Genomic DNA, 227,247 nt, shown 5'->3' on the forward strand with positions numbered 1-227,247 from the left:
CCGCTATCCCGACCCCGGCGGGGTCGCCAGCTACGTGCGCCGCGCTCTCGGAGCGACCGCCGCCCGCATGACCGGGTACTGGTTCCTGTTCGGAGTCTGCGCGGGCGCGCCGGTGGTCAGCGTGCTCGGCGCCGAGTACGTCGTCGCCGCACTCGGTGTCGACCGCGTCGTCGTCCCGCTGCTGGCCGCAGCCATCTTCGTTCCGCCGTTCGTCCTCAACGCCCTCGGGGTGCGGGTGGCCGGATCGGTCCAGTTCGTCCTCACCGCGCTCCTCCTGGCCGTCGTGGTGTTCGTCGTGGGGCTCGGCGCGCCGTCGGTCGATCCGGCGCGGCTGACCCCGTTCCTGCCCCACGGCTGGGCGGGCGTCGCGACGGCGGTGAGCATGTTCGTGTGGGCCTTCGCCGGGTGGGAGGTGGGCACCCACATCTCCGGCGAGTTCGCCCGGCCCCGCCGCGACATCCCGATAGCCACCGCGATCGCCCTGGCTGTGACCGGCGCCTGCTACCTGATCCTGCAGGTCGTCACGGTCGGCGCGCTCGGCGCCCGGGCCGGGGAGGGTCAGGTCCCCCTGCTCGACCTCGCCCGTCTGGGGTCGCCGCGCCTCGGCCCGATCGCGGTGGGAATCATCGCCGCCATCGTGGCTCTCGGGGTCCTGAACGCCTACCTGGCCGCCTTCGCCAAACTGGGTGCCTCGCTGGCCGACAACGGCGACCTGCCGCGCTGGTTCTCACCCGGAGTGGAGCATGGCGGCATCCCGCGTCGGGCCCTGGCGCTCACGGGCGCCGTGACCGCGCTGTACTTCGCTCTGATGGTCGCCACGGGGCTGGAGCTGACGCCGTTCATCCTCGTCCACACGAGCAGCATGGTGGCGATCTACGCCGTCGGCATGGTCGCCGCCGTGCGGCTGCTCCCGCACGCGTCGCCCGGCTGGTGGATGGCGGTCGTCGCGGCGGTGCTGTGCGCCGGGATGCTGGCGCTCGCGTGGGCCTCGCTCCTGCCCGCCCTCGGCCTCGCGGCGGCGGCGGTCGTCGTCACCGCCATGCGCCGCGTCGGCGGCCGCCTCACACGCTGACGGCCACCGCGACGGCGTTCAGAGGCTCAGCGCCGACTCGAGGATCGTCGCCTGCTCCATCGCGTGCACCTTCGGCGAGCCGGTGGCCGTCGATGCGGCCGCCGCGCGGGAGATGCGCCGGATCGTGCGCCCGCGGAGGTGCTTGACGACCTCCAGGGCGATGAACGGCCAGGCGCCCTGGTTCTCGGGCTCGTCCTGCACCCACACCAGCTCCGCGTCGGGATACGTGTCGAGGACGGCGTTCAGCTCGTCCACCGGCGCCGGGTAGTACTGCTCCAGCCGCACGAGCGCGACGCCGGGGTTCGGGTTCTTCTCGAGCTCCGCCTTGAGGTCCCAGTGGATCTTGCCCGAGTGCAGCAGCACGCGGCGCACGGCGCCCTTGTCGACGCCGCGGTCGTCGTCGAGCACCGGCTCGAACCGACCGGTGGTGAAGGCGTCCACCGGGCTGGTGGCCCCGCGCAGGCGCAGCATCGCCTTGGGCGTGAACACGATCAGGGGGCGTCGCGGACGCGCGTAGGCCTGGCGGCGCAGCAGGTGGAAGTACGAGGCCGGCGTCGAGGGCCGCGCCACGGTCATGTTGTCCTGCGCGCACAGCTGGAGGTAGCGCTCGATGCGGGCCGACGAGTGGTCGGGTCCCTGGCCCTCGTAGCCGTGGGGGAGGAGGAGCACGACGCTCGACTGCTGGCTCCACTTCTGGTCGGCCGCCGAGATGTACTCGTCGATGACCGACTGCGCGCCGTTGGCGAAGTCGCCGAACTGGGCCTCCCACAGCGTGAGGGTGTCGGCGCGCTCGACCGAATACCCGTACTCGAACGCCATCGCCGCGTACTCGCTCAGCAGCGAGTCGTAGACGTAGATGCGGCCCTGGTTGTCGCCCAGGTTCGCCAGCGGCAGCCACTCCTGGCCGTTCACGCGGTCGTGCATCACCGCGTGGCGCTGGACGAAGGTGCCGCGTCGCGCGTCCTGGCCGGCGAGGCGGACGTTGGTGCCCTCCATCAGGACCGAGCCGAACGCGAGGAGCTCGCCGAACGCCCAGTCGATCCCGCCGTTGCGGCTCATGTCGTTGCGCTTGTCGAGCAGCTGCTGGAGCTTCGAGTGGACCGTGAAGCCCTCGGGCCGGTTGACGAACGCGTCGCCGATCTGGGCCACGACCTCGGCGGAGACCCCGGTCGTCTCGGGCTCGCCGACGGCCACGTCGACGGTGGTCGACGGCGTGACGATGCCGGTGGAGCCGGTCTCGGCCGCGTGGGTCTCGGCGAAGGCGATCTCGAGGCGGTTCTGGAAGTCCTGCTTGGCCTTCTCGTACTCCTCCTCGGTGATGTCGCCACGGCCGACGAGCGACTCCGTGTACAGGCGCCGCACCGAGCGCTTCGCCTCGATGAGGTTCGTCATGAGGGGCTGGGTCATCGATGGGTCGTCGCCCTCGTTGTGCCCGCGGCGGCGGTAGCAGACGAGGTCGACGATGACGTCGCGGTGGAACTCCTCGCGGTAGCGGAACGCGAGCTCGGCGACGCGGACGACGGCCTCGGGGTCGTCGCCGTTGACGTGGAAGATCGGCGCCTGGATGGTCTTGCCCACATCGGTGGAGTACACCGACGAGCGGCCGTCCTGGGGGAGCGTGGTGAACCCGACCTGGTTGTTGACGACCACGTGGACGGTGCCGCCCGTGCGGTAGCCGCGCAGCTGCGACATCTGCAGCGTCTCGACCACCACGCCCTGACCCGCGAAGGCCGCGTCGCCGTGGACGAGGATCGGCAGCCACGAGAACGAGCCGATGGGCATCCGGTCCTGCTTCGCGCGGACGATGCCCTCCAGCACGCCGTCGACCGTCTCGAGGTGCGACGGGTTCGCGGCGAGGTACACGGGGAGCTCCGCCCCGGCGTCGGAGACGAAGGTGCCCTCGGTGCCGAGGTGGTACTTCACGTCGCCCGACCCGCTCTTCGAGCCGATCGCGACGGATCCCTCGAACTCGCGGAACACCTGACCGTAGGTCTTGCCGGCGATGTTGGTCAGCACGTTCAGGCGGCCGCGGTGGGCCATGCCGATGGCGGCGCCGTCGAGGCCGGCGCCCGCCGCGCCCTGCAGGATCTCGTCCAGCAGGGGGATGAGCGACTCGCCGCCCTCGAGACTGAAGCGCTTCTGCCCCACGTACTTGGTCTGCAGGAACGTCTCGAACGCCTCCGCCTGGTTCAGCTTGTCGAGGATGCGCAGCTGCTCGTCGTGGCCGGGCTTCTGGTACTTGACCTCGACGTTGTCCTGGAACCACTTGCGCTGGCCCGGGTCCTGGATGTGCATGTACTCGATGCCGATGGTGCGGCAGTACGAGTCGCGCAGCACGCCGAGGATCTCGCGCAGCTTCATGGTGCGACGGCCGCCGAACCCGCCCGTGACGAACTCGCGGTCGAGGTCCCAGAAGGTGAGGCCGTGCGACTCGATCTCGAGGTCGGGGTGCGTGCGCTGGACGTACTCGAGGGGATCGATGTCGGCCATCAGGTGGCCGCGGACGCGGAACGAGTTGATGAGCTCCTGCACGCGCGCGGTCTTGTCTACCCGCTCGGCGATGTCGACGTTGATGTCGCCGGCCCAGTGGATGGGCGCGTACGGGATGCGCAGCGCCGCGAAGATCGACTCGTAGAAGCCCCGCCCGCCGGTGAGGAGCTCGTGGACGATCTTGAGGAACTCTCCCGAGCCGGCTCCCTGGATGACGCGGTGGTCGTAGGTGCTGGTGAGGGTGATCGTCTTGCCGATGCCGAGCTCGACGAGCGTCTTCTCGCTCGAACCCTGGAACTCGGCGGGGTACTCGAGGGCGCCGGCGCCGACGATGCAGCCCTGCCCGCGCATGAGGCGGGGAACCGAGTGGACGGTGCCGATGCCGCCGGGGTTGGTGAGCGAGACGGTCGTGCCCTGGAAGTCCGCCGCGGTGAGCTTGCCGGCGCGGGCGCGCTGGACGAGGTCCTCGTAGGAGTCGAGGTACTCGTTGAACGTCAGCGACTCCGCCTGCTTGATGCTCGGCACCATGAGGGCGCGCGTGCCGTCGGGCTTGGGGAGGTCGATCGCGATGCCCAGATTGATGTGGGCGGGCGCGACCACCGACGGCTTGCCGTCGACCTCGGCGTAGTAGACGTTCTGGCTGGGGAACGCCTTCAGCGCCTGGATGAGCGCCCAGCCGATGAGGTGGGTGAAGCTCACCTTGCCGCCGCGGGTGCGCGACATGTGGTTGTTGATGACGATCCGGTTGTCGATGAGGAGCTTGGCGGGCACGGTCCGCACGCTCGTGGCCGTCGGCACCGTGAGGGACTCGTCCATGTTGGCGGCGAGGGCCTTGGGCATGCCGCGCAGGGTCGTCACGACGTCCTCGCCGGCGGTCTGCGGCGCCGACGGCGCCGACTTGGGCGCCTGGGCGGGGACGGGCTGGGGCGACGCGGGCCGTGCGGTCGTGCGCGCCACGGGCGGCGCGCCGATCACGGGCACCGGGGCGGTCACCGGCCGGGCGTCGGCTGCGGGGGAGGCCGCGTCGGCCGCGGGTGCTGCCGGGGCGGCCGCTGGAGCGTCGTTCGCCGGGGCGGCCGGTGCGGCGGCGTCCGCCGGCTCGCCCGCGTCGGGCTTGTAGGCGTCGAGGATCGGCCACCAGGCCTGGTCGACCGAATTGCGGTCCTGGGTGTACTGCTCGTACATCTCCGCGACGAGCCACTCGTTGGCTCCGAATTCGCCGTCGCTCGATGTTCCCACGCCGGTCACCTGGCTGGACACGATTCTCCTGCTTTCATCGGTGAAGATCAGATGGTGCGCAGGCCCGGATCGTGGCGCATGCGCACGACTGTCAAGGGTATCCCAGGAATAACCGCGCCGTGCGGCTTCCGCGGCATCCCCCACCCCATCCACAGGCCGCTGGAGTGGGTACCGTGGACTCATGCAGTTCTCCGGAGAGCGACCCCAGGTGGACCTGACGTACTCGGATGTGTTCCTCGTGCCGCGCCGTTCGGGGGTCACGAGCCGACTGGACGTCGATCTGTCGCCCGGCGACGGCTCCACCGCGACGATCCCCCTCGTCGCGTCGAACATGAACTCCGTCACCGGCGCCCGGCTGGCCGCCACGCTCGCCCGCCGCGGCGGACTGGGCGTGTTGCCGCAGGACATGCCGCTCCAGGACATCGACGCCGCGATCCGCTGGGTGAAGGCGCAGCCGGTGGTGTGGGACACGCCGCTCGTGCTCCCGCCCGAGGCGACGGTCGCGGACGCGGCAGGACTGCTGCCGGCCACCGAGGGGCACGGCATCGTGGTCGCGCAGGAGCGGGACGGCCGCGTCCACATCGACGACATCCGCGGCGTCATCCCCGCGACGAGGCTCGGCACCGCGCTTCCCGATGCACGTCTGGGCGACCTCGCGCGCGGCCGTGCGGCGTCGATCGACGCCGATGACGTCACCGACGCGCGGCACGCGTTCGACCTCATCGTCGCCGCCGAGGCCGAGACGGTGTGCGTCCTCCACCACGGATACCTGGTCGGCACGCTCTCGCAGCGGACGGCGCTGCGCTCGACGCTGTACCGCCCGGCCGTCGACGCGGACGGGCGCCTCATCGTCGCCGCGGCCGTCGGCATCAACGGCGACGTGGCGGCCAAGGCGCGCGCGCTCGCCGACGGCGGGGTCGACGTGCTCGTGGTCGACACCGCCCACGGGCATCAGGAGGGCATGCTCCGCGCCCTGCGCGAGGTCGCCGCGCTCGACCTCGGCATCCCGATCGCCGCGGGCAACATCGTCACCGCCGAGGGGGTGCGCGACCTCGTGGACGCCGGGGCGTCGATCCTCAAGGTGGGCGTGGGCCCCGGGGCGATGTGCACCACGCGGATGATGACGGCCGTCGGCCGCCCGCAGTTCTCCGCCGTGCTCGAGACGGCGCAGGCCGCCGCGGAGCTCGGCGCCCACGTGTGGGCCGACGGCGGGGTGCGCTACCCCCGCGACGTGGCGCTCGCCCTCGCGGCGGGCGCGGCCTCCGTGATGATCGGCTCCTGGTTCGCGGGGACGATCGAGGCTCCCGGCGAGCTGCAGACCGATGCCGAGGGACGCGTCTACAAGGAGTCCTGGGGCATGGCGTCGACCAAGGCGGTGCACGGGCGCTTCGGCCGCCTCGACCCCTACGAGCGGGCGCGCAAGGAGCTGTTCGCCGAGGGCATCTCGTCGTCGAGGATCTATCTCGACCCGCTCCGGCCCTCGGTCGAGGACCTCGTCGACATGATCACCTCGGGCGTGCGCTCCTCGTTCACGTACGCCGGCGCCTCGACGGTCGCCGAGTTCCACGAGCGCGCGACCGTCGGCCTGCAGTCCGCCGCCGGCTACGAAGAGGGCAAGGCGCTCCCGGTCAGCTGGTGAGGGCTGCGTCCCCTTGTCCCACTTCCGGTGGACCTTGTCCCACTTCCGGTCGTCTCGGCAGGGTCGAAGCGACCGAATGTGGGACATGACGGAGGCGGGAGGCCGCGGGACGGCACGGAGGGGCATGCCGTAGAATCGTCGGCACGATGGACGACCCTCCCAGTTGTAGACATTCGCCCCACCGACCCTCTTCCCGCATGAGCGGGGGTGATGCGTGATGGATTACGTCATGTTGGGCGTGGGGCTCCTCCTGACGATCGGCACCGGCCTCTTCGTCGCCAGCGAGTTCGCCCTGGTCAATCTCGATCGGGCGGAGCTCGAGAAGCGGCAGGCCGCGGGCGAGTCCCGGCTGTCGATGACGATCAGCGCGCTGAAGATCACCTCGACGCACCTCTCGAGTGCGCAGCTCGGCATCACGCTGACGACGCTCCTCACCGGTTACACGATGGAGCCGGCGCTGTCGAACCTGCTGAACCCCGTTTTCACCGCCTGGGGCATCCCGGCGTCGGTGTCGCGGCCGATCGCCACGATCGTCGCGATCTCCGTGGCCACGATCTTCTCGATGATCCTGGGCGAGCTCGTCCCCAAGAACTTCGCGCTCGCCGTGCCGCGGCAGACCGCGAAGCTGGTGATCCCCTTCCAGACGGTGTTCACGACGGTCTTCCGGCCCGCGATCACGGTGCTCAACGGCAGCGCCAACGGCGTGCTGCGGGCGATGGGCGTCGAGCCCAAGGAGGAGCTGTCGGGGGCGCGCACCGCCGAGGAGCTGTCGAGCCTCGTCCGCCGCTCGGCGAGCGCGGGCCTCCTCGAGGAGGACACCGCCTCCCTGCTCGACCGCACCCTGACCTTCGCGCGCCTGACGACGGCCGACGTCATGACGCCGCGTCCCAGCGTCCACGCCGTGGCCGCGGGCGACAGCGTCGAGGACGTCATCCAGCTCGCGCGCCGCACCGGCCACAGTCGGTTCCCCGTCTACGACGAGTCGATGGACGACATCACCGGGATCGTCCACCTCAAGCAGGCGGTGAGCGTGCCCCGCGACCGCCGCGGCGACGTGCCGGCCGCGGCCATCGCCGAGGAGCCCCTGCGCGTGCCCGAGGCCGTCCACCTCGACGGCCTCATGTCCGAGCTGCGTGCCCGGGGCTATCAGATGGCGATCGTGGTCGACGAGTACGGCGGCACCGCCGGGGTCGTCACGCTCGAGGACCTGGTCGAGGAGATCGTCGGCGAAGTGCTCGACGAGCACGACCGGAGCCGCGCGGGCATCGTCCGCGGTGCCGACGCCGTGACCTTCCCGGGCGACCTGCGCCCCGACGAGCTGCGCGACCGCACCGGCATCCGCGTGCCCGAGGGCGACGTCTACGACACCGTCGGCGGCTTCATCATGTCGACCCTGGAGCGCATCCCGGTCGCCGGTGACACCGTGGAGATCGAGGACGGCGTGCTGACCGTCCACCGCATGGACGGGCGACGGGTCGACCGCGTGAAGTTCGTGCCGCACCCGATGTCGGAGGACGCCGAGAAGGCGGTCCGTGCCGGACTGGACGGGGGTGAGTCGCGATGAACGACTGGGCGGGAATCGCATGGCTGTTCGTGCTGCTGCTGTTCAACGCGTTCTTCGTCGGCGCCGAGTTCGCGGTCATCTCCGCGCGGCGCTCGCAGATCGAGCCGTTGGCGGAGAAGGGATCGCGCGCCGCCAGGACCGCGCTCTACGCGATGGAGCACGCGACGCTCATGCTGGCCACGAGCCAGCTCGGCATCACGATCTGCTCCCTCCTCATCCTGAACGTGTCCGAACCGGCCATCCACCACCTGCTGGAGGTGCCGCTCGCGCTGACGGGGTGGAGTGAGGCCGTCATCGGCGGGGTCGCCTTCGCGCTGGCGCTGCTCCTGGTCTCGTATCTGCACGTCGTCTTCGGCGAGATGGTGCCGAAGAACCTCGCGTTCTCGCTGCCCGACCGGGCCGTGCTGATGCTCGCGACACCGCTGGTATGGGTGTCCAAGCTCTTCCACCCGGTGATCGTGGCGCTCAACTGGATCGCGAACCACATCGTCCGCCTCTTCCGCGTGGAGCCCAAGGACGAGGCGGCCTCGACCTTCACGCTCGACGAGGTCGCGACGATCGTCAACCAGTCGCGCATCGAGGGCGTGCTGGACGACGCGTCCGGCGCGGTGACGGCCGCCGTCGAGTTCACCGAGAAGAAGGCCAAGGACGCCGCCGTGCCGCTCTCGGCGCTCGTGACGCTCCCCGACACCACCACGCCCGACGAGATCGAGCGCGCTGTCGCCAAGCACGGCTTCTCGCGCTACGTGATCGTCGACGCCGCGGGGCTGCCGATCGGCTACGTGCACCTCAAGGACGTGCTCCGCGAGGCGGAGGGGCCGGATGCCGATGCCCACGCCAACGCCCCGATCCCGGCCAAGCGGATCCACCACATGGTGCCCGTGTCGGAGACGACGGATCTCGAGGACGCTCTGGCGCTGATGCGGCGGTCGAGCCGTCACCTCGCGCAGGTGCGCGACGCGCGCGGCGAGACCACGGCGGTGCTGTTCCTGGAGGACATCATCGAGGAGCTGGTCGGCGAGGTGGACGACGCGACCCGACGACGGCGCTGAGAAATCGAAGCGCTGACATACAGAAGCAGGGGGCGGACGCGATCGCGTCCGCCCCCTGCTGTGTCGAGTCGGGAACCGGGTCAGCGGGCTGCGCGCGCGTACTGGACAGGCCAGAGCGGGCGCTCGAGAGTCCGGTCGCTCTCGCCGAGTTCGCCGAGGGCGCGGAGTCCGAAGTGCGGGTCGCGCAGCCACTCGCGCCCCGCGAGCACCACGTCGGCGTCGCCGGCGGCGAGGATCTGCTCGGCCTGCGCGCCGGTCGTGATCTCGCCGACGGCGCCGACGGGGCCGACGCCCGCGGCGCGGACCTCCGCGGCGAAGGGCACCTGGTAGCCGGGACCCGTCGTGATGTGCTGGTGGGCGACGAGACCGCCGCTGGAGATGTCGAAGAACTCCGCGCCGCGCTCGGCCGCCCATCCGGCGACCGTCGCGGTCTGGGCGACGTCCCAGCCGCCGTCGGCGGCGTCGGTGGCCGAGAAGCGGACGAGCAGCGCGACGTCGGGCGCGGCGGCGCGGACGGCTTCGACGATCCGCAGCAGCAGTCGTGCGCGGTTCTCGAGCGACCCGCCGTACTCGTCGTCGCGCTGGTTGGACAGCGGTGAGAGGAACTGGTGCAGCAGGTAGCCGTGGGCCGCATGGACCTCGAGCGCCTCGAAACCGGCATCGACCGCGCGCACGGCGGCGGCGGCGAACGCGTCGACGAGCTCATCGATCTGCTCGGCGGTGAGCGCCTCGGGCGCGTCGAAGCCCTCGTAGGCGACGGCGGACGGCGCGACGGTCTGCCACCCGCCCTCGGACGCGGGCACGGTGCCCCGAGCGCCGGTGAAGGGCGACCACGTCGACGCCTTCCGGCCGGCGTGGGCGAGCTGGATCCCCGGGACGGCACCGCGGGCGCGGATCGCGTCGACGATCGGACGCCAGGCGTCGCGCTGGGCGTCGTTCCAGATCCCGGTGTCCTCGGGGGAGATGCGTCCCTCCGCGGTGACGGCGGTCGCCTCGGCGATCACCATGCCGGCTCCTCCCGACGCGAACTGCGCCAGGTGCACGAGGTGCCAGGTGTTCGGCACGCCCTCCTCGGCGGAGTACTGGCACATCGGCGCCACCCAGAGGCGGTTGCGGACGGTGATGCCGTGCAGGTCGATCGGGGAGAACAGCAGACTCATGCGGTGGTGCTCCAGAGGGTTCGCGCCGGTAGGGTGACGCCATGGATGGAGGATGGACGCCCGCCGATGCGGCTCGCGTCCTTCGTGAGCCAACGGCAGCCGATGACAAGTATTCCCGGGGCGTGCTCGGGGTGCGAACCGGCTCGACCGCCTACCCCGGCGCGGCGGTGCTGGGCGTGGAGGCCGCGTGGCGCACGGGAGTGGGCATGGTGCGCTACGTCGGACCCGACCGCGCCGCCGATCTGGTGCTCGCCCGCCGCCCCGAGACCGTCACCGGAGAAGGTCGGGTACAGGCCTGGGTGATCGGGTCGGGCACGGACGCGGCCGCGCGCGAAGCCGCCGAGACCGACGCGCTGCAGGCGCTGCTGGCCGGCGAGGCGCCCGTGGTCGTGGATGCCGGAGCGCTCGACCTGGCACCGGGGGCTGCGGCGCCGGTGCTGGTGACGCCGCACGAACGCGAGCACACCCGCCTGCGCGACGCGCTCGGCCTCGCACCCCGGCGAGACCGGATCGGGGCGGCACGGGAGACCGCCGCGGCCCTGGGCGGATGCGTGCTGCTCAAGGGCTCGCGCACGGTCGTGGCGACGCCGTCGGGATGGTCGACCACCCTCCCCGCCGCGTCGGCCTGGCTCGCCACGGCCGGGACCGGCGACGTGCTCGCGGGCGTCGTCGGCGCCGTCGTCGCCGCGGCCGCCGCGCGCGGTGCGGTGGACGCCGACGAGCTCGGACCCCTCGCCGCGACCGGCTCGTGGCTCCACGCGCAGGCGGCCGCACGCGCCGTCGCCGCCGCGGAGGGCGGCCCGGTGACGGCCCTCGACGTCGCCGAGCAGCTGCCCGCCGCCGTGGGCGCGCTGCTGCGGCGCGGCTGACCACAGGTCGGCGTCGGGCCGCGGGTGCCCGCCTCCCGCTCCCTAGGATGGGAGCGTGTCGAGACGGACGGTGATGTGGGTGGTGTTCGTCGCCGTCCACCTCGGCGTCGCCTGGCTCGGCTTCCTGATGCCCAACGAGCCGATGGGCGACGTCTATCGCGTGTACGAGCCGTGGTCGGCCCAGGCGCTCGCGGGCGGCGGCATCGTCGGGATCGATGAACCGTGGGTCTACCCGCAGCTCGCGCTCATCCCGATGGTGCTCGCTCACGCCTTCGTGCCGATCGTCGGCTCGTACACCGTCGCATGGGTGCTGCTGGTGACCCTGGTCGACGCCGCGGCCTTCGCCCTCCTGCTCGGCCGCGCCCGATCTACCGGCCGCACGGTCGCCGCGTGGTACTGGCTGGCCTATATCGCCGCCCTGGGGCCGGTGGGCCTGTACCGCCTCGACGGCTTCACGGTGCCGGTCGCGATCGCGGGCTGCCTGTGGCTGGTCGGCCGCCCGTGGCTGGCTTCGGTGCTGCTGGCGGCGGTGACCTGGGTCAAGGTCTGGCCGGCGGCGCTGCTCGCCGCCGCGGTCGTGGCGATGCGCCGGCGCGCGGCGGTCGTGGGCGGCGCGCTCGTCGTCTCGGGGCTCACCCTCACCGCCGTCTGGGCGGCCGGCGGCGCCGCGCACGCCTTCGGCTTCATCGGGGATCAGGCCACCCGCGGACTCCAGGTCGAGGCTCCCGTCGCGGCGCCGTACCTCTGGGGGGCGCTCCTGCGCCTCGACGGCTTCTCCGTGTACTACTCGTTCGACCTGCTGACCTTCCAGGTCACCGGGACCGAGATCGATCCCGTCATCGCCGCGATGACGCCGCTCCTGGTCCTGGCGATGGGAGCCGTCGCGGTGATCGGCGCGCTGAAGGCCTGGCAGGGGGCGACCTTCCACGCCCTCTTCCCGGTGCTGTCGCTGGCACTGGTGACCGGCTTCATCGTCTTCAACAAGGTCGGCTCCCCGCAGTACCTGTGCTGGCTCGTGCCCTCGCTCGTGATCGGCCTCATGATCGACCGTCCGGCATGGACGGGCCCGGCCACCCTCGCCCTGACCGCCGCCCTCCTCACCCAGCTCGTGTACCCGGTGCTCTACATGGGCATCCTCGTGCCCGAGCCGCTCGCGGTGAGCCTGCTCACCGTCCGCAACGTCGTCCTCATCGTGCTGTTCGCCTGGATGGTCGGCCGCCTCGCGCGGGTGCGGCCACCGCGTCACACCGGCGTCGGCACCCGCCGCGTCGCCCGCTGATCGATCCTCCGGAGGTCTCCCATGCTCATCGCCTTCTCCGTCGCCCCCAGCGGCACCGGCCGCGCCGACGGCTCGGTGCACGATGCGGTCGCCGCGGCGGTCGCCGTCGTGCGCGCCTCGGGCCTCCCGCACCGCACGAGCTCGATGTTCACCGAGGTGGAGGGGGAGTGGGACGAGGTGATGGCCGTCGTCAAGGCCGCCACCGAGGCCGTACTGCCCTACGGGTCGAGGGTGTCGCTCGTGCTGAAGGCCGACATCCGGCCCGGCTACACCGGCGAGATCGACGGGAAGATCGAGCGGCTCGAGCGGGCGCTCGGGGAGACCTCGCGGGGCGACTAGCATGAGTCAGTGACCTCCTCGACTCTCTCGAGGGGTGCGGCGACGGGGGCGCTCCTCTCTCTCGCCATCGGCAGCTTCGGCATCGGCATGACCGAGTTCGTCGTCATGGGACTGCTGCCCGACATCGCGCGCGACCTCCTGCCGACCGTGTGGGCCGCCGACTCGGACGTCGCCATCGCGCACTCCGGCTGGCTCATCTCCCTGTACGCCTTGGGCGTCGTCGTCGGGGCGCCGACGATCGCCGGCGCCGTCGCCAAGTACCCGCGTCACCGCGTCATGCTGGTGCTCGCGGGCGCACTGACGTTCTTCACGGCACTCACGTTCTTCGCCCCGACCTTCGAGACCGTGGCGGTGTCGCGGCTGCTGGCCGGACTCCCGCACGGCGCCTTCTTCGGAATCGGCGCCCTCGTGGCCTCCGACGTGCTCGGCCCCGGCAAACGTGCCCAGGGCGTGGCCTTCGTGCTGACCGGCCTCACCGTGGCGAACGTCGTCGGTGTGCCGCTCGGGACCTTCCTCGGGCAGCAGTTCGGCTGGCGCATCGCGTTCCTCCTCGTGGCGGTGATCTTCGCCGCCGCCACGGTCATGATCGCCGTCTTCGTGCCGCCGCACGCCGGCGATGCGGGCCGCACCCTCCGCGCCGAGCTGCGTGTCTTCCGCGTGCCGCAGGTCTGGTTCGCCCTCGGCATCGGTGCGATCGGCTTCGGCGGGTTCTTCGCCGCCTACAGCTACGTGGCCCCGGTGGTGACAGAGGTGGCGGAATCGCCCGCGTGGGCCGTGCCGATCGTCCTGGTGGTCATGGGGCTCGGGATGACGACCGGCAACCTCGTCGGGGGCAGGCTGGCCGACCGCGATCTGCGGCGCACCCTCGTGGGCGGGCTGGCAGGCCTCGTCGTTGTGCAGATCGCGCTCGCCCTGACGGCCGGCTGGATCGTCACGCTCGGCCTGTTCGTCTTCGCGATCGGATTCGCCTCCGCGGTGCTGGGCCCGACGATCCAGACCCGTCTGATGGATGTGGCCGGCGACAACCAGTCCATCGCGGCGGCGCTGAACCACTCCGCCCTCAACATCGGCAACGCCACCGGCGCCTTCCTCGGCGGTGTCGTCATCTCGGCCGGATTGGGCTTCGTGGCGCCGATCTGGACGGGAGCGCTGCTGGCGGCGCTCGGCCTCGCGATCGCCGTGATGAGTCTGCGCGCCGAGCGGGCCCAGGCGCTCGTCGGCTGATCAGGCGTCGAGCAGGCGGCGCAGGTGGGCGCCGACGGCCTCGCTCTCGATGAGGAAGCCGTCGTGGCCGAAGTCGCTGGAGAGCACCACCACGTCGTCGTCGATGGTCGAGCGGATGCCGCGGGCGATCCGCCGCTGACCGTCGACGGGGAAGAGGCGGTCGCTGTCTATGCCGAGCACGAGGGTGCGGGCGGTGATCCTCGCGAGTGCGTCCTCGACCCCGCCGCGATCGCGGCCGATGTCGTGGGAGTTCATCGCCTCCACGAGGGTGAGGTACGAGTTGGCGTCGAAGCGGCGGGTGAACTTGTTGCCGTGGAAGTCGAGGTAGCTCTCCACGGCGTAGCGGCCCCCGCCGGTGAGCGGGCTCTTGTCGGACTGCCAGCTGCGGCCGAAGCGCTGATTGAGCTCGGTGGGGCTGCGGTAGTTCAGCAGCGCCATGCGGCGCGCGAGCGCGAGGCCCCGGTGCGGCCCCTCGCCGTCGGCGGCGTCGTAGTACTCGCCGCCGGCGAAGCGGGGGTCCATGCGGATCGCCTCCAGCTGCACCGAGTTGAGCGCGACCTGGTCGGCGGTCGTGGTCGGCGGTGAGCAGAGCACCGCGAGACGCTCGACGCGCTCCGGATGTCCGACGGCCCATTCCAGTGCGTGCATGCCGCCCATCGAGCCGCCGACGACCGCGGCCCACGCGCGGATCCCGAGCGCGTCGGCGAGACGGGCCTGCGCCTCCACCTGATCGCGGATGGTCAGCCCCGGGAACCGCGCCGCCCACTCGTAGCCGTCGGGGGCGATGCTCGATGGGCCGGTCGAGCCCTGGCACCCGCCGAGCATGTTCGCCGCGACGACGAACCAGCGGTCGGTGTCGATCGCGGCTCCGGGCCCCACGATGTCGTCCCACCAGCCCGCGGTGGCGTGGCCGGGGCCGGCCGGCCCGCGCACGTGGCTGTCGCCGGTGAGGGCGTGCAGCACGAGCACGGCGTTGTCGGCCGCCGGCGACAGCTCGCCCCAGGTCTCGTACGCGAGGCGGATGGCGGGAAGCTCGCGCCCCGCCTCGGTGCGGAAGGCGCCGAGGGCCGCGAACCGGCGCTCGCCGGGGGCGTCGCCGTCGCGCCACGCCCCGGTGGCCGGCGGGCGGGCGCGCAGCAGGCGCGCGTCAGCCTCCGTGATCGGTGCGCTCGGCACCGTGTCCTCGGAGGTCTGCCAGTCCATGGCTCCATTGTCCCGGGCTTCGTCGCCGGCCGTCGTCGTGTTACGTCCCGTCGGTGCGGGACGAGCGCGAGGTGTCGTGATCAGCGTCTGAGCGTGTCGCGAGCAGGCTGAAACGGACGAAAGAGACGGTGGGCGGCGGTCGGAGCCGCTTCAGCCTGCTTTCGCCACCGTCGAGGCCTCCGTCGTTGCCGTCGGGGCGGGGCGACGCGCCGGCGGAACGACGGATGCCCCGTCCCGAAGGACGAGGCATCCGTGTCGTTCTGAGGAGGAACGCTCAGGCGCGGGCAGTCTCCGAGACGCGGCGCGCGGCGGCCAGTGCCTGCTCGAGGTCGGCCTTGAGGTCGTCGATGTTCTCGAGACCGATCGACAGACGCACGAGGCCCGGGGTGACGCCGGTGGTGAGCTGCTGCTCGGGCGTCAGCTGGGAGTGGGTCGTCGAGGCCGGGTGGATGACGAGCGAGCGCACGTCGCCGATGTTGGCGAGGTGGCTGAACAGCGTCAGAGCGTTGACGAACTCGCGCCCCGCCTGCACACCGCCCTTGAGCTCGAACGACAGCACGGCGCCGACGCCCTTGGGTGCGTAGCGGTTGGCCGCGGCGTACCAGGGCGAGGTGGGCAGGCCGGAGTAGTTGACCGAGGCGATGTCGTCGTGGTTCTCGAGCCACTCCGCGATCTCCTGCGCGTTCTGGACGTGACGCTCGATGCGCAGCGACAGCGTCTCGATGCCCTGGATGAGCAGCCACGCGCTCTGGGGCGAGATGGCGGCACCGAGGTCGCGCAGCAGCTGCACGCGCGCCTTGATGATGTACGCCAGGCCGTCGCCGACCGCCGTCGTGTACGACGCGCCGTGGTACGAGGGGTCGGGCTCGGTGAGACCCGGGAACTTCTCGACGTTCTTGGACCACTCGAACGAGCCGCCGTCGACGATCACGCCGCCGATGACCGTGCCGTGGCCGCCGAGGAACTTCGTCGCCGAGTGCACGACGATGTCGGCGCCGTGCTCGAACGGGCGGATGAGGTACGGCGTCGCGATGGTGTTGTCGACGATGAGCGGCACGCCCGCCTCGTGGGCGACGTCGGCGACGGTGCGGATGTCGAGGATGTTGATCTTCGGGTTTCCGATGGTCTCGGCGAAGAAGAGCTTGGTGTTGGGCCGCACGGCGCGGCGCCACTCCTCGGCATCGTCCTGGTTCTCGACGAAGGTGACCTCGATGCCGAGCTTGGCGAGCGTATACTTGAAGAGGTTGTACGTTCCGCCGTAGATCGAGCTGGACGAGACGATGTGGTCGCCGGCCTCGGCGATGTTCAGGACAGCGAAGGTCTCGGCGGCCTGGCCCGACGCGACCAGGAGGGCGCCGGTGCCCCCCTCCAGCGCGGCGACGCGCTGCTCGACGACGTCCTGCGTCGGGTTCTGGATGCGCGTGTAGATGTTGCCGAACTCGGCCAGCGCGAACAGGTTCGCCGCGTGGTCGGCGTTGTCGAACACGTACGACGTGGTCTGGTAGATCGGGGTGGCGCGCGCCTTCGTGACCGGGTCGGGAGCGGCGCCCGTGTGGATCTGCTTGGTCTCGAAGCGCCAGTTCTCTGCTGCCGACATGATGTGCTCCTGCGGGTTCGGGTCGCGTGGTCTGAGGCGGCGGATGCCGTTGCTCGACAGTACGGTCGGTGCCGTGGCGCCGACAAGGCGCGGGAAATGTGACGTAACGTGCCGATCCCGCGTGATTCCGGGGCGGGACGGGGCCGGCGCGCCGATGTGTCGTAGCGTGGATGTCATGACGACGCGACGCGCAGTGGTGACCGGAGCGAGCTCGGGGATCGGTGAGGCCGCCGTGCGGGCGCTGCGCGCCGGCGGGTGGGACGTCGTCGGGGTCGCCCGTCGCGCGGACCGCCTGGAGGCCCTCGACGCCGAGGTCGGCTCGGTCTCCTTCGCCGCGGACCTCACGTCGCCCGCCGACGTCGACGCGCTCGCCGAGCACCTCTCGTCGACCGGAGACGTCCACGCCCTCGTGCACGTGGCCGGCGGTGCGCGCGGCACCGACCGTGTCGAGGACGGCGTCGCCGAGGACTGGCGCTGGATGTTCGAGGTGAACGTCCTCTCCGCCCAGCGGGTGACGGCCGCGGTGCTGCCGCTGCTGCGCTCCTCGATCGCCGAGGGCGGTCACGCCGACACCCTGTTCGTCACGTCGACCGCGGCCCAGACCGCCTACCCCGGCGGGTCGGGGTACAACGCCGCGAAGGCGGGGGAGTCCATGCTCGCCCGTGCGCTGCGGCTCGAGCTGAACGGCGAGCCGATCCGCGTGACCGAGATCGCCCCGGGCATGGTGTTCACCGAGGAGTTCACGCTCAACCGCCTCGGCGGCGACCGGGCGGCCGCGGAGAAGGTCTACGAGGGCGTGGCGGATCCGCTGACCGCCGGCGACGTCGCCGACGTCATCGCGTACGCGCTGAACGCGCCCGGGCATGTGAACCTCGACCTCGTCACGATGCGCCCCGTCGCCCAGTCGGCCCAGCATCTGCTGGCCCGCGGCCCCCTGCGCCCGCGGCTGTAGCAGCGCTGCGTTTGGTCTCGTCGCTGCGCTCCTCTGCGTTTCGTCTCGTCGCTGCGCTCCTCTGCGTTTCGTCTCGTCGCTGCGCTCCTCTCTCAACGACCGGGGAGAGGCGCGGAGGGCGAGACCTCCGCGGCGTCGGAGAACGCGACCTTCGGCACGAACAGCAGCAGGACGGCTGCGAGGAAGCCGCCGCCTGCGCAGATCGCCCACACCGTCAGATAGCCGCCGAGCGAGGCCGCGGTCTGACTGGCCACGACGCCCGCGCCGCCGGCCAGGACGACCCCGAAGACCGCTGACGAGAAGGTGCCGCCGATCGTCTTGGTGGTGTTGGTGAGAGCGGACGCCACGCCGGTCTGCCCCAGCGGCGCCGCGGCCGCCGCGGCCGCCGGCATGGCGCCGACGAGCGCACCGCATCCGAGGCCCGCGATCGAGAGGTTCAGCAGCACCTGCCACAGCTCCAGGTGGAACGGCAGGAACAGGGTGTAGCCGACGCCCACGAGGAGCGCCGCCGCGATGAGCACGACGCGGGGGCTCGCGCGGCGGGAGGTGATCGCGAACAGCACGGCGCCGACGATGAGCGAGACGAGGTACACGCCGATGATGTTGGAGCGCTCGGTGGCATCCAGTCCCAGCCCGTAGCCCAGCGACGGGTCGGTGCCCGCGTAGGTGGACAGCGGGCCTTGCGCGCCGAGCAGGCTGATGCCGATGAGGAACGCCGTGGCCTGGACCGGCCACATGTCCGGCCGCGCGAGCACGCGGATGTCGATCGCCGGATCCTGCTGGCGCAGCTCGAACAGCACGAACCCGACCAGCACGAGCACGCCGACCACGAGGAGCGCACCGACGCCGAACCACGCGCCGGCGCCGAGGCCGAGCTCGCCGATGAGGCGCATCCACGCCAGCGCGCTCGTGACGAGGAGCAGCCCCCACGCGAGGATCACGAAGCCCCAGGTGTCGAGCGAGCGGCCGGGCTGCGGGGTCGACTCGGGCACCCACAGCCAGATGACGACCGCGACGAGGGTCACCGCGACCGCCGGGACGATGAGCGTGAGGGTGAGGTCGCCGCCGGTCGCCGCGAAGATGCGGCCGGCCGCCAGGGCGCCGATGATGGCCCCCGCCTGCAGGCCGACCACCAGGAGGCCTGCCGCGCGCCGAGTGAGCGAGACGCCGCGATTCTGCTCGCGGCCGCGCTCGAAGATGAGGGCGATCTCCAGCGGCAGCCACACGACGTAGAAGCCCTGGAGCGCCCACGCGATGAGGAAGGTCCAGAACGACCCGGCGAAGGCGAGCCACCACGTCGCTCCGGCGGTCAGGATCGCCGCTATCAGCAGGATCCGCTTGTGCCCGTACATGTCGCCGAGCTTGGCCAGCACCGGCACGACCAGCGCGGACAGCAGCAGTTGCGCCGCCTCGAACCAGTTGACGTCGGAGTCGTGGATGTCCAGGGCGATGACGATGTCGCTGAACAGCGGCACGTAGTAGCCCTGCAGGATGCCGCTGACGATCTCGACGAGGACGAACCAGCCGATGAGGCCGGCGGTGATCCCCAACGTCGAGGAGCGCAGTGCCGAGGAGCGCGCCGCGGAGGGCGACGAGGATGCGGTTCGGGATGCCACGGCGTCAGTCTAGGTCTGAGCTCCGGCGCGACCCGGTCTTTCGTGCGGGGCGCGCGTCCTAGGCTGGTTCCGACGAGGGCCGGGCGCCGCAGCGACCGGTCGGGCTGAAGGAGGAGCGGGTGACGCAGGAGCGCGAGAAGCTGACCTGGGACGGGTTCGGGGCGGCGACGCGCGAGCTGTCCCGCCGGATCGTCGACGACGGGTTCGTCCCCGACGTCGTGGTCGCCATCGCCCGGGGAGGGCTGCTCCCGGCAGGCGCGATCGCCTACGGCCTGGGGGTCAAGAGCTGCGGTGCGCTGAACGTCGAGTTCTACACCGGCATCGGCACGGTCCTCGACGCCCCCGAGCTGCTGCCGCCCGACCTCGACCTCGGCTATCTCCCCGGCAAGCGGGTGCTGCTGGTCGACGACGTCGCCGACAGCGGCCGCACCCTCGCGCTCGCCGTCCAGCTGCTCCAGGAGGCGGGCGCCGACGTGCGCTCGGTCTGCATCTACACCAAGCCCGGCTCGGTCGCCCTCCCGGACTACGCCTGGCGCGAGACGCCGCTGTGGATCGACTTCCCGTGGTCCGCGAAGGGAACCGTCGTCGAGGAGGACGGCGGCACGCAGGCGAGCGCGTGATGGCCCTCGCGCTGCCTCAGCTTGCCGCGGCCGGGCTCATCGACCCCGCCTGGGCCGAGGCGCTGGCTCCGGTCGGCCCCGACATCGCCGCGCTGGGCGAGCGGCTGCGCGCCGAGACGGCCGCCGGTCGTGGCTATCTCCCCGCCGGGGACCGGGTGCTCCGCGCGTTCTCGCGCCCGCTCGACGAGGTGCGCGTGCTCATCGTCGGTCAGGACCCCTACCCGACGCCGGGCCATCCCATCGGCCTGTCCTTCGCCGTCGACGCCCACGTGCGACCGCTGCCGCGGAGCCTGTCGAACATCTACCAGGAGCTCGAGGCCGACCTCGGCATCCCGCGGGCGGCCCACGGCGACCTCTCGTCGTGGAGCGACCAGGGCGTCATGCTCCTCAACCGCGTGCTCACCGTGATGCCGGGCCAGCCCGCGTCGCACCGCGGGTGGGGCTGGGAGAAGGTCACCGAGCACGCGATCCGCACGCTCGTCGCCCGCCCGGGTCCGCTCGTCGCGATCCTGTGGGGGAGGGATGCCGCGAACCTCCGGCCGCTCCTGGGCGACACCCCGATCATCGAGTCGGCCCATCCGTCGCCTCTGTCGGCGAGCCGGGGGTTCTTCGGCTCTCGGCCGTTCTCCCGCGCGAACGCGCTGCTGGCCGATCTGGGCGCCGACCCGGTGGACTGGCGGGTCCCCGCCCTAGGCTGAGCCTCATGCTGGAAGAGGAGTACGAGAAGTCGCGGAGGGTGCTGCCGCTCCATCTGCGCCGTGCTCCCGCGCCCGAGCGGCCGTTCTCGTACGAGATCCGCTCCGCGCAGCGCACCGACATGGCCGACGTGCGAGAGATCTACAACTACTACGTGACGAACTCCGTCGTCACCCTCGACGAGAAGAAGTGGTCGCACGCGAAGTGGGTGGACAAGTTCGACCACCTGCACAAGCTCGGGCTCCCCTTCCTCGTGGCCGTGTCGCCCACGGGCCAGATCCTCGGCTACGGTCTCGTCTCGCCCTGGACCGGCGGATCCGGATACCGGTACACGGTCGAGAACTCGATCTACCTGGGGCAGGCGGCCACCGGCAAGGGGCTCGGGCGCGGCCTGCTCGAAGCCCTCATCGCCGCGTGCGAGGAGCTCGGCATCCGCGAGATGGTCGCCGTCATCAGCGACAAGGGCGCCGAGGCGTCGGTGGCCCTCCACGAGAAGCTCGGGTTCGTCGAGGTGGGCCGGATGGGGCGGGTGGGCTTCAAGTTCGGCCGCTGGCTGGGCACCATCTACCTGCAGAAGCACCTGCACCCGAAGAAGAAGCGCCGATCACTGTTCGGACGCTGAGCGGACGGCGTCGATGAGCGCACGCCAGGGCCCGTCGACCTCGTGCTCCGCCAGCGCGGCGGAGCGCTCGGCGGCCGGGGTCCGCGCGGTCACGGTCCAGCAGAAGCGGTCCGCCCCGGCCGGCTCCGACGCCGCGCGGCCCGTGCCGTCGCCGTCCCAGTCGCAGGCGTCCACCAGCGCGGTCCAGGTCGCATCGTCGGGCCCGGCGGTCACGCTCCACCGGCGGGTGAGGCCCGCGAAGCCCCCGCTGCGCTCGACGACGACGGACATCCCGTCCGCGCCGGACGCGGTCGGCTGAGTGGGCGCGGTCGTCCCGTCGGGGCTGGTCGGCGCGCCGGGAGTGGTCGGCGTGCCGGCGTCCGGGGGCGGATCGCCGGCGGGATCGGGGTCAGCGGGGTGCGGCATCGTCGATGACGCCGACGCCCGACCAGGCGGCGCGGACGGCGGCGTGCTCCTCCGACTCCTCACCGTACTCGCGCACCGCCGTGTCGAGCGTGGCCCGCGCGAACGCGGCGAAGTCCACCGTGGGCGTGAGGGATCCTCCGGTGAGCGTCCGGTACCAGATGCGGCCCGCGCGCTCCCAGGCGAACCCGCCCAGCGCCATCGCGGCGAGGTGGAACGCCTTGTTGGGGATGCCGGAGTTGATGTGCACTCCGCCGTTGTCGGAGGTGGTGTCGACGTAGTCGCGCATGTGGGCGGGCTGCGGGTCTCGGCCGAGCACGTCGTCGTCGTACGCGGTCCCCGGTGCGCTCATGGAGCGCAGCGCGCTGCCCTGCACGGCGTCGGTGAAGATCTCCGCGCCGATGAGCCAGGACGCGTCGTCGACGCGCTGGCCGCGCGCGTGCTGCTCGGTGAGCACGCCGAGCACGTCGGCGATCGACTCGTTGAGCGCGCCGGACTGGCCCGCGTACACGAGGCCGCCCGCGCTCTCGATCACGCCGTGGCCGAGCTCGTGGGCGATGACGGTCAGCGAGCGGGTGAAGCCGGTGAAGACCTCGCCGTCTCCGTCGCCGAAGACCATGCGCTCGCCGTTCCAGAAGGCGTTGTCGTAGCGCTCGCCGTAGTGCACGGTCGCCAGGAGCGACCCGCCCGCCCCGTCGAGACCCACGCGCTCGAACGCGTCCCACAGGAAGGAGAAGGTCGCGCCGAGCCCGTCGAATGCGGCGTCGGCGGCCGCATCGCCGGTGGCCGGATCGTCCTCCCCGCGCACGCGCACGCCCGGGAGCGTCTCGCTGTTCTGCGCGTCGGAGACCACGCGGTCGGGTGTGGGGGAGGCCTCGACGACGAGCGCGCCGCCGTCGACGGACAGATCGAGGCTCGCGCGCACGGGGCGGTAGGCGCGCGGGGCGGCCAGGGTCGCGCGCGCCGCCTCGGAGGCGACGGCGAACCGGGGGTGGGATGTCGCGGCCAGCCGGGCGAGGAGGTACGCCGGGATGATCGCGTGGGCGGGTGAGGGCGCGAGCGCGCGCGTGCGGGTGGTCTCGGCTTCCATGACGGTCAGGCTATCCGCCGCCCCCGACGCGCGCCGCGGTGCGGGCTCGGCCGCAGGTCAGTAGGTGGCGCGCCCCCCGCTGATGTCGTACACCGCGCCCGTGGAGAACGAGACCTCCGTCGAGCAGAGCCAGGAGATCAGTGCGGCGACCTCGTGCGCCTCGCCGACGCGCCGCATCGGGATGAGCGAGGTGATCCGCTCCAGCACCTCCGGCGCGGTCGTCGCGTTCATCGGCGTGGCGATGACGGCCGGGGCGATCGCGTTGACCAGCACCCCCGTGGTGGCCAGCTCCTTGCCCGCGGCCTTCGTGAGGGCGATGACGGCCGCCTTGGACGCGGAATAGGCGGCGAGCTGCGGATTGCCGTCCTTGCCGGCCATGCTGGCGATGTTGACGACGCGTCCCCATCCGGCCTCGACCATGCCCGGGAGGAACGCGCGCATCATGGCCACGGTGCCGATGACGTTCACCTCCAGCGTCGCCCGCCACTCGTCGAGCCCGGTCGCGACGAGGTCGCGGTTGGGGCCGACGATGCCGGCGGAGTTGACGAGCACGTCGATCGGGCCGACGCGCGCGGCGAGGGCGTCGACAGCTGCGGCGTCGGTGACGTCGACCCGCTCGTCGACGTCACCGGCGCGGTCGAGGGTGATCACGTGGAGGCCGTCGGCGCGGAGCCGCTCGGCCGTCGCCGCGCCCAGCCCGCTCGCGCCGCCCGTGACGAGTGCGCGCCTCATCGGGCCCCCACCACCCGCTGCGTCTGTCGGCCGAGGCCCTCGATCTCGAGCGTCATGACGTCTCCCTCCCGGAGGTAGCGCGGCGGCGTCATCCCCATGCCCACCCCCGGCGGAGTGCCGGTGTTGATGAGGTCGCCCGGTTCGAGCACCATGAACTGGCTGATGTAGTGCACCAGCGTGAACGGGTCGAAGATCATCGTCGCGGTCGAGCCGGTCTGGCGGCGCTCGCCGTTCACGTCGAGCGTCATCGCGAGCGCCCCGACGTCGGCGATCTCGTCGGGCGTCGCCAGCCACGGCCCGGCGGGATTGAAGGTCTCCGCCGACTTCCCCTTGAGCCACTGGCCTCCGCGCTCGAGCTGAAACGACCGTTCGCTCACGTCGTTGACCAGGACCCAGCCGGCGACGTGCGCCCGCGCCTGGTCGGGGGAGTCGAGGTACTGCGTGCGCGTGCCGATGACGATCCCCAGCTCCACCTCCCAGTCGGTCTTGTCGCCGCCGCGGGGAAGCCGGACGTCGTCGTCGGGCCCCACCACCGTGTTGGGCGACTTGCTGAAGAGGATGGGCTCGCCCGGGATCGGCATGCCGCTCTCGAGCGCGTGGTCGCGGTAGTTGAGCCCCACGCAGACGACCTGGTGGGGGCGCGCGAAGGGCGCGCCGATCCGCTCTCCGGCGAAGGCCCGGACCTCCCCGTCGCGCGCGCGCCCGGCGACCGCCGCGCGGATCCGCTCGACGCCCCCGCCCGCGAAGAACGCCGCGTCGAAATCGGGGACGAGGTCGGACACGTCGACGTAGGCGTCATCGCCGACTCGGACCACGGGTCGTTCCATCCCGGGCTCACCCAGGCGCATCAGTCTCATGACTCTCCTTCGTCGATCGTCTCCAGCGGCAGCAGCCAGACAGCTCCCGTGTCGGTGCCCATCGCGTGCGCCTCGTCGCGGCTGGCGACGCCGACGGCGAGCCGCCGTCCGTCGTCGCTCACGGCGCAGTCGTAGCAGGACAGCGGTCCGTCGTCCCCAGCGGGCGGTCGCCAGACGGTGCGGACCTCGCCGTCCCGCACGCGGACCACCTCGCCGGCGAAGGCCAGCGCGACGTACACCGACCCGTCGGGCGCGACGCTCAGGCCGTCGGGTCCCGATCCCGACGGCATCGCGATCTCGCGGATCCGGCGCCCGTCGCCGTCGAGGATGCTCAGCCGGTCGGCAAAGGTCTCCGCGACCACGACGGCACCGCCGGAGAGCGCGTCGCATCCGTTCGGGAAGACGAGGGGCTCGCCCCACGCGCGCGCCTCGCCCGTCGCCTCGACGCGGGCGAGGCGGGACGCCACGGGCGCGTCGCGGTCGGGATCGAAGCCGTAGCCGCCGACGAGGGCCCGGCCGGCGGAGTCCACGTGCATGTCGTTCGCGGGGTGCGAGAACACCCCCGTCAGGTCGGCGTGCTCGCGCACGGTGGCGCCCGCCACACCGAGCACCCGCCGGCCGTCGGCGTCGACGACGAGCAGCTCGCCGGTGGGGAGCCAGCCGAGGCCGCCCGGCATCCGGGGGCCGCCGTGCGCGTCGTCGATCGCCACCTGCATCGGCTCGCCGGGCGTCCAGCGGTGCACGCGGCCGCGGAACATGTCGCTGAACCAGAGCTCGCCCGCGCGCCAGCGCAGCGACTCGGGGAAGCCGAGGCCGGTGACCGCGGCGTGCGCGCGCATCAGAACCGCGCCCCGAGGCCGCCGTCGACGCCCCACACCGCGCCGGTCGTGTACGTGTTGTCCCGCGACGTCAGGAACCGCACGACCGGGGCGATCTCGTCGGCCGCGGCGCTGCGTCCGAGGGGGAGCCGCCCGCCCTCGACGTACCGCGCGCGGAAGTCCTCGGTGTCGGACTCGTCGGTGCCGTCCGGGAGCAGGCTCATCCGGGTGCGGACGAAGCCGGGCGCGACGGCGTTGACGAGCACACCGGATCCGGCCAGGTCGAGCGCCGCCGACCGGGTGGCCGCCTCGAGCGCGGCCTTCGCGGTGTCGTACGCCAGGCACGCGGGGTGGCCGAGGCGGGCGTGGATGCTCGTGATGTTGACGATGCGGCCCCATCCCCGGGGCGCCATCTCCCGCGCCGCGCACCGCATGAGGTCCATCGGCGCTTCGAGGTTGACCCGCCACACCGTGTCCCAGTCCGATGGCCCCGAGTCGAGCACCGAGCCCTCGCGGAAGACGCCGGCGGCGTTCACGAGCACGTCCACCTCGCCCAGTCGCCCGCGCGCCTCGTTCCAGGCCCCGGTGCGCGCGTCGCGGTCGGCGAGGTCGACGCGCACGGTCGTGCCGGCATCGGCTCCGGGGTCGATGTCCAGGCCCACCACCTCGTGCCCGTGCGCGCGGAGGTCGGCCGCGATGGCCGCCCCGATCCCGCTCGAGGTGCCGGTGACGATGCAGCGGAGGGACGAGGTCATGGCGCGGGCCTTTCTGTCGATCGCGAAGCGGGACGCACGCGGAGCGTCGTCGTCCAGGTGAGGCTCTGGCCGGGGCGCAGCTCGACGACGCCCTCGGGAGCGGCGCTGCCGATGCCGTGGGGCGTCGTGGTGGGCTCCACCCCGAGCGCGAACACCTGACCGTTCCACGGCTCGCCGGCCGAGGCGCCCGCCTCCTCCCACAGGAGCGCATGGGGAAGACCGGTCCAGGTCACCTCGACCGAGGACTCGCCGGCGCGCACGATGACCCGGCGCTCGCCGCGCGGGGTGAGGGCGCCCAGGCGCGCGGGGGTGGCGGCGTCGAAGTCGCTCCACCGGCCGCCGAACGCCTCGGTCCCGGCCCCCGTGGGGGACCCGTCGTAGCCGAGCGGCGACACCTCCGCGTCGGTCTCCAGCCGCAGTCCCTCGCCCCGGGACAGCGGCGCGAAGAGGTCGCCGCCGAGGATCAGGTGCTCCGCGACGCTCAGCGGACGCGGCCGTCCGCCCGTCTGCACGAGGGTCGTCGACGCCGTCAGCGAGCGAGGCGCGAGCGTCCACTCGCGCGTGATCCGCACATCGTCGTCGCTCCACTCCACGACGGCACGCGCCGTCTCGTGCGCGAGCACGCGCCACGGCGCCTGCGACGCGGCGCCGTGGAAGTACTGGCGCGGGTGGGCCCCGGGCTCGGGGGCGCCCGCCGTCGGCGCGCACAGCTGCCACCCGCCGCGCCACCGGCGGACCCACTCGTCCTCGGTCGCGGCGGGGGCGCCGCGCGTCACCCGGTCGGCCCAGGCCACCTGATCAGCCCAGGGAGTGCGCGCGAGCACCGACATGCCGTCCACGGACAGCTCGTCGACGACGGCGCCCTCGCCGGGCAGGAGCCGGGCGCGCGCCCCGCCCGTCCGCAGGATCAGCGCCGGGTCCTCAGTCGTCGCCGGCGGCCTCGGGATGTCCGAGCGCCTCGATGAGGGCGGACTTTCCATCGAGCACCACCTCCAGCATCGCGTTCGCCGCTCGTTCGCCGTCGCCGCGGTTGATCGCCGCCAGCACGTTCGCGTGCTGGGCGACGTCGGCGGCCAGGCGGGCCTCGTTCGTCGCGGTGACCTGCTGCACGCTGAAGCTGAGGTACATCGAGTCGGCGACGACGGCGCCGAACTGGCGCAGCAGGGCGTTGTGGCTCGCGCCGTAGACGGCCACGTGGAAGTCGACGTCGGCGTGGGCGTAGGCGTCGCGATCGCCGACGGAGGCGTCCATCGCGCGCAGCGCGGTCTCGAGGCGGCGGAGGTCGTCCATGCTCGCGCGTCCCGCCGCCAGCCGGGCCGCCTGCGGCTCCATGATCTGGCGGACCTCGACGAGGTCTTTGAAGATCGACTCCCCGCGTCCCTCGTCGCTGTGCCAGCGGAGGATGTCGACGTCGAAGGCGTTCCACTGATCGGTGCGCCGCACGCGGGTGCCGATCTTCTGCCGGATGTCGACGAGGCCCTTCGCGGCGAGCACGCGCATGGCCTCGCGGACGGAGGTGCGACTGACGGCGTACTGCTCGGTGAGCTCGGCCTCCTTCGGAACGAGGTCTCCGGGCGCGTAGGTGCCGCGGACGATCGCCCGTCCGATGCCCTCGATGACCTTCGCCTGCAAGCCGCGCATGGCGTAGCCCGAGCCGCGATCGACTTCCGTAGCGTCGGCCACGAGCGACCTCCTTGGGGGTTAGCTGATGGCATTCACTTTAGGCGGGCCGTCGACGGGCAGAGGGCTGGAGAACACCGGCACGCCGTCGATGGCGATGTCGACGGTGCGCAGGTACGGCCGGAGCGCGTCGAGGTCGACGTCGATGCCGAGGCCGGGCGCATCGGGGGCGCGGATCTCGCCGTTGTGGTCGGGGGTGATGTGCTGCACCGACAGCACCTCCGCGACGCGCTTGGGCTCGACGGGGTACTCGCAGATGCGGTGGTCGGCGAGGCCCGCGAACGGCTGCAGCGAGGCCGAGAGGGCGAGATGGGAGGTGAAGGTGTGGTTGACGAAGGTCACTCCGCTCGCCACGGCATGGTCGGCGACCTCCTTGGCGGGTCCGATGCCGCCGATGCGTGCCGCGTCGATCTGGACGAACCGCACGTTGCCGTAGTCGATGAGATTCGTCGCCATGTGGACGGTGTGCGCGCCCTCGCCGCCGGCGATGCCGACCCCGCGGGCGGCGCGGGCGAGTTCGGCGTGGGGGACGAAGGCGTGGGGGAGGAAGGGCTCCTCGAGCCATGTGGCCCCGGCCGCCTCGAGTGCGGGCAGTCGCTCGAGGGCCGGCTGGAGGTCGTCGCCCCAGATCTGCCCGGCGTCGACGAGCAGGAGCGCATCGGAGCCGAGTCCCTCGCGCGCCGCGGCGACGTGGTCGGCGTCCTCGGCCGCGCTGCCGGTGCCGTAGCGACCCCACCCGAACTTGACGGCGTGGAATCCGCGGGCCTGCACCGAGCGGGCGCGCTCGAGGGTGTCCTGCGGGGTGGCGCCGAAGAGCATGGACGCGTAGGGGAGCTTGGCGTGGCTCTCGGCGTAGCCGAGCATCCTCCAGACCGGCTCCTCGCGGGCGCGTCCGAGCAGGTCCCAGAGCGCGATCTCGATGCCCGACCACGTGTGCGCGGCCTGCAGGAGGTCCATGCTGTTGCGGGCGACCAGGCGCGCGATGCGGGCGATGTCCTCGGGGCCGTCGAGAGACTCGCCGAGCACGCTCGCGCCCACCGGCTGGCAGACGCCGTGGGAGCGGGGCGCGACGAAGGCGGCGATGGAGGTGAGCGGCGAGGCCTCGCACTCGCCCCATCCGACGTGGTCGCCCGCGGTGACGCGCACCAGGAGCGCATCCTGACTTCCATCGGCCTCCAGGGTCACCTCCGGCATGGAGGCGTAGAAGAAGTCGACCGCGTCGATTTTCATCACAGGGCACACCTTTGTTCGAGATACATCATATGTAACCGCGATCCTGACGATTTGGCAACGCCGATTCCGCGCCGAACTCTTGCGGAACACCATGCTAGGTATGATGTAATAATCGCGAGTGACCGTCATGGTCACTGTCGCCGTGGATGGGACGAAGATGTCGCACAACCCGTATCCGTGTCGAGCCGAAGGCGGCCCCGCACGCACCGACATCCTTTCCGGCCGTCCGTCGACGTCCGTTCCGGCCGGCCGACGCCGGCGGAGTGCTCCCAACGAAAGGACACAGCAATGAAGACTCGCACCGTCGGTGGGCTCGTGCTCGCCGCAGGATTGATCGGTTCGCTCGTCGCGTGCGCACCGGCCGAGGAGACGCAGTCCGGTGACCGAGAGCTCGTGATCTGGGACACCGGCATCCTGGGGCGCACCCTCGAAAGCGGCGAGGCCGACCTCGAGAACTCGTTCATCGACCAGATGGCCGCGAAGTTCGAGGAGGAGAACGAGGGGGTCACCGTCACGGTGGTCCAGCAGGGCGGCGACATCTCCGCGAACAGCGCCCAGTTCCAGGCGGCCTCGATCGCGGGCGACGGACCCGACATCCGCGTGCAGTACGCAGGCGGACCCACCATCTCGTTCGCGGAGTTCTTCGAGCCGCTCGAGCCCTACCTCACCCCCGAGATCATCGAGTCGATGAGCGGCTTCAACGTGAACCGCGAGGGATTCTCGGCGGACGGGGCGATCCTCGGCATGCCGTACGGCGCCGGCAACATGTTCACGGTGTTCGGCAACAACGCGATCCTCGAAGAGGCCGGGATCGACCCCGCCGAGCCGATCACATCGTGGGAGCAGCTGGTCGAGAACGGCCGGCAGGTCGTCGACCGCACCGACAAGAACGGCTTCTGGATGGCCAACCTCGAAGGCTACGTCGGGGCGTGGATCATCAGCGCCCTCGTGGGCGGCGAGCTGGGCGAGTCCGCGTTCACGCAGATGTACGCGGGGGAGATCCCCGTCGACGACCCCGCCATGGTGAAGGCGTACGAGGCGTACGCGGAGCTCGGTCAGAGCGGCCTGGCCAACCCCGACGCCGGCCAGGTCTCCAACGGCGAGTCCACGGCCGGGTTCGTCAACGGCTCCAGCGCGTACTACATCGTGGGCAGCTGGGAGAACAACAACATGGTCGACGCGTTCGGCGACGATGTGAGCGTCTCGCTCATCCCGATGCTCGAGGGCGCCGCGTACCCGAAGATGGCGGCGGGCGGCCCCGAGATCGCGCTGTCGATGACGAACTACTCGCAGAACAAGGAGCTCGCCGGCGAGTTCCTGCAGTTCCTCGCCGAACCGGCCAACCAGGATCAGTTCGTGAAGCTCTACCAGACGCAGGCGTCCAACCACCGCGACGCCGACGCCTCGCTCATCGAGAACCCGCTGCTCCAGCAGGAGTTCACGCTCCTGCAGGAGGCCACCGACGGCATCGTCTTCGCCTTCGACTCGGTGATGCCGCAGGCCACGATCGACCTGTTCTACCGGGTGAACGCGGGGGTATTCCTCGGCAGCATCACGCCGGAGGACGCCGTGCGGCAGCTGGCGGACTCGTACCAGGCGGAGATCGCGAACCAGTGAGTTCCTCGTCCTCGTCCGCTCCGACCACCACCCAGGCGGTGGTGGTCGGAGCGGACCGTCTCCCCGCCCGCCGTCCCGGCGGCTTCCGCCGCCGCGACCGCTTCATCGGCCTGCTGTCGGTGGCGCCGGCTTTCCTCATCGTCGTCGGCTTCATGGCGTTCCCCGTGGCCTTCGCCGTCTTCATCTCCTTCACGAAGACGAACGGCCTGCGGTTCGAGTGGAACAACTTCCAGAACTACACCGCGCTGCTGACCGATCCGGTCGTGCACCAGGTGTTCCTCAACAACCTGAAGTTCCTCATCTCGGTGCCGCTGGTGATCTTCGCGGCCCTCATCGTCTCGGTGCTGCTGTTCGAGCGCGTGCGCGGCTGGCGCTTCTTCCGGGTCATCTTCTTCCTGCCGAACGTGCTCTCCGTCGCGGTCATCGGCATCATGTTCCGGAACGCGTTCGGCTACTACGGCGGCGTCAACCAGGCGCTCGCGCTGTTCGGCATCGAGCCGATCCAGTTCTTCACCGACGGCACCCTCGCCATCTTCGTCATCATCATGGCGCTGGTGTGGTCGGGCTTCGGCTATCAGGCCCTGCTCCTCCTGGCCGGTCTCACTTCGATCAACCCCGCCGTGTTCGAGGCGGCGGCCATCGACGGCGCCGGCTGGTGGAAGCGGCTCTGGTACATCACCCTGCCCAACATCCGCCGCGTGCTCGGCTTCGTCTTCATCATCAACGTGCTCTACACGTTCACCTCGCTCTTCGGCTTCGTCTTCGTGATGACCGCGGGCGGTCCCGGATTCGAGACGACGACGATCGACTACCTCGTGTACCTGCGGGCCTTCTCGAGCAGCAACCTCGGCTCGGGGGCCGCGCTCGCCGTGGTCCTGTTCCTGTTCATCGGCATCCTGACGGTCATCCAGAACAGGGTGTTCAAGCTGGGGGAGGAGGACTGATGTCCGAGAGCGTGAGCGGCCGCCTCAGCAGCCGCGGCGTCCGATGGCCGATCTTCATCGCCCTGTGCCTGCTGGCGGCGTCGATCATCTACCCCCTGTGGTTCGTGATCATCACCAGCCTGCGCCCGAACGCGGACTACCTGCAGAACCCCTTCGGCCTTCCCAGCGAGTGGACCCTGGACAACTACGCCACGCTCTCGTCGGCCTACGGCCTCGGGCGCGCGTTCGTGAACAGCCTCATGGTCACCTCGATCGCCGTCGTGATCGTCCTGATCCTCGCGACGATCGCCGGCTACGCGCTCGCCAAGCTGCCCGTGCCCGGGACCAAGTGGGTCACCGCCACCTTCGTGTCGGTGATGCTGATCCCGGGGCCGGTGCTCATCATCCCGATCTATCTGCTGCTGGCCCGGCTCGGCCTGCAGGGCTATCCGGGACTGATCCTCGTCTACGTCGCCACTGGCCTGCCCTTCGCGACGTTCTTCCTGACCCTCACGTTCCGCTCGATCCCCGACGAGGTGATCGAGGCCGCGCGGATCGACGGCGCGGGCCTGTTCCGCACGCTGTGGTCGATCGTGCGCCCCATGGGCGCCAGCGGCATCGCCACCCTGGCGGTGCTGCAGTTCCTCGGCGTCTGGAACGAGCTGATCTTCGCGGTCATCCTCATCCGGGACCAGTCGCTGTGGCTGCTCACCCCGACGCTGGCGACGATCGGCGACCGCTACCTCAACGATCAGCCGCTCGTATCGGCGGGCCTGTTCGTCACGGCATCGGTACCGCTCGTGCTGCTGGCGTTCGCCTCGCGCTACATCATGCAGGGGCTGCAGGTGGGCGTCAGCCGCTGACGCCGACCTGATCTCAGGAGGTGAACCAGCCGCGCGGGTGGAAGGTGGCGTCGAGGGCGTCCCCGCGGCGCACCGGCGCCGCCCAGCGGACGCCGTTGGCCAGCACGGTCTGCACGTCGGGGTGGTGATAGACGGGGTACTCCTGGTCGCCGGGCGAGAAGTAGAACACCCGCCCGAAGCCGCGGGTCCAGGTCGCGCCGGAGCGGAAGACCTCGCCGCCGGAGAACGTCGAGAGGAAGACGAGCTGCTCCGGCGCCGGGATGTCGAAGTACTCGCCGTACATCTCCTGCTCGTCGATGACGAGCGGATCGGGCACGCCCGCGGCGATCGGGTGGGTCGGTGCGACTGTCCACACCAGCTCGCGGTCCCCGTCGTTGCGCCACCGCAGCGAGCACGTCGTGCCCATGAGCCGCCGGAAGATCTTCGAGTAGTGGCCGGAGTGCAGCACGATGATCCCCATCCCGCCGAGGACCGCCCGGTGCACGCGATCGACCACCTCGTCGCGCACGCCGGGGTGGTCCTCGTGTCCCCACCACAGCAGCACGTCGGTGTCGCCGACCACCTCCGGGGGCAGACCGTGATCGGGCTCCTCCATCGTGGCCGTGCGCACCCGCACTCCGTCGCCCAGGTGCGCGCGCAGCCCCGCGGCGATGGCGCCGTGGATCCCCTCGGGGTACAGCTCCGCGGCGCGCGAGCCTTCGCGGCGCTCGTGGATGTTCTCGTTCCAGACCGTGACCCGCAGCGGTGCGCTCACACCACCACCTCCTGTCCCTGTGCCGCCGACCGGTAGCAGGCGTCGATGATCCTCACGCGCTCGAGGAGCCGGCGGTGGTGCTCGGCCTCGTCGCGCACCGGGCGTCCCTCCCGCTGGGCGCGGACGGTCTCGACGAACTCCGCGATGACGAGGGGATGCTCGCCGCCGGCGACCCTCACGTCGGGCGCGAGGGTGAGGGCCGTGCCGGCGCGGTCGCGGAAGACCCGGATGGTGTCCTCGCCCTTGTAGCGGGGGATGAACAGCCGCACGCCGCCGTCGACGCCGAGGAGCTCGATCGAGATGTCCTCGTCGTCGACGGTGTGGCCCGCCCAGCTGATCTCGAGCGCGACGCTCGCGCCGTCCTCCAGCCGCAGCAGGGCCGCGGCGAGGTCCTCGACGCCGAAGTCGGCGCCGCTGGTCATCTGGTCGACGCGGTCCATCGCGCCGTAGCCGGCGCGCCCGAGCTCGCCGTGGGTCACCGCGCTCACCGTCCGCACCCGCGGTTCGCCGAGCAGGTGGAGGAGCGTGTCGATGACGTGGGGCCCGAGGTCGATGAGCGCGCCCCCGCCGGCGAGCTCCGGCGACGTGAACCACGAGCGCAGCCCCGGGATGCCCGACCTGCGCTTCCAGGAGGCCCGGGCGTGGTAGATCCGTCCGATGCCCTCGGTGCGCAGGTAGTCGGCCACCCATTGCACGTCGGCGCGGCGCCGGTGGTTGAAGGCTGCATCGAGCACGCGGCCCGCCCGCGTCGCGGCGTCGATCATCGCCTGGGCGCCCTCGGCGGTCACGGCGAGCGGCTTCTCGCAGAAGACGTGCTTGCCGCCCTCCAGCGCGGTGACGGCCAGCCGGTCGTGGAGGACGTTGGGGGTGGCGATGCTGACGATGTCGAGGTCGTCGCGGGCGATGAGTTCGTCGCCGTCGGCGTAGGTGTGGGCGATCCCGTGCTGGGCGGCCAGCAGCTCCAGGCGCTCCCGCTCCTTGCCGGCGAGGGCGACGACCTCGATCCCGGGGAGGGAGCGGAAGGACTCGAGGTGCGTGGTGCCGGCGTAGCCGAGGCCGATGACGCCGACACGCAGGGTGTCCGCGTCGCGGCGGTCCCCGTCCAGGGGAGTGGGGGAGGATGTCGACGGGGACACGAGGGCCTCTCTGCTCTGGGTCGAGTATTGATAATACTAAAGACGGTAGACCCGCTAGGCTAGGACCAATCCTCCACCAAGGATGCGGTATTAGGTAAGATGTAAAGCCTCGAAGGAGAGGAAGCCGCGATGTCGTCAGCGCACGGTCCCGAGGGGGTCCGCGTCCCGGGGGCGCCGGTCCGGGCGGAGATCTCCTCCGGCGAGCTGCGGCTCGACGGGCGCGTGCTCGGTCGCGTCGCACCGGGGGCGATCGAGGTCGGGGCCCGCCCCGTGCGGCCGGAGTCGGCGGGGCTCGAGGCGCGGTGGTCGGCACGACGGATCGCCGGGCGCGATGCGTGGGAGCTCTCCCTCGACCTCGTGAACACGTCCGATCGCCCCGTCGCCGTGACGCGCATGGATGCCTGCGGCCTCTCGCTCGACTGTGCGGACTCGCACTGGGTCACGCGCTGGTACCGGTCGGCGTGGGGCGATGAGTTCCGCCCCGAGTCCGGGACCACCCGTCACGACACCGTCCTGGACGTGCGCTCGGGCCGCTCCAGCCACGGCATGTCCCCGTGGCTGGGTCTGGAGGCCGAGGACGGCCGCGGCGCCGTGATCGTCAGCCCCGCCTGGAGCGGCAACTGGCACATCCGCGCCCTGTCCGGTGGGCACGTCTCGGCGGGGATCTCGCCGTGGCGGCTCGAGGTCGAGCTGGCACCCGGCGAGAGCGTCTCCGCCCCGTCGGTCGTCGTCGCGGTCGCCACGAGCCTCGACGAGGCCGCCGGGGAGCTGCAGCGCGCCGTCGCGGAAGGATGGCTGGCGCGCTCCGAGGCTGCCGACGCCGCCCCGCCGGAGTGGAATCACTGGTGGCCCTACGAAGACGTCGAGGTGACCGAGGAGGTCATCGCTGCCAACGCCCGCGTCGCCGCCGAGCTGGGCATCCGCGTGGTGACCGTCGATGCGGGATGGTTCGGCGCGCCCGACGCCGGCAGCGACTGGCAGGAGCAGCGCGGCGACTGGGATCGCGTGAACACGGCGCGATTCCCGTCCGGCCTGGCGGCGCTCGGTCGGAGTGTCCGCGCAGCGGGCGCCGAGCCCGGCATCTGGACCGAGGCCGAGGCGGTGGGCCGGGCCGCGCGCCTGCGTCAGCAGCGCCCCGAGGCGCTTGCACGCGCCGACGGCAGGCGGCGGGACCCGTCGTACCGGGTGACGACGGTCTCGCTCGACGAGGACGACCCGGGCTTCCTCGGCTACGTCTGCCTCGGGTCCGAGGCGGGCCGCGACCATGTCCGCAGCGCCCTGCGCGACGTGGTCGCGGCCGTCGGCGCGCGATGGGTGAAGCTCGACTTCAACATCGATCCCGACGGCGGCTGCACGCGCACCGACCACGGGCACGGCCGCGGCGACGGACTGCTGCGCCACTACCAGGGGCTCTACGCGGTGCTGCGCGAGTTCCGCGAGACCCACCCCGAGGTCATCCTCGAGGCGTGCGCCTCGGGCGGCCTGCGGCTGGACCTCGGCCTCGCGCGGGAGGTCCACGGCTTCTTCCTGAGCGACCCCGACTACACCGAGCACCACCTGCAGGTGCTCCACGGGGCCGCCCATCTGCTCCCGCCCCTCGGGATCCTGCACTGGTCGCAGTCGCAGTGGCGGGGCGACTATCCGCCGCAGCAGCTCGACTGGTCGGGGCTCGCCGCCCCGGCGTTCGACACGATGCTGCGCGCGGCCATGCTGCACCGCTTCGGGGTGAGCCTGCGTCTCACCGAGCTGCGCGAGGATCTGCGGATCCGGCTGGCCGAGCACGTGCGCATCTACCGCGACGACATCGCGCCGATGCTCGCCGACGCCGTCCTCGTGCCGCTCACCGGCGCGCCGCTGCGCGACGGCCGGGGGGAGCGCGCCCCCGCGTTCCAGCTGTCGTCCGTGCGCACCGACGCGCACGTGCTCGCCGCGTTCGTCCTCGCCGGGGGCGAGCGGCCCGCGGCGTGCATCCCGCGCGGCCTCGATCCCGTTCAGGAGTACGTCGTGACCGACCTGGCCGGCGAGACCGAGGGCGCGACGCGCACCGGGGCCGAGCTGATGCGCGACGGTCTCACCCTGCCCGACACCCCGGACGCGACGTCCTGGCTGATCCGCATCCGACCCGCGAGCGCTCCGGAGGACGCCCCCGATGCACGATGACCACGCCCTCGTCGAGGGCCGGCTCCGCCGCTTCGTCGCCGATCGGCTGACACCGGCGATCTACCGCGACCCGCATCCGGTCACCGTCTCGGCATGGCAGGCGCCCGGCGAGCCTGTCGACGTCGCCGACGCGATGGGCCGGCCCTACAGCCCCGTCGCCGTCGGCTGGAGATGGGGCCGCGCCTGGTCGACGGTCTGGCTGCACGTGCAGGCCGATGTCCCGGCCGCCTGGCGCGAGCAGCTGCCCGACGGGTGCGAGGCGGAGCTCCTGGTCGACTTCGGGTACAACCGCTCGCGCTCGGGTTTCCAGGCCGAGGGTCTCGCGTACCTTCCCGACGGCACCCCCGTGAAGGCGATCTCCCCGCTCAACTCCTACCTGCCGTGGGACGTCTCGAAGGGGCCCCTCGACGTCTACATCGAGGCGGCCGCCAACCCCGATGTCGCCGGCGAGTACACGTTCGCGCCGACCGGGCTCGGAGCATGGGACACCGCGGGCGAGGAGCCGCTGTACGAGCTCCGGCAGCTCGAGGTGGCCCTGCGCGACGTGGAGGTGTGGGAGCTCGCCCAGGACGTGTGGACGCTGCGCGGGCTGATGGAGCAGCTGCCCGCGTCCTCGCCGCGGCGGCACGGCATCCTCCGCGCCCTCGAGGACATGATGGACCGGGTCGACCCGTCGGACGTCGCAGGGACCGCGAGCGCGGGAAGGGAGGCGCTGGCCGCGGTATTGAACGCGCCGGCGTCCGCGTCGGCGCACCGCGTGGTCGCCACGGGCCACGCGCACATCGACTCGGCGTGGCTGTGGCCGCTGCGCGAGACCGTGCGCAAGTGCGCCCGCACCTTCACGAACGCGACCGCGCTGATGGACGAGTACCCCGACTTCGTGTTCTCGTGCTCGTCGGCGCAGCAGTACGCCTGGCTGCGGGACCATCATCCGCGGGTCTTCGACCGCATCCGCGAGAAGGTCGCGGCCGGGACCTTCGTGCCGGTGGGCGGCATGTGGGTGGAATCCGACACCAACATGCCGACGGGCGAGGCCCTGGCGCGCCAGTTCATCCTCGGCAAGCGCTTCTTCCGGGAGGAGTTCGGCGTCGACTGCGAGGAGGCCTGGCTGCCCGATTCCTTCGGCTACTCGGCGGCACTGCCCCAGATCGTCGCGGCGGCGGGCGAGCGCTGGTTCCTCACGCAGAAGATCTCCTGGAACCAGACCAACGCCTTCCCGCACCACACCTTCTGGTGGGAGGGCATCGACGGCACCCGCGTGTTCACCCACTTCCCGCCGGCCGACACCTACATCAGCGAGCTGTCGGCGGCCGAGCTCGCCCACGCGGAGCGGAACTTCCGCGAGAAGGGGCGCGCGACGATGTCGCTCGTGCCCTTCGGCTGGGGCGACGGCGGCGGCGGACCCACGCGCGAGATGATGGCCGCCGCCCGGCGGACGGCCGATCTCGAGGGTTCGCCCCGGGTGACGGTGGGCTCGTCGCGCGACTTCTTCGCCGCCGCCGAGGCGGAGTACCCCGATGCGCCGGTGTGGACGGGGGAGATGTACCTCGAGCTGCACCGGGGCGTGTTCACCTCGCAGCTGCGCACGAAGCAGGGCAACCGCCGGAACGAGGCGCTGCTGCGTGCGGCGGAGCTGTGGGCGACCACGGCTGCCGTGCGCGCGGGCGCGGCCTACCCTGCCGAGGTGCTCCGCGAGGCCTGGGAGACGGTGCTGCTGCTGCAGTTCCACGACATCCTGCCCGGGTCGTCGATCGCCTGGGTGCATCGGGAGGCGGAGCAGCGCCACGCCGACGTGACCGCGCGGCTGGAGGGCGTGATCGCCGACGCGGTGAGCGCGCTGGCTGAATCGCGCGTCGAGGCCGAGGGGCGGGGCGCCGCGCCGGCCGGTGCCGAGCCGGCCGGTGCCGTGCCGCTGATCAACTCGTCGCCGTTCGCCCAGGCGGGAATCGCGCCGCTCGGCATCGGCGTTCCCGTGCTCGCGGCGGGCGAGGTGACCGTGCGTGCCGAGGGCGACGAGGTGGTCGTCGAGAGTTCGCACCTGCGCGTGGTGGTCGATGCCGGCGGTCGGATCGTGTCGCTGCGGGACGCGGCAAGCGGGCGCGAGGCGGTCGCGGACGGCGAGGCCGTCGGGACGCTGCGCCTGCATCAGGATCTGCCCAACCTCTGGGACGCCTGGGACCTCGACGCGCACTACCGCCGCTCGGTCACCGAGCTCACGGAAGCCGCAGAGCGCGAGGTCGAGCGCCGCCCGGACGGCAGCGTGGCGGTGCGGTCGCTGCGTCGGGTCGGGGCCTCCACCATCACGCAGTGGGTGGTCGTCGCGCCCGGAGCCGCCGACGTCGCCCTCGAGCTCCACATCGACTGGCATGAGCGTGAGAAGATCCTCAAGCTCGCGATGCCGTTCGACGTGCACGCCGACCGGATCGCCGCCGAGACGCAGTTCGGCCACCTGTGGCGGGCGACCCACACGAACACCGGGTGGGACGCGGCGCGGTTCGAGGCCTGCCAGCACCGCTTCGTCCACCTCGCCGAGCCGGGCTGGGGCGTCGCCGTCGCCAACGACTCGACCTACGGGTACGACGTCGACCGGCAGCCTTCCGCCGGCGGCGGGGTGCGCACGACGGTGCGGTTCTCGCTGCTGCGCGCGCCGCTGTTCCCCGACCCGGAGGCCGATCAGGGCGAGCATCGGATGGCGTTCCGCATCCGCCCCGCCGCGACGATCGCCGACGCGGTCGAGCTCGGCTACGCGCTGGCGAACCCGCTGCGGCCCGCGCCGGCGGCGGTGGCGCCGCTGGTCGTATCCGAAAACCCCGGCGTGGTCATCGAGACGGTCAAATGCGCCGAGGACGGCAGCGGCGACGTCGTCGTCCGCGTCTATGAGGCACTCGGCCGGCGTGCCCGCACCACCGTCCGCCTGTCCGGGGCGGACGCCGCGGAGGTGGAGCTGACCGATCTGCTCGAGCAGCCCCTCCCGGACGAGCCTGTCCACGCCGCTTCCCGCACCGGCGCCGCCATCGATCTCGACCTCCGTCCGTTCCAGCTGCGCACCCTGCGCTTCCGAAAGGTCGTGGCCGCGTGACCGCGTCGTCCGATGCCCGCCCGCTCGCCCCGATGGACCTGTCCGACCCGGGTCCGCCGCGCGGCACCGTTCCGACCGTCGCCAGCTGGCGCACCGACGCGCGCGAGTGGACGCTTGACGGCGACTGGTCGTTCCGCTGGTTCCCCGCCGCGGATGACGCCGACCCGCATCCCACCGACGTCGATCCCACCTGGGGCGTCATGCCCGTTCCCGCGAGCTTCGTCATGCCGCACCTCGACGCTGTCCACGACCAGCCGCACGGGCGACCGGTCTACACGAACAAGTGGTACCCGTTCCCCGTCGACCCGCCGCACGCCCCCGATCGCAACCCGATCGGCGAGTACCGGCGCCGCTTCGGCGTCGACGACGTGCCGGCCGGGGCGGAGCTGCGGTTCGGGGGCATCGAGGGAGCCGCCGACGTGTGGCTGAACGGAGTGCTCCTGGGCAGCACACGGGGCAGCCGCCTGCCGATGGCCTTCGACGTGAGCGGCCTGCTCGCGGCGGAGAACGTCGTCGTCGTCCGCGTGCACCACTTCAGCGCCGCGACGTACCTCGAGGACCAGGACGCCTGGTGGGCGCCCGGGATCGTCCGCTCGGTCATCGTCCGCGAGCGCCCCGCCGGGGGCGTGCACGACGTGCGGGTCGCGGCGGACTGGTCGGCGTCCGGCGCCGTCCTCCGCGTCGACGCGCAGACGCGGGACGGTGCCGCGGCCCGCGTCGAGATCGTCGAGCTTGCCACGGACATCCCCGTCGGGACCCCGACGCCGGTGCCCCGCGCCGCCGCCTGGAGCGCGGAGCATCCGGTGCTCTACACCCTCCGGGTCTGGACGGACACCGAATCGGTGACGATGCGGATCGGCTTCCGCACGATCGACATCGTCGACGGGGTGTTCCGGGTCAACGGGGCGCCGATCCAGCTGCGAGGCGTGAACCGGCACGAGCACCACCCGCGCTGGGGGCGCCACGTGCCGGCCGAGACGGTGCGCGAGGAGCTCCTCCTCATGAAGCGGCACAACGTGAACGCCATCCGCACCTCGCACTATCCGCCCGATCCGCTCATGCTCGACCTCGCCGACGAACTGGGCTTCTGGGTCATGGACGAGTGCGACTTCGAGACCCACGGCTTCGGCGAGGTGGGGTGGCGGGGCAACCCGACGGATGACCCGATGTGGGAGGCGGCGCTGCGCGATCGTGCGGCGCGCATGGTCGAGCGGGACAAGAACCACCCGTGCATCGTCATGTTCTCGCTCGGCAACGAGGCCGGCGAAGGGCGGAACCTCGCCGCGATGGCAGAGGAGATCCGGGTGCGGCGCCCCGGGGTGCCCTTGCACTACGAGGGCGACCAGGCCAGCGCCGACGTCGACGTGTGGTCGCGGATGTACGCCCACCCCGACGAGGTCGAGTTGATCGGGCGCCGCGCCGAGCCGCCGCTCACCGACGCGGCACTCGACGCACGCCGACGCGCGATGCCCTTCGTGCTCTGCGAGTACGCGCACGCCATGGGGACGGGGCCCGGCGGGCTCACGGAGTATCAAGAGCTGTTCGACGCCCACCCGCGCATCATGGGCGGCTTCGTCTGGGAGTGGCTGGAGCACGGCATCCACGTGGCCACGGCGGACGGCGTCGTCACCCGCTACGGCGGCGACTTCGGTGAGCCGCTGCACGACGGGAACGACATCATCGACGGGCTCATCGCCGCCGACCGCACCCCGCGCGCCCAGCTCACGGACCTCGCCGCGGTGTTCGCGCCGGTGCGCATCGATGTCGGCGACGACGCCGTGTGGATCCGTTCACGCCGTGATCACACCGACACTTCGGACCTCGCCTGGCGCTGGCGCCTGGACGGGCCCGGCGGCCGCATCGACGACGGCGCGCTCGCCGTGCCCGCGGTGGGCCCCGGCGGTCGGGTCTCGGTCGCGCTGCCCGAGGGGATGCGCACGGCGTCGTCGCGCGAAGCGGTGCTCACGATCGAGGCGGTGACCGCCGCCGACGCGCCGTGGGCGGAACAGGGTCACGTCGTGGCCCGTGCTGCGCGCACGCCGGCGCACGACCTCGGGGCGCTCACCCGCGCACAGCGGCGGCCGGCCGCCCCGGCGGCGTCGCTGGACGACCTCGTGCTCGACGCGCGCACCGGCGCCGTCATCGCGCTGGGCGGCGTGGCGGTGGCCGACTGGCGCCTGGTGCTCGACCGGGTGCCCACCGACAACGACCGCCACGCCGGCTGGGATGAGCTGACCGACCCGCCGGCGGCCGAGCGGTGGCGTCAGCTGCAGCTCCACGACCTGCACACGCGCCTGGTCGCCCTCGAGCGCTCGGCCGGCGCCGTGGTGGTGCGCACCCGTCACACCGGGCCGTCGACCGACGCGCACGTCGACGTCGTGTGGTCGTGGACGGAGCGCGCGGGCGGACTCGCGCTCGCGCTCGACGTCGCACCGGGCGGCACCTGGCCGAACTGGACCTCGCACTGGGCGCGGGTCGGCGTGGGCTTCTCCCTCGCGGGAGCGGCGGCATCGGTGTCGTGGGCGGGGCGAGGGCCGGGTCCGGCGTATCCCGACACCGGTCAGGCCGCGACGGCGGGATGGTTCACGCGCTCGCTCGAGGGGCTGCAGGAGCGCACCGTACGGCCGCAGGAATCGGGGGCGCGCGCTGCGCGATGGGTGCGGCTGGAGGGCGATCCCGGCCTGGAGATCGGACTGCGATCGGGCGATGACGCTGTCTCCGAGCCTGCGGTCACCGTGCGTCCGTGGTCGGAGGCGGCGCTGCGGCGCGCGGCGCACGACGACGAGCTCGTCGCCGACGGCCGCACGCACGTCGTCTGCGACCTCGTCCGCAGCGGCGTCGGCACGGCGCGCTGCGGGCCCGGCGTGCTTCCCGCCTACCGCCTGCCTGCCCGCCGGGTGTCCGGCGAACTGATCTTCTGGCCGGACGTCCCGGCATCGGGCTCGCAGCGGGAGGGGAGCGTCGGATGAACGACAGCATCGAGATCGACACGGGTGCGGCGGGGATCGTGCTGCGGCTGACGCCGCGGGAGCGGCTGGTCTTCGGCTCGTTCGTGGACTGCAACATGGCCACGGCGTGGGTGGGGGACCGGTTCCGGATCTTCCCCGGCAAGTACGGCGAGGATCCCGTCTGGGGCCCGGCGAACGACCTCATGATCGGCGAGGGCGCGACCGCGGGAGAGGCCTTCGCGCTGCCCCCGGAGGGCTTCCGGCGTCCGTCGCTGCCGCCGAACGCCGCGCCCGGGAGCGACGGGCTCCACGGCGCCGTCTGGTTCGAGTCGATCCATCAGGATCCCGCCGACCCGACCGGCCGGACGCTGTACGCGATGTACCACAACGAGAACTACCCCGAGACCCTCCCGTTCGACGAGGCCACCGGCAGGGGGCTCAGCGACCGGGACTGGCCGCCGGGCCTGCAGGGCGACGACTCCGTACAGGCCGTGCCCCGCATGGGCATCATGCGCTCGCGCGACGGCGGCGACAGCTGGAGCGACCTCGGCATCGTCCTGGAGGACCGGGACGACCGCATGATCCGACTGCCGGTGAATCGCAACTACTGCTTTCCCGGCGGTGTCGGCGATCCCTCGGCGGTGGCGTGCGGCGATCACCTGTACCTCTTCTACGGCGAGTACGCCTATCCCGGTCCGTGGCACGCGGACACGTGGGATGCCGAGGTCGAGGCGTCCGGTCAGTGCATCAGCGTCGCGCGGATCGCGCTGGGCGATCTCGACAGTCCTGCCGGCGCCGCCCGGCGGTGGGACGGCACGGCCTTCGCGGCGCCGTGGGACGGTGCCGGCGTTCCCATCCGGTCGCTCCAGATCCCCCGGGAGCACGGCGGTGGCGCCGTCTCTCAGGGCGATCAGCTGTACTACTGGGGGCCGTCGGTCAGCTGGAACGAGCACGTCGGCGCCTGGATCATGCTCATGGGACGTGTGGACGGCGCGTTCTGGGTCGGCGACAGCGTCTTCGTCTCGGTGAACCCGCATCGCGACCTGGGCACGGGCGACAACTCCCAGCAGTGGTCGCGGCCCGTGCGGGTGCTTCACCGCCCGGGACACACGCTCTGGTACCCGGCCTTCCAGCCGACGGACGACGCGGAGGACATCGCCGCGCGGCGCACCTGCGTCCGCCTGGGCGCGCGCGCCCGCCTGTTCGTCAAGGACATCACCGAGGCCGCCCAGGAGTACGTCTGCGAGATGGACGTGGAGTTCGTGCGCCGCCGGTCGCCGTCAGCTCGGTGAGCGGGGCGTGATGGTGGGGATGGAGGCCAGCAGGCGCCGGGTGTAGGCGACCTGCGGCTCGAGGAGCACCTTCTCGGTCGGGCCCTCTTCGACGATGCGACCGTCCTTCATCACGACGACGTCGTCGCACAGGTTCTGCACGACGCCGATGTCGTGGGAGACGAGAACGAGCGTCAGCTGCCGGGTGGCGCGCAGCTCGCGGAGGAGGTCCAGGATCTGCGCCCGCACGGTCACGTCGAGCGCGGACAGCGGCTCGTCGCCGACGAGCAGCCGCGGCCGGTGCACGAGCGCGCGGGCCAGGGCGATCCGCTGGCGCTGTCCGCCCGAGAACTCGTGGGGGAAGCGGTCGGCCATGTCCGCGTCGAGTCCGACGTCGCCGAGGACCTCGCGCACGCGCGCGCGGCGGTCGCCCTCGATGCCGAGCGCCCACAGCGGCTCGGCGATGATGCGCCCGACGCTCATCCGGGGATCCAGCGACGCGTAGGGGTCCTGGAACACGATGCCTGTCTGCCGTCGCAGCCAGTGGAGCTCCCGCGCACGGGCGCGCGCGTCGACCGGCGCACCGTCGAACGAGACGGTGCCGGAGGTCGGCGCGTCGAGTCCGAGGAGGAGCCGGATGAGCGTCGACTTCCCCGATCCCGACTCGCCGATGATGCCGAGCGCGGTGCCCTCGCGCACGTCGATGTCGGCGTCGTCGAGCGCCGTCGTCCAGCGCTTCGGGCCGAACGGGCGGGCCGCGGGCGACGGGAAGCGGCGCGTGAGCGCGCGGCCGCTGAGCAGGGTCGTCATGACGCGCCCTCCCGCCGCGGGGACGGTCGCACATCGGGGCGACCGTCTGGTCGCCACAGCGTCGCCGTCGCGTCGCGCAGGAGGCCCTGCGTCACCGGCGACGCCGGCGCGGTGAGCAGCTGCGACAGCGGCCCCTGCTCGACGATCCGCCCGTCCTCGAGGACGACCGCCTCGGTCGCGACCTGCGACAGCACCGCGAGGTCGTGTGTGATGAACACCAGCGACATGCCGTCGTCGTCGACCAGCGACCCCAGCAGGTCGAGCATCTCGGCCTGGATCGTGACGTCGAGTGCCGTGGTCGGCTCGTCGGCGATGAGCAGCCGCGGGCGGCACGCCAGCGCCATCGCGATCGCCACCCGCTGCCGCTGTCCGCCGGAGAGCTGGTGGGGATAGCGGCGCACGATCTGCGCGGGTTCGGGAAGGCGCACCCGCTCGGCCTCGGCGATCGCGCGGTCGCGGGCGGTCCGACGGGGGAGGCCTTCGTGGATGCGGATCGACTCCGCGATCTGCCGCCCCACCGTCCGGATGGGATTGAGCGCGGTCCGCGGCTCCTGGAACACGATGCCGATCTCGTCGCCGCGCAGGGCGGCCAGCTCCCGGTCGGGGAGTCCGATCAGCTCGCGCTCGTCCCAGCGGATGCTGCCGGTCGCCGTCGCCCCGTCGGGGAGGAGCCCGAGCAGCGCCAGCGCCGTCAGCGACTTGCCCGAGCCGGACTCCCCGATGAGGCCGAGGCGGGCGCCGTCGGGCACGTCGAAGGAGATGCCGTCGACGACGCGGCGGCCGCCGATCTCGATCACGAGGTCGCGCACCACGAGGCTCATGCGATCACCGCCGGCTGAGGGGTCTGCGGGGCGCCGGCGCGGCGGGAGAGCGTGGGGTCGGTCGCCTCGCGGAGGGCGTCGCCCAGCAGGTTCAGACCCAGCACGGTCAGGGTGATCGCCAGGCCGGGCCACACCACGCTCAGCGGATGGATCGTGATGTAGGCCTGGAGCTCCTTGAGCAGCAGGCCCCACGACGGCTCGGTCGATGGGGCGCCGAAGCCCAGGTAGCTGAGGCCGGCCTCGGCGAGCACGGCGACGGCCATGCCCCACGAGAGCTGCACGATGAACACCGGCGCGACGTTGGGGAGGAGGTGCCGCCAGAGGTTCTGGAGGGGGGTGAGACCACTCGCCCTCCCCGCCAGCACGAAGTCGCTGTGGAGCACTCGGCGCAGCTCCGGACGGGTGACGCGGGCGATGTTGACGCCGAAGCCGATCCCCACCGAGAGGATGACCACCCACAGCGAGCCGCCCCACACCGAGGAGATCATCATGGCGATCAGGAGCACCGGGAAGGCGATGAGGATGTCGACGGCCACCGCCACCGATTCGCGCACCCACCGCGCCGTGAGGGCCCCGAGGGCGGCCAGCACGAGGCCGAGGAGGGTCGCGACCAGGCCGGCGCCGAGCGCCACCCACACCGTCGTGCGGGCGCCCGCCATGAGGAGGCTCAGGATGTCGCGTCCCGAGTTGTCGGTGCCGAGGACGTGCGGCCAGCCCGGCGGCGCCCAGCGAGCGGCGATGTCGACCCGCTGCGGGTCGAACGGCAGCCAGAACACCGACACGAGGGCGACGAGGCCGATCGCGGCCACGACGAGGATGCCGAACCTTCCGGTCGACAGTGCCCAGAGGCGCGACAGCCAGGCGAGGCGCGTCATTCCGCCTCCCGCTGCCGGGGATCCATCACCCGGTGGGCGAGGTCGACGACGAAGCCGACGATCAGCACGAAGCCGGTGAGGGCGAGGAGCTCGCCCTGCACCTTCGGCAGATCGCGGTTCCCGACGTCGGCGACGAGCATCCGGCCGATCCCGGGCAGCCCGAACAGCTGCTCGATGACCACGGCGCCGACGATGATGCCCGCCACCTGGAGGCCGAGCACCGTGATGATCGACAGGCCCACGTTGGGGAGGCCGTGCCGCAGGAGCGCCTGTGTGCGCGTGAGCCCCTTGGCGGCCGCCGTCCGCACGTAGTCCTGGCCGACCGCCTGCAACGTGGCCGACCGCACGAAGCGCATCAGCATCGCGCCCTCGATGACGCCGATCGTGATCGCCGGCAGGAGCAGGGAGCGAAGAGCAAGACCCGGCTCGTCCCAGCCGGTACGGGGGAAGCCCTGCGCCGGCAGCCAGCCGAGCCACACCGCGAAGACGATGACGAGCATCATCCCCGCCCAGACCACGGGCACCGCCGCCACAGCCTGCGCGCCGACGCTCAGTGCCGTGCCGTCGGGGCGTCCGCGTCGCACCGCCGACAGCACCCCGAAGGGCAGGGCGACCAGGAGGGCGATCGTGAGCGCCAGCAGACCGAGCGGAATCGTCACCTCCGCCTTCTGGAGCAGCTCGTCCATCACGGGAGTCCCGGTCAGCTGGGAACGGCCGAGGTCGCCGGTGAAGATGCCCCCCACCCACGCGCCGTACTGGGTGAGCAGCGGGGCGTCGAGCCCGAGGCGTTCCCGGATCGCGGCGATCTGCTCGGGGGTCGCGTTCACCCCGGCGATGAGCTGAGCCACATCGCCGGGGAGGACGCGCAGGGTGAGGAAGATGAGCGCACTGGCGACGAACAGGCCGAGCAGCAGCAGGGCCAGTCGCGTCAGTGCGTAGCGGATCACTTCGCGGTCTCCAGTGCGGCGCGGGGACGCCGATCGCTCGGGCTGAGGGTGTCGTTGACGGAGGCCGCTGTGAGGTGGGTCAGAGAGGGGCGTTGCAGGAGTAGCCGTACACGTACGTGCCGCCGCCCGCCTGCGTCTCTCGAACGCTGTAGCGGTACTTTCCACCCACGAGGCCCGTGTAGGTGTACTTGACCGTCACGTTCAGCGGGAGCGAGAACGTTTGAGTGTAGGGCGCGCATCGGAACCCTGGTGCCGTCGCAGCGTTCGCGGCCTGAGGAATCCCGAGGGCCGCGAACGCCACTGCTCCAGCGACGGCGATAGTTACCTTCAACTTGCGTGTGCGTGCGTTTTGCATGGGTTGACGACCTCTCATCGGGGTGGTTGATACTCCCCCTGCATAGCATGTACGCCACTCCGCTGCGCTTGTGCATGCGCGCCATTCGTGCCATCGCGACGGTTCTGCTTAGCCCTTGACCACCTCGGCCACGTTGAGGCGTTCGTTGACGTTCACGGTCGGGAGTCCCGCGATGCCGGTGCTGACCGCGACGACCGAGGCGCCGTTGTAGAGCCAGTCGGCTGCGTGGTCCTCCGACACGATCCGGGCTGCCTGACGGAGGAGATCGTCAGATTCCGCCTCATCTGTTGCCGCCAGGGACTCGGCGTACAGGCGCTGCACTTCGGGGTTGTCGTAGGTGAAGTAGTAGTCCGGGTTCGCCCAGTTCTCGAAGTCGCGCGCTTCGGTGTGGAGAACGAAGCTGAGGTCGTAGTCCTGGTTGATGTAGACGTCGTTGATCCAGGTCGCGAACTCGACTTGGTTCACTTTGAGAGTGATTCCCACGTCGTTCAAGTTCGACACCAGGATCTGCGCCACAGTCGTTCCGTAGTCGGCCGCCAGCGTAAGTTCGAGCGTGATTCCCTCAGCGTCGGCTTCAGCGAGCAAGGCTCGCGATGCTTCGGGATCGAATGGCGCGACCGCTGCGAGGTCCTCGTATCCCGGGTCAAGTTCAGGGATCGGTCCGTACTCGGTAGCGCCAGCGCCGAGGGCCGCGACAATCGATTCCTTGTCAATCGCCTGACGGATCGCCTGACGCACGCGAATGTCGTTCAACGGTGTCCTACTCGAGTTGAAGGCCAGCGTCCCCTTGTCTGTTGACGGGCCGATGACGACGGCGAAGTCGCCGCCCGCCTCGATCTGGTCGGTGAGGGTGGCATCGAAGCCGGTGAGGGCGTCGAACTCGCCCGCCAGGGCGCCCGTGAGAGCGGCCTGCGGGTCACGCACGTAGCTGAAGACGACCTCGGCCACCTGCGGCTTGTCGCCCCAGTACGCGTCGTTGCGGGCGAAGGTGATGCTGTCGCCCTGCTTCCAGCTCTCCAGGGTGAAGGGGCCGGTGCCGTTGGCCGCCGTCTTGCGGTCGGTCTTGTCGCCCTCTTCGAGGATGAGCCCGGCGCGGCCGGTGAGGTTCCACAGCAGGGTGGAGTCGGGCTCGCTGAGGGTCAGCGTGATGGTCTGGCCCTCGGCGGTGATGCTGTCGACCTTGGCGAGACGGGCGGAGTCGCGGAAGGTCTCGGTGTCCCTGACCTGCTCGAGCGACCACACGACGTCGTCGGGGGTGAGCTCCTCGCCGTCGTGGAACAGGACGCCCTCGCGCAGGGTGAAGGTGTAGGTGAGGCCGTCGGGCGAGACCTCGTAGTCGCTGGCGAGCGACGGCACGATGTCCTGCTCGGGCGTGCGCGCCACGAGCCCCTGGTAGACGTTGTCGATCAGGATCTGGTCGAGCGCGGCGCCTGCGGTCTCTCGGATGTCGAGGTTGCCGGGCTCGAGCACGAGACGGATGTTGACCGACGCGTCGGGATCGGGCGTGATCTCGGTCGTCGTGGGCGCGGGCTCGGCGGTGCCGGTGCAGCCCGAGAGCAGCAGCGCGCCGGCGGCCAGCAGGGCGGCGGCGACGAGGGTGGGGCGACGGAGCATGTGGGTGGGAATCCTTTCGCAAGAGGCAGGCGGCTCGGGCAGCGCACCGGGCTTCTCGGTGGGATTGCGCTGCGTCGCGGCGGTCTGCCGACTCTGGTGCGCGTAACAGCCTAGAGTCCGCCGCGGGTACTGCGGACATCCGGGGTCACGAACGTTCGAGAATCGTCATGGGGCGAGGGCCGCGATCCGCCGTCCGAGGTCGACCGGCTGCTCCTCCTGGACGTTGTGTCCCGAGGCGACCTCGACGACCGACGCGGCGGGCAGGCGGCGCGAGAACTCCTCGGCATCGGCCGGGGTGACGAAGCCGCGATCGCCCCGGATCAGCGTGATCGGCGCGGTCACGGCGGCGAGGTCGTCCCATCCTGCCGCCGACAGCACATCCCGCACGGCGTCCTGCTGGGCGCTCGCGGCGGCGGCGATCGCGGGGTCGCCCGCGGCGGCGTTGGCGAGGTGCGCGAAGTGGTGCTTCCACTCCACGCGGCCGTCCTCGCGCACGCGCGAGTTGAGGAAGACACCGCGGGCGGCGGCTTCGGGAGAGCCTCCGAGTCTGAACGACAGGGCGCGCTCGACGAGCTCTTCCCGCGACGCCCAGTCGGTCGGTCCGGCGAAGAAGGCGCGGATCTGCGACGCATCGCCGGAGGGATCGATGCCGGGGGTGATGTCGACGACCACGAGCTCGCGGACGAGTTCCGGATGACGGGCCGCGAGCGCTGCGGCGGCGAGCCCGCCCAGCGACTGCCCGACGAGCACCTGCGGGCCGCTCGTCCACTCCGCGACGGCCGCGGCGATGTCGTCCGCGAGGACCGGGCCGGTGTAGGCCGCGTCCGTCCGCCACGACGAGTCCCCGTGACCGGGGAGGTCGATCGCGAGCGCCGGAAGGCCGAGGGCCAGGATCGTCGTGTCCCACGTGTGGGCGTTCAGCCCGGCGCCGTGCAGGAACGTCGCCACGGGCGGTGCGTCGCCGTAGGCGAGGGCGCTCACCGTCCGTCCGTCGGGCAGGGGATGCGTCAGCCTGCGCACCGGCGGCGCAGCGACGCCGAGGTCGGCGGCCTGCGCCGGGAGGAACTGGAACTCGTCCGTCATGCGGCAATCATGCCCGACACGGGGGACACATCGCCGCGCCGCCGCCGTGCGCACGACGCGGGACGAAACGCGGGCGGTGACGGGTCGTAGGCTGGGCGCATGACCCAGGAACGACGCGTCCACCTCTCCCGTTCCGCGCGGCCGGCGTACGACGCGCTCGAGTCGTTCTCGCAGACCGTCGGCCGGATCGCGGCGGACGCCGGGATCGACGCGCGGCTCAAGGAACTCGCGCTCATCCACAGCTCGCAGCTCAACGGCTGCGCGTACTGCGTGCGCATCCACGTCGACCGCGCCGTCGCCGCGGGGGTCACCGCCGACGAGATCGCCCAGCTGGCCGCGTGGCGTGACTCGGGTGTCTTCACGGCCCGTGAGCGTGCGGCCCTGGAGCTCGCCGAGAGCTACGTCTTCATCCATGAGGACGGCATCCCCGACGACGTCTACGACCGCGTCGGCGGCATCCTCACCGAGGCCGAGTACGTCGCCCTCAGCTGGCTGCTGGTCTCGATCAACGCCTTCAACCGCATCACGATCGCGGGGAAGTATCCGGTGCCGCCGCGCCGCGCGGCCGCGCCGGATGCGGCTGCCGCGGCCGACGCCGCACACCCCCATGCCTGACGTCGCCGGCGCACTCAACTTCCGGGACGTGGGAGGCCTCCCCGCCGGGGCGGGGGAGACCCGCCGCGGCGTGCTGTTCCGCTCGGGCAACCTCGCCCGCGTCGGCGCCGCCGGGCGCGAGACGATCCGCACGCTCGGCCTGCGCCGCATCGTCGATCTGCGCGAGGACGAGGAGATCGCGTTCGAGCCGACCGACCTGGGCGATCTGCCGGTGACGACGCGGCGCGTGCCGCTGTTCGCGGGCTCTGCGACCTCGTTCTTCGCGCAGGACGTGACCCTCGATGCGCTCTATCGCACGCTGGTCGACGAGTCGGCGCCGGCGATCGTGGAGGTCGTGCGGAGCGTCATCGACGAGGCGCCGGTGCTCGTGCACTGCACGGTCGGCAAGGACCGCACGGGAGTGACCGTCGCGCTCACCCTCGCCGCCGCCGGTGTCGACGAGGACGCGATCGTCGCCGACTACGCCCGCACCGAGGCGCTGCTGCCGCCCGACCGCAATGCGCGGGTACTGGCGTACCTGCAGCGGCTCCACCCCGAGGCGCGCAATCTCGCCGACCTCGCCACCCGCTCTCCGGCGCCGGTGATGCGGACGCTCCTCGACGACCTGCACGCCCGCTACGGCGCTCCCGTCGAGTTCCTGCGGGCGCACGGCCTCGCCGACGACGAGCTCCGCGAGCTGCGGCGGGTCCTGATCGCCGGCTGAGCCTCACCTCCAATTGAGCCTCATCTCCAAATGAGGTGAGGCATGCCTTACCGCGCGGTATAGTGGAGGCATCATGTCCACGGTCTCCGCAGCCCACAGCACCGCGCACAGCGCCAGCGCCTGCCGCGCGGCCAAGCACGCGCGCGTGCAGCAGCTGATCACGGCCGATGAGCACTCGCTGACCGAGCTCGAGCTGCTGCTGACGACGCTGCCGATCTGCTCGACCGGACGGGTGTTCGTCGAGGTCCCCGACGCCACGTGGATCGGCGAGCTCGCCGTGCCGCCCCGCATGGTCGTGACGTGGCTCGACCGCTCGCAGCGCTCCGGAGCACCCGGCACCGGACGATCCTGCACCGCGGGACAGGCACTCTCGCGCGCGGTCACCGCGTGGGCCGACGAGATGCTGTGCGACCACGATCACGCCACCCAGGTCCACCTGCTCGGCGGGTTCCTGGGCACGGCCGACATCGTCGACCACCTCACCGAGCGGCTCGGTTTCGCCGCCGACGGCATCCACACGCCCGAGCGCTTCGGTCTCACCACCGCGCGCTGACCGCGATCTGCGGCTCAGGCCTGATCAGCGTGTGCCGCGCGGTACGTAGTTGCCGTCCTCGAGCCCTGCGAGCACCTCGAACCGGTTCGTGAGCGGGTTCCGGCCGGCGAGCAGGTACAGCAGCGGCATCAGGAAGCCGTAGCGGCGCCACTGACGCGCGTGCACCGCCTCGTGACGCAGCAGCGCGTCGGTGACCGGCGCCGATCCTGTCAGGAAGCAGCCGCCCACGCACACGCCGCCGCGGCCGAAGGTCCAGTTCGGCATGCCGGTGAACACCCACAGGCCCTCGCGCCGCTCGATCCGGCCCGTCGACCACAGCGTGCCCCAGACCCAGCCGACCGAGCTGCCCCACCAGTAGCCGAGCAGGCTGATCGGCGAGTCGACCAGGACCGCCGGCAGCACCCGGTCGATCCGCTCGCCGCGCGCGACCGCGCGATCGGCGCGCTCGCGCCAGCCGGCCGGGGGACGTGCGATCACGCGAGAGACCCCACGACTCGCAGGATGGTGCCGAGGTCGTCGACGGCGGCGTGCGGCGACGCCGGCGCGAAGCCGGCGATCGAGGAGCCCACCAGCGGGAAGCGCGCCCGGAGTGCGCGGACGGCCGCGGTGAGGTGGTCCAGCGGCACGCCGAACGGCACAGGAAGCGCGACGCCCCCGAGCGCGGCGGGGTCGAGCACGTCGAGATCCACGTGGACGTAGACGGCATCGGCCCCGGTAGCCGCGACGGCGTCGACGAGCGCGGCGGGATCGGCGAGGTCGCCGGCGGGAACGTGGCGCAGGCCCGTGGAGCCCACGGCATCCCACTCGGCATCCTCGAACTCGCGCGCTCCGGCGAGGACCACCCGCTCGGCACCGACGGCACCGTCGCTGAGCGGTCCCGGGGTGAAGGCGGCGCGCAGCGCCATGCCGCCGAACGCGCCCGAGGGAGACGTCTCGGGGGTGTGCAGGTCGCCGTGCGCATCGAACCAGACGACGGCGAGGCCGGGATGCGCCGCGGCGGCGTGGGCGATCGCGGGAACCGCGACACCGCAGTCGCCGCCCACCACGAGCGCCGTCTCGTCGGAGGCGGCCAAGGCCTCGGCGAGACTCTCCCGCACGCGGCGGAGGGCGCTGAAGCGGCGGATGCCCGTCTCGAGCGACTCGCCCGCCTCCACCGGGACCTCGACCCGCGTGCACGCGCTCCGGGGAAGATCGCCCGCGATCGCCTCGGCGCCGTCGATCAGGAGCATCGCCCGCGAGGCGGGGGAGCCCTGCCACTGCGGGGCCACCAGGAAACGCGTCATGATGTCATCTTCCTCTGCTCGGGCCGCCTCCGGGTGCCGCGGTGGGCGCGCGAGCGCACGCTGTCGGCGAAACGCGTCAGCGCCGGGCGTCGCGGACGACACCCGGCGCTGACGCGGAACCGCTTACTGCTTGATCGACTTACTGCTCGATAGCCGGCGCGGCGGTGCCGCCGGACTTCAGCGCGGCCAGGCGTGCTTCGACCTCGGTCAGCTCGCCGACGTCCTCGAGCTCGTTGAACTGGGCGTCCAGCGACGAGGCGGCGATCTCGGCCTTTCCGGCGGCGAGGGCCTCCTGGCGGCGGACCTTGTCCTCGAAGCGGCCGAGGTCGCTCGTGGGGTCCATGACGTCGATCGACTTGACCGCGTCGTGCACCTTGTTCTGCGCCTCGGCGGTCTTGGCGCGGGCCAGCAGCTCGGAGCGCTTCGACTTCAGCTGCTCCAGCTTCTGCTTCATGCCGTTGAGGCCGTCCTTCAGCTTGTCGACGACCTCGGTCTGCGCGGCGATCGACGGGGCGATCGCGGCGGCCTCGTTCTCCTCGCTGATCTGACGCTGGAGGGCGATCTTGGCGAGGTTGTCGAACTTGTCGGCGTCGGCCGTGTTGCCGGCCGTGCGCAGCTCGTCGGCCTTGCGGCTGGCCGCGAGCGCCTTGTTGCCCCACTCCGTGGCCGCCTTGACGTCCTCGGCGTGGTCGCGCTCCAGCAGGCGCAGGTTGCCGATCGTCTCGGCAATGGCCGACTCCGCGTCGGCGATGTTGTTGGTGAAGTCGCGCACCAGCTGGTCGAGCATCTTCTGGGGGTCTTCGGCCTGGTCGATCAGCGCGTTGATGTTCGCCTTCACGAGGGTCGAGATGCGGCCGAAGATGGACTGCTTTGCCATCGGTTTTCCTTTCCTAGCGGGAGGTATGGGTGGTCGAGTGAATGGGTGCCGGCGACGGCCGGTCAGAAGCGTCCTCCGCCGCGGCGGGAGCGGGTGCCGCCGCCGCCGAAGCTGCCGGAGCTGAATCCGCCGCCTCCGCTCCGGCGACCGCCGCCGCCGAAGGAGGGCATGCCGCCGCCGCCGCGGTTGCCGCCGCCGAGCAGGGAGTTGATCAGGATGCCGCCGAGGACGGCGCCCATGACGTCGCCTCCGCCTCCGCCGCCCTGGTTGCCGAAGCCGCCGCCGAAGCCGCCGACGTCGTTCTGCGCGTGCTGCATCGCCTGTGCGGCCAGCTCGTTGGCGCGCTGGGCGGCCGCGACCGCCTGAGCGGGGTCGGAGGTCGCGAGTTGGCGCGCCTGGACGAGCGAGGCGCCCGCCTCGGCGAGTCGGGTGCGGGCGGTGGCGCCCACGGCGCCGCGTCGCGAGGTGATGTAGTCCTCGGCGGCGGAGACCTGCGCCTGCGCGTGGGTGAGCAGCTGATCCAGCTGCTGCGCGGCGCGGCGCTGCTTCTCCTGTGCGTCGCGGATGCCGGCCAGCAGTGTATCGATCTCGGCGTCCGCCTTCTCGAGGCCGTCGAGGGCGAACAGCGGGTTCTTGGCCGTTCCGCTGAGGAGCGGACGGGACGTCTCGATCTGCTGACGCGTGCCCGCGACCACCCCCGCGATGCGGCCGTCGGGGTCGGGGAGCGCCGCCGCCGTGGCAGCGTCCTTCTCCAGCTCCGCGATCAGCGAGGAGGCTTGGCGCTCGCCCGTGGACAGATCGGCGGCGAGCTTGTCGACCGCGTCCTGGAGCAGCTTCGCCTGGGCGACGGCCTCCTCGGCCGCCCGGATGCTGACGGCCGCCTCGCCCCCGTCGCCTGCGCCGATGGCGGTCTGCGCGGCTGCCAGCTGCTCATCGGCGAACGCGAGGCGCTGGCGCGCCTGTTCGGGGTTGTCGGCGATGGCGGTGAGCGCATCGGGTGCGTACGAGCCCTGGAGGGTCGTGAGGCGGGATGCCGCGGCGTCGGTTCCCTGCCCGACCGTCGAGCGAAGCTCCTGCACGCGGGCGAGCGCCTCGGGCGCATTCTGCTCCAGCTTGCGGAGCTCGTCGAACGCGGCCGCCTTGGCGTCGAGGGCGGCGTTGGCGCGCTCGCACAGCTCGAGGATCCGCGTGTTCCAGCCGCGGACGTCCTGCTCGCTGTCGGGCGTCGCGTCGTCGAGCTGCTGCTTCAGGGCGAAGGCGGCGTCGAGGTCGGCCTTGGCCTGGGCGAGCACCGTCTCGAACTCGACCGCGGCGGCATCGCCGAACTGCGCGCGGGCGAAGCCGAGCTCCTGCTCGCTGGTCTTGAGCGCGTCATCGGTCTGCACGAGGGCCGAGGCGGCCCGCCGGGCGAGTTCCTCGATCGGCTCCTGCGGGATCGCGGGGGCTCCGCCGCCGGTCACCTGGGGCTGCCGCGCCTTCCGCCGCGAGCGGACCACGAAGAAGATCAGCGCGCCGACGACGACCACCAGCAGCAGGACGAACAGGATGCCGCCGAATCCGCCGCTGCCTGCGCCGCCCCCGCGGGCGTCGGCCAGGCCGTCGGCGGCCGCCGTGGCGCCCGCGACCCAGTCGCCGCCCTGCAGGGCCGGACCGATGCGCTCCTGCTCGATGGCGGCCAGCTGATCGTCGCTGACGGGGCTGTCGGGGTGGCCGGAGAGGAAGAACGAGCGCCCCTCGGTGGAGATCGCCAGCAGGTACTGGTTGGGGCCGAGGTTGTTCAGATCGGCGGTCGTGTTGCCCCAGTCCGACGCGTCGGAGGGGTTGGTGAACTGGTCGACGTAGACCACCCAGAGGTCCAGGCCCGACGAGTCCGACAGCGCCTCCGAGCGGGCCTGCACCGCCTGCTCCTGCGACGCCGACAGCACCCCGGCGTCGTCGAGCACACGGGTGCTGCCCAGGGGGAGAGGATCGGTGGCCGAGGCCGGCAGAGCACTGCCGAGCACGATCGAGAGGGTGGCTGCGAGCGCCAGCACCCCGCGCGTCACCCGGCGCGATCGCATCGGTGGATCCTCCTCGTCGGGGACACGTTCCCCGCCCCTTTTGCGAGTCTATGCCCGGCGCCGTATGCGGCGATAGGCGATCCGGCCGGGGTCGCCTGTGGATCTGCCCAGACCTTCCGCGGCTGGGCTTCAGGAGTCGTTCGGGGCCCTCGTCGGCGGTGCGATGCGCGTCGCTCGCAGGTCGCGACGCCCGCCCGGGCTAGGCTCACGCACTCGGGGCGACACGCACGGAGGATCGGGATGGACGACAGGTACGGGAGCGATGTGCTGGCCGCGGGATGGCGTGAGGCCGGGCGGAAGGCCCTCCCGCAGGTGCCCGCCGACCGCGACCTCGTCGTGGAGGTGGCGGGCGACGGCTACTGCGGCGCCGTCGTCGGGATCGAGGCCGGCCACGTGGCCCTCGAGGACCGCCACGGTCGCCGTCGGCTCTTCCCCCTGGGCGGCGGATTCCTCGTCGACGGCCGCGCGATCCAGCTGATCGCGCCGGCCGCCGCCGCGCCGAAGGGGCCGGCGCGCACGGCATCGGGGTCGTTCGCCGCGCCCACGTCTCGGGCGCGCGTGGCCCACGCCTCGCGCATCCTCGTCGAGGGCAAGCACGATGCCGAGCTCGTCGAGAAGGTGTGGGGCGACGACCTCCGCGCCGAGGGCGTCGTCGTCGAGTTCCTGCAGGGCGTCGACCTGCTCGATGCAGTGCTCCGCGACGATCCGCCGTCGGCCGACCGCCGCTACGGCGTGCTCGTCGACCACCTCGTCCCAGGATCGAAGGAGACCCGGATCGCCGAAGCGGTCGCGCGCGGTCCGCACGGCCGGTTCGTGCGGATCGTCGGCCACCCCCATGTCGACGTCTGGCAGTGCGTCACGCCGCGCGCCCTCGGTATCGCGGGCTGGCCGGACGTGCCCCGCGGCATCGAGTGGAAGGTCGGCGTCAGCCGCGCGCTCGGCTGGCCCGCCGAGACGCCGATCGACCTCGCCCGCAACTGGCAGCGGATCCTCGGCGCCGTCCACAGCTACCGCGACCTCGATCCCGCGCTCCTCGGCCGCGTCGAGGAGCTCATCGACTTCGTCACCGTTGATTGAGGCGGCGGTCGGCGTCGGCGCCGGTCGGTAGCCTTGACAGGTGCCCGAGCCCGAAACCGCCACCGACGCCCCGCGCTACCGCGACAAGCCCGTCTCGTTCGTGCGCCGCAGCGGCCGGATGAGCGAGGCGCAGGACCGGGCGTGGGAAGAGCTGTCGCCGCGCTACCTGCTGCCCGTGCAGCGTGACGCGGCATCGACGAGCGTGCTCCCCGGCTCGGTCATCGACCCCGCCGCGGTGTTCGGCCGCTCAGCGCCGCTCATCGTCGAGATCGGCTCGGGCCAGGGGCACGCGATCGTCCACGCGGCGTCCTCGCGCCCCGGGACCGACTTCGTCGCCGTCGAGGTCTTCCGCGCCGGACTCGCCCGCACCATGCTCGACGCCGACCGCGCCGCCGCCGACAACCTGCGCCTGGTCGAGGCGAACGCCCCCGAGGTGCTCGAGCACCTGCTTCCGGAAGGGTCGGTCGACGAGCTCTGGGTGTTCTTCCCCGATCCCTGGCACAAGGCCAAGCACAACAAGCGCCGGCTGATCGCGCCCGCGTTCGTGCCGATCGCGGCGCGCGCCCTCCGCGACGGCGGGGTGCTCCGCCTCGCCACCGACTGGGAGGACTACGCCCTCCAGATGCGCGCTGTCCTCGCCGACGCCGCGGAGTTCGCGCCGGACTTCGAGGGGGAGTGGGCGCCGCGATTCGACGGGCGCGTCATGACCGCGTTCGAGCGCAAGGGCATCGCCAAGGGACGCGAGATCCGCGACCTCGCATATCGGCGCCGGCCGAGATCGTGACCGCCGGCGCCGGCACGCGCGACCGCTGGCGCGCGGTGCGTCCGCTCGGCCATCGCGACTTCCGGATGCTGTTCACCGCCGTCGTGCTCTCGATCTTCGCGGCCGGGATGTGGGCGGTCGTCATGGTCTACGCCGTCATCGACACCGGCGGCGGACCGCTGGCCCTGTCGCTGGTCGCCGCCGCCAACGCCGTGGGGCTCCTCGCCTGTGCGATCCCCGGCGGCATCGTCGCCGACCGCGTCTCGCGCCGCCTCGTGCTGCGCGCGATCGAGACGGTCAACGTGCTCGCGATCGCCTCCGTCGTCGTGGCGGGCTGGCTCGGCGCCCTCACCGTCCCGCACCTGACGATCGTCTCGTTCCTCCTCGGCGGCGGCGCCGGCTTCTTCTTCCCCGCCTACAGCGCCGTCCTTCCCCGCATCCTGCCGCAGGCGCAGCTGCTGGCGGCCAACGGGCTCGAGAGCGCGATCCGTCCCGCGCTCCAGCAGGCGGCGGGTCCGGCGGCCGCCGGCATCCTGCTCGCCGCGCTCCTTCCCGCCCAGGCGGCGGTTGTGATCCTCCTCGCCCACGCGGGTGCGCTCGTCGTGCTCCTGTTCCTGCGTCCGGAGCCGGTCGCCGCGCAGGGAGACGGACACGGGGAGACCGCGGGGGAGAAGGCGGAGGGCTCGGCGGCGGCGGGGGTCCGCGGCATCCTCCGCGATCTCCGCGAAGCGGTCGTCTTCACCCTGCGGACGCCGTGGCTCCTGTGGACGCTGCTCTTCGCGACGCTGTGGGTGCTCTTCACCGTCGGTCCCGAGACGGTGCTGCTGCCCTTCGTCACCGCGGAGCGCTTCGGCGACGACCCGCGCCTGTTCGGCTTCCTCCTCGCCTTCTTCGGCGCCGGCGGCGGCGTCGGCTCGCTCTTCGTGTCGTCGCTGCCCCTGCCGCGGCGCTACCTCACCGCCATGACCCTCGTCTGGGGGTTCAGCACGCTGCCCTACATCGCGATCGGCCTCACCCAGTCCTACGCCGTGATGGCGATCAGCTGCGCGCTCGCCGGCTTCGGCTTCAGCTACGGCAACGTCATCTGGGGCACGCTCCTGCAGCGGCGCGTGCCCCGCCACATGCTCGGCCGCATCTCGAGCCTCGACTTCTTCGTCTCGCTCGCCCTCATGCCGCTCTCGATGGCGATCGCCGGTCCCGTGGCCCAGGTCGTGCCGCTGTCGGTCATCTTCGTCGTCGCCGGCATCGTCCCCTTCCTCATCGCCTTCGCCGTGCTGGCTCTCGCTCGGATGCCGCAGGATGAGATCGCCCACCCCCTGAAGGACGACTGACGTGAACGCACGCTCCGCCCCGCACCCCCGCCCCGACGCCGACAGACGGCCGCTCGTCTCGGTCGAGGTCGTCCCGGCGCTCCTCGTGTGCCTGGCCGCGCCCGCGTTCTTCGTGCTGCTCACGCCGTGGCTGGGCTGGCTGCTCCTGGCAGCCGGGCTCGGTGTGGCCGTCGCGATCGAGCGGGGGAGCGTCACGGCATCCGGGCCTTCGCTCACTCGTGACCTTTCGCTCATCGCCGTCGGGCTCCTGATCGTCAGCTCCGTGCCGCTCAAGGCCGAGCTCGACAACGCGGCGATGATCCGCTTCACCCTCGCCCTCGGCGGTGCGGTCGTCGTCCCGTATGTGCTCTCGCGCTGGGTCTACCGCGACCACGCGATCCGGTTCCCGTGGCGAGGCGGCGGACGCTGGCGGCCGTGGCAGTGGGCATGGCTCGCGGCCGTCCTCCTGCTCGGCTGGCTGATCCTGCCGTTCTACTTCATCACCTCGGGCGTCTACCTCAACTGGCCCGTCGTCGACACTCCCGATCTCATCGCGCGCCTCTTCGTCGGCGTCGGCGCCGTCGGCATCTGGGACGAGCTCTTCTTCATCTGCACCTGCTTCGTGCTCCTGCGCCGGCACTTCGCGGATGCCACGGCGAACGTCATGCAGGCGGTCGTGTTCGTGTCGTTCCTGTGGGAGCTCGGCTACCGCGCCTGGGGGCCGGTGCTCACCATTCCGTTCGCGCTGCTGCAGGCGATCATCTTCCTGCGCACGAAGTCGCTCGGCTACGTCGTGACCGTGCACCTGCTCTTCGACGCGGTCGTGTTCGCCGTGCTCGTCCATGCACACAACCCCGGTCTGCTCGACGCGATCTTCTTCATCGCCCCCTGAGCGCTCACCCCGGTCGTTGAGCGTGCGCAGCGAGACGAAACGCCCGCGCCGCCTCCCGGTCGTTGAGCGAGCGCAGCGAGACGAAACGTCCTGCGCCGCCGCCCGGTGTTGAGCGAGCGCAGCGAGACGAAACGCCCGCGCCGCCTCCCGGTCGTTGAGCGAGCGCAGCGAGACGAAACGCCCTGCACAGGCACTGATCAGACCGCTCCGCTAGCCTCGATCACGGACCTCGACAGGGTCCCCGGACGACGGATCAGTACCCGGTGAGCGACAAGACTGGCCATGGAGGCAGTCATGTCGTGGGTCATCCTCATCCTCTCCGGTGTGCTCGAAGCGGTCTGGGCGACCGCGCTCGGCAAGTCCGAAGGGTTCACGAAGCTCTGGCCGACCGTCGTCTTCGGCGTCACCCTCGTCGCGAGCATGGGCGGTCTCGCCTGGGCGATGCGCGAGATCTCGACCGGCACCGCCTACGCCGTCTGGGTCGGCATCGGCGCCTCGCTGACCGTCGCATGGGCCATGATCAGCGGCGACGAGGACTTCTCGATCGTGAAGATGCTCCTCATCCTCGGTCTCGTGGGCTGTGTCGTCGGCCTGAAGCTCGTCGGCGGCGACCACTGAGGGCCCTCGCTCCCGGTCGTTGAGCGAGCGCAGCGAGACGAAACGCGGCTTCGGTGGTGTCGCCCCCGGTTGTTGAGCGAGCGCAGCGAGACGAAACGCGGCTTCGGTGGTGTCGCCCCGGTCGTTGAGCGAGCGCAGCGAGACGAAACGCCCCCGCGCTCAGGTCAGCAGGTCGAGCAGCGCCGGCCCGAACACGATGAGAGCGGCGACCGGAACGACGAGGAGTCCGAGTGCCGCGATGCCGATCGCGGCCATGCTCCCGAGGATCGACAGCACTGCCGCGCCCGTCGCCGAGCTGACGCGCGCCGCCGCGGTGCGGGGCGTGCGGGCGGTGTGGCGGGGGAGGGTCAGGGTCGCGGTGGCCATGATTCGACGGTACGAATCGAGGGTCTCGTGGCGCGTCGGCCGGTGGTCTCATCGGCATCCGTCGGAAGGATGATTTCGCTCTTCAGGACGACGCGACTTTCACCTTCAACGTGAACGAGAGGTGACTTTTCGGCGAAGTATTGACGCCGTTTCCGGGCTGAGTATCTTAGGTCTCGCGAAGGAAAACGGAAACGAAAGAACCTTGAAAGAGGAACCGACACAGGAACCGACAACGCATGATGATCGCCCCGGAGCTTCGGCTCCGGGGCGATCTTCGCGTGGGCCGGTGATGCCCCTCCATGGGCGCAGATTCGGAGCATGACAGCGGATTCGGACCCGTGTCGCCGGAGCATCCGAATCCGGCGCGATCCTCCGATTCCCGCACTCGCCGAGCCGCGCCGATCCGCTCCACGACCGCGCACGGCGGGCGCGCACCGTCACTTGCCGCGGCGGCGCGACCAGCGGTCGTAGCCGAGTCCCGCGAGCCACGTGCCAGCAGGGACCGCGAACGCCCACGGGTCGGCCTGAACGCCGAACGCGGCGACCAGCGCCAGCGCGAGCAGGGCGACGCACGGCGCGGCCCAGCGCCCGAGTACCCGCGACGGTCCCGACCGCCACGCGACACGGCTCGCGGCGACGACGGCGGGTGGGACCAGCAGAGCAGCGCTCGCGCACGCGATGACGCGGTCCGCGGGAAGGAGCGCGGCCGTGACTCCGGCCGACGCGACCACGAGCATCGTCGCCGCCAGCGGGGCCTGCGAGGTCTCGCGGAGCCGGCGGAGGCTCCGGGAGGGACGGGCGGGCAGCAGGCCGTCTCGCGCCGCCGCGAACACGATGCGAGCCCCCTGCATCGCGATGACGATCGCGGCGTTGAGGCAGGCGATCGCCGCGCTGGTGAGGACGGCGATCTGCAGGGGCGGTGAGGAGTCGAACGCCGACACCGCGTGGAGCAGTCCGCCTGTGCCGTCGGGGAAGACCGGGCCGCACCAGCTGCCGACCAGAAGACCGCCGAGAGCCGTGAACTCGAGCGCGAACGTGAGCGCCAGCGTCCACCCGACGGCGCGCGCCGCGAGTCGCCCGGATCCGAGGTCCTCTTCGCTCAGCATGACCGCGGACCCGAAGCCGGCCAGCGCGAAATAGGCCACGGCGATCGACGCGAGGAGCGGGCCCGCCTCGAGGCTTGCGAGCGACGTCAGCGCGACGCCCGCACAGGTCTCGAGGGAGATTCCGGAGTCCACGAAGGCGACGATCCCGATCGCGGTGATCCCGAGCACCGCCACGATCTCGATGTACAGGAGCACTGAGGTGATCCGCGCGCCGTGGAGCACCCGCTGGGGCGCGACGACGGCCACGACCGCGGCGAGGACCAGTGCCGTCCACAGCTCCCCGCCCGTGCCGAGGATGCCGGCGAGAAGCTGCGCCGCACCCTGGAGCATCGCTGCGATCGCGAGGATCGCGCCGACGAGCGTCGTCGTGAAGGTCGCGCGCGCGACGCCGGAGCCGAGGACGCGGCGCGCGAAGGCCCATTCGCCCCCGGCGCTCGGGAACTGTCGTGCGAGCGAGGAGTAGCAGGAGGCGAGCGGAACGCACAGCAGTCCGGCCAGCAGGAGCGCGACCGGTGCGCCCCAGTGCAGGGAGAACAGGATGGCGGGGAGGATCACCACGACCGACGACGCCGGCGTCACCGACGACACGGACAGCCGGATGACGTCGCCGAGCCGGAGCGTGCGCGCCAGCTCTGCTCCCGTCCCGGCCAACGGCGCCTGCGATTTTGCTGCGTCCACGGCCTCGCCTCCCGTCTCTAAAGAGACGTCGACGAAGCCTGGAAATGACGGCGCGACCGTTGTCCGGCAGCCGCCACCGGGGGAGAGCCGCCGGGGAGAGAGGGGAGGGGTGCGACGGCGGCTACGGTCGCAGGGTTTCGTCCCATCCGGCCAGCATCGCGTTCAGCAGGCGTGCGAGCTCCTGCTTCTCGCTCGCTGACAAGGGCGCCGCGAAGCGGGCTTCCGCCGTGTTCATCTCCTGGAACAGGCGGAGCATCGTCTGATCGCCCTCGTCGCTGAGCCGGACGAGGCTCCGCCGCGCGTCGTCCGGATCGGGGCGGCGTGAGACGAGTCCGCGCGTCGACAGCTGAGACAGGATCGTCGTCAGCCCCGACTTGGAGACCATGGCGGCGCTCGCCACCCAGCCGGCATCCCGCTCCCCGAACAGCCAGAGGTTCCACACGACCTCGAACTGCGCCCAGGTGAGGCGGTAGGTGTCGAGGATCTCCGCGGTCTGGAAGGCGCGCGCAGCGTCGGCGGCTTGGTGCAGCAGCCACACGGCGCGGAACGAATCCCGATCGACGGCGCCCTCGTGGCGCGCGAGAAGCTCCTGCGTCGCCTGCTCGTACTCGGACTGCGGGAGGAACCCCGGACCACGCTTCGTCGCCATTCGCTTGCTCTCCTGCTCGGCTCTGGGTTAACCATACGTCCGCGAACGAACATCTTGCGCAGGCTCGCTCTACGGGGTACCGTGGTGTCATTCGTTCGAGGACGAACGAAACAGCATCAACGTTTACAACCGAAGAGCGCCCCCCGGATGCTCGCCGCGCGCGTCCCCCTATACGCCGGGTGAGCTGAGCTGTCCCCCCGGGCAGCTCGGGAACGGGGACCGGCCCCCACCGGCCCCCGTTCCCGCATCCGCGTTGCCGCCGCCAGTGGTTCGGCGGGGGTGCTCAGGCGGCCGCGAGGATGCCGGCCAGGGGAGCGGGGATGCGGTCGAGCGGCAGCGCTTCGGCGAGGAGCCGGGCGTATCGCGCCTTGTTGCCGCTGCGTCCCCCGAAGAAGCGTGCGAGCTGCGCCTCGGTCGAGCGAAGGCGCTGCGCCGGCTGCCGCTGCAGGCGGCGGAACGACTCGAGCTCGCCCTGCTGAGCGATGACGGCCTCCACGGCGTCCGTCCCGAGCGCGCGCACGAGCTCGGCCTCGAGGTCGGGATCGCAGACGAAGACCACCTCGATCACCCGGGCGAAGTCCGTGCGCTCCTGCGCGTCGACGAGGCCGACGATTCGCTCGCCGGGAAGCGAATCGACCGCGCGGTGGGCACCCTTCGAGCCGCCCACCGCGAGGATGCGCGGGGTCGGCATGCGGAGGCGCCGGGCGATGACCTCGAGCGCAGCGGCGTCGCTGGCGCCTTCGACGAGGATCACGGTCATGGTGGCGAGTGTAGGAGGACCGGCGGGAGGGAGTGGGCGACCTTTGGTACCGGAATGTCGGAGAGCGATTTCCCAAATCTGCAGATACCGGCAAAACCCGCGGAATTTCGCGGGTTTTCGGGGTTCCGCGGTACGTCTAGCTTCGCCCGAAAACACATGAAATCTCACCAAGTGTGGGCAAAATGTGGGCAACTTGAACTCGCGCGTCGCGTCGTCCCGATCTACAACTCTAGGGTCCGCTACGCGCGACATAGTTGCGAACGCTGAACACCATGCACATGTAGCGGTCGTCACTTGATCCGCTCCGACGCGAACTCTCGCTGCTGAATCGTATTGGGGCGGGCACCATTGAGGGGGAGGTTCTCCGAACTTGTTGCCGAAGAAATGTTGCTTCTTCCGCTCGCTTCACCGCCGCGCGGCACACCGCGACGCACTGGGTCGGATGCGTCGGTGTGCGCTGAGCCACCAGGGACCGGGGCTGATCCATCGCGGGATAGCTGGGCACCTTCGGCGTCGAGGTCTGCCTAGACCCGCCTCCCGTGGGTGAGGATGCCTCGTGGACGTAGTCGAACACATCCACCTTAAGTCGCCGCACGTCCGCTCGCCGGACCGCTCTCAATCACGAGGAAGCCGCAACACCGACAAACTGAGGTTCGAGAATTCCGGGCCCTTCGCCATCAGTCTTGCGTATTCGGCAAGCAGATTACTCCCGACGACGGAGGCCACGCCACCAAGCAGCGCTGCGTACTCTCGCCAGTGCGTGATGTTCCCAGGGTGCAAGCCTTCGAGCAACCGGTCTTTCGCGGGTGCATGCCCTGCAGCCAGTCGATCGATTTCCCGGACCAATGGGTGGTCGGCGTTCAGCGCGATCTCACGATAACTCAGCTTCACTGCGACAATGTCGCTTTGGTCATCAAATACAGGACGCTGCACGGACGGTCCGCGCCAATATTCGTCAGTCGCGATCTCGAATACAAGCAGGTCGGTCTCCAGCTCCGCAACGGTCAGCCAACGACCTCGCGTGAGAAGGCGAAGATGACCTTCGCAGACTAGGCGCTTGGCGCTCAGGGTGATGCACGGCAGGTCGGGCCTCCCTTGAGACCACGCGGAGACTGCGGCTTCATCGTCTCGAATGGGCCGGCGCCTGGTGGCCGAAGACGTGTACCGGTGAGGCACCAGCAAGCGCTCCGTCTCCAGCAGTTCCTCCACAGAGGCAAGGGCTCCGCTCTCCGTTTGAATGTACGGCCGTGTTCTGGCCCAGGCCGGGCAGAGCCCGTTGAACTTCTCTACGAGCCCTGCCAAATAGTCAATGTCGGGGCCGTGGCTTTCGAGATGACGATCAAGAGCGGAGGCAATCTTTTCAAGCACAGGACCCGGAAGCTGGGGCTGGCCGAGCCGATCCAGGCCGCCCCGAGCGGCGGCATCAAGCGTCCTGAGGTCTAGAACATGGCGCCACATCGATTCGCGGGATGAATTACCTCGCGTATTGGACGCGAGTCCGTTGATCGCCACCTTGGATACCCCCGGTCTGGGTAGATCAGCTAGAGGGTCGACCGCGAGAATCTCGCGTTCATAAGAGCTGCGTGACAGGGTCCAGTCTTCAACGCCGCTACGCGCAACGGTGAGCAGCTCAAAGTATCCAAAGGCGCCATCGCCCGTGACATCGATACGCCGAGTACGGCATTCGAAGTCATCGCTAAGCGGCAGAGGTTCGCTGGTGGGCTCAAAAGCCGCTTGGCTGATTACCTGTGCGGTGCCATCAACCTCGATCTTGATCGGGAACTCTACAGCGGTGCACATCTCCTCAATCTGTTCCAGCATCCATCGCAGGCTCCTTGGCTCTCTCAAGTCGACGCGCACCGTGGTACCAGCGATCGCGCGATGCGATTCCTCAATCACGAGATATCCCCTGGGTCCGGCGAGGCGCAAGCTGAGAGCGCTCTCGGGCGGATCTTCATGCCAGCGGGTGACAACCGTGACGTCGTCGGACACGCCGAAAACGCTCAGGAATCCGACACCGAACCGACTGGTCGGGGTGAACGGAAACCTACCGACGAACGAAGAAGAGCCGTACCAAGAGCGGCCAATCTGTAGGAAGTAGTTCTTTATGATGTCCGGCGTCATCCCCGTTCCATGATCCGAAATCGAGATTGATCGAACGACGTCGTGGTCGTCGAGACGCTCGGTTTCTATCTCGATGCTTAGGGGAAACTTCTCGCGAATAGCGGCTGGGACCTCGTTAGCGTACGTCTCGGTTTGTGATTCAGTCAAATACATCATCACCCGTGATGCATCAAGCGCGTTTTGCATAAGCTCACGCATGAAGCCGGGTCCCGACCCATGTACATCCGCAACAAGACGCGTGACGACGGCAGCTTCGTCAAAATGAAACTTCCAGTCCTCAACTCGATATGTGGCGCCGGGCGCACGTTCAATCCGGATGGAGCCTTCCGGTCCGACGCTCGCCTCCGGGGGCACCCAGGATCGGTGACGAGGTTCTTGACTCATCAGGCGCTGTGCGCCGTTTACTTCATTCGCCAGCCAGGTACACCAGTCAAGCAACAGGCGATGTTCGTCTGCCGTCTCGCAGAGCGCGCCGACCCTAATCTTGTCGGGTGAAGTCATGCGGTCGTGAATTCGGTTGTACTGCGTCCAGTGGACCTCGCTTGAACGTGGAAGAGGCGACACTGAGCTCCGAAGGAGCGGGCAGGCCCGAGCATTACGCATATCGAGAAGGTCTCCGAGCCTAAGAAGGATCGTGAGCAGGCGGACGTCGACCGCTTGACCGAAATGATCGCGACGTGTCGGATATTCGGTGTCGGATTGGAGCGCCTGTGGGCTCAACCCGTGGCCCACACATATCGCCACCAGGCTACGCACCGCGGCATGATCGCCAGCGAGGAAGCGGTCCACGTTCAGCGCGGAGTTGATCGCGACCGCGGCGCGCTCAGTGTGCTGCCGGCGGAAGAACTCGGCAATCGCCCACTGCTGCTCAAGTCCGCGCACAAACTGCTCTTGTGCGTTGTTGAGCGGGGCGTCGTTAGTGACTAGATCGGCCGTATCGGAATGATCGAGGGCGAAACGTTCCCACGCCGCGGTCGAAAGTGCCGCGATCTTCTCCTGATCTGTCACGACCATCCCAGTGTCATGGAGGTACGCAGCCAGCAACAGGAGGTATGCCTCAATAGGCGTGAGCTCGACGCACGCAGTTTCCGGATCGAAGGCATCTCGATACACCAAGGCTGATATCTCACGCACGATTTGATCACTGTGATCCACTGCGTGGGACGTGTAATGCGCGAACGTCGCCGAGACCCGCCCCAGATACGTCTCGACATCGCTACGCAGCTCAAGCACTTTCGCGCCGAGGTCGGGACGTCCTGACAATGCTCTATAGAGGGCATAGTCCTGAACTGGTGCGTACATCACCCTCCGTAAGTCGAGACGCCTCGTTCCTCCGTCACACCATATTGCTTCGGGGCCCGAAGCAGCGGCGAATGGCGGTCGGTGTCGCAAACCGTGGAGCGCTGACTCCGGTCGTTAGCTGGCGCGGCACGAGTGTCAGCGACCCTCCCCGTTGACCGCGCAGCGTTTTGCAGAGCGCGCATGGAGCGAGCTTGTTCAAACTCTCATCCCGCAACTTGCGTACGGCGCCCCGGCAGCGGGCCCCGTGGTCATCGTCGCCAGCTCCCCGCGCCCGCGCCGCACGCCGCATCTCCGCCTGGGCCGCGCGCACCGCGTCCTGCATTGTCAACTCCGGAGTTCCGCGCTGCATCGACTCGGCGAGACACTCGCGGGCCGCGGCATCCGTGCGCGCCACGACGATCGCGACGTTGCTCAGCCGACCCCGCGTGAGGCCGACGTAAAGCCCTGCGGCATCGACATCTGGCCCGACCACTGACGCACCCGCCGTGTCGCCCTCTACACCGTGCACGGTGGACGCGTACGCGAGCTGCAGGTGCTCGCACGCGTACTCGGTGGACACACGCGCCACCTCGCCACTGTCGCTCACGGACACAGAGACAGGTACTCGTCGCGGATGCCGCGCACGATCCACTGCGCGCGATTCTCGACTCCCGTGAGCCGGTCGTTGCGACGCGTCTGCACGGTGTCGCCGACGAGGATGCGCTGCTGCCCGATTCCCCACGCGGCGACGCGGACGTCGAGCTCGCCCTTATCGATTCGCCGCTGCTGGATGGCGTCGTTGATCACATCCGCCTCAGCATTCGTGCCGGATACCAGCGTCACTCGCTTGCCGCGTGCGTGCCAGTCGAAGTACGCGTCGATCATCCGCTGCCGCGCCGCGTCGTGATGTTCGACCCGGTCGACGTGACCGTGTGCGGCGAGCTCGCCCGCAACCACCAGCGCACGCTCGCGATCACCCGCATCCCGCAGCCGCAGCGTGAGCGCCGCGTAGTCGGGATCGCGGAACCGGTGCACCGTGTCGAGCTCGACCGCAGCATTCGCGTGCCGGATCGCGGAACCCATCGCACCCGCATGTCCCACCGGCAGCGCCTGATGAGTGTCACCCACGAACGCCAGCCCGACACCCTGCTCGATCGCGAGCTCGACCAGGACGGTGGCCGTCTGCAGGTCGACCATGCCGGCTTCGTCGACGACTATCCGATCGCGAGAGCGCAACACGTGCTGCGTTGGTCCGCCGTATACGGCGCCCGTGCTGGGATCAAGTTCTCCCGCTCTAAGCCTGGTCCACACCTTCGCGCCGGCCCCGTCGGTGCTCCTCCGGTAGCCATGATCCGAAAGCAGGGCATGAATACTGGATGCCGCGGCCCCGACCTCACGAGACGCCACCGATGCCGCCTTTCGCGTGGGAGCAACGACGAGCATGAGTCGCCGTTGCGACGTGAGCGCCGCGGACGCAGCGCGCAGCATGGTCGTCTTGCCCGTGCCCGCGGGGCCGGTCACCGTCACGAGCCCGTCCGTGCCGGCGATGGCGCATGCGGCCACGCCTTGCGACGTATCCAGAGCCGAGAGATCTTCGTGCGGTGCGAGCCGGTGCAACTCGTTCGGCAGTAGCGAGCGCCCGGGGCGGGCGAGAACGTCCAGGCGGCCGGCAAGGCGCACCTTGGCGCGTACGGTCTCGGTCGCTATGAACGCCTTTAGTGCGCCGGCGGATCATTCGCAAGGAGCCGGTAGACGGCACCGGTCGCGCGCTCTGTGATCTCGGCAATCGCGCCATCGAGACGGTCGCGCTCCGCCACGACGCTCGTGCGGGAGAGTGCGCGAATCACGCCTGCCCGAATGTCGAAGATGCTGAACCTCCCACCGCATGAGGTGGACCGTTCGTCGGCGTCGACGATCGCCTGTGCAGCGAGCAGGTCCAAGTCCAGGGCATGCAGGTCTGTTGCGGCAACTGGAATGGGGGCGCGCGGGCGCGTCAGACACGGATCGATCGTTGCGAGCTCGTGACGGACCTGGGCCTCCCAAGACGCCTCGTCGAGATCGGCCGGTTTGTTCGGACGCGACACCGCCCACGCGCGTCGGTCGATCTGCTGCAGCACCTCCACGCTCGGAGTCGATCCTCCATGCGCTGCCGACCACTCCGCGATCAGGCGCGCGCGGTTGCCCTCGATTTGCGCCGACCGACGCGAGACGGGTCGGACGGCGCCGGCAAGTTCGGCGATCTCTCCGGCGTCGTTGAGCCTGTAACCGTGTCGGGCGAGCGCGGCGATCCAGCCGGGATCGGTACGGGCGGCGAGCTCGCCCTCGGCGTTGACGACGGTGTGCAGTTTCATCGCGACGCGCGAGTCGAGGTTCGACCACTTGCCGCCCGCGCCGAGCACCTTGCTGTTCAGCCAGAGGTGACGGTGGATGTGCGGGTCGAGCGCGCGCGAGCGCCGATGCTGCAGCTCGACGACCTCGATACGGGTGAGCTCCTCGCGGATGAGCCCGCCGTGCCCGCGTCGCGCGTTGAGCTCCGTCTGCCACGTGAGCAGGACTCGTTCTCGCAGACGGTCTTGCAATGCCTCGAACTCGATCGCGGATTCCGGATGCAGAAGCGCGGCGGTGCTGTAGGACTTCGGGTGGTTGAGCGTTCCGTCGAGAAGGAGGTCGGCATCGGGGCTCAGCCGCTGCTGGCCGCGCGCTTCCCCAGTGACCGGGTCGTGACCGGTGAGCCAGACACGAAGGCCGCCGGCGGTGACCTCGTCGGAGGAGATCACGCCGTTCGCCACGATGAATCGCGACACGGTCGAATTGGAGGCGGCGCCATACGCTTCGAGCGCGTCAACACTGGGGGAGTGGTGCAGATGAGCGTCGCAGACCCCCTCGAGCGCGTAGGCGATCGCCTGTCGAACCCCTCGGGAATCGACGCCCCGCTTCCACCGCTCGAGCCCGCCTTGCACGCCGCCAGAATATGGTGTGTTTCGCCCCTTATCCAGGGATTTTCCTGAGGTGCAGGTGCGTGTAGGGGAGTGCTGCTAAAGGGTGTCGAACACCTGCGGTGCCTGCGTGCATTGCTGCGGTTATGGCGGGCTACTTCTCTCTGCTTCAGTTCGCTGTGGTCTTCAGCTCGGCTCTGGCTCGGTTGGTCCTCGTCCGTGTGCGATTGATTTGTCCGGTTCGTCGCATCTTCCATTGGCGGAAGGTCGCCCGGTCATGGCGCCGTCATCCGGAACAACAACGGGCGGGTTTTCGATGCGGCAAGCGCGGTGTGGCCCAGCAGGTGAGAACGGAACCAGACACAGGGTTAATTACCCCGGCTGGGTCGCTGATAGTCGGATCTCGCAAGTCTGAGAGCAACCGCATCGTGCCGCCATAATCGGGTGCATGGACTGGATGATGTTCGGCACCGTGCTCGCCGGCCTAGCCGCCCTCGCCACCGTCATCATCACGATTACCAACCAGGTCAGCGCATCCGTTCGCTACGACCTTTGGGTGAAGGTGCTCAACAATTCGCGTAACGAGCATCAGACGGAGGTCGCCGCGGACCGCGTGGACTACTATTTCGTCGAACTCGCAGTTGCCGAGCTCACGCGAAGGCAGCGTGCCCGGCTCGCCGTGGGTGGCTTCGGCATCGCGACGATCGGATTCCTCGCGGTCGGGGTCGGTAACGCCGTGGCAAGAATCGACGATGCCGTCGCCTTCTGGATTGGCTGGGTAGTGATCGGAATCGGCGCTGCGACGTACGTGGCAGGCCTCGCGATTGCGGCGGTTGGCCCCGACCGCGTTCGCGACGAACAACGTGCGAAGACCACTGAAGCGTCCGCGGCCGCCGCGCTGAGACGGCTCCGACCGGTTCCGTGGTGGCGGGTCCGCCGGAAGCCTAGGTGATCGCGCCGCTTGCCTGCACCGACCGATGGCTGTCGAAACCGCCGCCCGGTCGACACGTCTCCCGCGCGGTGGGCGGTTCGATTCGGCAGGCTGAATTGGTGGGGTCGCGGGTCTTCGAACCCGGGACCCCACCCCCTCAGGACCGACTCGCTACCGACCATCCGGTCGGAGCGGGGCGTCTGTCCCTGAGGCCGCACTCGCGGGCGTGCTCAACGACGGTCGGAATCTCGACAACCACCGGAACTTGTGACAAGAAGGTGTCCCGCCATTCGACCGTTCGTGGGGCTGGAATCATTACGATCGTCCGCAGGTTGTCGGCACTCTCGCATCGCTCGCACATTGGCTCACGCATGATCTGCTCCATCATCTCTTGGTCTCGCAGACCAGCCCCGCGGCTACCTTGAGCCTGTGACATGCGCACTCCCAAGCGACCGGCATCCGCGCCTAAGTGAGAGCCCGCGAGCCGCCAACTACGGCTCACACTGCTGAGTCGCTTGCGGGCAATTCGCCACGCTGGATGAGCGCCCTCCCTGTCGCAATCCATGCATGAATCATCGAGGCCTTGAGCGGCTCCGAACCGTCATCCCGGCGCTGCACAATGCTTATGAACTCCCCCTTGGCCTTGCCATCGACAAATGCACCCGAGACGAGGTAGGGCTTGTTGTAGTCGGGCTGCGGCGGAACCTCGACCAGCACGGTCATACCCGAGCCGTCCTGCATGGGGATCGCTGATATCACCAGGCCTTCTGGAAATGGGTAAACGTGCTGGTCGATGAGCTTTCGGTATCGCTCGGGCACGGTGAGGTCGAGCGGGACCGGTTTCACTCGGGCGACGACTTCAACCCCATCCACCACAGCGGTTTCCAGACCAACGACCAAGATCCCTCCGTCGCCGTTACAAAAGCGCGCGACCGCTTGACCAAGCGAGACTTTGCCCGCCAACTTCTCGAGATCGTAGTGCGTCGTCTTCGCGTCGAAGAGCATCCCCTCACGCTGACCAACGAGCGCCTCAACTCGCCCAGAGCGCACCATCAGTGCCGTGCTGGTGACCGTGAGTTGGCCACCACGGGATGCATCGAGCAGACCCAGGACGTCCTCCGCTCCTGACAACAGGACGCCAAGGTCGACGTCGCGCTTGCGATGCTCGAGCCAAAGGAATCCGAACGCCGAGATGGGTTGGAACTCGATAACGCTGAGCGAGTGATGGGCTAACACGTGCGCTAGGAAATCAGCCAGTTCCGCATCCTCGTCTTCGCCATCCCAAACCCAGTCCGGTACGCGAAACGTCACCCGAGTCCGCAGCTCGCCGTTGCTCATGGCAAACACGACATCAGTCGCGGGTGACTCGATCTCGTCGTAAGCCGTCTCCGAATCGTCGGTCACAAATACCTCCGGAGGGTCGGCGAGCTCCGCAAGCGTTGCCTCAAGGTCGGAAGCGATGCAGCCGCGCAGGTCCGCTCGCCTGACAATCAAGCCTCCGTATCGGTTCGAGTCATATGGAACCCCACCGAACATGAACAGCCCCGGTTCGGCGGTGTCTGAGAACCGAACAGTCGGGAGTCCTTCACTCATCACGCCAGACTAGAGCTCCGGTGAGTGGCCCCTCGTCTGCGCGCTTTGAAACACCACCCTGCGGGAGCCCGGTCGACCGGCAGAATGCACGCACGATGTGCAACCGGCGTGCGGTCCGCAGGTTCTCGGCTAGATCGAACGCGGCCAATAGGATTCGTCGAGTGGACCCGACAATCTTGATCAACTTCGGCCTCCTGATCGTCACAGGGTTTGCCGCCGTCGCGACATTCATCCAGGCGCGCACGGCGCAGTCGGCTCAGACAGAAGCCGCGGAGGAACGAACTAAGGCTGAAGCGGCAGCCAAGCGAGCCGGCGATGCCGCGGCCGCCTCGGCTGCTGCCGAACAGCGAGCTGCGGATGCGCTGGAGCGACAAGTTCAACTGATGGAGGACCAGCTCAGCCGAGCGCAGTCGCTCGAGGTCGAGGAAGTCAGTCGCAGGACCTTTCGGGTGAAGAACGTCTCCGGGATCACCATGTTGGAAACGGGCCTCGTGTCCGACCTCCTCCGGTTCGCGCTGACCGGCCCCTGGGTGCCCCCGCAGAGCTCAGGAACGGGCAGAGCTTTGACATCTATCTGGCAGACGACGCGAATGGTGTCACACAAACGTTCACGATGTGCTGGAACACACCCGTCGGCAGCCATGACTCAGAGTCGTTCACGATCAAGAGCTACTTCGACGTGCCTCGAGCGCGTTGAACACGCGGAGGGGTACGGCGCCGCAACCCGATCCGGTGGCACGTGGGCGGAAGCGGACCCACCATCGGTCGGGTTCGCGCAGGCTGCGCGTTGTTACGTTCAGGGAGTAGCGACTCGCGAGGACCGGTTTACGCATCGACGGGTCGAAGCATGGCGTCCCGACTCAGTAGGCGGTATGTTCGTCGTCCCTCGATCGCTCTACCCAGGCTGCGTCGAGCGCGCGACTGAGATCGTCAAGAGACCGCGCCCCTGAATCCGTAGCGAGCTCGGCGATGCTGCTCTTCAGCGCCACCTCAACTCGCCCCCATGCCTGAAGATGCTCTCCGCGCGATCGAAGCGTCTCGCTCATCATGGTGCCGTACCGCCCCAGATCTTCTGCCAGCAGACGAAGTTCGGAACGCCGCGGGAAGTGTGCGTCGGTCGCCGCTCGAGCCTGCTGTGCGGTGTCGTGGAGTAGCGCAAGAACCTTCAGCACAGGATCTTCGATCGGTCGTTCTGACAGCGGCCGACTGAGTTCGCGCTTGTCGCTGAGGCGCCGCCACCCTTCCTTGACCGCGCGGATCAACCCAGCTCCCGCGATCGAAGCTCCCGCACCAACGAGTGGCTCGACCGCAACTGCCGTTTGTGCGACGATCGCCGGGGCCGCGATGGCCGAGGCTGCCCCGTACGCGAGCTCGGTACCTACCTCCGCCCAGAGGGGCAACTCGCCAGAGCTCGCGCCAGAGGAATGCAGATCGAGTCGCTCCACCATTACGCGGATGAGGCGCTGCAGACTGCTACGGGCCCCAAGCACTTCCTGTCTGAATTGCTCTCGCGTCTTGAACTCGGGAGCATCCAGCGCGGTCCGGACATTCTTCGCGAGACTCGCGGCCAGCTCGTCGGGGTTCGGCGGAGGAGGAAAGCTGTAGCCGCCCGCGACGAGAAGTTCGTACCAGGGTGCGATACCGAGCTTTCCCAGCGCCGTCCTCTCCGCCGCCGCTCGAAATGGATCCGCCTGCGAAAGAACACGCCAGAGCAGGACGTCCTCTGCCAGGCGATCCAAGTCATGGAGCAGCGCGCGCAGTCGCGCGCGGAGCTCGCCGTCGATCAGTCCTTCTGCGGATGCGACTCGAACAGGATCCGCCTGCCGGATCAGCCGCACGCCATCGCGCTGGAGTCGGTATCTGTCAACTTCGTTCATCGATAACCTTCGCCGGTGAGGGTTGACGCATGTGCAACTCAGCGATGTCTAGATTACTCAGCGTCTCGTATCTCTCGCACAGCCCGTCGACGGGCCGGCACTCGTGCGACCAACTAAAGGACAATCTTGTATCGGTCATTGGGCCGTTACGGTCGAGGGGTGGGATCGGTTCGAAAAACAAAGTGGCGCCGCGGTATCGTGATCGCCGCGATCGTTGTCGCCGCCATCGCCATCGTGATCGCCGTGATGTCGTGGCTAACGGGTGATGTTCGCGGGTGGCAGTTCATGGCTCTCATGGCCACGGTCGTCGGGGTGATACTCCTGCTATTCGCCGACCTAACAACCCACTGGCGGCGGGATCCACAGGTTGAGGCTGCGCTACCCCCTCAAGGAGAGCGATCGCAGCTCAAAGAACAGCGCGGTGACCACGACAGGGACGGCAACCTGCGCTCGCTGGGGCACTCGCTGTTGCTCTTCGGCGCCGCGGCCGTGGTCGGGTTGTTCCTCAGGAGTTAGCTCGCTCCGGCTAGCGAGTCGCTTGGAAGAGTGACACGGTTTGGTGCATCAAGGAACACCGGCTTACGAACCTGCGGGCTCCTTCTGCGCATCGAGCAGCGCAAGCTCGTAGGCCTGAACCAGTTCCGTCGAGAGCCTGCCGCGAACTCCGACGGCGTATCCGTTCTCGATGCCCCACGCGCGGATCGCGCCGGGAGAGGTGGTCGTTTGGACGGTGACGGGCGTGCTCCCAACGCCGGCGGTCGTGGTTGCTACTGCGGCGCGACTCGGCTTGGATGCCGCGACCGCGGCCGGTTGAAGGTGCTTGAGGAGGATGGCGTACGTCTCGGGGTCAACAATGCGGGTCCCCAGTTCCTGTGCTCGCGCGAGCTTGCCCCCTGCGAAGGAGCCGTCAGTCACGAGCATCGCGGTCAGGCCGGAGACAGTTCCGAGCACGCGGACCCCGAGCTCCTGGGTTCGCCCTTCCAGCCGGGTTCGTTCACGCTCTCGGCCGTCGAAGCCGGTGAATACGACCTTGTCACCGACGCGTAGCGGCTCGCCGAGTGCCCAATCGGCAGGAAGCGGGCCGAGTTCCGCGCTCAACCGTGCTGCGCGGGCCGCGTCTGCCTCGGCGATCAACTTCGGAACGAGCTCGCCCGACAGCCGCAGCGACGATGCGATGGACTCCAGTTCGGTCCGCTCGTCACGGGAGACATGACCGTCGTCGAGCGCCTTGTGCGCGAGGGCGAGCACGAGGGCCTGATGTCCGGCAGCGACATCGGCGTCACTAAGTTCGTAGACCTCAACGAGGTCCTGCAGAGCTGCGGCTTCATCTTCGGAGATGACGCCATCCTCGAGCGCGTCGAGGAGCGTTTCGATGTACGTCAATGATCCGATGGGCGCCCCCTCGTCAAGCACTTCGACGAGGCTGAGTTTCGACAGTTGCGTGATGAGCGCCGGTTGCTTCGGATTCGCGTCGGTGACCCTGATGGGACGCGACCGCGCCGGGGTCGGGTCGTCCGGCAGGGATGCGAGCGGGGACCGGCTCGGTCCTGCTGGCCACACCACGCCTCGTGCGTCAGTTTGCACCGAGACGAGTGCCGGGTGCGGACGCACTCGACCCTGCGCCTGCAGGTAGTGGCGAAGAAGGCCGGCGGTCGCACGAGCATCACCGAGGGCCGAGTGCGCATCGTTCAGCGGGACGCGAGCGCTCCAGCAGCAGTCGACCAGACGACGGCGGTCCAGATCAGGCATGTAGTGGTGGCTGCCGTCGAGCGTGCAGTACGCCGGCAGCCACGGAACGTCCCAGCCGGCGCGGCGGAACTCCGCGCGCAGGAACGCAAGATCGAATCGTGCGTTGTGCGCGGCGATGGGCAGCCCCGCTATGTAGGGCACGACCGAAGCGGCGACATCGCGGAAAAGGGGCGCGTTCGCCACATCGGCCTGCGTGATGCCGTGGATGTGTGTTGCGCCGACAGGCCCCTCGGGGTTGAACCGGGTTGACCACTCGTCGACGACGTTGCCGCCTTGATCCACTCGGACGACCGCGAGCTCTAGCACGCGGTCCTTCTTCGGGGATAGGCCTGTCGTCTCCACGTCGATGATGGCGAAGTAGGGCGGGCGCGAAAGCGGAGGCGGCGGGGCCACCCGCGGCGCCGCCGTCTTCTTCTTCGCGTTACCGCCGCCAAACAACCAATCGAGCCAGCCCATGCTTCTCCCCATGTCCCTGCGCTGCCGATTGGGGAGCGCACTCGACCCATCATGCTGCGGCGGGCCGACCTCGCATGTACGTGTGCGATGACACACGGGCATGTCGTCGAGTGAGCAACGGGTTCACATGCCGTGACGCACCTCGTCCGCGCTTTGGCCAGCGGGTACCGGGGTGACTCCTCCTCGACTAGTCGAGGCGTCCGAGCCGCCAATACTCGCTGCGGGGGATTGCATCCGCTCAGTACAGCGAAGCGACCGCGTCGATCGCAGTGTCGGACGATCGGCAAGCGCGGATTCGGATCCGTATTCTCGTTGCGCGCGGGCCCGGGATGGCGCTGCCCGCCGGATTCGCCCCTGCAATAGGTTGGCGAGATGACAGACGAACTCCAAAGCCTCCCGCGTGGCCTTGGCGAATTGATCCAGGGAGTGCTCGAGCTCCAAGTCCACTTCACCCCTCTGGCTTCGCCCGCGATGTCGCGCCGTCGCGAACTGATCAACGCAATCGCAGCTGAGTTCGCCTCACTTCTCGCCTCGTCGGATGATCATGTGTCGCAGGTGAAGGGAAGCAACGGTGCCGGCAACAATGCAAAGGTGCCCTGGGTGCGCGTCTTCGACCCTGCTCAATCGCCCCGACCAACGCTCGGCTGGTACGTCGTGCTCCTGTTCGCCGCGGACGGATCTGCGGCCTATCTGTCGCTCAACCAGGGCGTTACCAAGCTGGATGCGGGTGGCATCGAAGTGAACGTTTCAGATGGATGGGGCCGAGTATCCGAATCGCCGGCCTCGAGGACTCCGTTGATGGACGAAGCAACTCGCGATGTCGACCTCCGCGACCCGGGTCTCGGCGCCCAATACGCTCGCGGCAACCTGCTGGCCTTCAGATACAGCCGAGACGGCATCCCGAGTGACGGGGACATCAAACGGCACCTTCGCTGGCTGTCAGAACTCTTGACGATTCTTCCGACTACCGACGCACTTCCCAGTCAGAATCGCACTCCGGCGGAGCCGGCAGTCCGCGAGGCTCCGGCGTTCCAAGACGCGGGGGAGGCGGAACTCAGGACGATCCGAAACGCGATCCACTGGTCTGAGGACAAGATCCTGAACACGGTTGAGAGCCTCTTGGACGCAAGTCCGCAGATCGTATTGGCGGGGCCTCCAGGTACGGGCAAGACCTTCGTTGCTCGCCACCTTGCTGCCTACCTTCTCGGGCAAGCGGGGTACGTCGACAACAATCCGCAGATCGAAGTCGTACAGTTCCATCCGACGTATGGGTATGAGGAGTTCGTAGAGGGTCTCCGCCCAACGATTGGCTCCACCGGCGCGTTCGAGTTCGCCCCAGTTGCCGGGACGATCGTCCAACTGGCCGACGCCATCGCAGAGGACGGCCAGCCGCGCGTGCTGATCATCGACGAAATGAATCGGGCGAATCTTCCCCGCGTCTTCGGCGAGCTTTACTACCTGCTTGAATACCGCGAGCAGGAAGTCCGACTCATGTACCGGAATAGGTTCGCGTTGCCGGAGCAGCTGTTCATCATCGGAACCATGAACACCGCGGACCGGAGTATCCGGAGCGTCGACTTCGCGCTACGAAGGCGCTTCGACTTCTTCGATGTCACCCCATCATCGGAGATTTTGAAGGCGCACTACTCCGAGGACGGCCATGTGAATGAGCTCGGACCGTCCCTGTACTCCGGATTCGATGCCCTGAATGACGCAGTCTTCGCACTCATGGGTGACCGCCACCACGGCATCGGCCACAGTTACTTCATGCTGGATCGAATGAGTCGGGCCACTCTGCGGGCAGTGTGGGAACGACAGGTGCAGCCGCTACTGGAGGACTACGTCGGCGGCAACGTCGCGAGTCTTGATGGCCTAAGCGTTGAGGGCCTCTTCGGCGAATGAAGACACTCCGCCTCATGGAGGCGCGAACAGCCACACATGTCCTCACCGGCGACCAAGCGGGGCGGCTGGCTCTCCTCGGCAAGAAGCTCGCGGGGGAGCGGCGGTGGTGGGGAAGCAACGGCGCGCACAGCGACGATTCCCGATCCGTCTTCCGGCTGACCAAACTCTTCGGGGGCAGCTGGCGCATCGAAGTCGGCAACGTAGTTGGTGTCGTCGGACTTCCGGACCTGACGATCATCGTCGAACCGAAGATTGGCATGCAACACTTCATGCACCTGCTCGCCCGGTCAAACGGCATGCCTCGCGTCGACTCGTCAATGACGTCGCTCGAGGCCGCTGCAGGTCTTCAGCGACTCGTAATCGAGTGGTTCGTTGGAGCGCTCGACACGCTATTCCGTCGGGGTCTTGTGAGGGACTACGTGCATTCGTCGGAACGGCTTCCGCACGTGCGGGGCCATGTCAACTTGGTGTCAACATCCCGCCAGTGGCTGCAGGGACGTGTTCTCGTGGACTGCGAGTTCGACGACTTCACCGAAGCCACACCGTTCAACCAGTACCTGGCAGCGGCTGTTTCCCGGTCGATTCGCTCCCCGGCGGTTGACGACCGCCTTCGGATGAGGCTGGCCTACTTTGCACGCGAGCTTCCCCCTGCGTCCCGTGAAGCGCGGGACGACGTTGATCTCAACCGACTCCCCGCGCGCTATCACCATTACCAGACAGCTCTAAAGTACGCGTCCGACATTCTTGCCGGGGTCGGCCGCTCCCTCGAGTCCGGCGACTACGCCTCTGGGACGGTCCTCTTCAACTCCGCAGCCGTTGCCGAGGATGCGATCCGCCAGGTGCTCGCCGACGCACTCGCCCCGATGCGCGTCGTCAAGACCGGTGGACGTCACCTGCTCCCCGCGTTTGTGTCGGTGAATCCAGACCTCGAGATTGGGCCACCTCCATTCACGGGGGACGTCAAGTACAAGATTGGTGATCGAAGCTGGAACCGCCAGGATCTCGCCCAAGCCGTCCTGTTCGCCGCGGCTTACAAGAGTCCACACGCGTTTATCGCGGACTTCGCTCAAATGGAGGTACTTCACCCTTCGCTAAAGGTTGGCGACATCCACGTTTCACGTCTCCGTTGGGCAATTGGCGAAGGAACTAATCCCGAAGACTCTGAACGTCGCTTCGCAGAGTCTGCTCGCAAGCACATGGAGGGGGGCGCGACTAAGGTCTTCGCCACCGCCTGAGAGGAGAAGCCCAGCATCAGCTTTGTTTCAGAGAGCTTGCTCGAAACCGACGCTCGCGATCGTCTGGCGCACGTACTCGCGTAGATCTGGATCGCACACGTAGACGTAAGTTCCCAAGATTCCTCGCGTGAGCAGCACGCCATAGATGTTCTGAATCAGTGTCAGGAGATCCCGGTCAGTCGTCTCCCTTCCCAGCTTCGCGAGGTTCTCCTTGCCCTTCTTGTCGCGGTAGGCGTCGCGGTCGACCAAAACCTGTCGGGTGGGCTCGTCGTAACGGAGGTCGCCGCCGATGATCACGCCGGCGTAGTTGAGGTCGTAACCCTGCACCGTGTGAATCGAGCCGACCTCGTCGATCGATCCCGGGGAGTTGATCCAATCCTTGTCCGTGCGATTCCAGACGAACCCAGTTCCCTCCAGTTCGAAGTCGAAGCCGGGTCCGTCGCCGCGGGTCTTCCAGTCCCAGGCGTAGCCCGCCACGAGTCGGGCGAGCCCCACCTCGCGGTTGCGGTCGCGGATGGCCTGCTGCATTTCCGTGACGCTCTCGAAGAACCGCAGGTCGTATTCACCGAAGTCTGGGCGGTCGCCCCTGCGAAGTTCACCCCGAAGCAACTGGCGGACGAATCCCACGTAGTCTGCGTCCGCCCTTACCCGCATCTGTCTCGCCAACGGAAACCACCGATGCACTCGCTTGGCGTCAGTGATCTCAGCGGCAAGAACCTCGCTCGGGAGGTCTGCCGGCCGCACACCTTGCTGCTCGTCGATGAGCAGGATCTGGTGCGTACTCTGCGCTCGGATCCAATCGAGCTGCGTCTTACTGAGGTCGTCAGATCCGAAGAGCCGTTCGTTGATGTCGGTGAAGTCGCGGTTGCGCATGCCCGAGGATTGGTTCGCGCGGCGATTGAGCCGGTGCGTCTCGTCGACGATAAGCAGGTCGAACGGCATAGACGACTTGCCGACATCGAACGGGTTCAAGACGAGGTCCTCACTCACCTTCGGCGTCTTCTTGAACACCTTCTTGATCGATTCTCGAAGCGACTGCTGGGGTACGACCAGGCCGACGCGAACGCTCTTCAGTAGCTCTCGGTTCTCGGGGACGAAGAACTCAGAGAAGAGGGAGTCTTGCTCGATCTCATCGGTGTCTTCGTAGTCGCGAATGTCCGCCAGCAGCTTCATCAGGAAGATTGCCACGATCGTCTTGCCCGTACCCGGATCGCCCTGAATGACACTGGTCGATCGCGTGCCTGTCGCGAGGTCGGCGAGGAGTGCCTCCACGATCTGCTCAACCGCGATGGCCTGCTCCCGTGTGAGGACTTTGAAGGGTGAGAGCTTGAACAGGTCGCTGTTCTCGATCTCAGGGATGCTGCGCTGAAAGATCCCGTCCGCGCGCAGCTGCTCGAAGATGTCCCGGAAGCTCTCGCGGTACTGGTCGCGCTCGTAGTACCGCGCATCGATGATGCCCTCGTTCCCGTTGAGCACTGTGTAGTGCCCGTCGCCGGCGAGCCAGCGGATGAGGTGCGACTCGAGGTCGAGACACGCCGACTTGTTGAACGTCCCGTCTATGACGACACGGACGCGGCGGAATCCTGCTTTCGAGGGGTTTTGAAGGTGCTGACGGATTCGTGACACAGCACTGACCGTCTCGCCCACGTAGACAGATGGCGCATCTGGCGACCCGCCGCTGTCGAGAACGTAGACGACGGGCCAGTTCGTCCGCCGTTCATCGCCGGACGCCCATGTGGAGATCGCGGGCGTAGTGAAGTCGAGCCGCTCGATCTCAAAGGGCGTCATACTTCGTGCTCCGCCCTCGCGATCGATCCGCGGGGTACTTCGAACTAGTAACCGCGAGTTTCTGCAGGACGATCTCGTCTAGGTCGACACCCAGCCGCTCGGCGAGAAGCGTGCAGTAGGTGACGACGTCGGCGAGCTCGTCGCGTACGCGCACCTCGTCTCCGTCGTCGCTCCACTGGAAGCACTCGAGGAGTTCGCCGGCCTCGATGGAGATGCTCTTCGCGAGGTTGGCCGGCGTATGGAACTGAGCCCAGTCACGCTCGCGCACGAAGTCGGACAGCGCCTCACGGACTTGCTCACTTGTCACGTTTGCGACGCTATCGCAGAGCTGGCCCGAGGTCGCCCTTTGAACGCATCGGGATGCGCTTGACTTCGTGCTTTCTCCTCGCTGGCACCAGAGAGCACGGGGCTCTCTCAGCGCTGCACGAGATTCGCGTTGCGCCCATGTGCCGTCAGGACGGCCGCGGCGAGCTCCGTGATGCCGACGGCTTCGGTCAGCCCACTGACTCTCGCCAGGCTGAGGCTGTCGACGTTCAGCGCGACGAGTTGCGCCTGCGGCAGGACGAAGAACGACCATGCCGAGACATCGAGTGGGTCGTAGGCGGCATGTTCTAGGACGGTGTGCGCCGCGAGCACGTACACGTCCGCCTTGTAGCTCTTCTCGGGCGACATCCCGGCCTCGATATCACCCCATGAGTGGGCACGTAGACCGGTGAATCGAATCTGCGACAGCTGACGCTGCGCCCACACCTGAAGGTGAGCTGACGCCTTCACCTCGATCTTGATGCCGTCCCACAGCACGTCGTAGTCATCCCATTCGGTGCGCAGCGCGTTCACGCCGAGCGCCCGGGCCACCATAAACTCCGCCAGGTACCCACGCGTGTTGTTCACGCGCAGGTCTGACATCGCGAAACGCCAGAAATCCTGGACCGTAGCGTTCATCCCAACGAACTTCTCGTCACCACGCAGCGGAGCGATGGGTGGCGCGGGTACCCACGGGGACGGCTCGGGAAGCGTGCTCATGAAAGGACGTTACAGCGCGGCACTGTTCGAGGCTGATCCCGCTACGCCCCGATCAGCGCAGCCTGTGGCGGAAGAACAGCACTCCGCCGGACAAGTGCCGACGCCGAGACCAGATGGGATCGCGGCGCCACCGTTCCTCAGCGTGTGCTTCGAGGAGCAACTCGTGATCCCGGCAGTCGCGCGGGTCGCAGGAGTCGACCATGACCACCCTCCCGCCGACGACCAGCTCGCGGACGATGAACGGGCGGCGGGCGATCGGGTCGTACCCGTCGCGGCGACGGCGAAGGTGAGGCATAGCCTGTCCTGACGTGACCTCTGCTCGCAAGCGAGTACATCAGGCTACCGCGTCCGGGGAGTCTCATGGGCGTTGGCGGTGATGGCCGATACCGTCGGAGCGACCCCACCGATCAGCATCAAAGGAGTTCCATGGACGTTATCGCGTGGATCATCAGCGGAGCCGCGCTCGTCGTCGGCGTCGTCGCTCTCATCACGGCCCTTCAGGCACACCGTGGCCAGCACTGACAACCCGTACGCGGCGGAGTTGCGAGACATCGACGCGACGATCGCGCGGCTCCTTCGCCGTCGCGACGAGCTCATCCGGCTGGCTGCGGCAGCAAACGTGCAGCCCACGGTGATTGCCCGTGACGCGGGACTCAGCCGCGCTCATACCTACCGGATCATCAACGGATAGGCCTGGCGACTGAAGAGAAGTGCCCCCGACAGGAATCGAACCTGCGACCTTTGGTACCGGAAACCAACGCTCTATCCCCTGAGCTACGGAGGCGCACTGATCGAGGTTATCACCGAGAGATGGCCTCTACCGCCGCGGCCAGCCGCTCGGCGAGGTAGCGATGACCCGCGGTCGACGGGTGGTACCGGCCGACCTCGCTCGTGTCGATGACGTCGAGGTAGTCGGCGTCCGTGATCCACTCCTCGGCGAGGGGGGAGATGTACCACCAGCTGCGGGCGGCGGCGAGGCGCGAGAGCTCGGCGTCGACGGCGATGGTCGATTCCTCGACGGGGAGGATGTGGGGCGCGGGCCCGAGGATCACGATGCGCGCCGACGGATACAGCGCCGCGAGTGCGTCCCACGCCGCGACGACGGCGTCGCGGTAGCCCTCGGGGTAGAGCTTGCGGTCGTTGATCGACCCCTGCACGATCACGAGGTCGGGGTCGAGCTCGGGGTTCGGTGCCGGGTCGAGCCGGTCGATGCGCTGCCCGAAGGTGAGGCCGTTCTTCCCTTCACGGAGGTATCCGCTGCCCTGGATGCCGTCGACGACGGTGGTCCAGCCGGCGATGTCCGCGACGACGTAGGCGTAGCCCTCTCCGGGCGCGGCGGCTTCTCCCCAGGTCCAGGAGTCGCCGAAGATCAGCACGCGCGGGTTCTCGGGCAGCTCGAGGAGCTCCGGGGGAGTGACGGCGACGACCTCTTCGGCACCGGCGGCGATGCTCGCGGCGGGCTGCGCCCAGGGGCGCCAGAGCGCGAGGACGGCGATCGCGATCACGAGCACCGCGAGTGCGGCGACAGCCCATGCCGGCGGCCGTACCGCGCGCACGCGCGACCGGCTGTCGGCCCTCTCCGTGGCCAGCTCCCTCGCCCCCATGCCGAGAGGATATGTCACGAATCCCACAGGCGGAAACGGTTTCGTACGACCGCGTCCTGTGGGGGTGATCCAGCACCCTCGCGGGCATGCGAGGATATCCCGGTGCATCGCATCGTGACCGCCGAACTCGACCTGGATCTGGGGTCGCCCGTCGACCTCATCTTCCAGATCGCGGCGGCCCAGCCCGCGCCCGTCGTGCGCGAAGAGCTGACGTTCGCGCAGGGCGACCGCGTGTACACGCCGACCGAGATCATCGATCAGTCCGGGAGCCGGCTGCACCGCCTGCAGGGCGAGGCGGGCCTGCTCCAGGTGCGGTACGAGGCGCTCATCGACGGACAGGTCTCGCAGCGCGCGACGAGCGACCTCGAGGCGATCACGTACCTGCGTCCGAGCCGCTACTGCCAGTCCGACGAGGTGTTCTCGCAGGCGCGTCGCCAGTTCCGCGGCCTGCAGGGTGAGGAGCTCATCACGGCGGTGAGCGAGTTCGTCGCGACGTCGACGACCTACACCCCGGGACTCAGCCAGGGCACCGACTCCGCCGTGACGACGCTCATGACCGGGCAGGGCGTCTGCCGCGACTACGCACACGTCGTGATCGCGCTCCTGCGGGCCATGGACATGCCCGCCCGCTATGCCGCCTGCTACGCGCCGGGCCTTCGCCCCATGGACTTCCACGCGGTCGCCGAGGCGTACCACGACGGCACCTGGTACGTCATCGACGCGACGCGGCTCGCCAACCGCCGTTCGCTCGTGCGGATCGCGACGGGACGGGATGCCGCCGACTGCGCGTTCCTCAGCTACCACGGTGGCCACGTGGGCCTGCAGCGCATGCGGGTCGACGCGGTCGTGGTGCCGGATGACACCTCCGACGTCGAGGCGATCGACGCGGCGGCCGCGGCATCGGACCCGGCGCTCGACGACTTCGGCGCGCTGGTGCAGCTGGCCTGAGCCCGTTTCGTCTCGTCGCTGCGCTCCTCGCTCAACGACCGGAGGTCCGGCCCCGGGAGCCCGTTTCGTCTCGTCGCTGCGCTCCTCGCTCAACGACCGGAAGCGGCGACCGTAGAATCGGAAGGCCATGAATCCTGAAGCCCTGTCTGAAGCCCTGCTCGCCGTCGTCACCCCTCTCGCAGAGGCGCGACGCCCCGGCTCGAGCGAGGGGCTCACGGTGCAGGACTTCGTCCTCGAGCGCCCGAAGAACCGCGACCACGGCGACTGGGCATCGAACGCCGCCCTCAAGCTCAGCAAGGTCGTCGGCGCGAACCCGCGCGAGTTCGCGGCCGAGATCGCCACGGCGCTCGCCGCCACCGACGGCGTCGCGAGCGTCGAGGTCGCGGGGCCCGGCTTCATCAACATCCGCCTCGACGCGGCCGCCGCCGGCGCCCTCGCCAAGACGATCGTCGACGCCGGCGCGGACTTCGGCACGAACGACAGCCGCAGCGACGAGGTCATCAACCTCGAGTTCGTGAGCGCCAACCCGACGGGCCCGATCCACCTCGGCGGCACCCGCTGGGCGGCCGTCGGCGACTCGCTCGCCCGCATCCTGTCGTCGCAGGGCGCGCAGGTCACCCGCGAGTACTACTTCAACGACCACGGCGCGCAGATCGACCGTTTCGCGCGCAGCCTCGTCGCCGCCCACGAAGGGCTCCCAACCCCCGAGGACGGCTACGGCGGCGGCTACATCACCGACATCGCGCAGCGCGTCGTCGAGGCCTACGACGGCGACATCGACGCCCTCGACCCCGCCGCCAAGCAGGAGGCGTTCCGCTCCGTCGGCGTCGGCCTCATGTTCGACGAGATCAAGGCGTCGCTCCACGAGTTCGGCGTCGACTTCGACGTGTACTTCCACGAGAACGACCTGCACGATTCCGGTGCGGTCGACCGCGCCGTCGCACGCCTGCGGGAGCTCGGCCACATCTACGAGGCCGACGGCGCCACCTGGCTGCGCTCCACGGACTTCGGCGACGACAAGGACCGCGTCGTCATCAAGAGCGACGGCCAGCCCGCCTACATCTCCGGCGACCTCGCCTACTACCTCGACAAGCGGGAGCGCGGCTTCAACCGCTGCATCATCATGCTGGGCGCCGACCACCACGGCTACGTCCAGCGCCTCATGGCGATGACGGCCGCGTTCGGCGACGAGCCGTACGTGAACCTCCAGATCCTCATCGGCCAGATGGTCAACCTCGTCAAGGAGGGGCAGCCGGTCCGCATGTCCAAGCGCGCGGGCACCGTCGTCACGATGGAGGACCTCGTCGAGATCGTCGGCGTCGACGCCGCCCGGTACTCGCTGACGCGCAGCTCGGCCGACTCGAACCTCGACATCGACCTCGACGTGCTGCAGAAGCGGACGAACGACAACCCGGTCTTCTACGTGCAGTACGCCCACGCGCGCACCCACAACGTCGCCCGCAACGCCGCGTCGGTCGGCGTCACCCGCGACGCGTTCGCGCCCGAGCTGCTGAACCACGAGACCGAGTCGGCGCTCCTGGGCGCGCTCCAGGAGTTCCCGCGCGTGGTCGCCTTCGCGGCCGAGGTGCGGGAGCCGCACCGGGTCGCTCGCTACCTCGAGGAACTCGCCGGCCTCTACCACCGCTGGTACGACAACTGCCGGGTCACCCCGCTCGGCGACGAGGAGGTCACCGACCTCCACCGCACGCGCCTGTGGCTGAACGATGCCACAGGCCAGGTGCTCCGCAACGGCCTGCACCTGCTCGGGGTCTCCGCTCCCGAGCGCATGTGACGGATGCCGCGATGAGCGCCGACGATCAGCCCACCCAGCCGCTGCCCGACCCGCGGGCGCAGTGGGTGCTGTCGAGCCCGGCCGAGCCGCCGCGTCGCAAGCGCCGGCGCTGGCCGTGGCTCGTCTCCCTCGTCATCGTCGTCGCGCTGGCCATCGGAGCCTGGTTCGCGGGCGACGCGATCGCGCGGAGCATCGTCGAGCAGACCATCCGCCAGCAGACGATCACGCAGCTGTCGCTGCCGGCCGACCAGCAGGTCGACGTCCAGGTCGACGGCCCCGTGCTGCTCGGGCTCATCGTCGGGAGCCTCGGCGAGGTGCGTGTGGCATCCGACGACGTGCCGCTCGGCCGCCTCACCGCCGACATCTCGGTGCTGGCCCAGGACGTCCCCATCCACGGAGCGGGCGACTGGAGCGGCGCCTACGCGACCGCGACGATCGACGAGACCCAGCTGCAGACGCTGCTCGCGACGCTCGAGGACTTCCCGGCCGACACGGTCGAGATCGACGCGCCCGACGTCGCCGTGACGTTCGAGCTCAACGCGCTGGTCACCACCGTGCCCGTGGGGGTCGCGCTGACCCCGCGGGCCGAGAACGGCGAGCTCGTCCTGTCGCCGACCTCGCTGCGCATCGCCGACGCCGAGATCTCCGCCGAATCGATCGTGCAGCAGTTCGGCGCCCTCGCCTCCACCGTCGTGCGCGACTGGGACGTCTGCATCGCACAGTACCTGCCTGCCGCGCTCACCCTCACGGACGTGCAGGTCGACCCGGCGGCGGTCGTCGTCGACTTCGAGATCGACAGCTCGATCCTGCGCGACGCCTCGGCCCGCGAGAACGGCACCTGCGCCTGAGGGCGCACCTCCGCCACGGGCCGCGCTTCCCGCAGTCACACGGACGGGAGCGCCCGGCACGGTGCCCTAGACTTTCAGCACCGCATCTCAGGACTGTCCCGGCGTGATCATCCCGCCGACAGCCGCCATCCCCACCCGATTGGTGCCCTCCGTGTCCGCCTCCGAGAACCGTGCGCCCGTGCCGGACTGGCTCGCCGTGCCGGACGACGCGAACGCCCTCGCCACCGAGGTGTGGCCCACGTCGGCCTCCCGCGACGCGCACGGCGCGCTGAGCATCGGCGGCGTCGGCGTCGCCGAGCTGCGCGAGCGCTTCGGCACGCCGCTCTACGTGCTCGACGAGCTCGAGGTCCGCGCCCGGGCCCGCGCCGTCCGCACCGCCTTCGAGACCGCGACCGCCCGCCACGGCGTGCACGCCCGCGTCTACTACGCCGGCAAGGCGTTCCTGTCCACCGAGGTCGTCCGCTGGGTCACCGGCGAGGGACTCGCCGTCGACGTCGCGACCGGGGGAGAGCTCGCCATCGCGCTCGCCGCGGGAGCTGACCCGGCGCGCATCGGCCTCCACGGCAACAACAAGTCGGTCGCCGAGCTCGAGCAGGCCGTCGAGGTGGGCGTCGGCTCCGTCATCGTCGACAGCCTGATCGAGGTGGAGCGGCTCGCCGCCATCGCCGAGCGCCGCGGCGCCCGGCAGGCCGTGCTCGTGCGCGTCAACAGCGGCGTCCACGCCGAGACCCACGACTTCCTCGCGACCGCGCACGAGGACCAGAAGTTCGGCTTCGCGCTCGGCCACGCCCCGGCCGTCGTCGCCCGCATCCGCGAGCTGCCGTCGCTGGCGTTCATCGGACTCCACTGCCACATCGGCTCGCAGATCTTCGGCACCGCGGGTTTTGCGGAGTCGGCCGCGCGGCTCGTCGACCTCCACGCCGAGCTGCTCGCCGGCGGCGACGTCCCCGTGCTGAACCTCGGCGGCGGCTTCGGCATCGCCTACACGTCGGTCGACGACCCGACGCCGATCGACGAGCTCGCGACGGGCATCGTCGACGCGGTCGCCCGCGAGTGCGACGTCCGCGGCATCCCGATGCCGAACCTCGCCTTCGAGCCGGGGCGCTCCGTCGTCGGCCGCGCCGGCGTGACGCTGTACGAGGTCGGCACGGTGAAGCCGGTGCAGGTGAGCGACGACCTCACCCGTCTGTACGTCAGCGTCGACGGCGGCATGAGCGACAACGCCCGCCCCGCGCTCTACGGCGCGCAGTACTCGGCCCGCATCGCCTCGCGCACCTCCGACGCGGCAGCCGCCCTGGCACGCGTCGTCGGCCGCCACTGCGAATCCGGCGACATCGTCGTCGACGCCGAGTACCTCCCGGGCGACGTCACCCCGGGCGACCTCCTCGCCGTTCCCGCGACCGGCGCCTACTGCTACTCGCTGTCGAGCAACTACAACGCCGTCCCGCGCCCTCCCGTGGTCGCCGTCGGCGACGGCCGGGCCCGCGTCATCGTGCGGGGCGAGTCGATCGCCGACATCCTGGCGCGCGACGTGGGCGCCGACCCGACCGACCGCACAGACCCCACAGACCGCATAGACCCCACAGACCCGATCAACGAGGGGAACGAATGACCGAGGACCGCCGACTCCGCGTCGCACTCCTGGGAGCCGGCTCGGTCGGCTCGCAGGTCGCGGCGCTCCTGCTGGAGCACTCCGCCGAACTGGCCGACCGCGCCGGAGCCCAGCTCGAACTCGTCGGCATCGCCGTGCGCGACCTCGACGCCCCCCGCGACACCGACCTGCCGCGCGAGCTGCTCACCACCGACGCCGAGCCCCTGATCGTCGGCAGCGACATCGTCATCGAGCTCATGGGCGGCATCGAGCCGGCGCGCACCGCGCTCCTGCAGGCCCTCAACGCCGGCGCCGACGTCGTCACCGGCAACAAGGCGCTCCTCGCGACCCACGGGCCCGAGCTGTTCGAGGCCGCCGACCAGGTGGGCGCCTCGGTCCACTACGAGGCGGCCGTCGCCGGCGCGATCCCGATCGTCCGGCCGCTGCGCGACTCGCTCGCCGGCGACCGCGTGCGCCGCATCCTGGCGATCGTCAACGGCACGACCAACTACATCCTCGACCGCATGGACGGCGAGGGCGCGGACTACGCCGACGTCCTGGCCGACGCGCAGCGTCTCGGCTACGCGGAGGCCGACCCGACCGCCGACGTCGAGGGCTTCGACGCCGCGCAGAAGGCGGCCATCCTCGCCTCGCTCGCCTTCCACACGACCGTCCCGCTCGAAGCCGTCCACCGCGAGGGCATCTCGACCATCGACGCCCAGATGATGGACGCCGCGCGCGCCGCCGGCTACGTCGTCAAGCTGCTGGCGGTCTGCGAGCGGCTCGACGACGAGGGCGGCGAGGCCATCTCGGTGCGCGTGCACCCGGCCCTCGTCCGCCGCGACCACCCGCTCGCGAGCGTGCACGGCGCCAACAACGCCGTGTTCGTCCAGGCCGAGGCTGCGGGAGACCTCATGTTCTACGGCGCCGGCGCCGGGGGCATCCAGACCGCCTCGGCCGTGCTCGGCGACGTGGTCTCGGCTGCGCGCCGCCACATCGCCGGCGGCGTCGGGGTGGGCGAGTCCACCCGCGCCAATCTGCCGATCGCGCCGATCGGACGGGCGGTGACCCGCTACCAGATCACCCTCGAGGTCGACGACCGCCCGGGCGTGCTCGCGACCATCGCCGGGATCCTCGCCGACGGCCGCGTCTCGATCGCCACCGTCGAGCAGACCATCATCGAGCGGCAGAGCATCATCGACGCGGGCGCCGATGCGGCGGCCGCGGCGCAGACCACGGGTGCGGAGGGCCGGGCGCGCCTGGTCATCGGCACCCACAAGGCACAGGAGCAGGACCTGGCCGAGACGGTGGACCGTCTCGGGTCGAGCGACGTCGTCGAACGCGTCGTCTCGGTCCTGCGCGTGGAAGGAGACTGAACATGGCACATGTCTGGCGCGGAGTCCTGCGCGAGTACGCCGATCGGCTGGGCGTCACCGACGCCTCGACGGTCGTGACGCTGGGGGAGGGCGGCACGCCGCTCATCCCGGCGCCGTCGCTGTCGAAGATCACGGGCGCCGACGTGCACATCAAGTTCGAGGGCATGAACCCCACGGGCTCCTTCAAGGACCGGGGCATGACCGTCGCCCTCTCGCGCGCGGTCGAGCACGGCGCGAAGGCCGTCATCTGCGCCTCGACCGGCAACACGTCGGCCTCCGCCGCCGCGTACGCGGCGCACGCCGGCATCACCGCCGCGGTGCTCGTGCCCGAGGGCAAGATCGCCATGGGCAAGCTCAGCCAGGCGGTCATCCACAACGGCCAGCTGATCCAGATCCGCGGCAACTTCGACGACTGCCTCGAGATCGCGCGCGAGCTCGCCGAGCACTACCCCGTCCACCTCGTGAACTCGGTCAACCCCGACCGCATCGAGGGGCAGAAGACGGCGGCGTACGAGGTCGTCAGCCAGCTGGGCGACGCCCCCGACTTCCACTTCATCCCCGTCGGCAACGCCGGCAACTACACGGCGTACTCCCGCGGCTACCGCGAGGAGGCCGAGCGCGGCGTCTCCACCCGCGTGCCGCGCATGTTCGGGTTCCAGGCCGAGGGCTCCGCCCCGCTCGTGCGCGGCGAGGTCGTCCGCAACCCCGAGACGATCGCCTCCGCGATCCGCATCGGCAACCCGGCCTCGTGGGAGCTCGCCCTCGAGGCGCGCGACGCCACCGACGGCTGGTTCGGCGCCATCGACGACGACCGCATCCTCGCGGCGCAGAAGCTCCTCGCCGGCACGGTCGGCGTGTTCGTCGAGCCGGCATCGGCGATCAGCGTCGCGGGCCTCCTCGACCGCGCCGAGGCGGGCGTCATCCCCGCCGGCTCGCGCGTCGTGCTCACGGTCACGGGGCACGGCCTGAAGGACCCGCAGTGGGCCCTGCGCCAGCCGGACGGCACCGAGATCACCCCGACGGTCGTCGATGCGGCGACCAGTGAGGTCGCCTCGGTCCTCGGACTGGCCCCGACGGCATGACCCGGACGCCTGAGTCGGTCGCGGTGCGGGTGCCTGCCACCAGCGCCAACCTCGGTCCCGGCTTCGACACGCTCGGCCTGGCGCTGAGCGTCTACGACGAGCTCACCGTCACCGCCCTTCCCGCCGGCCGGCTGGAGATCGTCGTGTCGGGAGAGGGCGCCGACGACGTGCCCACCGACGCGTCGCACCTCGTGGTGCGCGCCATCGCCTACGCGTTCGAGGCCGTGGGACGCCCCATGCCGGGCCTCCACCTCTCGGCGCGGAACACGATCCCGCACGGGCGGGGGATGGGCTCCTCGGGCGCGGCGGTGGTGGCGGGTCTGCTCGCCGCCAAGGGCCTGCTGGCGGGCGACGTCGACCTCGGCCCCGAGATGCTGCTGCGCCTGGCCACCGAGATGGAGGGCCACCCCGACAACGTGGCGCCGGCCCTCTTCGGCGGCCTGACGATCGCCTGGATGGACGAGAACGGCCCGCAGCACAAGAAGCTCCTCGTGCACCGGGGCGTCTCGCCGCTCGTGTTCGTCCCGGACTTCACGATGTCCACCAGCGTCGCCCGCGGCCTCGCGCCGCTGCAGGTGCCGCGTGAGGATGCCGTGTTCAACGTGTCGCGCTCGGCGCTTCTCATCGCGGCGCTCACGCAGAGTCCGGAACTGCTCATGGCGGCCACCGAGGACAAGCTCCACCAGTCCTACCGCGCCGAGGCGATGCCGGCGACCGACCAGCTCGTGCGGCGCCTCCGCGCCGCCGGGTTCGCGGCCGTCGTGTCGGGTGCGGGACCGAGCGTGCTCGTGCTCGCCGACGGCCCCGGGCGCCGTCTCGAGGCCGTCGAGGTCGCCGCCGCGGAGGACACTCCGTGGGAGCCGCTCCTGCTCGCCGTCGACGTCAAGGGTGGTACAGTGAGGGACTATACGGAGGGTTCCACGAGCTACTCGTGAATCTGGCCTCCGTCGCAAATCTGCGAACCACCGTGTTACCCCCCGCTTCGGCGATCGCCGTCCCTCGAGGACGCGGACGCGCTGTGGGGTGGGATGGCGCCTGCTGTGGACGGGCCCGGGACACGGTCAGTCATATCCATACGTAAAAGGGAGAACTCGTGGAGTCCATCTCCGAGATCCAGACCGACGACGCCGCGCGCGAAGACGCAGCCGTGGACGTCCCCACCGAGTCGGCCACCGCCGACCAGACCACCCCGGCCGCCGAGCCGGTCGCGGAGGAGACTCCGGCCGAGGAGCAGCCCGCCGAGGAGGCCCCTGCCGAGGAGGCTCCCGCCGCCGAGGCACCCGCCGAGGAGGCCCCCGCTGCCGCCGAGAAGCCGGCGAAGGCCCCGCGCAAGCGCGCTCCGCGCCGCGCCAAGAGCACCGACGTCGCCGAGACCCCGGCAGAGTCGCCCGCCGCCGAGACCCCTGCCGCCGAGGCCGACGCCGAGGCCGCCGCCGCGGCGAGCGGCGAGTCGACCGCCGTCGAGGCGCCCGCTGACGCCCCGGCCGAGGAGACCCCGGCCGAGGAGACTTCGACCGAGGCTGCTGCCGACGAGACGCCCGCCACGGACGCAGCCGCCGAGGACGCTCCCGCCACCGAGGGCGACCAGTCCGCCGAGGGCGACGCGTCGTCCGAGACGGGCGCCGGCGACGGCGAGGGCGCGTCCGAGACGCCCAGCCGCAGCCGCAGTCGCTCGCGCAGCCGCAGCCGCAACCGCAACAAGAGCGGCGAGAGCGGTCAGGGCGGTCAGAACGGCCAGGGCAACGGCCAGGCCGCGCAGAACGCCGCCCCCGAAGCCGCTCCGGCCGCCGACGCCGACGACGACGCGTCGCAGGGCCAGGGCCGCGGCCGTCAGCGCAACAAGCGCCGCACCGCGCAGACCGGTGACGAGTTCGAGACCGAGATCGGCGAGGACGACGTCCTGATCCCGATCGCCGGCATCCTCGACGTCCTCGACAACTACGCGTTCGTCCGCACCACCGGCTACCTGCCCGGCACGAGCGACGTCTACGTCTCGCTCGGCCAGGTCAAGAAGTACAACCTCCGCAAGGGCGACGCCGTCGTCGGCGCGATCAAGCAGCCCCGCGAGGGCGAGCAGTCGAGCCGCCAGAAGTACAACGCGCTCGTCAAGGTCGACGCCGTCAACGGCCTCTCGGTCGACGACGCCGCGAACCGCGTCGAGTTCGGCAAGCTCACCCCGCTCTACCCGCAGGAGCGCCTGCGCCTCGAGACGGCGCCGGAGAAGCTGACCCAGCGCATCATCGACCTCGTCGCCCCCATCGGCAAGGGCCAGCGCGGCCTCATCGTCGCGCCCCCGAAGGCGGGCAAGACGATCGTCCTGCAGCAGATCGCGAACGCGATCGCGACGAACAACCCCGAGGTCCACCTCATGGTCGTCCTCGTCGACGAGCGTCCCGAAGAGGTCACCGACATGCAGCGGACGGTCAAGGGCGAGGTCATCGCCTCGACCTTCGACCGCCCCGCCGAGGACCACACCACGGTCGCCGAGCTCGCCATCGAGCGCGCCAAGCGTCTCGTGGAGCTCGGTCGCGACGTCGTCGTGCTGCTCGACTCGATCACCCGTCTCGGCCGCGCCTACAACATCTCGGCGCCGACCTCGGGTCGCGTGCTCACCGGTGGCGTCGACGCGTCGGCGCTCTACCCGCCCAAGCGCTTCTTCGGCGCCGCCCGCAACATCGAGAACGGCGGATCGCTCACGATCCTCGCGACCGCGCTCGTGGAGACCGGCTCCAAGATGGACGAGGTCATCTTCGAGGAGTTCAAGGGCACCGGCAACAGCGAGCTGCGCCTGAACCGCTCGCTGGCCGACAAGCGGATCTTCCCGGCGGTCGACGTCAACGCGTCCTCCACCCGCCGCGAGGAGATGCTGCTGTCCTCCGACGAGGTCAAGATCACGTGGAAGCTGCGTCGTGCGCTCGCGGGCCTCGACCCGCAGCAGGCCCTCGAAGTCGTGCTGGGCAAGCTCAAGGAGACCCAGTCCAACGTCGAGTTCCTCGTGCAGATGCAGAAGTCGATCCCGACCCCGACCGGTCACGCCGGCGGCCACAGCCACGGGCACGAGAACAGCATCCGCTGACCCGGACGGGGACGATCGTGTTCGAGTCCGTCCAAGGACTGATCGACGAGCATAAGGCGGTCCAGGAGGAGCTCTCCGACCCCGCCGTGCACGCCGATGCGGCGCGCGCCAAGCGCGTGAACCGCCGCTACGCCGAGCTCAGTCGGATCGTCGCCGCCCACGACGCGTGGGTGGCGGCGTCCGACGACCTTGACGCGGCGCGCGAGCTCGCCAAGGAGGACGACGCGTTCGCCGCCGAGGTGCCGGCGCTCGAGGAGCAGCTGTCGGCGGCTCAGGAGCGCCTGCGGCGCCTGCTCATCCCGCGCGACCCCGACGACGCGCGCGACGTCATCATGGAGATCAAGCAGGGCGAGGGCGGGGCCGAGTCGGCCCTGTTCGCCGCCGACCTCCTCCGGATGTACCTGCAGTACGCCGCCTCCAAGGGCTGGAAGACGGAACTGCTCGAGCGCAACGAGAGCGACCTCGGCGGGTACAAGGACGTCCAGGTCGCCATCAAGGGATCCAGCTCCGACCCCGCGCAGGGCGTCTGGGCGCATCTGAAGTACGAGGGCGGCGTGCACCGCGTGCAGCGCGTGCCGGCCACCGAGTCCCAGGGGCGCATCCACACCTCGACGACCGGCGTCCTCGTCTTCCCCGAGGTCGACGAGCCCGAAGAGATCCAGATCGATCCGAACGACCTCAAGATAGACGTCTTCCGCTCGTCCGGGCCGGGCGGGCAGTCCGTCAACACGACCGACTCCGCCGTCCGCATCACCCACGTCCCGACCGGCATCGTCGTCTCGATGCAGAACGAGAAGAGCCAGCTGCAGAACCGCGAAGCCGGTATGCGCGTGCTCCGCGCGCGCCTGCTCGCCAAGCAGCAGGAGGAGCTCGACGCGGCGGCCTCCGACGCCCGTCGGTCCCAGATCCGCGGGATGGACCGCTCCGAGCGCATCCGCACGTACAACTTCCCCGAGAACCGCATCGCGGACCACCGCACCGGGTACAAGGCCTACAACCTCGACCAGGTGATGGACGGCGCGCTCGGCCCGCTCATCGAGTCGGCGATCAGCGCCGACGAGGAAGCCCGGCTGGCGGCGCTGGGCTCCTGACACGGTGCGCGCCGGCCTCGCGCCGCGCGAACCGCCCGCGCTACGCTCGCGGCATGATCATGTTCCTCCTGCGCGCGCTGATCTTCCTCGCCTCGGCGGCGGTCGGCCTCATCGTGGCAGACCTGGTGCTCCCCGGCTTCGTCATCGACTGGGGGAGCCCGCTCGGCTTCATCCTGGCCATCGTGATCTTCGCCGTGCTGCAGAGCGTCCTGGCGCCCTGGCTCGCCCGCGTCGCGCAGCGCAACGCCCCCGCGCTGCTGGGCGGAATCGGCATCGTGTCGACCTTCGTCGCCCTCGTCGTGGTGGTGCTGATCCCGCGGGCCGGGCTCACCATCGGCGCCCCGTGGTGGACGTGGGTGATCGCGCCGGTGATCGTCTGGCTCGTCACCGCGCTGGCGACGCTGTTCCTCCCGATGCTCTTCATCAAGAAGAAGGTCGCCGAGCGCCGCGGCTGAACGACCCGCGGTCCCGCGCGGCGCGGGCTAGATGTGGTACTCGGGAGCGGTGAGCACGGCCTTCGTGTCCTCGCCGGGCGTGCGGCGCCGGGGCTTGGCCGGGATGCCGACCAGGACCGAGTCCTCGGGCGCGTCCTGGGTGACGACGGCGTTGGCGCCGACGACCGATCCCGCGCCCACGGTCACCGGACCGAGGATCTTCGCTCCGGCGCCCACGGCGACACCGTCGCCGAGGGTGGGGTGCCGCTTCCCCGCGTCGCGGGTGCGGCCGCCGAGGGTGACGCCGTGATAGAGCATGACGTCGTCGCCGATCTCGGCCGTCTCGCCGATGACGACGCCCATGCCGTGGTCGACGAAGAAGCGCCGCCCGATGGTCGCCCCGGGGTGGATCTCGATGCCGGTCAGCCAGCGGGTGACCTGGGAGCCGGCGCGGGCGAGGAAGCGCACCCGGCGCACCCACAGCGCGTGCCAGACGCGGTGCGCCCAGATGGCGTGGAGTCCCGGGTAGAGCAGGGCGATCTCGATGCCCGAGCGTGCTGCGGGGTCGCGCAGCTTCGCGGCGGCGACATCCTCGCGCACGCGCGACAGGAACGTCAGGAGCCGGCGCGCGTCGCGACGGGCGACGGAGCGGGCGGACCGCGGCGCGCTCACGACGCGTCCTCGCGGAGGTGCGCGTAGAGCGCGGTCGACAGGTACCGCTCTCCGGCGTCGGGGACGATGACGACGATGCGCTGCCCGGCCGCCTCCGGACGCGCGGCGATCTGCAGCGCGGTCCACACGGCGGCGCCGGCCGACATCCCCGCGAGGATGCCCTCACGGGTGGCCAGCTCGCGGGCGACGCGGATCGCGTCGTCGAACTCCACGTCCGAGATCTCGTCGACGACCGACCGATCGAGCACGTCCGGCACGAAGTTCGGGCCGATGCCCTGGATGCGGTGCCCGCCCGCGCGTCCCTCGCTGAGGACGGGGGAGTCCTTCGGCTCGACGAGGACGACCTTCACGTCGGGGTTCCGCTCCTTGAGCACCCGGCCGACGCCGGTGATCGTGCCTCCGGTGCCCGACCCGGCGACGAACCAGTCCACCCGACCGTCGGTGTCGCGCCAGATCTCCTCCGCGGTGGTCCGGCGATGGATGGCCGCGTTCGCCGCGTGCTCGAACTGACGTGCCAGCACCGCCCCCGGCGTCTCCGCCACGATGCGCCGGGCCGTGTCGACGGCCTCGGTCATGCCCTTGTAGGGATCGGTGAGCACCAGCTCCGCGCCGTAGGCCTTCAGCAGCGTGCGGCGCTCCTTCGACATCGAGGCGGGCATCGTGAGGATCACCCGGTACCCTCGCGCGGCCCCGATCAGCGCCAGCGCGATGCCGGTGTTGCCGCTCGTGGACTCCACGATGGTGCCGCCGGGCGCCAGCTCGCCGGCGGCCTCGGCCGCCTCGATCAGCGCGTAGCCGAGCCTGTCCTTCACGCTCCCGCCCGGGTTGTAGAACTCGAGCTTGACGAGCACCTCCGCGCCGCCGGGCAGGTCGCGGGGGAGGCTGTTCAGGCGGACGAGCGGGGTGTCGCCGAACGCGCTGGTGATGTCGGGATGGATGCCGGGCACGTGTCGGTTCAGTCTTCGCGCAGGTGCTCGTAGAGCGCCGTCGAGAGGTAGCGCTCGCCGAACGACGGCACGATCACGACGACGTTCTTGCCGGCGGCCTCGGGGCGCGCGGCGACCTGCAGCGCAGCCCAGATCGCTGCGCCCGAGGAGATGCCGACCAGGATGCCCTCCTTGGTGGCCACCTCGCGCGCCGTGCTGATCGCGTCGTCGAAGGCGACGTCGACGACCTCGTCGATGACGCCCTGGTCGAGGATCGGCGGGATGAAGTTCGGGCCGATGCCCTGGATCTTGTGCGGGCCGGGCGTCCCCTTGGTCAGCAGCGGCGAGTCGGCCGGCTCCACGGCGACGACCTTCGCCTCGGGGAGGCGGTCCTTCAGCACCTGGCCCACGCCCGTGATCGTGCCGCCCGTGCCGATGCCCGCGACGAAGTAGCCCACCTCGCCGTCGGTGTCGCGGATGATCTCCTCCGCGGTGGTCTTGCGGTGGATCTCGACGTTGGCCTGGTTCGCGAACTGCTTGGCCAGGACGGCGCCCGGGGTCTCGCCCGCGATGCGCTCGGCCTCGGCGACGGCGCCCTTCATGCCCAGCGAGGGATCGGTGAGCACCAGCTCGGCGCCGTAGGCCTTGAGCAGCAGGCGCCGCTCGACCGACATCGACGACGGCATCGTCAGGATGACCTTGTAGCCGCGCGCAGCGCCCACCATCGCCAGCGCGATGCCGGTGTTGCCGCTCGTGCCCTCGACGATGGTGCCGCCGGGCTTCAGCTCGCCCGAGGCCTCGGCGGCGTCGACGATCGCGATGCCGAGGCGGTCCTTGACCGACGAGGCGGGGTTGTAGAACTCGAGCTTTGCGAGCACGGTGCCCGGCAGTCCCTCGGTGACGCGGTTGAGCTTGACCAGTGGGGTGTTGCCGAATGCGCTCGTGATGTCGGGGTGGATGCCGGACATGGCCTGCCTTTCGTGCGGGTGTGCGGGTCGGACCAGCCTACGGCGGCGAACCGGGAGGACGACCTATGTGACGATTCTTCACGATTAGGCTGGACGCGCCCATGAGAACGATCGATGATTCGCGCGCGCCCGCGCGCCTGAGCGAGCTGCTGCGCGAGGCGACGGCGACCCTCGCCGCCGCCGGCGTGCCCACGCCCGACGTCGACGCCGAGCTGCTCGCCGCCCATGTGCTGGGGCTTTCCCGCGGCGCACTGGCCGCCGCCGCGCTGCGGGGCGACCCGGTCCCCGCGACCGACCTGGACGCGTGGCACGAATTGGTCGCCCGGCGGGCGGCCCGTGAGCCGCTGCAGCACCTGACCGGCCTCGCGCCGTTCCGCCACCTCGAGCTGCGCGTCGGTCCCGGCGTCTTCGTGCCGCGCCCCGAGACCGAGATGGTCGCCCAGCTGGCCATCGACGCCCTCCAGGCCGCCGCGTCGCCCGCCCCGATCGCGGTCGACCTCGGCACCGGCTCCGGCGCGATCGCGCTGTCGATGGCGACCGAGGTGCCGCACGCGCGGGTGTTCGCGGCGGAGAACTCCGTCGACGCGTTCCTGTGGACCAAGGAGAACTTCGCGGCGATCGCCCCGCACGCGACGCTGGCGTTCATCGACCTGGCCGTGGCGTTCCCCGCCCTCGACGGCACGGTGTCGGTGCTCGTCTCCAATCCGCCCTATGTGCCTGACGACGCGATCCCGCGCGATCCGGAGGTGCGCTACTGGGACCCGCCGGCGGCGCTCTACGGCGGCGCCGACGGGCTCGACGTCGTGCGGCAGCTCTCGACCGTCGGGCAGCGCCTGCTCCACCCGGGCGGGTCGCTCGTCATCGAGCACGGCGAGTGGCAGGGCGCCGCGATCCGCGACCTCCTGACCGCCGACGGGTGGCGTGCGGCGGCCACCCACCCCGACCTCACCCTGCGCGACCGCGCCACCACCGCGATCCGCGCCTGACGGGCGCCGCCGGCGCGGGAGCACCGTCACCCGAGCACCGGCACAGGGAACCCGAGGCGCGCGACCGTAGACTGGAGCGGCTATGTCCACTGTGTTCGACTGCCGCGACGCCGACCAGCTGCTTCCCGCACTCCGTCAGGCGCGTCAGGCCATCGCCCGGGGCGAACTCGTCGTGCTGCCCACCGACACCGTCTACGGCGTGGGCGCCGACGCCTTCAGCCCGGCCGCCGTCGCCCGCCTCCTGGCGGCGAAGGGGCGCGGCCGGCAGTCGCCGCCGCCCGTGCTGGTCCCCGGCATCCCGACGCTTCGCGCCCTCGTGGCCGAGCTCCCCGAGCCGGTCGAGCGCCTCGTCGAGCGGTTCTGGCCGGGCGGGCTCACCATCGTCCTCCCCGCCCAGCCCTCGCTGACGTGGGACCTCGGCGACACCGGCGGCACGGTGGCCGTGCGCATGCCGGCCGAGCGCATCGCCCTCGAGCTGCTCGCCGAGACCGGTCCGCTGGCGGTCTCCAGCGCGAACCTGACCGGGAAGGCCGCGGCCACCGCGGTCGATGACGCGCTCGACATGCTCGGCGACAGCGTCACGGTCTACCTCGACGGGGGCGCCTCGTCCACCGGCGTCGCCTCGACGATCATCGACGCCACCGGCCTCGTCGGCGACGACCGCCGCGCGGTGCGCGTGCTCCGCGACGGCGCGGTCGGACGCGCCGAGCTGCGCGAGGTCCTCGGCGACCTGCTCGAGCCCGACCCCGCCGACCCCGACCCCGCCGACTCCGACGCGGGCGGCGGCGCTGCGTGAAGCACTACCTCTTCACGCTGATCATCACCGCGGCGCTGACCTTCACGCTCACGTGGGTGGTGTGGCGGGTGAGCATGCGCTACAAGCTCTACCCCGGCATCCGCGAGCGCGACGTCCACAAGAACCCCACCCCCCGGCTGGGCGGCGTCGCGATGTTCCTCGGCGTCCTCGGGGCCTTCGCGCTGTCCACGGCGGTGCCCTACTTCCAGATCATCTGGCAGGAGCCCGCGCGCGTGTGGGCGATCCTCGGCGCGACGCTGCTCATCGTGGTGGTGGGCGTGGCCGACGATCTGTGGGATCTCGACTGGTTCCTCAAGCTCGGCGCGCAGTTCCTCGTCGCCTGGATCATCGTCGGCCCCGGCGGCGTGCAGATCTTCTACCTCCCGGTCGGCGGCGCGACCTACCTGTCCGGCTGGATCAGCGTCGCGCTGTCGGTGCTCGTGATCGTCGTGGTCATGAACGCGGTCAACTTCATCGACGGGCTCGACGGGCTGGTCGCGGGCGTCGTGCTCATCGCCAACGTGGTCTTCTTCGCCTACACGTACCTCCTCGCGCGCGACTTCGAGTTCAGCAGCTACTCCAGCCTCGCCGCGTTCCTGGCGATCACCCTGGTGGCCGTCTGCGTCGGCTTCCTGCCCTTCAACTGGAGCCCCGCGCGGCTGTTCATGGGCGATGGGGGAGCGCTCATGCTCGGACTGCTGATGGCGGTCTCGGCGCTCCTCGTCAACGGCAATCTGCCGCCGCAGCTCCTCGCGGACAACGATCAGTTCGGCCGCTCCCAGCTGCTCGGTGCGTTCATCCCCGTGCTCCTGCCCATCGTGGTCGTGCTCCTGCCGCTGCTCGACTTCGGGCTGGCGGTCATCCGCCGCATGTCCAAGGGCAAGTCGCCGTTCTCGCCCGACCGCAAGCACCTCCACCACCGCATGCTCGACATGGGCCACACCGACCGCGACGCCGTGCTGATCTTCTACGCCTGGACCGCGGTGGTCAGCTTCTCGGTCCTCCTCATGTACATCGGCACGACCGCGGGCTGGCCGGGGCTCTACGGGCCCGGCGTGGCCTTCGCCGCCCTCGGCGTGACCGCGTGTCTCATCGTCACCCTGATGCCCTCCCGGCGCGCCCCGCGCGGCGCCGCCCCACCCGCCCCCGAACGGAAGTCCGTCGCATGAACCGCCCCACCGTCTCGAGCACTCCCGTCCTGCGCACGACCCTCCTGTGGTCCGCGGCCGCCACCGCCGGGCTGGCGGTCATCGGCGCGCTCGTCGGCTGGGCCGTCGGCGGCGTCGACGGGCTGTGGAGCGCCCTGGTCGCCGTCGTGCTCGCCGCGGTCTTCCTGGGGTTCACCGGCGCGAGCATCCTGATCGCGAACCGCTGGTACGGCGACCCGCTCTACGTGCCGATCTTCTTCGGGCTGGTCATGGGCGCCTGGCTGCTCAAGTTCGTCCTGTTCATCGTGGTGCTGCTGTCGCTGCGCGACCAGCCGTGGCTGAACGGGCCGGTGTTCTTCGTCGCCCTCGTGGCGAGCGTGCTCGTCTCGCTGGCCATCGACGTCGTCGTCATGCTGAAGATGCGCATCCCGCACGTCAGCGACGTGACCCTCCCCACGGCCGAGGAGGTCGCCGAGGGCGCCGCGGATCGTCCGGCCCGGGACGATACCGCACGCGAGGACTGATAGGCTGTCTTCAGAGCCCGCCTGCTCCTCACGGAGCGGTTGCCCTGCTCCTCCGGGAGTGGTGTGCGGAGTCCGCTCACATCGACCATCGTCGCCCCGGCCCTGGCCGGTGCCCCGAAGCTGGAGCCAGCGCTGTTTACCCAGACTGCGACCCTGATCGCCACCTCGGCCGGAGAAGGCCCGGAATTCCACGGTCCCTCGATCGACGAGTTCTTCCCTGAGGCCATCTTCACGTTCCCGGGTCTCGTCCTGTTCGGTGAACCGCTCTCCATCACGCGCATCCACCTGATCCAGTTCCTCGCGGTCATCGCGATCGTCCTGATCTTCTGGCTCGGCACGCGGCGCATGACGGTCGTGCCCGGCCGCTTCCAGAGCCTCGTCGAGATGGGCCTCGACTTCGTCCGCGTCAACGTGGCCGAAGACCTGCTGGGCAAGAAGGACGGGCAGCGCTTCCTGCCGATCCTCACCACGATCTTCTTCATGGTGCTGTTCATGAACATCACGGGCATCATCCCGTTCCTGAACATCGCCGGCACGAGCATCATCGCCGTCCCGCTGCTGCTGGCCGTCATCAGCTACGTGACGTTCATCTACGCCGGCCTCAAGAAGAGCCCGAAGAACTTCTTCAAGAACGCGCTGTTCCCCTCGGGCGTGCCGCCGTTCCTCTACATCATCGTCACGCCGCTCGAGTTCATCTCGACCTTCATCGTGCGGCCCGTCACGCTGACGCTGCGACTGCTCATGAACATGATCGTCGGGCACCTCATGCTCGTCCTGTTCTTCGCCGCGACGCAGTTCTTCCTCCTCGACCTCGGTGGCTGGTGGTCGGCCCTGGCAGCGGGCTCGCTCGCGTTCGGCCTCGCCTTCACCCTGTTCGAGATCCTGGTGGCCGTCCTCCAGGCCTACGTCTTCACCATCCTGACCGCGGTCTACATCCAGCTCGCGGTCGCCGAAGAGCACTGATCGGGACGGCAACCGCCGCCCTCAACCGAAAGGAAAAACCCCGTGGACGCAACTACGGTTCTCGCCGCCCTCGAGGGCAACGTCGCGACGATGGGCTACGGCCTCGCCGCCATCGGCCCCGCCATCGGCGTGGGCATCGTCGTCGGCAAGACGATCGAGGGCGTCGCCCGCCAGCCCGAGCTGGCCGGCCGTCTGCAGGTGCTGATGTGGATCGGTATCGCCTTCACCGAGGCGCTCGCCTTCATCGGCATCGCCACCTACTTCATCTTCCAGTAAGCCCCCACCAGTCCCTTAAGGAGACAGGATGCTCAAGGATCTTGTCGCGTACGCGGCGGAAGAGGGTGCGGCGCACAACCCGCTCATCCCCGCCTGGTACGACATCATCTGGTCGGCGGTTTGCTTCGTCGTCATCCTCTTCGTCTTCTGGAAGGTCGCCCTTCCCAAGATGAAGACGCTCCTCGACGCGCGCTCCGCCGCCATCGAGGGCAACATCGCGAAGGCCGACGAGGCCCAGCGCCGCGCCGAGGCCGCGCTCGAGGAGTACACCTCGCAGCTCGCCGAGGCCCGCAAGGAGGCCGGGGAGATCCGCGACGCCGCCCGTGAGGACGGCAAGAAGATCGTCTCCGAGGCCCGCGAGAACGCGTCGACCGAGGCGGCCCGCCTGACGGCGGCGGCCCACACGCAGATCGAGGCGGAGCGCCAGTCGGCCCTCGTCTCGCTGCGCAGCGAGGTCGGCACGCTCGCGCTCGACCTGGCCGGCGGCGTCATCGGCGAGACCCTCGCCGACGACAAGAAGGCCAAGGGCGTCGTGGACCGCTTCCTCGCAGACCTCGAGTCGGAGACGGCGAAGTAATGGGCTCTGCGACCACTCAGGCACTCGCGGCGACCGAAGCGGCGCTCGCGACCACGAAGATCAGCGACCTGAGCACGTCTCGGGAGCTGTTCCTCGCGGCGCGCACCATCGGCGAGTCGTCGCAGCTGAGCGGCGCGCTGTCGGCCTGGGGAGTCCCGGGCGAGGCGCGTGCCGGTGTGGCCGCGCAGGTGTTCGCGAGCCTCCAGCCCGAGGTCGTCTCGCTGGTGACCACGGCTGCTGCGCAGCGCTGGTCCTCGCTCGACGACCTCATCGGCGGCATCGAGGCGCTCGCGATCCGCGCGGCCGCGATCGCCGTGCCGACGGTCGACGTCGAGGGGGAGCTGTTCGAGGTCGCGCGCACGGTCGCCGTGAACCCCGAGCTCGAGCTCGCCCTGGGCAGCCGGCTGGGCGACTCCTCCGCCAAGGGCACGCTGATCGAGCGGATCCTGGGCGGTCGCACCAGCGAGGCGACGACGCTCATCGTCTCCTCGCTCGTGCAGCAGCCCAGGGAGCGTCGCGTGCGCTCGCTCCTGAACCGGGCGCTCCGCATCGTGGCCGACCAGCGCGGCCGCACGGTCGCGACCGTCTACGCGGCGGCTCCGCTGGATGCCGACCAGCTCACGCGGCTGCGCTCCTCGCTCAGCCGTCGCTACGGTGCCGACGTCGCGCTCAACACCGTCGTCGACCCGTCGGTCGTCGGAGGCGTGCGCATCGAGATCGGCGACGACGTCATCGACGCCACCGTCTCCTCCCGTCTCAACGATCTCCGTCAGCGCCTGGCTGGCTAGAACTTCCCTGCTCCCACCGGGGAGCGGGTCCGCAGGGCCTCCCTGCACCGACTTTCACAACAAAGGAAGACCATGGCAGAACTGTCCATCAGCCCCGACGTCATCCGTGACGCGCTGAAAGACTTCGTCGCCGCGTACGAACCCACCGCGGCATCCGCCACCGAGGTCGGCACCGTCATCGACGCCGCCGACGGCATCGCCCACGTCGAGGGTCTCCCCGGCGTGATGGCGAACGAGCTCGTGCGCTTCGCCAACGGGATCGAGGGCCTGGCCCTCAACCTCGACCAGAACGAGATCGGCGTCGTCGTCCTGGGTGACTTCTCGGGCATCGAGGCGGGCCAGAAGGTCACCCGCACCGGCGAGGTGCTGTCGGTCGCCGTCGGCGACGGCTACCTCGGCCGCGTCGTCGACCCGCTCGGCAACCCGATCGACGGACTCGGCGAGATCGCCACCACCGGTCGCCGCGCGCTCGAGCTGCAGGCGCCCGGCGTCATGTCGCGCAAGAGCGTGCACGAGCCGATGCAGACCGGCATCAAGGCGATCGACGCCATGATCCCCGTCGGCCGCGGCCAGCGTCAGCTCATCATCGGCGACCGCCAGACCGGCAAGACCGCGATCGCGATCGACACGATCATCAACCAGAAGTCGAACTGGGAGTCGGGCGACCCCGAGAAGCAGGTCCGCTGCATCTACGTCGCCATCGGCCAGAAGGGCTCGACGATCGCCTCGGTCAAGGGCGCGCTCGAAGACGCCGGCGCCATGGAGTACACCACCATCGTCGCCGCTCCGGCGTCCGACCCGGCCGGCTTCAAGTACCTCGCGCCGTACACCGGCTCGGCCATCGGCCAGCACTGGATGTACGACAGCAAGCACGTCCTGATCATCTTCGACGACCTGTCGAAGCAGGCCGAGGCCTACCGTGCCGTGTCGCTGCTCCTGCGTCGTCCGCCGGGCCGCGAGGCGTACCCCGGCGACGTCTTCTACCTGCACTCGCGTCTGCTCGAGCGCTGCGCGAAGCTGTCGGACGACCTGGGCGCCGGCTCGATGACGGGTCTGCCGATCATCGAGACGAAGGCCAACGACGTGTCGGCCTACATCCCGACCAACGTGATCTCGATCACCGACGGCCAGATCTTCCTGCAGTCCGATCTGTTCAACGCCAACCAGCGCCCCGCTGTCGACGTCGGCATCTCGGTGTCGCGCGTCGGTGGTGACGCCCAGGTGAAGTCGATCAAGAAGGTCTCCGGCACGCTCAAGCTCGAGCTCGCGCAGTACCGCTCGCTCGAGGCGTTCGCGATGTTCGCGTCCGACCTCGACGCCGCGTCGCGTCGTCAGCTGGACCGCGGTGCGCGTCTGACCGAGCTGCTCAAGCAGCCGCAGTACGACCCGTACCCCGTCGAGGAGCAGGTCGTCTCGATCTGGGCCGGCACGAACGGCAAGCTCGACTCGATCGAGGTCGAGGACGTGCTGCGCTTCGAGCGCGACCTGCTGGACTACCTCAAGCGCAACACGTCGATCCTCGACACGCTGCGCGAGACGAACGTGCTGGACGACGACACCCTCGCCGAGCTCGAGAAGGTCACCGACGCCTTCGTCCTGGAGTTCCAGGGCGGCAAGGGGCAGGCGATCAACAAGCCCGGCCATGAAGAGGTCGAGGCGGCGAACGTCGAGGACGTCAACCAGGAGAAGATCGTCAAGGGCCGCCGCGGCTGAGCCGCGACGTCTGACCGAGACACAGAACCTATGGGCGCACAACTCCGGGTCTACAAGCAGAAGATCTCTTCTGCTCAGACGACCAAGAAGATCACGAAGGCGATGGAACTCATCGCGGCTTCGCGCATCCAGAAGGCGATGGCGCGCGTCCGCGCGTCGTCCCCCTTCGCGCGTGCCGTGACGCGGGCCGTGGCCGCCGTGGCGACGCACTCCAATGTCCAGCACCCGCTCACCACCGAGCGCGAGGTGATCCGCCGCTCGGCGGTCGTCATCTTCGCCTCCGACCGTGGGCTCGCGGGCGCGTTCAACTCGCAGATCCTCCGTGAGGGCCTGCAGCTGGGCGAGCTGCTGCGCAGCGAGGGCCGGGAGCCGGTGTACTACCTCGTCGGTCGCAAGGCGGTGGGCTTCTTCCAGTTCCGCCGGATGCCGTGGGCGGGGGAGTGGACGGGCGACACCGACACGCCGCACTTCAACACCGCGGAGCAGATCGCCGGCGCGCTCATCGACGCCTACGACCTCGGCGGCGAGGACGGCGGCGTGGACGAGATCCACCTCGTGTACAACCGCTTCATCAGCATGATGACGCAGACGCCCGAGACCGTGCGCCTGCTTCCGCTGGAGGTCGTCGAGGCCGACGAGGCCGAGACGTCGTCGACGCAGGTCTACCCGCTCTACGAGTTCGAGCCGAGCCCGGAGGTCGTCCTCGACGCCCTCCTACCCGTCTACGTCCAGAGCCGCGTCTTCAACGCCCTCCTCCAGTCGTCCGCGGCCAAGCACGCCGCCACGCAGAAGGCGATGAAGTCGGCCAGCGACAACGCCGACAAGCTCATCACCGACTACACCCGCCTGCGCAACAACGCGCGTCAGGCCGAGATCACGCAGCAGATCGCCGAGATCGTCGGCGGCGCCGACGCCCTCGCATCGGGCAAGTAACGACCCCACGAAAGAGACAGAGAATGACCACCACCGCCACCGCTGAAGCGACCACGGTCGTCGGTCGCGTCGCGCGCGTCACCGGCCCCGTCGTCGACATCGAGTTCCCGCACGACTCGATCCCCGACATCTACAACGCTCTGAAGACGACCATCACCATCGATGGCGAGTCGACCGAGATCACCCTCGAGGTCGCGCAGCACCTCGGCGACGACCTCGTGCGGGCCATCTCCCTGAAGCCGACGGACGGTATGGTCCGCGGCCAGGAGGTGCGCAACACCGGCGGTCCCATCACGGTCCCCGTGGGCGATGTCACCAAGGGTCGCGTGTTCAACGTGACCGGTGACGTGCTCAACGCCGAGCCGGGTGAGACCATCGAGGTCACCGAGCGCTGGGGCATCCACCGCCAGGCGCCGAACTTCGACCAGCTCGAGTCCAAGACCGAGATGTTCGAGACCGGCATCAAGGTCATCGACCTGCTGACCCCGTACGTCCAGGGTGGGAAGATCGGCCTCTTCGGCGGTGCGGGCGTCGGCAAGACGGTCCTCATCCAGGAGATGATCCAGCGCGTCGCGCAGGACCACGGCGGCGTGTCCGTGTTCGCCGGCGTCGGCGAGCGCACCCGTGAGGGCAACGACCTCATCCACGAGATGGAGGAGGCGGGCGTCTTCGACAAGACCGCCCTCGTCTTCGGTCAGATGGACGAGCCGCCGGGGACGCGTCTGCGCGTCGCGCTGTCGGCGCTGACGATGGCGGAGTACTTCCGCGACGTGCAGAAGCAGGACGTGCTGCTGTTCATCGACAACATCTTCCGCTTCACGCAGGCGGGTTCCGAGGTCTCCACGCTGCTGGGCCGCATGCCCTCCGCCGTGGGCTACCAGCCGAACCTCGCCGACGAGATGGGCGTGCTCCAGGAGCGCATCACCTCGACCCGCGGTCACTCGATCACCTCGCTGCAGGCGATCTACGTTCCCGCTGACGACTACACCGACCCGGCGCCGGCGACCACGTTCGCGCACCTCGACGCCACGACCGAGCTCTCCCGCGAGATCGCGTCGAAGGGTCTGTACCCCGCCGTCGACCCGCTCGCCTCGACGAGCCGCATCCTCGACCCGCGCTACATCGGCGCCGACCACTACCGCGTGGCCACCGCCGTCAAGCAGATCCTCCAGAAGAACAAGGAGCTGCAGGAGATCATCGCGATCCTCGGTGTCGACGAGCTCTCCGAGGAGGACAAGGTCGTCGTGGCCCGCGCCCGTCGCATCCAGCAGTTCCTCTCGCAGAACACCTACATGGCGAAGAAGTTCACCGGTGTCGAGGGCTCCACGGTCCCGATTAAGGAGACCGTCGAGTCGTTCGACGCGATCGTCAAGGGCGACTTCGACCACGTGGCCGAGCAGGCCTTCTTCAACGTCGGCGGCATCGGCGACGTCGAGGAGAAGTGGGCGAAGATCCAGAAGGAGAACGGCTGACATGCCCCTGACTGTCACCCTCGTCTCCGCGGAGGAGGAAGTCTGGCACGGTGAGGCGAGCCTCGTCGTCGCCAAGACCGTCGAGGGCGAGATCGGCTTCATGTCGGGCCACGAGCCCGTGCTGGCCATCCTCGCCGAGGGTCAGGTCCGCATCACGCAGGCCGACGGCAGCAAGGTGATCGCCAGCGCTCAGGACGGCTTCCTGTCGATGGAGGCTGACGAGCTCACCATCGTCGCCGGCCACGCCAGCCTCGAATCCTGACACCACGTCGCGACGCCGCCCGCTCACCCGGGCGGCGTCGCTGTTTCTCCGGAGCCGTTCGTCCCGTGTCGATCCCGCCACCGCCATGCTGATCCTGCTTCCGCCGTCCGAGACCAAGCGACCGGGCGGCGCGGGCGCGCCCCTCGACGTCGGAGGCCTGGCGCTCCCGTCGCTGGCCCCGCAGCGCGCACTTGTGTCCGAGGCGCTCGTGGGCCTCAGCGCGGACGAGGAGGAGGCGGCGCGCGTGCTTCGGCTGAGCGCTCGGCAGCGGGGAGAGATCGCCGACAACGCCGCGCTCCGCGAGGCGCCGACGATGGCTGCGGTCGACCGCTACACCGGCGTGCTGTTCGACGCCCTCGACGCGTCGTCGCTGCCGGCAGCGGCGCGGCGCTGGCTGGGTGCGCACGTCCTCATCCAGTCGGCTCCGTTCGGCCCGGTCCGTGCGACCGACCCGATCCCCGCCTACCGGCTGGCGGCGGGAACGACTCTTCCGGGGATCCCGCCGCTGCGCCGGGTCTGGGCCGATGCCGTGACCTCTGCGCTGGCGGCGCTGGCCCCCGCGGTCGTGCTCGACCTGCGCTCCGAGGCGTATGCCGCGCTGGGCCCGGTGCCCTCCGGGGTGGCCTCGGCATATCTCCGCGTCGTGACGGCGGGGGACGACGGCGTGGTCCGCGCCCTCAACCACTTCAACAAGCACGCGAAGGGCGCGCTGGTGCGGGCGCTGGCCGAGGACCGGCCGCGCGTGGGCTCGCTCCGCGGCTTCCGTCGCTGGGCGGAGGCCGCCGGCTGGGACGTGCGGCCCGGTGCGCCCGGGGAGCTGGACCTCGTCGTCTGAGGCCGGCGCCCATCAGGCCTCGCGCGCGGTCCCGGTCTCGGGGGCGTGTGCGGTCGAGGTGCCCGGCGTTCCTGCGGTGTTCGCAGTGACCGCGCTGCCGGTGTTCGGGGCGCTGCCCGTGTTCTGGGCGGTCCGCTCGGTGTTCTCGGCGATCGCGATGAGCGCCACCACCGATTCGATCACGAACCGCAGCACCACGACGGCGATGAAGGCCAGGATCGGCACGATGATCACCGTGGAGACGATCAGCGCGATGCCGCCGCCGGGGTTCCACCACAGCGACCGGATACCCCCGATGATGCCGCCGAAGAACGTCGCGATGAAGCCGATCGCGATGGCGATGAGGCCCACGACGTAGAACGCGCTGGCCAGACGGCGGGTGATGAAGGTCGTGAACGAGATGTCGAACAGCGCCGACAAGAAGCCGCGGCCGATGTCGTCGACGTCGCCCAGCAGCCGCGGGACGCCGGTGTCATCGACCTCGGCGGCTGCCGGTGCGCCAGTGGGGGCCGCGGCGGCCTGGGCGGCCGGCTGAGACGGAAGGGGAGGCGGGGTGGGGGTGCTGTCGGTCATGACGGTCCTTCCGTGGGGTGTAGCGCCAGGCTATCCACGCTCGGCGGCGCACCGCGAGTGGGCGCGCGATCCTGTGCAGCGCGACGGCTGCTCGCTAGCATGGCACCAGCCGAGGCCCTCGGCCGACGGCTCGCCGCCTTCACGCCCCTCGGAAAGGATCGACATGGACTACCCGGACGGTGCCGCACTGGCGGCCCTCGCGATTCTCGGCTTCTTCAGCTTCCTCATCGGCGTCGCCATCTACGTGGTGACCGCCTACTTCCTCATGAAGGTCTTCGACAAGGCCGGCGTGCAGGGCAAGTGGCGCGCCTGGGTGCCGATCTACAACTTCATGGTGTTCAGCAAGCTCGGCGACCTGAACCCCTGGCTCGTGCTCATCGCCGGCGGCGCTGCGATCGTGCTCTTCTGGGTGCCCGGTCTCAACGGCGTCCTCGGCCTCGCGATGCACGTCATCGCACTGCTCGCAGCGTGGCGGGTCGGCCTCAAGCTCCAGAAGGAAGCGGTGTGGGTCATCCTCTACTTCTTCCTGGCGCCCGTGTGGCTGGGCATCAACGCGTTCGACAAGTCGCGGTGGAACCTCAACGTTCCCGCCGCCCCCTGGGCCGGCAACGGGTTCCTCTCCGACACCACCACCTGGGCGGGGATCCCCAGCCAGGCGCCCGCCGGCGGATACCCGGCCAACCCCGTCACCGCGCCCGGCTACGTCGCTCCGGCCGCGCCGTCCGCCGCTCCCACGCCGCCGCCGGCCGCTCCGTCCGCCGCGCCCGAGCCGCCGGTCGCCGAGCCGCCGACGACGGAGCCGCCGACGACGGAGCCGCCGAAGGCCTGAGGACGGATGACGCCATCCGGGCACGCATCGCAGCGCGCCCGGATGGCGTCCTCCTGCCCGACGCGGCCCGGCCGTGGTCCGGGCGGCACAGGCCGGTCCACTAGAGTGTGACCACGTCCACCGACGACCAGGAAGGGTGGGATCGTGGCCGAATCCGCGACGCAGAGACACACGGTCTCGCTGCCGGACGGCGCTCTGGAACTGTCCTGGGCCGAGGTCACCCATCGCGGTCGTCGCCGCGACGTCAATCAGGACGCCGTGCTGGCCCAGTACCCCCTGTTCGTCGTCGCCGACGGCATGGGCGGCCACATCGGCGGCGAGATCGCGTCGTCGAGCACGATCACCCGGCTGCGCGCGGTGGCGGACAAGGGCACGGTCAGCCCCAAGGCCATCGAGAAGGCCCTCGGCCGTGCGGTGGCCGACATCGACTCGCACCCCGAGGCGACCGACGAGGGAACCGGCACGACGGTCACCGGCGTCTACCTCGACGACACGGGTGAGGAGCCCACCTGGGTCACCCTCAACATCGGCGACTCGCGCGTCTATCTGTTCCGCGACGAGAGCCTCGCGCAGATCACGACGGACCACTCGGTGGTGCAGGAGCTCATCTCCGCGGGCCGGCTGAGCCCCGAGGAGGCCGAGAACCACCCCTACGGCAACGTGATCACGCGCGCCGTCGGGCCCTCCGACGGCGTGGCTCCCGACTACGTGCGCCTCGAGGTCGTCGACGGCGACCGGTTCGTCGTCTGCAGTGACGGGCTCACCAAGGAGCTGACCGACTACGGCATCCTGCACTTCCTCCTGCAGCACGACGACCCCACCGAGGCCGTCGACGCGATGCTGGAGGCCGCTCTGGAGAACGGCGGTCGCGACAACATCACGATCATCGTGCTGAACGTGTCGCGCACCGGCTCCTCCCCGCTCGAGGACTGAGCGCTCCTCTCCACCGGACGGCACCGGAAGCGTCCGCGCAGCGGTGATCTCCGCTCGACTGGGGCGGTGACCACCGCACCCGACGAACCCCTTCGGCTCCCCTCCGCGCCCGCTGAGCCGGTGCGTCCCGGCTTTCCCCTGCTGTCGTCGCTCGCACCCGTGCTGGGCGCCGGGCTGCTGTGGGCGGTGACGGGGTCGACGGCCATGCTGTGGTTCGCGCTGCTCGGGCCGGTGCTGGCGCTCGCGGGGCTGCTCGACGGCCGTCGCGGATCCCGGCGTGCCGCGCGGCGGGAGCGGGCGGCGCACGCGCGGAGACTCGCGGCGATCCGCGCGGAGGTGGCGGCCCGGCACGACCGCGAGCGGGCGGCGCTGTGGGTGCGACATCCCGATGTCGCGGCGCACGCGGCGCGGCCCGAGGAGATCTGGAGGCCGGTGCCCGAGCGCGTCCGGAGCCTCGTCGTCGGCCGCGGTGAGGCGACGAGCGCGGTGCGGGTCGAGGGCGGCGACGACGGTGACGCCGTGAGGTTGCTGCGCGCAGCGGCGCGCGTCCTCGCACGCGCTCCCGTCACCGTGCCGCTGGATGAGGGGGTGGCGGTGGTCGGGCCGCCCGTGTTCGCCCGGGCGGTCGCGCGCGGCCTCCTCCTGCAGGCGTGTCTGAACCTTCCTCCGGGAGAGCTGCGCGTGATCACCGCGGACGACGGCTGGGCCGCGGTGCTGCCGCACCGCCGCAGCACCGGAAGGCGCCTCCTGCGCCTGTCGGAGCCCGGCGAACGGAGCGAGCGCGATGACGGCGTCGTGATCGCCGTCGTCGCCGAGGGGGACCCGCCGCCACCGCGCTGCGGCGTCGTGCTGTCGCTCGTGGGGCCCGCGCGCGCCCGCGTCGATCACGGTGACGTCAGCCGCGAGGTGGAGATCGAGCCGGTCTCGCGCGATCGGGCGCGGGAGCTGGCGGCGATCCTGGCAGATCGCGCTCGCGCGCTGCGCGGCGCCGCCGACCAGCCCGCACCGCCGCTCGCGCAGCTGCTCGTCGCGGCGCCGCGACCACGGCCGGGCGGCCTTCCGGCGGTGGTGGGCACGCGCGCGGGCGAGCCCGTCGTCATCGACCTGATCGCCGACGGGCCGCATGCGGTCGTCATCGGCGTGACGGGGTCCGGCAAGAGCGAGCTGCTGATCTCCTGGGTGGTCGCCCTGGCGGCGGTGCACACGCCGCAGCAGGTCTCCTTCCTGCTCGTGGACTTCAAGGGCGGGCGCGCCTTCGACCCGCTCGCGCGGCTGCCGCACGTCACCGGCGTGCTGACCGATCTCGACGAGACCGCTGCCGTCCGGGCGATCGAGAGCCTGCGCGCCGAGCTGCGTCACCGTGAGCGCGTGCTCGCCGCGGCCGCGGTCCGCGACGTCGAGGAGGCCGGCGGCACGCTGTCGCGCCTGATCGTCGTGGTCGACGAGTATGCGGCCCTCGTCGCCTCGCACCCGGCGCTCCACGAGCTCTTCGGCGACATCGCGGCGCGAGGACGCGCGCTCGGCGTCCACCTCGTCCTGGCCTCGCAGCGCGCGGCGGGGGCGTTCCGCGAGGCGGTGCTGGCTAACGCCCCGCTGCGGCTGGCGCTGCGCGTCACCGACGCCTCCGACTCGCGGGCGGTGATCGGCACCGACGAGGCCGCCGCGCTGTCGGGGCGGGTCGAGGACCGCGGGGTCTGCCTCGTCCGGAGGCCGGTCGACGCCGCTGCCCGAGCGCTGCGGGTCTCCCGATGCGCTCCGGCGGACATCGAGGGACTCGAGACGATCTCGCATCCGCCCGCGCGCAGGCCGTGGCTGGAGCCGCTGCCGGCCGTCATTGGCCTCCGCGAGGTGGAGCGCCGACCGGGCGAGCTGATCCTCGGCGTCACCGACGAGCCCGAGCACCAGCGGCAGCGCCCGCTCGCGCTGCCCGCGGACGAACCCGGGCTGGTGGTGCTGGGTGCCTCTGGCAGCGGCCGCACGAGCGCGCTGCGCGCCCTCGCGCGACAGGCGGGCGCCGTCCTCACGATCCCCGCCGATCCCGAGCGCGGATGGGATGCGACCGAGGCCGCGGAGGGTGTGGCCCGCGGCGCCCTGGTCGTCGCCGACGACCTGGATCTGCTGCTGGCCCGCCTCGGTCCCGACCACGGAGCCGTCGTCAGGGAGCGGATCGAACGGCTCGCACGCGAGGCCCGTGGACGCGGGGTGCAGGTGGTGGTCTCGGCGCAGCGTCCGGGCGGCGCCGTCGCGCGGATCGTGGAGGCGATCCCGCGGCGACTGCTCCTGTCGCATGCCTCGCGAAGCGACCACCTCGCCGCGGGAGGTGCGCCCGGCGACCCCGCGCGGCTCCCGCCCGGACGGGGGAGGTGCGACGGCATCCTCGTCCAGGGGCTGTGGACCGAGCCGGACGGCGAGGGTGCCGCCGCGGAGGCCACCGCTGCGCAGCGCCCATGGCGCCCCTCGCGCCTGCCGGTCGCCCTCGTCGCCCCCGCCGGCGCGCGGACCCGGTCGACGATCGAGAGCTGGGCGGCGGAGGGGCGCGAGGTGGTGACCGTGGACGACCCGTCGGCGGTGCCCGCCCCGGGCCGTGTGCTCTGGGGGACGCCGGAAGCCTGGCTCGGTCAGTGGCGTCTGCTCGCGCGCGCCCGCGCGGAAGGGCACCTGGTGATCGATGCGGCGTGCGCCGCGGAGTACCGGGCGATCACCGGCTCACCGGAGGTGCCCCCGTTCGCGCTGCCGCAGGCGGGCCGCGCCTGGCTGCGGGCGGGCGACGGCGCGGTCGCGCGCATCCTGCTGCCGTCGTGACGGGCTCAGGCGACCAGCACGTCGGCGAGCGGCGTCGACGCCATCGCGTGCGCTTCGGCCACGCCGGCGTTCACGACCGCGCCACCGGTCGTGTTCAGGCCCGCCGCCAGTGCGGGATCGGCCGCGAGCGCGCGCTCCCAGCCGAGCGAGGCGATACGCCGGACGTAGGGCAGGGTCGCGTTGGTGAGCGCAGACGTCGACGTGTTCGGTACGGCGCCCGGCATGTTCGCGACGCAGTAGAAGACGCTCCCGTGCACCTCGAAGGTGGGGTCGGCGTGGGTGGTCGGCCGCGTGTCCTCGAAGCAGCCGCCCTGGTCGACGGCGATGTCCACCAGCACCGATCCCGGCCGCATCCGGCTGACCATGTCGTTGGTCACCAGCTTGGGCGCTTTCGCCCCCGGGATCAGCACCGACCCGATGACGAGGTCACTGTTCACCACCGCGCGGTCGAGGTCGAGCGGATTCGACGATGCCGTCTTGACGCGGCCCTGGAAGTGGTCGTCGAGGAAGCGGAGCCGCTGGATGTTCGTGTCGAAGATCGTGACGTCTGCGCCGAGCCCCGCTGCGATCACGGCTGCGTTCGCCCCCGCGACACCGCCTCCGATGACGGTGACGGTGGCCGGACGCGTGCCCGGAACGCCGGACATCAGCAGACCGAGGCCTCCGGCCGAGCGCATCAGCGTGGCCGCGCCCACCGTCGGCGCGAGCCTCCCCGCCACCTCGCTCATCGGCGCGAGCAGGGGGAGACCGCCGCCGACCTGCTGGACGGTCTCGTAGGCGATGGCGGTGACCCGGTCGGACACCAGGCGCTCGGTCAGCGGTCGATCGGCGGCGAGGTGCAGGTAGGTGAACAGCACCAGGTCGTCGCGGAAGTATCCGTACTCGGCGGCGATCGGCTCCTTGACCTTCAGCAGGAGCTCCGCCCGCGCCCACACCTCCGCGGCATCGTCGAGCAGGGTCGCGCCGGCGTCGGTGTACTCCGCATCGGACATCGACGACCCGAGACCGGCGCCGCGCTGCACGAACACCTCGTGCCCGGCGGCGGCGAGATCGTGCACCCCCGCGGGGGTGAGGGCGACGCGATACTCGTTGTTCTTGATCTCGGTGGGAACGCTGATCCTCATGGGGTTTCCTCTCCGCGCCCGGGTGGGGCTCCTAGACCGTCGGGCGGATCGCGCCGACTTCCCGTCCGCCGCCGAGGACCGGCAGCGGAAGCTGTGCCATCGTCGCGGCGACATCCGCGGCGGCGAGGGCGCCGTGCTTCTCCAGCAGGGCGAGTGCGATCGCGGTCGCGGCGCGGCCGCTCCCGTCGAGCACCTTCAACGCGGTCGTGGTGCCGTCGGGGGCCACCATGACCATCACGCCCTCGGCGCCGCCCTTCGCGAACACGCCCAGGCGCTCGATCGCGATGGTGTCGGGCCGTCCCGGGCCGTCGATCGTCCAGGGGTTCTCCCGCACGGCGCGCACGAGCGTGCCCGCGGAGCGGTGCAGCGCGAACGGCGACCGCTCCGAGGCGGTGCCGATCCGGTGCAGGGCGCGCACGAGCGCGGTGAGGCTCATCCCGTACACCGGGGCGCCGCAGCCGTCGACGGCGGTGGCGCTGACGCGGGCACCCGTCAGACGCTCGACGACCTCGCGGATGTGCGCCTGGAGCGGGTGCGCCGGATCGAGGTAGCTCGCCGGATCCCAGCCGGCCGACGTGCAGGCGAGCAGCATCGCGGCGTGCTTGCCCGAGCAGTTCATCCGCACGCGCGAGGGGCCCTCGCCCCGGCGCACGAGGTCGTCGCGGGTCGGAGCGTCGCCGGGCCAGGCCGGCGGGCACTGCAGCGCGGACTCGTCGAGCCCCGCGGCGTCGAGGATGTCGCGGACCACGGCCACGTGCCGGTCGGTGCCGGAGTGGCTCGCCGTGGCCAGTGCCAGGCGCTCGCCGTCGAGCGCGGCGCCCGCCGTCACGCAGCCCAGTGCCTGCAGCGGCTTGAGGCTCGAGCGGGGGAGGATCGGGCTGTCGACGTCGCCGAGGCTCTCGAGGACGACCCCCTCGGGATCGAGGACGATCGCCGATCCGCTGTGGCGGGACTCGACGAAGCCGCTGCGCTCGACGACCGCCAGCTCGACGGCGGAGGACACGGTGAAGGTCTGCGTCACGCGGCCAGCCTATCGTCGGAGGCGGCCGACGCCGTGGAGCCGACGGGCCCGTGGCCTGCGCGGGATGGCAGACTTGCGGGGTGATCGGAGAACATCGCTATGCGCTGCGGGCCACCTGGACGGGGGACCGCGGCACCGGCACGAGCGGCTACCGCGACTACGACCGCTCGGTGACCCTCTCCGTCGACGGCAAGCCCGATGTGGCGGCGTCCAGCGACAAGCCGTTCCGGGGCGACCCGTCCAAGTGGAACCCGGAGGACCTGCTCCTCGGCGCGCTGTCGGAATGTCACCTGCTGTCCTACCTGCACGCGTGCGTCGGGGCCGGCGTCGTCGTGGTCGCCTACACCGACGACGCCTCCGGCACGATGACCGAGGACGGCCGGGGCGGGGGCGCGTTCACCGAAGTGGTGCTCCGCCCGACGGTGACGATCGCGGACGAGTCGATGCGCGACGCGGCGACGGCCGCGCACGCGCAGGCGCGAGACTGGTGCTTCATCGCCAACAGCGTCAACTTCCCGGTGCGGCACGAGCCGACGATCCTCGTCGCCGGCTGAGCGCGTCAGCGCCGCTCGTGCGGGAGCACCTGCCGCAGCCGCTCCACGGGGTTCTGTGCGGGAGCCTCGTTGTAGGCGCCGGCGAGCTCCTGACCCGACAGCGCGTGGATCGCGGCCATGATCTCGTCGGTGGCCTGCCGTCGCGCCCGCCCCGACGAGGCGGGTCCGAGGTGGGCGAGATCCAGCGGCTCGCCGTAGCGGATGACCATCCGCGGTGAGAACTTGGGCCATTTGGCGCCGACCGGCATGGCCTCGTTGGTGCCGATCAAACCGACGGGGACGACCTGCGCGCCGGTCTCGAGCGCCAGGAAGGCCACCCCCGTGCGTCCCTTGTAGAGGCGGCCGTCGAGCGAACGGGTTCCCTCGGGATACAGCGCGATCGCACGCCCGGACTGGAGGATGCGCCGCTGCTGGTCGAGGGCGTCCAGCGCCGCCTGGCCGGCGCCGCGCTGCACCGGGGTCGCACCGATCGCCGTGAAGAACTGACGGCTGAACCAGCCCTTGAGCCCCTTGCCGTCGAAGTAGGAGGACTTGGCGAGGAAGTAGACCGGCCGCGGCGCGAACATCGGGATGACGAACGAGTCGATGAACGACAGGTGATTGCTGGCGAGGATGATCGGGCCCTTGCGGGGAACGTTCCTCACACCCTCGATGCGCGGCCGATAGACCATGCGCGCGAGCGGGGCGACGATCCAGCGTCCGACGAAGTAGGTGAAGCCGACGCCCGAGACGTCCTCGCTCTCGGGGGGAGCTGCCTCGGCCTCAGGCTTCTGCTCATCTGTCACCAGTCGAGGGTACTCCCGATTCCATGCCGGCCCCGGCATGGCAGCTCTCACAGCCGGGACAGAAGAAAGTGCGACAGGATGGTCGGGTCCCCTTCCTGCCATCGTGAGGTCTTTCCGTGCGTCTGCGCCCGTTCGTCACCGTGTCCATCGCCGCCGCGTCGGCCGTTCTGCTGGCCGGGTGCTCCGGCCTGGGCGGCACGACGGCGTCGCCGACCCCCACCGGCACGGCGACGGCCGCCGTCGACCTGTGCGACGCGATCGCCCCCTCGGGCGCGGCGTCGGAGTCGGTGTCGGTCGAGGGAGAGGTGGGCTCGGCGCCCACCATCAGCTTCGATGCGCCGCTCCAGGTCGACGAGCTCCAGGCCACCGTCCTGCAGGAGGGCGACGGCGAGCCGACGCAGGCCGGCGACTACGTCCAGTACGCGCTGACCGCGTACGGCGCGGACGAGGGCGAGGAGCTGGTGACCCTCGGCTACGAGCCCGGTGAGCTCCTGCCGTCGCAGATCTCGTCGGACAGCCCGCTCGGTCAGATCCTGGGCTGCAACGCCCCGGGCAGCCGCGTCGTGGCGACCTTCCCGGCCACCCCGGCCACCGAGACCAGCGAGGCCATCGCTTCCGAGGTGTACGTGGTCGACCTGCTGTCGGTCGTCCCCACGGCCGCGTGGGGCGAGCCGCAGGACCCGGCCCCGGGCCTGCCGGTCGTCACGCTGGCCGACGACGGCGCGCCCACGATCGAGATCCCGGACGCCGACCCGCCCACCGAGACGGAGGTCGCCACCCTCAAGGAGGGCGACGGCTACACCGTCCAGGACGGCGACTACGTGCTCATCCAGTACTCGGGCGTGCGCTGGTCGAACGGCGAGGTCTTCGACGAGACCTGGAACGGCAAGGCGCCCTACGCCGCGCAGACCACGGGCTTCGTCGAGGGGTTCCAGAAGGCGCTCGTCGGCTTCCCGGTCGGCTCGCAGGTGCTCGTCGTCATCCCCCCGGCCGAGGGCTACGGCGAGGGCGAGATCAACGAGAGCGACCTGAAGGGCGAGACCCTCGCGTTCGTCGTCGACATCCTGGGCGCCCAGCACGTCGAGACGGAGTGAGCGCGGAGCGCGAGGCGCCCCCGACAGGCGAAGGCCTCTAGGCTGACGCTATGCGTCGCGTCGTGATCCTGGGTTCCACCGGTTCGATCGGAACCCAGGCCCTCGATGTGATCCGCTCGCGCCGCGACCGCTTCGAGGTCGTCGGTCTCGCCGCGGGCAGCGATCGCGCCGGGATGGCCGCGCAGGCGGCCGAGTTCGACGTCGCCGACACGGCGCTCGGCGCGGACGAGGCCGAGCAGCTGGTCCGCGACGTCGAGGCCGATGTCGTGCTCAACGGCATCACGGGATCGGTCGGGCTCGGCCCGACCCTGGCCGCCCTCGAAGGCGGCCGCACCCTCGCCCTCGCCAACAAGGAGTCACTGATCGTCGGCGGCGACCTCGTCACCGCGCTCGCCGCACCCGGCCAGATCGTGCCCGTCGACTCCGAGCACTCGGCGATCGCCCAGGCGCTGCGCTCGGGCACGCCGGCGGAGGTGCGGCGACTCGTGCTGACGGCCTCCGGCGGCCCCTTCCGCGGTCGCTCCCGGGAGCAGCTGGCCGGCGTCACGCCCGCCGAGGCGCTCGCCCACCCGACCTGGGACATGGGACGGGTCGTGACCACGAACTCCTCGACGCTCGTGAACAAGGGGCTCGAGATCATCGAGGCGCATCTGCTGTTCGGGGTGCCGTACGACGACATCGATGTGGTCGTGCATCCCCAGTCGATCGTCCACTCGATGGTCGAGTTCGACGACGGCTCCACGATCGCGCAGGCCTCCCCGCCCGACATGCGGCTCCCGATCTCGCTGGGACTCGACTGGCCGCACCGCGTCGCCGGGGTGGGCGCGCCGCTGGACTGGACGCGGGCGACGTCGTGGACGTTCGAGCCTCTCGACGACGACGCGTTCCCTGCGGTCTCCCTCGCCAAGCGCGTCGGGCGCGCGGGCGGGACCTACCCGGCGGTGTTCAACGCCGCGAACGAGCAGGCGGTCGACGCCTTCCACGACGGCGCACTGGACTACCTCGGCATCCTCGACGTCGTCGCCCGGGTGGTCGACCTGCACGAAGCGCCCGCGGCCCTGACGCGCGAGAGCCTCGTCGAGACGGAGCGGTGGGCACGGGCGGAGGCCGACCGGCTCATCGCTGCGCGCTGATCGGGCACACGCGTGCATGCCGCTCGTCCCGCCCCTGGAAGCGGAAGGGGCGGGTCGAGCGGTCCAGCCGGCGCGAGAGGGCACCGGCGACCCGACTGACGGACGTCAGTAGGTGGTCAGGCCGTGTGCGCGGAATTGCGCGCGCACGCGGTCCACGAGCTCCGCGGACGGGGCCGGGGTGTCACCGAGTTCGTAGGTGCGGCCGAGGGCGTCCCACTTGTCGCGGCCCATCTGATGGAACGGGAGCACTTCGACGCGGGAGACCGCTCCCGGTCGGATGTCGTTGAGCGATGCCGCGTACTGCGCGACGCGATCTATCCCGGCCGGGTCATCGGTGAGGTCCGGCACGAGCACGTAGCGGATCCAGATCTCGGGGCCGCCGGCCATCTCGGCCAGGCGTCGCCCGAACCGGAGGGTGGGCTCCAGCTCGCGGCCGGTGACCCGCCGGTAGGTGTCCGGATCGCCGCTCTTGACGTCCAGGAGCACCAGATCGGTGTCGGCGAGCATCTCGTCGGTGGCGTTGCGGCCCAGGTAGCCCGACGTGTCCAGGGCGGTGTGGATGCCGAGTTCCTTCGCGCCCCGCAGGATCCGCGCGGCGAACGCCGGCTGCATGAGCACCTCGCCGCCCGACAGGGTGACCCCGCCGCCGGTGGCGCGGAAGACCGCGCGGTAGCGGGCGATCCGGGACAGCAGCTCGTCGCTGGTGACCGGGGTGCCGTCCTTCATCGCCAGAGTGTCGGGGTTGTGGCAGTACAGGCAGCGCAGCGGGCAGCCGCTGAGGAACGTCGTCAGGCGCGTGCCCGGGCCGTCGACCGCCGTCACGAGCTCCCAGGAGTGGACGGACCCCAGTCGCCCCTCCCGCATCGCCGCGAGGCGGTCGTGGTGGTCGACCGGCTCCACGTGCAGGCCGTCGAGCCCTGCACCGGCGCGGCGGCCGGCGGGCGCGGGCGCCTGGAGGGGGGGCTCCAGGCGCACCGCGTCGTCGGGGAGGGCAAGGTCCTCCGGTCCGGTGGATCGGTCAGGGCTGCCGCACGCGGGGCGACGGAGCATCGTCGCGGCCATGATGTCAGCTCTTCTCTGCGCTCGAGGCGTCCGGGGTCACAGGGACCCGTGGAACGTCCGCGACAGCACGTCCAGCTGCTGCTCGCGGGTGAGCCGCACGAAGTTGACGGCGTAGCCCGAGACGCGGATGGTCAGCTGCGGGTAGTCCTCGGGGTGCTCCATGGCGTCCTCGAGCGTCTCGCGGTTCAGCACGTTGACGTTCATGTGGTACCCCTCGGAGCCGACGTAGGCGTCGAGCAGGCCCGCCAGATTGTGGATCTGCTCCTCCTTGGTGCGACCGAGGCCGGCCGGCACGACGGTGTTCGTGAGCGAGATCCCGTCCTGCGACTGGTCGTAGGGGAGCTTGGCGACCGACAGCGCCGAGGCCAGCATGCCGTGGGTGTCGCGTCCGTTCATCGGGTTGGCTCCCGGGGCGAACGGCTCGCCGGCACGACGTCCGTCGGGGGTGTTGCCCGTCGCCTTGCCGTAGACGACGTTCGACGTGATCGTCAGCACCGACTGGGTCGGCAGGGCGTTGCGGTACATCGGGTGACGACGGATCTTCGCCATGAAGCGCTCCACCAGGTCGACGGCGATGTCGTCGGCGCGGTCGTCGTCGTTGCCGTACGTGGGGAACTCGCCCTCCGTGACGTAGTCCACGACGATGCCGCGCTCGTCGCGCACCGGGGTGACCGTGGCGTACTTGATCGCGGTCAGCGAGTCGGTCGCCACCGACAGGCCGGCGATGCCGCAGGCCATGGTGCGCAGCACGTCCTTGTCGTGCAGGGCCATCTCCAGGCGCTCGTACGCGTACTTGTCGTGCGACCAGTGGATGCAGTTGAGGGCCTCGACGTAGGTCTCGGCGAGCCAGTCCATCGTGAGGTCGAACTTCGCCATGACGTCGTCGAAGTCGAGCGGGCCGTCGCCGACCGGGGCCGCCACCGGCGACACCTGCTGCCCCGACACCTCGTCGCGTCCGCCGTTGATGGCGTAGAGGAGGGTCTTGGCGAGGTTGACGCGGGCGCCGAAGAACTGCATCTGCTTGCCCACGCGCATGGGGCTCACGCAGCACGCGATCGCCGCGTCGTCGCCCCAGGCGGGACGGATGATCTCGTCGGACTCGTACTGCACGGCCGACGTGTCGATCGACACCTGCGCGCAGTAGTCCTTGAACCCCTGCGGGAGCTCGGGGCTCCAGAAGACCGTCATGTTCGGCTCGGGAGCGGGGCCGAGGTTGTAGAGCGTCTGCAGGTAGCGGAACGAGTTCTTGGTGACCAGCGGCCGTCCGTCCTCGCCCATGCCGCCGATGGTCTCGGTCACCCAGGTCGGGTCGCCGGAGAACAGCGCGTCGTACTCGGGCGTGCGCAGGAACCGGACGATCCGCAGCTTGATCACGAAGTCGTCGATGATCTCCTGCGCCTGCTCCTCGGTGAGCACGCCCTCGGCGAGGTCGCGCTCGATGTACACGTCGAGGAAGGTGGAGGTGCGTCCGAGCGACATCGCGGCGCCGTTCTGCTCCTTGACCGCGCCGAGGTAGGCGAAGTAGAGCCACTGGACGGCCTCGCGGGCGTTGGTGGCGGGGCCCGAGATGTCGAAGCCGTAGGAGGCTGCCATCGTCTTCAGCTCGCCGAGGGCGCGGATCTGCTCGGCGTGCTCCTCGCGCTGGCGCACGACCTCCTCGGTGAACGGGGTGGTGTCCAGGCCCAGCTTGTCGACCTTCTTCGCGGCGATGAGGGCGTCGACGCCGTAGAGGGCCACGCGGCGGTAGTCGCCGATGATGCGGCCGCGGCCGTAGGCGTCGGGGAGTCCCGTGATGATGTGGCTGCTGCGTGCGGCGCGCACGTTGGGGGAGTAGGCGTCGAACACGCCCTGGTTGTGGGTCTTGCGGTACTCCGTGTACACGGTCTTGAGGGTCTGATCGACCTCGTACCCGTAGGTGTCGAGAGCGCCCTCGACCATCCGCCATCCGCCGTTGGGCATGATGGCGCGGCGCAGCGGGGCGTCGGTCTGGAGACCCACGATGATCTCGTCCTCGCGGGAGATGTAGCCCGGGGCGTGGGCGGTGATGCCGGCGGGCGTGTGGGCGTCGACGTCGTAGATGCCCTTCGCGCGCTCCTCCGGGAACATCGCGGCCAGAGTGGCCCAGATGCGCGTCGTGCGCTCGGTGGGACCGGCGAGGAACGTGCTGTCGCCCTCGTAGGGGGTGTAGTTGCGCTGGATGAAGTCGCGCACGTCGATGGCGTCCTGCCACGGTCCGGACGTGAATCCGTTCCAGGCGGCGGGCTGAGCGTCCTGCGCGGCGGGGGTGACGATGGTCATTTCGCTTCCTTGCTTCCTCGTGGGATCGGTCACGACGAGGGGAGGAGCCCGCCCGGCGTGCCGGATGTCCTCAGGATAGCGCGTGTGGTCAGACCACAACAGGACGCTGTGGAACTCTGTCGACGGAGGGGCCGGGAAAAAAGATCGCTTGTGGTCCGCCCACAACGCCGCGACGGCGTCCGGCGGCTTCCGAGCGTCCGGCGACGTCAGGCGGCCTCAGGCGACGTCGGGCGGCCAGCCCGCGGCCCGGAGCGCCGCCCGCGCAGCCTCGGCCGCGTCGAAGGGCACCCGCACGCCGGCGATCTCGCGATAGTGCTGATGACCCGGTCCGGCCCACAGCACCGCATCGCCCTCGGCGACCTGCGAGACCGCGAAGGCGACGGCCTGCTCGGGAGGCGTCACCTCGTGGATGTCCGCCTCGGGTCGCGCCCGGCGCGCACCGGCCACGAGGGCGGCGCGGATGAGGGCGGGGTCCTCGGAGCGCGGATGCTGATCGGTGACGACGAGCATGTCGCTTCCGAGCACGGCCGTGCGCCCCATGTCCTCGCGCTTGGTGACGTCGCGGTCGCCGTTGGCCGCAGTGAGCATGACCACGCGGCCCGGCGTCACCCGGCGCACCGCCTCCAGCGTCTTCACGAACGCGTCGGGCGAGTGCGCGAAGTCGATGTAGACGGCGGGCCCGCGTGCGCCGGAGACGCGCTGGATCCGTCCGGGCAGCTCGGCGGGGATGCGCGCGCCGTCCAGCAGCGCGATGAGCTCGCCCCAGTCGATGCCGGCCTCGACGAGCAGCACCACCGCGAGCCCCGCGTTGGAGGCCATGTGGCTGCCGATGACGGGCACAGTGGTCACGAGCGACCGCCCGTCGCGATGGGAGAGCCGGAACGTCGTGCCGTCCGGGCGCTCGTCGAGGATGTCGACGACCCAGTCCGCGTCGACCGGCCCGTCGGCCAGCGCCGGCGTCAGCACCGTGGTCACGGGCACCTCGCTGCGGCGGGCGACCTCGCGTCCCTCGGGCGCGTCGACGCACACGGCCCCACGGCGCGAGCGGTCGGGCCGGAACAGCGCGAGCTTGGCCTCGAGGTAGGTCGCCATGTCGCCGTAGTCGTCGAGGTGATCGTGAGTGAGGTTGGTGAAGCCGGCGACGTCGAAGACGAGACCGTCCACGCGATGACGGGACAGTGCCTGCGCGCTCACCTCCACCATCGCCGCCTCGACGCCGCGCTCCCGCATGAGGGCGAGGAGTGCGTGCATCTCGGAGGCCTCCGGGGTCGTGAGCCGCGAGGGGATGACCTGGTCGGCGATGTGGCGCTCGGCGGTGGAGGACAGCCCGGTCACCTTTCCGAGACCGCGCAGGATGCCTTCGACCAGGTGCGAGACGCTCGTCTTGCCGTTGGTGCCGGTGATGGCCAGCAGCAGCGGCATGTCGGCGTCCGTCCCGTACATCCACGCCGAGATCGCGCCGAGGCGGGCGCGCGGGTCGTCCACCACGAGCACCGGGACCCCGGCGGCGGCCGCCGGCTGCGCGCCCGCCTCGTCGGTCACGACGGCGACCGCACCGCGGGAGACCGCGTCGGCGGCGAACTCCGCACCGTGGCGGCGTGCGCCCGGCACCGCGACGAAGACCTCGCCGGGGCGCAGATCAGCGGTGGCGAGGGTGATGCCGGTCGCCTCCACCTCGGCGAGGTCGCCGATCGTGCGGGCGGCGAACCGCTCGGCGAGCTCCGTCAGCCGGCGACGCGGCGGGTGCTCGGGACGCAGGACGGGCGGGGTCGGGGCGATGTCGGCCATAGCGCCTCCATCCTCTCACCCGACCCCGCCGTCGTCCCTCTCGGTCAGGAGCGGCGGCGACGCAGCAGGGTCACACCCAGCGCGGCGAGGGCGGCCACGAGGGCGCCGGCGGAGAGCCAGCGCGCGACCGGGTCTGCCTGGGCGCCGGTCTGCGCAGCGGTGTCGGCGTCGTCCTCGGCGTGGTCGGCGTCGCTGTGGTCGTCGCCGGCCGTGTCGCCGCCGTGCCCGTGACCGTCGTCCTCGGCGACGGAGCCGACGGCGACGACGGGCGCGGGCGCCTCGAGGTCGTCGGTGCTCTGGCCGTCTTCGGCGACCTCGATCCAGTCGGTCTGACCCGTCTCGCACTGCTGCACGACCGGGAAGGCGACGTAGGTGTTGGCCGCCGACGTCGCGAAGATGACATCGAGGGCGACGGCCGCGCTGAGGCCGTCCTCCACCGGGGTGACCGCGGTGTACGTGACCTGGGTCGCGACGCCGTCGTCGCCGATCTCGCGCGAGATGGTCCACGCGCCGTCGACGACCGGCGTGGCGCCGTCGACGCCGTCGGGGATGTTGACGACGAGGGCCGTCGTGGGCGAGCCGTCGCAGCCGTGGCTGAAGCCGAACGACAGGCGGGTCGACGCCGAGGCGCTCGCCGCCTCGGGGGTCACGTGGACATGCGCGGACGCGGCGAGGGGTGCGGCCACGACGAGGGCGGCGGCGAGGGCGAGACCGCCGGCGAGGCGGGCGCGGCGGCGTGCAGGGGTGATGACGGTCATGGTGTGCTTTCTGTGGTCGATCGACGGGGCGCCGCGGGCCCGAAGCGGGACGGTCGGCGGTGGTGCGGCGTGGGCCGCGGAGGGGTCAGCGCGCGAGCGCGGGCGGGCCCCGTCGGGACAGCACGGACAGGAAGACCGCCGCGGCCGGGGCGAGCGGAGCGCCCTGGCGGGACGCGGGCATCACCGGTGGCGGGACCACGGGCAGCGCGCGGCTGAGCACACGGCGGATGCCGCGGGCGATCGCGCGCACGACGCGCTCGCCGTGGGCGAGCAGCAGCACCGTGGCCACGGCGGCGATGAGGTGGGCGGCGATCATGCCGGCGTCGAGGTGGAGGTGGCTTCCCGAGGCGAGGGAGCGGCCGAGTTCGCCCATGACGGCGGGGGAGACCGCGTGGCCGGCGGAGTGACCGGCGCCCGGAACGCTCGCCGGGTCTCCCGTGCCCACCGCGGCGAAGGCGACGTGCAGGGCGAGCTGCGCGGCGACGACGGCCGCAGCGGTGCCCGCGACGGACGGTCGGCGCCCGACCAGCCACACCGCGGCGGGGCTCGTCAGCAGTGCCAGGGACAGGAGCAGCCACCACGGCGGCGCACCTCCCCCGGCGAGGGTGTGGGCGGTGCCGGCGACGATCGTCGCGACGGCGGCGGCGGCCGCACCGCGCAGCGCACGGCGGCGGCGCGATGCCGTCCGGTCCGCGTGCCCGTCGCCGCGTCGATCCCGATCCACGGGGAGAGCCTACCCGAGCCCTTGAGTATCGAAGATATGTTCGATACTGTCGGGCTCATGACCCACGCCACCGACGAGCACGATCTGACGATATGGATGGTGGACGACATCCCGTCGCGGATGTTCTACGCCGGCCGCCGCTGGCGCGTCACCGACGCGCCGACCCGGTTGCGGGACTCGGTGTGGGGAGCCACCGAGGGCGGGCGCGGGTTCTACGGCTGGCGCTTCCAGGGCACCGACGACGACGGCGTCAGCGTGGTGTTCGACGTGTATCCGTCGGCTGCCGGGTGGCACGTGCACCACACGTGGACCTGACGGGGCGACATGACGGCGGCGGTCATCGCGACCGGGTTGTCCGTGCGGCCAATTCCTAGCTGACGCGGGTACTGTGGGCGCTCGTGACCGTCCTCGCTTTCCTCATCGGCGTCGTCCTGCTCGTGGTGGGACTCGCGGTCTCGATCGCCCTCCACGAGATCGGCCATCTGGCTCCCGCCAAGGCGTTCGGGGTCCGGGTCGGCCAGTACATGATCGGCTTCGGCCCGACGCTCTGGTCGCGTCGCATCGGCGAGACGGAGTACGGCCTGAAGGCCCTGCCCCTCGGCGGCTACATCTCGATGGCCGGGATGTACCCGCCCTCGCGCCGGGAGGGACGGCTCGGCGGCGGCTTCTTCGCCACGATGGTGCAGGACGCCCGCGCCGCCAACGACGAGACCCTCGAAGGCACCGGGGACGGTCGCCGCCGGGCGTTCTACGAGCTCCCGGTCTGGCGCCGCGTCGTCGTGATGCTCGGCGGCCCGATCATGAACCTCCTGCTGGCGATCGTCCTGCTCACGATCGTCCTGTCGGGGATCGGCCTGCAGACGGCCACGACCACCGTCGCGTCGGTCAACGAGTGCGTCCTTCCGGCGGGGTCGACCCAGACCGAGTGCGCCGAGGGCGATCCCGCGTCTCCGGCGGCCGCCGCCGGCATCCGTCCGGGCGACGTGCTCGTGTCGGTCGACGGCACGCCGGTGTCGACTTTCGAAGAGGCCTCGACCATCATCCAGGCCGCTCCCGACGAGCGCATCCCGGTCGTCGTCGACCGCGACGGCGAGCAGGTGACCCTCCAGGTCACCCCGATGCTCGCCGAGCGCGAGGTGATGGGCGCCGACGGGCAGGTCGTCACCGCCGAGGTCGGATTCGTGGGGATGACCGCCACCGTCGCCTACGTGCCCCAGCCGATCTGGGAGGGCGCGCAGACCGCCTTCGAGCGGACGGGCCAGATCGCGGGCATCATCTGGCAGCTGCCGGCGAAGGTGTACCAGACCGCGGTCGACATGTTCACCGGAGCCGAGCGCGACCCCAACGGCCCGCTCTCGGTAGTGGGGGCCGGACGCCTCGCGGGCGAAGTGGCCGCCGTCGATGCGCCGATCCTCAACCGCGCGGCCGCGATCCTGGAGCTGCTGGCCGGGCTGAACATCGCGCTGTTCGTCTTCAACCTGATCCCGCTCCTGCCGCTGGACGGCGGGCACGTCGTGGTCGCCCTCTGGGACGGGCTCAAGCGCGGCTGGGCGAAGCTGTTCCGCCGTCCGCCGCCGGCGCCGGTCGACGCGACCAAGCTGGTGCCGGTCACCTTCGTCGTCGTCGTGGCGCTCATCGTCATGGGAGGCGTCCTGATCCTGGCCGACATCGTCAACCCGGTGCAGCTCTTCGGCTGACGGGTTCGGCGGCGGCTGTCGAAATCAGCCTTGCCCGTTCGCTGTGGGGATGACACGGTTCCCATGGACGAAAGGACACCACCGTGAAGTACGTCATCATGTTCACTTCCACCCCGGAAGCGGATGCGCAGCTGTCGGCCCAGCAGGGTGCGGCGCTGTACGCCCGCGTATACGAATGGTTCCAGCAGCACGACGACGCGATCGCCGACGGCGGGGCCGAGCTCCAGCCCGCCGACACCGCGACGACCGTCCGCGGCGGAGGAGTCGTCGTGGACGGCCCGTTCTCCGAGGCCAAGGAGGTCATCGGCGGGTTCAGCATCATCGACGTCCCCGACATCGACGCGGCGATCGCGCTGGCCCAGAGCTGGCCGATGCTCGAGATGCCCGGCACGTCGGTCGAGATCCGGCCGATGGTGACCGACTACAGCCAGTTCGAGCAGTGACCCGCGAGGATGCCGCGGCGCCGGGTCCGGCCGCCCGCGCCGCGGCATCCGACCGCGAGCTCGCACGCCTGGTGCGGGAAGAGGCGGCGCGCATCGTCGGGATCCTGACGGCGACGACGGGCAGCCTGGACGTCGCGGAGGAGGCGACGGCCGAGGCGATCGAGGAGGCGCTGGCGGACTGGCGACGGCGCGGGGTGCCGCCGCGGCCGGGGGGCTGGCTGCTGCAGGCGGCGCGCCACAACGCCCTGGACCGCCTGCGTCGCGACAGGACCTACCGCGCCAAGCTGGAGCACCTGGCCGAGACGGCGGTCCCGCCGACCCCGACGGAGACCGACGAGCGGCTGCCGCTCCTGTTCGGCTGCTGCCACCCGGCACTGGCGCCCGAGGCGCAGCTCGCGCTGACGCTGCGCGCCGTCCTCGGCGTCACGACCGCGCAGATCGCCCGGGCGACCGTCGAATCCGAGGCGACCGTCGGGCAGCGCATCTCGCGTGCCAAGCGCCGCATGGCGGCCATCGCGATCCCGCTGCGGATCCCCGGCCCCGCGGAGCGCTCGGACCGTCTCGACCTCGTGCTCACCGTTGTGTCGGTCCTCTACGACACGGCGCACCTGGCCGCCGGGGCCGACGCGGTGGCCGATCGCGACCTCGCCGACGATGCGCTGTGGCTGGCGCGGGTGATCGCCGAGGAGCTGCCGGGCGAGGCCGAGGCGGCGGGTCTGCACGCGCTGCTGCTGTTCCACCGCGCGCGCGAGGGCGCCCGCTCCGCGGGTGGCGAGCTGGTGCTGCTCGATCGTCAGGACCGTCGCCGCTGGGACCCCGAGCTCATCGCGCGCGGCCGCGCCGAGCTCGACCGGGCGGCTGCGCTGCGTGCGCCGGGGCGCTGGCAGCTCCATGCGGCGATCGCCGCGTGCCACATCGACGCGCCGTCGGCCGAACGCACCGACTGGCTGCAGATGCTCGTGCTCTACGACATGCTCCGCGGATACGACCCGTCGCCGATCGTCGCGCTGAACCGGGCCGTCGTCCTGGCCCGCGTCGCCGGCGCGCGCCCCGCGCTGGCCGAGGTCGACGCGCTCGCCCCGCGGCTGTCCGGCTACCGGCTGTGGCACGCGGTCCGGGGCCGGCTCCTGCGCGATCTGGGGCGGACCGACGAAGCCGACGCGGCCGACCGGCGCGCGCTGGAGCTGACGGACAACCGCGCCGAGCGCCGGTTGCTGGCCGAACGCCTCTCGCGCTGAGTCGGCGCGCGGGACGGTCGTCGTCGCCGGGCCTCCTCAGCGCGCCGCGACCGGCGCGGCGCTCGGGGCGGTGTCCAGTGCGTGACGGACCAGCCGCTCGAGCGTCTCCAGGCCGTCCCGGGAGAGGATCGACTCCAGGTGACCCTGGATGGTCGCGTACCCCGGACCGCGCAGCGCGTAGACGTCGCCCGAGACGGGATCGGCGGCGATCTCGGTCGCACCGAGCGTCGCCGTGCCGGGCTCGACCCGGGCGGTGAACGTGTTGTAGAAGCCGATCGACGCCGGCTGCCCGAACACGTCGACCTCCTTCTGGAGGCCCTGGTGCGGCGCCGCCAGCGGCGCCAGATCGATCCCCAGCCGGTCGGCGAGGATCTGGTGGCTCAGGCACACCGCCAGCAGCGCCCGCCCCGACGACATCCGCGCGTCCACGACCGCGCGCATGCGCGCGAGGCGCGCACTGTCCGGATCGCGCGGATCTCCCGGGCCGGGCCCCGAGACGACGAGGTCGGCGACGTCGATCGCGGCCGGATCGGCATCGGTCCACGGCACGATCGTCACATCGAAGCCGAGGTGCCGCAGCTGGTGGGCGAGCATCGTCGTGAAGCGGTCCTCGGCGTCGACGACGACCGCCGACCTCCCGGCGCCGACCGCGGAGCGGCCGACGGCGGCGGGGGAGTCCTGCGGATTCAGCCAGAACGACGCCAGCCGCTCGTTGCGGGCGGCCAGGAGCGTCGCCACGCGTTCGTCGTCGGCGAGCAGGCGCGGCTGCGCCGTCGGCGCGTCCTCGTCGAGGGCCGCCGCGGGCGCGTCGCGATCGACGGCGCCGAGAGCGCCCAGCACGCCGGCCGCCTTGCCATGGGTCTCGCCGACCTCGCCGTACGGGTCGGAGTGGCGGACGAGCGTGGCCCCCACCGGCACACGCAGCCTGCCGTCCTCGAGGTAGGCGGTGCGGATCAGGATCGGCGCGTCGAGGTCGTGCCCCGCGCCGCCGGCAGCGTCGTCCCGGCCGTGGGGCGTGAAGAGCGCGGCGACGCCGGAGTAGTACCCGCGCGGCGAGCGCTCGTGGCGCGCGATCACCGTGCAGGCGTTCTGCATCGGGGAGCCCGTCACGGTCGGCGCGAACATCGTCTCCCGCAGGATCTCGCGCGGGTCCATGGTGCTGCGCCCCCGCAGCATGTACTCGGTATGGGTCAGGCGCGACATCTCCTTCAGGTGCGGCCCGGTGATGCGGCCCCCGTCGCTGCAGACCGCCGACATCATCTTGAGCTCCTCGTCGACGACCATGAAGAGCTCCTCGGTCTCCTTGGTCGAGGAGAGGAACTCGGTGAGGGTCTCGACGGTCGCACCGCCGGCGGGGTGACGGAACGTGCCTGAGATCGGGTTCATCGTGACCACGCCGCCGCGGGCGCTGACATGCGCCTCGGGGCTCGCGCCGACGGCGACGTGTCCGGGCGTCACCACGAGGAACGTCCAGTACGCGCCTCGTTCGTGCTCCAGGAGTGCGCGGAACCACGTGAGGCCCGCGGTCACGGGGTCGACCTCGACGGTCGCGGTGAAGTCGCGCCGGATGACGAAGTTCGCCCCTTCGCCGCGCCCGATCTCGTCGGCGATGACGCGACGCACGATGTCGGCGTATTCCTCGTCGGGGATGTCGAACCCGGCCCCGCCGAGCGGGATCTCGGTCGTCGGCAGCGTCCGGAGCACCTCGTCGCGCGACACCGTGGCGTGATCCTCGACGACGAGGCACCGCAGCGGCGCCGCGTCGTCGTGGCAGACGAACCCGCGCTCGACGACCTGACGGAACGGCACGAGCGCGAGGACCTCGCGCGCACGGCCGTCGGCGTCGTGGAGCGGGATGTCGCCCAGCAGCGGGACGTCGACGACCGAACCGGTCAGCACCTCGACGCTCGCGTCGTCGCGCGCGAGGAGGGCGAACGGGGCTCCGCCGTGCACGGCGGAGGACAGCGCGGCGGGCAGAGGTGCGGGGCTCGCGGTCATCGCCGGGCCTTTCGTGTGGTCGGGCGGTCGTCGCGGGAACGAAAAGACCGCCTCGAGGGGCGGTCTGTGATCAGGGTCGCGAGCACACCGCCTCAGCGGGTGGGCCACCAGGAGGTGTTCGCGAACATGCGGTCAGAGTAGCACGGCGACCGCGCGCGATCCGAGGCGGCGAGGGGCGGGCGGGGAGGGGCAGCCGGCCGCTCAGGCCTCCAGACGGGCGAGGTCCTCCTCGAGGTGGCGGTGACCGACCAGCTCGTAGCCCACGACGACCACCAGCGGGGCCACCGCGGTGATCACGATCGTCGTGCCGAGCGATGCGCCGGCCGCCGACGCGGCGACGGCGACGGCGAGGACGACGGCCGTTCCGATGATCAGCCAGACGTGGAAGACGTCGAATCGCCCCACGAGGATCGCGTAGAGGATGCCGAGGACGATCGTGAACACGAGGACCGGCACCGTGATGGTGAGCTGCGCGTATGTGGCGTCGACGTGGGCTTCGCCCGAGAGGACGTACGCCGCCACATGCAGCCCCGCCCCCACGCCGGCCACGGCCCCGAAGAGCGCGATGTGCAGGTAGCCCCACGCGAACGAGCGCGTCCGTCGCACGTGGAGCAGACGCGCCGCGGGCACCGTGAAGTACGCCCACCAGATGGCGAACGCCAGCAGCATCCCGCCGAAGGCGATCAGCGCCGCCTCCACGGTCCAGCCCTGCGTCTCGACCACCGCGGAGATCGCGAGCACGGTGCCGAGGATCACCTCGCCGAGCGTGATGATCACGAGCAGACCGTAGCGCTCGGCGATGTGGTGCGGGTGCCACGGCGTCGCGCCGCCGCGGCGCTCGGCGACCGCCGGCACGATCATCTCCACCACGCCGAGGCCGACCATCAGCGCGAGACCCGCCCACATCGGCGGGTTCACCACGATGGCCACGACCCAGCCCGCCTGTACGAGGGCGACGCCGACGGCGTAGGTCAGCGCCGTGCGACGATGCGCGGGGTCGTGGGCGGCGACCCGCAGCCAGATCGCGATGAGGGCGACGCGCATGATCACGTAGCCGCCGATCATCACCGCGTTGTCGACGTGATGGCCCTCGTCGAGCGAGTGGAAGAAGTCCGGCAGCCCGATCGCGAGCACGCCGACGCCGATCATCTGGACGAAGGTGGCGACCCGGAAGAAGACGTCGTCGGAGTCGAACGCCGACGCCAGCCAGGCGTAGTTGATCCACGCCCAGGTCACCGAGAATACGGCGACCGCGAAGCCGACCACCGCGGGGGTGGTGTGCCCGAGCTCCAGCAGATGCGCGGCCTGCGAGCCCGCCTGGCTGAAGGCGACGACGAACGTGAGGTCGAACAGCAGCTCCAGCGGAGTCGCGGTGCGGTGCGGCTCGTGCGGGTCCCGCCCGATCAGCCGCGAGAACCCGTGCGTCAGCGTCATGCAGGAAACGTACACCTGGGCCGAGCCTCGCGGCCGACCGCTCGGCGTAGGCTGTGGATGTGCCAGCAGTGAACCTCGGGATGCCGCGCGTGCCGGAAGTCCTCGCCCCGCGTCGCAAGAGCCGTCAGATCAAGGTCGGAAAGGTGCTCGTCGGCGGGGACGCCCCCGTGAGCGTGCAGTCGATGACCACCACGCCGACCACCGACATCAACGCGACGCTCCAGCAGATCGCCGAGCTCACCGCCTCGGGCTGCGAGATCGTGCGGGTCGCCGTCCCCTCCCAGGACGATGCCGACGTGCTGCACATCATCGCGAAGAAGAGCCAGATCCCCGTCATCGCCGACATCCACTTCCAGCCGAAGTACGTGTTCCAGGCGATCGACGCGGGCTGCGCCGCCGTCCGCGTCAACCCCGGCAACATCCGCAAGTTCGACGACCAGGTCGGCGCGATCGCCAAGGCGGCCAAGGACGCCGGCGTGTCCCTCCGCATCGGCGTGAACGCCGGTTCGCTCGATCGCAGGCTGCTCGAGAAGTACGGGAAGGCCACGCCCGAGGCGCTGATGGAGAGCGCCGTCTGGGAGGCGTCGCTGTTCGAGGAGCACGACTTCCACGACTTCAAGATCTCCGTCAAGCACAACGACCCGGTCGTGATGGTCAAGGCCTACCGGCTGCTCGCCGAGCGCGGCGACTGGCCGCTCCACCTCGGCGTCACCGAGGCCGGTCCCGCCTTCCAGGGCACGATCAAGTCGGCGACGGCCTTCGGCATCCTCCTGTCCGAAGGCATCGGGGACACCATCCGCGTGTCGCTGTCGGCGCCCCCGGCCGAGGAGGTCAAGGTCGGCCATCAGATCCTGCAGTCGCTCAACCTCCGCGAGCGCAAGCTCGAGATCGTCTCGTGCCCGTCGTGCGGGCGCGCGCAGGTGGACGTCTACACCCTCGCGGACAACGTGACCGAGGGACTCAAGGACATGACCGTCCCGCTCCGCGTCGCCGTCATGGGCTGCGTCGTGAACGGTCCCGGCGAGGCGCGTGAGGCCGATCTGGGCGTGGCCAGCGGCAACGGCAAGGGGCAGATCTTCGTCAAGGGAGAGGTCATCAAGACCGTCCCCGAGGCCGACATCGTCGCCACCCTCATCGAGGAGGCGAACCGCCTCGCCGCCGAGATGGGTCCCGACGCACCGCTGGGCACGGCGCAGGTCGTCACCGCCTGAGACGCGACGGCCGGGCGCAGGAGATCACGCCGGAACGGGATCTCCTGCGCGGAGATCGGCCTGCTGCGGCGCGTTCTCCTGTTCTGAGGCGCTTCCGTCGAGGGCGTGCGCGAGGTCGTCGATGAGATCGTCGACGTGCTCAAGTCCGACCGACAGGCGGAGGATGCCGGCGTCCGGCTTCGCCTCGGCCGCCACGGGCCGGTGCGTGAGCGCGGCCGGATGCTGCACGAGGGAGTCCACGCCCCCGAGCGAGACGGCGTGCGTGAACACGCGGAGGCCGGATGCCACCCGCGCGGCCGCGTCGTACCCGTCGCGCAGTCGCAGCGCGATCATCGCGCCGCCGCCGCGCATCTGCGTGCCGAGGAGCGGGCTGCCGGACAGGCCGGGGTAGAACACCTGGTCCACGGCGGGGTGGGCGGACAGCCACGAAGCGATCCGCTCGGCCGCCGCCTGCTGCGCCCGCACGCGCAGCGGCAGGGTGGGAAGTCCGCGGTGCAGGAGGTAGGCGGCCAGCGGGTGCAGGATCGCACCGGTGATCGCGCGGACGGGGCGGAGGGTCTCGGCCGTCTGCTCCGAACAGGCGATGACGCCGCCGATCACGTCGCCATGCCCGCCGAGGTACTTGGTCGCGCTGTGCAGGGACATCGACGCGCCCAGGGCGAGCGGGTTCTGCAGCACTGGGGTGGCGAAGGTGTTGTCGACCAGCACCGGGACACCGTGCGCCTGCGCGACGACGGCGGCGATGTCGACGAGCTCGAGAGTGGGATTGGCGGGGGTCTCGACGACGATCAGCCCGGTGTCCGAGCGCAGGTGCGCGGCGATCTCGTCGGCCGCGCAGTACGTGACCGCGGTGCCGAGCAGGCCACTGGCCAGCAGATGGTCGGTGCCGCCGTAGAGAGGGCGGACGGCGAGCACGTGCGGCAGGCCGCGCGAGGTCGTGTGGGCCAGCAGCGCCGCCGTCATCGCCGCCATGCCGGATGAGAACGCGACGGCGGCCTCGGCGCCTTCCAACCGCGCCAGCGCGTCCTCGAACCGGGCCACCGTGGGGTTCCACAGGCGCGCGTAGACGTGGCTGCCCCCGGGGAGCGGGGTACCGCCGGTCGCCAGCGCCTCATAGGAGTCGCCGCCGAGCTCCACGCCGGGGAGCGGGTAGGTCGAGGAGAGGTCGAGCGGGGGTGCATGGACCCCCAGGTCGGCAAGGTCGTCGCGACCGGCGTGGACGGCGATGGTCTCCAGGTGCGTGGCAGGGGTCATGGGGACATGGTTGCCGAACGCTGATCCCGCGTCCAGAATGATTGCGGATGACGCTCGTCCATGGGGGCGAGCATTGCGGAAAACGCAGGAACACTGCGAGAAGGGGGCGCCGCGTTGAGCGATCAGCACACCCTGTCGGCGGGGCTCGACGACCTGGACCTGCGGCTGCTGGCGGCACTGGTGCGTCAGCCGGGTCGATCGAACAAGGCGCTCGCCGACGACCTCGGTGTCGCCGAGTCGACGTGTGCGTACCGCGTGCGCGCGCTCCGCGCGCGCGGCGTGCTCTCCGGCGTCCGGGTCGTGCTGGACGCCGCCGCACTCGGGCTGCCGCTCCAAGCCGTCATCCGGGTGCGGCTGGGGCGTCACACGCGCGAGGGAGTGGAGCGGCTGTTCGACGCCCTCGTGCGCACGCCCGGGGCGATCGAGGTGTTCCACGTCGCCGGCGAGGACGACTTCCTGGTGCACGTCGCCGTCGAGGACGCCGCCGCGCTGCGCGATGTCGTGCTGCAGCACATCACGGTGCACGAGATCGTCCGCACCACCGAGACCAACCTCGTCTTCGAACGCCGCGAGGGCGTCGGCCCGCTCGCACGCGTCGCACCCGGAATGGCGTGAGCCCGTTCCTCCTCGAGGAGGCCGCGTGGCTCAGCTCCAGAGGGAGTGGTAGGCGTTGATCGCGGGCTGACCGCCGAGGTGCGCGTACAGCACGGTCGAGTCCTTCGGGATGTCGCCCGAGCCGACGAGGTCGATGAGGCCGGCCAGTGACTTCCCCTCGTACACCGGGTCGGTGATCATCGCCTCCAGCTGCGCCCCGAGGGCCATGGCGTTCATCGTCGACTCGACGGGCAGGCCGTACAGGTCTCCCGCCCACCCCTCGAGCACCTGGATCTCGTCGTCGCGGAGGTCGCGGCCGAGTTCGATGAGCTCCGCCGTGTTCCGGGCGATGCGGGCCACCTGGTCGCGGGTCTTCTGCAGCGTCGCGGAGGCGTCGATGCCGAGCACGCGGCGCTTCACGCCGGTGAGGTCCTCGAGCGCGGCGAAGCCCGCGATCATGCCGGCGTGCGTCGACCCGGTGACGGTGCAGACGATGATCGTGTCGAAGAAGACCCCGAGCTGCTTCTCCTGCTCGGCCACCTCGAAGGCCCAGTTCGCGAACCCCAGCCCGCCGAGCGGGTGCTCGGACGCACCCGCGGGGATCGGGTAGGCGGTGCCGCCGGCGGCCTCGACCTCGGCGAGGGCATGCTTCCAGGAGTCGCGGATGCCGATGTCGAATCCGGCGTCGTCGAGGCGCGAATCCGCCCCCATCATCCGGGACAGCAAGATGTTGCCGACCTTGTCGTTGGTGGGGTCGTCCCAGGGGACCCACTTCTCCTGGACCAGCCGCGCCTTGAGGCCCAGGTGCGCGGCGACCGCGGCGACCTGACGCGTGTGGTTGGACTGGTAGCCGCCGATCGAGACGAGCGTGTCGGCGCCCGACGCCAGGACGTCGGGGACGATGTACTCCAGCTTGCGGATCTTGTTGCCGCCGTACGCCAGGCCGCTCGACACGTCCTCGCGCTTGGCCCACACCTGCGCGCCGCCGAGGTGCTGGGTGAGGCGTGTCAGGTGCTGCAGCGGGCTGGGGCCGAAGGTCAGCGGGTAGCGGGGGAACTCGGCGAGCTTCATGGGGTGATCCCTTCGTCGGTGGAGCGCGTGGTGCCGCCGGCGGTGTCGGGGGCGGAGTCGATGGTGAGGGTCTGCCACGTCTGCTCGGCGAGCCGGGCGGCGCCGTCGGCATCGGCCGCGGCGCAGAGCGCGATCAGCTGCTCGTGGCGTGCGACGGAGGCGGCTCCCTCGTGCGAGGCGAAGCGGAGCCGTTCGGCGCGGCGGAGCACCGGCTCGTACTGTGCGAGGACCGTCCGGACGGCGGCGTTGCCGCACGCCGCCACCGCGACCGCGTGGAACCGCTCGTCGGCGGCGAGGGCGCCGTCGACGTCGCCGCGGCGCTGGGCGTCGGCGAAATCGGCGTTGGCGGAGCGCATCGCGTCGAGGTGCTCGGCGGTGAGCCGCGGGATCGCGTCGCGGATGGCCAGAGCGTGCATCGCGGCCACGACGGCCTGCGCATCGCGCACGCTCGCCCGGTCCAGCGGGGCGACCACCGTCGACCGGCCCGGTGTCGCGCGGACGAGCCCGGCGCGGGCGAGCTCGAGCAGAGCCTCGCGCACGGGGGTGCGGCTCACGCCCAGCCAGGCGGCGAGCTCGGTGTCGCGCAGCTGCTCGTCGGGGGCGAGTGTGCCGTCGACGATCGCGTCCCGCAGTCGCGCGAGCACGTCGTCGCGGAGCAGGCCTCTCGGCGGGAGGGAGTCGGTCGGAACGGGCACGATATGCAATATATCGCAGCGGGCGGCCCGAACGCGACCGCACCATTCGCGATCGGCTTCGGAGGATGCCGCCGGATTCGGAGCGCACGGCGCGGCGCGTCCGAATCCGACGCGATCCTCCGAATCGGGGAGGGGAGGGGAGGCGGCGGCGCGGGGCGGAGGGGGTCGCGCGGGGCGGAGGGGGTCGCGCGGGCGGGGTCAGTGCAGGGTGCCGCCGGGGAGGACGTCCCGCGAGGACGAGCCCGGACGGGAGGCGTCGGGCGCCGGAGCGTCCAGCGTCGTGCGGATCGCGATCCGCACCGCCTCTGCGAGGTCGGCGGCGGGCAGCTCCGGTGCGCGCTTCCGGCCGGGGATCACCGGTGCCTGACCGACGGCCCACGGCACGTGCAGGAAGCCCGCCGGGACCCCCGCGGGCACTGCGTCGAGGGCCGTGAAGAACACGTGGTTGCACACGAACGTCCCCGCCGTGTGCGACACCTCGGCGGGGATGCCGGCCGAGTGGATCGCGGCGGCGATCGCCTTGACGGGGAGCGTCGCGAAGGCGGCGGCCGGGGCGCCGTCGATGCTCGGCTCGTCGATCGGCTGTGCCCCGGCGTTGTCGGGGATCCGCGCGTCGGCGAGGTTCACGGCGATCCGCTCGACTCCGACCGCCGCCCGGCCCCCGGCGAGGCCGACGGCGATCACGACGTCGGGCCGGTGCACCTCGATGAGCGCCCGCAGACGCTCCGCCGCGCCGGTGAACGTCACCGGGAGCACCTCGACGACGAGGGATTCGGGCCCCTCCCAGGTCTCGGCGACTGTCCGCACCGCATCGCCGCTCGGGTTGACGGCGTCGCCCCCGAAGGGCTCGAATCCGGTGAGGAGGACCGTGGTCATCGCTCCTCCTGCGAAGCCGTGGCGCCGACGAGGGAGAACTCGACGGCGCCCTCGGCGACGTCGGCCCGCGTGAGCCGCAGCCGCACGACGCTGCCGGCGGCGGCGTCGGCACCGGCCACCTTCGCGTCGACCGGCGGGTCCTGCAGCTGCACCCGCAGCCCGTCACCGCGGACGCTCAGCACGCTCGCGTCGAACTCCTGACCCTCCCGGCCGTGGAGGACCGCCGCCTCGACGCGGTCGAGCGCCCCCGCGGTGAGCTGGCTCGCGCGCTGTCCGCTGCGGCTCATCAGGCCCGGAAGCTCCGCGAGGCTCTCCCGCGCCCAGCCGGGGACGTCCCTGCCGTTCGCGAGCGCCTCGCACACCACGAGCGCCCAGCGGTCGACGAGACGCCGCAGCGGCGCGGTCGTGTGCGCGTAGGGCGCCCCGATGGCCGCCTGCTCGGTCTCGTCGGGCAGCTCGCCGTCGAACGCCGCGTAGCCGGCGCCCCGGAACAGGCCCGCGGCGTACTCCTTGACCGCGCGAGCGGCGGGGGAGCGGTCGAGGCCGCGCAGGTACTCGCCGTAGGGGGTGCCGGGGTGCCACGGCAGACCCAGAGCCGCCGTCTGCGCGCGGAACTCCTCGACGTCCTCGTCGGCGGCCGGCGGCATCGTGCGGAGGATCCCGACGCCGCCGCGGAGCATGATCTCCGCCGCCGCCATGCCGGTCAGCAGCGACACGTGCGCGTTGTGATCCTCGAGCGGCACGCCTTCGCTGCGCTCGAGGCGGTAGCCGTCGCCCTCGGCGACGATGCGGGACTCCGGCAGATTCAGGCTCGCGCCGCCCCGCTCGCGCTCCCGTGCGGCGCGCTGCTCCCCGAACCACGGCATCGCGGCCAGGGAGGCGGGCGCGGAGCCGTCGTCGACCGCGCGCTGGGCCTCCTCGTAGCTCCACTGCCGCCGTGAGCGGACGATCGCCCGGGTCAGCGTGGTCTCGACGGGCCGCGCGCCCTCGTCGAGGACGAAGCGCCAGACGAACGCGCGACGGTCCTGCTCCGGGAGGAGCGAGGCTGCGTCCTCGCTGAGGACGCGCGGATGCAGCGGGATGCGGCCGTCGGGCGCGTACATCGTCTGGCCCCGCCCGCGCGCCTCCACGTCGACCGTGCCGCCGGGAGCGACGTAGGCCGGGACGTCGGCGATCGCATAGTGCAGCACGCCGCCGCTCGGGGTGCGCTCCAAGTGGAGCGCCTGGTCGAGATCGGTCGACCCGGCGGGGTCGATGGTGAGGAAGGGGAGATCGCGGAGGTCGGCCAGCCCGGCCTCGGCGGGGTCGGTCGGCACGTCGCCGGCGGCTGCCGCCGCTTCGCGCTCCACGTCGGGCGGGAAGGTCGCCACGAGCTCGAGGCTCGCGCGCAGCGCGGCGAGGGAGGCGGCCAGCTCTGCGCGGACCTCGGTCGGGACGAGTCGGGATCGGCGAGCGGGCACGCGCCCCAGTGTAGGTCGCGCGAGGGTCGTTTCGGGCCGGTAAAAGGCCCGAGAAGTTGCGTTTCGCCCCCTGTGGCGCGGCCCGCGACGCGGCTAGCGTCGCACCATGTCGGACGAGGTCGGAACGCAGCGCGACACCGGGCGGATCGCCTGGATCGACGTCGCACGCGGCATCGCGATCACGCTCGTGGTCCTCTTCCACGCCGGGATGTTCGCGGTCCCGACCGGGCTTGCGCCGGCCTGGTGGACCGACCTCAATCTGGCGTTCGCCCTCCTGCGCATGCCGCTGTTCTTCCTGCTCGCCGGTGCCCTGGCGGTGGGGGCGCTCCGGCGCCCCTGGCGGGCGCTGTGGACGACGCGTCTGGCCGTGCTCGTCTGGGTGTTCGTGCTGTGGACGGTGCTGCGGTTCCTCTACTACCGCGTCATGCCCGAGCCGATCGAGCTGAACCAGTCGAGCTGGATCGACCTGGTGCTCTCGGTGGTCCGCCCGTCGAACGGGCTCTGGTTCCTCTTCGCCCTCGTCGTCTTCCTCGTGGTCACCAAGCTCGCGACCGGACCGGTGGCGCGCCTGGCCGCCCTGGGCGTGGCGACCCTGTGCTCGCTCGTCCTCCACTCCGGGTTCACGACCGGCAACGTCGCCTACGACGGCATCCTGCGCTACTACGTCTTCTTCCTCGTGGGCGTGATGTTCCGGGACCGCCTCCTGGCACGGGTGGAGCGGCTGACGCCCTGGGCCACCGCGGGGCTGTTCGCGGTCTTCGTGGCGGGGCTCGCACTCCGGTCCGTCACCGGGGTCGCGGTCGACATCGCCACGGCGCTGCCGGTCGCGGCCGCAGGAGCGCTCGCCACGCTCGGGCTGGCGCGGATCATCGCCCCCGGCCGCCCCGGCCTCGCCGGCGCGCTCGGGCGCCCGTTCGCCCACCTCGGCAGCCGCACCCTTCAGGTCTACGTCACCCACGTGCTCGTGCTGTCGGCGATCACCACCGCGCTCCAGGCCGCCGGGACGACGTCGCTGGCGACGGCGGTCGCGGCGCTCGCGCCCGTCCTGCCGCTCCTCATGGCCGGGCTCGCCGTCGCCGCGAGCCTCGTCATCGTCCGGGCGGCCGAGGCCCTCCCGGTGACCCGGCTCCTGTACACCGCGCCGGAGTGGTTCGCCCGCAGCGCCGTGCGCGCCGGATGACCGCGGAGATCAGCCGGCCGGTGTGAAGCGGATCCAGTCGATCTTCATCTCGGCGACCTCCGGCGTGGTCTCGTCGGGGTCGCCCGGCCAGTTGCCGCCCACCGCCAGGGTGAACAGCATGTGCATCGGGAGGTCGAACACCCACGCGCCGCCCTCGGGCATGTCGTCGGGGGTGACGGTCATGACGACCTCGTCGTCGATGGTCAGCTCGATGAGGCCCGGACCGCGGGTGACCCCGTAGACGTGGTAGTCGTCCGACAGGAGGGCGTCGTGGCGGACGCCCTCCCCGATGGACCACTTCTTGGTGAACGTCACGGGACCGTGGACATGGTGGGAGCTGGTCGCCGTCGTCGACGGCGTCTCCACGATGTCGATCTCCCCGCTCCCGGGCCATCCCACGACGTCCACGGAATCGCCCTGCAGCCAGAAGGCGGGAAGGAGGCCCTGTCCTTCGGGCAGCTTGATCCTGGCCTCCAGCCGTCCCGCCTGGAACGAGAAGGAGCCCTTGGTCGTCAGGCGGCCCGACGTGATCGGGCCGCCGTCGCGCGGGATCGTGGCGGTGATGACGAGCGCGCCCTCCCCGTCCAGCGCGACGGCATCCGTGGTGTAGTCCTGCAGCTCCCCGTTGCCCCAGCCGCCGCCCCCGGTGTCCAGGGAGAAGACGGACGGATCCGGTGCGGACCCCGCGGGCCCGTCGAAGTCCTCGGACAGGGTGCGCGGCCCGTCGGCGAAGGCGAACGGGAGCAGCCAGGTCACCGCCGCGACCAGGAGGACGACCAGCACGATGGCGACGGCGATCAGCACCCGGATCGCGCGGGAGGTCCGCGGCGGGGGTGCGAGGGCTTCGGCGGCGGGGGCGGGGGGATGCAGGGTGGTGCTCATCGGGGCAGCAGCTCCAGGGGATCGGCGCAGAGCCGCTCGGCGGCGGCCGCCACGCGCTCGGCGGGGAACAGGGTCGAATCGAAGCTGACGGAGACGCCGAAGCGGCCGCGCAGCACACTGGTGAGGGCGGTGATCCCGTTGCGCGAGGCGGGGTCGACCGACACGGCGACGGCGGCCGGGCGCCCGTCACCGGCCCACGGCAGGGTCTCGAGGGCGCGCAGGAACCCCATGTCGCTCACGATCGGCACGGCCGTCGACGGGACGGACGGCGCCTCCCGCGGCGCCGGGCGGCCCGGCATCCGTGCCGAGGCGAGCGCGGCGAGCGGCCGGCCGGCGTGCAGGTCGCGGGTGAGCGCGGCACCGGCGAGATCGACGCCCCGGGCGAGGTCGACGGGGTGGCCGGTGACGAAGTTGCCGAGCGTCGCACGGCCGGAGGGCAGATAGCGCCGCAGGTCCACGAGCACCACGCCGGTGTCGTCGGCGGCGACCCCCTCGGCGAGCAGGGCGGCGCGGAAGGCGGCGAGCAGCGCGACCGTGGGCGGCACTCGCGGCGTGCGGAGCCGGCTCCAGGCGGCCAGGGCGTGATGGGCCTCGCGCGACATGGCGGCCGTGTGCAGATCGAGCGAGCCGCGCGCCGCCGGGACGTGCGCGACCCCGTAGCGGTAGGGCGGCGGCGTGGTCACGATCTTGTCGCGCACGATCCGCGCGACGCGCGACGGGTGGCGGCCGAACGTCGAGGCCAGCGCGGCGGGGAGCGGATCGCGGTCGACGGCGCTCGTGAAGACCCGCGGCATCGGCGCGTCGGCGAACAGCGCCGCCACGGCCATGACGGCGAAGAATCCGTCTCCGATGCGGTGATCGACGTGCACGGCGATGCGATCGTCGCCGAGGAAGACCGTCAGGGGCGACGACGGGTCGGCATGCTCACGCAGGCGCGGGAGTCCCGCCTCGGTGCCGCACGCGGCGGGAAGCTCCCGCACCGCGCGCTCGGCCCTCTCATCGACGGTCGACGGGTCGTAGGCCCATCGCTCCCCGGTGAAGGTGCGCCCGGCGCGCGCGGCGGCCCCCAGGGCGAACAGGGCGCGCACGCGGTCGACGACCTCGCGGCGGGGCGGCACGCGCAGCGGCTGCAGGAGCACGGCGATCCGCGTCTGCGCCGACATGCGGTCCGCCGTCCGCACCCGACCGGCCGCGGGCGAGGCGCCGGCCCCGCCGGGGCGCAGATCCGACGGGGGAGCGAGGGCGAGGGTGCGGGACATGGGTCAGTGCACCGCCTCGCGCGCTGCGGAGAGGTCGGAGACCAGCTGCAGCGGCGCGTCGAGGTCGGTCATCCAGGTGTCGACGTAGCTGCTGAGCTTGCCGTTCGCGTTGTCGATGGCGATCACCCGCCTGCCCATCTGCAGGGCGAGGAGCATCGCGTGCAGGCGATCGGTGACGATCGTCTCGCCGGCGCTCAGCAGCGCGATGCCGGTCTCGAGCCGGGTCTCGGCGTCGGCGAACCACCGCGCCGTCGTCCGGTTCATGCGGCGGGTGAGGGCCCCCTCGCGGACGATGCGGGTGAGACGGCGGCGGGCGCGGTCACCGAGCGTCATCGCGGGCCAGTCGACGCTGTCCGCGGCGGCATCGCTGTGCGGGACGCCTCCCGGGCCGGCGCGCCCGACCAGGGCGCTCTCGGCATCGCGACGGAGCACGAACAGCAGGTCCTGCACCGGCGCGGGCGCGTCCAGCGCGCCGAGCATGTGGACGCTGTCGGGTGCCAGGAAGGCTCCCGGCACCGAGGGTGCGACGGTCGCGAGCGAGGTGCGGTCGCGTACGGCGAGGCGCAGTGCGGTGCGCGTGGCCATGCGCCGGCGGAACTGGTCGTGATCGTCGGCGCTCGCGAAATGCACGGACTGCGGCTCCTGGATGAGCAGCGTGTCCTCCCGCAGGTGCTCGGCGAGACGGTAGCGGTGCGCGGAGTGCTGCGGGTAGAGCCCGCCGAAGTTGCCGCCGCCCTGGATGGCCACGGGGATCGTCGAGGAGTGGACGCGGTCGTCGATCGTCATCCACGAGTAGGTCGCCGCGACGCGGATGCCCGCACGGCGCCAGAACTCCGCCTGGCCGAGCGCGATGAGGGAGTCGCCGATGTTCTCGTAATCGGGGAAGTCGGTGAGGATGAGCTCGTCCACCCCCTCGTGCAGACGGGCGAGGGCGTCGAAGGAGGCCTGCTGCATCCGCTCGATGTAGGCGGTCATCGCGCGTTCTCCCGTCGTTCGGTCGCGCCGCGGCGCGTCAGGCGGCTGAGCGCCCGTCGTGCCGGGGCGTCGGTCATGAGGTAGACGCCTCCCAGGGCGAGCGCCCACGCGAGGCTCAGGAGCGCGGCTCCGGCGAGGTCCGGCCGCAGCAGCGCCGCGGCCGCGCTCAGGGCGGCGGCGAAGGGGAGGGCCGGAAGGAGCGGTCGCAGCAGGCACTGCACCATGAAGTCGCGGCCTCGGGCGCCCACCCGGCGCAGCACGACGGCGACGTACACCGGCTCCAGCAGAACGATCGGCAGGACGATGCCGAGGGCGATCCCCGGCAGCCCCAGCGCCGATCCGAGCACGAAGGCGAGCGCGGTGCCGGTCACCGCCCACACGGCATGCAGGATCGCGTACGGCCGCACCCGGCCCTGCGCGATAAGGATCGGCATCGCCAGCAGGTGGTTGTTGTTGGCGAACAGCGACAGGATCAGGATCTGGGCGACCAGCGCGGCTGGGGCACCGTCCGCCCCGATCCAGCTCGCCATCACGACCGGCATGAACAGCACCGCCGGCACGAGGACGATCGTCATCAGCATGTTCGCGTAGCGGGTGCCCGTGAGGTACAGCGTCCGGTGCGCGTCGGCGCCGCCGGTGCGTTCCTGCATCGCGGCCATCGGCAGGAGGGCCGTCGACAGCGACGAGGTGACCTCCTTGACGACGAGGTACATCCGCTGCCCCGCCGTGAACAGCGCCGTGAAGGCGAGCGGCAGCAGCACGGCGGTCAGCACGCCGCCGATCTGGGTGACGACCACCGCGGAGAGCCCGATCACCATCAGCTGCGCGCTCATGGCGAACAGCTCGCGGAACGTCGACCAGCGGAAGTCGGCGACGCGCACCGTCAGAGCGGGCGCGCGCCGGCGGCGCAGCCACAGCGCCAGGCCGCCCAGCACGAGCGTCGCGGTGAGATCGGCGACGGCGACGGCGACGATGCCCCATCCCAGCGCGCAGACCGCGAGGGTCAGCACGACGCGCACGATCGCCTGGACGATCATCGCGACGTTGACGTCGTCGATCCGTCCGACGCCGGCCAGGACCTGCCGGGCGGGCGAGAGGGCGAGGAGGAGGAACACGTTCGCACTGCCGAGCACCACGAGCACCCACGCCGTGTCGTGCAGCGACGGCGGCACCGCTGCGGCGCCGATCGTGAGGGTGAGGGAGATCGCGACCGCCGCTCCCATGACCAGCGCGGCGACGAGGTAGAACCCCGCGCTCGCCGCGGCGATCCGCCGCATGCGCTCCGCGTCGCCGGCGGGATGCGCATGGGCGATGAAGCGCGTCGTGGCGTCGCCGATCCCGAGGTCCTGCTGGAAGATCGCGCCGAGCGCCACCGTGAGCGCGTACAGGCCGTACGCGTCCGGCCCGACCGCCTGCAGCACCACCGGCAGCAGGGCGACGTAGGCGACGAGGGTGGCGGCGCGCGCGCCGTAGGTGGTGGCGATGGCCCGCGCCGCGGACGCCGGCGCCCGGTGCGGCCGCTCAGGGGTGACCGGCGCGGGCGTGGTCGGCGCCGCCGGGGCGAGGGGTGCCGTCGCGCTCATCCGCCGGCCCCGTCGTCGAGTCGGTACATGAGGATGTCGTCGCTGGAGTACTCGAGCATCCAGCGCGGGTCCGCGTCGACGATGGCGATGAGGTTGTCGAGCGACCCCGCCGGCAGCGTGCCGTAGTAGTCGTTGTAGTAGCGCATCTGCCGGGTGATGAGCATGATGGAGCGCTGGCCGCTCGCCAGCAGGGTCTCGGTCATCCGGTTCATGCGCGTCGGGTCGGAGAAGTCCTCGTCCTCCCACCACGAGTTCAGCCACGTGTCGATGCCCGTGTCGAACTCGGCGCTGCTGCGGACGAAGTCCGCGTACTCGGCCACGAGCCGTCCGGGAGCGCCCGGCGCGACGCCGATGGTGAGGGTGCTCGGGTCCTCCTCGGTCAGGATGCGGGTCGCCACGTCGACGGACTCGGTCGTCACCAGGTTCGCGAACCAGCCCCCGTAGTACGCCTGCGCGGACAGCAGCGTCATGGCGGCGACGCCGACGATCGCCGTCGAGCGTCGTCCCCACGCGCTCGACGTGCGGACCGTGCGACCGCGTCTCCTCGCCTGGAGGAGCGCGGTGACCCCCGGCGCGAGGATCATCGCGCACCCCGGGAGCGAGTACATGAAGACGCGGAAGATCGCCTCGCCGCCGTACCCCTGACCGACGAGGATCAGCAGCGGCGAGAAGGCGATCGTCGCCACGGTCAGCGTCTCGCGCCGCTGCTGCGGATGCCGGATGAAGCGCCGGACGATCACCGCTCCCGCCGACACCCACACCGCCCCCGACACGATGCGCGCCGCCAGCGAGTTGACGGACTGGCCGATGCTCGGCGTCCCGCCCGACTGCTGCGAGCGCGTCTGCAGGTTGGCGAGCAGATCGAAGTTCAGCAGGCTCCCGAAGCGCGAGAGGACGTCCAGGTGCAGCAGCATGTAGCCGACGGCGAGGGCGACGAGGACCGCGACCAGGTAGCGCGGGCGGATCCTCCCCAGGATCGTCAGCGCGGCCGTCGCCGCGATCAGCCAGAACGGCGTCAGCTGGTGGGTGACCACGATCCCGGCGAAGATCGCCACCGCGACCCAGGCGGCGGCGCGGGAGCGGGTCGAGGACAGGAGCAGGGCGAGCACCACGATCCCCAGGGTGAAGGCGATCGCCTGCGGCGACATGTAGTCCTGCGCCACCCAGTTGGCGGCGTGGGCGAGGTAGGCCGCGACGAGCGAGGTCCACACGGGCATGTCGCGGGAGCGGCACAGGTGGTACACCGCATAGACGATCGCCAGCTGCACGACGACCGGGAACCACAGCGCCACGCTCGTCGTGTCGGTTCCGGTGACGTCGTTCAGCCACGCCACCAGCGCGAAGGCCCCCGGCCAGTTGTGGTAGATGTCGATCGTCTGGTCGACCGCCCCGTAGCGCTGGATGTAGTCGACCACCCCGAAGTGCTTGTACGTCCAGGAGTAGGACGGCTCGGCGACCCCCACGGTCATCGGCAGCCTCATGACGACCACCGTCATCACGAGCGCGGCCACCGCGGTGCGGCGGGCCTGCAGCGCGATGGCGAGGCAGAACCCCAGCGCCGCCAGGACGATCGATGCCGCGAACAGCGGGCTCGCCGCCGTGAGCAGCCCGAACATGCTCCAGGGCGCATCCCGCATGGTCGTCGCAGAGACGGCCCAGGCCGCTCCCGCTGCCGCCACCAGCGCGGCGGGCACGGTCCAGGTCGGGGGGCGACGGGTCTCGCGGCGGGGCGCGGGGGCGGCCGAGCTCGGCGCCGCACGGGTGATGATCGCCGTCATGCCCGCACCCCCGCACGGAAGGTCGCCGCAGCCACGGCGAGCGTGGTCGCCGAGATCGCCGCGAGCGCGAGTGCCGGCTGCCACCAGGCGGCGAAGGCCGAGGCGGTGACCAGGAGGATCATCGCCGTGAGCCCCAGCGCCGGTACGGCCAGAGAGGTCAGCGGCGGTGAGAGCGGCACCCAGGCGCGGACCACCGCCCCGGGGCCCACGAGCACGAAGCAGGCGAGCAGGGCGAGGGAGAGGCCGGTGGGAAGCGGGAGGGCCGCAAGCAGGCCCAGCACGCCCGCGGCGGCGGCGATCGCCGCCCACAGCCGCCGCTCCAGCACCGCCCCGCGCGAGGACGGACCCGCGTAGACCCCCGCGTCGCGCTGGCGCCTGCTCTCGCGCAGGTAGCTGGCCGGGCCGCCCAGGATGCTCCGCAGCTCGCGGCGGGCGACGGAACGGTCGGCCTCCGAGGCGGCCCGCGTCGTCGCGGCGCCGTCGACGGTCGTCATGGGCTTGCGCAGCAGGCGGGAGACGGCACGCGGGGCGCGACGCACCGCGGCGCCGAGCATCCTCGGGTCCAGCACCACCGTCGTGGCCCAGGCCCCGAAGCCCCGGCCGTAGCCGACGGCCTGCGCCGTCAGCGCCGCGAGGTCCGCGCGGTGCCGGTGCCAGACGATCGCCGCCGGCTCGACGACGATCGCCGCGTCCGCGTAGAGGATCCGCAGGAACATGTCGAGGTCCTCGCCGCCCTGGGTGCCCGTTCCGGCGCCCAGCGCCGAGTCGAAGCCGCCGAGACCGACCATCGTGTCCCGGCGCACCGCGAAGTTCGCGCCGGTGCCGAACTCGCCGACGCAGAAGGGGAACATCGGCAGGTCGGCGGGCGGGTCGCTCAGACGGAAGACGCGCGGCACGATGAGCTTCGACCAGCTGACCCGCGCGTCGAAGTAGCTCTGCACCGCATTGCGGAGCTCGCCGCTGGGGACGGCCCCGGTCACGCAGCCGACGTCGTCGCCGACGGCGAAGCCCGCCGCGAGCCGGCGGACCCACTGCGGGTCGACGATGACGTCGTCGTCGGTGAAGGCGACGATCGACGAGGTCGCGGCCCGCAGCCCGGCGTTCCTCGCGTGGGAGAGCCCTGCGGTGTCCTCGCGCACGTAGCGGAAGTCGGGGTGCTCGCGCGCGACGAGCTCGGCGGTGCGCGTGGTGGCCGGTGCGTTGTCGACGACCACCACCTCGAGGGCCTCCCACTCGAGCGCCGCGAGGGAGTGCAGCGTCTCCCGGAGCGTCTCGGGGCGCTCCCGTGTGCACACGACGACCGTGACCGGGACGACGGCGGGCTCGGGGAGCCCGGCGGCGGGCGGCAGCGCGTCCACCGCCTCCCGGACGACCGCCGCATCGGCGGCGCCGTCCGAGACGGGCACGGCGACGTAGCCGCGGATGCCGGCGTCGTCGCGCACGAGCAGGCGAGCGCGATCGAAGCGCTCGCCGCCGTCGAGGAGCAGCGTGTCGGTCGCCGGGGTGAGCCGGTCGGCGTCGAGGAGTCCGACCCAGGTCGCCTCCTCGCGCTCGACCTCGCCGTGCAGGGGCATGGCGGCGGACAGGAGCAGTGTCGTCATGCGGAGCCTCCAGAGACAGGAGCAGCAGGGACAGGAGCAGCGGGGACAGGAGCAGCGGGGACGGAAGCAGCGGCGGCGGGAGCAGCGGGCGAAGGCGCGTGCGCGGGGGAGACGGGACCCGGCGCCGCCCCGATGCGGGCGGGCGCCCAGGTGCCGATGAGGGCGAGGGCTCCGGCGCCGATCAGCAGCGACAGCGCGGCGCCGGCGGCGCCGAGGACGGGGATGAGCGTCGCGCAGCCGGCGAGCACGAGCAGGATCCACACGCCGTTGGCGGCGATCACGGGCGCGACGCGCTGGCGGGCGCGCAGCAGGGCCGACCACAGGTCGTAGCGGGGGCGCAGCGCGCTCGCGAGGACGAGGGCGGCGACGATGAGCAGGCCCTGCGCGGGGGCGTACTCGTCGCCCAGCAGCCACATCACCAGCGGGGCCGCGGCGGTGGCGGCGGCGCCGAGCAGCAGCACGATGCGCGACACCCTCGCCGAGAGGTGCCGGGTCGCCTCCGCGCTCGCGTCGTAGTCGATCGACGCGTTGCGCGCGAGCGAGGTGGCCACCCCGACGCCGATGAGGTCCAGGGCGACGCTCACCTGGTAGCTGAGGGCGAACACGGCGCCCTCGGCCGGCGAGGAGAGCACCGTCACGAGGAACGAGAGCGACAGCCCGAGCGCGAGGACGGATCCGGTCGCCACGGCGTTCTGCGCCGTGAAGCGGAGGAACGCGCGGGACAGGGCGCGGTCCCAGTGCCGGCCGGGGTCGCCTGCGGTGCGGAGGGCGGCGAGCGCCCGAGGCACGACGACCAGCAGGCTGACGGCCGTGGCGACCAGGGCCGGCGCGAGGGTCGCGATCAGCAGGAGGGAGGGCTGGTCCGGCGCGAGCACGCCCATCGCGCCGACCAGGGCGACCTTCCCCGCCCCTGCCACCGCACTCAGCCAGGCCGTGGCCCGCGCCGACCCCGCCCCGGCCAGGGCCTGCGTCTGCAGGTTGAAGAGGGCCCAGACGACGGTGGCGACCGTCACGATCACTACGACGACGGGTGCCGGCTGGTCGCCCGGCAGGAGGCTGCCGGCGAGCAGGCCCGCGCCCGCCCCGGCGACCACGGCGGTGCCCGCGGTGACGGCGACCGCGCGCGACATCACAGCGGCAGAGGCAGGCCCGCCCGGCGGTAGCAGCACGATGAGCGCGCTTCCCGGACCGACGGCGGCGAACGCGGCCGCCGCCATGACGATCGACAGCAGCGAGGCCTCCACGCCCAGCGTCGTCTGCGGGAGCACGACGGCGGCGACGGCCCAGAAGAGCACTCCCGACCCGCTGCCGACGGCATACCCGGTGAACAGCCAGGCGGCGTCCCGCGAGATGGTGCGCGCCGCGCGGCTCCCGGCCGACTCGCGCGTCCCCGGGGCTGCGGGGGCGGGCGGTCGCAGAGCGCGCGGCGGGTGGGAGGTCATGTCCCCGCCGGCTCCGCGATCAGGGAGCGACGTGCCGACACCGGGCCCGGGGACAGCCGTCCGCGCAGGAATCCGGCGGCCGCCAGGGCCACCGAGAGGGCGATGGCGCCCGCGCCGATCCATCCGCCGGGACCGTCGCCGAGCTGGCGGACGATGCCGGCCGGAAGCACGCCGGCGACATAGGCCGACTCGGAGGCGAGGGCGCTCTGGCGTCCGACGGTGCGGCTGATCGCCGCCTTGGAGATGCCTTCGCACCAGCTGCGGTGGACGACGTAGCGCAGCCGGACGCGATCGGCGCTGACGTGGTGGTGGACGATCGCGCCCGGAACGTAGCGGATCAGCCGTGCGGGATCTTCCGCGCGCAGCCGGATGCAGACCTCCGTCTCCTCGCACCCGATGGGCAGGCGCCCGACCCGCCCGGTGTCCGGGTTGAACCCGCCGAGCGCGCGGAGGGGCGCCGTGCGGTAGGCCATGGAGCACCCCATCACGTTGCGCACGTCGGCGTCGTCCTCGGGCAGTCCGAGGTAGCTGCAGCCGACGATCCAGAGGAGCTCGGGGGGCAGCACGGCCGGGGCCGCGCCGGGCCAGATCGGCAGTGCACGGCCTCCCGTGGCGACGACGGCGGGGTCGTCGAAGGGCGCCGTGAGACCGGCGAGCCAGCCCTCGTCGGCCCAGGCGTCGTCGTCCAGGAACGCGACCACCTCGGCATCGGTCGCCGCCAGCGCCGTGTTGCGCGCGGTGGACAGGCCCTGGGCGCCGACGTTCGCGATGACCGTCAGATCGGGCCAGCGCTCGACGGCGCGGGTGCGGAGCGCGTCGTTGTGGTCGACGACGAGGATCGTCTCGTGCGCCGGCTGCTGTGCGCGCACCGACTCGACCGAGAGGACGAGCTGATCCCACCGGTCGAGCGTGTACGCGCAGATGACCACGGCGATCGACATGGACTCAGCCCATCGCCCCGCTGGGCTCGATGGCCGCCTCCAGGAGCGCGGGCTCCAGGCGGGTGCGGGTGCGCCACCGACGGCGCTCGTCGAGGACCGTCCTGAGCACCCGCAGACCGTCCGAGATGGCGTGGAGGTTGCTCTCGCCGTGGATCCGCGACAGCTCGACGCTCGGGACCTCGACCACCCGCAGCCGGTTCTGCGCGAACCGGCAGTTGAGCAGGGTCTCGATCTCGAAGCCGTCGCCCCACGCCATGGCCTCCGCCCCGTCGGCCAGGTGGACCGGGGGCAGCTCGAGTGCCGGCAGCACGCGGCGCCAGAACGCGTTGTAGCCGTAGCAGAGGTCGGTGTACCGCGTTCCGAGGAGGGCGTTGGTCAGGAGGTTCAGCATCCGGTTGCCGAGGTTGCGGTGCAGCGTGATGTCCTCGCTGGCGCCGCCCGCCATGTACCGGCTGCCCTTGCTGACGTCCGCTCCGCGCACGAGCGCGTCGACGAAGCGGGGGATCTCGGCGGCGTCCGCCGAGCCGTCCGCGTCGAACATCACGATGATGTCGCCGGTGGCGCGCTCGAAGCCGCAGACCAGGGCGTTGCCCTTGCCGCGCCGCGTCTGGGTGATGACGTCGACACCCGGTCGGACGCGCCGCGCCACCTCGGCCGTCCCGTCGACGGAGTGGCCGTCGACCACGATGATCTCGTGGACCTCGGGCAGCTGGGGGAGGACGATCTCGAGGTTCTTCGCCTCGTTGCGTGCCGGGACGATGATCGAGATTCGGGGGGAGTGCAGATCGGTCATGGGGGAGGGCGCCTTTCGCAGAGATGAGACAGGACGTGATGACCAGAGCTGTTCAGTTGGCACGCAGAACCGATCTCCTGCGCGGCGTTGCGATCTCACGCCCTGGTTTCCCCGGACTCTCGTCGACGGAGGATCGGTCCGTTGCGATGCACTGCGGGAGGGGGAGCAGGGATGGTGCCGTTGCGGTGGATCTCTTCCTCGATGCTCCCGCCGTCGTGTTTCGGCCGGATAAACGGCCGACAGCAGTCCGATTAAGCCGGGCCGCGCCCTGTCCGCCGGATGGCGGACACCCGCCCTCCGCGTGTCCGCCGGATGGAGGACACTCCCAGGTGCGAGGCGCTCCGAGAGCGGTACGATGGCCCTATCGGGCGTGATCGGACGCCGGACTCAGGAGGACGCACGTGTGGGGACGCAAGCGCGACGACGCGCTCTCGGATCAGTGCCAGTGCGGCCATGACCGCGCCGCCCACGAGCACTACCGCCGGGGCACCGAGTGCTCGCTCTGCGACATCCGGCAGTGCTCACAGTTCCAGGCGGTCTCCGTGCCGCAGTACTCGAAGGCGTGAGGCTCCCCGCCCCGTAAGCTAGACCCTCGTGGTCACACGTCTGTCGAACTTCTTCCTCCGCACGCTCCGTGAAGATCCCGCGGATGCCGAGGTCACGAGCCATCGCCTGCTCGTGCGCGCCGGGTACATCCGCCGCGCCGCACCGGGGATCTTCACCTGGCTGCCGCTCGGCCTGCGCGTGAAGGCCAAGATCGAGGCCGTGATCCGCGAGGAGATGGCAGCCGCCGGGGCGTTCGAGGTGCACTTCCCCGCGCTCCTGCCGCGCGACCCGTACGAGGCGTCGGGCCGGTGGACCTCCTACGGCGACGGCATCTTCCGGCTGCAGGACCGCAAGGGGGCCGACTACCTGCTCGCGCCGACCCACGAGGAGATGTTCACGCTCCTCGTGAAGGACCTCTACTCGTCCTACAAGGACCTGCCGCTGACGATCTATCAGATCCAGGACAAGTACCGCGACGAGGCCCGTCCGCGTGCCGGGCTCCTGCGAGGCCGTGAGTTCACGATGAAGGACGCGTACTCGTTCGACTACACCGATGAGGGACAGGACCGCTCCTACCAGGCGCAGCGCGACGCCTACGAGCGCATCTTCCAGCGGCTCGGACTCGAATACGTCATCGTCGCCGCCGACAACGGGCTGATGGGCGGGGCCCGCTCCGAGGAGTTCCTCCACCCCACCCCGGTCGGCGAGGACACGTTCGTGCGCTCGGCCGGCGGCTACGCGGCCAACGTCGAGGCGTTCACGACGGTCGCCCCCGACCCCGTCCCGTTCGACGGCCTGCCCGATCCCGTGATCTTCGACTCTCCCGGCACGCCGACGATCGACACGCTCGTCGCGCACGCCAACGCCGTGCTCGACGGCGAGTTCACCGCGGCCGACACGCTGAAGAACGTCGTCCTCGCCCTGACCCACCTCGACGGCTCGCGCGAGCTGGTGGTCGTCGGCCTCCCCGGCGACCGCGAGATCGACGACAAGCGCGCCGAGGTGGCTTTCGCCCCCGCCGCGGTCGAGCCGGCCACCCCCGAGGACTTCGAGCGCCACCCGCTGCTGGTCAAGGGCTACATCGGCCCCTGGTCGCCGCAGGGTGCGATCCTCGGCGAGGAGTCTGCCACGGGCATCCGCTACCTCCTCGATCCCCGGGTCGTGGAGGGCACCTCGTGGATCACGGGCGCCAACATCGACCAGAAGCACGCGCACTCGGTCGTGGCCGGCCGCGACTTCGGCAACGACGGCTTCGTCGAGGTCGCGAGCGTCCGCCCCGGCGATCCGGCCCCCGACGGCTCGGGACCGGTCGAGCTCGCTCGCGGGATGGAGATCGGGCACGTCTTCGCGCTCGGCCGCTTCTTCGCCGAGACCCTCGGGCTGAAGGTGCTCGACGAGAACGGCAAGCAGGTCACCGTCACGATGGGCTCCTACGGCATCGGGGTCACGCGGATCCTCGCGATCATCGCCGAGCTCAACAACGACGACAAGGGCCTCGTGTGGCCGTCGTCGGTCGCGCCGTTCGACGTGCAGGTCGTCGCGACCGGTCGCGACGGCGCGGCGTTCGAGCTCGCCGAGACGCTGTCGGCGGACCTCGAGGCGGCCGGGTTCGACGTGCTCTACGACGACCGGCCCAAGGTGTCGCCCGGAGTGAAGTTCGCCGACGCCGAGCTCGTCGGCGTGCCGCGGATCGTCATCGTCGGCCGAGGTGCGGCCGACGGCGAGGTCGAGCTCTGGGACCGTCGCTCGGGAGAGCGCGAGGTCGTCCCCGTCGCCGAGGCCGTCGCGCGTCTCGCGCGCTGACGGGCGTCAGGGCTCGCGGTCCGCGCCGCCCGCGATCCACGGCGGTCCGAGCGGCACGACGCGCCGGCCCATCGTGCGCCAGTAGAACTTCTCGACGAGCATGTAGGTCGCCAGCGCCGAGGCGCCCAGCAGGACGATCGCGCCGGCGATCCCGAGCGCCTCGATCCCCGCGAACGCGCTGACCGACTCGAGCGCGAGCCCGACCGACACGCACACGAGCGTGACGGGGAGCACCGTGTTGTGGGTCGCGGCGGCGAACACGAAGCCGAGGGCGATGATCGCGAACATCAGCGAGAAGACGCCCCGGGGAGTGCCCGTCACCTCGAAGAAGCCGAGCTCGCCGCCGAGCAGGAACCCGGGCATGCAGATCCAGTACCAGCCGAACGCGTTGTAGACGAGGAAGTGGAAGTCGTCGCCCACGAAGTAGGACAGCATCCCGGCGATCACCTGCACCACGCCGCCGAAGACGGCGCCCACCCAGAAGACCGAGCTCTCCGTCTGCACTCCGAGGTGCTCGAGCTGGGCCGTGAGGGTGGCGATGACGAACCCGAGGAGGCCGATGAGGCCGGGATCGGCGCGGCGGGAGGAGGCGATGATGTCGCGGGGTCTCGTGCGGTCGGTCACAGCCTCACGCTAGCGGGGCGCCGCTCCGGGTGGGGAGGCTTCAGCAGGAGATACGTCCGTGCCGCATGGTGTCGTCCGGCGTGTCCCGCGTGAGGAGGGCCTTGAGCATCCCGGCGGCCATCACGATCTTCCCGTGCGCCGGCTCCCAGAACTCGACCTCCCGGGGCGTCACCCGCAGCAGGGCGATCCCGGGGGTCTCGAGACCGTCCTCGAACCAGATGTCGAGCGACGGCGTGTACAGCTGCTCCATCCGGGCACGGTCGTGGACGACGCGCGCCGCGCCGGCCACCGAGACGAAGCGCATGCCCTTCGCGTCGAGGTAGGCGAGTCCCACCGCGTGGTCGGCTTCGACCTCGTCGACCTTCTTCGTGTCGTCGGAGGTGAAGAACCAGATGTCGCCCGCGTCGTCCATCTCCCGGGTGCTCATCGGCCGGCTGACCAGGTTGCCCGCCTCGTCGTGGGTCGTCAGCATCGTGAAGTCGATGTCCTCGACGAGCTCCTTCACCCGTGCGAGGGCCTCGGGCCCGGTCACCTCGTTGTCGCCGCGGGGCGCGTCTTCGTCCGTCATGCACCGAGGCTCCCACCGGCCCGCGCGGCGCCCCAGGGGGTTGACACGCGCGTCCTGACGGATCCCCGGGAGTTGCGCCGATGTTCACCCTCCGGCTCCCGGACGTGGCACCCTGGCACCATGACGGACAGCACCATTCCGCCCGAGGTCACCGAAGACGTCCGCCGGCTCCTGGCCGACGCCGGCATCACCGACGACACCGAGCTGGTGTCGCGGATCCTCGTGACGGGGGTGGGCCTCGGACTCGACGACACCAGCCGCCTCGACCTGAAGATCACGTCTGCCGCGCTGTCCGAGATGCGCCTGGCGTTCCGGCTGTTCGCCCCGTATCGCGACATCCCGAAGGTGACCGTGTTCGGCTCGGCGCGCACGCGGCCGGACGACCCGCTCTACACGACGACCGTCGACCTCGCCCGCGAGCTCGCCCGCCGCGGCTGGATGGTCGTCACGGGCGCCGGGCCCGGCATCATGCAGGCCGCCGCGGAGGGCGCGGGCGCCGAGCACTCGCTGGGGGTCTCGATCCGGCTGCCGTTCGAGGAGAAGCCCAACGCGATCGTCGGCGCGAACTCCCGGAACGTCGCCATGAAGTACTTCTTCACGCGCAAGCTGATGCTCGTCAAGGAGTCCAGCGGCTTCGTGTGCATGCCCGGCGGGTTCGGCACGCTCGACGAGATGTTCGAGCTGCTCACGCTCCAGCAGACCGGCAAGGCCGAGCCGACGCCGATCGTCCTGCTCGACGAGCCGGGCGGGCACTTCTGGCGGGGCCTCCAGCAGTTCGCCGACGAGCACCTGATCCCCTCCGGCGTGATCTCGCCCGACGACCTGGACCGCGTGCTCGTCACCGACTCGGTGGAGCGCGCCGCCGAGGAGGTCACCGGCTTCTGGCGCAACTACGACTCGCTCCGCTGGATCGGGCAGCGACTGGTCCTGCGACTGCGGGCCGAGCCCACCGACGCCGAGGTGGCGGAGCTCAACGAACGGTTCGGGCACCTGCTCACCACCGGGCGCATCGAGCGCTCGGGCCCGCGACGGCGGGAGGTGCAGGACGACGACCGGGTCGACCTGCCGCGCCTCATCATGAGCTACAACCAGTTCCGCGTCGGGCAGCTCTTCCACCTCATCCGCGCGGTCAACTCCCTGGCGAGCGCGCCGCCGGCCGCCCCGCCCGCAGCCCCGTCTCAGAGGCGGGCGTAGCGGGCTCGGAGGAAGCAGAAGACCCCGTAGGCGAGCAGGCCGACGCCGATCGCGAAGACGAGGAGCGGTCCCGCCATCATCTCCAGCAGCGCGCGGACCGCGCCGTCGAGTCCTCCGGCGGCCTCCGGCTCCACGCGGACGGCTGCGACGATCAGCAGGATCCCCACGGCCAGCAGCGCGAACCCCTTCGCGAGGAACCCGATCATCCCGAGCACGGTCACGGCGCCGCCCATCGGGCCCGGAGGGATCTCCACCTTGGTGCGGAACGAGCGCCGCACGCCCATGACGATGAACGAGACGCCGCCCACGGCGAGGCCCGTGCCCACGAGCCCCAGCAGCCAGGGTCCGCCGGGGATGACGAGGATGCCGCGGCTGGCCGCCTGCGCGGACTCCTCGGCGTCCGGACGAGCCCCGAGGGCCACGGCGACCGCGATGGCGGCGATCGCGAGGAAGACGAGGGTCTGACCCCATTCGCCGATCCTCACCGCCCATTTCTTGACGTCGGACCCGCGGCTGGCGAGCACGCCGTTGGCCAGATGCCAGAGGCCGAGGGCGGCGAGGAGCACGGCGAGCAGCCACAGCGCGGCGAAGCCGAGCGGAATCGTCGCGATCGCCTTGAACGCGCCCGCCTGATCGCTCTCGCCGCCGGCGCCGCGGGAGACGGCGATGACGATCGCCCCGATGATGAGGTGCACGACGCCGTTGGCGGCGTACCCGCCCCGCGCGAGCGCGCGGAGGGCGGTGGAGGAGCGGGCCTCCCGGGCCGCGTGCTTGGCGGCGGCTCGGGAGCCCGCACCGGTGGTCATGCGACCACGGTACTCATCTCACCGCTCGTCGGGGGAGTGGAGGTGATCGCGATGCTTCCGGTCCTGCCGGCGCTGGACCGGGACATCGATCGGTCCCGTGACCGTCAGCTCGTCCTCCCAGCACTCGATCCCCGTCACGCCGGGCAGCCGGTCCCGGGTGAAGACGGGGTCGCGTCCCTCGCGCCGCTGCGCCGTGTAGTCCTTCAGCAGCCGGAAGGCGATCGGCGACAGCAGGGCGATGGCGACGAGGTTGATGAGGGCCATGAGCCCCATGACGCCGTCGGCGAGGTTCCAGACGAGGTCCGCCGAGGCCACCGATCCCGCGAGGACCGCGACGACGACCACGGCCCGGTACCCCGTGAGCACGCCGGGGCTGCGGGTGATGAACTCGATGTTGGACTCGCCGTAGTAGTAGTTGCCCAGGATCGACGAGAACGCCAGCAGGAAGACGATCACGCTCAGCGCGACGTTGGACCAGTCGCCGAGCGTCGACACGAGGGCGCCCTGGGTCAGGTCGATGCCCCGTGAGGCGCCCGCCAGGTCGGGGACCGACACCAGGATGATGAACGCGGTGATCGAGCAGACGAGGAACGTGTCGAAGTAGACCCCGAGGGTCTGGACCAGGCCCTGCTTGACCGGGTGGGTCACCGCGGCGCTGGCGCCGGCGTTCGGCGCCGAGCCGAGGCCCGCCTCGTTGGAGAACATGCCGCGCTTGACGCCCGTCAGCACGATGTAGCCGAAGGCGGCGCCGACGACCTCGTTGAAGCCCCACGCCTGCGTGAAGATCGCCGCGAAGACGCGCGGCACCTCGGTGATGTGGAGGGCGACGACGGCGAGGCCGATGAGGAGATAGGCGATCGCCATGAGCGGCACGAGGGTCTGCGTGACCGAGGCGATGCGGCGGACCCCGCCGAAGACGACCAGGCCCGTGAGGAGGGCGATTGCCGCCCCGATGACCCACGGCAGCCACGCCGCGTCGGCGTCGAAGGTCGTGACCAGCGTGCTGGTGATCGTGTTGGCCTAGGACTCGATGAAGCTCGACGCGCCGCCGATGAACGCCATCAGCCACATCCAGAACACCGCGCCCGGGCCGCCGACGGCGATCGCCGTGCCGACGCCGGCGATGTTGCCCACCCCCACGCGCGAGGCCGCCGAGATCGTGAACGCCTGGAACGCCGAGACCGACTGCGGCTCTCCGGCGGCGTGCGTCCATCGGGTCAGTATGGCCATCCCTGGCGCACGATGCCAGGACGACCGCGCCGGGCATCGGGTAACGTTGTGTGGATGCCGCGGCGGTGACGCCGGGGCAGGACATCTGAAGAGGGAGGCACCTGTGGACATCGATCTGGGACTGCTGCGCACGGTCGAGCGAGAGAAGGAGATCCCCTTCGAGGAGCTCGTGCGGATCATCGAGCAGGCGATCCTCACCGCCTACGCCAAGCACACCTCCCCGACGGGTGAGCTCCCCGAGGGCGCCCGCGCGGTGCTCGACCGCAAGACCGGTCACGTCGCCGTGTTCGTGCCCCTGCTCGACGAGGAGGGCGCGGTCATCGGCGAGGAGGAGTCCACGCCCGAGGACTTCGGACGCATCGCCGCCTTCGCCGCCAAGCAGGTGATCAGCCAGCGCCTGCGCGACATCGCCGACGACGCGATCCTGGGCGAGTTCCGGGGCAAGGAGGGCGACATCGTCGCCGGCGTCGTGCAGCAGGGTCCGAACCCCCGCATGGTGCACGTCGACCTCGGCACGATCGAGGCCATCCTTCCGCCCGAGGAGCAGGTCCCCGGTGAGGACTACGCCCACGGCTCGCGCATCCGCGTCTACGTGACTTCGGTCGCCAAGGGCACCAAGGGCCCGGCCATCACGGTCTCGCGCACCCACCCCGGCCTCGTGCGCAAGCTCTTCGCCCTCGAGGTGCCCGAGATCGCCTCGGGTCTCGTCGAGATCGTGTCCCTCGCACGCGAGGCCGGTCATCGCACGAAGATCGCCGTCAAGGCGAACGATCCCGCCATCAACGCCAAGGGCGCGTGCATCGGCGAGCTGGGCCGGCGCGTGCGCGCGGTCACCGAGGAGCTCGGCGGGGAGAAGATCGACATCGTCGACTACGACGCCGAACTCGCGAAGTTCGTCGCCAACGCGCTCTCGCCGGCGAAGGTGACGTCGAGCTTCATCCTCGACGCGAACAGCAAGGCCGTCCGTGCGCTCGTGCCCGACTACCAGCTGTCGCTCGCGATCGGCAAGGAGGGCCAGAACGCCCGGCTCGCCGCCAAGCTGACCGGCGCCAAGATCGACATCCAGCCTGACAGCATCCTGGAGTCGTGACGGATCAATGCCGCGGAGCGGCGTTGACGCGTCATCGACTCCAGATTGAGCGAGGGAGCGCAGCGACCGAGTCGAAATCTCACCGCGGTGAGAGGGGGTAGGATGGAACCTGTTCGAACGTGCGTGGGATGCCGCGCGCGTGCCCCTCGATCCTCGCTCTTGAGGGTCGTCGCCCGAGACGGCGTCCTCGTCGCAGACGAGAAAGCCTCTCTCCCGGGCCGGGGCGCGTGGGTGCATGACACGGATGCGTGCGTGGACACCGCCATCCGGCGCCGCGCCTTCGGACGTGCACTGCGCGTGTCAGGCCAGCTTGACATGCAGACCTTTCAAACCACCCACCAGCGAAACGGCTGAACGGCTATGGACTCAAAGTGAACGGCTCGAAATGAGACCCGTCCGCACGTAACGGTCTGCCCTGTCCGGGGTAGGCCCCAGACAGGAGAATTGTGGCAAAACCACGCGTACACGAGATCGCTTCCGAACTCGGCGTCGACAGTAAGGTCGCCCTCGCGAAGCTGAAGGAGCTCGGCGAGTTCGTCAAGAGCCCCTCGTCGACCATCGAGCCCCCCGTGGCTCGCAAGCTCCGTGCCGCCCTCGAGGCGGAGGGCTCCGCGAAGCCCGCCGGAGCGACGCCTGCCCCGGCGCGCCCCGCCGCCAAGCCCGCGGCGCCGGGAGCCAAGCCCGGTCCCGCGCGCCCCGCTGCGCCCGCGGCCCCGGCTGCTCCCGCGGCTGCGGCCCCCGCTGCTGCGGCGACCCCGGCTCCGGCCGCCCCGGCCCCGGCTGCTCCGGCGGCCCCGGCCGCGCCCGGTTCGGCGGCTCCGGCCGCCCCGGCGACCCCCGGCTCCGCGACGCCCGGTGCGGCGTCGCCCGCCGCGCCCCGCCCCGGTGGCGCGCGCCCCGGCAACAACCCGTTCGCGTCCTCGCAGGGCATGGGCCAGCGTCCCGCCGGTCCCCGTCCCGGCAACAACCCCTTCGCCTCGGCGCAGGGCATGGGCCAGCGTCCGACCCCCGGCAACATCCCGCGTCCGCAGGCTCCGCGCCCCGGTGCCCCCCGTCCCGGCGCTCCGCGTCCGGGCGGCGCGGGTCGTCCCGGCGGCGGCGGTCGTCCCGGCGCCCCGTTCCAGCAGCGTCCCGGCGGCCCCGGTCGTCCCGGCGGTGCCGGCGGCGGCTTCCAGCGTCCTGGCGCGCCCGGCGCGGGTGCTCCCGGTGGCGGGTTCGCCGGTCGTCCCGGCGGTGGCGGCGGTCGTGGCCGCGGCCCCGGCGGCGGTACCGCCGGTGCCTTCGGCAAGGGCGGCGGCAAGTCCAAGCAGCGCAAGTCGCGCAGGGCGAAGCGGCAGGAGTTCGAGATGCGGTCGGCGCCGGTCGTCGGCGGCGTCAACGTCTCGCGCGGCAACGGCGAGATCATCCGTCTGCGTCGCGGCGCCTCGATCGCCGACTTCGCGGACAAGCTCGAGGCCCTGAACGGCTACACCGTCCAGCCCGGCACGCTCGTGACCATCCTCTTCAACCTGGGTGAGATGGCCACGGCCACCGAGTCGCTCGACGAGGCGACCTTCGAGGTCCTCGGCGCGGAGCTCGGCTACAAGATCCAGATGGTCTCGCCCGAGGACGAGGACAAGGAGCTCCTGGAGGGCTTCGGTCTCGACCTCGAGGCGGAGCTGGAGGCCGAGAGCGAGGACGACCTCGAGATCCGTCCGCCCGTCGTGACCGTCATGGGCCACGTCGACCACGGTAAGACGCGACTGCTCGACGCCATCCGCCAGACGAACGTCGTGGCGGGCGAGGCCGGCGGCATCACGCAGCACATCGGTGCGTACCAGGTGTGGACCGAGCACGAGGGCATCGAGCGGGCCGTCACCTTCATCGACACCCCGGGTCACGAGGCGTTCACCGCCATGCGTGCCCGTGGTGCGCAGGTGACCGACCTCGCGATCCTCGTGGTCGCCGCCGACGACGGCATCATGCCGCAGACGGTGGAGGCGCTGAACCACGCGCAGGCGGCCGGTGTCCCGATCGTCGTGGCGGTGAACAAGATCGACAAGCCCGAGGCGAACCCCGCCAAGGTGCGTCAGCAGCTCACCGAGTACGGCCTCGTGGCCGAGGAGTACGGCGGCGACGTCATGTTCGTCGACGTCTCCGCGCGTCAGAACATCGGCATCCAGGACCTCCTCGACGCCGTGCTGCTCACCGCCGACGCGGGACTGGACCTCACGGCCAACCCGAACAAGGCGGCGCGAGGCGTCGCGATCGAGGCCAAGCTCGACAAGGGCCGCGGCTCGGTGGCGACCGTCCTGATCCAGTCCGGAACGCTGCGCGTCGGAGACGCGATCGTCGCCGGCACCGCGTACGGCCGTGTCCGCGCGATGATCGACGAGAACGGCGACCCGGTCGAGGAGGCCTACCCGTCGCGTCCCGTGCAGGTGCAGGGTCTGAACTCGGTGCCGCGCGCCGGGGACACCTTCATCGTCACGGAGGAGGACCGCACGGCCCGCCAGATCGCTGAGAAGCGCGAGGCGGCCGAGCGCAACGCCCAGCTGGCCAAGGCCCGCAAGCGCATCTCGCTCGAGGACTTCACCCGCGCTCTCGAAGAGGGCAAGGTCGAGTCGCTCAACCTCATCATCAAGGGCGACGTGTCCGGTGCCGTCGAGGCGCTGGAGGAGTCGCTCCTCAAGATCGAGGTCGACGACTCGGTGCAGCTGCGCATCATCCACCGCGGCGTGGGTGCGATCACCGAGTCCGACGTGAACCTGGCGACGATCGACAACGCGATCGTCATCGGCTTCAACGTGCGACCCGACGCGAAGGCGCGCGAGCGCGCCGCCCGCGAGGGTGTCGACATCCGCTTCTACTCCGTCATCTACAACGCGATCGATGACGTCGAGCAGTCCCTCACGGGCATGCTCAAGCCGGAGTACGAAGAGGTCCAGTCGGGTGTGGCCGAGATCCGCGAGGTGTTCCGCTCCTCGAAGTTCGGCAACATCGCCGGTGTCATCGTCCGCTCGGGAACGATCACGCGCAACGCGAAGGCGCGCGTCATCCGCGACGGTGTCGTCCTCGCCGATGGCCTCGCCATCGAGTCGCTGCGTCGCTTCAAGGACGACGTCACCGAGGTCCGTACCGACTTCGAAGCCGGTATCGGCCTCGGCAAGTACAACGACATCCAGATCGGCGACGAGATCGAGACCACCGAGATGGTCGAGAAGCCGCGCGGCTGATTTGTCACGGTCGTCGCTGCGGCGGTGACCTCCGGACTCGGATGCCCGCCTTCGGCAAGAGTGGGGCCCCTACCCCAATTGCCTCAGTCGGGCATCCGAGTCCTCCGGTCTCCGCCTCCGCGGCGGCCGACCCGCTCCGCCACGTGGCAGGGAGGGAAAGAGAAGGAGAAGGACATGAGTTCGGAACGTCAGGCGCGACTGGCAGACCGCATCCGGGTGCTCATCGCGGAGCGGCTCGACAAGGGGCTGCGCGACCCGCGCCTCGGATTCGTGACGATCACCGATGTGCGCGTCACCGGTGACCTCCAGCATGCTTCGGTGTTCTACACCGTCTACGGCTCCGACCAGGAGCGCGCCGACTCGGCCGCTGCACTGACCTCGGCGACCGGCATGCTCCGCAGCGAGGTCGGCCGTCGCCTCGGCGTGCGGCTGACGCCCACGCTCGAGTTCATCCACGACGCGCTGCCCGAGAACGCCGGGCACATCGAGGACCTCCTGCGCGAGGCGCGCGAGCGCGACGCCGCCGTGGCCGGCCTTGCGACGGGCGCGCACTACGCGGGCGACGAGGACCCCTACGTCAAGCCGCGCGAGGACGACGACGCCGACACCGCAGACGACGCCGACACCACTGCCGACGCCGACGAAGAGGACTGACAGGGCCCGCCCGATCCGCCGGGAGGTCGACGGCGGGCACTGCCCTCACGCCTCGACGAGGTGACGTCCCCATTCCGTGGCGCGGACGAGTTCGCCCTCCTCGAGGGGGCCGTGCTTGCCGGCGACGAAGAAGTCCACCACCTCGGCGGCGACGCTCTCGTGCGAGCGGAGCGCCTTCGCCGCCGACTTCGCGGCGGAACCGGTCAGGAAAGAATGCCCCTGACGTGTCGAGAACGTCACGACGCGGGGCACGGGCAGCGGCGAGGGCAGCGTTCTCAGCCATTCGCGCTCGCCCGTCTCCGTGGCGTCGGCGCCGTCCGACAGCGCCGCCGCCCGGCTGTCCGGCCGCGACATGGCGAAGGCGTGCGTCGGGCCGCCGATGACGAGCAGGTCGAGGTCGTCGGCGAGCGCGGCCGGCGCCTCGTCGACGGCGACCACCTGGGCGCGCCCGCGCTCGCGCAGGCCGCGTGCGATGGCCTGGGCGACCTGCTCCGTGTTGCCGAACTGCGATTCGAAGACGACGAGACTGTTCATGGGGCGGACACTAGACCGCGCCGGCCGCGCGCGGCGCGCGCTCGGCCCATGCAAAATCCCGGCGGCGGGGTGGGTCAGTCCTCGGCGCGAAGAGAAGGTGCGTCGCCGACGGGATGGCCCGGGAGCGACAGCAACCCGCCGCGCGCCTCGGCGAGCCCGTCCACGATGAGGGAGTCGATGGCGCGGTCGCGCTGCGGGGCATCCGGCCAATCGGGGACGATGTCGTCGAGGGGCACGGCCGCCGGGGCCGCGGCCCGAAGCGCGCGCAGCACCGCGCCGCGCGCCTGCCGGTCGCTGCCCTCGTAGCGCGCCTGGCGCCGGCGCTCGTCGCCGGTGTCGGGGTAGCCGGCGGCACGCCACGCGCAGCGGTCGGCGATGGGGCACGCGTCGCAGCGGGGGGAGCGCGCGGTGCAGACGACGGCGCCGAGCTCCATCGCGGCGGCGTTGACGATCGCCGCCTCCGCGGTGTCCGCCGGAAGGATCGCCTCCATCGCCGCGAGGTCGCGCCGCGCGGGGGGACCGGGCTGGGAGCGGCCTCCGACGGCGCGGGCGAGCACCCGTCGCGTGTTCGTGTCGACGACGGGATGCCGGTCCCCGTAGGCGAAGACGGCGACCGCCCGCGCCGTGTAGTCGCCGATCCCCGTCAGCGCGAGCAGCGCGGCGACGTCCCGCGGCACGACGCCGTCGTGCCGATCGCGGATCTCGACCGCCGCCCGGTGGAGCCAGAGGGCCCGGCGCGGGTAGCCGAGGTTGGCCCACTGGCGCACGGCCTCGGCGGGCGCGTCCGCGGCGAGCGCCGCCGGCGCCGGCCAGCGGGCGAGCCACGCCTCGAGGTGCGGGATCACGCGGTTCACGGGCGTCTGCTGGAGCATGAACTCGCTGACGAGCACGCCCCAGGCCCCGAAGCCGGGCGCGCGCCACGGGAGGGGGCGCGCATGAGCCCGGAACCACGCGCTGAGCGGGGCGGCGAGGTCGGGCATTCCTCCACCCTACGGCGGCGGATCGCCGCGCGGCCGTAGGCTGGATGCCATGCGTCTGCCCGTCACCCCCGCCTCCACGCTCTGGCGCTCGCTGCGCGACGAGGTGCGCCGAGACTACCCGCGGGGGCGCATCATGATCGCCGTCGACGGCGAGGACGGTGCCGGCAAGACGCGCTTCGCAGACAACCTGGCATCCGTCTTCGCCGAGGACGGCTCGGCGGTCTTCCGAGCCTCGATCGACGGCTTCCACCGCCCGCGGGCGGAGCGTTACGCCCGCGGGCGCACGTCGCCCGAGGGGTTCTATCGGGACTCCTACGACGAGGCGACGTTCCGCCGCGTGCTCGTCGATCCCTTCCGCTCCGGGGCGATGACCGACGCCGGGTTCCAGCTGGCCGCGTTCGACGTGGCGCGGGATGAGCCCGTGGAATCCGAATGGGTGACCGCGCCCCGCGACGCCGTGCTGATCGTCGACGGGATCTTCCTGAACCGTCCCGAGCTGCGCGGCATCTGGCACTGGTCGGTGTGGCTCGACGCGCCGCTCGATGTCCGGTACGCGCGCATGGCCGCTCGCGACGGGAGCGATCCGGATCCCGCCGCCGAGAGCAACCGTCGCTATCGCGGGGGCCAGGACCTCTACCTGCGCGAGGCCGATCCCCGCCACGCCGCCTCGGCGATCGTCGACAACACCGATCCCGACGCGCCGCGACGCGTCTACCAGGACTTCTGCTGATGGGTCCCCGCGGCATCCTCCTGGTCGACAAGCCGGCCGGGATCACCAGTCACGACGTCGTCGCCCGCTCCCGCCGTGCGCTGGACACCCGCAAGATCGGTCACGCCGGCACGCTCGACCCCATGGCCACGGGCCTGCTGATCCTCGGCGTCGGCAGCGCCACGCGGCTCCTCACCTTCATCGTCGGGCTCGACAAGACCTACGAGGCGACCATCCGCCTGGGCGTGTCCACCGACTCGGACGACGCCGACGGCGTCGAGACGGCGCGCGCCGATGACGCGCTCGTCGACGCGGTCTCCGACGACGCGATCGCGACGGGGATCGCCGGCCTCACCGGCTCCATCTCGCAGGTCCCGAGCACCGTCTCGGCGATCAAGGTGGGCGGCAGGCGCGCCTACGACCTGGCGCGGGCGGGGGAGGAGGTCGCCCTGAAGGCCCGAGAGGTCACCGTCTCGCGGTTCGACGTGCGGGCCGTGCGTCGCTCGCCGGGCACCGTGGACCTCGACGTCGTCGTCGACTGCTCCAGCGGCACCTACATCCGCGCCCTGGCCCGCGACCTGGGCGCCGCCCTCGGCGTGGGCGGGCACCTCACGGCGCTGCGACGCACGCGGATCGGTCCGTTCGAGGTGACGGCCGCGTCACCCGACATCGCCCCGGACACCCCCGTGCTCGGCGCCGCGGAGGTCGCCGCCGCGGTACTCGGCGCATTCGCCGTCACCGCCGAGGAGGCACGGGACCTGCGACACGGCAAGCGGCTGGGCGGGGCCGCGGACCGCCTCGACGGGGCGCACCCGACCCCGGCGGCGATCGACCCGGACGGACGCCTGGTCGGCATCGTCGAGCGGCGCGGCGGCGATGTGAAGAGCATCATGAACATGGCCGAGGAGGAGTCCACGTGATCCTGTGGTTCACCATCGCCCAGGTCGCGGTCGCCGTCGCGGCGGGGCTCCTGTGCACCGTGGCCGGTCTCGCGGGCCGTCGGCCGGGCGACGTGACCGTCGGCAGTCTGGCGCTTCTGCTCCTGCTGCTGATCGGCCAGGTGGTCGTCGCGGTCATCGCGCCGTTCGCAGGCAACGCCCCCACCGGGAGCGCGCTGGAGTTCTGGGTCTACCTGGTCTCGGCGGTGCTCCTGCCTCCGGCCGCCGTCGCCTGGGCGCTGATCGAGCGCAGCCGATGGAGCACAGTCATCATGGGCATCGCGGCGCTGGCCGTGGCGGTCATGGTGTGGCGCATGCACGTGATCTGGACCGTGCAGATCGGCTGAGCGGCGGCGCGGGCTCCGGCCCCGCCGCGCCGACCTATCATTGACGAGTCATGTCTTCGCCTCGTCCCCGGATGACCGGTATCGGCCGCGTCCTCGTGATCGTCTACGCGATCATGGCACTCGCCGCCACCGGGCGATCCCTCGTCCAGATCATCGAGGACTTCGAGGCCGCGCCCGTCGCGTACACCCTGTCGGCGTTCGCGGCGGCGGTCTACATCGTCGCGACCGTCGCCCTCGTCCGTGCCGGCTCGCGGGGCTGGTACCTCGTCGCCTGGATCGCCATCTGCGTGGAGCTCGCGGGGGTCCTGATCGTCGGCACCCTCAGCTTCGTCGCGCCCGCGCTGTTCGCCCACGATGCGACCGTCTGGTCGGGTTACGGCTACGGCTACTTCTGGGTGCCGCTGATCCTGCCGGTGCTCGGACTGTGGTGGCTGGTGAAGGGCGGTCGCGAGGGCGTCGAGGCCGCCGTCGCCGTCGAGGAGGGGTCGTCCTGGTGATCGTCTTCCGTGATCCGGCCGAGGTGCCGGCCGGCTTCGGCCCGAGCGTGGTCGCTATCGGCAAGTTCGACGGCGTGCACTCGGGGCATCGCGCCGTCGTGGCGCGTGCGCGCATCGAGGCTGCGGGCGCCGGTGCCCGCGTCGTCGCGGTGACCTTCGACCGCAACCCGCTGAGTCTCCTGCGGCCGGAGCTGTGCCCCGACCCGCTGTCGAGCCTGGAGCAGAAGCTCGACCTCCTCTCCGAGGAGGGGGTCGATGCGACGCTGGTGCTGCGCTTCGACGAGGAGCTCGCCGCCGTCCCGGCCCGCGAGTTCGTCGAGCGGTTCCTCGTCGGCGCGCTGGGCGCGATCACGGTGATGGTCGGCGACGACTTCCGCTTCGGCCGCGGCGGCGAGGGCGATCCGCACACCCTCGCCGCGCTCGGGCGCGAGCTCGGCTTCGGCGTCGACATCGTCGGCGACGTGCAGGGCGCCGGCCGCCGCGTCTCGTCGACCTGGATCCGCGACCTGCTGAACGCGGGCGACGTGGAGGGAGCCGCCCGCCTGCTGGGACGCCCGCACACCATGCGCGCGGAGGTGGTCCACGGACTCAAGCGCGGCCGCGAGCTGGGATATCCGACGGCCAACCTGTCCGCGGACGCCGAGGGCTTCGTGCCCGCAGACGGGGTGTATGCCGGCTGGCTGATCGACGAGGGGCCGATCGACGCCCGGACGCCGGCGGTGACCCGGTATCCGGCGGCGATCTCCGTCGGCACGAATCCGACCTTCGACGACGTGCCGACGCGGCAGGTCGAGGCGTACGTCCTCGACGAGACCCGGCTGGACCTCTACGGCCACCGCGTCCAGGTGCAGTTCACGCACCGCATCCGGGGCATGGTCGCCTTCGAGGGCATCGAGGCGCTGACCGCGCAGATGGCCGACGACGTCACGCGCGTGCGCGAGGCGCTCGCGGGCTGACCCGTCGTCCGCTCAGTACGACGAGCTGTCGACGGCGCCGGTCGCGTCCTCGCCGGCGTCGACGCGTCGCGCCTCGCCGAGGATGACGGCGCTGCCGCTCGTGCCGAGCCGGGTGGCGCCCGCCTCGAGCATCGCGAGGGCGTCCGCGTAGCTGCGCACACCGCCCGATGCCTTCACCTGGACGCCCTCGCCGACGCTGTCGCGCATCAGCCGGACGTGCGCCGCGGTGGCGCCGCCGCCCGCGAAGCCGGTGGACGTCTTCACGAAGTCGGCGCCGCCGGCCTCGGTGAGGCGGCTTCCGCGCGCGATCTGCTCCTCGTCGAGGAGGGCGGTCTCGAGGATCACCTTGGTGATGCGGCCGTCGGCGGCCGCCACGACGGCGCGGATGTCGTCGACCACGACGTCGTCGAAGCCCGACCGCAGCGCGCCGATGTTGACGACCATGTCGAACTCGACGGCGCCGTCGGACAGGGCCTGACGCACCTCCGCGACCTTCGCCGCGGTCGAGGTGGTGCCGTGCGGGAAGCCGATCACGGTGCCCACCGCGACGCCGGTGCCCGACAGTCGGGAGACGGCGTGGGGGATGTCGCTCGGCCGCACGCACACGCTGAACACGCCCCACTCCGCGGCGATGTCGAGCTCGGCGTCGACGTCGGCTCGGGTCAGCTCGGGCTTGAGGATCGCGTGGTCGAGGGTGGCCGCCAGCGCGCGCTCGGAGATGTGGGACATGCCTCCAGCGTACGCCGCGGAATACCCCAGGGGGGTATCCTGTTATCACCCCTGACCCTGTGAGGAGCAGCCATGACCACCCAGACCTATCTCGTCGACGGCATGACGTGCGGCCACTGCGCCGCGGCGGTGACCCGCGAGGTCCGCGCCGTCGACGGCGTCACCGACACCGCGGTCGATGTGACCGCGAAGACCCTCACGGTGACCACCGGCCCGGACGCGCCCGCCGACGAGGCCATCGCCGCAGCGGTCGTCGAGGCCGGATACACGCTCGTCGGCCGCGCCTGACGCGCGGCGGCCGCATCACCAGAGACCACCGAGGAGCCGACATCGTGTCGCAGACCGTCCAGCCCCCGCAGCGCGACGCCGTGCTCGACATCGAGGGCATGACCTGTGCGAGCTGCGTCGCGCGCGTCGAGAAGCGACTGACCCGCGTGGAGGGCGTGACGGCGTCCGTCAACCTCGCCACCGAGTCGGCGCGGGTGACCTACCCGGCGGGCCTCGACCCCGCGCGACTGGTCGACGCCGTGCGCGAAGCCGGCTACGAAGGCCGCCTGCGCGCGCGTCCCGAGCGTGCGGAGGCCGCCGCGGGCGCGGACCGCGACCCCGCCGTCGATCACGAGGTCGGCGCCGAGGACGACGTCGACGACGTCGAGGACCGCCCCGGCGCGGTGACCCTGCGGACGCGCCTGCTCGTGAGCCTCGCGCTCGCCGTGCCGGTCGTGGCGCTCGGGATGGTCCCCGCCTGGCAGTTCCCGGGCTGGCAGTGGGTCTCGCTCGTGCTCACCGCGCCGATCGTGATCTGGGGCGGCTGGCCGTTCCACCGCGCGACGTTCGCGAACGCCCGCCACGGTGCGATGACGATGGACACGCTCATCACCCTCGGCACCGGCGCCGCGTTCCTCTGGAGCACCTGGGCTCTGCTGTTCGGGGCCGCGGGCACCATCGGCATGACGCACGAGGTGACCCTCTTCGGGGTGCCCCACGATGCGACCTCGCTCGTCTACTTCGAAGTCGCCGCCGCCGTCACCGTGTTCCTGCTGCTCGGACGCTTCATCGAGCAGCGCTCGAAGCGGCGTGCCGGTGCCGCCCTGCGCGCCCTCATGGAGCTGGCCGCGAAGGACGTCGAGCTCGCGGACGGCGCGCGCATCCCGGTGGAGCGGCTGCAGGTCGGCGACGTGTTCGTCGTGCGGCCGGGGGAGAAGGTGGCCACCGACGGACGCGTCCGCGACGGCCGCGCCTCGGTCGACCTCAGCATGATCACCGGTGAGTCGGCCCCGGTCGACGTCGCTCCCGGCGACGAGGTCACGGGGGGCACCATCGCCGTCGACGGGCGTCTGCTCGTCACCGCGACCTCCGTCGGCGACGACACCCGGCTCGCGCACCTCGCGCGGCTCGTCGAGGATGCGCAGGCGGGCAAGAGTCGCGTGCAGCGTCTCGCCGACCGCATCTCCTCCGTCTTCGTCCCCGTCGTGATCGCGCTCGCCGTGATCACTTTGATCGCCTGGATCGCGGCGGGTCAGCCCGCGGCAGCCGGCTTCACGGCCGCGGTCGCGGTGCTGATCATCGCCTGCCCGTGCGCGCTGGGCCTGGCGACCCCCATCGCGATCCTGGTCGGCACCGGACGCGGCGCGCAGCTGGGCGTCCTGATCACCGGTCCCGAGGCTCTCGAGGGTGCGGAGCGGATCGACACCATCGTGCTCGACAAGACCGGCACCGTCACCGAAGGCCGGATGACGGTCGCGACCGTGTCGACCGTCGCGCAGACCGACCTCGCCGACGTGGCGCGGATCGTCGGGTCGCTGGAGACCGCGTCGGAGCACCCGGTTGCCCGCGCCCTCGCCACCCTCGCGCCCCGCCCCTCGCACGTGGCGGACTTCGCCGGACTCGCCGGCCGGGGGGTCACCGGGACGGTCGAGGGCCGCGCGGCGTTCGCCGGTCGCACCGCCTTCGCCGCCGAGATCGTCGGCGGCGACCTGCCGCAGGCGGTCGCGCAGGCGGTCGCCGACGTCGAGGACGCCGGCGGGACCGCCGTGGTCGCCGGGTGGGACGGGGCGATCCGCGCCGTCATCGGCGTCGCCGACACCGTCCGTGACGACAGCGCGGCCACCGTCGGCCGGCTCAAGGACCTCGGCCTGGAGGTCGTGCTGCTCACCGGCGACAACGCCGGCGCCGCCCGCGAGGTCGCGCGCGCCACGGGCATCGACACCGTCGTTGCGGGCGTGCTCCCCGAGCAGAAGGTCGCGGAGATCCAGCGCCTGCAGGCGCGGGGCCACCGCGTCGCGATGGTCGGCGACGGCGTGAACGACGCCGCGGCCCTGGCCACGGCCGACCTCGGCCTGGCCATGGGCGGCGGCACCGACGCCGCGCTGCACGCCAGCGACATCTCCCTCGCCGGCTCGGGTCTCGCCCCGGTCGTCACCGCCATCGCGTTGAGCCGGCGCACGATGCGCATCATCCGCGGCAATCTGTTCTGGGCCTTCGCCTACAACGTCGCCGCCCTGCCGCTGGCGGCGCTCGGCCTGCTCAACCCGATGATCGCCGGTGCCGCGATGGCGTTCTCGAGCGTGTTCGTGGTGCTCAACAGTCTCCGACTTCGCACGACGCGCTGACCTCAGGCGCTACAATGGCGGCGAGGGATCCCACCCCGCCGTCGCCGCAGCTCGCAGAAGCGAGTGCCCGCAGCCGGCAGGACGGGACCCGGGACTCATACCGCGGCACTCCGCCGCGGACTCCACCGCCCGGTCGCGGTACGACCGGGCAGCACCGGCATCCGCCGGTCCACACGCTCAGGAGGAGCATGCCGACCACGGCACCCATCGCCGCCTCGAAGGCGTCGTCCCGTCGACGCCGCGGCTCGTCGGCCCGTCGCGAAGACGACGCGCCGCTCATCCCGATCCTCGCCCGCAAGGTCCGCGAGGTCGAGGCCAAAGCCCAGCGCGGCAAGCTCGGCCCCACCAACCGGGTCAAGTTCCAGGTCATCGCCTTCCTGGTCCGCGAGGAGCGCGCCCGCGTCAAGGCCGAGGCGGAGATCCCTGCGGCCACCCGCGCCGAGCTGCTCAAGCGGCTCGACGGCGTCGCGACCATCCTCGCCAAGACCGCCGCCCGCGACACCTCGCTCATCCAGCTGCTCGAAGTCGACCAGGCGACGTCGCCTGTGGCCCGCCGCATGCGTCGCGACTGGCTGCTCGAGTCGGGCGCGGAGCTCGCCGAGGACGAGCTCATCATCACCGATGTCGCGCCGGTCCATGCGCCGGTCGTGCCGGCCGCGCTCGCCGAGCGCCAGGTCGTGCCGCCGCAGATCGACGCGCGTCGTGAGGCCAACCCGTTCCTGGCGCCCGACCTCGCCCTGCGCGCCCCCGTCGAGAACGTGCGTCGCCGGCTCGACGGCTGGGAGCTCATGGGACCCCTGTACAAGGCGTTCGAGATGGGTGCCGGCGGCGGTGCCGCCTCGATGGAACTGCCGCCGATGCCGGAGTTCGACCGGCTCTCGCCCAAGGGCCTGGAGATCATGGCCCACCAGTCCCGCTTCCTGGAGGCGGTCCGCGGCGGTCACCGGTCCTTCCTCCTGGCGGACGAGCCGGGCCTCGGCAAGACCGCGCAGTCGGTGCTGGCCGCGTCGGTCGCCGACGCCTATCCGCTCCTGGCGGTCGTGCCCAACGTCGTGAAGATGAACTGGGCCCGCGAGGTCGAGCGCTGGACGCCGCATCGCCGCGCCACGGTCATCCACGGCGACGGCGACACGGTCGACGCGTTCGCCGACGTGTTCATCGTGAACTACGAGGTCCTCGACCGGCATCTCTCGTGGCTGGGCGACCTCGGCCTGCGCGGCATGGTGGTCGACGAGGCGCACTTCATCAAGAACCTCACCTCGCAGCGTTCGCAGAACGTGCTCGCGCTCGCCGCCCGCATCCGCGAGCAGGTCCGCGATCCGCTCATGCTCGCCCTCACCGGAACGCCGCTCATCAACGACGTCGAGGACTTCGACGCCATCTGGCGCTTCCTCGGCTGGACCAACGGCGAGAAGCCCGGGCCGCTGCTCATGCAGAAGCTCGACGCCACCGGTCTCACCCCGGCGGACAAGGCGTTCTATCCCGAGGCGCGCGAGGCGGTCATCTCGCTCGGCATCGTCCGTCGCAAGAAGAAGGACGTCGCGGCGGACCTGCCGGACAAGCTGGTCGCCGATCTGCCGGTCGAGCTCGACGACGACTTCGGCCGCTCCATCCGCGCCGCCGAGCAGGAGCTCGGTCAGCGGCTGGCCGCCAAGTACCGGCGCATCATCGAGGCCCGCGGCGACCGCGTCGTCCTCGACGACATCGACGAGGACATCGTGCGCCTCGTCGCCCACGGCGAGCTCGAGGAGTCCAAGGCGGCCGGCAGCGGCAGCGACAACGTCTTCACCATGGTGCGGAAGATCGGCCAGGCCAAGGCGCTGCTCGCGGCCGATTACGCGGTGCAGCTGCAGCGCTCGGTCGGCAAGGTCGTCTTCTTCGCCAAGCACATCGATGTGATGGACGCCGCCGAGGCCCATTTCGCGGCCGCAGGGCTGCGCACGGTCTCGATCCGCGGCGACCAGACGACGCCGGTGCGCCAGCAGGCCATCGACGCCTTCAACAACGACGCCGACGTCGCGATCGCCGTGTGCTCGCTGACTGCGGCAGGTGTCGGCCTGAACATGCAGGCGGCCTCGAACGTCGTGCTCGCCGAGCTGTCGTGGACGGCGGCCGAGCAGACCCAGGCGATCGACCGGGTGCACCGCATCGGGCAGGACGAGCCGGTGACGGCGTGGCGCATCATCGCCGCGCACACGATCGACACGAAGATCGCCGAGCTGATCGACTCCAAGCAGGGCCTCGCGCAGCGGGCTCTCGACGGCGATCAGGTCGACCCGACCTCGAGCGACTCGGTCCAGCTGTCGGCGCTCATGCACCTCCTGCGGCAGGCGCTCGGCGCGTTCTGATCGCGGTCGCCGGCGCCACGATCCATGCGGTTCGCGGCGCCGGTTATCGACGGCGGCCGCAGTGGCACGGCGGTCGGCCCCGGCGGTAGTGTCAGGGGGGCAGCGTCGCCCTCAGCTCCACATCCCGAACACCGAAGGATCTCCCCATGAAGATCGGCATCCTCACCAGCGGCGGCGACTGCCCCGGGCTGAACGCCGTCATCCGCGGCCTCGTGCTCAAGGGCACGACGACCCACAACATCGAGTTCGTGGGCATCCGCGACGGCTGGCGCGGCGTCGTCGACGGCGACTTCTTCCCGCTCACCCGTCACGAGGTGAAGGGCCTGTCCAAGGTCGGCGGGACGATCCTCGGCACGAGCCGCACCAACCCCTACGAGGGTCCTCGCGGGGGAGCGGAGAACATCGCGAAGACGCTGTACGGCCACCGCATCGACGGCATCGTCGCCATCGGCGGCGAAGGCACCCTGGCCGCCGCCAACCGTCTCTACGGCGACGGCATCAACGTGCTCGGCGTGCCGAAGACCATCGACAACGACCTGCGCGCCACGGACTACTCGTTCGGGTTCGACACGGCCGTCAACATCGCCACCGAGGCGATGGACCGCCTGCGCACCACCGGCGACTCGCACCAGCGCTGCATGGTCGCCGAGGTCATGGGTCGCCACGTGGGCTGGATCGCCCTGCACTCGGGCATCGCGGCGGGCGCGCACGTCATCTGCATCCCCGAGGTGCCGATGTCGCTCGAGGACATCGCCGCCCAGGTGCAGAAGGCGCACGACCGCGGCCGTGCGCCGCTGGTCGTCGTCTCCGAGGGCTTCAAGCTCCTCGGTCAGGACGAGGCTTACTCCGACAAGGGGCTCGACGCCTTCAACCGTCCGCGCCTCGGCGGCATCGGCGAGGTGCTCGCGCCCGAGATCGAGCGCATCACCGGCATCGAGACCCGCGCCACCGTGCTCGGCCACATCCAGCGCGGCGGATCCCCGTCGGCCTTCGACCGGGTCCTCGCGACCCGGCTCGGCCTGCACGCGGCCGACGTCGCCGTCGAGGGCGCCTGGGGCCAGATGGTCTCCATGAAGGGCACCGACATCGTCCGCGTCCCCTTCGCCGAGGCGCTGGGCGAGCTCAACACCGTCCCGCTCTACCGCTACGAAGAGGCCGCCGCCCTCTTCGGCTGAGCCGCCCCCGTCCCCGGGGCATGTCCCACTTTCGGCCGGGCGTGTCCCACTTCCGGTGTGGCATGTCCCACTTTCGGCTGGTTCCGCCAGGCACACACGACCGAAAGTGGGACATGCCCTCGTGGCGCCGCCTCCTCCCCAAGGGCCGAGCGGAGCGGATCGTCCGCTGACCCCTGGGAAGTGCGCGATGCGCGTACGGCGCTGTCAGCACCCTGAGGGGCATGGCCTCTCGTCCATCGCTGCCGCTCGCCCTGCCCGCCTCCTTCACCGTCGCGCAGGCGGCCGAGGCGGGGGTCGCCCCGGGTCGGCTGCGAGGGCGCTCGCTGGCGCGTCCGTTCCACGGCGTCCGCGCGCGAAGTGCAAGTGCGTCGACGACGATGATCGATCTGTGCCGCGCCTACGCGCCACGACTGCGCGAAGGTCAGTTCTTCAGCCACGAGACCGCCCTGCTGCTCCACGGCGCACCCATGCCGGAGTGGCCCTACGTGCCCCGCATCCATGTTTCGGCGCATCGGCCGAGCCGCGAGCCCCGGACGGTCGGAGTCGTCGGACACCGGCTTCAGACACGTGTGCCGGTCGTACGCGATGTCGACGGGATGCCGGTGGAGGATCCCGCGCGCGCCTGGCGACAGTGCGGGACGCTCTGGACGCATGGAGACCTCGTCGCCGCGGCGGACTACCTGGTGAGCGGTGCGCGGCCGCCGATCACCGTGGCGGAGCTCCGCGACGAGGTGGTGCGGATGGGGGATGTGCGCCGGGGCATCCTCTCCCGCGCGCTGGACGATGTGCGAGGCGGTGTCAGGTCGGCACGGGAGACGCGGCTGCGGCTCCTCCTGCGGGATGCCGGTCTGCCTGAGCCCCACACGGCGTGGAACCTGTATGACGAGCGCGGCACATTCGTCGCCGAGCTCGACCTCGCCTACCCGCAGCGCCGGGTGGGGGTGGAGTACGACGGTCGTGTGCACGCCGCAGACCCGGGCCAGTTCGCGAGAGACGCCGACCGCTGGGATGCCGTGCGGGCGCAGGGCGTGGACCTCGTCCGCATCCTCTCCCACCACCTCGCCGGCGACGGCGCCGCCGCGGTGCAGAAGGTCCGCGCTGCGCTGATGCGAGCAGGCTGGACCCCGCTCGCCTGACCCGCTCCGCTGGGACGCTCCGCTGGGACGCTCCGCTGGGACGCTCCGCTGGGACGCTCCGCTGGGACGCATGTCCCATTTTCGGTCGTATCCGAGCCGACGAACCGACCGAAAGTGGGACATCAACCGCCGAGAGTGGGACATGGACCGCCGCAAGTGGGACAGGCAGCGGGCCGGCGCGGGGCGCGGCCGGCGCGGGGCGCGGCCGGCGCGGCCGCAGCCGGCGGGGGGGCGTCAGTCGGCGAGGCCGAGGACGTCGAGGAGCCAGGCGAGCTCGAACGCCCGCTGGTGCCAGGCGTTGTAGCGGCCGCTCACGCCGCCGTGCCCGGCGACCATCTCGCAGCGCAGCAGCGCATCGGCGCCGACCTCGCGCAGCCGCGCCACCCACTTGGCGGGCTCGACGTACAGCACGCGGGTGTCGTTGAGCGAGGTCGTGGCGAGGATGCGGGGATACCGCACGCCCTCCCGCACGTTCTCGTACGGCGAGTACGACTTCATGTACGCGTAGACGTCGGCGTCGTGGAGGGGATCGCCCCACTCGTCCCACTCGATCACCGTCAGTGGGAGCGAGGGGTCGAGGATCGTCGTCAGGGCATCGACGAACGGCACGTCGGCGAGGATGCCGGCGAACAGCTCCGGTGCCAGGTTGGCGACGGCGCCCATCAGAAGGCCGCCGGCAGACCCTCCCTCGGCGACGAGCAGGTCGGGTGTCGTCCAGCCCTCGTCCACGAGGTGGCGCGCGCAGGCGACGAAGTCGGTGAAGGTGTTGCGCTTGTGCTGCAGCTTGCCGTCCTCGTACCACTGCCGGCCGAGCTCGCCGCCGCCGCGCACGTGGGCGACGGCGAAGACGACGCCGCGATCGAGCATCGACAGCCGGGCCACCGAGAACCCGGGCTCGATCGAGTGCTCGTACGAGCCGTATCCGTAGAGGTGCACCGGCCGCGGCGCTGCGCCGGGGTCGCCGAAGGAGCGCTTCCAGACGAGGGAGACCGGCACGCGGGTGCCGTCGTCCGCCGTGGCCCACACCCGCTGCTGGCCGTAGTCGGCCGCGTCGTAGCCGCCGAGCACCGGCTGCCGCTTGCGCAGCAGGAGCTCCCCGGTGGCGACGACGTAGTCGTAGACGGTGCCCGGGGTGGTGAACGAGCCGTAGCCCAGGCGCAGCACGGGCGGCGCCCATTCGGGGTTGCCGGCCGTGCCCACGGAGTAGAGCGGCTCGTCGAAGTCGATCTCCGACACCGCGCTGCTCTCGTAGTCGAGCACGCCGAGGCGGGGGAGGCCCTCGCGGCGGTAGGCCACGACCCCCCAGTCGCGGAACGCCGACACGTCCAGCAGACGCCGGCCGGGGACGTGCGGGAGCACGGCGGTCCGCTCGCCCTGCGGGTCGGAGGCCGCGACGCGCACGAGCTCGAAGTCCAGGGCGTCGCGGTTGTGCAGCACGTACAGCACGTCCTCGCCGCCGACGACGGCGTGGGTGGTCGAGTACTCGACGCCCTCGGTGCGCGGCCAGACGACGCGCGGCTCGGCGCGCAGGTCGTCGGCGGGAACGAGGAACTCCTCCGAGGTGATGGAGGAGCCGACCTCGATCACGAGGTAGGCATCGCTGCGCGTGAACCCGGCGCCGACCCAGTAGCGCTCGTCGGGCTCGTGGAACAGCCGCACGTCGGAGGAGGCGTCGGTGCCCACCTCGTGCAGCCAGACGGTGTCGGGTCGCCACGCGTCGTCGACCGTGGTGTAGACGATGTGGCGTCCGTCGGGGGAGAAGGTGGCGCCCGCGGAGGTGTTCTCGACGACGTCGGCGAGGTCGACGCCGCGGACGAGGTCGCGGATGCGCAGCGTGTACCGCTCGTCGCCCTCCACGTCGACGCCGTACAGCAGGCGCGTGCCGTCGGTGGAGACCTCCAGGCTGCCGAGCGAGAAGAACTCGTGACCGTCCGCCTCCACGTTCCCGTCGAGCAGCACCTCCTCGCCGGGGACCGCCGTGTCGGCCGACAGCTCGGGCGGCGTCCAGTCGTCGGGCGAGGCGAGCGGGGCGCGGCAGTGGATGCCGTACTGCTTGCCCTCGACGGTGCGTCCGTAGTACCACCACTGTCCCCGCCGTGACGGGACCGAGAGGTCGGTCTCGAGCGTGCGTCCCTTGATCTCCTCGAACAGGCGCGTCCGCAGTCCCTCCAGGTGAGCGGTGCGCTCGTCGGTGTAGGCGTTCTCGGCCTCCAGGTGCGCGATCACCTCCGCGTCGTCCTTCGCGCGCAGCCAGTCGTAGGCGTCGGCGAACTCGTCGCCGTGATGGCTGCGGGTGCGGGGGCGGGCAGGGGCGACGGGAGGCTGCGACGTGCTCACCATCCCCACGCTAACGGACCGTTCGAGCACGGCGCCCCCGGGTTCTGCGATCGCCCTCGGATGTGCGAGGATTTCCCTCGTCCGGTTGCCGGAACATGAACCTACGGTGAACTCTTCGTTCGCACCGCCGACGCCCGTCGGCATCCCCACACCCCTCTACGGAAAGCGAACTGTGGAAGCCGCAGTCTTCATCGTGGTGCTGGTGATCGCACTGGCACTGTTCTTCGACTTCACCAACGGGTTCCACGACACCGCGAACGCGATGGCCACGCCCATCGCCACCGGTGCGCTCAAGCCCAAGGTGGCCGTGCTCCTGGCCGCCGTCCTGAACCTGGTGGGCGCGTTCCTGTCGACCGAGGTGTCCAAGACGATCTCGCACGGCATGATCAACGAGTCCGGCATCGATCCGGGCACCTTCCTGCCGATCATCTTCGCGGGTCTCATCGGCGCCATCACCTGGAACATGCTGACCTGGCTCCTGGGTCTGCCCTCGAGCTCGTCGCACGCCCTCTTCGGCGGGCTCATCGGTGCGACGCTCGTGGGAGCGAGCGCCGCGGCGATCGACTTCGGCGTCGTCCTCAGCAAGGTCGTGCTCCCGGCGGTCATCGCCCCGTTCACCGCCGGGGTGATCGCCTTCGCGGTCACCAAGATCGCCTACGCCGCGACGCGGCGCTACGACAACAAGCCCGACGGCCGCGACGGCTTCCGTTGGGGGCAGATCTTCACGTCCTCCCTGGTCGCCCTCGCCCACGGCACCAACGACGCCCAGAAGACGATGGGTGTCATCACCCTCGCGCTCATCACCGCCGGCATGCAGGACCGCGAGCACGCCGACCCGCAGTTCTGGGTCATCTTCGCCTGCGCGTTCACCATCGCCCTGGGCACCTACATGGGTGGCTGGCGGATCATCCGCACGCTCGGCAAGGGCCTCACCGACGTCAAGCCCGCGCAGGGCTTCTCGGCGGAGTCCTCGACGGCGGCCACCATCCTCGCCTCCAGCTTCTTCGGCTTCGCCCTGTCGACGACCCAGGTCGCGTCGGGCTCCGTCATCGGCTCCGGCCTGGGCCGTCGCGGCTCGACGGTCCGCTGGCGCACGGTCGGGCGCATCGCCGTCGGCTGGCTGCTGACGCTGCCGGCGGCGGGTGCCGTCGGCGCCGCCGCCGCGCTCGTCGTCGTGTGGCTCGGTCCGGTGTGGGGCGTCCTCGTGGGCGCCGTGGTCGCGGTCGCCATCGTGCTGGCCATCTTCTGGCGGTCGCGTCGCGATGCCGTCCACGCCGGCAACGCGATGAGCGAGGTCGCCGACTCGGGTCATGCCGTGAAGGTCAAGCGCAATCCGCCGCCCACCCGCCGTCAGCGGGCGATCCTCCGCGAGCAGGCGCGGCAGAAGGCGGAGCAGGAGGCCCGTGAGAAGGCGGCCCGCAAGGCGAAGGCCAAGGCCGACGCCAAGCGCGCCGCAGAGGACCGCAAAGCGGCCGAGCGCGCAGCCACGGCGGGCAAGGCGAGCACGAAGGGCGACAAGAAGTGAGCGTCACGATCGACTGGTTCGCCTTCCTCGAGGTGTTCGCCGCGGCCCTGGCCGGCGCCGCCCTCGTCGTCGGGTTCTACGCGCTGGGACTGCGGCTGCTCGTCCGCGCCGGTCGCGCCCCGGTCGTCGCACCGGCGGAGTTCACCGACGCGATCACGATCATCTCCGAGAAGGAGGCGAACCGCGCCGCGAAGGCGGCAGCGAAGGCCGCGCGCAAGAGCCCGCTCACCGAGGGGCAGAAGTCGGTCGCGCTCGTCGCCGCGTACGGCTCGTTCGCCGTGTCGGGCCTGGCGGTGCTCGCCGGCCTCCTCCTGATCGTCCTGCACTGAGTGCTGCACCGAGTCCCGCACCCGGCCTGCGGCGACCTGCCCCGGGCGCGATCGCGCGTCCTGGGCCCCGCGTAGGCTGACCGACATGGACAGCGCCCCCACCCTGCCCGGTGCGCACCCCCAGTTCGGTGTGCATCCTCCCGCGCGACGCACGATCGTGCACCTGAGCGACACCCACCTGCTGGCCGCGAACCGGCCGCTGGGGGGCCGCTACGACACCGCCGCGAACCTCGAGGCGACGCTCGCGGCGGTCACGCGCACCGGCGTCCGCCCCGACGCCATCGTCGTCACGGGCGACCTCACCGACCTCGGCGAGCCCGACGCCTACCGATCGCTGCGCGCGACGGTGGAGCCGTTCGCGGGCGCGCTCGGGGCGCCGGTGATCTGGGTCGCCGGGAACCACGACGAGCGCCCGGCGCTGCGGGCCGGGCTGCTGGACGGCGCATCCACCCAGGAGCCGGTCACCGGGGTGTGGGATCTCGGCGGACTGCGGCTGATCGCCCTGGACTCCAGCGTGCCCGGCTGGCATCACGGCGACCTCGATGCGGATCAGCTCGCCTGGCTCTCGGAGGTGCTCGCCGAGCCCGCGCCGCTCGGCACCGTCGTCGCCCTGCACCACCCGCCGCTTCCGAGTCACATCCCCTTCTTCGACATCCTCGAGCTGCGCCATCAGGCCGAGCTGGCCGAGGTGCTCGCCGGCTCCGACGTGCGCGCGATCCTCGCGGGGCACCTGCACTACTCGACGAGCGGGACCTTCGCCGGCATCCCGGTGAGCGTCGCCGCCGCCACCTGCTACACGATGAACCTCCAGCGGCCGCCGGCATCGGTCAACGGCATGGATGCCGGGCAGTCCTTCCACCTCGTGCATGTCTACGACGACGCGATCACCCATACCGTGGTGCCGGTGGTCGAGGCGGAGACGAGCGAGTACTTCTCGCCGGAGTGGGTCGCGGCGATGGCGCGGCTGACCCCGGAGGAGCGGCTCGAGGCCTTCTCGCGGAAGCCGACCGTATGAGGCCCGCGGGCGGGGCCGCCGCGGCGGGTGCCGACCGGTGAGCCGCACGATCGTCATCACCGGCGCCAGCGACGGCATCGGCGCCGCGGCCGCGCGTCAGCTGCACGCGGCGGGTCAGCAGGTCGTGGTCGTCGGGCGCGATCCCGACAAGACCGCGCGCATCGCCGACGAGCTCGGCGTCGACCGGTTCGTCGCCGACTTCGCGGTCCTCGACGAGGTGCGGGCGCTCGCCGCAGATCTGCGCGCGCGGTACTCGCGCATCGACGTCCTCGCCAACAACGCCGGCGGGATCATCGACCGGCGGCGGAGCACGGTCGACGGGCACGAGCTCACCTTCCAGGTGAACCACCTGGCGGGGTTCCTCCTCACGCTGCTGCTGCGGGACCGTCTCCTCGACAGCGGCGCGTCGGTGATCCAGACCTCCAGCGTCGCGGCGCGGCGCTTCTCCCGTTTCGACATCGACGACCTCGACGCCGAGCGCCGGTTCTCCTCGTCGACGGCGTACGGCAACGCGAAGCTCGCGAACATCCTCTTCACCGCGGAGCTGCAGCGCCGCCTGGGCCCGAGCGGGCTCTCCGCCGTCGCCTTCCACCCCGGGGCCATCGCCAGCGGCTTCGCGTCGGCCGCGCGCGGTCCGTGGCGCTGGATGTACACCAATCCGCTCACCCGGCGCCTGCTCACCCCCGTGGAGGTCGGGGGATCACGGCTCACCTGGCTCGCCCTGGGTCGCCCCGGCGCCGACTGGCGACCGGGCGCGTACTACGCCGAGAACCGCATCTCGCGGACGCACCGCCTCGCCGCGGATCCGCAGCTCGCGGCCCGTCTGTGGGAGCGCAGCGCCGCCATGGTGGGCGTCGAGCCGTAACGGGCATCCGGTTCCGGTCGGTCGCTCGCGGCGCGCGGCGCTCCGGAGAGACCCGGGTTGACTGAGAGCGCACTCTAAGTTCTACCGTGAGGACATGACCCTCCTCCACGACGGACTCTCGATCTCGGACGCCGCCGCGGCGACCGGCCTGACGACCCACACGCTGCGGTACTACGAGCGGGCCGGTCTCATGCTGACGCCCGTCGACCGCGCCTCGTCGACGCACCGCCGATACAGCGACGCGGACATCGGCTGGGTGCAGTTCCTCACCCGCCTGAGATCGACGGGGATGCCCATCGCCACGATCCGGGCGTACACCGAGCTCGTGCGCGCGGGCGAGGACACCGTCGACGCTCGGCTGGAGCTGCTGCTGCGTCATCGCCGCGGCGTCCTCGCCCAGCTGGAGGAGATCACGGCGAGCCTCGCCGCCATCGACTACAAGATCGCCGTCTACCGGCAGAAGGAGAAGACCGCATGAAGACCATCCGCCTCGGTTCCCGTGGACCGCAGATCGGCCGCCTCGGACTCGGACTCATGGGCATCAGCGCGTTCTACGCGGGTGCCCGCGAGGACGACGAAGGGGGGATCCGGACGATCCACCGCGCGCTCGAGCTCGGCGTGAACTTCCTCGACACGGCCGAGATCTACGGGCCGTACGTCAACGAGGAGCTGCTGGGCCGGGCGCTCGCCGGCCGTCGCGACGACGCCGTCATCGCGACCAAGTTCGGGACGATCCGCCACACCGCCGGCGACGCCCCCGGCCTCGACGGGTCGCCGGAGAACGTGCGTCTCTCGGTGGAGGGATCGCTGCGGCGGCTGAACACCGACCGCATCGACCTGTACTACCAGCACCGCATGGACCCGGACACGCCGATCGAGGAGACCGTCGGCGCCCTGGCGGAGCTCGTGAAGGAGGGCAAGATCCTCGGATACGGGCTGTCGGAAGCGGCCGTGTCCACGATCCGCCGCGCGCACGCGGTGCACCCGGTGACCGCCGTGCAGACGGAGTACTCGCTGTGGACGCGGGACCCGGAGGCCGAGCTCCTGCCGGCGCTGCGCGAGCTGGGCATCGGGTTCGTGCCGTACTCGCCGCTCGGCCGCGGCTTCCTCACCGGGGCGATCCGATCGACCGATCAGCTCGCCGAGGGCGACTTCCGCCGTTCGAACCCGCGGTTCGTCGACGGTGCGCTCCAGCAGAACCTCCGCATCGTGGAGGCGGTGGAGGCCGTCGCGGCGGACGCGGGTGCCACTCCCGCGCAGGTGGCGCTCGCCTGGCTGCTCGCCCAGGGCGACGACATCGCGCCGATCCCGGGCACGCGCCGGGTCGAGCGCCTCGAGGAGAACGTGGCGGCCGATGCGGTGGTCCTCACCGCGGAGCAGCGCGCGCGCCTCGACGCCCTCGCCGCGCCCGTGGGGGACCGGTACGCGGACATGACGCCGCTCGGCCGCTGACGGCGGGCACGCGCCGTCTCGTACAACGCCGGGGCGACGATGTACACGGAGTACATCGTCGCCCCGGCGCTGCGCGACTAGGCTCGAAGCTGATCCGCCACCCCCCTCGAGACCCACAAGGACTCCCACACATGGCTCTGGACGCAACGACGCGCACCGAAACCGACTCCCTCGGATCCCTCGAGATCCCCGCCGACGCGTACTGGGGCATCCACACCGCCCGGGCGTTGGAGAACTTCCCGATCTCGCGACGGCCGATCTCGGTGTACGCGGATCTCGTGAAGGCGCTGGCGATGGTCAAGCAGGCCTCTGCGCGGGCGAACCTCGAGATCGGCGTCCTCGACGCCGAGCGCGCCGACCTCATCGATCGCGCCTCCCAGCGCGTCATCGACGGCGAGTTCCACGACCAGTTCGTCGTGGGGGTGATCCAGGGCGGCGCCGGGACCTCCACGAACATGAACGCGAACGAGGTCATCACCAACATCGCGCTCGAACTCGCCGGCCGCGAGAAGGGCGACTACGCCTACCTGTCGCCGATCGACCACACCAACCGCAGCCAGTCGACCAACGACGTGTACCCCACGGCGGTGAAGATCGGACTGAGCCTGGACCTCAAGTCGCTGCTGGAGGAGCTGGATCTCCTGCGGCAGTCCTTCCTGGCCAAGGCGGTGGAGTTCCACGACATCCTCAAGATCGGCCGTACGCAGCTGCAGGACGCCGTGCCCATGACGCTCGGCCAGGAGTTCCACGGCTTCGCCACGACCCTGGGCTACGACCACCAGCGCCTCACCGAGAACGCCTACCTGCTCTACGAGATCAACATGGGCGCGACGGCCATCGGCACCGGCATCACCACGCACCCGGATTACGCGGCCGCGGTGCTGCGGCACCTCCGCGAGATCACCGCGCTCGATCTGGCCACGGCCGACGACCTGGTCGAGGCGACGAGCGACACCGGGTCGTTCATGTCGTTCTCCTCCTCGCTCAAGCGCAACGCGATCAAGCTCTCCAAGATCTGCAACGACCTGAGGCTGCTGTCGTCGGGACCGCAGGCGGGGCTGGGCGAGATCAACCTGCCGGCGCGTCAGGCAGGATCGAGCATCATGCCGGGCAAGGTCAACCCGGTGATCCCGGAGGTCGTCAACCAGGTCGCGTTCGCCGTGGCGGGCGCGGACCTCACCGTCACGATGGCCGTCGAGGGCGGCCAGCTGCAGCTGAACGCGTTCGAGCCGGTCATCGCGCACTCGATCTTCCAGTCCATCACGTGGATGCGCCGCGGAATGCGCACCCTGCGCGTGAACTGTGTCGACGGCATCACCGCCAACCGCGAGCGGCTGGGCGCCATGGTCGGCGCGTCGGTCGGCGTCGTGACGGCGCTCACGCCCTTCATCGGCTACGCGGCCTCGGCGGCGCTGGCCAAGACCGCACTGCTCACCCACCGCAACGTCGGCGACCTCGTCGTCGAGGCGGGCCTCATGACGCGCGAAGAAGTGGACAAGCAGCTGTCGCCGGCCCGCCTGTCCGGTCTCGAGGCGATCACGCAGGCGATCCCGGTGGTCCAGCCCGCCGAGAACCTCGTCGAGGGCTGATCGGCGCGGTCCTTTGCGCCGGGCCGTCGGATGCCGATAGCGTCGCCATGCCGGGACGTCCGGCGACGTGAGGAGAGAGCCCCATGACCGACCCGCAGAACCCGCCGCAGCCGCCGGCCTACGAGACCCCCGCCTACCCGGCCGCGCCGCCGGCGGCGCCCGCCTACAACGCGGGATACGGTCAGGCGCCGGCGCCGGGAACGCCGATCCCGGGTCGCACGATGGGCATCGTCGCGTTCGTGCTGTCCTTCTTCCTGCAGCTGATCGCGCTCGTGCTGGGCATCGTCGCGCTGGTGCAGAGCCGCAAGGCCGGGCAGAAGAACGGCTTCGCCCTCGCCGCCATCATCATCAGCTCCGTCCTGCTGGTCGTCGGCACGATCATCGCGATCGTCGTGATCAGCTTCTGGGTCAACGTCGGAGGCGACCTGGCGACCCAGATCCAGGCGTGCATCGACAACGGGGGTGCCGGCACCGTCGAGGTCAACGGTGTGACGCTCTCGTGCGAAGAGGTGCTCGAGCAGTCGCGCTGACACCTCGGCCTCAGCAACGGGCGGTGCCGCACGGCGCCGCCCGTTGCCGCATTTCAGCCGAGGATGCGGCAGTGGGTCGTGAGTGCGCCGATCCCGTCGATCCCGACGGTCACGGTCGAGCGGTCGCGGAGGAAGATCTGCGGATCGCGCGAGTACCCGGCACCGCCGGGGCTGCCCGTGGAGATGAGCGTGCCGGGCAGGAGCGTCGCCGACTGCGACAGGTGCGACACGAGGGTGGCGACGGACCGGATCATCTGACCCGTGGTCGCGTCCTGCACCGTCTGCCCGTCCACGACGGCCCAGATGTGGAGGTCCTGCGGGTCGGCGATCTCATCGGCGGTGACGACGACAGGTCCGGTGGGGGTGAACCCGTCGAACGACTTGCAGCGCGACCACTGCGCCTCCGAGAACTGGATGTCCCGCGCGGTGATGTCGTTGACCACCGTGTAGCCCCAGACGTGAGAGAGCGCGTCCGCCTCGGCGACGTCCTTCGCGGCGGTCCCGATGATCACTCCGAGCTCCGCCTCGTAGTCGACGGACTCGCTGAGCGAGCGCGGCCACGTCGTCGTGGCGTCGTGACCGGTCAGGGATCCCGGCCACAGCACGAACACCGTGGGCGCCTTGTCGGCCTTCAACCCCAGCTCGCTCGAGTGCGCCGCGTAGTTCAGCCCGACCGCGAGCACCACGGGCGGCCGGCTGACCGCCGTGGCGAAGCCGAGGTCCGCGACCGGCTGCCAGCCGGTGGCCGACGCGGCCGCCTCGCGCACCCGGCTCAGCAGGACGTCGCCGCCCTCGATGAGGCTCTGCAGGTCGTCCGGGGCGCCGGCGAACAGCGGGGCGACCGGAAGCGCCTCGTCTCCGCGGACGACGGCGAGCCGCGGATCGACGGACGCGGCCGAGGTCACGTGGGCGAAGCGCATCCCCCCAGGCTACCCGGCGGATCGGCGCGCACGGGGGAGCCGACCCTAGGCTGAGCGTCATGGCCTTCCCCTCGGCATTCGCACAGCCCCCTCACGGATCACCGGCGGCGGTGCCGCACGCGACCGCATCGCCGTCCCTCCCCGTGCCGGTGCGCGCCGGCAGAGCGGCGCCGATCTGGCTGTTCGCGCTCCTGACCGTCATGGCGTGCGGGCTGGCCGCCTACCTCGTCACCTTCCTGGGTGTGGCCGCCTCGGCGATCGGCATGGTCCTCGCCGTCATCCCGCTGGCCGGGGTGCTGCTGGCGGTGCGGCTCATCGACCGGTGGGAGCCCGAACCGCGCGGCCTGGTGATCGCGGCCGTGGCGTGGGGAGCGGTCGGGGCGGTGGGCCTGGCGCTGCTGGTCGACCTCGCGCTGTCCCCGGCGATGGTCGTCGTCGACCCCGCCCTCGGCGACGCGTTCTCGGCCGTCGTCCAGGCGCCCGTGGTGGAGGAGGTCGCCAAGGGGCTGGGCGTGCTTCTCCTCTTCGTCTTCGGCCGGCGCGCGTTCGACGGCCCGGTCGACGGCGTCGTGTACGGCGCCCTCGTGGGCGCCGGGTTCGCGTTCACCGAGAACATCCTCTACTTCGCCACGAGCCTCATCGAGGGCGGCGTCACCGAGGTCACCTTCACCTTCGTGCTGCGGGGCGTGCTATCGCCGTTCGCGCACGTGATGTTCACGGCCGTCACCGGCTACGCCCTCGGCCGGGCGGCGCGGAGCGGGGCGTCGACCTCGGGCGCGCTCGGACCCTGGCTGCTCGGGATGCTGGGGGCGGCCGTGCTCCACGCGGTGTGGAACGGGTCCGCGATGTTCGCGGACTTCTTCGCGCTGTACGCCACGCTCCAGGTCCCGCTCTTCCTGGCCTTCGTGGGCGGCGTGCTGATGCTGCGCCGCGAAGAGGCTCGGCTGACCCGCGACCGTCTGGGGGAGTACGCCGCCGCCGGGTGGTTCAGCGGGGCCGAGGTGGAGATGCTCGCGACGGCGCGCGGACGTCGGCACGCGATGGCGTGGGCGCGCACACTCCCCGGCGACCGACGGCCCCTGATGGCGGACTTCATCCACGAGGCGACCGCGCTCGCGGCGGCGCGCCAGCGCGCGCTGAGCGGGAGGGACGCCGCCGCCGCGCACGACGAGCGGGTCTTCCTGACCCGGACGATCGGTGCGCGCTCGGCGCTGCTGAGCCGGGACGCCGGCTCCCGGTAGCAAGACTCAGCGCCCGGTGCCGCGGCGATGCCTGCGTGTCGACCGAGCGCTGAGTTGATCTGCCCCATTGTCCCCACGGGCTCGATCCGCTGTCAAGGGTCGTCGCCCCCGGGCCGCACCGGGTGACCCGATGGGCGCGGCGTGCTTGGATGGAGGCATGACTGATGAGCGCACCAAGCCCGAGTTCGACGCCCCCGACGGCCCCGCCCCCTCCGACCTCGTCATCCGCGACCTCATCGTGGGCGACGGCGCCGAGGCCCAGCCGGGCGACACCGTCACCGTGCACTACGCCGGGGTCGAGTACGACTCCGGGGAGGAGTTCGACTCCTCCTGGGGCCGTGGCGAGAGCATCCAGTTCCCGCTCCGCGGTCTCATCCAGGGATGGCAGGACGGCATCCCGGGCATGAAGGTGGGCGGCCGCCGAGAGCTGGTCATCCCGCCGCACCTGGCCTACGGCCCCGCCGGCGGCCACTTCCTCGGCGGCAAGACCCTGATCTTCATCATCGACCTGCTCGCCGTCGGCTGAGTCGTTCGATCCGAGCGGGGGCGGCGCGCCGCACGGCGGCCGCCCCCGCTCTCGTTCGTCCCGCGATCGCACGTCGGTCGCGGACGTTTTTTCATTCGCGGGAATAGATCCTGGCGCGCGGCGTTTCACCGTGCCAGACCGTTTCCACCTCTGCGAAGGAATGACATGACCGACACCACCACCACGCTCGAGATCCCCGGCTACAAGGCGGGCACCTGGGTGCTCGACCCCTCGCACAGCGAAGTCTCCTTCAGCGTGCGCCACATGATGATCTCGAAGGTGCGCGGGACGTTCGGCCTGAAGAGCGCCACGATCATCGCGCCGGAGAACCCGCTGGAGGCCCGCGTCGAGGCCTCCGTGGACGTCGCCTCCATCGACACGAAGGACGAGGGCCGCGACAACCACCTCCGCTCGGCCGACTTCTTCGACACCGAGACCTACCCGACGCTCGACTTCGTCTCCACCGGTGTCCGCTACGAGGGCGGGGACTTCCTCGTCGACGGCGACCTGACGATCCGCGGCGTCACCAAGCCCGCCACCTTCGAGCTCGAGTTCGGCGGCTTCGGCACCGACCCGTGGGGCAACTACAAGGCCGGCGCGACGGCGAAGACCGTCATCGACCGCGAGGACTTCGGCCTCACCTGGAACGCCGCCCTCGAGACCGGCGGGGTGCTCGTCGGCAAGGACGTCACCATCACGCTCGACCTCCAGGGTTCGCTGCAGGCCTGAGTCCACAGGGCCTCAGACGGGGTGGATGCCGCATCGGCATCCACCCCGTCCGCATGTGCGGGCGGGCGGACGTGTAGTCTGGCGCCACATCCCGGGTACCCGAAGGCCTGATCCCATGTCGCTGCTCGCCCGTGTGCGCCTGCTCGCCGTCACCACGGCGGTGATCGTCGCGCTCGCCGCCGCTCCGGTGACCGCCTCCGCGGAGGACGAGGGTCCGTCGCCGGAGCCGACCGCGAGCGCGACCGCCGAGCCGACCGTCAGCCCGAGCCCGACCGTCACGCCGACTCCCACGCCCACTCCCACTCCGTCGCCCACTCCCACGCCGTCGCCCACCGTCTACGGCTACTTCAGCGTCCCCTGGACCTCGACCGTCTACGAGTCCTGGACCGACGGGGTCGTGAAGGAGCTCACGCTGAGCGCGTGGAAGGCGAAGGGCGTGGCGAAGCGGCCGGCTCCGATCCGCTACGTCAAGACCTCCTGGTCGGCGTCCCGGTACGCCCTCATCACCTTCCCGCAGCGCAGCGGCGACACTGCGGTCGACCGGGTGCGCACGCTCACCCGCGCGCAGTTCGCCGCGGCGGGGGAGCCTCGGGTCGCGACCGTCGCCCACGTCCCGACCTCCCGCTACTGGCGCTACGCGTCGAGCGCGGTCGATCGCTACGTCCGCACGCCCGACGGAGACCGTCATAAGCTCAACGCGGCGCAGTACGCCGCGGCGAGCCGTCCGCCGCTGACCGTCGTGTACGGCGGCTACTACCGCGCGCGGTGGTCGCAGAACATCTACTTCATCAGCACCGCGGGTGCAAAACGGGCCGTCTCGACGGTCGCCTACGCCGCCGCCGGCAAGCCGCGCGTCGCCATCGCGCCGACCGTGTACGTCAAGACCTCCTACAGCCCCGTCCACGCTCTGATCACGTGGCCGCACAGGAAGGGCGACCGCTCGGTCGACCAGATCGTGCGGCTGACCTCGGCGCAGTATGCGTCGATCGGCAAGCCGCGGCCGGAGATCCGCACCCGCATCCCCGGCGACTCGTTCATCCGGCTGTCGATCGGCCGCACCATCTACCACCGCTCGCAGGGCTACCTGACCCCGGTCACGGCGGCCCAGTGGCGAGCCGCGGGCGCTCCCGCCGTCTCCACGCACTCGCCGGGCAAGCCGATGCGCATCCGCGACATCCTCATCGTGAACAAGTCGCTGCCGCTTCCCTCCAGCTACGGCAACGGGCTGCGCCCCGAGCTCACGCACGCGTTCGCCAAGATGCGCGCGGCGGCCGCGCGCGACGGGGTGTCGCTGCGGATCATCTCGGGCTTCCGCTCCTACGCCTCGCAGAAGTCGGTGTACGCGGCGAAGATCCGTCAGTACGGATTCGCGACGGCGGAGAAGCGCTCCGCCCGACCGGGGCACAGCGAGCACCAGACGGGTCTCGCGATCGACGTCAACTCGATCTCGCAGTCGTGGGGCGACACCCGCGCGGGCCGATGGGTCGCCAAGAACGCGCACCGCTACGGCTTCATCGTCCGCTACCCGAAGGGCAAGACGTCGGTCACCGGCTACGCGTACGAGCCGTGGCACCTGCGTCACGTCGGCGTCTCGGTGGCCACGCACCTGAAGTCCTCAGGCCTCACGCTCGACGAGTACCTCGGCGTCCCCTCGAAGTACTGACGCGCCGTCCGAGCGGCCGCATCAGGGGGTGGGCTCGAGCGCGTCGTAGGCGCGGAAGCGGGGACTCAGGCGCACGAGGGTCGCCACGAGCACGATGATGACCACGCCGCCGAGCAGCGGGGGGAACCACAGCGCCGAGAGGGTCGCCAGGGTCCCCGCGTACAGCGAGCCGAGCCTCGGCCCACCGGCGACGACGACGATGAAGATGCCCTGGAGCCGCCCGCGGACGGCGTCGGGCACGGCCGCCTGCACCATCGTGTTGCGGAAGATCGAGCTGATGTTGTCCGCGGCTCCCGCTGCCGCCAGTGCGAGCATGGCCAGCGCGATCACGGTCACGTTCGCGTGCGCCTCGTCGACGACGGGGGGAGCGAACGCCCCGAGCGCGCCCAGGCCGAGCGCCACGCCGAACAGGGCGATGGCCGCCCCGTAGGCGATGATGGCGCGCTCGATGCCCAGGCCCTGCCGGCGCACGCGTCCGACCGGCCCCGAGAACACGCTCGAGAGGAAGGCGCCCGCGGCGATGGAGGCGGTGAGCAGCCCCGTCGTGATCGCCCCGCCGCCCAGCAGCAGCGCCCCGATCGCGGGGAACAGCGCGATCGGCTGGCCGAACGTCATCGCGATGATGTCGAGCAGGAACTGGAGGCGGATGTTCGACGCGCGACGCAGGAACTGCCATCCGTCGCGCAACGACGCCCATCCCGGACGCACGACCACGCCCTCGGGGAGGATGGCGGGCAGGGTGAGCAGGCCGAGGAAGTTGGCGAGCATGAGGACGACGTCGATCGAGTAGGTCCACGCGTAGCCCGTGAAGGCGACGAGCACCCCGGCCAGGGCCGGCCCGCCCATGACCATGATCCCCATCGTGATCCCGCCGAGCGCGGAGGCCGCCGGCAGCAGCTCGCGGGGGAGCAGGCGCGGCACGATGGACTGCCGCGCGGCCATGACGATCGAGTTCGCCGCCGAGTTGACGATGCTGAGCGCGTAGAGCCACCAGACGGTCTCGAGCTGTCCCCACGCGAGCACGGCCAGCAGCAGGGTGGAGACGAACGTGACGGATGCCGCGACGAGCGCCACCCGTCGGCGGTCGAACGCATCGGCGAGCATCCCGCCGTACAGGCCCGCGATCACCATCGGCAGCAGCCCGGCGACGGCGATCATGGCCACGGCGAAGGTCGAGCCGGTGAGGTCGAACATGTGCAGCATGACGGCCACGATCGTCAGCTGCCCGCCGAGGCCCGCGAGCGTCGAGCCGATCCACATCCGGGTGAACGCCGGACTGTGGCGGAACGGCCGCAGATCGAGGAAGGAGTCCCGGCTGAGACGCGCCCTCATCGCCGGCCCCCGGCGCCTCGGCGGGCGGAGGCGGGCGGGGCGGAGCGGGGCACTCGTCGAGCCTAATCGCTGGTAGACTCGTCAGGTTGCCGTTCGATCGGCCGCGGATAAAGAGAGCCCACGCATCAGGCGTCGGGCGCCGCGCAACGAAGAGAGAGGGGATCACCTATGGCACTGGATGCAGACGTCAAGAAGGCGATCATCGAAGAGTACGCGACGCACCCCGGTGACACCGGATCCCCCGAGGTGCAGGTCGCGATGCTGACGCAGCGCATCAAGGACCTCACCGAGCACCTCAAGGAGCACAAGCACGACCACCACTCGCGTCGTGGGCTGTTCCTGCTCGTCGGTCAGCGCCGTCGTCTGCTCGGCTACCTCCAGGACATCGACATCTCGCGCTACCGCGCGCTGATCGAGCGTCTCGGACTCCGCCGCTAAGGCATCGCTGCCAGCGTTCAATCGCGCAGAACATTCTTGAGAAGGCCGCCCCGGGTGTGGGGCGGCCTTCGTCATTCCCGGACGGGGTGCGGCCGTGTCCCACTTTGTGCCGGTTGGGCGCGCCGGTAGCGGCAGAAAGTGGGACATCCGCCCGTGCGGCGAGCGGATGTCGCGGCTAAGCGCCCGCCGAGGATGCTCGGGCTGCGACCAGATCGGCGTGGTGGATCGCGGCGACGTCGGGGTGCGCGCGCAGGCGCGACTTGAGCGCGTTCTCGCCGTACAGCGCGTGGATCGGATTCGCCGGGTCCTGTGTCACGCCTCGTGCCTTCGCCGCCAGTTCGGCGGGCAGTTCGATCACCGGGAGCCGGCTGCCGAGCGCCGGGTTGAAGAAGAACGGCACCGAGATGCGGTCCTCGGGAAAGCGCGGCGAGACCACGCGGTGGTTCGTGGCGATGAGGTAGCCGCCGGTCGCGTACTCGAGCATCTCGCCGATGTTGACCACGAAGGCGCCGGGCACCGGGGGAGCGTCGACCCAGGCGCCGTCGCGCTCGACCTGGAGCCCGCGCGCGCCGGGCTCGACCCACAGCAGGGTGAGGACGCCCGAGTCCTTGTGCGCGCCGACGCCCTGCTGGGGCTCGGGCGCGTCGGTCCCCGGGTAGCGGACGATCTTCAGCAGGGTCGAGGGCTCGCCGAAGTGCCGGTCGAAGTAGTCCTCGTCGGCGCCGAGCGCGAGCGCCCAGGCGCGCAGGAGGGTGCGGGCGACCTCGGTGAGATGCGCCTGCCACTCGGCGGCGACCTCTTGCAGCTCCGGCTGCGCCGCAGGCCACAGGTTCGGTCCGATGAGACGTGCGAAGTCGGGGGCGTCCGGGTCGGCGACGGCCTCGCGCTCGGGGCCGATGTCGATCTGCTCGCGCCAGTCCACCCGCCCCTGCGTGCGCTCGCCGCCGATGCGGGTGTAGCCGCGGAAATGCGGGCTCCGCACGTTCTCGATGGCGAGCTTGTCGGCCTCGGGCAAAGCGAAGAAGTCGCGCGCCGCCCGATGCAGCCGCTGCTCCAGTGCGGGGGTCACGCCGGTCCCCGTGAGGTAGAAGAAGCCGACCTCGTGGGTCGCTCGGCGCAGCTCCGCCCGGAAGCGGGCGGCGGCGTCCGGCCCCTGATCGAGCAGCGAGAGGTCGAGGACGGGCAGGTTCAGATCCGGCATGAGGCGAGGATAGGCACCCGGCGCGGCCCGGGGTGCGCGTGTTGCCGTTCGTTACCGGCACGGCGGACGGCGAGGCGGGGTGTAGCGTCAGCACCCTCGGGTCTGTCCGATCCGCTGACGGGATGAGGACGATCATGACCCAGACCACCGGACTGACTCTCGGGGTCGTCGGCACGTCGCGAAAGCCCGACGAGCGGCGCGTGCCGCTCCACCCGGCGCACCTGGACCGGATCCCCGAGGAGCTGCGGCCGCGGCTTCTCCTCGAGGCCGGCTACGGGAGGCGTTTCGGTGTCTCCGACGATGAGCTGCGTCCCCTCGTCGGGAGGATCGCTCCCCGGGACGCGGTGATCGCGGAGGCCGATGTCGTGCTGCTCCCGAAGCCCCAGGCGGCGGACGTGCGGGAGCTCCGCGAGGGGCAGGTGCTGTGGGGGTGGCCGCACCTCGTGCAGGACCCGGAGCTCACCCAGCTCGCGATCGACGAACGGCTGACCGTGATCGCCTTCGAGGCGATGCAGCACTGGGGCTCCGACGGGGCCTTCGGGCTGCATGTCTTCCACAAGAACAACGAGCTCGCCGGGTACTGCTCCGTGCTGCATGCCCTGCAGCTGTGCGGCTCGACCGCCGATTACGGCCGCCGGCTCACCGCCGTCGTCATCGGCTTCGGCGCCACCGCGCGCGGTGCCGTCACCGCGTTGCGTGCGCAGGGCGTGCAGGAGGTGCGGGTGCTCACGAATCGCCGCACCGCGTCGGTCGCCGCGCCGATCCACGCGGCGCACATGATCCAGTTCGACCACGACGAGGGTCCGTACTCGAGCGAGGTCCTCACGGACGAGGGACGCGTCCCGCTGGCGCCGTTCCTGGCCGAGAGCGACATCGTCGTGAACTGCACGCTCCAGGACCCGAACCGTCCGCTGCTCTACCTCCGGGAGAGCGACCTGGCCGCGTTCCGGCCCGGAAGCCTGATCGTCGACGTCTCCTGCGACGAGGGCATGGCGTTCGAGTGGGCGCGGATGACGAGCTTCGCCGATCCGATGTTCACCGTGGGCGGCGGGGTGAACTACTACGCGGTGGACCACAGTCCGTCCTACCTGTGGAACTCGGCGAGCTGGGAGATCAGCGACGCGCTGCTGCGGTTCGTGCCGACAGTGATGGCCGGACCGTCCTCGTGGGCGCAGAGCGAGACGATCGCGCGAGCGGTCGAGATCCGAGACGGCGTGGTCCTCAATCCGGCCATCCTGGAGTTCCAGCGACGGGCGACCGAGCCGCCGCACGCGGTGACGACCCACATCGGCGATTCCGCCGGGAATACTCTGGACCCCACCGTGTTGTAGGAGATACATTCACTTGCATGTATCGGATGCCACGAGCATCCAGGAAGCGGAAGAGACCGTGAGCGAGACAACCACCACCACCTGGCCGGGCATGCAGTTCGGCATCTTCACCGTCAGCGACATCACTCAGGATCCCACCACCGGGCACACCCCGAGCGAGGCCGAGCGCATCCGCGCGACGGTCGAGATCGCGAAGCACGCCGAAGAGGTCGGACTCGACGTCTTCGCGCTCGGCGAGCACCACAACCCGCCGTTCTGGTCGAGCTCGCCCACCACGACCCTCGCCTACATCGCCGCGCAGACCGAGCGCCTGGTGCTGTCGACCGCCACGACCCTCATCACGACCAACGACCCGGTGAAGATCGCCGAGGACTACGCCATGCTGCAGCACCTGTCGGGCGGGCGCATGGACCTCATGCTCGGCCGCGGCAACACGGGCCCGGTCTACCCCTGGTTCGGCAAGGACATCCGCCAGGGCCTCCCGCTGTCGATCGAGAACTACGCCCTGCTGCACAAGCTGTGGCGCGAGGACGTCGTCGACTGGGAGGGCAAGTTCCGCACCTCGCTCCAGGGCTTCACCTCCACGCCGCGGCCCCTGGACGGCGTCGCGCCGTTCGTCTGGCACGGCTCGATCCGCACCCCCGAGATCGCCGAGCAGGCCGCCTACTACGGCGACGGCTTCTTCGCGAACAACATCTTCTGGCCTGCGGAGCACTATCAGCGCCTCATCGCGCTGTACCGCCAGCGCTGGGAGCACTACGGTCACGGCGCCCCCGAGACGGCGATCGTCGGTCTGGGCGGTCAGGCGTTCATGGCGAAGAACTCGCAGGACGCCGTCGCGCAGTTCCGTCCGTACTTCGACAACGCCCCCGTCTACGGTCACGGCCCCACGCTCGAGGACTTCTCCGAGATGACGCCGCTGACGGTCGGATCGCCGCAGCAGGTCATCGACCGTTACGCCGGCATGCGCGAGCTGTTCGGCGACTACCAGCGTCAGCTCTTCCTCGTCGACCACGCGGGACTGCCGCTGAAGACGGTGCTCGAGCAGCTCGACTTCCTCGGGGGCGAGGTCGTCCCCGCGCTCCGCAAGGAGTTCGCGGCCGACCGCCCGGCGAACGTCCCCGACGCCCCGACGCACGCGTCGCTGGTCCGCGCGGCCTACGGCGACGGCCCGGCTCGCGAAGCCCGCCCGCGGGCCAACCGCGGCGACAACCTCAGCGGCCCCTCGCCCTACCAGGACACGCCGGCCCCCGCGGGTGCGGCATTCGGTGTGGGAGCGGGACGATGACCGCGCGGCGCATCTCCGTCATCTCGGCAGGTCTCTCCAACCCCTCCTCGACGCGGATGCTGGCCGACCGGCTGGCGGCGGCCACGGTCGCCGAGCTGTCGGCCCGCGGGATCGAGGCGTCGGTGGACACCATCGAGCTGCGCGATCACGCGCACGACATCGCGAACAACCTCCTCACCGGATTCGCGCCGCCCGCGCTGGAGTCGGCCATCAACTCCGTCGTCTCGGCCGATGCCGTGATCGCGGTGACGCCGATCTTCTCGACGAGCTACTCGGGGCTGTTCAAGTCGTTCATCGACGTGCTCGACCCCGACGCGCTCACCGGCACGCCGGTCCTGATCGGCGCAAACGCCGGCACGGCCCGCCACTCGCTGGCGATCGACTACGCGATCCGCCCGCTGTTCACCTATCTCCACGCGGAGCCCGTCTCCACCGGCGTGTTCGCCGCGTCGAGCGACTGGGGTGCGGCGGCCGACGAGGTCGCGCCGCTGAGCGCCCGCGTCGAGCGCGGCGCACGCGAGCTCGCCGAGGCGATCGCGCGGCGGGAGGCGGCGACCGCGTCCGATCCGTTCGATCCGGACAGCTACCTCGGTGAGGGGCGCTCGTTCGGCCACCTGCTGGGCGGCCTGGCGGGGGAGTAGCCCGCAGGACGGTCAGCCGACCGCCGGCGACGCCATCCGGGCGTGGACCAGGTCCGCGAACGCCGCGAACGGAGCGGCCGCCAGCGCCACCGGCGTGCCCTCGGCCTCGGGGTGCCACTGCACCGCCAGGACGGGGGCGCCGGTGTGCTCGACCGCCTCGATCACGCCGTCGTCGGCGACGGCGGTGGCCACCAGGTCGCTGCCGAGCCGGCCGATGGCCTGATGGTGTCCCGACGCGACCGGGATGGTGGTCGCGCCGGTGGCCGCGTGCAGGTGCGAGCCCTCGGCCACCGTCACGTCGTGCCAGGTCCAGGCCAGCCCGCCGTCGCCGTCCGACGCGGGGGTGTGGAGGACCGATGAGGCGGGCAGATCCTCCACGAGCGTGCCCCCGAGGGCGACGTTGATCACCTGGAGTCCCCGGCAGACGCCGAGCACCGGGATGCCGCGGCCGAGCGCCGCGGCGAGGATGTCGAGATCGAGCTGATCCTGCGCGGGGTTCACGTCGTAGACGGCCGCCCCGGTGTCGCCCCCGTAGCGCGCCGGATCGACATCCCCGCCGCCGGGGAGGACGAGGCCGTCGAAGCCGGCCAGGTCTGCCGTGCGGACGACGACGACATCGAGGTCCTCGGAGCGCACGAGCTCGGCGACGTCGTCGAAGATGGCGTTGGCCAGCCCCACGCGGGCATCCGCCCCCTCGGGGTCCGAGAGGCGGGCGGGCATGGCGATACGGGGCAGGCTCATCCGTCCATTGTCGGGCACGTCACCGGTGCCAGCGGTACTCCGTCTCGGGTCGGCCCTGACCGCCGTAGCGTGACGCCCGCTCCACGCGGCCGGCGGACGCGAGATGCTCCAGGTATCGCCGCGCGGCGACCCGCGACATCCCCAGCTTCTCCGCCGCCTCGCGCGCTGAGAGCGCCCCGTCGGTGCGGACAGCGGCGGTGACCCGCTCGAGCGTGTCGGCCGCGAGGCCCTTCGGCAGACGGATGGTCCCGGTCGCCCGTGACGCCGCCAGCAGCGCGTCGATCTCCTCCTGCGTCGAGGGGCCCGACGACTCCCGCGTGCGGCGGTGGTAGTCGCGGTACTGCGCGAGACGGTCCGCGAACACCGCGTAGGTCACCGGCTTCACGAGGTACTGCACGACGCCGAGTCCTACGGTCTGGCGGACCGCCTCGGCATCCCGCACACCCGTCACCGCGATCACGTCGACCGCGCTTCCCCGCGCGCGGACGTGTCGGAGCACGTCCAGCCCGCTGCCGTCGGGCATCGTCATGTCCAGCAGGACGAGGTCGATGTCGGGACGCGAGAGCACGGCCTCCACCGCCGCGCGGGCCCCGGTGCACTCGCCGGCGACCTCGAAGCCCTCCAGCCGTGCGATGAAGCCGCGGTGGAGCTCGAGGGTGAGGGCGTCGTCGTCGACGAGCAGCACGCGGATCACGAGGCCTCCGTGGGGAGCACGACCCGGAAGGTGGTCGGCGGATGGGCGGCGATCACGATCGACCCGCCGATGTCGTCGACCAGCGCCCGTGCCAGTGCCAGGCCCACGCCGCGGCCCTCGGCACCGGCCGGCTTGGTGGAGAAGCCCCGCTCGAACACGCGCGAGCGCAGATGGGCGGGGATGCCCGGCCCGCTGTCGGAGATTTCCAGCACCAGCTCCGCCTCGGCCGTGCGCGCGAGCCGCACCCGCACCCACCGCGGCGCGTCGCCCGCGGCGGCGGCGTCCACGGCGTTGTCGAGGAGGTTGCCCACCAGTGCCACCTGGTCGATGGGCGGGAGCAGCGACTGGGGGGCGCCGGGGTCGAGGTCGACGGTGAGCTCCACGCCGCGCTCGGCCGCCTGCGCGGTCTTGCCGAGCAGCAGCGCAGCCACCGTGGGATCGCCGTCGGAGCGGGCCGTCACCTGGTCCACGAGCGACTGGCTGCGCTGGGCCGAGGCGCTCAGCAGGTCGATCGCCTCCTCGGTGCGACCGAGCTCGAGCAGGGCGACCGCCGCGTGCAGACGGTTGCCGTGCTCGTGGGTCTGGGCGCGCAGCGCTTCACCCAGCGTGCGCATCGACTCCGCCGCGGCGAGGGTGTCGCGGATCTCGCCGGCGGGGAGGTCGCCGGCGAGGCGGCGGGTGAACCGCCGCGCCAGGAGCGCCCCGGCGACGCCGGCGATCACGAGGGCGGCGCCGATGCCGAGGGCGGCGAGCAGACGCGGCACGATCGCCGCCGACACCGTCTCGACCGTCACCCCGACCGACACCCAGCCGACGAGCCGGCCGTCCTGCTCGACGGGGGCGATCGTCCGCAGCGACGGGCCGAGCGTGCCGGTGAACTCCTCGGTCAGCGGCACAGGCGCGGCGGGGATGGTGCCCAGGTAGGTGCGGCCGATCTGCCGGGGGTCGGGGTGGGTGGCGCGGGTGCCGTCGGCATCCATGATCGTCACGAAGTCCACCGGGGCGTCGTCGATGACGGCGGCCGCGATCGGCTGCAGCACCGGGGTCGCCCGGGCGCCGTCGGCGGCCAGCGCCGCGCGCACCTCGGGGGAGTCGGCGAGGGTCTGGGCGACCGCGTGCGTGACCCGCTCCGCTTCGGCGCGCGCGCTGCGCTGGCCCTCGAACAGGAGCAGGCCCGACGTCAGCAGGGCGGTCACGACGACGGCGATCGACAGGGCGATGAACACCTGCGACGCCGCACTGCGCCCGATCCCTCGCGCCATCGCACCCTCCGTCTCCGCCGGCGATCGCCCGCCGGGGCCTGCCCGCGACCAATACGACCACAAATCGACCCGGGCCGGAACGCGGCACACCCTGGATGCATCCCGCCGACGTCGGCGGCCTCGAACAACGACCGTTCACCCAGGAGGAAGACATGGCCCTCTCCACGACATCGATCCGCATCCCCGACTTCATCCGGCGGCCGGGCAGATCATGGGACAGGCACACCTGGCTCTACGTGTCGGTCATCATCGCCGTCGTCCTCGGCGCGACCATCGGGCTCGTCTGGCCGGAGGTCGGGGTGAGTCTCGAGCCCCTCGGCAAGGCATTCGTCGGCCTCATCAAGATGATGATCGCGCCGATCATCTTCTGCACGATCGTGGTCGGCGTCGGCTCGATCGCGAAGGCGGCCACCGTCGGCAAGATCGGCGGCCTCGCCCTCGGCTACTTCATGCTCATGTCGACCTTCGCCCTCGCGATCGGCCTGGTGGTCGGCAACCTCATCCACCCGGGTGAAGGGCTGAACATGCAGTCCGCCACCTACGACACGAAGGACCTCGGCGAGCCCAAGACGACGACGGAGTTCCTGCTCGGCATCATCCCGACGACGTTCTTCTCCGCCTTCACGGGCGAGAGCGTGCTGCAGGTGCTGTTCATCGCGCTCCTGGTGGGATTCGCCCTGCAGGGCCTGGGCTCCAAGGGCGAGCCGATCATGTTCGCGGTGAAGCAGCTGCAGACGCTGGTGTTCCGCATCCTCGGCATGATCCTCTGGCTGGCTCCGGTGGGCGCCTTCGGCGCGATCGCCGCCGTGGTCGGCAAGACGGGGGCCGCCGCGATCGTCAGCCTCGGCGTCCTCATGATCGCCTTCTACATCACCTGCATCCTCTTCATCGTCGGCGTGCTGGGCACGCTGCTGTGGGCGGTCTCGAAGATCAACATCTTCCGGCTCATGAAGTACCTCGGCCGCGAGTACCTGCTGATCGTGGGCACCTCCTCCAGCGAGTCGGCGCTGCCGCGCCTCATCGCCAAGATGGAGCACGTCGGCGTCTCCAAGCCGGTGGTGGGCATCACCGTCCCCACCGGGTACTCCTTCAACCTCGACGGCACGGCGATCTACCTGACGATGGCGTCGCTGTTCATCGCCGCGGGCATGGGGGCGCCGATGTCGATCCCGGAGCAGATCGGTCTCCTGGTCTTCATGATCATCGCGAGCAAGGGCGCCGCGGGCGTGACCGGCGCCGGGCTCGCCACGCTCGCCGGCGGTCTGCAGGCCTACCGCCCCGACCTGGTGGACGGTGTGGGCGTCATCGTCGGCATCGACCGCTTCATGTCCGAAGGACGAGCGCTCACGAACTTCACCGGCAACGCGGTGGCCACGCTCCTCATCGGCACGTGGACCCGCGAGATCGACAGGGACCGCGCCCGCGAGGTGCTGGCAGGGCGGCTGCCGTTCGACGAGTCCACACTGTCGGGCGACCACGGCGAGGGCGATCGCGGCGAGCACGACGCCGGCGCCGCAGAGCGCCCCGCTCCGACGGAGGCGCTGACGACCCGCTGACGTACCCCGGATGGACACGACGACGGCCCGGTGCTCCTCGAGCGCCGGGCCGTCGTCGTGTCGATGCCGCGAGTCAGCCGCTCTTGCGGCGGAACTCCCGCTTGGTGATCGCACCGTGCGTGCCGTGGACGGCGGAGTCGCCGTCCAGGTGGGCCTCGCCTTCGCGGTGCTGTGCGTTCTTCTTGTCGAGCGCCTCCTTGAACTTGCGCTTCAGGTCCTCGGACGCCCCGGGGGCGGTGTCATCACTGCTCATGCCCCCACGATACGCAGGCCAGAGGGCGACTGGTAGGCTTGCGAAGGTTGCCTTGCGGCATCCGCTCAACTTCACACTGAGCTCTCAACGCAGGTTGAGAACCTGGAGCAGGCCGGCAGGAAGCTGGTCCCCTGTGGTGGGTCCCCGTCTCGAACGGTGGCTTTCGACTGGTGGCCAGTGCTGACGAGTCCCGCGACCGCGTCGCGCGTCGAGATCTGCCTGTTCCTGCTCCTTCGATCGACCTCGTGCGCGAGACGCGCGTGCGAGTCTAAACAAAGAAGGAGAGACCTCTTGGAAGGTCCTGAAATCACCGCCGCCGAAGCCGTCCTCGACAACGGACGCTTCGGCACCCGCACCATCCGGTTCGAGACCGGACGCCTCGCGCAGCAGGCGCAGGGCGCTGTCGCGGCCTACCTCGACGAAGAGACGATGCTCCTGTCGGCCACCAGCGCCGGCAAGCACCCCCGCGAAGGGTTCGACTTCTTCCCGCTGACCGTCGACGTCGAGGAGCGCTCGTACGCCGCCGGCAAGATCCCCGGCTCGTTCTTCCGTCGTGAGGGACGCCCCTCCACCGAGGCCATCCTCGTCTGCCGTCTCATCGACCGCCCGCTGCGCCCGTCGTTCGTCGACGGCCTCCGCAACGAGGTGCAGATCGTCGTGACCGTGCTGTCGATCGCCCCGGGCGAGTTCTACGACGCGCTCGCCATCAACGCGGCCTCGCTGTCGACCCAGATCTCCGGTCTGCCCTTCTCCGGCCCGATCGCCGGTGTGCGCCTCGCGCTCATCCCGGGTCACGGCGAGCACGCCGACCAGTGGGTCGCCTTCCCGACCGTCACCCAGCTCGAGGAGGCCGTGTTCGACCTCATCGTCGCCGGCCGCGTCCTGCCCGACGGCGACGTCGCGATCATGATGGTCGAGGCCGAGGCCACCGAGCACAGCTGGAACCTCATCAAGGCCGGCGCCGTCAAGCCCAGCGAGGAGATCGTGGCCCAGGGCCTCGAGGCCTCCAAGCCCTTCATCAAGGAGCTCGTCGCCGCGCAGAACGTGGTCGCGAACACCGCCGCCAAGGAGATCCAGCCGTACCCGGTCTTCCCCGCGTACAGCCAGGAGGTCTACGACTTCGTCGCCGGCCGCGCCTACGACCAGCTCGTTCCGGTCTACCAGATCGCCGACAAGCAGGAGCGCCAGAACGCCGACGACGCGATCAAGGACGCCGTCAAGGCCGAGCTGCTCGCCGCCGTCGAGGCGGGCGAGCTGCCCGCCGTCGCGACGCTCGAGTTCGGTGCCGCGTACAAGTCGGTCACGAAGACGATCGTCCGCGGCCGCATCCTCAGCGAGGGCGTGCGCATCGACGGTCGCGGCCTGGCCGACATCCGTCCGCTCGACGCCGAGGTGCAGGTCATCCCGCGCGTCCACGGCTCGGCGATCTTCCAGCGCGGCGAGACCCAGATCCTGGGCGTCACCACGCTGAACATGCTCAAGATGGAGCAGCAGATCGATTCGCTGTCGCCCGTCACGAGCAAGCGCTACATGCACCACTACAACTTCCCGCCGTACTCGACCGGTGAGACCGGTCGCGTCGGCAGCCCCAAGCGTCGCGAGATCGGGCACGGCTTCCTGGCCGAGCGCGCGCTCGTGCCGGTGCTGCCCAGCCGCGAGGAGTTCCCGTACGCGATCCGCCAGGTGTCCGAGGCCCTCGGCTCCAACGGCTCGACGTCGATGGGCTCGGTGTGCGCCTCGACCCTCTCGCTCCTGAACGCGGGTGTGCCGCTGCGCGCTCCCGTCGCCGGCATCGCGATGGGCCTCGTCTCCGACCAGGTCGACGGCCAGACCCGCTACGCGGCGCTCACCGACATCCTGGGCGCCGAGGACGCGCTCGGCGACATGGACTTCAAGGTCGCCGGCACGAGCGAGTTCGTTACCGCGATCCAGCTCGACACGAAGCTCGACGGCATCCCGTCGTCGGTGCTCTCGGCCGCGCTGACGCAGGCCAAGGAGGCGCGCCTCACGATCCTGAACGTCCTGAACGCCGCCATCGACGGCCCCGACGAGATGGCTCCGACCGCGCCCCGCGTGATCAGCGTCCAGATCCCCGTCGACAAGATCGGCGAGCTCATCGGACCCAAGGGCAAGACGATCAACGCGATCCAGGACGAGACCGGCGCGCAGATCTCCATCGAGGAGGACGGCACCGTCTACATCGGTGCGACCGACGGCCCGTCGGCCGAGGCCGCCCGCGCCCAGGTCAACGCGATCGCCAACCCCACCAACCCGGAGGTCGGCGAGCAGTTCCTCGGAACGGTCGTGAAGATCGCCACGTTCGGTGCGTTCGTCTCGCTCCTTCCCGGCAAGGACGGCCTGCTGCACGTCAGCGAGGTCCGCAAGCTCGCCGGCGGCAAGCGCGTCGAGAACGTCGAGGACGTGCTGGGCGTCGGGCAGAAGCTGCTCGTGCGCATCACGAAGATCGACGACCGCGGCAAGCTGTCGCTCGAGCCGGTGCTCGAAGAGGCCGCCGACCAGGAGGGCTCCGCTGCTGCCAGCGAGGGCCCGGGAGACGCGCCCGCCGAGGGCTGATCGCCCACGGTCCACGGATGCCCGTCGCCTCCCCTCGGGGACGCGGCGGGCATCCGTCGTTTTCGTTCGGATCCCGCACGAAATCGCTGATGGACTGCCGAAAGATTGCGGCGGCCTCGGCCGGGGAGTCACCGCGATCAAAGCGTTATGCAATGTTTACCGCGCGTTGGCCGCAAAGCGCTGCGGTGTCGCAGGGCTGGCCTACTCTCGGAGGTGACGCATCGGGGGATGCGTGGGCGCCACGGATCTCCACGACATCGTGAGGAGGTGCGCGCAGATGGGCTTCTTCGGAGCGGGATCCACGTCCTCCACGCCGCATGACGCCTCGTCCGAGGGTACGACGATGACCTCGCTCGACGCGCCGGCCCATCCCTCCGCGCCGATCCCGGTCCAGGGCCCCGCCGTCGGCGACGCCCTCCGCGTGCCCCTCGGCGAGAGCGGTCTCCGGGTGTTCCCCCTCGTCCTCGGCGGCGGCGAGTTCGGGTGGCACGTCGATTCCGGCGCCGCCCACGCCATCCTCGACGCGTACGCGGAGCGCGGCGGCAACGCGCTCCACACCTCCGACGGATACAGCGCCGGACGCAGCGAATACATCATCGGCCAATGGATGCGCGCCCGCGCGACCCGCGACCAGCTCGTGGTCGGCGTCCGCGTCGGCACCAATGCGGATCACCCCGGCCTCGGGCCGGTCAACCTCATCCGGGCGGTCGAGGCCTCTCTCACCCGCCTCCAGACCGACCGGATCGACCTCCTCTACCTCGACGCGACCTCCGACACGAAGACCGCGCTGGAAGACACCCTCGCCACCGCGGAGTGGCTGGTCGACGCGGGCAAGGTCCGGGCTCTCGGCGGCTACGGGCACACGGCGGCGCAGCTCGTGGAGGCGCGGATCATGTCGTCGGCGGGGTACCCGCGCCTGACGGTGCTCGACGCGCCGTACAACATCCTCCGCCGTCACGACTTCGAGGGCGATCTCCGTCTGGTCGCCGGTGCGCAGAGCATCGCGGTGACCGCCTCGCAGGCGCTCGAGCACGGCTTCCTCACCGGCGCGCACCGCTCGCGCGATCGGGTGGGCTCGACGGTCCGCGGGGTGCAGCTGGCGGCGTCGATGAACCGTCGCGGCACCCGCACGCTCCGCGCGCTCGATCGGATCGGCGCGGAGCTCGCCGTTCCCACGGCGGCCGTGGCGATCGCGTGGCTCCTCGCCCAGCGCATCGTGGTCGCCCCGATCGTCAACGCGTTCGCGCCGTCCCATGTGGAGGAGATCATGCAGGGGGTCGGTGTGCGTCTGAGCCGCACCCACCTTGCGGAGATCGCTCGCGCCTCGGAGTGACCGGCGGCACCTGACGTAGGGTGGGATGACCCCCGACATCCGTTCGAATCGAGACTGACGTGACGCACTATCTCTATCTCGTGCGCCATGGCGAGCACCTCGACGCCGAGCACGGCCTCGAGGACGGTCCGCTGTCGCCGCGCGGTCGCCGCCAGGCCGAGCTGCTCGCCGACCGCCTTTCGGGCGTCCCGCTGTCGGCGGTCTGGCACTCGCCGCTCGAGCGCGCCGCCGAGACCGCCCGCGCCGTCGCGCAGCGGCTGCCCTCGGTCGCCCCCGAGCCCTCGTCCCTGCTGTTCGACTGCGTCCCGACGGGGATGACGCCGGACACGCCCGCCGTCTACGAGGCCTTCTTCGGCGGGATCAGCGAGGCCGAGACCGACGCGGGAGCGGCGCAGATGTCCGATGCGGTGGGGGAGTTCCTGGCCCGCAAGTCCGACGCGCACGAGCTCCTCATCACCCACAACTTCGTCATCGCGTGGTTCGTCCGGGAGGTGCTCGACGCACCCGCGTGGCGCTGGCTGACGCTCAACCAGGCCCATTGCGGCCTCACCGTGCTCGCCCAGCGCCCCGGCAGGCCGTGGACGCTCGTGTCGCACAACGATCTCGCCCACCTGCCGATGGAGCTGCGCACGGGCCTGCCCGAGACCCCGCGGATCTGAGCGGATGCCGCAGCCGCCCGCCGAGGTGACCCTGACGGCCGCCGACGTCGATCGTCTCCTCGCTTCGCAGCATCCGGCGCTCCGTGGCGAGCTGCGCGCCGTCGCCTCCGGTTGGGACAACGAGGTCTTCCGCCTCGGCGACGATCTGGCTGTCCGGCTGCCGCGGCGCGAGGCGGCCGCTCATCTCGTGGAGAACGAGCAGCGGTGGCTCCCGATCCTGGCTCCGGCGCTGCCTGTCCGCGTGCCGGTGCCGGTCGCCGTGGGCGTCCCCGACGACGACTACCCGTGGCGCTGGAGCATCGTGCCGTGGTTCGACGGGGTGCGTGTGGCCGATCTCCCGCTGGCCGAGCGCGACGCGCTCGCGGGGGAGGTCGCCGCCGCGTTGCGGGCACTCCACGTCGTGGCTCCGCCCGACGCTCCGCGCAACCCCGTGCGGGGCGTGCCGCTGCGCGAACGCGACGGCGTCGTCCGCGGGCGCCTGGCGGGCTCGCCGGGGCTCGTGGCTCTGTGGGATGCCGGTCTCGCGGCGCCCGAATGGTCGCGGCCCGACGTCTGGGTGCACGGCGACGTCCATCCCGGCAACCTCATCGCCCGGGGCGGGCGGCTGGAGGCCGTGATCGACTTCGGCGACATGTGCGCCGGCGACCCCGCGTGCGACCTGGCCGTGGCATGGACGGCGTTCGGTCCCGCGGGGCGAGCGCGACTGCGCGCGGACCTCGGCGACGGCTACGACGACGCGATGTGGGCCCGCGCACGCGCCTGGGCCGTGGCGTTCGCGACGCTGCTGCGGGACGCCGACGACGCGTGGCTGCGGGCTCTGTCCGCGCACGCGATCGCGCAGCTGCTCGGCGAGTAGCCCGGAGGCCTGGCGCGGGTCCGCGTGATGAGACGGCACTTCTTGTCGCCACAGCCGGCCGGAGCCGACGACGACCGTCAGCCCATCGGGCGCGTCGCTGGTCTGCGGGAGCGCGGGTCAGGCCGACAGCGACTTCCGCAACCACACCGTCGCGTTCGGGTTGTCGTTGTACGGCTCGATCGGGAGGTAGCCGCTGCGCGAGTACAGGGCGCCGGCAGACGCGAGGGTGTGATGGGTGTCGAGCACGATGTCCGCGGCGTCCCATTCGCGCGCACGATCCTCGAGTGCCTCGAGCAGCACGCGGCCCCAGCCGCGACCGCGGGTCTCGGGCCGCAGGAACAGGTGCTTGACCTCGTAGCGGGTGCCGTCCGGCCCGTCGGCGATGCGCCGGATCCCGCCGCAGCCGACGTCGGCGCCCTCGTCGACCGCGACGAGGAAGATGCCCGCCGGCGGCGCGAACACCGCGGCCTCGGGGAACACCGGCCGGTACGTCTGTCCCTGCGGGAACGACTCCCCGCGCATGGCGAAGTAGTCGGTGAGCAGTGCGCGGGAGCGGGGGTGATCGACGGGCAGCGGCTGCAGGGACACCATGCGAACGAGGCTACCCCCGCCGCCGCGCCCTCCCGGCCGCCGGCGCACCGCCCGTCTAGGCTGGACGCATGACGACGACTCGCGTCGCCCTCGTGGGCGGCACCGGCAAGCTCGGCGGGATCATCCGCGACGTGATCGACGCGAGCGACGACTTCGAGGTGGTCGCCGTCCTGGGATCCTCCAGCGACCTGGCCGACATGGAGGGCGCCGACCTCGTCGTCGACGCCTCCGTCCCCGCCGTGTCGATCGACGTGGTCCGGACCGCCATCGAGCGCGGGATCAACGTGCTGGTGGGGACGTCGGGCTGGTCGTCGGAGCGGATCGCGCTCGTGCGCCCCCTGGTGGACGCCGCGGGCACCGGGGTGGTGTTCATCCCGAACTTCTCGCTCGGCTCCGTGATCGGGTCGGCGCTCGCTGCGGCGGCCGCACCCTTCTTCCCCTCGATCGAGATCATCGAGGCCCACCGCGAGACCAAGATCGACTCCCCGAGCGGGACGGCGGTCCGCACGGCCGAGCTCATCGCCGCGGCCCGCGTCGAGACGGGGCCGGTGGAGTCGCCCCATGTCGACCAGCGCGCCCGGGGGCAGCAGGTGGCGAGCGTGCCCGTGCACTCGCTGCGCCGGCCCGGTGTGATCGCGCGTCAGGAGACCATCCTGTCGGGCGCGGGCGAATCGCTGACCATCGTCCACGACACCGTCGACCCGGCGGCAGCGTACGCGCCCGGCATCCGGGTGGCGCTCGCCGCCGCCCGGGACGCGCGCGGGGTCGTCGTCGGGCTCGACAGCTTCATCGACATCGGATTCCGCTCGCCGCGACTGCGGGGCGCCGCGCCCGTGGCGGAAGGCAGCGTGCCGGGGCAGGTCGCCCGCGCCACCGGGGCATGAGCACGCGTGTCGGGGTCGCCCTCATGGCGGCCGCCCTCGCGCTCTACATCGTGCTCGTCGCGCAGCGCGCGTACCTCCTCCTGACCTCCGCAGAGCCGGTCGCCGTCGCGATGGGCGCAGCCCTCGTGCTGCTTCCCGTGCTCGGGGCGTGGGGGCTCTGGCGCGAGCTGCGCTTCGGCATGCGCGCACAGGCCCTCGCCCGCAGGCTCGAGGCCGAGGGCGGACTGCCCGCCGAGGAGATCGACGTCCGTCAGAGCGGCCGGCCGGAACGCGCCCAGGCCGATGCGCTCTTCCCCGCCTATCGGGCCGACGTCGAGGCGCACCCCGACGACTGGCGGGCGTGGTTCCGCCTGGGGCTGGTCTACGACGGAGCCGGGGATCGGCGACGGGCCCGGCACGCCGTGCGCACGGCGATCGCCCTGGAGCGTCGCGCGCCCTGACGCGCGGTCATGCCGGGACGACGGCGGCGACGGCCTTCTCGACGGTGTCGTGGGTGAAGGTGAATCCCGACGACGTCAGCCGCTCGGGCACGACGTTCATGTCGCTCGTGAGCAGCGCCTCCGTCGCATCCGCGCCGAGCAGGGTCCTGATGGCCCACACCGGCGCCCGCAGCACGTACGGCCTGTTCATCCGCCGCGCCAGCGCGAAGCCGAGATCGTTGGCTGTGGCGCGCTGGGGACCCGTGAGGTTCACGGGGCCGTCGAGCCCTGCGTCGATGACGTGACGGATCGCGCGGATCTCGTCGTCGAGCGAGATCCACGGCCACACCTGTCGTCCCGAGCCGATCGGTCCCGAGACTCCGAGCCGCGTCAGCAGCAGGAGCGGCTTCAGCACGCCCTCGGGATGCACGATCGGAGCGGTCCGCAGGAGTGCTACGCGCGCCTCGTCGCCGGCGGAGCGGGCGGCCGACTCCCATTCGCCGCACAGGTCGGCCAGGAAGGTGTCGCCGCGCGGTGCGTCCTCGGTCAGCACGGCACCGGGCGCGGACGGGTAGTAGCCCACCGCCGACGCAGACACGAAGTGCGGTGCCCCGGCGCCCAGGGCGCGGACCGCCGCCGCGATCGTCTGCGTGGGCTGGATGCGCGACCACAGCAGCTCGTGCTTGTAGCGCTTGGTCCAGGGGAAGCGGCCGATGCTGGCGCCGTTGAGGCTCACGACGGCGCGCGCGCCAGCCAGCACCGACGGATCCAGCCGGCGCGTCGCCGGGTCCCACGCGACCTCGTCGGGGCGCTCGGCGGGACGTCGCACCAGCGTCGTCACCGGGACTCCGTCTGCGCGGAGCGACGCGACCAGGGTGCGGCCGATCAGCCCCGACGCGCCGGACACCACGACGCGGCCGTCGGACGCCCCATCAGCCAAGCGTGGCCTCGAGCGTGATCTCGATGCCCGCGAGCGCGGCCGAGACCGGGCATCCCGCCTTGGCCTCGTCGGCGATCCGCGCGAAGTCCTCGGCCGACAGCCCGGGGACGACGGCGCTGACGTTCAGGTGCGACCCGGTGATCCCGGTGCCGGGGATGAAGGTGACCGAGGCGGTCGTCTCCACGCTCTGCGGCGGCGTCCCGTTCTCCGTGAGGGCGTGCGAGAGGGCCATGCTGAAGCAGGAGGAGTGCGCCGCCGCGATCAGCTCCTCGGGCGTCGTGACCGACGTCGACCCTTCGCTGCGCGCCTTCCAGTCGACCGCGAACGGTCCCTGGTTGGAGCTCTCGAGTGCGATCTGACCGGAGCCCTCGAACAGGCTGCCCTTCCAGCTCGTGGTCGCTTCGCTCGTGACGCTCATCGGTGTCCTCCTGTGGCTCGCCGGCGCCGGGGTGCGCCTGCTCCCGAGCGTAGACCGGGCGTGTGCCGGAGGGAACCGTTCAGGCGGGAACGGGCTCGGCTGTCACCCGCGCGAGCTCGAGCTCGACGACGTGGCGGCTCGGGGCGCCGCCGAAGCGGCTCTGGACGATCCCGTCCCGGTCGAGGATGAACGTCGTCGGAGTCTGCAGGATGCGGAAGTGCTGCGCGATGTCCGGGCGGTGGGTGAGGTCCACGTCCACGTGCACGACCCCCGGACGCTCGCCCGCGATGGCGCCGAGAGTGCGGTGCACGCCCGGGCAGCGCGAGCACATCTCGGTGCTGAACTGCAGCAGGGTCGCGACCTCCCCGCGGGCGGGGGCGCCGAAGCGGGTCGGGTCGACGATCTCGGAGGGGTTCTCCCGTCGCGGGCGGTTCTGCTGCCAGCGCAGGTACACGCCGAGCGCGATCGTCGCCGCCAGGAGGGCGGTGAGGATCAGCAGGGCTCCGACGAGATTCACAACGCCCCATCGTAGTGGGCCTGCGCGGGCCCGGTCCGCTCGGCGCCGGGTATGACGACGCGCGTGTAACAGAGCCCGGTGTCCCCGGGCGCCGGTAGGGTGGCAGGCGTGACCGACGCGGCTTCCGTTCCCACCCCGTACGAGGATCTCCTGCGCGCCGTCCTGGCCGAGGGCGTCCACAAGGACGACCGCACGGGCACCGGGACGACGAGCGTGTTCGGCCGTCAGATCCGCTTCGATCTGTCGCAGGGCTTCCCGCTGATCACGACCAAGCGCGTGCACTTCAAGTCGGTGGCGTACGAGCTGCTGTGGTTCCTCCGCGGCGAGTCCAACGTGAAGTGGCTGCAGGACGCCGGCGTGTCGATCTGGGACGAGTGGGCGGACGCCGAGGGCGAGCTGGGTCCCGTGTACGGCGTGCAGTGGCGTTCGTGGCCCACGCCCGACGGCGGCTCCATCGACCAGGTCGCCCAGGTCGTCGAGCAGATCCGCATGAACCCCGACTCGCGCCGGCTCATCGTGTCGGCGTGGAACCCCGGCGACATCCCCGACATGGCGCTGGCGCCCTGCCACGCGCTGTTCCAGTTCTACGTGGCCGACGGACGTCTCTCGTGCCAGTTGTACCAGCGCAGCGCAGACATGTTCCTGGGGGTGCCGTTCAACATCGCCTCCTACGCCCTGCTGACGCTCATGATCGCGCAGCAGACCGGGCTGGAGCCGGGCGACTTCGTCTGGACCGGCGGCGACTGCCACATCTACGACAACCACGTCGAGCAGGTGCGCGAGCAGTTGAGCCGTGATCCGTACCCGTACCCGACGCTGCGATTCGCCCGGAAGCCCGCGTCGATCTTCGACTACACCTACGAGGACTTCATCGTCGAGGACTACCAGCACCACCCGGCGATCCGCGGGGCCGTCGCGGTATGACCGGCTCCGCCGACGACGATGCGAGCCAGGGCGGCGCACCGCGCGCCGGAAGGATCCCTCGTGTCGGGATGATCTGGGCCGAGGCCCGGGGCGGGGTCATCGGCGCGGACGGCGGCATGCCGTGGCACGTGCCCGAGGATCTCGCGCACTTCCGCGACGTCACGATGGGGGCGCCGGTCATCATGGGTCGCCGCACCTGGGAGTCGTTCCCCGAGCGCTTCCGGCCGCTGCCGGGCCGGCGGAACATCGTCGTGACGCGCACGCCCGACTGGGCGGACGACGGCGCCGAGCGCGCGGCCGGCCTCGACGCCGCGTGGGCCCTCGTCGAGGGTGCGCCCACCGTCTGGGTGATCGGCGGGGGCGAGCTGTACCGCGCAGCGATCGGCCGCGCCGACGTGCTGGAGGTGACCGAGCTCGACCTCGAGGTCGACGGCGACACCCGGGCGCCCTCCCGCAGCGGGTGGCCGGTCGTCGCGCAGGGGGAGTGGCAGCAGTCGCGCTCCGGCGTCCGCTACCGGTTCGTCACCCACGCCCGCTGACGCCGGGGACCGGGCGCGGTGCCGCGTAGGCTGACCGCCATGGCGAAGACGGCACTCATCACGGGGGCGAGCTCCGGTCTCGGGACCGAGTTCGCCCGTCAGCTCGCGGCCTCCGGCGCCGACCTCGTGCTGGTGGCGCGCGATCGTGCCGCGCTCGAGCGGGTGGCCGCGGAGCTCGGCGAAGAGCACGGGGTGTCCTGCGAGGTGATCGCCGCAGACCTCACGAGCGTCGAGGGACTCGCCGAGGTCGAGGCCCGGCTGTCGGACCCCTCGCGCCCGGTGGGCGTCCTCGTCAACAACGCGGGATTCGGCCTCGACCTCGACTTCGTCCACAACGACATCGCCGACGAGGAGCGTCACCTCGATCTCCACGTCCGCGCCACGATGCGGCTGTCCCACGCCGCACTCCGGGCGATGACGGCGCGCGGCGGCGGGCGTATCGTCAACGTCGCATCGGTCGCCGCCTTCCTCCCGCGCGGGACCTACGGCGCGGTGAAGGCGTGGGTCGTCTCGTTCAGCCGGTGGGCGAACGCCGCCTACGCGCCGGTGTCGGTCACCGCCGTGTGCCCGGGCTTCACCCACACGAACTTCCATGAGCGGCTGGGCCTGCCGCCGGGGCAGGAGGGCGTGCCGCGCTGGATGTGGCTCCAGGCGCCCGACGTCGTCCGGGAGGGGCTGCGCGACGCCGCACGCGGCAGGGCGGTGTCGATCCCGTCGGTGCGGTACAAGGTGCTCGTCGGGGTGGTGCGCCTGGTCCCCGCCGGCCTCGCCGCCCGCCTGGCGCGCACCGGCCGCTGACGCGCCTCGAAGAGGAGCGCGCGCGGCGGCGGTCCGGGCGAACCGATAGCCTGGATCGCATGACGCACACGGGCAATCCCTTCGGACAGGTGCTCGTCGCGCTGGTCACGCCGATGACCGCCGACGGCGAGGTGGACTGGCCCGCGGTCGAGAAGCACATCGACGACGTCATCACCGCGGGCGCCGACGGCATCGTCGTCACCGGCACGACCGGCGAGACCAGCACGCTGACGGACGCCGAGAAGCTGAAACTCGTCGAGGTCGGCAAGTCCGTGTCGTCCGGTCGCGCCAAGATCATCACCGGCGGCGGCTCGAATGAGACGGCGCACGCCATCGAGCTCTACCGGGCCAGCGAGAAGGCCGGCGCCGACGGCATCATGATCGTCACGCCGTACTACAACAAGCCGACGCAGGCGGGCATCCTCACCCACTTCCGCCTGGTCGCCGACGCCACCGATCTTCCGGTGATCCTCTACGACATCCCCGGGCGCACCGGCGTGCCCATCAAGTACGAGACGATCCTCCGCCTCGCCAAGCATCCGAACATCCTCGCCATCAAGGACGCCAAGGGCGACTTCAGCGAGGTCAGCCGGGTGCTGAACCAGACCGACCTCCTGTACTTCTCGGGCGACGACGCCAACGTGCTGCCGCACCTCGCGATCGGCGCGACCGGTCTGATCGGCGTGACGGCGAACATCGCCCCCGCGCCCTACCGGACGATCGTCGACGCCGTCAACAGCGGCGACCTCGTCACCGCCACCGCCGCGCATCGCAAGCTCGAGCCGCTCGTGCGCGCCGTGATGACCCATGTCCCCGGCACCGTCAGCGCGAAGTACATCCTGCACGGACTCGGCCGCATCTCCAGTCCCCGCGTGCGCCTGCCGCTGGTGGGTCCGGAGGAGTGGGAGGCAGCGGTCATCGAGGACGAGCTCGCTCTGGTCACCGAGGTCGAGGGTGCGGACTTCTCGAACTTCCGCCCCGATCGCAACGCCGCCGCCGGCGGCGCGCTGCCCAAGGTGCACGGCACCACGCGCTGAGGCCAGCCCCACAACCGAACAGCGGATGCCCCACGGCATCCCTCACCGACAGCGGATGCCGAGACGGCACCCGCGAAAGGCGTGTCATGCCCACCATCCTGTCCGAACCGCCCGCACTCGAGCCCGGCACCCTGCGCGTCACACCGCTCGGCGGCCTCGGCGAGGTCGGCCGCAACATGACCGTGTTCGAGTACGAGGGAAAGCTCCTCATCGTCGACTGCGGCGTGCTCTTCCCCGAGGAGCACCAGCCCGGCGTCGACCTCATCCTCCCGGACTTCGAGCCCATCAAGGGACGCCTGGACGACGTCGTCGGAGTCGTGCTCACCCACGGCCACGAGGACCACATCGGCGCGGTCCCGTACCTGCTCCGCCTGAAGAACGACATCCCGCTGCTCGGGTCCGGGCTCACCCTGGCGCTGATCGAGGCCAAGCTCAAGGAGCACCGGATCAAGCCGTACACGATGACGGTCACCGAGGGGCAGCGCGAGCAGGTCGGTCCGTTCGACCTCGAGTTCGTCGCGGTGAACCACTCGATCCCCGATGCACTGGCCGTCGCCATCCGCACTCCCGCCGGCATGGTGCTCGCCACCGGCGACTTCAAGATGGACCAGCTGCCACTGGACGGGCGCATCACCGACCTGCGCGCGTTCGCGCGCCTCGGCGAGGAGGGCGTCGACCTGTTCATGGTCGACTCCACGAACGCCGATGTGCCGGGATTCACGCCGCTCGAGCGCTCCATCGGGCCGGTGCTCGACCAGGTCATCGCCAAGGCGCCGCGTCGGGTCATCGTGGCGAGCTTCTCGAGCCACGTCCACCGCGTCCAGCAGGTCATCGACGCCGCTCACGCGCACGGGCGCCGTCTGGCGTTCCTCGGGCGCAGCATGGTCCGCAACATGACGATCGCCGAGGACCTCGGCTACCTGCAGGTGCCCGAGGGGGTGCTGATCGACTACAAGAAGGCCAAGGACCTCCCCGACGACCGGATCGTCTACATGTCGACCGGATCGCAGGGCGAGCCGATGGCCGTGCTGTCGCGCATGGCGAACCTGGACCACGCGATCGAGCCCGGGCCCGGCGACACCGTCATCCTCGCCTCGAGCCTCATCCCCGGCAACGAGAACGCGGTCTACCGCGTCATCGACGGCCTCACCAAGCTGGGCGCGAACGTGGTGCACAAGGGCAACGCGAAGGTCCACGTCTCCGGCCACGCCGCGGCCGGCGAGCTGCTGTACTGCTACAACATCCTGAAGCCCCGCAACGTCCTGCCGATCCACGGCGAGTACCGCCACCTCATGGCCAACGCCAAGCTGGCCCAGGACTCGGGGGTCCCGACCGAGAACACCATCCTCGGCGAGAACGGCACGGTCGTCGACCTGAAGGGCGGCGTGGCCCGCGTCGCCGGCCAGCTCGACCTCGGATTCGTGTACGTCGACGGATCCACCGTCGGCGAGATCACCGACGCCGACCTCAAGGACCGCCGCATCCTCGGCGAAGAGGGCTTCATCTCGGTGATCGTCGTCGTCGACGCCGCGACTGGCCGCATCATCACGGGTCCCGAGATCCACGCCCGTGGGTTCGCCGAGGACGACGCGGTCTTCGAGTCGGTGAAGCCGAAGATCGCGGCCGCGCTCACCGAGGCCGCTCAATCGGGCGTCCGCGACACGCACGCGCTGTCGCAGATCGTGCGGCGGACGATCGGCCGCTGGGTGAACCAGGCGCTGCGCCGTCGTCCCATGATCGTGCCGCTCGTCATCGAGGCGTGAGCACCCCGGCCCCGTTCGCGCGCGAGCGGGGCCGCCGCCCTTCTACAATCGGCGACATGCCCGTCGCCTTCCGCCTGCGTCCTGCCACCCAGGCCGACGGCGCGTTCCTGGCGGACATGGTCGTCGAGGCCGCCAATTGGCGTCCCGAAGGAGCCCGTCCGCGCCACGAGGTCCTCTCGTACCCCGAGCACAGCCGCTACGTCGCGGGCTGGATGCGCCCCGGCGATGCCGGTTTCGTAGCCGTGGACGCACAGGACGCTCCGATCGGAGCAGCCTGGTACCGGATGCTGCCGCGCACCGATCCCGGCTTCGGCTACGTCGGGACGGGGGTGCCCGAGCTGATCATCGGCGTCCGTCCGATCTGGCGGGCCCACGGTGTGGGCCGCGCCCTGCTGCAGCGGCTGTGCGAGCACGCCCGCGCCGAGGGATTCGGCCGATTGAGCCTGTCCGTCGAGCGCGGCAACTTCGCCCGCACGCTCTACCGCAGCGAGGGCTTCGCCGTCACCGCCGCCGGCGTCGGGCGCGACACCATGGTGAAGCGCCTGCGCTGACCGCGGTGCGCGTCCGGCCCAACGGTCGCGTCGCTACGGGGGAACGTCGCCGCTGCGACGTACCGTGGGGGAATGGCCAGGAGCACGAACCCGACCACGAGCCCGCGCACGCCCGCGAAGAGCTCCGGGTCGTCGCGCGCCAAGAAGCCGGCGCCGGCGCCCAAGCGCTACGTCGACGAGCCGGATCGCCCCTCGGCGCTGGTGCGCGCCTGGATGGGCCTCGCGCACGCCACCGGCGGCGTGTTCCGCGCCTTCGGGCCCGAGACCCTCGAGAAGGATCAGCGTCGCGACGGGTTCCCGTTCCTGCTCGTGCTGCTGGCGATCGCCGGCGCCGTGGTGGAGTGGTTCCTCATCGGCACCGACGTCGGCACGACGATCAGCGCGTACACGGTGGGCGCCCTCGTCGGACGCGAGGCGTTCGTGCTCCCCGTGCTGCTCCTGCTGCTGGCCGGGTGGCTGTTCCGTCATCCCTCGTCCGTGCACGACAACGGCCGCATCGGCATCGGGTTCGGACTGTTCGTGCTCGCCGTCGCGGGCTTCTGCCATGTGCTCGGGTCGCGGCCGCAGCCCCGATCGGGACTGCCGGCCCTCAGCGAGGCCGGGGGCCTGTTCGGCTGGATGGTCGGCGAGCCCCTCACCTTCCTCACCCCCGTGGGGGCGAGCATCGTCCTCGGGCTGATCGCGGTGCTGAGCGTGCTCATCCTCACCAAGACCCCGCCGAACCGCATCGGACAGCGCCTCGGCGATCTGTACGCGTGGATGTTCGGCGCGGAGCGCGCCGAGCGTCCCGCGCCCGCGGACGGCGCGGCCGTCGCCTTCGAGAAGGACGACGAGAGGGACGACGCCCTCCCGTGGTGGCGGCGCAACAAGTCCGGCCGCGAGGAGGACGTCGACGGCCACCTCGGGTCCGACGATCTCACCGCCCTCCTGGAGGCCTCGCCCGCGGGCGGGTTCGAGCAGGCCGTCGCCGCTCCGCCGGTGCCGCCGCCGCCGTCGGAGGCTCCCACCGAGGTCATCGATCCGCGTGTCGTCGCCGGCGCCCGCCGTGCGGCGCGGGGCGCCGATCTCGGGATCCGCGAAGACGCGGAGGAGGTCCACGACGACGGGCTGCTGCCGGGGCTCTCGGGTCTGGGCGGCGACCACGACGGCCGTCCTCCCGCGACGCCCTACCGCCTGCCGTCCGTCGACGCGCTGGCCGCCGGCACACCGCACAAGGCGCGCTCCGAGGCGAACGACCAGGTCGTGCGCGCCATCACGGGCGTGTTCTCGCAGTTCTCCGTCGACGCCCGGGTGACGGGCTTCTCCCGCGGGCCGACGGTGACGCAGTACGAGATCGAGCTCGGACCGGGGGTGAAGGTCGAGCGCATCACCGCACTCACCAACAACATCGCCTACGCCGTCGCATCGAACGAGGTCCGCATCCTCGCCCCGATCCCCGGCAAGAGCGCCATCGGCGTCGAGATCCCGAACACGGATCGCGAGATCGTCACCCTCGGCGACGTGCTGCGCTCGCCGGCCGCGAGCGCGCAGACCCATCCGATGACGATCGGCGTCGGCAAGGACGTCGGCGGCGGCTACGTCATCGCGAACCTCGCCAAGATGCCCCACCTCCTCGTGGCCGGCTCCACCGGGTCCGGAAAGTCCAGCTTCGTCAACTCGATGATCACGAGCCTGCTGATGCGCGCGAAGCCCAGCGACGTGCGGATGGTCCTCATCGACCCCAAGCGGGTCGAGCTGACGTCCTACGCCGGCGTCCCCCACCTCATCACCCCCATCATCACCAACCCCAAGAAGGCCGCGGAGGCGCTGCAGTGGGTGGTGAAGGAGATGGACATGAGGTACGACGACCTCGCATCGTTCGGCTTCCGGCACATCGACGATTTCAACCGCGCCGTCGTGGCCGGGGAGATCGACCTCCCCGCCGGGAGCGAGCGCGTCCTCAAGCCCTACCCGTACCTGCTGGTGGTGGTCGACGAGCTGGCCGACCTCATGATGGTGGCGCCGCGCGACGTGGAGGACTCGATCGTCCGCATCACCCAGCTCGCCCGCGCGAGCGGCATCCACCTCGTCCTCGCGACCCAGCGGCCGTCGGTCGACGTGGTCACCGGCCTCATCAAGGCCAACGTGCCCTCGCGTCTCGCCTTCGCCGTCACGAGCGTCACCGACTCCCGCGTCATCCTCGATCAGCCCGGCGCCGACCGGCTGATCGGCCAGGGCGACGGCCTCTTCCTGCCGATGGGCGCCTCGAAGGCGGTGCGCGTGCAGGGGGCCTGGGTCGCCGAGAGCGAGATCGAGAAGGTCGTCGCGCACGTCAAGAAGCAGGCGCAGCCGGACTATCGCTCCGACGTCGCCGCCGTCGCCGAGAAGAAGGAGATCGACGCGGACATCGGCGACGACCTCGACCTGCTCCTGGCGGCCGCCGAGCAGATCATCTCGACGCAGTTCGGCTCGACCTCGATGCTCCAGCGCAAGCTGCGCGTGGGATTCGCCAAGGCGGGTCGCCTCATGGACCTGCTGGAGTCGCGCGAGATCGTGGGTCCGTCCGAGGGCTCGAAGGCCCGCGACGTGCTGGTGACGCCCGACCAGCTCCCGGGCGTGCTGGCCCGCCTCCGGGGCGAGGAGCCCCCGTCCGCCCCGGCGGATGCGGTGGACGCGCAGTTCGACGGCTACGAGGTCGTGGACGGCGATTCCGGCGACGAGGACGCATGGGGCCTCACCGGCAGGGACTGACGCGGTCGCCCGCGCGGCGCCTCGGATAGGCTCGGCGTCGTGACGATTCCGCGCCAGCTCCCCAACGCGATCACCGTCGTCCGCATCCTCTGCGCACCGGTCTTCGTGTGGATGCTCCTGGCAGACGGCGGCTCCGACGGACCCCTCCGGTGGTGGGCCGCGGTCCTGTTCATCGTGGCGATCGCCACCGACGGCATCGACGGATACCTGGCCCGCCGCCACGACATCGTCACCGACCTGGGCAAGCTCCTCGATCCGATCGCGGACAAGGTCCTCACGGGTGCGGCCTTCGTGTGCCTGTCCGTCCTGGGCGAGCTGGACTGGTGGATCACCGTCGTCGTCCTGGTGCGCGAGGTGGGCATCACGGTGCACCGCCTCGTCGTGGCGAGCGACCACGTGGTGGCGGCGGCGTGGATGGGCAAGCTCAAGACCGTCGCGCAGGCGGTCGCCCTCTCGCTCGCGCTGCTTCCGCTGTGGACCGTGGTCGGCGAGTGGATCCACGTCGTCAACGCCGTCGCCATGACCGTCGCGGTGGCGCTGACGGTCGCCAGCGGCATCGACTACGTCATCACCGAGCTGCGCGGCGCGCGAGCGGATCGGAAGGAGCAGCGGTGACCACGCGGCGGGAGGCGCGCGCGGCGCGCGAGGCGGTCGACCTCGACGACGTGGAGGAGACGCTCGTCTCGCACGCGCGGCTGTCCGACGCTGAGCGGCTCGTGGCGCGCCTGAAGGAGCTCGGCTGGACCCTGGGCGTCGCGGAGTCGCTCACTGGCGGTCTGGTGGCCGCCGCGGTGGTCGCCGTCCCCGGAGCGTCGGCGGTGCTGCGCGGGGGAGTGGTCGCATACGCGACCGACGTCAAGCAGACGGTCCTGGGCGTCGACGCCACGCTCCTGGCGGCACACGGCCCGGTGCATCCCCGGGTGGCGCGGCAGATGGCCGACGGCGCGCGGCGCGTGCTCGGGCGTGCCGGCGAGGCCGCCGACGTCGGCATCGCCACCACCGGCGTGGCCGGCCCCGTCTCGCCCGACGGGCAGCCCGTCGGAACGGTGCATCTCGCGGTGTCCACACCGCTCGGATCCCGTGTCGAATCGCTCGTGCTCGCGGGCGACCGGGACGAGATTCGCACCGAGGCGACGACGCTCGCGCTGCGCCTGGCCTTCGACGCGCTCTGACGCGGGAGGGAATACGGGGTGTTTCCCCTCGGTTACATCTGAGCGATTCCCACCCTTTCTCCAGCACTCGGGGTCTAGGGTGACAGCCAAGTGCTGTACCGTTGTCGGTCCGAGACAGCGGTTCATCGTCACAGAAGGGGGCCTGACATGATCCTGGTTCGTCAAGAGATCGGTGACGTCCTTCGTGACATGCGTCTTCAGAAGGGCAAGACCCTCCGTCAGGTCGCCGGCCGCGCGAGCGTGGCCCTCGGCTACCTGAGCGAGGTCGAGCGTGGCCAGAAGGAGGCCTCCAGCGAGATCCTCGCCGCGGTGGCCGACGCGCTCGATGTGCCCATCTCCACCATCATGCGAGAGGTGGGCGACCGCATCTCCGTGCTGGAGGGTCTGCAGACCTTCCCCGACGTGGTGCCGGACGACCTCGCGTCGCTGGGCGAGGACTTCGCCCAGCCCGAGCTGTCGCTTCGCTGAGGCGGCTGCGCTCCGGATGCGTCGCAGCGAGTTCGGCCGTGCCGTCGCGGCGGAGTTCGGCGCGCGAGGCGATGCGCTGGTCAGCGACCTCTCGCTGAGCTCCCTGTCCTACCGGACGGCCGCGCAGGCGCTCGAGGACGGCGTGGACACCCGCGAGGTCTGGCTGGCGCTGTGCGCCGAGACCGACGTCCCGCTCTCCCGTCGTCACGGCGCCGGCTGGCTCGAGCCGCGCCGCTGATCCTCCGCGTGTCGCATCGAACACCTGTTCGATTGCGCGTAGTCTCCTGTACAAGAGGTATCGCAGAGACGTTGTCCTCCGATGCGCAGGTGAGCCGACGCGATGTCGGACCTCCTCCGTAGCGTGGACCGCGTCATCAAGACACCTCCGCCTTGTCGCAGCGTTCCCTCCGTCGGAGGGGAGCGCGACAGCCTACAGGCGACGGAAACGCGACCACGAAGGAGCACGTCATGCCATCACCCGCAGACCGCGAGAAGGCCCTCGAATCGGCCCTCGCCCAGATCGACCGCCAGTTCGGGAAGGGCTCGGTCATGCGGCTGGGCAGCGACGAGCGCGCCCCGGTCGAGGTCATTCCCACCGGCTCCATCGCCCTCGACGTCGCCCTCGGCGTCGGCGGACTGCCGCGTGGCCGCATCATCGAGATCTACGGGCCGGAGTCGTCGGGTAAGACGACCCTGACCCTCCACGCGATCGCCAACGTGCAGCGCGCGGGCGGCATCGCCGCCTTCATCGACGCGGAGCACGCGCTCGACCCCGATTACGCGCACAAGCTGGGCGTCGACATCGACCAGCTGCTGGTCTCGCAGCCCGACACCGGAGAGCAGGCGCTCGAGATCGCCGACATGCTGGTCCGGTCCGGCGCCATCGACCTCGTGGTCATCGACTCCGTCGCCGCGCTCGTGCCGAAGGCCGAGATCGAGGGCGAGATGGGCGACTCCCACGTCGGTCTTCAGGCGCGACTCATGTCGCAGGCGCTGCGAAAGCTGACCGGTGGTCTGAACCAGACCAACACCACGATGATCTTCATCAACCAGCTGCGCGAGAAGATCGGCGTGTTCTTCGGCTCGCCCGAGACGACGGCCGGTGGAAAGGCGCTCAAGTTCTACGCCTCCGTCCGCCTCGACATCCGCCGCATCGAGACGCTGAAGGACGGCACCGAGGCCGTGGGCAACCGCACGCGCGTCAAGGTCGTGAAGAACAAGATGGCTCCGCCGTTCAAGCAGGCCGAGTTCGACATCCTGTACGGCGTGGGCATCTCCCGCGAGGGCAGCCTCATCGACTTCGGCGTGGAGCACGCGATCGTCAAGAAGTCGGGCGCCTGGTACACGTACGACGGGGAGCAGCTCGGTCAGGGCAAGGAGAACGCCCGCAACTTCCTGATCAAGAACGTCGACGTTGCGGCTGAGATCGAGAGCAAGATCAAGCAGAAGCTCGGCATCGGCCAGCCGAAGACCGTCGAGACGCCGGCGGGCGACGAGCTCGCGGCCCGGCGGCCCGCCTGATCATGGGGGACCACGGGGGCGAGTCCCGACGGGGGGACGGACTCGCCCCCGTCATCCCGCTGTTCGGCGGGGCCACGCGGTTCGACGCGGTGACATCGTCTGAGCCGGCCACCCGGTCCGCGGAGCCGGACGGCCGTGCGACGCCGGGCAGCCACAGCATCCCGAGCGCGGGCGGCGACGAGGACGAACGCGCCGACCGCTGGCACCGCAGCTGGCTCGTCGAGCACGAAGAGGCGCCCGTCGACGGCGTCGACGGGGAGGCGGACCGGACGGAGCTGCGCGCATCCGCCGAGACGGCTCTGCTGCGGAAGCTCCGTTCCCGGTCGATGTCGGTGCGGGAGGCGCGCGGCGTGCTCGCCGGTCACGATCTGGAAGAGCACGAGATCGATGCGATCGTCGATGCGTTCCTCGGCCACGGGTACCTCGACGACGCACGGCTCGCCGAGCAGCTGGTGCACATCGCGACCGCTCGCAAGGCGCAGGGACGACAGGCCGTCGCGCAGACGCTCACCGCGCGGGGCGTCCCGCGCGAGGTCGTCGACGCGGCGCTGGCCGAGCTCCCCGACGACGATGCAGAGCGGGCCCTCACCTTCGCACGACAGAAGGCACGCAGCATGGGCTCGCTGGACCGCGACACCGCACTGCGACGCCTGCACGGGCAGCTGGCTCGTCGAGGATTCGGGGGAGCCACGGCGATGTCCGCTGCGCGGCAGGCGCTCGACGAGGCGGGGACGCGCCCGTCCTCGGTGCGCTTCCACTGACGCCGGGCGGCGCACCTCTGCGGCGCACGGGACGGCTTTCCGTGGTCACTCGTAGAATGGTCCCATCATGACTTCCCCGTCCTCTGCACCGACGATCATCGCCCCCTCGTCCGCGGCGCGGGCCGATGACGGCACCGCCCGCACCTACGAAGTGCGCACCTTCGGGTGCCAGATGAACGTGCACGACTCGGAGCGCCTCTCGGGTTCCCTGGAAAGTGCCGGATACGTGCGCGCGGAGGCCGGCGTCGAAGCCGATGTGGTCGTCATCAACACCTGCGCAGTGCGCGACAACGCCGCCGGAAAGCTGTACGGCACGCTGGGGCACCTCAAGAGCCGCAAGGATCGTCACGCGGGCATGCAGATCGCCGTCGGCGGCTGCCTCGCGCAGATGGACAAGGACGCCGTGCTCGACAAGGCGCCGTGGGTCGACGTCGTGTTCGGCACCCACAACATGGGCTCCCTGCCCGGCATGCTCGAGCGGGCGCGTCACAACGGCGACGCCGAGCTCGAGATCCTCGAGTCGCTCGAGGTCTTCCCCTCCACACTTCCCACCAAGCGCGACGCCATCCACAGCGGCTGGGTGTCCATCTCGGTCGGCTGCAACAACACCTGCACGTTCTGCATCGTCCCGAGCCTTCGCGGCAAGGAGAAGGATCGTCGTCCCGGCGACATCCTGAGCGAGATCAAGCTGCTCGTCGACGACGGCGCCGTCGAGATCACCCTCCTCGGCCAGAACGTCAACAGCTACGGCGTCGAGTTCGGCGACCGCCAGGCGTTCGGCAAGCTCCTGCGGGCCGCGGGCGAGATCCCCGGCCTCG

At 71.1% G+C, this 227,247-nt stretch carries 210 protein-coding genes, 1 tRNA gene, 2 pseudogenes and 1 riboswitch (2 of these 214 cut by a window edge); of the genes and pseudogenes, 123 read left to right on the forward strand and 90 right to left on the reverse strand.

The genetic code is table 11. The features are described from left to right. Positions 1–1,072, forward strand: the 3' portion of a protein-coding gene (locus ACPWUT_RS03875; RefSeq protein ID WP_425840819.1) for an APC family permease. 221 nt of this gene lie to the left of the window's left edge; only the last 1,072 of its 1,293 coding nucleotides appear in the window; its start codon lies beyond the left edge, outside the window; it ends in the stop codon at positions 1,070–1,072. A gap of 18 nt (positions 1,073–1,090) precedes the next feature. Here the strand turns inward: ACPWUT_RS03875 and ACPWUT_RS03880 are convergent, their stop codons facing one another. After that, positions 1,091–4,822: a multifunctional oxoglutarate decarboxylase/oxoglutarate dehydrogenase thiamine pyrophosphate-binding subunit/dihydrolipoyllysine-residue succinyltransferase subunit gene (locus ACPWUT_RS03880; protein WP_425840822.1), complete on the reverse strand. Its 3,732-nt coding sequence runs from the start codon at positions 4,820–4,822 to the stop codon at positions 1,091–1,093. A gap of 160 nt (positions 4,823–4,982) precedes the next feature. Between ACPWUT_RS03880 and ACPWUT_RS03885 the strand changes: the two genes are divergently transcribed. From ACPWUT_RS03885 to ACPWUT_RS03895, 3 genes are all read left to right on the forward strand, one after another. After that, entirely contained in the window at positions 4,983–6,440 is a 1,458-nt protein-coding gene (locus ACPWUT_RS03885) for a GuaB1 family IMP dehydrogenase-related protein (RefSeq protein ID WP_284529856.1), read from the forward strand. 217 nt (positions 6,441–6,657) lie between these two features. Further along, positions 6,658–8,004, forward strand: a complete 1,347-nt coding sequence (locus ACPWUT_RS03890) for a hemolysin family protein (protein WP_284529857.1) — start codon at positions 6,658–6,660, stop codon at positions 8,002–8,004. Next, on the forward strand, positions 8,001–9,056 hold the full coding sequence (locus tag ACPWUT_RS03895; RefSeq protein ID WP_425840826.1) for a hemolysin family protein: 1,056 nt from the start codon (positions 8,001–8,003) through the stop codon (positions 9,054–9,056). Before ACPWUT_RS03890 ends, ACPWUT_RS03895 begins: the two co-directional genes overlap by 4 nt. Before the next feature lie 80 nt (positions 9,057–9,136). Here ACPWUT_RS03895 and ACPWUT_RS03900 read toward each other — a convergent pair whose 3' ends face one another. Then, positions 9,137–10,216 carry an NADH:flavin oxidoreductase/NADH oxidase gene (locus tag ACPWUT_RS03900; protein ID WP_284529861.1) on the reverse strand — a complete coding sequence of 360 codons (1,080 nt, stop codon included), beginning with the start codon at positions 10,214–10,216 and terminating at the stop codon, positions 9,137–9,139. Positions 10,217–10,257: 41 nt separating this feature from the next. On the opposite strand from ACPWUT_RS03900, the gene ACPWUT_RS03905 reads away from it, so the two are divergent. The 4 genes from ACPWUT_RS03905 to ACPWUT_RS03920 are packed head-to-tail and all read left to right on the forward strand — an operon-like array spanning position 10,258 to position 13,927. Further along, positions 10,258–11,085 carry an ADP-dependent NAD(P)H-hydrate dehydratase gene (locus ACPWUT_RS03905; protein WP_284529862.1) on the forward strand — a complete coding sequence of 276 codons (828 nt, stop codon included), beginning with the start codon at positions 10,258–10,260 and terminating at the stop codon, positions 11,083–11,085. Between the two features lie 55 nt (positions 11,086–11,140). Beyond that, the gene (locus ACPWUT_RS03910) at positions 11,141–12,364 is read left to right on the forward strand and encodes a hypothetical protein (protein ID WP_425840831.1); all 1,224 of its coding nucleotides are present in this window, start codon (positions 11,141–11,143) and stop codon (positions 12,362–12,364) included. A gap of 21 nt (positions 12,365–12,385) precedes the next feature. Next, positions 12,386–12,703, forward strand: a complete 318-nt coding sequence (locus ACPWUT_RS03915; protein WP_284529864.1) for a thiamine-binding protein — start codon at positions 12,386–12,388, stop codon at positions 12,701–12,703. Between the two features lie 9 nt (positions 12,704–12,712). Continuing rightward, positions 12,713–13,927 (forward strand): MFS transporter, encoded by a 1,215-nt coding sequence (locus ACPWUT_RS03920; protein ID WP_425840834.1) that lies wholly within the window; start codon positions 12,713–12,715, stop codon positions 13,925–13,927. Here ACPWUT_RS03920 and metX read toward each other — a convergent pair whose 3' ends face one another. Then, positions 13,928–15,130 carry a homoserine O-acetyltransferase MetX gene (gene metX / locus ACPWUT_RS03925; protein ID WP_284529866.1) on the reverse strand — a complete coding sequence of 401 codons (1,203 nt, stop codon included), beginning with the start codon at positions 15,128–15,130 and terminating at the stop codon, positions 13,928–13,930. Between the two features lie 274 nt (positions 15,131–15,404). Then, entirely contained in the window at positions 15,405–16,727 is a 1,323-nt protein-coding gene (locus tag ACPWUT_RS03930; protein WP_425840837.1) for a bifunctional o-acetylhomoserine/o-acetylserine sulfhydrylase, read from the reverse strand. A 175-nt stretch (positions 16,728–16,902) separates the two neighbouring features. On the opposite strand from ACPWUT_RS03930, the gene ACPWUT_RS03935 reads away from it, so the two are divergent. Continuing rightward, a complete protein-coding gene (locus tag ACPWUT_RS03935; protein WP_284529868.1) occupies positions 16,903–17,679 on the forward strand; it encodes an SDR family oxidoreductase in 777 nt (258 codons plus the stop codon). Positions 17,680–17,771: 92 nt separating this feature from the next. Here the strand turns inward: ACPWUT_RS03935 and ACPWUT_RS03940 are convergent, their stop codons facing one another. After that, positions 17,772–19,295, reverse strand: a complete 1,524-nt coding sequence (locus tag ACPWUT_RS03940; RefSeq protein ID WP_425840840.1) for an MFS transporter — start codon at positions 19,293–19,295, stop codon at positions 17,772–17,774. Positions 19,296–19,414: 119 nt separating this feature from the next. Between ACPWUT_RS03940 and ACPWUT_RS03945 the strand changes: the two genes are divergently transcribed. The 3 genes from ACPWUT_RS03945 to ACPWUT_RS03955 are packed head-to-tail and all read left to right on the forward strand — an operon-like array spanning position 19,415 to position 21,233. Beyond that, on the forward strand, positions 19,415–19,915 hold the full coding sequence (locus tag ACPWUT_RS03945; RefSeq protein ID WP_425840843.1) for a phosphoribosyltransferase: 501 nt from the start codon (positions 19,415–19,417) through the stop codon (positions 19,913–19,915). Continuing rightward, positions 19,915–20,613, forward strand: coding sequence for a uracil-DNA glycosylase (locus ACPWUT_RS03950; RefSeq protein ID WP_425840846.1), 699 nt, complete (start codon positions 19,915–19,917; stop codon positions 20,611–20,613). The genes ACPWUT_RS03945 and ACPWUT_RS03950 overlap by 1 nt, the downstream gene beginning before the upstream one ends. A 5-nt stretch (positions 20,614–20,618) precedes the next feature. Then, positions 20,619–21,233, forward strand: a complete 615-nt coding sequence (locus ACPWUT_RS03955) for a GNAT family N-acetyltransferase (RefSeq protein WP_425840849.1) — start codon at positions 20,619–20,621, stop codon at positions 21,231–21,233. Here ACPWUT_RS03955 and ACPWUT_RS03960 read toward each other — a convergent pair. Genes ACPWUT_RS03960 through ACPWUT_RS04000 form a run of 9 tightly spaced genes read right to left on the reverse strand, consistent with a single transcriptional unit; the run spans position 21,216 to position 28,797 of the window. Beyond that, positions 21,216–21,638, reverse strand: a complete 423-nt coding sequence (locus ACPWUT_RS03960; RefSeq protein WP_425840852.1) for a protealysin inhibitor emfourin — start codon at positions 21,636–21,638, stop codon at positions 21,216–21,218. The genes ACPWUT_RS03955 and ACPWUT_RS03960 overlap by 18 nt on opposite strands. Then, positions 21,622–22,725: a M4 family metallopeptidase gene (locus tag ACPWUT_RS03965; protein WP_425840855.1), complete on the reverse strand. Its 1,104-nt coding sequence runs from the start codon at positions 22,723–22,725 to the stop codon at positions 21,622–21,624. The genes ACPWUT_RS03960 and ACPWUT_RS03965 overlap by 17 nt, the downstream gene beginning before the upstream one ends. Before the next feature lie 57 nt (positions 22,726–22,782). After that, entirely contained in the window at positions 22,783–23,457 is a 675-nt protein-coding gene (locus ACPWUT_RS03970; RefSeq protein ID WP_425840858.1) for an SDR family NAD(P)-dependent oxidoreductase, read from the reverse strand. Beyond that, positions 23,454–24,314 carry a fumarylacetoacetate hydrolase family protein gene (locus ACPWUT_RS03975; protein WP_425840861.1) on the reverse strand — a complete coding sequence of 287 codons (861 nt, stop codon included), beginning with the start codon at positions 24,312–24,314 and terminating at the stop codon, positions 23,454–23,456. Before ACPWUT_RS03975 ends, ACPWUT_RS03970 begins: the two co-directional genes overlap by 4 nt. Then, complete coding sequence (locus ACPWUT_RS03980) at positions 24,311–25,153, reverse strand: SMP-30/gluconolactonase/LRE family protein (RefSeq protein WP_425840864.1); 843 nt, start codon at positions 25,151–25,153, stop codon at positions 24,311–24,313. The genes ACPWUT_RS03975 and ACPWUT_RS03980 overlap by 4 nt, the downstream gene beginning before the upstream one ends. Further along, positions 25,153–25,887, reverse strand: a complete 735-nt coding sequence (locus ACPWUT_RS03985) for an SDR family NAD(P)-dependent oxidoreductase (RefSeq protein ID WP_425840867.1) — start codon at positions 25,885–25,887, stop codon at positions 25,153–25,155. The genes ACPWUT_RS03980 and ACPWUT_RS03985 overlap by 1 nt, the downstream gene beginning before the upstream one ends. Next, entirely contained in the window at positions 25,884–26,867 is a 984-nt protein-coding gene (locus tag ACPWUT_RS03990) for a hypothetical protein (protein WP_425840870.1), read from the reverse strand. Before ACPWUT_RS03990 ends, ACPWUT_RS03985 begins: the two co-directional genes overlap by 4 nt. After that, positions 26,809–27,570: a FadR/GntR family transcriptional regulator gene (locus ACPWUT_RS03995; RefSeq protein WP_425840873.1), complete on the reverse strand. Its 762-nt coding sequence runs from the start codon at positions 27,568–27,570 to the stop codon at positions 26,809–26,811. The genes ACPWUT_RS03990 and ACPWUT_RS03995 overlap by 59 nt, the downstream gene beginning before the upstream one ends. A gap of 18 nt (positions 27,571–27,588) precedes the next feature. Further along, positions 27,589–28,797, reverse strand: a complete 1,209-nt coding sequence (locus ACPWUT_RS04000) for a mandelate racemase/muconate lactonizing enzyme family protein (RefSeq protein ID WP_284529943.1) — start codon at positions 28,795–28,797, stop codon at positions 27,589–27,591. A 291-nt stretch (positions 28,798–29,088) separates the two neighbouring features. Between ACPWUT_RS04000 and ACPWUT_RS04005 the strand changes: the two genes are divergently transcribed. Genes ACPWUT_RS04005 through ACPWUT_RS04015 form a run of 3 tightly spaced genes read left to right on the forward strand, consistent with a single transcriptional unit; the run spans position 29,089 to position 32,203 of the window. After that, positions 29,089–30,417 carry an ABC transporter substrate-binding protein gene (locus ACPWUT_RS04005; RefSeq protein ID WP_425840876.1) on the forward strand — a complete coding sequence of 443 codons (1,329 nt, stop codon included), beginning with the start codon at positions 29,089–29,091 and terminating at the stop codon, positions 30,415–30,417. Further along, a complete protein-coding gene (locus ACPWUT_RS04010) occupies positions 30,414–31,361 on the forward strand; it encodes a carbohydrate ABC transporter permease (RefSeq protein ID WP_284529889.1) in 948 nt (315 codons plus the stop codon). The genes ACPWUT_RS04005 and ACPWUT_RS04010 overlap by 4 nt, the downstream gene beginning before the upstream one ends. Next, positions 31,361–32,203: a carbohydrate ABC transporter permease gene (locus ACPWUT_RS04015; RefSeq protein WP_425840879.1), complete on the forward strand. Its 843-nt coding sequence runs from the start codon at positions 31,361–31,363 to the stop codon at positions 32,201–32,203. The genes ACPWUT_RS04010 and ACPWUT_RS04015 overlap by 1 nt, the downstream gene beginning before the upstream one ends. Positions 32,204–32,216: 13 nt before the next feature. Here ACPWUT_RS04015 and ACPWUT_RS04020 read toward each other — a convergent pair whose 3' ends face one another. Next, the gene (locus ACPWUT_RS04020; protein WP_425840882.1) at positions 32,217–32,957 is read right to left on the reverse strand and encodes a ThuA domain-containing protein; all 741 of its coding nucleotides are present in this window, start codon (positions 32,955–32,957) and stop codon (positions 32,217–32,219) included. Continuing rightward, on the reverse strand, positions 32,954–34,093 hold the full coding sequence (locus ACPWUT_RS04025; protein ID WP_425840885.1) for a Gfo/Idh/MocA family protein: 1,140 nt from the start codon (positions 34,091–34,093) through the stop codon (positions 32,954–32,956). Before ACPWUT_RS04025 ends, ACPWUT_RS04020 begins: the two co-directional genes overlap by 4 nt. A 129-nt stretch (positions 34,094–34,222) precedes the next feature. On the opposite strand from ACPWUT_RS04025, the gene ACPWUT_RS04030 reads away from it, so the two are divergent. From ACPWUT_RS04030 to ACPWUT_RS04050, 5 genes and pseudogenes are all read left to right on the forward strand, one after another. Then, a complete protein-coding gene (locus tag ACPWUT_RS04030) occupies positions 34,223–36,253 on the forward strand; it encodes an alpha-galactosidase (RefSeq protein WP_425840888.1) in 2,031 nt (676 codons plus the stop codon). Then, a complete protein-coding gene (locus ACPWUT_RS04035; RefSeq protein ID WP_425840891.1) occupies positions 36,243–39,332 on the forward strand; it encodes an alpha-mannosidase in 3,090 nt (1,029 codons plus the stop codon). Before ACPWUT_RS04030 ends, ACPWUT_RS04035 begins: the two co-directional genes overlap by 11 nt. Positions 39,333–39,364: 32 nt before the next feature. After that, positions 39,365–41,029: pseudogene (locus ACPWUT_RS04040) on the forward strand (glycoside hydrolase family 2 TIM barrel-domain containing protein); the annotation flags it as partial. Positions 41,030–41,128: 99 nt separating this feature from the next. Continuing rightward, positions 41,129–42,301, forward strand: a pseudogene (locus ACPWUT_RS04045) (beta-galactosidase domain 4-containing protein); the annotation flags it as partial. After that, complete coding sequence (locus tag ACPWUT_RS04050) at positions 42,298–43,572, forward strand: hypothetical protein (RefSeq protein ID WP_425840894.1); 1,275 nt, start codon at positions 42,298–42,300, stop codon at positions 43,570–43,572. The pseudogene ACPWUT_RS04045 and the gene ACPWUT_RS04050, both read left to right, overlap by 4 nt. Here ACPWUT_RS04050 and ACPWUT_RS04055 read toward each other — a convergent pair. From ACPWUT_RS04055 to ACPWUT_RS04080, 6 genes are all read right to left on the reverse strand, one after another. Further along, entirely contained in the window at positions 43,561–44,361 is an 801-nt protein-coding gene (locus tag ACPWUT_RS04055) for an ABC transporter ATP-binding protein (RefSeq protein WP_284529900.1), read from the reverse strand. The two genes, ACPWUT_RS04050 and ACPWUT_RS04055, sit on opposite strands and share 12 nt — an antisense overlap. Further along, positions 44,358–45,182 (reverse strand): ATP-binding cassette domain-containing protein, encoded by an 825-nt coding sequence (locus ACPWUT_RS04060; protein WP_425840898.1) that lies wholly within the window; start codon positions 45,180–45,182, stop codon positions 44,358–44,360. The genes ACPWUT_RS04055 and ACPWUT_RS04060 overlap by 4 nt, the downstream gene beginning before the upstream one ends. Continuing rightward, the gene (locus tag ACPWUT_RS04065) at positions 45,179–46,057 is read right to left on the reverse strand and encodes an ABC transporter permease (protein ID WP_425840901.1); all 879 of its coding nucleotides are present in this window, start codon (positions 46,055–46,057) and stop codon (positions 45,179–45,181) included. The genes ACPWUT_RS04060 and ACPWUT_RS04065 overlap by 4 nt, the downstream gene beginning before the upstream one ends. Further along, positions 46,054–47,004 (reverse strand): ABC transporter permease, encoded by a 951-nt coding sequence (locus tag ACPWUT_RS04070; protein ID WP_425840904.1) that lies wholly within the window; start codon positions 47,002–47,004, stop codon positions 46,054–46,056. The genes ACPWUT_RS04065 and ACPWUT_RS04070 overlap by 4 nt, the downstream gene beginning before the upstream one ends. A 463-nt stretch (positions 47,005–47,467) precedes the next feature. Beyond that, entirely contained in the window at positions 47,468–48,973 is a 1,506-nt protein-coding gene (locus ACPWUT_RS04075; protein ID WP_425840908.1) for an ABC transporter substrate-binding protein, read from the reverse strand. 165 nt (positions 48,974–49,138) lie between these two features. Next, positions 49,139–50,056 (reverse strand): alpha/beta fold hydrolase, encoded by a 918-nt coding sequence (locus tag ACPWUT_RS04080; protein ID WP_425840911.1) that lies wholly within the window; start codon positions 50,054–50,056, stop codon positions 49,139–49,141. Between the two features lie 99 nt (positions 50,057–50,155). On the opposite strand from ACPWUT_RS04080, the gene ACPWUT_RS04085 reads away from it, so the two are divergent. From ACPWUT_RS04085 to ACPWUT_RS04095, 3 genes are all read left to right on the forward strand, one after another. After that, positions 50,156–50,671, forward strand: coding sequence for a carboxymuconolactone decarboxylase family protein (locus ACPWUT_RS04085; protein ID WP_284529910.1), 516 nt, complete (start codon positions 50,156–50,158; stop codon positions 50,669–50,671). Next, complete coding sequence (locus ACPWUT_RS04090; RefSeq protein ID WP_425840914.1) at positions 50,664–51,374, forward strand: tyrosine-protein phosphatase; 711 nt, start codon at positions 50,664–50,666, stop codon at positions 51,372–51,374. The genes ACPWUT_RS04085 and ACPWUT_RS04090 overlap by 8 nt, the downstream gene beginning before the upstream one ends. Positions 51,375–51,447: 73 nt before the next feature. Then, positions 51,448–51,927: an SIP domain-containing protein gene (locus ACPWUT_RS04095; protein WP_284529913.1), complete on the forward strand. Its 480-nt coding sequence runs from the start codon at positions 51,448–51,450 to the stop codon at positions 51,925–51,927. Between the two features lie 24 nt (positions 51,928–51,951). Here ACPWUT_RS04095 and ACPWUT_RS04100 read toward each other — a convergent pair whose 3' ends face one another. The 4 genes from ACPWUT_RS04100 to ACPWUT_RS04115 all read right to left on the reverse strand — a co-directional run bounded on the left by ACPWUT_RS04100 (position 51,952) and on the right by ACPWUT_RS04115 (position 56,147). After that, positions 51,952–52,404 carry a Fe-S oxidoreductase gene (locus ACPWUT_RS04100; RefSeq protein ID WP_284529915.1) on the reverse strand — a complete coding sequence of 151 codons (453 nt, stop codon included), beginning with the start codon at positions 52,402–52,404 and terminating at the stop codon, positions 51,952–51,954. Beyond that, complete coding sequence (locus ACPWUT_RS04105) at positions 52,401–53,210, reverse strand: arginase family protein (RefSeq protein ID WP_425840919.1); 810 nt, start codon at positions 53,208–53,210, stop codon at positions 52,401–52,403. Before ACPWUT_RS04105 ends, ACPWUT_RS04100 begins: the two co-directional genes overlap by 4 nt. 139 nt (positions 53,211–53,349) lie before the next feature. Continuing rightward, positions 53,350–54,087 carry a PspA/IM30 family protein gene (locus tag ACPWUT_RS04110; RefSeq protein ID WP_425840922.1) on the reverse strand — a complete coding sequence of 246 codons (738 nt, stop codon included), beginning with the start codon at positions 54,085–54,087 and terminating at the stop codon, positions 53,350–53,352. A 62-nt stretch (positions 54,088–54,149) separates the two neighbouring features. Beyond that, positions 54,150–56,147, reverse strand: a complete 1,998-nt coding sequence (locus ACPWUT_RS04115; protein ID WP_425840925.1) for a TPM domain-containing protein — start codon at positions 56,145–56,147, stop codon at positions 54,150–54,152. A 240-nt stretch (positions 56,148–56,387) separates the two neighbouring features. On the opposite strand from ACPWUT_RS04115, the gene ACPWUT_RS04120 reads away from it, so the two are divergent. From ACPWUT_RS04120 to ACPWUT_RS04140, 5 genes are all read left to right on the forward strand, one after another. Next, positions 56,388–57,224, forward strand: a complete 837-nt coding sequence (locus ACPWUT_RS04120; RefSeq protein ID WP_425840928.1) for a DUF3097 family protein — start codon at positions 56,388–56,390, stop codon at positions 57,222–57,224. A 40-nt stretch (positions 57,225–57,264) separates the two neighbouring features. Continuing rightward, complete coding sequence (trmB, locus tag ACPWUT_RS04125) at positions 57,265–58,008, forward strand: tRNA (guanosine(46)-N7)-methyltransferase TrmB (RefSeq protein WP_425840931.1); 744 nt, start codon at positions 57,265–57,267, stop codon at positions 58,006–58,008. Continuing rightward, a complete protein-coding gene (locus ACPWUT_RS04130; protein ID WP_425840934.1) occupies positions 58,005–59,318 on the forward strand; it encodes an MFS transporter in 1,314 nt (437 codons plus the stop codon). Before trmB ends, ACPWUT_RS04130 begins: the two co-directional genes overlap by 4 nt. A gap of 1 nt (position 59,319) precedes the next feature. Then, positions 59,320–60,189, forward strand: coding sequence for a CPBP family intramembrane glutamic endopeptidase (locus tag ACPWUT_RS04135; RefSeq protein ID WP_425840937.1), 870 nt, complete (start codon positions 59,320–59,322; stop codon positions 60,187–60,189). A 220-nt stretch (positions 60,190–60,409) separates the two neighbouring features. After that, positions 60,410–60,474: riboswitch (guanidine-III (ykkC-III) riboswitch) on the forward strand. A gap of 9 nt (positions 60,475–60,483) precedes the next feature. Beyond that, the gene (locus tag ACPWUT_RS04140) at positions 60,484–60,807 is read left to right on the forward strand and encodes a DMT family transporter (RefSeq protein ID WP_284529924.1); all 324 of its coding nucleotides are present in this window, start codon (positions 60,484–60,486) and stop codon (positions 60,805–60,807) included. A 159-nt stretch (positions 60,808–60,966) separates the two neighbouring features. Here ACPWUT_RS04140 and ACPWUT_RS04145 read toward each other — a convergent pair whose 3' ends face one another. From ACPWUT_RS04145 to ACPWUT_RS04180, 8 genes are all read right to left on the reverse strand, one after another. After that, the gene (locus ACPWUT_RS04145) at positions 60,967–61,173 is read right to left on the reverse strand and encodes a hypothetical protein (protein WP_425840940.1); all 207 of its coding nucleotides are present in this window, start codon (positions 61,171–61,173) and stop codon (positions 60,967–60,969) included. Positions 61,174–61,610: 437 nt separating this feature from the next. Further along, positions 61,611–62,957 (reverse strand): APC family permease, encoded by a 1,347-nt coding sequence (locus ACPWUT_RS04150; RefSeq protein ID WP_425840943.1) that lies wholly within the window; start codon positions 62,955–62,957, stop codon positions 61,611–61,613. Between the two features lie 121 nt (positions 62,958–63,078). Beyond that, the gene (locus tag ACPWUT_RS04155; protein WP_284529928.1) at positions 63,079–63,606 is read right to left on the reverse strand and encodes a MarR family winged helix-turn-helix transcriptional regulator; all 528 of its coding nucleotides are present in this window, start codon (positions 63,604–63,606) and stop codon (positions 63,079–63,081) included. Positions 63,607–63,889: 283 nt separating this feature from the next. Then, positions 63,890–64,366 carry a hypothetical protein gene (locus ACPWUT_RS04160; RefSeq protein WP_425840946.1) on the reverse strand — a complete coding sequence of 159 codons (477 nt, stop codon included), beginning with the start codon at positions 64,364–64,366 and terminating at the stop codon, positions 63,890–63,892. Between the two features lie 615 nt (positions 64,367–64,981). Next, positions 64,982–67,792: an HD domain-containing protein gene (locus tag ACPWUT_RS04165; protein WP_425842176.1), complete on the reverse strand. Its 2,811-nt coding sequence runs from the start codon at positions 67,790–67,792 to the stop codon at positions 64,982–64,984. A 34-nt stretch (positions 67,793–67,826) separates the two neighbouring features. Beyond that, positions 67,827–68,351 carry a hypothetical protein gene (locus ACPWUT_RS04170; protein WP_425840949.1) on the reverse strand — a complete coding sequence of 175 codons (525 nt, stop codon included), beginning with the start codon at positions 68,349–68,351 and terminating at the stop codon, positions 67,827–67,829. A 23-nt stretch (positions 68,352–68,374) separates the two neighbouring features. Next, positions 68,375–69,451, reverse strand: coding sequence for an ATP-dependent DNA helicase (locus tag ACPWUT_RS04175; RefSeq protein WP_425840952.1), 1,077 nt, complete (start codon positions 69,449–69,451; stop codon positions 68,375–68,377). 35 nt (positions 69,452–69,486) lie between these two features. After that, the gene (locus ACPWUT_RS04180) at positions 69,487–70,731 is read right to left on the reverse strand and encodes a relaxase domain-containing protein (RefSeq protein ID WP_425840955.1); all 1,245 of its coding nucleotides are present in this window, start codon (positions 70,729–70,731) and stop codon (positions 69,487–69,489) included. Positions 70,732–71,155: 424 nt separating this feature from the next. Here ACPWUT_RS04180 and ACPWUT_RS04185 point away from each other — a divergent pair, with 424 nt between their 5' ends. Beyond that, a complete protein-coding gene (locus ACPWUT_RS04185) occupies positions 71,156–71,659 on the forward strand; it encodes a hypothetical protein (protein WP_425840958.1) in 504 nt (167 codons plus the stop codon). Positions 71,660–72,136: 477 nt separating this feature from the next. On the opposite strand, the gene ACPWUT_RS04190 is transcribed toward ACPWUT_RS04185, so the two are convergent. After that, a complete protein-coding gene (locus ACPWUT_RS04190) occupies positions 72,137–73,231 on the reverse strand; it encodes a helix-turn-helix domain-containing protein (RefSeq protein ID WP_425840961.1) in 1,095 nt (364 codons plus the stop codon). 860 nt (positions 73,232–74,091) lie between these two features. Next, positions 74,092–75,108, reverse strand: a complete 1,017-nt coding sequence (locus ACPWUT_RS04195) for a hypothetical protein (RefSeq protein WP_425840964.1) — start codon at positions 75,106–75,108, stop codon at positions 74,092–74,094. 198 nt (positions 75,109–75,306) lie between these two features. On the opposite strand from ACPWUT_RS04195, the gene ACPWUT_RS04200 reads away from it, so the two are divergent. Beyond that, positions 75,307–75,624: a hypothetical protein gene (locus ACPWUT_RS04200; RefSeq protein WP_425840967.1), complete on the forward strand. Its 318-nt coding sequence runs from the start codon at positions 75,307–75,309 to the stop codon at positions 75,622–75,624. 63 nt (positions 75,625–75,687) lie between these two features. Here ACPWUT_RS04200 and ACPWUT_RS04205 read toward each other — a convergent pair whose 3' ends face one another. After that, positions 75,688–77,313: an exonuclease domain-containing protein gene (locus tag ACPWUT_RS04205; protein WP_425840970.1), complete on the reverse strand. Its 1,626-nt coding sequence runs from the start codon at positions 77,311–77,313 to the stop codon at positions 75,688–75,690. A 372-nt stretch (positions 77,314–77,685) separates the two neighbouring features. On the opposite strand from ACPWUT_RS04205, the gene ACPWUT_RS04210 reads away from it, so the two are divergent. Continuing rightward, a complete protein-coding gene (locus tag ACPWUT_RS04210) occupies positions 77,686–79,215 on the forward strand; it encodes an McrB family protein (protein WP_425840973.1) in 1,530 nt (509 codons plus the stop codon). Next, the gene (locus ACPWUT_RS04215; RefSeq protein ID WP_425840976.1) at positions 79,212–80,450 is read left to right on the forward strand and encodes a 5-methylcytosine restriction system specificity protein McrC; all 1,239 of its coding nucleotides are present in this window, start codon (positions 79,212–79,214) and stop codon (positions 80,448–80,450) included. The genes ACPWUT_RS04210 and ACPWUT_RS04215 overlap by 4 nt, the downstream gene beginning before the upstream one ends. A gap of 27 nt (positions 80,451–80,477) precedes the next feature. On the opposite strand, the gene ACPWUT_RS04220 is transcribed toward ACPWUT_RS04215, so the two are convergent. The 3 genes from ACPWUT_RS04220 to ACPWUT_RS04230 form a co-directional block, all read right to left on the reverse strand. Further along, on the reverse strand, positions 80,478–82,238 hold the full coding sequence (locus ACPWUT_RS04220; protein WP_425840979.1) for a DNA/RNA helicase domain-containing protein: 1,761 nt from the start codon (positions 82,236–82,238) through the stop codon (positions 80,478–80,480). Further along, complete coding sequence (locus ACPWUT_RS04225) at positions 82,225–82,545, reverse strand: nucleotide pyrophosphohydrolase (RefSeq protein WP_425840982.1); 321 nt, start codon at positions 82,543–82,545, stop codon at positions 82,225–82,227. Before ACPWUT_RS04225 ends, ACPWUT_RS04220 begins: the two co-directional genes overlap by 14 nt. 107 nt (positions 82,546–82,652) lie before the next feature. After that, positions 82,653–83,261 (reverse strand): hypothetical protein, encoded by a 609-nt coding sequence (locus tag ACPWUT_RS04230; RefSeq protein ID WP_425840985.1) that lies wholly within the window; start codon positions 83,259–83,261, stop codon positions 82,653–82,655. A 508-nt stretch (positions 83,262–83,769) separates the two neighbouring features. Here ACPWUT_RS04230 and ACPWUT_RS04235 point away from each other — a divergent pair. After that, on the forward strand, positions 83,770–83,952 hold the full coding sequence (locus ACPWUT_RS04235; RefSeq protein ID WP_425840987.1) for a hypothetical protein: 183 nt from the start codon (positions 83,770–83,772) through the stop codon (positions 83,950–83,952). A gap of 20 nt (positions 83,953–83,972) precedes the next feature. On the opposite strand, the gene ACPWUT_RS04240 is transcribed toward ACPWUT_RS04235, so the two are convergent. Together ACPWUT_RS04240 and ACPWUT_RS04245 are read right to left on the reverse strand one after the other, a co-directional pair. Further along, positions 83,973–84,045, reverse strand: a tRNA-Arg gene (locus ACPWUT_RS04240). 16 nt (positions 84,046–84,061) lie between these two features. Continuing rightward, on the reverse strand, positions 84,062–84,865 hold the full coding sequence (locus tag ACPWUT_RS04245; RefSeq protein ID WP_425840989.1) for an SGNH/GDSL hydrolase family protein: 804 nt from the start codon (positions 84,863–84,865) through the stop codon (positions 84,062–84,064). A gap of 102 nt (positions 84,866–84,967) precedes the next feature. Here ACPWUT_RS04245 and ACPWUT_RS04250 point away from each other — a divergent pair, with 102 nt between their 5' ends. From ACPWUT_RS04250 to ACPWUT_RS04295, 10 genes are all read left to right on the forward strand, one after another. Further along, the gene (locus ACPWUT_RS04250; RefSeq protein WP_425840992.1) at positions 84,968–85,813 is read left to right on the forward strand and encodes a transglutaminase-like domain-containing protein; all 846 of its coding nucleotides are present in this window, start codon (positions 84,968–84,970) and stop codon (positions 85,811–85,813) included. A gap of 127 nt (positions 85,814–85,940) precedes the next feature. After that, positions 85,941–87,605 (forward strand): arginine--tRNA ligase, encoded by a 1,665-nt coding sequence (gene argS / locus ACPWUT_RS04255; protein WP_425840995.1) that lies wholly within the window; start codon positions 85,941–85,943, stop codon positions 87,603–87,605. A gap of 11 nt (positions 87,606–87,616) precedes the next feature. Continuing rightward, positions 87,617–88,453, forward strand: coding sequence for a DUF2993 domain-containing protein (locus ACPWUT_RS04260; RefSeq protein ID WP_425840998.1), 837 nt, complete (start codon positions 87,617–87,619; stop codon positions 88,451–88,453). A gap of 151 nt (positions 88,454–88,604) precedes the next feature. Continuing rightward, positions 88,605–90,065 (forward strand): diaminopimelate decarboxylase, encoded by a 1,461-nt coding sequence (gene lysA / locus ACPWUT_RS04265; RefSeq protein ID WP_425841001.1) that lies wholly within the window; start codon positions 88,605–88,607, stop codon positions 90,063–90,065. Then, on the forward strand, positions 90,062–91,420 hold the full coding sequence (locus tag ACPWUT_RS04270; RefSeq protein WP_425841004.1) for a homoserine dehydrogenase: 1,359 nt from the start codon (positions 90,062–90,064) through the stop codon (positions 91,418–91,420). The genes lysA and ACPWUT_RS04270 overlap by 4 nt, the downstream gene beginning before the upstream one ends. 2 nt (positions 91,421–91,422) lie before the next feature. Beyond that, positions 91,423–92,502, forward strand: coding sequence for a threonine synthase (gene thrC / locus ACPWUT_RS04275; RefSeq protein WP_284528060.1), 1,080 nt, complete (start codon positions 91,423–91,425; stop codon positions 92,500–92,502). Then, positions 92,499–93,437, forward strand: a complete 939-nt coding sequence (gene thrB / locus ACPWUT_RS04280; RefSeq protein WP_284528061.1) for a homoserine kinase — start codon at positions 92,499–92,501, stop codon at positions 93,435–93,437. Before thrC ends, thrB begins: the two co-directional genes overlap by 4 nt. A 158-nt stretch (positions 93,438–93,595) precedes the next feature. After that, positions 93,596–95,578 (forward strand): transcription termination factor Rho, encoded by a 1,983-nt coding sequence (gene rho, locus ACPWUT_RS04285; RefSeq protein WP_425841009.1) that lies wholly within the window; start codon positions 93,596–93,598, stop codon positions 95,576–95,578. A gap of 17 nt (positions 95,579–95,595) precedes the next feature. Further along, a complete protein-coding gene (gene prfA, locus ACPWUT_RS04290) occupies positions 95,596–96,669 on the forward strand; it encodes a peptide chain release factor 1 (protein WP_284528063.1) in 1,074 nt (357 codons plus the stop codon). A 53-nt stretch (positions 96,670–96,722) separates the two neighbouring features. Continuing rightward, entirely contained in the window at positions 96,723–97,124 is a 402-nt protein-coding gene (locus ACPWUT_RS04295) for a hypothetical protein (RefSeq protein WP_284528064.1), read from the forward strand. 27 nt (positions 97,125–97,151) lie between these two features. Here the strand turns inward: ACPWUT_RS04295 and epsC are convergent, their stop codons facing one another. The 3 genes from epsC to cysK (ACPWUT_RS04310) are packed head-to-tail and all read right to left on the reverse strand — an operon-like array spanning position 97,152 to position 99,669. Continuing rightward, complete coding sequence (gene epsC / locus ACPWUT_RS04300; RefSeq protein WP_425842179.1) at positions 97,152–97,721, reverse strand: serine O-acetyltransferase EpsC; 570 nt, start codon at positions 97,719–97,721, stop codon at positions 97,152–97,154. A gap of 50 nt (positions 97,722–97,771) precedes the next feature. Continuing rightward, a complete protein-coding gene (gene cysK / locus ACPWUT_RS04305) occupies positions 97,772–98,722 on the reverse strand; it encodes a cysteine synthase A (RefSeq protein WP_425841013.1) in 951 nt (316 codons plus the stop codon). An 8-nt stretch (positions 98,723–98,730) separates the two neighbouring features. After that, positions 98,731–99,669 carry a cysteine synthase A gene (gene cysK / locus ACPWUT_RS04310; RefSeq protein ID WP_284528067.1) on the reverse strand — a complete coding sequence of 313 codons (939 nt, stop codon included), beginning with the start codon at positions 99,667–99,669 and terminating at the stop codon, positions 98,731–98,733. Between the two features lie 101 nt (positions 99,670–99,770). Between cysK (ACPWUT_RS04310) and prmC the strand changes: the two genes are divergently transcribed. The 13 genes from prmC (at position 99,771) to ACPWUT_RS04375 (ending at position 110,942) form a co-directional block, all read left to right on the forward strand. Beyond that, positions 99,771–100,655 carry a peptide chain release factor N(5)-glutamine methyltransferase gene (gene prmC / locus ACPWUT_RS04315; RefSeq protein WP_425841016.1) on the forward strand — a complete coding sequence of 295 codons (885 nt, stop codon included), beginning with the start codon at positions 99,771–99,773 and terminating at the stop codon, positions 100,653–100,655. An 82-nt stretch (positions 100,656–100,737) separates the two neighbouring features. Next, positions 100,738–101,451: an L-threonylcarbamoyladenylate synthase gene (locus ACPWUT_RS04320; RefSeq protein ID WP_284528069.1), complete on the forward strand. Its 714-nt coding sequence runs from the start codon at positions 100,738–100,740 to the stop codon at positions 101,449–101,451. Then, on the forward strand, positions 101,448–102,620 hold the full coding sequence (locus ACPWUT_RS04325; RefSeq protein ID WP_425841020.1) for an MraY family glycosyltransferase: 1,173 nt from the start codon (positions 101,448–101,450) through the stop codon (positions 102,618–102,620). The genes ACPWUT_RS04320 and ACPWUT_RS04325 overlap by 4 nt, the downstream gene beginning before the upstream one ends. Continuing rightward, on the forward strand, positions 102,617–103,123 hold the full coding sequence (locus ACPWUT_RS04330) for a hypothetical protein (RefSeq protein ID WP_425841023.1): 507 nt from the start codon (positions 102,617–102,619) through the stop codon (positions 103,121–103,123). Before ACPWUT_RS04325 ends, ACPWUT_RS04330 begins: the two co-directional genes overlap by 4 nt. Positions 103,124–103,186: 63 nt before the next feature. After that, a complete protein-coding gene (atpB, locus tag ACPWUT_RS04335; RefSeq protein WP_425841026.1) occupies positions 103,187–104,086 on the forward strand; it encodes a F0F1 ATP synthase subunit A in 900 nt (299 codons plus the stop codon). 42 nt (positions 104,087–104,128) lie between these two features. Then, complete coding sequence (gene atpE / locus ACPWUT_RS04340; protein ID WP_144807427.1) at positions 104,129–104,362, forward strand: ATP synthase F0 subunit C; 234 nt, start codon at positions 104,129–104,131, stop codon at positions 104,360–104,362. Between the two features lie 28 nt (positions 104,363–104,390). Continuing rightward, positions 104,391–104,939, forward strand: coding sequence for a F0F1 ATP synthase subunit B (locus ACPWUT_RS04345; RefSeq protein ID WP_284528072.1), 549 nt, complete (start codon positions 104,391–104,393; stop codon positions 104,937–104,939). Beyond that, a complete protein-coding gene (locus tag ACPWUT_RS04350) occupies positions 104,939–105,727 on the forward strand; it encodes a F0F1 ATP synthase subunit delta (protein ID WP_284528073.1) in 789 nt (262 codons plus the stop codon). Before ACPWUT_RS04345 ends, ACPWUT_RS04350 begins: the two co-directional genes overlap by 1 nt. A 72-nt stretch (positions 105,728–105,799) precedes the next feature. Then, complete coding sequence (gene atpA, locus ACPWUT_RS04355) at positions 105,800–107,440, forward strand: F0F1 ATP synthase subunit alpha (protein WP_284528074.1); 1,641 nt, start codon at positions 105,800–105,802, stop codon at positions 107,438–107,440. Positions 107,441–107,470: 30 nt separating this feature from the next. Further along, on the forward strand, positions 107,471–108,373 hold the full coding sequence (locus ACPWUT_RS04360) for a F0F1 ATP synthase subunit gamma (RefSeq protein WP_284528075.1): 903 nt from the start codon (positions 107,471–107,473) through the stop codon (positions 108,371–108,373). Between the two features lie 23 nt (positions 108,374–108,396). Then, a complete protein-coding gene (atpD, locus tag ACPWUT_RS04365) occupies positions 108,397–109,845 on the forward strand; it encodes a F0F1 ATP synthase subunit beta (RefSeq protein ID WP_284528076.1) in 1,449 nt (482 codons plus the stop codon). A gap of 1 nt (position 109,846) precedes the next feature. Beyond that, complete coding sequence (locus ACPWUT_RS04370) at positions 109,847–110,107, forward strand: F0F1 ATP synthase subunit epsilon (protein ID WP_284528077.1); 261 nt, start codon at positions 109,847–109,849, stop codon at positions 110,105–110,107. Between the two features lie 85 nt (positions 110,108–110,192). After that, a complete protein-coding gene (locus tag ACPWUT_RS04375) occupies positions 110,193–110,942 on the forward strand; it encodes a YaaA family protein (RefSeq protein WP_284528079.1) in 750 nt (249 codons plus the stop codon). Between the two features lie 12 nt (positions 110,943–110,954). Here the strand turns inward: ACPWUT_RS04375 and ACPWUT_RS04380 are convergent, their stop codons facing one another. Further along, entirely contained in the window at positions 110,955–111,515 is a 561-nt protein-coding gene (locus ACPWUT_RS04380; protein ID WP_425841035.1) for a DUF4282 domain-containing protein, read from the reverse strand. Between the two features lie 163 nt (positions 111,516–111,678). On the opposite strand from ACPWUT_RS04380, the gene ACPWUT_RS04385 reads away from it, so the two are divergent. From ACPWUT_RS04385 to ACPWUT_RS04395, 3 genes are all read left to right on the forward strand, one after another. Then, positions 111,679–112,344, forward strand: a complete 666-nt coding sequence (locus tag ACPWUT_RS04385) for a large exoprotein (protein ID WP_284528081.1) — start codon at positions 111,679–111,681, stop codon at positions 112,342–112,344. A gap of 144 nt (positions 112,345–112,488) precedes the next feature. Then, positions 112,489–113,277, forward strand: a complete 789-nt coding sequence (locus ACPWUT_RS04390) for a PP2C family protein-serine/threonine phosphatase (protein WP_284528082.1) — start codon at positions 112,489–112,491, stop codon at positions 113,275–113,277. Positions 113,278–113,343: 66 nt separating this feature from the next. Beyond that, positions 113,344–116,079 (forward strand): FtsK/SpoIIIE domain-containing protein, encoded by a 2,736-nt coding sequence (locus ACPWUT_RS04395; protein WP_425841039.1) that lies wholly within the window; start codon positions 113,344–113,346, stop codon positions 116,077–116,079. Positions 116,080–116,084: 5 nt separating this feature from the next. On the opposite strand, the gene ald is transcribed toward ACPWUT_RS04395, so the two are convergent. After that, entirely contained in the window at positions 116,085–117,203 is a 1,119-nt protein-coding gene (gene ald / locus ACPWUT_RS04400) for an alanine dehydrogenase (RefSeq protein WP_284528084.1), read from the reverse strand. A gap of 31 nt (positions 117,204–117,234) precedes the next feature. Further along, a complete protein-coding gene (locus ACPWUT_RS04405; RefSeq protein ID WP_425841042.1) occupies positions 117,235–118,224 on the reverse strand; it encodes an asparaginase in 990 nt (329 codons plus the stop codon). Positions 118,225–118,304: 80 nt separating this feature from the next. Here ACPWUT_RS04405 and ACPWUT_RS04410 point away from each other — a divergent pair, with 80 nt between their 5' ends. Then, positions 118,305–118,778: an OsmC family protein gene (locus ACPWUT_RS04410; RefSeq protein ID WP_284528086.1), complete on the forward strand. Its 474-nt coding sequence runs from the start codon at positions 118,305–118,307 to the stop codon at positions 118,776–118,778. A 5-nt stretch (positions 118,779–118,783) separates the two neighbouring features. On the opposite strand, the gene ACPWUT_RS04415 is transcribed toward ACPWUT_RS04410, so the two are convergent. After that, the gene (locus tag ACPWUT_RS04415; RefSeq protein ID WP_425841045.1) at positions 118,784–119,563 is read right to left on the reverse strand and encodes a lysophospholipid acyltransferase family protein; all 780 of its coding nucleotides are present in this window, start codon (positions 119,561–119,563) and stop codon (positions 118,784–118,786) included. A 116-nt stretch (positions 119,564–119,679) separates the two neighbouring features. On the opposite strand from ACPWUT_RS04415, the gene ACPWUT_RS04420 reads away from it, so the two are divergent. Continuing rightward, positions 119,680–120,657 carry an FKBP-type peptidyl-prolyl cis-trans isomerase gene (locus tag ACPWUT_RS04420; RefSeq protein WP_284528088.1) on the forward strand — a complete coding sequence of 326 codons (978 nt, stop codon included), beginning with the start codon at positions 119,680–119,682 and terminating at the stop codon, positions 120,655–120,657. 50 nt (positions 120,658–120,707) lie between these two features. Further along, entirely contained in the window at positions 120,708–121,790 is a 1,083-nt protein-coding gene (locus ACPWUT_RS04425; protein WP_425841048.1) for a 1-deoxy-D-xylulose-5-phosphate reductoisomerase, read from the forward strand. 105 nt (positions 121,791–121,895) lie between these two features. Here ACPWUT_RS04425 and pflA read toward each other — a convergent pair whose 3' ends face one another. From pflA to ACPWUT_RS04450, 5 genes are all read right to left on the reverse strand, one after another. After that, positions 121,896–122,852, reverse strand: coding sequence for a pyruvate formate-lyase-activating protein (pflA, locus tag ACPWUT_RS04430; protein ID WP_425841051.1), 957 nt, complete (start codon positions 122,850–122,852; stop codon positions 121,896–121,898). A 36-nt stretch (positions 122,853–122,888) separates the two neighbouring features. Next, positions 122,889–125,150 carry a formate C-acetyltransferase gene (gene pflB / locus ACPWUT_RS04435; RefSeq protein ID WP_284528091.1) on the reverse strand — a complete coding sequence of 754 codons (2,262 nt, stop codon included), beginning with the start codon at positions 125,148–125,150 and terminating at the stop codon, positions 122,889–122,891. Between the two features lie 216 nt (positions 125,151–125,366). Beyond that, positions 125,367–126,938 (reverse strand): Mur ligase family protein, encoded by a 1,572-nt coding sequence (locus ACPWUT_RS04440; RefSeq protein ID WP_425841055.1) that lies wholly within the window; start codon positions 126,936–126,938, stop codon positions 125,367–125,369. Between the two features lie 44 nt (positions 126,939–126,982). Continuing rightward, the gene (locus ACPWUT_RS04445; RefSeq protein WP_425841058.1) at positions 126,983–127,696 is read right to left on the reverse strand and encodes a DUF1775 domain-containing protein; all 714 of its coding nucleotides are present in this window, start codon (positions 127,694–127,696) and stop codon (positions 126,983–126,985) included. A gap of 85 nt (positions 127,697–127,781) precedes the next feature. Next, the gene (locus tag ACPWUT_RS04450) at positions 127,782–128,420 is read right to left on the reverse strand and encodes a hypothetical protein (RefSeq protein ID WP_425841061.1); all 639 of its coding nucleotides are present in this window, start codon (positions 128,418–128,420) and stop codon (positions 127,782–127,784) included. A gap of 57 nt (positions 128,421–128,477) precedes the next feature. Between ACPWUT_RS04450 and ACPWUT_RS04455 the strand changes: the two genes are divergently transcribed. The 4 genes from ACPWUT_RS04455 (at position 128,478) to ACPWUT_RS04470 (ending at position 131,798) form a co-directional block, all read left to right on the forward strand. Further along, on the forward strand, positions 128,478–128,735 hold the full coding sequence (locus tag ACPWUT_RS04455) for a hypothetical protein (RefSeq protein WP_284528096.1): 258 nt from the start codon (positions 128,478–128,480) through the stop codon (positions 128,733–128,735). 83 nt (positions 128,736–128,818) lie between these two features. Further along, positions 128,819–130,117, forward strand: a complete 1,299-nt coding sequence (locus ACPWUT_RS04460) for a M50 family metallopeptidase (RefSeq protein ID WP_284528097.1) — start codon at positions 128,819–128,821, stop codon at positions 130,115–130,117. A gap of 83 nt (positions 130,118–130,200) precedes the next feature. Further along, positions 130,201–130,560, forward strand: a complete 360-nt coding sequence (locus ACPWUT_RS04465) for a YciI family protein (protein ID WP_425841066.1) — start codon at positions 130,201–130,203, stop codon at positions 130,558–130,560. Then, positions 130,557–131,798 carry an RNA polymerase sigma factor gene (locus ACPWUT_RS04470; RefSeq protein ID WP_284528100.1) on the forward strand — a complete coding sequence of 414 codons (1,242 nt, stop codon included), beginning with the start codon at positions 130,557–130,559 and terminating at the stop codon, positions 131,796–131,798. The genes ACPWUT_RS04465 and ACPWUT_RS04470 overlap by 4 nt, the downstream gene beginning before the upstream one ends. 36 nt (positions 131,799–131,834) lie before the next feature. Here the strand turns inward: ACPWUT_RS04470 and ACPWUT_RS04475 are convergent, their stop codons facing one another. Further along, positions 131,835–133,796: a chorismate-binding protein gene (locus ACPWUT_RS04475; protein ID WP_284528101.1), complete on the reverse strand. Its 1,962-nt coding sequence runs from the start codon at positions 133,794–133,796 to the stop codon at positions 131,835–131,837. Positions 133,797–133,997: 201 nt separating this feature from the next. Continuing rightward, positions 133,998–135,230: a low temperature requirement protein A gene (locus ACPWUT_RS04480; RefSeq protein WP_284528102.1), complete on the reverse strand. Its 1,233-nt coding sequence runs from the start codon at positions 135,228–135,230 to the stop codon at positions 133,998–134,000. An 80-nt stretch (positions 135,231–135,310) separates the two neighbouring features. Between ACPWUT_RS04480 and ispG the strand changes: the two genes are divergently transcribed. Then, entirely contained in the window at positions 135,311–136,441 is a 1,131-nt protein-coding gene (gene ispG, locus ACPWUT_RS04485; RefSeq protein WP_284528108.1) for a flavodoxin-dependent (E)-4-hydroxy-3-methylbut-2-enyl-diphosphate synthase, read from the forward strand. Positions 136,442–136,465: 24 nt separating this feature from the next. On the opposite strand, the gene ACPWUT_RS04490 is transcribed toward ispG, so the two are convergent. After that, entirely contained in the window at positions 136,466–137,695 is a 1,230-nt protein-coding gene (locus ACPWUT_RS04490) for a trans-sulfuration enzyme family protein (protein WP_284528103.1), read from the reverse strand. 114 nt (positions 137,696–137,809) lie between these two features. On the opposite strand from ACPWUT_RS04490, the gene ACPWUT_RS04495 reads away from it, so the two are divergent. Further along, positions 137,810–138,310: an Lrp/AsnC family transcriptional regulator gene (locus ACPWUT_RS04495; RefSeq protein ID WP_284528104.1), complete on the forward strand. Its 501-nt coding sequence runs from the start codon at positions 137,810–137,812 to the stop codon at positions 138,308–138,310. A gap of 30 nt (positions 138,311–138,340) precedes the next feature. On the opposite strand, the gene ACPWUT_RS04500 is transcribed toward ACPWUT_RS04495, so the two are convergent. The 4 genes from ACPWUT_RS04500 to ACPWUT_RS04515 all read right to left on the reverse strand — a co-directional run bounded on the left by ACPWUT_RS04500 (position 138,341) and on the right by ACPWUT_RS04515 (position 142,391). Beyond that, positions 138,341–139,360, reverse strand: coding sequence for a 1-aminocyclopropane-1-carboxylate deaminase (locus ACPWUT_RS04500; RefSeq protein WP_425841073.1), 1,020 nt, complete (start codon positions 139,358–139,360; stop codon positions 138,341–138,343). Then, positions 139,357–140,055 carry a GntR family transcriptional regulator gene (locus ACPWUT_RS04505; protein ID WP_425841076.1) on the reverse strand — a complete coding sequence of 233 codons (699 nt, stop codon included), beginning with the start codon at positions 140,053–140,055 and terminating at the stop codon, positions 139,357–139,359. Before ACPWUT_RS04505 ends, ACPWUT_RS04500 begins: the two co-directional genes overlap by 4 nt. A 198-nt stretch (positions 140,056–140,253) precedes the next feature. Beyond that, positions 140,254–140,931, reverse strand: a complete 678-nt coding sequence (gene pcp / locus ACPWUT_RS04510) for a pyroglutamyl-peptidase I (protein WP_425841079.1) — start codon at positions 140,929–140,931, stop codon at positions 140,254–140,256. Then, the gene (locus ACPWUT_RS04515; protein ID WP_425841082.1) at positions 140,928–142,391 is read right to left on the reverse strand and encodes an RNB domain-containing ribonuclease; all 1,464 of its coding nucleotides are present in this window, start codon (positions 142,389–142,391) and stop codon (positions 140,928–140,930) included. The genes pcp and ACPWUT_RS04515 overlap by 4 nt, the downstream gene beginning before the upstream one ends. Positions 142,392–142,497: 106 nt before the next feature. Between ACPWUT_RS04515 and ACPWUT_RS04520 the strand changes: the two genes are divergently transcribed. Beyond that, on the forward strand, positions 142,498–143,571 hold the full coding sequence (locus ACPWUT_RS04520; protein ID WP_425841085.1) for an acyltransferase family protein: 1,074 nt from the start codon (positions 142,498–142,500) through the stop codon (positions 143,569–143,571). Positions 143,572–143,580: 9 nt separating this feature from the next. On the opposite strand, the gene ACPWUT_RS04525 is transcribed toward ACPWUT_RS04520, so the two are convergent. The 9 genes from ACPWUT_RS04525 to ACPWUT_RS04565 are packed head-to-tail and all read right to left on the reverse strand — an operon-like array spanning position 143,581 to position 154,825. Next, positions 143,581–144,453, reverse strand: a complete 873-nt coding sequence (locus ACPWUT_RS04525; protein ID WP_425841088.1) for a glycoside hydrolase family 16 protein — start codon at positions 144,451–144,453, stop codon at positions 143,581–143,583. Next, positions 144,450–145,712, reverse strand: a complete 1,263-nt coding sequence (locus tag ACPWUT_RS04530) for a hypothetical protein (RefSeq protein ID WP_425841091.1) — start codon at positions 145,710–145,712, stop codon at positions 144,450–144,452. Before ACPWUT_RS04530 ends, ACPWUT_RS04525 begins: the two co-directional genes overlap by 4 nt. A gap of 3 nt (positions 145,713–145,715) precedes the next feature. Then, on the reverse strand, positions 145,716–146,687 hold the full coding sequence (locus ACPWUT_RS04535; RefSeq protein WP_425841094.1) for a polysaccharide pyruvyl transferase family protein: 972 nt from the start codon (positions 146,685–146,687) through the stop codon (positions 145,716–145,718). Next, positions 146,684–148,270 carry an oligosaccharide flippase family protein gene (locus ACPWUT_RS04540; protein WP_284529197.1) on the reverse strand — a complete coding sequence of 529 codons (1,587 nt, stop codon included), beginning with the start codon at positions 148,268–148,270 and terminating at the stop codon, positions 146,684–146,686. Before ACPWUT_RS04540 ends, ACPWUT_RS04535 begins: the two co-directional genes overlap by 4 nt. Next, positions 148,267–150,048, reverse strand: a complete 1,782-nt coding sequence (locus tag ACPWUT_RS04545) for a hypothetical protein (protein WP_425841099.1) — start codon at positions 150,046–150,048, stop codon at positions 148,267–148,269. The genes ACPWUT_RS04540 and ACPWUT_RS04545 overlap by 4 nt, the downstream gene beginning before the upstream one ends. After that, on the reverse strand, positions 150,045–151,649 hold the full coding sequence (locus ACPWUT_RS04550; RefSeq protein WP_425841102.1) for a glycosyltransferase family 2 protein: 1,605 nt from the start codon (positions 151,647–151,649) through the stop codon (positions 150,045–150,047). Before ACPWUT_RS04550 ends, ACPWUT_RS04545 begins: the two co-directional genes overlap by 4 nt. Continuing rightward, entirely contained in the window at positions 151,646–153,091 is a 1,446-nt protein-coding gene (locus ACPWUT_RS04555) for a hypothetical protein (RefSeq protein ID WP_425841105.1), read from the reverse strand. The genes ACPWUT_RS04550 and ACPWUT_RS04555 overlap by 4 nt, the downstream gene beginning before the upstream one ends. Next, positions 153,088–154,032 carry a glycosyltransferase family 2 protein gene (locus ACPWUT_RS04560; protein WP_425841108.1) on the reverse strand — a complete coding sequence of 315 codons (945 nt, stop codon included), beginning with the start codon at positions 154,030–154,032 and terminating at the stop codon, positions 153,088–153,090. The genes ACPWUT_RS04555 and ACPWUT_RS04560 overlap by 4 nt, the downstream gene beginning before the upstream one ends. Positions 154,033–154,036: 4 nt before the next feature. Beyond that, positions 154,037–154,825, reverse strand: a complete 789-nt coding sequence (locus ACPWUT_RS04565; protein WP_284529206.1) for a glycosyltransferase family 2 protein — start codon at positions 154,823–154,825, stop codon at positions 154,037–154,039. Positions 154,826–155,226: 401 nt separating this feature from the next. On the opposite strand from ACPWUT_RS04565, the gene ACPWUT_RS04570 reads away from it, so the two are divergent. Continuing rightward, the gene (locus ACPWUT_RS04570; protein WP_425841111.1) at positions 155,227–155,391 is read left to right on the forward strand and encodes a hypothetical protein; all 165 of its coding nucleotides are present in this window, start codon (positions 155,227–155,229) and stop codon (positions 155,389–155,391) included. Between the two features lie 28 nt (positions 155,392–155,419). Continuing rightward, a complete protein-coding gene (locus tag ACPWUT_RS04575; RefSeq protein ID WP_425841114.1) occupies positions 155,420–157,174 on the forward strand; it encodes a proline--tRNA ligase in 1,755 nt (584 codons plus the stop codon). A gap of 6 nt (positions 157,175–157,180) precedes the next feature. On the opposite strand, the gene ACPWUT_RS04580 is transcribed toward ACPWUT_RS04575, so the two are convergent. Next, entirely contained in the window at positions 157,181–157,798 is a 618-nt protein-coding gene (locus ACPWUT_RS04580) for an acetate uptake transporter family protein (protein WP_284529222.1), read from the reverse strand. Positions 157,799–157,838: 40 nt separating this feature from the next. Then, a complete protein-coding gene (locus ACPWUT_RS04585) occupies positions 157,839–158,366 on the reverse strand; it encodes a pyridoxamine 5'-phosphate oxidase family protein (protein ID WP_425841118.1) in 528 nt (175 codons plus the stop codon). A gap of 120 nt (positions 158,367–158,486) precedes the next feature. Here ACPWUT_RS04585 and ACPWUT_RS04590 point away from each other — a divergent pair, with 120 nt between their 5' ends. Then, positions 158,487–159,560 (forward strand): TIGR00730 family Rossman fold protein, encoded by a 1,074-nt coding sequence (locus tag ACPWUT_RS04590; RefSeq protein ID WP_425841121.1) that lies wholly within the window; start codon positions 158,487–158,489, stop codon positions 159,558–159,560. On the opposite strand, the gene ACPWUT_RS04595 is transcribed toward ACPWUT_RS04590, so the two are convergent. The 3 genes from ACPWUT_RS04595 to ACPWUT_RS04605 are packed head-to-tail and all read right to left on the reverse strand — an operon-like array spanning position 159,545 to position 161,596. Further along, positions 159,545–160,366 (reverse strand): DUF1206 domain-containing protein, encoded by an 822-nt coding sequence (locus tag ACPWUT_RS04595; protein ID WP_425841124.1) that lies wholly within the window; start codon positions 160,364–160,366, stop codon positions 159,545–159,547. The genes ACPWUT_RS04590 and ACPWUT_RS04595 overlap by 16 nt on opposite strands. Positions 160,367–160,384: 18 nt before the next feature. Further along, positions 160,385–161,377: an alanine/glycine:cation symporter family protein gene (locus tag ACPWUT_RS04600; RefSeq protein ID WP_425842183.1), complete on the reverse strand. Its 993-nt coding sequence runs from the start codon at positions 161,375–161,377 to the stop codon at positions 160,385–160,387. A 9-nt stretch (positions 161,378–161,386) separates the two neighbouring features. Next, the gene (locus tag ACPWUT_RS04605) at positions 161,387–161,596 is read right to left on the reverse strand and encodes an alanine:cation symporter family protein (protein WP_425841127.1); all 210 of its coding nucleotides are present in this window, start codon (positions 161,594–161,596) and stop codon (positions 161,387–161,389) included. Positions 161,597–161,699: 103 nt separating this feature from the next. On the opposite strand from ACPWUT_RS04605, the gene nusA reads away from it, so the two are divergent. The 4 genes from nusA to rbfA all read left to right on the forward strand — a co-directional run bounded on the left by nusA (position 161,700) and on the right by rbfA (position 166,555). Beyond that, complete coding sequence (nusA, locus tag ACPWUT_RS04610; RefSeq protein ID WP_284529232.1) at positions 161,700–162,686, forward strand: transcription termination factor NusA; 987 nt, start codon at positions 161,700–161,702, stop codon at positions 162,684–162,686. Positions 162,687–162,788: 102 nt separating this feature from the next. Then, positions 162,789–163,040 (forward strand): YlxR family protein, encoded by a 252-nt coding sequence (locus ACPWUT_RS04615; protein ID WP_284529235.1) that lies wholly within the window; start codon positions 162,789–162,791, stop codon positions 163,038–163,040. Positions 163,041–163,132: 92 nt separating this feature from the next. After that, a complete protein-coding gene (gene infB / locus ACPWUT_RS04620) occupies positions 163,133–165,901 on the forward strand; it encodes a translation initiation factor IF-2 (protein ID WP_284529238.1) in 2,769 nt (922 codons plus the stop codon). Between the two features lie 174 nt (positions 165,902–166,075). Further along, complete coding sequence (rbfA, locus tag ACPWUT_RS04625; RefSeq protein ID WP_425841132.1) at positions 166,076–166,555, forward strand: 30S ribosome-binding factor RbfA; 480 nt, start codon at positions 166,076–166,078, stop codon at positions 166,553–166,555. Positions 166,556–166,600: 45 nt separating this feature from the next. On the opposite strand, the gene ACPWUT_RS04630 is transcribed toward rbfA, so the two are convergent. Together ACPWUT_RS04630 and ACPWUT_RS04635 are read right to left on the reverse strand one after the other, a co-directional pair. Next, positions 166,601–167,089: a flavodoxin family protein gene (locus ACPWUT_RS04630; RefSeq protein ID WP_425841135.1), complete on the reverse strand. Its 489-nt coding sequence runs from the start codon at positions 167,087–167,089 to the stop codon at positions 166,601–166,603. Between the two features lie 74 nt (positions 167,090–167,163). Next, the gene (locus tag ACPWUT_RS04635; protein ID WP_425841138.1) at positions 167,164–168,069 is read right to left on the reverse strand and encodes an A/G-specific adenine glycosylase; all 906 of its coding nucleotides are present in this window, start codon (positions 168,067–168,069) and stop codon (positions 167,164–167,166) included. 49 nt (positions 168,070–168,118) lie between these two features. Between ACPWUT_RS04635 and ACPWUT_RS04640 the strand changes: the two genes are divergently transcribed. The 5 genes from ACPWUT_RS04640 (at position 168,119) to ACPWUT_RS04660 (ending at position 171,516) form a co-directional block, all read left to right on the forward strand. Beyond that, complete coding sequence (locus ACPWUT_RS04640; protein ID WP_284529245.1) at positions 168,119–168,799, forward strand: uridine kinase; 681 nt, start codon at positions 168,119–168,121, stop codon at positions 168,797–168,799. Further along, positions 168,799–169,698 carry a tRNA pseudouridine(55) synthase TruB gene (gene truB, locus ACPWUT_RS04645; protein WP_284529246.1) on the forward strand — a complete coding sequence of 300 codons (900 nt, stop codon included), beginning with the start codon at positions 168,799–168,801 and terminating at the stop codon, positions 169,696–169,698. The genes ACPWUT_RS04640 and truB overlap by 1 nt, the downstream gene beginning before the upstream one ends. Then, positions 169,695–170,063 (forward strand): hypothetical protein, encoded by a 369-nt coding sequence (locus ACPWUT_RS04650; protein WP_284529248.1) that lies wholly within the window; start codon positions 169,695–169,697, stop codon positions 170,061–170,063. The genes truB and ACPWUT_RS04650 overlap by 4 nt, the downstream gene beginning before the upstream one ends. A gap of 71 nt (positions 170,064–170,134) precedes the next feature. Then, a complete protein-coding gene (locus ACPWUT_RS04655; protein ID WP_284529249.1) occupies positions 170,135–170,560 on the forward strand; it encodes a hypothetical protein in 426 nt (141 codons plus the stop codon). Beyond that, positions 170,557–171,516 carry a bifunctional riboflavin kinase/FAD synthetase gene (locus ACPWUT_RS04660; RefSeq protein ID WP_284529250.1) on the forward strand — a complete coding sequence of 320 codons (960 nt, stop codon included), beginning with the start codon at positions 170,557–170,559 and terminating at the stop codon, positions 171,514–171,516. Before ACPWUT_RS04655 ends, ACPWUT_RS04660 begins: the two co-directional genes overlap by 4 nt. Positions 171,517–171,528: 12 nt before the next feature. On the opposite strand, the gene deoC is transcribed toward ACPWUT_RS04660, so the two are convergent. Then, positions 171,529–172,245, reverse strand: coding sequence for a deoxyribose-phosphate aldolase (gene deoC, locus ACPWUT_RS04665; RefSeq protein ID WP_284529252.1), 717 nt, complete (start codon positions 172,243–172,245; stop codon positions 171,529–171,531). A gap of 72 nt (positions 172,246–172,317) precedes the next feature. Between deoC and ACPWUT_RS04670 the strand changes: the two genes are divergently transcribed. From ACPWUT_RS04670 to ACPWUT_RS04690, 5 genes are all read left to right on the forward strand, one after another. Continuing rightward, on the forward strand, positions 172,318–172,533 hold the full coding sequence (locus ACPWUT_RS04670; protein ID WP_284529253.1) for a heavy-metal-associated domain-containing protein: 216 nt from the start codon (positions 172,318–172,320) through the stop codon (positions 172,531–172,533). 98 nt (positions 172,534–172,631) lie between these two features. Next, complete coding sequence (locus ACPWUT_RS04675) at positions 172,632–174,857, forward strand: heavy metal translocating P-type ATPase (RefSeq protein WP_425842186.1); 2,226 nt, start codon at positions 172,632–172,634, stop codon at positions 174,855–174,857. Between the two features lie 188 nt (positions 174,858–175,045). Further along, positions 175,046–177,205: a DEAD/DEAH box helicase gene (locus ACPWUT_RS04680; RefSeq protein ID WP_284529255.1), complete on the forward strand. Its 2,160-nt coding sequence runs from the start codon at positions 175,046–175,048 to the stop codon at positions 177,203–177,205. Positions 177,206–177,351: 146 nt separating this feature from the next. Beyond that, a complete protein-coding gene (locus ACPWUT_RS04685; protein WP_284529258.1) occupies positions 177,352–178,380 on the forward strand; it encodes an ATP-dependent 6-phosphofructokinase in 1,029 nt (342 codons plus the stop codon). Positions 178,381–178,601: 221 nt separating this feature from the next. Continuing rightward, entirely contained in the window at positions 178,602–179,516 is a 915-nt protein-coding gene (locus ACPWUT_RS04690) for a hypothetical protein (RefSeq protein WP_425841147.1), read from the forward strand. A 234-nt stretch (positions 179,517–179,750) separates the two neighbouring features. Here the strand turns inward: ACPWUT_RS04690 and ACPWUT_RS04695 are convergent, their stop codons facing one another. Continuing rightward, positions 179,751–181,856, reverse strand: a complete 2,106-nt coding sequence (locus ACPWUT_RS04695) for a S9 family peptidase (RefSeq protein ID WP_425841151.1) — start codon at positions 181,854–181,856, stop codon at positions 179,751–179,753. A 169-nt stretch (positions 181,857–182,025) separates the two neighbouring features. On the opposite strand from ACPWUT_RS04695, the gene ACPWUT_RS04700 reads away from it, so the two are divergent. The 8 genes from ACPWUT_RS04700 (at position 182,026) to ACPWUT_RS04735 (ending at position 189,158) form a co-directional block, all read left to right on the forward strand. Further along, positions 182,026–183,378: an inorganic phosphate transporter gene (locus ACPWUT_RS04700; RefSeq protein ID WP_284529263.1), complete on the forward strand. Its 1,353-nt coding sequence runs from the start codon at positions 182,026–182,028 to the stop codon at positions 183,376–183,378. Beyond that, a complete protein-coding gene (locus ACPWUT_RS04705; RefSeq protein WP_284529264.1) occupies positions 183,375–183,707 on the forward strand; it encodes a peptidase in 333 nt (110 codons plus the stop codon). Before ACPWUT_RS04700 ends, ACPWUT_RS04705 begins: the two co-directional genes overlap by 4 nt. Positions 183,708–183,792: 85 nt before the next feature. Then, the gene (locus ACPWUT_RS04710; RefSeq protein WP_425841155.1) at positions 183,793–184,722 is read left to right on the forward strand and encodes a phosphodiesterase; all 930 of its coding nucleotides are present in this window, start codon (positions 183,793–183,795) and stop codon (positions 184,720–184,722) included. Between the two features lie 37 nt (positions 184,723–184,759). Beyond that, entirely contained in the window at positions 184,760–185,587 is an 828-nt protein-coding gene (locus ACPWUT_RS04715) for an SDR family NAD(P)-dependent oxidoreductase (protein WP_284529267.1), read from the forward strand. A 94-nt stretch (positions 185,588–185,681) separates the two neighbouring features. Beyond that, positions 185,682–186,065 carry a MerR family transcriptional regulator gene (locus tag ACPWUT_RS04720; protein WP_284529268.1) on the forward strand — a complete coding sequence of 128 codons (384 nt, stop codon included), beginning with the start codon at positions 185,682–185,684 and terminating at the stop codon, positions 186,063–186,065. Then, positions 186,062–187,039, forward strand: a complete 978-nt coding sequence (locus ACPWUT_RS04725) for an aldo/keto reductase (RefSeq protein ID WP_284529269.1) — start codon at positions 186,062–186,064, stop codon at positions 187,037–187,039. The genes ACPWUT_RS04720 and ACPWUT_RS04725 overlap by 4 nt, the downstream gene beginning before the upstream one ends. 131 nt (positions 187,040–187,170) lie before the next feature. Continuing rightward, positions 187,171–188,628, forward strand: a complete 1,458-nt coding sequence (locus ACPWUT_RS04730) for an aspartate ammonia-lyase (RefSeq protein WP_284529270.1) — start codon at positions 187,171–187,173, stop codon at positions 188,626–188,628. Positions 188,629–188,711: 83 nt separating this feature from the next. Beyond that, positions 188,712–189,158 (forward strand): DUF4190 domain-containing protein, encoded by a 447-nt coding sequence (locus ACPWUT_RS04735; RefSeq protein ID WP_284529271.1) that lies wholly within the window; start codon positions 188,712–188,714, stop codon positions 189,156–189,158. Between the two features lie 53 nt (positions 189,159–189,211). On the opposite strand, the gene ACPWUT_RS04740 is transcribed toward ACPWUT_RS04735, so the two are convergent. After that, entirely contained in the window at positions 189,212–190,078 is an 867-nt protein-coding gene (locus ACPWUT_RS04740; RefSeq protein WP_425841161.1) for a fumarylacetoacetate hydrolase family protein, read from the reverse strand. 59 nt (positions 190,079–190,137) lie between these two features. On the opposite strand from ACPWUT_RS04740, the gene ACPWUT_RS04745 reads away from it, so the two are divergent. The 4 genes from ACPWUT_RS04745 (at position 190,138) to ACPWUT_RS04760 (ending at position 194,237) form a co-directional block, all read left to right on the forward strand. After that, on the forward strand, positions 190,138–191,319 hold the full coding sequence (locus tag ACPWUT_RS04745) for a PrsW family intramembrane metalloprotease (protein WP_425841164.1): 1,182 nt from the start codon (positions 190,138–190,140) through the stop codon (positions 191,317–191,319). Positions 191,320–191,476: 157 nt separating this feature from the next. Next, positions 191,477–191,845, forward strand: coding sequence for an FKBP-type peptidyl-prolyl cis-trans isomerase (locus ACPWUT_RS04750; protein ID WP_284529274.1), 369 nt, complete (start codon positions 191,477–191,479; stop codon positions 191,843–191,845). 165 nt (positions 191,846–192,010) lie between these two features. After that, entirely contained in the window at positions 192,011–192,574 is a 564-nt protein-coding gene (locus ACPWUT_RS04755; RefSeq protein ID WP_425841168.1) for a YceI family protein, read from the forward strand. Positions 192,575–192,689: 115 nt separating this feature from the next. After that, a complete protein-coding gene (locus ACPWUT_RS04760) occupies positions 192,690–194,237 on the forward strand; it encodes a M15 family metallopeptidase (protein WP_425841171.1) in 1,548 nt (515 codons plus the stop codon). A gap of 21 nt (positions 194,238–194,258) precedes the next feature. On the opposite strand, the gene ACPWUT_RS04765 is transcribed toward ACPWUT_RS04760, so the two are convergent. Then, positions 194,259–195,569: an MFS transporter gene (locus tag ACPWUT_RS04765; RefSeq protein WP_425841174.1), complete on the reverse strand. Its 1,311-nt coding sequence runs from the start codon at positions 195,567–195,569 to the stop codon at positions 194,259–194,261. Between the two features lie 168 nt (positions 195,570–195,737). On the opposite strand from ACPWUT_RS04765, the gene rpsO reads away from it, so the two are divergent. Next, positions 195,738–196,007 (forward strand): 30S ribosomal protein S15, encoded by a 270-nt coding sequence (rpsO, locus tag ACPWUT_RS04770; RefSeq protein WP_284529279.1) that lies wholly within the window; start codon positions 195,738–195,740, stop codon positions 196,005–196,007. A 175-nt stretch (positions 196,008–196,182) separates the two neighbouring features. On the opposite strand, the gene ACPWUT_RS04775 is transcribed toward rpsO, so the two are convergent. Further along, positions 196,183–197,208: an isopenicillin N synthase family dioxygenase gene (locus ACPWUT_RS04775; protein ID WP_425841179.1), complete on the reverse strand. Its 1,026-nt coding sequence runs from the start codon at positions 197,206–197,208 to the stop codon at positions 196,183–196,185. Between the two features lie 134 nt (positions 197,209–197,342). Between ACPWUT_RS04775 and ACPWUT_RS04780 the strand changes: the two genes are divergently transcribed. From ACPWUT_RS04780 to ACPWUT_RS04790, 3 genes are all read left to right on the forward strand, one after another. Next, positions 197,343–198,539 (forward strand): N(5)-(carboxyethyl)ornithine synthase, encoded by a 1,197-nt coding sequence (locus ACPWUT_RS04780; protein ID WP_425841182.1) that lies wholly within the window; start codon positions 197,343–197,345, stop codon positions 198,537–198,539. A gap of 91 nt (positions 198,540–198,630) precedes the next feature. Beyond that, positions 198,631–199,827: an LLM class flavin-dependent oxidoreductase gene (locus ACPWUT_RS04785; RefSeq protein WP_284529591.1), complete on the forward strand. Its 1,197-nt coding sequence runs from the start codon at positions 198,631–198,633 to the stop codon at positions 199,825–199,827. Further along, a complete protein-coding gene (locus tag ACPWUT_RS04790; RefSeq protein ID WP_284529281.1) occupies positions 199,824–200,468 on the forward strand; it encodes an FMN reductase in 645 nt (214 codons plus the stop codon). The genes ACPWUT_RS04785 and ACPWUT_RS04790 overlap by 4 nt, the downstream gene beginning before the upstream one ends. 12 nt (positions 200,469–200,480) lie before the next feature. Here the strand turns inward: ACPWUT_RS04790 and ACPWUT_RS04795 are convergent, their stop codons facing one another. The 3 genes from ACPWUT_RS04795 to ACPWUT_RS04805 are packed head-to-tail and all read right to left on the reverse strand — an operon-like array spanning position 200,481 to position 203,165. Beyond that, positions 200,481–201,209, reverse strand: a complete 729-nt coding sequence (locus ACPWUT_RS04795) for a gamma-glutamyl-gamma-aminobutyrate hydrolase family protein (protein ID WP_425841186.1) — start codon at positions 201,207–201,209, stop codon at positions 200,481–200,483. Between the two features lie 19 nt (positions 201,210–201,228). After that, positions 201,229–201,903, reverse strand: a complete 675-nt coding sequence (locus ACPWUT_RS04800) for a response regulator (protein WP_425841189.1) — start codon at positions 201,901–201,903, stop codon at positions 201,229–201,231. Next, positions 201,900–203,165: a sensor histidine kinase gene (locus ACPWUT_RS04805; RefSeq protein ID WP_425841192.1), complete on the reverse strand. Its 1,266-nt coding sequence runs from the start codon at positions 203,163–203,165 to the stop codon at positions 201,900–201,902. Before ACPWUT_RS04805 ends, ACPWUT_RS04800 begins: the two co-directional genes overlap by 4 nt. A 152-nt stretch (positions 203,166–203,317) precedes the next feature. Between ACPWUT_RS04805 and ACPWUT_RS04810 the strand changes: the two genes are divergently transcribed. Beyond that, positions 203,318–204,721 (forward strand): cation:dicarboxylate symporter family transporter, encoded by a 1,404-nt coding sequence (locus ACPWUT_RS04810; protein ID WP_425841195.1) that lies wholly within the window; start codon positions 203,318–203,320, stop codon positions 204,719–204,721. Positions 204,722–204,794: 73 nt separating this feature from the next. On the opposite strand, the gene ACPWUT_RS04815 is transcribed toward ACPWUT_RS04810, so the two are convergent. After that, the gene (locus ACPWUT_RS04815; protein WP_284529287.1) at positions 204,795–204,974 is read right to left on the reverse strand and encodes a DUF5302 domain-containing protein; all 180 of its coding nucleotides are present in this window, start codon (positions 204,972–204,974) and stop codon (positions 204,795–204,797) included. 291 nt (positions 204,975–205,265) lie between these two features. Between ACPWUT_RS04815 and ACPWUT_RS04820 the strand changes: the two genes are divergently transcribed. From ACPWUT_RS04820 to ACPWUT_RS04835, 4 genes are all read left to right on the forward strand, one after another. After that, on the forward strand, positions 205,266–207,548 hold the full coding sequence (locus ACPWUT_RS04820) for a polyribonucleotide nucleotidyltransferase (RefSeq protein ID WP_425841199.1): 2,283 nt from the start codon (positions 205,266–205,268) through the stop codon (positions 207,546–207,548). A 277-nt stretch (positions 207,549–207,825) separates the two neighbouring features. Further along, positions 207,826–208,881, forward strand: coding sequence for an aldo/keto reductase (locus ACPWUT_RS04825; RefSeq protein ID WP_425841202.1), 1,056 nt, complete (start codon positions 207,826–207,828; stop codon positions 208,879–208,881). Positions 208,882–208,940: 59 nt separating this feature from the next. After that, positions 208,941–209,540, forward strand: coding sequence for a histidine phosphatase family protein (locus ACPWUT_RS04830; RefSeq protein WP_284529290.1), 600 nt, complete (start codon positions 208,941–208,943; stop codon positions 209,538–209,540). A gap of 4 nt (positions 209,541–209,544) precedes the next feature. Beyond that, positions 209,545–210,396, forward strand: coding sequence for an aminoglycoside phosphotransferase family protein (locus ACPWUT_RS04835; protein WP_425841206.1), 852 nt, complete (start codon positions 209,545–209,547; stop codon positions 210,394–210,396). Positions 210,397–210,513: 117 nt separating this feature from the next. On the opposite strand, the gene ACPWUT_RS04840 is transcribed toward ACPWUT_RS04835, so the two are convergent. Continuing rightward, positions 210,514–210,987 (reverse strand): GNAT family N-acetyltransferase, encoded by a 474-nt coding sequence (locus ACPWUT_RS04840; RefSeq protein WP_425841209.1) that lies wholly within the window; start codon positions 210,985–210,987, stop codon positions 210,514–210,516. Between the two features lie 68 nt (positions 210,988–211,055). Between ACPWUT_RS04840 and dapB the strand changes: the two genes are divergently transcribed. Continuing rightward, positions 211,056–211,871 (forward strand): 4-hydroxy-tetrahydrodipicolinate reductase, encoded by an 816-nt coding sequence (gene dapB, locus ACPWUT_RS04845; protein WP_425841212.1) that lies wholly within the window; start codon positions 211,056–211,058, stop codon positions 211,869–211,871. Then, positions 211,868–212,311: a hypothetical protein gene (locus ACPWUT_RS04850; RefSeq protein WP_284529299.1), complete on the forward strand. Its 444-nt coding sequence runs from the start codon at positions 211,868–211,870 to the stop codon at positions 212,309–212,311. Before dapB ends, ACPWUT_RS04850 begins: the two co-directional genes overlap by 4 nt. Before the next feature lie 7 nt (positions 212,312–212,318). On the opposite strand, the gene ACPWUT_RS04855 is transcribed toward ACPWUT_RS04850, so the two are convergent. The 3 genes from ACPWUT_RS04855 to ACPWUT_RS04865 form a co-directional block, all read right to left on the reverse strand. After that, on the reverse strand, positions 212,319–213,230 hold the full coding sequence (locus ACPWUT_RS04855; RefSeq protein ID WP_284529302.1) for a TIGR01777 family oxidoreductase: 912 nt from the start codon (positions 213,228–213,230) through the stop codon (positions 212,319–212,321). Next, entirely contained in the window at positions 213,223–213,648 is a 426-nt protein-coding gene (locus ACPWUT_RS04860) for an OsmC family peroxiredoxin (RefSeq protein WP_284529307.1), read from the reverse strand. Before ACPWUT_RS04860 ends, ACPWUT_RS04855 begins: the two co-directional genes overlap by 8 nt. Before the next feature lie 79 nt (positions 213,649–213,727). Further along, entirely contained in the window at positions 213,728–214,165 is a 438-nt protein-coding gene (locus tag ACPWUT_RS04865; RefSeq protein ID WP_284529308.1) for a TlpA family protein disulfide reductase, read from the reverse strand. A gap of 99 nt (positions 214,166–214,264) precedes the next feature. Here ACPWUT_RS04865 and ACPWUT_RS04870 point away from each other — a divergent pair, with 99 nt between their 5' ends. The 14 genes from ACPWUT_RS04870 to miaB all read left to right on the forward strand — a co-directional run. After that, complete coding sequence (locus tag ACPWUT_RS04870; protein WP_425841218.1) at positions 214,265–215,089, forward strand: thymidylate synthase; 825 nt, start codon at positions 214,265–214,267, stop codon at positions 215,087–215,089. 68 nt (positions 215,090–215,157) lie between these two features. Next, positions 215,158–215,628 (forward strand): dihydrofolate reductase, encoded by a 471-nt coding sequence (locus ACPWUT_RS04875; protein WP_425841221.1) that lies wholly within the window; start codon positions 215,158–215,160, stop codon positions 215,626–215,628. A 39-nt stretch (positions 215,629–215,667) separates the two neighbouring features. Next, on the forward strand, positions 215,668–216,426 hold the full coding sequence (locus tag ACPWUT_RS04880; RefSeq protein WP_425841224.1) for an SDR family NAD(P)-dependent oxidoreductase: 759 nt from the start codon (positions 215,668–215,670) through the stop codon (positions 216,424–216,426). Between the two features lie 59 nt (positions 216,427–216,485). Further along, entirely contained in the window at positions 216,486–217,463 is a 978-nt protein-coding gene (gene dapA, locus ACPWUT_RS04885; protein WP_425841227.1) for a 4-hydroxy-tetrahydrodipicolinate synthase, read from the forward strand. Between the two features lie 86 nt (positions 217,464–217,549). After that, positions 217,550–219,226 (forward strand): ribonuclease J, encoded by a 1,677-nt coding sequence (locus tag ACPWUT_RS04890; RefSeq protein ID WP_284529315.1) that lies wholly within the window; start codon positions 217,550–217,552, stop codon positions 219,224–219,226. Positions 219,227–219,282: 56 nt separating this feature from the next. Continuing rightward, positions 219,283–219,777: a GNAT family N-acetyltransferase gene (locus ACPWUT_RS04895; RefSeq protein WP_284529317.1), complete on the forward strand. Its 495-nt coding sequence runs from the start codon at positions 219,283–219,285 to the stop codon at positions 219,775–219,777. Positions 219,778–219,849: 72 nt separating this feature from the next. Beyond that, positions 219,850–222,507, forward strand: coding sequence for a DNA translocase FtsK 4TM domain-containing protein (locus tag ACPWUT_RS04900; RefSeq protein WP_425841232.1), 2,658 nt, complete (start codon positions 219,850–219,852; stop codon positions 222,505–222,507). A gap of 39 nt (positions 222,508–222,546) precedes the next feature. After that, positions 222,547–223,122 (forward strand): CDP-diacylglycerol--glycerol-3-phosphate 3-phosphatidyltransferase, encoded by a 576-nt coding sequence (gene pgsA, locus ACPWUT_RS04905; protein ID WP_284529319.1) that lies wholly within the window; start codon positions 222,547–222,549, stop codon positions 223,120–223,122. Between the two features lie 80 nt (positions 223,123–223,202). Continuing rightward, positions 223,203–223,679: a CinA family protein gene (locus ACPWUT_RS04910; protein WP_284529594.1), complete on the forward strand. Its 477-nt coding sequence runs from the start codon at positions 223,203–223,205 to the stop codon at positions 223,677–223,679. 147 nt (positions 223,680–223,826) lie between these two features. Then, positions 223,827–224,147, forward strand: a complete 321-nt coding sequence (locus tag ACPWUT_RS04915) for a helix-turn-helix domain-containing protein (protein WP_284529321.1) — start codon at positions 223,827–223,829, stop codon at positions 224,145–224,147. A 16-nt stretch (positions 224,148–224,163) separates the two neighbouring features. Further along, on the forward strand, positions 224,164–224,385 hold the full coding sequence (locus ACPWUT_RS04920) for a DUF3046 domain-containing protein (protein WP_284529322.1): 222 nt from the start codon (positions 224,164–224,166) through the stop codon (positions 224,383–224,385). A 230-nt stretch (positions 224,386–224,615) separates the two neighbouring features. Further along, a complete protein-coding gene (gene recA / locus ACPWUT_RS04925; RefSeq protein WP_284529323.1) occupies positions 224,616–225,668 on the forward strand; it encodes a recombinase RecA in 1,053 nt (350 codons plus the stop codon). Between the two features lie 89 nt (positions 225,669–225,757). Further along, the gene (locus ACPWUT_RS04930; protein WP_425841238.1) at positions 225,758–226,429 is read left to right on the forward strand and encodes a regulatory protein RecX; all 672 of its coding nucleotides are present in this window, start codon (positions 225,758–225,760) and stop codon (positions 226,427–226,429) included. A 67-nt stretch (positions 226,430–226,496) separates the two neighbouring features. Further along, positions 226,497–227,247, forward strand: the beginning of a protein-coding gene (gene miaB / locus ACPWUT_RS04935; protein WP_425841241.1) for a tRNA (N6-isopentenyl adenosine(37)-C2)-methylthiotransferase MiaB. Its footprint extends 803 nt past the window's final position; 751 of the gene's 1,554 nt are visible here — the first part of the coding sequence; the start codon lies at positions 226,497–226,499; its stop codon lies beyond the right edge, outside the window.

This window comes from Microbacterium sp. PA5, assembly GCF_049860775.1.
GTDB lineage: Bacteria > Actinomycetota > Actinomycetes > Actinomycetales > Microbacteriaceae > Microbacterium.

Coding starts and splice junctions, on each gene's coding strand:
- ACPWUT_RS03885 (WP_284529856.1), top strand. CDS start 4,983: ATGCAGTTCTCCGGAGAGCGACCCCAGGTGGACCTGACGTACTCGGAT.
- ACPWUT_RS03890 (WP_284529857.1), top strand. CDS start 6,658: ATGGATTACGTCATGTTGGGCGTGGGGCTCCTCCTGACGATCGGCACC.
- ACPWUT_RS03895 (WP_425840826.1), top strand. CDS start 8,001: ATGAACGACTGGGCGGGAATCGCATGGCTGTTCGTGCTGCTGCTGTTC.
- ACPWUT_RS03900 (WP_284529861.1), bottom strand. CDS start 10,216: ATGAGTCTGCTGTTCTCCCCGATCGACCTGCACGGCATCACCGTCCGC.
- ACPWUT_RS03905 (WP_284529862.1), top strand. CDS start 10,258: ATGGATGGAGGATGGACGCCCGCCGATGCGGCTCGCGTCCTTCGTGAG.
- ACPWUT_RS03915 (WP_284529864.1), top strand. CDS start 12,386: ATGCTCATCGCCTTCTCCGTCGCCCCCAGCGGCACCGGCCGCGCCGAC.
- metX (WP_284529866.1), bottom strand. CDS start 15,130: ATGGACTGGCAGACCTCCGAGGACACGGTGCCGAGCGCACCGATCACG.
- ACPWUT_RS03930 (WP_425840837.1), bottom strand. CDS start 16,727: ATGTCGGCAGCAGAGAACTGGCGCTTCGAGACCAAGCAGATCCACACG.
- ACPWUT_RS03935 (WP_284529868.1), top strand. CDS start 16,903: ATGACGACGCGACGCGCAGTGGTGACCGGAGCGAGCTCGGGGATCGGT.
- ACPWUT_RS03950 (WP_425840846.1), top strand. CDS start 19,915: ATGGCCCTCGCGCTGCCTCAGCTTGCCGCGGCCGGGCTCATCGACCCC.
- ACPWUT_RS03955 (WP_425840849.1), top strand. CDS start 20,619: ATGCTGGAAGAGGAGTACGAGAAGTCGCGGAGGGTGCTGCCGCTCCAT.
- ACPWUT_RS03960 (WP_425840852.1), bottom strand. CDS start 21,638: ATGCCGCACCCCGCTGACCCCGATCCCGCCGGCGATCCGCCCCCGGAC.
- ACPWUT_RS03965 (WP_425840855.1), bottom strand. CDS start 22,725: ATGGAAGCCGAGACCACCCGCACGCGCGCGCTCGCGCCCTCACCCGCC.
- ACPWUT_RS03970 (WP_425840858.1), bottom strand. CDS start 23,457: ATGAGGCGCGCACTCGTCACGGGCGGCGCGAGCGGGCTGGGCGCGGCG.
- ACPWUT_RS03975 (WP_425840861.1), bottom strand. CDS start 24,314: ATGAGACTGATGCGCCTGGGTGAGCCCGGGATGGAACGACCCGTGGTC.
- ACPWUT_RS03980 (WP_425840864.1), bottom strand. CDS start 25,153: ATGCGCGCGCACGCCGCGGTCACCGGCCTCGGCTTCCCCGAGTCGCTG.
- ACPWUT_RS03985 (WP_425840867.1), bottom strand. CDS start 25,887: ATGACCTCGTCCCTCCGCTGCATCGTCACCGGCACCTCGAGCGGGATC.
- ACPWUT_RS03990 (WP_425840870.1), bottom strand. CDS start 26,867: ATGGAAAGTCCGCCCTCATCGAGGCGCTCGGACATCCCGAGGCCGCCG.
- ACPWUT_RS04000 (WP_284529943.1), bottom strand. CDS start 28,797: ATGAAAATCGACGCGGTCGACTTCTTCTACGCCTCCATGCCGGAGGTG.
- ACPWUT_RS04005 (WP_425840876.1), top strand. CDS start 29,089: ATGAAGACTCGCACCGTCGGTGGGCTCGTGCTCGCCGCAGGATTGATC.
- ACPWUT_RS04015 (WP_425840879.1), top strand. CDS start 31,361: ATGTCCGAGAGCGTGAGCGGCCGCCTCAGCAGCCGCGGCGTCCGATGG.
- ACPWUT_RS04030 (WP_425840888.1), top strand. CDS start 34,223: ATGTCGTCAGCGCACGGTCCCGAGGGGGTCCGCGTCCCGGGGGCGCCG.
- ACPWUT_RS04035 (WP_425840891.1), top strand. CDS start 36,243: ATGCACGATGACCACGCCCTCGTCGAGGGCCGGCTCCGCCGCTTCGTC.
- ACPWUT_RS04050 (WP_425840894.1), top strand. CDS start 42,298: ATGAACGACAGCATCGAGATCGACACGGGTGCGGCGGGGATCGTGCTG.
- ACPWUT_RS04055 (WP_284529900.1), bottom strand. CDS start 44,361: ATGACGACCCTGCTCAGCGGCCGCGCGCTCACGCGCCGCTTCCCGTCG.
- ACPWUT_RS04060 (WP_425840898.1), bottom strand. CDS start 45,182: ATGAGCCTCGTGGTGCGCGACCTCGTGATCGAGATCGGCGGCCGCCGC.
- ACPWUT_RS04065 (WP_425840901.1), bottom strand. CDS start 46,057: ATGACGCGCCTCGCCTGGCTGTCGCGCCTCTGGGCACTGTCGACCGGA.
- ACPWUT_RS04075 (WP_425840908.1), bottom strand. CDS start 48,973: ATGCTCCGTCGCCCCACCCTCGTCGCCGCCGCCCTGCTGGCCGCCGGC.
- ACPWUT_RS04080 (WP_425840911.1), bottom strand. CDS start 50,056: ATGACGGACGAGTTCCAGTTCCTCCCGGCGCAGGCCGCCGACCTCGGC.
- ACPWUT_RS04085 (WP_284529910.1), top strand. CDS start 50,156: ATGACCCAGGAACGACGCGTCCACCTCTCCCGTTCCGCGCGGCCGGCG.
- ACPWUT_RS04090 (WP_425840914.1), top strand. CDS start 50,664: ATGCCTGACGTCGCCGGCGCACTCAACTTCCGGGACGTGGGAGGCCTC.
- ACPWUT_RS04095 (WP_284529913.1), top strand. CDS start 51,448: ATGTCCACGGTCTCCGCAGCCCACAGCACCGCGCACAGCGCCAGCGCC.
- ACPWUT_RS04105 (WP_425840919.1), bottom strand. CDS start 53,210: ATGACGCGTTTCCTGGTGGCCCCGCAGTGGCAGGGCTCCCCCGCCTCG.
- ACPWUT_RS04110 (WP_425840922.1), bottom strand. CDS start 54,087: ATGGCAAAGCAGTCCATCTTCGGCCGCATCTCGACCCTCGTGAAGGCG.
- ACPWUT_RS04115 (WP_425840925.1), bottom strand. CDS start 56,147: ATGCGATCGCGCCGGGTGACGCGCGGGGTGCTGGCGCTCGCAGCCACC.
- ACPWUT_RS04120 (WP_425840928.1), top strand. CDS start 56,388: ATGGACGACAGGTACGGGAGCGATGTGCTGGCCGCGGGATGGCGTGAG.
- ACPWUT_RS04140 (WP_284529924.1), top strand. CDS start 60,484: ATGTCGTGGGTCATCCTCATCCTCTCCGGTGTGCTCGAAGCGGTCTGG.
- ACPWUT_RS04145 (WP_425840940.1), bottom strand. CDS start 61,173: ATGGCCACCGCGACCCTGACCCTCCCCCGCCACACCGCCCGCACGCCC.
- ACPWUT_RS04155 (WP_284529928.1), bottom strand. CDS start 63,606: ATGGCGACGAAGCGTGGTCCGGGGTTCCTCCCGCAGTCCGAGTACGAG.
- ACPWUT_RS04160 (WP_425840946.1), bottom strand. CDS start 64,366: ATGACCGTGATCCTCGTCGAAGGCGCCAGCGACGCCGCTGCGCTCGAG.
- ACPWUT_RS04165 (WP_425842176.1), bottom strand. CDS start 67,792: ATGTACGCACCAGTTCAGGACTATGCCCTCTATAGAGCATTGTCAGGA.
- ACPWUT_RS04185 (WP_425840958.1), top strand. CDS start 71,156: ATGGACTGGATGATGTTCGGCACCGTGCTCGCCGGCCTAGCCGCCCTC.
- ACPWUT_RS04190 (WP_425840961.1), bottom strand. CDS start 73,231: ATGAGTGAAGGACTCCCGACTGTTCGGTTCTCAGACACCGCCGAACCG.
- ACPWUT_RS04195 (WP_425840964.1), bottom strand. CDS start 75,108: ATGAACGAAGTTGACAGATACCGACTCCAGCGCGATGGCGTGCGGCTG.
- ACPWUT_RS04205 (WP_425840970.1), bottom strand. CDS start 77,313: ATGGGCTGGCTCGATTGGTTGTTTGGCGGCGGTAACGCGAAGAAGAAG.
- ACPWUT_RS04210 (WP_425840973.1), top strand. CDS start 77,686: ATGACAGACGAACTCCAAAGCCTCCCGCGTGGCCTTGGCGAATTGATC.
- ACPWUT_RS04215 (WP_425840976.1), top strand. CDS start 79,212: ATGAAGACACTCCGCCTCATGGAGGCGCGAACAGCCACACATGTCCTC.
- ACPWUT_RS04220 (WP_425840979.1), bottom strand. CDS start 82,238: ATGACGCCCTTTGAGATCGAGCGGCTCGACTTCACTACGCCCGCGATC.
- ACPWUT_RS04230 (WP_425840985.1), bottom strand. CDS start 83,261: ATGAGCACGCTTCCCGAGCCGTCCCCGTGGGTACCCGCGCCACCCATC.
- ACPWUT_RS04245 (WP_425840989.1), bottom strand. CDS start 84,865: ATGGGGGCGAGGGAGCTGGCCACGGAGAGGGCCGACAGCCGGTCGCGC.
- argS (WP_425840995.1), top strand. CDS start 85,941: ATGAATCCTGAAGCCCTGTCTGAAGCCCTGCTCGCCGTCGTCACCCCT.
- ACPWUT_RS04260 (WP_425840998.1), top strand. CDS start 87,617: ATGAGCGCCGACGATCAGCCCACCCAGCCGCTGCCCGACCCGCGGGCG.
- ACPWUT_RS04270 (WP_425841004.1), top strand. CDS start 90,062: ATGACCGAGGACCGCCGACTCCGCGTCGCACTCCTGGGAGCCGGCTCG.
- thrC (WP_284528060.1), top strand. CDS start 91,423: ATGGCACATGTCTGGCGCGGAGTCCTGCGCGAGTACGCCGATCGGCTG.
- thrB (WP_284528061.1), top strand. CDS start 92,499: ATGACCCGGACGCCTGAGTCGGTCGCGGTGCGGGTGCCTGCCACCAGC.
- ACPWUT_RS04295 (WP_284528064.1), top strand. CDS start 96,723: ATGATCATGTTCCTCCTGCGCGCGCTGATCTTCCTCGCCTCGGCGGCG.
- cysK (WP_284528067.1), bottom strand. CDS start 99,669: ATGTCCGGCATCCACCCCGACATCACGAGCGCATTCGGCAACACCCCA.
- prmC (WP_425841016.1), top strand. CDS start 99,771: ATGAGAACGATCGATGATTCGCGCGCGCCCGCGCGCCTGAGCGAGCTG.
- ACPWUT_RS04320 (WP_284528069.1), top strand. CDS start 100,738: ATGTCCACTGTGTTCGACTGCCGCGACGCCGACCAGCTGCTTCCCGCA.
- ACPWUT_RS04330 (WP_425841023.1), top strand. CDS start 102,617: ATGAACCGCCCCACCGTCTCGAGCACTCCCGTCCTGCGCACGACCCTC.
- ACPWUT_RS04345 (WP_284528072.1), top strand. CDS start 104,391: ATGCTCAAGGATCTTGTCGCGTACGCGGCGGAAGAGGGTGCGGCGCAC.
- ACPWUT_RS04350 (WP_284528073.1), top strand. CDS start 104,939: ATGGGCTCTGCGACCACTCAGGCACTCGCGGCGACCGAAGCGGCGCTC.
- atpA (WP_284528074.1), top strand. CDS start 105,800: ATGGCAGAACTGTCCATCAGCCCCGACGTCATCCGTGACGCGCTGAAA.
- ACPWUT_RS04360 (WP_284528075.1), top strand. CDS start 107,471: ATGGGCGCACAACTCCGGGTCTACAAGCAGAAGATCTCTTCTGCTCAG.
- atpD (WP_284528076.1), top strand. CDS start 108,397: ATGACCACCACCGCCACCGCTGAAGCGACCACGGTCGTCGGTCGCGTC.
- ACPWUT_RS04370 (WP_284528077.1), top strand. CDS start 109,847: ATGCCCCTGACTGTCACCCTCGTCTCCGCGGAGGAGGAAGTCTGGCAC.
- ACPWUT_RS04375 (WP_284528079.1), top strand. CDS start 110,193: ATGCTGATCCTGCTTCCGCCGTCCGAGACCAAGCGACCGGGCGGCGCG.
- ACPWUT_RS04380 (WP_425841035.1), bottom strand. CDS start 111,515: ATGACCGACAGCACCCCCACCCCGCCTCCCCTTCCGTCTCAGCCGGCC.
- ACPWUT_RS04385 (WP_284528081.1), top strand. CDS start 111,679: ATGGACTACCCGGACGGTGCCGCACTGGCGGCCCTCGCGATTCTCGGC.
- ald (WP_284528084.1), bottom strand. CDS start 117,203: ATGAGGATCAGCGTTCCCACCGAGATCAAGAACAACGAGTATCGCGTC.
- ACPWUT_RS04425 (WP_425841048.1), top strand. CDS start 120,708: ATGCGTCGCGTCGTGATCCTGGGTTCCACCGGTTCGATCGGAACCCAG.
- pflA (WP_425841051.1), bottom strand. CDS start 122,852: ATGGCCGCGACGATGCTCCGTCGCCCCGCGTGCGGCAGCCCTGACCGA.
- pflB (WP_284528091.1), bottom strand. CDS start 125,150: ATGACCATCGTCACCCCCGCCGCGCAGGACGCTCAGCCCGCCGCCTGG.
- ACPWUT_RS04440 (WP_425841055.1), bottom strand. CDS start 126,938: ATGGCCGACATCGCCCCGACCCCGCCCGTCCTGCGTCCCGAGCACCCG.
- ACPWUT_RS04445 (WP_425841058.1), bottom strand. CDS start 127,696: ATGACCGTCATCACCCCTGCACGCCGCCGCGCCCGCCTCGCCGGCGGT.
- ACPWUT_RS04455 (WP_284528096.1), top strand. CDS start 128,478: ATGACCCACGCCACCGACGAGCACGATCTGACGATATGGATGGTGGAC.
- ACPWUT_RS04475 (WP_284528101.1), bottom strand. CDS start 133,796: ATGACCGCGAGCCCCGCACCTCTGCCCGCCGCGCTGTCCTCCGCCGTG.
- ACPWUT_RS04480 (WP_284528102.1), bottom strand. CDS start 135,230: ATGACGCTGACGCACGGGTTCTCGCGGCTGATCGGGCGGGACCCGCAC.
- ispG (WP_284528108.1), top strand. CDS start 135,311: ATGCCGCGCGTGCCGGAAGTCCTCGCCCCGCGTCGCAAGAGCCGTCAG.
- ACPWUT_RS04490 (WP_284528103.1), bottom strand. CDS start 137,695: ATGACCCCTGCCACGCACCTGGAGACCATCGCCGTCCACGCCGGTCGC.
- ACPWUT_RS04500 (WP_425841073.1), bottom strand. CDS start 139,360: ATGAAGCTCGCCGAGTTCCCCCGCTACCCGCTGACCTTCGGCCCCAGC.
- pcp (WP_425841079.1), bottom strand. CDS start 140,931: ATGACCACGGTCCTCCTCACCGGATTCGAGCCCTTCGGGGGCGACGCC.
- ACPWUT_RS04520 (WP_425841085.1), top strand. CDS start 142,498: ATGTCGGACGAGGTCGGAACGCAGCGCGACACCGGGCGGATCGCCTGG.
- ACPWUT_RS04525 (WP_425841088.1), bottom strand. CDS start 144,453: ATGAGCACCACCCTGCATCCCCCCGCCCCCGCCGCCGAAGCCCTCGCA.
- ACPWUT_RS04530 (WP_425841091.1), bottom strand. CDS start 145,712: ATGTCCCGCACCCTCGCCCTCGCTCCCCCGTCGGATCTGCGCCCCGGC.
- ACPWUT_RS04535 (WP_425841094.1), bottom strand. CDS start 146,687: ATGACCGCCTACATCGAGCGGATGCAGCAGGCCTCCTTCGACGCCCTC.
- ACPWUT_RS04540 (WP_284529197.1), bottom strand. CDS start 148,270: ATGAGCGCGACGGCACCCCTCGCCCCGGCGGCGCCGACCACGCCCGCG.
- ACPWUT_RS04545 (WP_425841099.1), bottom strand. CDS start 150,048: ATGACGGCGATCATCACCCGTGCGGCGCCGAGCTCGGCCGCCCCCGCG.
- ACPWUT_RS04550 (WP_425841102.1), bottom strand. CDS start 151,649: ATGACGACACTGCTCCTGTCCGCCGCCATGCCCCTGCACGGCGAGGTC.
- ACPWUT_RS04555 (WP_425841105.1), bottom strand. CDS start 153,091: ATGACCTCCCACCCGCCGCGCGCTCTGCGACCGCCCGCCCCCGCAGCC.
- ACPWUT_RS04560 (WP_425841108.1), bottom strand. CDS start 154,032: ATGTCGATCGCCGTGGTCATCTGCGCGTACACGCTCGACCGGTGGGAT.
- ACPWUT_RS04565 (WP_284529206.1), bottom strand. CDS start 154,825: ATGACCGATCTGCACTCCCCCCGAATCTCGATCATCGTCCCGGCACGC.
- ACPWUT_RS04585 (WP_425841118.1), bottom strand. CDS start 158,366: ATGACGGACGAAGACGCGCCCCGCGGCGACAACGAGGTGACCGGGCCC.
- ACPWUT_RS04590 (WP_425841121.1), top strand. CDS start 158,487: ATGACGGACAGCACCATTCCGCCCGAGGTCACCGAAGACGTCCGCCGG.
- ACPWUT_RS04595 (WP_425841124.1), bottom strand. CDS start 160,366: ATGACCACCGGTGCGGGCTCCCGAGCCGCCGCCAAGCACGCGGCCCGG.
- ACPWUT_RS04605 (WP_425841127.1), bottom strand. CDS start 161,596: ATGGCCATACTGACCCGATGGACGCACGCCGCCGGAGAGCCGCAGTCG.
- ACPWUT_RS04615 (WP_284529235.1), top strand. CDS start 162,789: ATGGAACCTGTTCGAACGTGCGTGGGATGCCGCGCGCGTGCCCCTCGA.
- rbfA (WP_425841132.1), top strand. CDS start 166,076: ATGAGTTCGGAACGTCAGGCGCGACTGGCAGACCGCATCCGGGTGCTC.
- ACPWUT_RS04630 (WP_425841135.1), bottom strand. CDS start 167,089: ATGAACAGTCTCGTCGTCTTCGAATCGCAGTTCGGCAACACGGAGCAG.
- ACPWUT_RS04635 (WP_425841138.1), bottom strand. CDS start 168,069: ATGCCCGACCTCGCCGCCCCGCTCAGCGCGTGGTTCCGGGCTCATGCG.
- ACPWUT_RS04640 (WP_284529245.1), top strand. CDS start 168,119: ATGCGTCTGCCCGTCACCCCCGCCTCCACGCTCTGGCGCTCGCTGCGC.
- truB (WP_284529246.1), top strand. CDS start 168,799: ATGGGTCCCCGCGGCATCCTCCTGGTCGACAAGCCGGCCGGGATCACC.
- ACPWUT_RS04655 (WP_284529249.1), top strand. CDS start 170,135: ATGACCGGTATCGGCCGCGTCCTCGTGATCGTCTACGCGATCATGGCA.
- deoC (WP_284529252.1), bottom strand. CDS start 172,245: ATGTCCCACATCTCCGAGCGCGCGCTGGCGGCCACCCTCGACCACGCG.
- ACPWUT_RS04670 (WP_284529253.1), top strand. CDS start 172,318: ATGACCACCCAGACCTATCTCGTCGACGGCATGACGTGCGGCCACTGC.
- ACPWUT_RS04675 (WP_425842186.1), top strand. CDS start 172,632: ATGACCTGTGCGAGCTGCGTCGCGCGCGTCGAGAAGCGACTGACCCGC.
- ACPWUT_RS04680 (WP_284529255.1), top strand. CDS start 175,046: ATGCCGACCACGGCACCCATCGCCGCCTCGAAGGCGTCGTCCCGTCGA.
- ACPWUT_RS04685 (WP_284529258.1), top strand. CDS start 177,352: ATGAAGATCGGCATCCTCACCAGCGGCGGCGACTGCCCCGGGCTGAAC.
- ACPWUT_RS04690 (WP_425841147.1), top strand. CDS start 178,602: ATGGCCTCTCGTCCATCGCTGCCGCTCGCCCTGCCCGCCTCCTTCACC.
- ACPWUT_RS04695 (WP_425841151.1), bottom strand. CDS start 181,856: ATGGTGAGCACGTCGCAGCCTCCCGTCGCCCCTGCCCGCCCCCGCACC.
- ACPWUT_RS04710 (WP_425841155.1), top strand. CDS start 183,793: ATGGACAGCGCCCCCACCCTGCCCGGTGCGCACCCCCAGTTCGGTGTG.
- ACPWUT_RS04720 (WP_284529268.1), top strand. CDS start 185,682: ATGACCCTCCTCCACGACGGACTCTCGATCTCGGACGCCGCCGCGGCG.
- ACPWUT_RS04725 (WP_284529269.1), top strand. CDS start 186,062: ATGAAGACCATCCGCCTCGGTTCCCGTGGACCGCAGATCGGCCGCCTC.
- ACPWUT_RS04730 (WP_284529270.1), top strand. CDS start 187,171: ATGGCTCTGGACGCAACGACGCGCACCGAAACCGACTCCCTCGGATCC.
- ACPWUT_RS04735 (WP_284529271.1), top strand. CDS start 188,712: ATGACCGACCCGCAGAACCCGCCGCAGCCGCCGGCCTACGAGACCCCC.
- ACPWUT_RS04740 (WP_425841161.1), bottom strand. CDS start 190,078: ATGCGCTTCGCCCACGTGACCTCGGCCGCGTCCGTCGATCCGCGGCTC.
- ACPWUT_RS04745 (WP_425841164.1), top strand. CDS start 190,138: ATGGCCTTCCCCTCGGCATTCGCACAGCCCCCTCACGGATCACCGGCG.
- ACPWUT_RS04750 (WP_284529274.1), top strand. CDS start 191,477: ATGACTGATGAGCGCACCAAGCCCGAGTTCGACGCCCCCGACGGCCCC.
- ACPWUT_RS04755 (WP_425841168.1), top strand. CDS start 192,011: ATGACCGACACCACCACCACGCTCGAGATCCCCGGCTACAAGGCGGGC.
- ACPWUT_RS04760 (WP_425841171.1), top strand. CDS start 192,690: ATGTCGCTGCTCGCCCGTGTGCGCCTGCTCGCCGTCACCACGGCGGTG.
- ACPWUT_RS04765 (WP_425841174.1), bottom strand. CDS start 195,569: ATGAGGGCGCGTCTCAGCCGGGACTCCTTCCTCGATCTGCGGCCGTTC.
- rpsO (WP_284529279.1), top strand. CDS start 195,738: ATGGCACTGGATGCAGACGTCAAGAAGGCGATCATCGAAGAGTACGCG.
- ACPWUT_RS04775 (WP_425841179.1), bottom strand. CDS start 197,208: ATGCCGGATCTGAACCTGCCCGTCCTCGACCTCTCGCTGCTCGATCAG.
- ACPWUT_RS04780 (WP_425841182.1), top strand. CDS start 197,343: ATGACCCAGACCACCGGACTGACTCTCGGGGTCGTCGGCACGTCGCGA.
- ACPWUT_RS04785 (WP_284529591.1), top strand. CDS start 198,631: ATGCAGTTCGGCATCTTCACCGTCAGCGACATCACTCAGGATCCCACC.
- ACPWUT_RS04790 (WP_284529281.1), top strand. CDS start 199,824: ATGACCGCGCGGCGCATCTCCGTCATCTCGGCAGGTCTCTCCAACCCC.
- ACPWUT_RS04795 (WP_425841186.1), bottom strand. CDS start 201,209: ATGAGCCTGCCCCGTATCGCCATGCCCGCCCGCCTCTCGGACCCCGAG.
- ACPWUT_RS04805 (WP_425841192.1), bottom strand. CDS start 203,165: ATGGCGCGAGGGATCGGGCGCAGTGCGGCGTCGCAGGTGTTCATCGCC.
- ACPWUT_RS04810 (WP_425841195.1), top strand. CDS start 203,318: ATGGCCCTCTCCACGACATCGATCCGCATCCCCGACTTCATCCGGCGG.
- ACPWUT_RS04815 (WP_284529287.1), bottom strand. CDS start 204,974: ATGAGCAGTGATGACACCGCCCCCGGGGCGTCCGAGGACCTGAAGCGC.
- ACPWUT_RS04825 (WP_425841202.1), top strand. CDS start 207,826: ATGGGCTTCTTCGGAGCGGGATCCACGTCCTCCACGCCGCATGACGCC.
- ACPWUT_RS04835 (WP_425841206.1), top strand. CDS start 209,545: ATGCCGCAGCCGCCCGCCGAGGTGACCCTGACGGCCGCCGACGTCGAT.
- ACPWUT_RS04840 (WP_425841209.1), bottom strand. CDS start 210,987: ATGGTGTCCCTGCAGCCGCTGCCCGTCGATCACCCCCGCTCCCGCGCA.
- dapB (WP_425841212.1), top strand. CDS start 211,056: ATGACGACGACTCGCGTCGCCCTCGTGGGCGGCACCGGCAAGCTCGGC.
- ACPWUT_RS04850 (WP_284529299.1), top strand. CDS start 211,868: ATGAGCACGCGTGTCGGGGTCGCCCTCATGGCGGCCGCCCTCGCGCTC.
- ACPWUT_RS04860 (WP_284529307.1), bottom strand. CDS start 213,648: ATGAGCGTCACGAGCGAAGCGACCACGAGCTGGAAGGGCAGCCTGTTC.
- ACPWUT_RS04875 (WP_425841221.1), top strand. CDS start 215,158: ATGATCTGGGCCGAGGCCCGGGGCGGGGTCATCGGCGCGGACGGCGGC.
- ACPWUT_RS04880 (WP_425841224.1), top strand. CDS start 215,668: ATGGCGAAGACGGCACTCATCACGGGGGCGAGCTCCGGTCTCGGGACC.
- dapA (WP_425841227.1), top strand. CDS start 216,486: ATGACGCACACGGGCAATCCCTTCGGACAGGTGCTCGTCGCGCTGGTC.
- ACPWUT_RS04890 (WP_284529315.1), top strand. CDS start 217,550: ATGCCCACCATCCTGTCCGAACCGCCCGCACTCGAGCCCGGCACCCTG.
- ACPWUT_RS04895 (WP_284529317.1), top strand. CDS start 219,283: ATGCCCGTCGCCTTCCGCCTGCGTCCTGCCACCCAGGCCGACGGCGCG.
- ACPWUT_RS04900 (WP_425841232.1), top strand. CDS start 219,850: ATGGCCAGGAGCACGAACCCGACCACGAGCCCGCGCACGCCCGCGAAG.
- ACPWUT_RS04915 (WP_284529321.1), top strand. CDS start 223,827: ATGATCCTGGTTCGTCAAGAGATCGGTGACGTCCTTCGTGACATGCGT.
- ACPWUT_RS04920 (WP_284529322.1), top strand. CDS start 224,164: ATGCGTCGCAGCGAGTTCGGCCGTGCCGTCGCGGCGGAGTTCGGCGCG.
- recA (WP_284529323.1), top strand. CDS start 224,616: ATGCCATCACCCGCAGACCGCGAGAAGGCCCTCGAATCGGCCCTCGCC.